The following is a 230,686-nucleotide window of genomic DNA, read 5'->3' as shown; positions in this document are numbered from 1 at the left end:
GGCGTGCAGTTTAGTTAAGATCAATTCGACGCCAGGGATCCCCTCTTCAGGGTGAATATCTACGGGCATCCCTCGGCCATCATCAATAACCTCGAGAGAGTTATCTTTATGCAAGATGACATCGATCTTAGTCGCGTGTCCTGCTAATGCTTCATCGACACTGTTGTCGATAACCTCTTGTCCCAAGTGGTTAGGACGCGTGGTATCGGTATACATACCAGGGCGGCGTTTAACTGGATCGAGCCCATTTAAGACTTCGATGGCATCTGAGGTGTATTGGTTTGTCATGGCACACACAATATATTGTTATTCAGGCCATGTTGAGGCCCTACATGGCTATTTGTCAAGAAACAGAAACTGGCAGATGGAATGCAACTGCTTTTCATAGCCTATAAAACTATGATCACCACCGGCTTCAACCAGAAGTTGGCAACAGTGGTATTTCTGAACGGCTTGTCGATAATCTAGAACTTCATCACCCGATTGCAATAACACAAAGAAACGATCCGGGTTAAAGATGACTTCGGTATTAAACTCGGCGACGTCATATTTATGTTCAGGAGTAACCTGATAATGCTCATCGGTATAAGGGTTATGCTGAGGGCCGATAAACTCATCGAAGAGATCAAATGGTGTCACAGCAGGGTTTATCAGTGCCGAGCGTCCACCATATTTTTCAGCTAAATAACTCGCAAAATACCCACCTAGAGAGGAACCGATAAAGGTCAATGCTTCACCGGCATCGAGTGCTGACTCAACCAGGCCACATAACAAGGTCATCGCTTCTTTAGGGCAGGAAGGTAACTGAGGCTGCAAAAAAATAAGATCCGGGTAATGCTCAGCAATGAACTGTGCAGTAACAATTCCTTTTTCTGATAATGGGGAACTATTAAACCCGTGAATATAGAGCAGCATATTTCCTCATTTTTTGATTATTCACGTTATGAATAACCACAATGGATCAACCAGTGGGAGTCATCGAAAAAAATACAATAAACAACCGATAGAATGCTAACACTTGCTGAGGTTTCTACCAAGTATTAGCGGCTAATAACTCGGCTCAAGGCGCTAAATTTGTAACATATATGAAACCTTGATGATTGGAATGGCGACTCCTTGATGTTCTACTCGTGATCTTGCGAGCAGCCTAATAACCACTCGCGTCTCTATCTGGTGAGAAGTTGTCACCAGGCACCCTGTAAATATTAGTTAAAATAGTACCGTTAGCTTTTAGCTCAAGCAATCGGTAACCGGGTTGAAGGGCATCCAATGCAAAATAGGAAGATTTCGGTTTGAATTGAATACAGGTTGATGGTGTCGCCATCAAATGCACCATGCCATGCTTCCCAGGGTGTTTTTGGTCCAATTTTTGGTGTACATGCCCCCACAGCAATCCTTTTACCTGTGGTAGTTCAGCCACTTGCTTAATGAAATCGTTACCGTTATCCATACAGTGCTGATCCAGCCAAGCGCAATTTACTAATATCGGGTTATGATGCATGACAAGCAAGGTATAGCGATCGGGTTGGTCGGCGACGGCGCTCTTAATAATGTCAATCTCACTATCAGACATGTGCCCACCGGGCTTCCCCCGAACCGTAGAATCTAACATTATGATCTGCCAATTTCCGGCTAAGATTCTTCTTTGACCAAAAATCTTCGGGCCCTGCATATTAAGACGCATGATACGAGGATCATCATGATTGCCCGGAAGATAATGACAAGGCAACTCGAGGGGAGCAATAGCTCGTACAAAGTTATGATAGGATTCGCCGGAATAGTCTTGACTGATATCCCCGGTAGCCAGCATAAAATCGGCAGGATAATGTACGGCATTAATCGTATTGAGTACCGCATCTAGACTTTGCGCCGTATTGACTCCTAGCAGCTGAGCATCAGGATCGGCAAACAGGTGTGGGTCGGTAATCTGTACGACTCGCACACTCGCATTATCATCGATTGAATAAGAGATAGCCTCTTTTAACACAATTAAACCCTAAGATTCTGACAAACAAATCGCACTCATGTGGCTATCGATCTTTAATAACTCTTCCAGAAAAGCATTGACCTGATACTTTTCATCACGATGGTGCATACGTATATTTGGATAATCATATACCGGACGCAATTGATAAATCTGTCGACTAGTTAACACTTCTGCTAATTTAGCATCATGATAAACTCTTACACAGACCTGTGGAGAGTGGACGTAATCAGATTGACTCAGCTCTCTTGAGATCTCGATCAGTTGAGTATATTTGGTATTTTCGAGTAAGCGCACAACGAGGCAACCAAACTCCCCCTCAACTTGCCAGACATCACCTTGCCTCACATCGACAGGTAGCCAACGCAAAATGTAGAAATAATTTCGGCCGCAAAGAGATAAAAACCTGTTTACATCAGGCCGGTACCTCTTAGGATTTAAGCTACATGCAGTCTTACTCACGGGTATTTCTCTTTCAATAATGTTTGATTCAAGCTTAAGACATTAACCTTCAATGCTTACGACTTATGACTTAAAGTTAGTGTTTTATAGTTCAGCTCAAGCCACTGCAGTCCAATAACGGTAGACGCATTATTGATTATACCATCTTTCACTAAAGTAAATGCTTCCTCACGCCCCATGACATGAACTTGTATATCCTCATGCTCTTCACTCAGCCCGTGCACGCCCTTCGCCTGGCTTGCATCAACTTCAGCCCAGAAAAAATCATATTTCTCGCTTGAACCACCAGGGCTTGAAAAATAGTTCGCGATCTTCTCAATCCTCTTAGCTCTTATCCCGGCTTCCTCTTTAAGCTCTCTTGATGCCACATTTAAGGAGGACTCCCCAGGTTCAATCATGCCTGCAACCAACTCCAGTAACCATGGAGTCTGGGCCGATTGAAATGCAGGGATCCTTATCTGTTCGATTAAAATGACCTGATCTGTGATGGGATCATAGGGCAACACAATAACAGCATCTCCCCTCTCAAACACTTCCCGGACAATCTCACCGCTCCAGCCACCATCGAATAACCGATGCTTGAACCGGTATTCATCCAAGGTAAAGAAACCTTTAAAGAGAGTCCTCTTTTCCAACAATTCGACATCCTGACGGCTATATTTTTGTTTCATTTAAACCTCCATATTGGATCGTTTTTGCAGTAATAAACCATTAGCTGTTGCCAAAAGCAACGCTAAACAAATGGTGCAGACAAAATCGACAGAAAAAGCATAATTAAAATCAAAAACTGTTACAATTCATAGTTGACTTAAAAACAGGTAATTTCTTAATATCTATCTCTTAAATGAAATAGTCATTAAGTTTAGATGTATCGGGAAGCGTCGGGAAGCGCAAACCGCCTTACAGTTTTTGTGAGGTATCACTTAGCTATAAAAGTTAAATGGCTCCTCCAGTGGAGGATTTTGTCTAAAAAGGACAACTAATGAAATTCAAGATCCGAACGATATGTGCAGCTTTAACGCTTGCAGCCACAACGTCAGCCGTACAGGCCGATGATTTATTGCAGATTTACGAACAAGCGCTTACAAGTGATCCTATCGCCTTACAGGCAAAGGCTCAGCGAGATGCCCTGTACGAACAGATTGAAGAAAACCGTGCGCCGTTACTTCCTACCATCAGCGCAAGCGTAGGTTATGGTAAAAGTTGGACTAATGTTTCAGAAAGCGAATATAACAGCGGCCTGAATGCCGGTGTCACCCTGAACCAGGTGATTTACGACCACAGCGCATGGGTAGGACTAAGCTTAGCCGAGCTTGCGGCTTCTCAGGCCGATGCCGCTTATGCCTCGGAACTGCAAAAGCTAATCATCCGAGTATCCGGTGCCTATTTCGACGTTTTATCGGCTAAAGATAACTTCGAATTTAAAGGTTCTGAGAAACGTGCTATCGAACGTCAGCTAGAGCAGACGAAGCAAAGATTTGCCGTAGGTCTGACTGCCATTACCGATGTACACGAAGCTCAGGCTCAGTTTGACTTGGCTCGCGCCTCTGAAATTTTATCAGAAAACCAGTTGATCAACAGCTACGAAGCATTGCGTGAAATTACAGGTATCGATCATAAGTCTATCAATATCTTAGATACCACTCGTTTCACCGCGGTCACCCCAGCTCCAGCACAACCTAACGACTGGTTGAAAATGGCTGAGACAAACAGTGTCGACCTGATGACCAGACGTATCGGTAAAGATATCGCTCAAGAGACCATCAGCCTCTATAAAGCGGGTCACATGCCTTCGCTAAGTTTAAATGCGGGCTATACGACTAACCTTGAGCAGAAAGACGAGCTTAAAGATAAAAGCGATTTTGATAATGCCAATGTCGCTTTGACATTGAGCGTACCGATCTTTGAAGGCTTTAAAGTCACATCAAAAGTCAATCAAGCTCAGTATCAGTTTGTTGATGCGAGTGAAAAGCTTGAACAGACCTACCGTAAGGTCGTTAAAGATGTCCGCAACAACTTTAACAACGTAGGCGCTTCAATCAGCTCGATTAAAGCTTACGAGCAGTCGGTACTCTCTTCAGAGAGCGCCTTGAAGGCGACTCAAGCAGGTTTCGAGGTCGGTACCCGTACTATTGTTGATGTACTAAACCGAACGCGTGATCTCTATGATTCTAAGCGTCAGTTATCTGATGCGCGTTACGGTTATATCAACTCGATTCTGGCACTTAAGCAAGCCGCCGGAACCTTGAATGAAGATGACGTCATCGCGATCAACAACGGCCTGACAGCACAAGCTGTAACGCCATAAGTCGATGATTAGACCAGGCTAAAGCTTGGTCTCGGTTTGGGTATAAATACAAAAAAACCGCCACTAATTCAGTTAGTGGCGGTTTTTTATTACTCAAACATTTGGCAAATATTTGAGTAATATACTAATTAGTATTAGAACACCAGTTCGACACCGGCGAAGTAACCCTTAAACTGTGAGTTTGTACTCACACCATCGAAGTCATTTACATCGAAGCTAAAGTCACGGTAACCCACGCGCACCTTAGTATCTAACGCAGTACCATCAAACTGCCACCCTAAACCTACAGAGTAATCATAGACGCTGGACTCATCGATACCGACCATCACTTCGGCAAAACCGTAAAGACCCAGACCCGGAACGCCAACCTGTGCATCGGCATAGGCCATCACAATACCGCTATCGAGCTCTTTCTCTGAGTTTTGACGAGACACACCATTAGTATCTAATTGATTCACACGGAACGAACCATGCATCTTCTTATATGCGGCACCTAAATCTAATGCCACCATATCGTTATCTAACAACTCATAATAGAGGACGAAATCAGTATTACTGAGATCGGTATTCGATGAAATATCACCGGTAAACTCTTTACCGCCGAAGTTCATCGTAGTCCCCGTTGCAAGACTTGCATTACCACCCGAATCCAAACTATTTTCACGGATCTTGAAGTTAGGAATAAGTGGGATCCCGTGCTCAACAGCCACCCAAACACTGCCCTGAGAGTCAGAACTATAGTTAAAGTCTTGCTGCGGTTGACCATTTTCAGCAAAAGTTCCACTTGTATCCGCCTTCCAGTAATCACCACCGACTTTAAATCCTACCAGTGAAGCAGCCTGAACAGAGGTAGCAGCCAGTGAACCAAGCAGGGCACATGCAAGTAATGTTTTTTTCATTATGTAATTAACCTTTAGTTAATAAGTTAGTTAGATCGATAACAGCCGCATTAGCGCGGGAAATATAGTTAGCCATCACCAAAGAGTGATTAGCGACAACGCCGAAACCCGAACCATTTAAGATCATGGGGCTCCAGACTGATTGTTGTGTCTCTTCCAGTTCACGAATAATTTGTTGCAAACTGACTTCAGCATTCTTCTTTTTCAAAACATCGGCAAAATCAACTTCAATCGCCTTCATAAAATTCAGTAGCGCCCATGTCGCGCCACGTGTTTCATAAAATACATCGTCAATTTTCCACCAACTCGTCTTTATCTGCTTACTCGCATTGTTAGGTGTCGATTGGCTTGCTTCGCTATCTCCGGCGAGGTCGGTATTCAACCGTTCCTGTCCCACGCTTGCAGACAGGCGTTGCGACATGCTGCCGAGGCGCTTTTGAACCTCTTTCAGCCATTCATTAAGGTTATCGGCTCGAGCATAAAACTGGGCGTCCTGATTGGCTGGATCAGATATTTTAGCCCGATACACTTTTAATAGTTTAATCGCATCTCTGTATTCACCTTCCGCACTCGGAACCAGCCAGCTGGTGTGTTCAATATTAAGTTTAGAGTGCGCAGCTAACAGATCTTTATCGGCAGCGGATTGAGATTGAGAGCGACTGAACTCTTTTCTCATAATAAGCGCCAGATCTCGGGCTTGTTCGAGTGCACCAAATTCAAATGCCGGCATATTGTCCATAAATACAGATGGAGGCATTACGTCATTGGATAACCAACCACCACTCTTATCGAGTAGCTTCTCCATGGTAAGTATCAATGAGGTGGTTGTCGCATAGCCAACGACCTCACTGCTAACTTCTGACTTCAACTCTTGGTGACTCAATACATCAGGTGCAACACTCCACCAAACGCTGACGATATAACCAATAAAAATTATCAAGGCCGCGATTAAGGCGCCTTTTTTCCATGTCATTTGCATCTGTTACACTCCTGTATGGCCAATACTTACACTACTCATCAATGGTGGTGTGCGTGGCCTTTCATTTTTGCCATATCTTGCTTGCTCACCATCAAGGTGATCGGTAGTTCACTGCCATCATCAAATTTAAGGGTTAAGTCGACCGATGTCCCCGAGACCAGTGGTTGCTTCAACCCCAATAACATTACGTGTTCTCCCGACTCCATCAGAGCCAGCGTGCCGTGCTGCGGAATGTTAAAGCTTTCGACTTGACGCATTTTTACCATGCCATCTTCTTCAATAATGGTGTGAAGCTGTGCCTCTTTTACAAAATCGGCTTTTACAGCCACGAGTTGACGCTGCGGGCCATGGTTTTCAAGAGTAAAATAAGCCGCCGTATTGGGCACACTGGCAGGCATAGCCCTCACGTGCCCCTCAACCAATGCCACATTGGCAAAAGTCGCAAACGATGCACAGGACAACATCAAGAAATTAAACGCTTGTTTGAATATTCGTTTCAATGTATTAAACTCCATTTAACCCCATTCGTCTAAGAGGAAACAACGTAATGAGTACAATTCAGGTTCAGGATGAGCAAGGCGTCAGAATCATTACTATCAATAGACCAGATAAGCGCAATGCGCTCAGCCTCGATATGTATACTAGCCTCACAGAATACCTTATCCAAGGTGAGTCAGACAACGCTATTCACGCCTTTTTAATCAAAGGACAGCCAGACTGTTTTACCTCAGGCAACGATGTAGCAGACTTTTTAAAAAATAGTAACTTAGACGCAAAACACCCCGCATTTCGTTTCCTGTTCAACCTATTGGATCTCAAGAAGCCATTAGTTGCCGCAGTGACGGGCCCTGCAGTAGGTATTGGAACCACCGTACTGCTACATTGTGATCTCGTCTATGCAGACCCAAGTGCAAAGTTTCAGCTACCCTTTGTTAACCTCGCCCTGGTTCCTGAAGCTGGTGCAAGCTTATTACTGCCACAACTCGTTGGGCCACAGAAAGCCGCAGAGCTATTGTTACTGGGTGAAAGTTTCGATGCCAATACCGCCAATGCTCTTAACATAGTCAATGAAGTTGTTTCAGCTGGCGAGGTATTCGAATATGCACTGGCTAGGGCTGTCAAACTTGCCAATCAACCACCTCAAGCGCTACAAGCTACCCGTGAACTTTTACGTCCCCATAAAGATCTGGTACGAAAACAGATGGAGCGGGAACTGGAGCAGTTTGCAGTAAGGTTGAAAAGTGATGAAGCTAAAAACCGCTTTAAGGCTTTTCTAAATAAAGAGTAAACCTGTGGGTTAGATTAAGTCAGTCTTCTAATGCTCATGCTTCTGAAGCCGATAGTAGACAGCTAGTCAGCTTGGCTAGCTTGACCTACGCCCCATCCTGCAAGAATAAGCAGTAATACAGGCCAAAAAAGAGAGAACCCTGCAAATACCATAATTAAGGCACAGGTAATACATAACCCGGAAACCAACGCCAGAAAACTAAATGCTATCGTTAACCAGAGTATAAGGAGTAAAACGATTCCCAAGGTAAGGACCACTGCCCATACACTCATATCCATCAAAAATAGTGGTTCAACGCTCAACAAGGTTCCGGTCAGGAATTGAGTCGTTCCCCAGGTTTGTACCGCCGCAATTAAAAGCGTTGTTGCCAAAATGGCGATACCGATCCCAATGAAGAGATCCAAAATTTTTCTCATTTTCAATCTTCTCTGAGCTTTCAAAAATTTCTTTCCCACTTAGGTAAAACTAATGCGAGAACAAAATAGATAAGCAATCCCATAGCCGGGTTCATCAATACCAGTGCGGCCCAAACCACTCGCGTCCATAAACATGACCAATTAAACTTATCCGCCGTCATGGCCGCCACGCCACACACTAAACTTTTTGGCTGCGTTAAACGTGATATCAACTTATCCATTGAACTAAAACTACTCATACTTCCTCCCGATTAAATATATATTACGGCAGACCTACAATCAGTCATCAACCCTATCCCACCTGAATGTGCATATCAGCAGTGCACAAAGAGTAAAACCAAACACAGGGGTCAATAACAAGGCCGCGATCTCTGAGGTGAACCACATAATTACTCCTTTACCATCGCGCTGGTGATCGCCTGCTCATTCTTCTCTTTCGCTAGCTGAGTTTCATCTGCCGCATCTGCTTCAAACATGGCATCTGATAACTGTGCCTGCAGTGACATGCTCAACTCTCTTTGAGCGACCTGCATCATATCTTGCATCTGCGCAGAGATATTTTGCTCTATGTTGCTAGTGAGATCGGCGGGAATAAGCGTATCAGCATGGGCACTTACACTTGCTCCCATTAATACTGCGGCGGCTAATGATACTTTTGCTATTTGACTTAAAGTTGAATTAAACATGATGCCTTCCTTTTCAGTGATGTCTTATGACCTAGTCTCTTTACATAGAAGGTATTGCGAGTAGCGTGCCAACTTTTTAGAAACACAATAAGACACTGAGAAACAAGGCTTTAATAATTTTTGGCAACATTTTAAAAACAAAACAGCTAAATAAATTGATGCTCTTTTAGTAAATTTCACCATGGGCTGGTTAAAATTACTAAGAGGGAAAAAATATGGATTAACTTAAGGCTGAAAAACAAAAAAACCGCCATAAAGGCGGTTAATAAAGGTCAAAATAGAGTTAGATACTCATGTTTTTTCTTGCTTGTTCAATGACTTCTATACCGGCGCCAGGTTTATGCGCATTTTCACTAATATATCGTCTCCAGACACGAGAACCCGGCTCTCCCTGGAATAAGCCAGTCATATGACGACTGATATGGTTCAAACGACCACCCGATTGGAGATGTTTCTCTATATAAGGAATAAATTTCTCTAAAACAGCATCTCGACTCAAAACGGGTCTGTCACTACCACAGAGTTGTTGATCCACTTCGGCTAACATATAAGGGTTTTGATAGGCTTCACGCCCCACCATCACACCATCGAGCTTAGTCAAATGAGTACGGCACTCATCGAGGGACTTAACACCACCATTGATTGAGATGCTCAACTCCGGATAATCTTGTTTAAGTTGATAGACGCGGTCGTAATCTAATGGAGGGATCTCCCTGTTCTCTTTCGGGCTTAACCCCTTCAACCACGCCTTTCTGGCATGCACGATAAACGTATCGCAACCCGCGTCGCGAACAGTCTCTACAAACTCGGTAAGAAACGGGTAACTGTCCTGCTCATCGATCCCGATACGTGTCTTTACCGTCACAGGAATATCTACGACCTCTCGCATCGCCGTTACACACTCGGCAACAAGCTTAGGCTCGGCCATAAGACAGGCCCCAAAACGACCATTTTGAACCCTGTCTGAAGGACAACCTACATTTAGATTAATCTCATCATAGCCTCTATCTGCCGCGAGCTTAGCGCAAATTGCCAGGTCATGGGCATTGGAACCACCAAGCTGAAGCGCCAATGCGTGCTCTTCGCTATTGTAAGCAAGGTAATCGCCTTTACCATGGATAATGGCCCCCGTCGTGACCATCTCCGTATACAGCAATAACTCAGCTGACATCAGGCGCGCCATATAACGATAGTGGCGATCGGTCCAATCCAGCATTGGAGCGATAGAGAAGGTTCGGTTGATCGTTGAGGTCAGAGTAGATGACATAGTTTATGTTGGCCTGCTTTGCGGTGACAATTGTCGTTAAACCAATAAGGCTCAGAGTATAAATCGAGCGTGGCCGCGCATTTTACACTGACCGCAGGTGAAATGCACAACCGATTCACCAAACCGCTCACAAAGCTATATCAATATCACCGCCTCTCCACTCAGTATTATAGGGTAATCGGTAATTAATAACTGCCGAGCGCCTGGACGGCCTCACTCAACCTCAAATGGACTAATTTAGGAGAGTTCATTCAAATAAAGTGAGTGTTACCCAATATGATCAAAACTTTTAGGAGTAAAGTCACAGAACAGTCTTCATATGCCATGGAATAATGAATAGCTATATCTCAATGGTATGATTAGTAGCAGCCTCAGCTGCCCTGTATATAGATAAATGCTGAAGCCGATACAAAAATAGCCTAAGCTTTATAGATAGGTATGCCCAAGAAACGGTAGGCATACGGGTAAAGTCACCAAGCATAGAAGTGTGACACTATGATAAATATCGATCTAAGTACCCCATCATATAGAATACTGAAATTCACGCTTTAGAGTTACTTGGTAATGGACGACATAAAACTCATTATCGAGAAACAAGTTTTTAGACTATGGATAATCAAATATGAATGTAAATTTCATTAACCCTTTTCTTGAATCACTGCTCAATGTCATCTCGACGATGGCAAATATGCAACTCACGCCCGGAAAGCCAAAAATAAAAACTGACAACCTGGCTAAAGGCGATGTATCAGGCCTGATAGGCATGGTCGGTCCTCAAACGAAGGGCTCACTCTCCATCACTTTCGAACAGGGACTCATCCTGGAAATAATGCAAAACATGTTGGGAGAAAACCCGGGAGAGATCAACGATGAGATAACCGATCTGGTCGGTGAGATCACCAATATGGTCACAGGTGGTGCAAAAAATATCCTCGGTGATAAAGGCTATGAGTTTGAGATGGCCACGCCGGTTGTCGTTTCAGGTTTAGGACATCGAATATCCCACAAGGCCAACGGGAAAAAAATTATCATGCCCTTCGCCAGCCCACATGGAACCGCCTATATTGAGATTTGTTTCGAAACTTAACAGCAGCAAGAACCATAACACCCTCGATACTCGAGTCATTAAGGGGACAAAGATTCCCCTTAAAGACTCTCGACTGATACTCCACAGTCAATGGGTATTAAAAAGGCTGATTAACCATTATCCAAAATTGCTTCGCGTCTTCGGCATAAGCAAACTCGGTTCTTACGATAACGTTTTCAACTTCAAACCTTGCACCAACACCTAGCGTCCATTTCATATCATCATGTAGTTCACTGGCACTGAAATCATCTGCAACCTGGCCGGCTTCAGCAAAAACGACCCATTGCCACCAAGGTACATCATAGAGATTAAATACGGGTAAACTCTGTAAAGGCTGCCAGCGGGGTTGAACTCGATACTCTGCAGAGTAAAGCAGTGCACTACGACCATAGAATTGCTTGCTGGAGTAGCCTCTCAGATGATCGAAACCACCCAATGTCACGCCGGCAAAAGATGGAGGTCGCTGATACGCTTGCGTGCTTGAGTCATAGTCGTTCCAGGTTGGTGTATCGGCAAGGTAAAAATTGAAGGCTAATATTTGCTGACCGAACCAGTCACTCTCCCCCATTGACAGGAAGGCGCTCTGTTCAAACTCCCACATAGTCCAACTTTCTCTATCATCGGCTCCCCCCTCTCTCGCACCAAAATCTCGGCTGACCGTCAGACTTGTGCGGCCTCCTCGGGTACTATTTTTTCCATTATCCCGATTGTCCCAGTCAAACTTAAATTTTAACCCCTGAGTTTCAGTCGGCAGATCTTCATATCCCAGGAGTTCCTGAGTTTGAATAAAGGGGGTGAGCTGTAAGCTGGTAACACCTGACTCTCTTGGATCCCAACTCAGAGGATCCGTTATTAGCGAGGGCATTAAGCTTCTCGCGGCGCCTTTCGCTCCCTTTCCCCAGGGCAGCACATATTTAATGTGTAGCTTGGCGTAAAACTCGTCTCCAACCGTTATAACCCGATTGGTTGCCATCGCATCTGAGCGGTTAACACCTTTGCTCGATCTATTCGCATCTTCAGGAACAAAGTAGATCCCCTCTTTATAACTGGCTCGACTAAACTCGCCGGAAAACAGCCATTGATCCAGCTTGGGTAGTTGATAGTTGTTGAGCCCTAAATAGGTGATCCAACTTTCATTACTACTGTAGAGACCAATACCAAACGCAGAGGCCTGTGGCTGACCGGCATGCTTAATGACGCCAGCCCCTCCCACAGTAGTACTCAGGGTTTCTGTAGAGAAAACAAATGGCACGGCGACAAACTCGGGGGAGTAATCTTTACTCCTGTTTATCCCGGTTTGATGCACTTGTGGCGTACCGTTAGCATTGGCATTCTTTGTTTGAGTCGCTTGAGTTACTTGAGTTTCCTGAGCCTCATCGGCCAAGGCATAGGGCAAACTGAGTGCACTGCAGAATAACAGTGCATTGATACATAAAACTTTAATCTTCAACGAAAACACTTCCTGATACAGAAGGCTATCGACTCAAGACATCCCGCCCATGAATCGATACAACAAAGGAATTAAATCTATGTGCTTAGTCCAAGCACACGGCAACTCGAGGGGTCAATTTAGTCACTAACTCATAAGCGATTGTGCCTATATGCTCTGCCACCTCTTCAACGGGTAATGCTTTTCCCCATAAAATCGCATCATCGCCAATCAGGTCTGTCGCGTTTATGCCTAAATCGACGGTCAGCATATCCATAGAGACGCGACCCACGATAGGAACCCGTCTCCCGTTGACCCATACTGGCGTACCTTCGGGTGCATTACGTGGGTATCCATCGCCGTAACCAATAGCCACGACGCCTAACTTAGTGTCTTCTTTTGCATACCAGGAACTGCCATAACCAACAGGCTCACCAGCCTTATGATCACGTACGGCAATAAGTTGCGACACTAACTCCATGGCAGGCATCAAACCATGATTGCCCCCCAGATCCCCAATCACAGGCGATACACCGTATAGCGCGATACCGGGACGTATCCAATCTGCCTGACTCTCAGGCCAATACAGGGTACCGGCTGAGTTTGCCAAACTACGTTGACCGGGCAAGTCTTTTATAAGATCGTTAAAGAGATTAATCTGAACCTTTGTCGATGGGTTATCGGGTTCATCGGCACAAGCAAAATGTGACATCAGGTTGATAGGTTTAGCGACTTGAGGACAGGCCTCTAACCGGGCATAAACAGCAGCAAACTGCTCAGGAGTGAAACCTAATCTATGCATACCCGAGTCAATTTTAAGCCATACGGTTGCAGGTTTTGCCAGTATCGAGCTTTCCAGCAATTCCAGCTGCACTTCATTATGAACAACGGTATCGATATCGTGTTCGACCAGAGTGGTTAAATCGACTTGACTGAAGAAGCCTTCGAGCAAAATCAATTTTGATTTAACCCCCCCTTCCCTCAGTGCTAATGCCTCCTCCGGACGAGCGAGTCCGAAACCATCGGCGTTATCCAGACAATGGGCAACATTAAGCAAGCCGTGACCATAGCCGTTGGCTTTTACAACCGCCATGACTTTGCTCCCGGGAGCTATTTCACGGAGACGAGCTAAGTTATTCTGCAGTGCTTTACTACTGATCTCTGCACGGGGAAAGGGTTTCAAACGATAACCTTAATCTGTTAGTAACAAGACTCGATACTGCACTAAAGTGATAATACTAATATGAGTGTCAAATCTATAATGAGTTCACTTAGTTATCAATGAAGAGGTAACTAAGTGAATCAAGTTTAATCTTTACTGTAGGAGCCGTCAGTATCGTTATCGATAAACGACACCGTTACCGGTAAACAATACAAAAGACGAAATTAGTCTTCCTCGAACTGTGGGCCGGCGTAGTTATCAAAACGAGAGAACTGTCCCTGGAAGGTTAAACGTACCCGTCCGATAGGACCGTTACGTTGCTTACCAATGATGATCTCTGCCGTACCCTTATTTTCTGAGTCATCGTTATACACCTCATCACGGTAAATAAACATGATGAGATCCGCATCTTGCTCAATCGCTCCGGATTCACGAAGATCTGAGTTTACCGGGCGTTTATCGGCACGTTGCTCCAATGAACGGTTAAGCTGAGAAAGTGCAACAACCGGGATCTCAAGCTCTTTTGCCAGCGCCTTCAGTGAGCGGGAGATCTCTGAGATCTCCAGGGTACGGTTATCTTTGAGCGCCGGAACCTGCATCAACTGAAGGTAATCGATCATGATCATCGACAAGCCCCCATATTCACGTGCAATACGGCGCGCTCGGCTTCGAACATCGGTCGGCGTTAAACCAGAGCCATCATCGATATACATCTTACCTTGCTCGAGCATGATCCCCATGGTCGAGGAAACCCGCGCCCAATCGTCATCATCGAGTTGACCGGTACGAATTTTGGTTTGATCGACCCGCCCCAGTGAGGCGAGCATACGCATCATGATCTGTTCTGAAGGCATCTCAAGACTAAAAATAAGTACAGGTTTATCTTCATTGAGCGCCGCTTGTTCACACAAGTTCATCGCAAAGGTCGTTTTACCCATAGACGGACGCGCCGCAACGATGATCAAATCACCGGACTGGAAACCCGCCGTCATCTTATCCAGATCGCCAAACCCACTCGATACCCCGGTTACACCACCGGTTGGATTGTTATAAAGATCTTCAATCTTATCGACTGTCTTTTCAAGAATGGCCTTGATCCCTTCGGGACCTTCGTTGGCGTTAGCACGCGACTCGGCAATCTTAAAGACTTTGGTTTCAGCTAAGTCTAACAGGTCACCGGAGTTGCGACCTTCAGGATTAAAACCGGCATCGGCAATCTCATTGGCCACCTTGATCATTTCACGCACGACGGCGCGTTCACGAACAATTTCAGCATAAGATAAAATATTACCCGCACTGGGCGTATTCTTCGCTATCTCGCCTAAGTAGGCAAACCCTCCGGCTTCCTCCAGTTGGTCTTCGACCTCTAACTGCTCGGAAACCGTGATCAGATCGATCGGATGACCGGCGCTGGTTAAGCTCCCCATCGCTTGGAATATCATACGATGAGATCGAGAGTAGAAGTCTTCAGCCACAACCGCTTCAGCCACTCTATCCCATGCATCTGAATCCAACATCAAGCCGCCCAGTACTGACTGCTCCGCTTCTAAAGAATGCGGCGGTAGCTTGAGTGCATCCATCTGGATATCTCTCGGCTTCTTTTTGGCCTTGAAGGCACCTTGTTGTGACATTAAATTTCCAAACTCCCAACAGTTAAGCAAAATATGGTATAAAACGTGCTCAAACAAAAACGGAACCCATGAGTTCCTACCCATATAACAAAAAACAAGGAACGAACATGCGCAATGCATTGATCTCAGCAGTCGTGCTGTCATCTGGTGTCGTATTGGCATCAATCGACGCACATGCAGATGAGGGCCAGTGGCAACCTTATCAAATGCCCTCTATCGCAGAAAAACTTAGCGAGAGAGGCATTGAGATACCAGCAAAACAACTTGCCGATCTCACGCAGTATCCAATGAATGCGGTTGTAGGGCTGGGGTATTGTACCGCCAGTTTCGTGTCACCCCAAGGCTTAGTTGTCACAAACCACCACTGCGCTTACCGTGCTATTCAATATAACAGTAAAAAAGAGCACAATTATATTGCCGATGGCTTCCTGGCAAAATCTAAAGATGCAGAACCATCGGCGGGTCCTAACGAGCGACTCTATATTACCGAAGCGGTTACCGATGTATCTAAAGCAGTAACAGACAACTTAAGCCAAGACCCTTTGGTGCGCTATGAAGAGATCCAATCTAATAGAAAATCTCTTATCAAAGAGTGTGAAAGCGATAAAAACTACCGCTGTTCGGTGCGCAGCTTTCATAATGGACTCGAATACTATCTCATTAAGCAGCTGATTATCCGTGATGTTCGTTTAGTCTATGCGCCACCTAAGAGTGTCGGATCATTTGGCGGCGACGTAGATAACTATGAGTACCCTCGTCATTCGGGTGATTTTACCTTCCTGCGAGCCTATGTAGGCAAAGATGGACAGCCAGCCGCTTTCGCTGAAGATAATATTCCATTCACACCTAAAAGCTACCTTAAAATTAACGCCGATGGTGTAAATGCCGGTGATGGTGTCTTTGTTGCTGGCTACCCGGGATCGACCAGCCGTTACCGCTTAACCAGTGAACTGCAATTTGCGAGTGACTGGCTATATCCAACCCTCGCCTCACGCTATCAACTGCGTATCGACACAATCAAGGCCATGGGTAATGCCGACGGTGAAGTTGCGATCAAGTATGCGGGTACCTTGGCTTCCATGGCTAACCGCATGAAGAAGTACAACGGACTCCTCGATGGATTCAGAGCCACCGATATTACCGGCATTAAGCAGAACCGCGAAGATAATTTCCTCAAGTGGCTTACGGCCGATAAGACCTACCAGTCATATCAAGCCCAGTTCGACCAGCTTGAATCCTTGTTAGATAAAAAGCGCACTGGCATGCAGAGCCGTCATTACTTTGAAAATGCGCAGTCCAGTGCCCTGCTCGCCGCGGCAAATAAACTCTATCGTCTGTCAAAAGAGAAAGCTAAGCCGGATAGCGAGCGTGAAGAGGGATATCAAGAGCGAGACATGAAGATGTTTAAGGCGCGTCTTAAACGTATCGATTCCAGCTTCGATATCTCGGTCGACAAGACCCTATGGCTACAAGACTTAAATGCCTATATGGGGCAAGACAACCGTGTTAACGCTTTCGATGCCATGCTCAACTTTGATGACAAAACGGTCACCTTGTCGGATAAACTCGATGGACTCTACTCCCTTACCTCCTTGACGGACCAAGACAAACGTCTTGCCTGGATGCAAGCGGATGCTAAAACATTCGAAACCAGTGCCGATCCATTCATTCGCCTGGCCGTGGCGCTTTATGATAGCAACATGGCACAAGAGAAAGAGAAGAAGACGCTTCTTGGAGAACTTTCTCAAGCCAGACCCGGCTATATGAAAGCAATTATCGCGTACAACAAAGCCAACGGCTGGCCTGTATACCCGGATGCAAACGGTACACTGCGTATCACCTATGGCATGGTAGATGGCTATCAATCACGAGATGCACTGTACAAACAGCCTTTCACACGCCTTGAAGGGATCGCCGCTAAACACACAGGTGTCGAACCTTTTAACGCGCCGAAGAAAGTGCTAGATGCGATTGCAGCGCAGCGTTATGGTACTCATAAGGTGGACTCTGTAATTAAAGACCCGAGCTCTTGGATATGCCGACTATTTTCTTGCTTAGATAAGCCTGAAGCGTTCAACTCTGTCCCGGTTAACTTCCTCTCCAGTGTCGATACCACAGGTGGAAACTCGGGCTCGCCAGTATTTAACGGCAAAGGTGAGTTAGTCGGACTGAACTTCGACTCAACGTATGAAGCTATCACTAAAGATTGGTTCTTTAACCCAACCATTACTCGAGCCGTTCATGTCGATTTCCGCTACATCCTATGGATGATGGATGAAGTTGACCATGCCGATAATTTGATAGCAGAGTTGGAATTAGTCCGTAATTAAGTTTGAAAGGGCCTAGAACCTAGGCCCTGGATTTTCAAGGAATAGGTATAAAAGCTGAGATGACGGCCTTCGGCCTATCGCTTCGCAGACGGCTTCGCCTGTTTGACGAGCTTCGCTCTAACAGGAAAGATAAAGTCATCTGACCGCCATGGATGGCAGAAATGTCGGTTATGTAGGGAACAAGAACCGACGCGGCCCTACCAGCGCAGCGTCATCTCAGCTCTACCAGCGAAGCGTCATCTCGGCTCTACCAGCGAAGCGTCGTCTCAGCTCTACCAGCGCAGCGTCATCTCAGCCCTACCAGCGAAGCGTCATCCTAGCTCTAACAGCGCAGCGTCATCTTAGCTCTGACAGCGTAGCGTCATCTTAGCTCTAACAGCGCAGCGTCATCTTAGCTCTGACAGCGTAGCGTCATCTTAGCTCTAACAGCGCAGCGTCATCCTAGCTCTGACAGCGCAGCGTCATCCTAGCTCTACCAGTGAAGCGTCTTCTCAGCTCTACCAGTGAAGCGTCTTCTCAGCTCTACCAGCGCAGCGTCATCTCAGCTCTACCAGCAAAGCGCCATCTCGGCTCTAGCAGCGAAGCGTCATCTCAGCCCTACCAGCGAAGCTTTATCTCAGCCCTACCAGCGAAGCGTCATCTCGGCCCTACCAGCGAAGCGTCATCTCAGCTCTAAATCACTTTCCTACAGACATAAAAAAACACCGCCTAATTAAATTAGCGCGGTGTTTTCTTTTAAAGCTTTAGACTTAATACCGAAGCATGTAAGTCGTTTCGCTTTAAACTAATGTATTAGTCTTCTGCAACAACAGAAAGCTTAACAATAGCTTTAACTTCAGTGTGAACCTGAACTTCAACTTCGAATTCACCAGTAGTACGTAAAGCACCTAGTGGAAGACGAACTTCGCTCTTAGCAAGTTCAACACCAGCAGCTGTAACTGCATCAGCGATGTCACGGTTACCAATTGAACCGAACAGCTTACCTTCGTCACCAGCTTTAGAAGCGATAACGATAGATTCAAGTGCGTTGATTTTCTCAGCGCGCTCGTTAGCAGCAGTCAGGTCAGCAACTAACTTAGCTTCTAATTCAGCACGACGTGCTTCAAAGACTTCAGTGTTAGCAGTGTTAGCAACAACAGCTTTACCTTGTGGCAGAAGGAAGTTACGTGCGTAACCAGCTTTAACTGCAACTTGGTCACCTAGATTTCCTAGGTTAGCAATTTTATCAAGTAAAATAACGTTCATTATTAATTCCTCTAAATTTATGCAGTATTACTGATGAAGATCAGTGTACGGCAGTAGAGAAAGATAACGAGCACGCTTGATAGCGCGAGCTAGTTGACGTTGATATTTAGCATTTGTACCAGTGATACGACTAGGAACAATTTTACCACTTTCAGTGATATAGTTCTTCAAAGTTACGATATCTTTGTAATCGATCTCTGTAACACCTTCTGCAGTGAAACGGCAGAACTTGCGACGACGGAAATAACGTGCCATGTGACAGTCTCCTAAGTTTTCAATTCGACATTTTCAGCGTGTAATACCAAACGATTCTGACCATTTCTGCTCTGTTGAAGAGCAATAAATCCCTGAACCTCGATATCCACACCGGATTTCAGTTGTTCTGTAACGCTTTCAAAGCGTTCGCCACTAAATATCACTTGCATCTGACAGTATACGTTTCTAAGCATTTCTGCTTCAAAACACTGAGACTTGTGTTCCAACATAATCACACTATGTGCAATTCCTGCCGGGCTTTTAAAGCTTCTGGAACGAGTAATCGTTCCCGATAACACCAAATGGTTTGTGGCCACAGAAAAACTTACTCAGCTGCTTTTTCAGCGGTTTCTTTAACTTCTTCAGTTGCTTCAGCAGGCGCACTACGACGCTCGCCTTCGCTAGAACGACGTGAATCACGCTCGTCTTTCGCTTTAGCCATTGGAGATGCTTCAGTGATGGCTGCTTTAGTACGCATAACCATGCTACGCAGAACAGCGTCGTTGAAACGGAAAGCTGTTTCAAGTTCTTCAACCGACTCTGCAGATGCTTCTACGTTCATAAGAACATAGTGAGCTTTATGCAGTTCGATAATTGGGTAAGCCAGTTGACGACGGCCCCAATCTTCTAAACGATGTACTTGACCGCCAGCTTGGGTAAGAATACCCGTGTAACGCTCAATCATACCAGGTACTTGTTCACTCTGATCAGGGTGAACCAAAAATACGATTTCATAATGACGCATTTTTTGCTCCTTACGGTTATCTAGCCTCGTTGTTGGCTCAGTCAAACCAAATAGAGGCAAGGAACTAATTAAAGTGACTGATTTAGGACGCGGAATACTACACAAAGCGAACGATAAATTCAACCAATTTTTGACAATATTCACTTTACCGATGCTTGGCATTATAGGTATGATATTGGCTCGACAAAATAGAGCCTCACCGCATAAAAATAATAGTCATAAGAATAAAAAAATGTTTAGAGCCATAGCAGTCCTATTTTTAACTTTCCCCCTATCGGCACTGGCTTTAGTCCCACCGGATTATCAAGAGCCCCCGAGCGATTTTACCGCCGAGATTGAAGCCGGTTTTCAACTCAATACAGGTAACACAGAATCCAGTAGCTTTAACGGCCGAACTAAACTCGTTTACGACACGGAAAAGACGAAGCAAGAGGGGACGGTAAAAGCTTATTTTGCGGCCGATGATGAGAAAACCACCTCAGAGAAGTACGATGTTCAGCTTCAGTCGAGCTATAAACTCAGTGGCGGGTTCGATGGCTATGTCTTCGGTCGAGGCGACTTCACCTTAGATCGCTACGGCAGTTACACTCAAATATCGACCGTATCTACCGGTTATGGTTTCGATGCTATCTCAGATCACAGCACTAAACTCAGTCTTGAAGTCGGCCCAGGTTATCGATATAACATGCCGATAGAGACAGAAGCCGAACCCGATCCCCAAGCCAATCGCGACGTGATTCTACGTACGGCAGTAAAATTTGAGCAGAAGCTCCAGGAATACACCAGCTTAAATGCCGATCTCACCGCCGAAGCCGGTGAAGACAACAGCACCCTCACCTTAGACATGAGCTATAAGAACACCCTGTTCCAGGACTGGGCCTTCAAGATAGGCGTCAACATCAAATACACAGACGTGGTTCCCGAAGGCACCAAGCAGACTGATACCATAACTACATTCAACTTACTGTACACATTCCAGTAGTGGATGAACTTGTCGGATAACAAGTTTCAAATATCTTTTATTGGTTCATCTGGCTTTATTAGTATTCACTTAGCTTTTTGAAACCAAGGCTTCAATATAATCTATAGCCTGCGGCTCGCCTAATGTGCAAACACTTCTGTGACACGCCGCAAGCACAATCCCTGTGGGCTCTGCCGTGACATCCCTGTCACGGAAGGTCACAGCCGCATTTACACTAGTTTATTCTTCTCATCGATTGCAGTTTTCATGTAATCAGCGACACTTTTTTAAATTAGAATAAGTTAACGCCAAAGTTATAACTCATGAAATTTGCTTAGAGAACAACCAATAACAGTGCCATATATGGCACGATTAACCCTCTGGCCTCACCCTCTTCTACTTTCGAAGTAAGCCAAGCTGATGAGCCTTATGCACCAGATGATATCGATTGTGGCAGCAGAGTATCTCCTTCATCCTGTCCACGTGATAGCATATGCCCCGTTCGGAGAGATTCTGACGGGCACTGATCTCCTTGATGCTGCCCCCCTCTGCCAACAGGTTAAGTATATTAAGCGACTTTTGGTTGATGATATCGTAATTGAAGATGGGATTAAGCTTCTCACTAAACTCCGAGGAGTAGAATTCACCATAGAGACGTAGCAAGGCATCAATTTCTGCGCCATTCTCCCAACAGTTGCGGCAAAGCTGCGTGTACTGCTGGTTAGAAAACAGGGTGAAATAACCTGTCCAATGGGAGCTAGTCTCCACCAGCCACAAGGCGACGCTGCTCACCTGTCGTTGATGCAGAAAATCCCTTAGCTGATGCCCACTGGGTTTGCTCAGATCCGGACCGTCCCAAATAGTTGCCCCTAGCTTCCTGGCCATGGTGAAACCGCTTTCTCTTCGATCGGCAAAAAAGCTTACATAATAACGACGGATCTCCAGAGCTCGGTTGCACGATACTAGAGTAAATTTCTCACGTTTCATGACGCGGGGGCTGAACTCCTCCAACTTAGACAGATTGATGCTAATCTCACCGGCTAACTCACTGCTTAACGTGAAATTAAAGCCGTTAAAACCAAACTGATTCAACGCTAAAACCAAGTTGTGGTGTAGATCGGCATGCTTTGGTGTTAGTTTGTCCAAGTCGTTACCTCTTAATACCCAAAATGCCCAGAGACAGGTGAAGAAACCTGCGCAGGTGCGCAGGTTTTGTTGCTGTCCTACTCCGGTTGCTGATGGCAAGTCATGCAGGCATAAGGGTCAGGGAATACACGGCTTATGTCCCAGTCATTATTTCTGGAATTCCAGCGCTGTTCAATGGGTTTATGGTTACCAAACTCATCCGCTGGAACTCCCCGATACTTGGGGTTGAACCCATACATCTTGTTGCCCATCATCTTATCAGCCCCTTTGTATAGCACCTTAGTGGAGGCATCGCCGTGTTTTTTCGGTAGCTTCTCTCCTGCGTGGCAGAAGAAGCAGCGATCATCCTCGCCGTGGGCCTTAGGTGCACCGTTGGCACCGTGACAACTAGCACAGTAGTAAGGCTGCGACTGGCTGAAGCCGTCCCGGCTATTGATCGGCCAGCTGTGACCTCCGTGCCCAAGAGGCTCCTTTAACTCATTATGGCACAGGGTGCAATCGGCAATTTGCCAACCAAAGTGGGCTTCATCCAGCAATGACGCGTTACCTACCGGCGACGAAGGTAGCTCGAAGGTTTGAAAAGTAACCTTGTCTAGCTGTTCTCCTTCTTTGTACTCCCATACCAAGGAATTATTAATATCGCGTTTTGTTGGGCCAAAAATATCGTACATCGATCCGTATACATAAGAGAAATTGTTATACCCGTAGTTCATTGGGTAAACATCCGGCAGCATATGCACAAGCTCGCCACCAAAGGCACCAGCCCAATCTCGCTGGCATACCTCTTGGGAAACACGAGGTTCGCCGTCTTGACTGCCATCAATACCCCAATTGCAATTTGGATATTTACTAAAGTCCGGATCTCCAGGCTTATTTGCCGGATTGTGAAACTCAGAAAACCAACCATAGAGTCCAGAGTTACGCTTACCGCCGATGCTGGATACAGCCCAGTGCCCTACTTTGGCACCTGTTGACAGGGTATCCCAGTAGGAGAAACTAACACCGTTCAATTGCTCCTGAGCGGAGATCATCGCATCCATAACAGTGACCACCCCGGGCTGGAAGATATCGTCCCTATGGTTGTGAGCGGTAATTTTAACGTCATTGGCTTGTGCTTGAACTGAAGGATTCCAGTTAGCATCAAAGGTTAGGGCCGTAATGGACGGTACCATTGGCTGGTTGCCACTGGCCTCAAAGTTCAGGACTTCCTGTCGCTGGATCCACTGGCGCCGTGCCGTCATCTCGTCGGAAAAGGGCTGGAAGGTGATCAAGGAGCCATCCTGAAGCCAGTATTCATCCATCCTGATATAGTTAGCCTCACCAGAAGGAGAAAAACCCTGCATATTTCCCCGGGCACGATTGAAATCGCCGCCATGGGCGTTGAAGCGGAAGTGCCAGTTGCCATTATTCGTCTCCTCTGTTCCGGGGTCAAAGATGCCGGACTGATCCGCATCGAAGGAGACGTTGAAGGTGTAAGTGCCCAGGCCGGTGGTATCGTAATTGGTTATCCCACTCAGTTCAAGATCGTCCCGGCCCCCCGAAAGATACCGAAGCAGATCAAACGCGGAGAAGTGGCCAGGTTTAAATATATCAGGCCTCGCCGTACCGGCACCCAAGCCATCCGGATTAGTGGCAAGGAAGTCGGCCATATCAGAGAGATCCACTTCAATGCTCTCTTTATCATCGTTATAGACTCCGGCAAGGTGGGCATCCAACAATCCCACACCACCATCCTTGTTGAGGTCTGCAGTTGGGTTGTCCAGTATCCACTGGGTTATCTTGTTATCAAACTCCCCCAACATAACTGTAACAGTTCCTGACTTGGGTGCCGTCGGCTTCATTTTTACATCTAGGTAATCATATTGGGATTGAGGCGGTTGAGTAGGCTCCGGCGCTGGGCTGTTGCTATCACCGCAGGCAACGAGCAGAGAGGAGGTTAGTAGTAACAAAAAGATCTGATTGTATTTCATCATTTACTCCAACAGACACGGCAAAGAAGGTGCCGTATATTCAGAGCAAATATACAGATAGCGCAAAATCACTTCACTGTAGAATCTTGCAAGTTCTGTGACCATCTCGCGGAATTGAGACTTCCGCCTCATTGGCTGTTTATCCCCTTTATCGAAGCAACAGATAACCAAGACACCAACAATTATTTGGTCAATGGCAGTCAGGGAATTCAGTAGCCCTTCCAACATGTGTTACGCGATCGTTTAGACAGTATATCGTTTATTCGATGCCATGAGCGAGCAAGTTATTCAGGTCTAATCGAAGAGAAAAATAACCCAGTGTAGATGCGGCTGCGGACGTTGATGGCATGGATGCCATCGTCGAGCCTCCATGGAAGGATTTACGGCGTTTCGTAGAAGTATCTGCACATGCGCTCACCGCAGGTGATAGATAACCATGAAGGTTCGACTTTCATAAACTCATCAATGCCGGTAACGGTCATCAAACCGAACGATGAAAAACAAAAAATGCCGATGAAGACTAATCCGCATCGGCATTCGATACACTATGGAATACAAGCTCCCAAAATGACGATAGTTAAGTTTTCAGAAACTTAACCTAATCTCTGGCGTACAGCCTCAAACAAACAGATCCCGCTGGCAACCGAGACATTCAGGCTCGAGACAGACCCAGACATAGGTATCGATGCAATCGAATCGCAACTCTCACGAGTCAGACGACGCAGACCTTTATCTTCGGCGCCCATGGCGATAGCAAGAGAACCTTTAAGATCTGTCTTGTATAGGTCGCTATCGGCTTCTCCCGCTGCGCCAACAATCCACACGCCTTTATCTTGCAGGCTCTTCATGGTGCGCGCTAGATTGGTCACCTGAAACAGAGGCACAACTTCTGCCGCACCACATGCCACTTTGCTCACTGTTGGCGTTAAGCCTACAGAGTTATCACGAGGAACAATAACGCCGTGTACTCCGGCGGCATCGGCATTACGCAGACAGGCACCCAGATTATGCGGATCGGTAACACCGTCTAAGATTAGGAAGAAAGGGGTTTCAGTCTTCTCTACCAGTGCTAACAGATCATTATCATTGAGCTGCTTTACGGCTTTTACGCGGGCTAGTACACCTTGGTGTTGTCCATTATCAGACTTTTCATCAAGAACTTTTCGCGCAGATGTTTGCACTGAAACACCGTATTCAGCAGCCATCTGCAGTAGCGTAGCTAATCTTTGATCATCGCGGCCAGCCTGCACCCACATTTCGATCACTCGTTCTGGACTGTGCTTTAGTACCGCTTCTACGGCGTGAATTCCGAAGGTGAAATCTTGTTTTTTCATCTATTACTGTCTCTATTGCTTGCTTTGACTTTACGCTTGGCCGAGCTCTTTTTTGCTGAAGACTTTTTAGCCTTCGACTTCTTAGCTGCCGTTGCTGTTTTAGCGCCGGACTTCTTAGCTCCACCACTTGTACTCGTTTTACCAGAACCTAGGCTCTTTTCACCAGAAGCTTTACCCTTACCGGCTTTTGAGCGAGAACCGCGTCGTTTAGGCTTGTCGCTCTTATCACCCTTGGCCAATTTGGCGCCTTCGGCATTCACTCTCTCACGGGCTGTCATCGGCTTCTTGCCACGGCTTGGACGTTTAGACTTACCTTCCTCACCCGCCATCATCAGATCGATCTGACGATCATCAAGATTAACACCGGCGACCTTAACCGTTACCGCATCACCAAGTTGATAGACTTGACCCGAGGCTTCACCGACCAGGCGTTGGCGCATATTATCATATTGATAGTAATCGCTACCCAGACTGGAGATATGAACCAGACCATCGATAAACAGTTTATCTAAACGAACAAACATGCCGAAGTGGGTCACGGAGGCAATTACAGCCTCGAACGTATCACCGACATGGTCCTGCATAAATTCACACTTGAGCCAGTCACTCACGTCACGCGTCGCTTCATCGGCTCGGCGCTCTGTGGTCGAACACTCTTCACCTAGCAGGTCGAGCTCTTCAATTTGATAATTGTAACCACCACAGGGCGTCCACTTCTCTTTCGCCTCACCTTTCTCCTTCGCTAACAGATAACGAATGACGCGATGCAGGATCAGATCCGGGTAGCGACGAATAGGCGAAGTAAAATGCGAATATGCCTCCAGGGCTAAACCAAAGTGCCCTTCGTTATCCGGGGTGTATGTTGCCTGACGCATAGAGCGTAACAACATCACCTGAATCAGTTCGGCATCGGGTCTATCGGCAATCTTCTCCATGATGGCCTGATAATCTTTAGGCGTAGGCTCAAGCCCGCCTTCCATGGTTAAACCACGCTCTTTCAAGAAGTCTTTGAAGTTAGTTAACTTCTGCTCAGATGGTGACTCATGTACGCGATAAAGCACTTCACCTTTGTGCTTTTTCACAAACTTAGCCGAGGCAACGTTGGCTAAGATCATGCATTCTTCAATGATCTTATGCGCCTGATTGCGATTGCGTGGCACTATGCTGTCAATCTTCCTGTCATCATTGAAAACGAACTGAGTCTCAGTAGTTTCAAATGCGATAGCACCGCGTTCGGCGCGAGTCTCGTCTAGAGTCAGGTACAGAGACTGCAGCGTCTGAAGGTGTGGGAAAATAGGTTTGAGCTTATCACTCACCTCTCCACCTTCGAGCATATCGGCCACTTGGGTATAAGTCAGACGAGCATGAGAGTGCATCACGGCAGGGTAGAACTTGTAACCCGATAATTTACCAGCAGCAGAGATCGTCATCTCAGCGACCATACACAGACGATCGACCTCAGGCATCAAAGAGCATAATCCGTTTGAGATCTTCTCCGGCAGCATAGGGATCACTTGCGATGGAAAATAGACTGAGTTACCTCGGCTACGTGCCTCTCTGTCCAGTGCAGATTCAGTGCGCACGTAATGGCTAACATCGGCGATAGCGACCCATAAGCGCCAGCCACCACTCTTTTTCTTTTCAGCATATACAGCGTCATCGAAATCGCGGGCATCTTCGCCATCGATAGTAACCAGCGGCAAACCTCTGAGATCGACTCGCGCCTCTTTGTCTGCCTCAGTCACTTCATCGGGAATCGCACGCAATTTTTTCTCAATCAATCCCGACCAGGTATGGGGTAGATCGTAGTTACGCAGGGCAATCTCGATCTCCATTCCCGGTGCCATCTGCTGACCCAGCACCTCGGTTACTTTACCTGCCGCTTTAACATATCGGCCTGGTCGACGAGTGAGCTCTAACACCACAATATCGCCTTGACGGGCACCATTGCGATCTTCGTCAGGAATTAGGATCTCTTGGGTTATTCTTCTGTCATCGGCGATAACAAAAGCCATACCTGAATCCAGATGGAAACGGCCCACGAGAGCGGCAGTTCTCTGCTCGACTAAACGAACGAGTCTGGCTTCACGGCGGCCTTTGCGATCGACACCAGCTTTTTGTGCCAGTACCTTATCGCCGTGAAAATACATCTGCATGTCACGGTTATTAATAAAGAGGTCGTCACCGCCCTCCTCAAGCTTCAGGAAGCCAAAACCATCTTTATGCCCAATAATCGTTCCTGTTAACAGGTCCATTCTCTCTGGTAAACCATAGGCTTGACCACGGGTAAAGACTAACTGACCGTCACGCTCCATGGCACGCAGGCGACGCCTGAGTGCTTCAAGCTGCTCTTCACCTTCGATCTTCAGAGCTGTGGCTATACGTTCACGGTTCAGAGGTGATGTTTCAGATCGCAAGTACTCTAAAATAAACTCGCGGCTAGGAATGGGGTTTTCATAATTTTCTTGTTCACGCTTCAAATGCGGATCTTTGATCATTCAATATCTCAAATTTTTTACCCGGAAATTATCCGGGTCATACCAACTGGTATCATTTACGGGATCTCAGGTGCTCCTGTTTTGCCCTAGCTATCGCGCTGGGCGGCATTTTCTCTTCGAGCACCTTCAATAATTCTAAGGCTTCTTTCTTGGTAGCCTCATCACTAAATACATCGTTATACAGCCAATGGTATGCCATCTCAAAATCTCTTGGACTACCATAGCCCTCACCAAACAACCTGACTAACATCAACCGTGCCGGCAGGTCACCATTGGCTGCTGCGGGCAATACATAATGAATCGCACGCTCTTTATCCTGGATCACAAATTGGCCGTCATGGTAGTACTCGGCAATTCTCACCATCGCCTCGGCGCTACCCTGTTCTGCAGAATTTCTTAGCAGAGAGATGCCTCTGGGAGGGTTCGCCTTCACGCAAATTCCATAATTGAGCATCTCTGCCCATAAGTACTGATAGAGCGGCAATTTCAGTACTTCTGCTCTGGCTTCAATATCCTGAACTAGCTGACAATCATCACCCGTCACTCGGGTGAGATACTGTTTAGTTCGAATAAGCTCAATGAGCTGCTCCTGACTATAGATATCTAACGCCTTCGTATCAGCCCAGCTCAGCATGGGTGATAGCGAAAACATTGCAACCAATAGATATCTTAGTACGGTTCTTATTGAACCTTTTAGCACTTCTCGCAACATGGATTCTCTCAACGACAAATTCATAAGTAGTGATCAGACAGGATACTCATAGTAAAAAAAATATTCTGTCTCATCAGTACTTGATCTCATCGGCAGTATAACGCATTTCTTGAGAACTACCTGAATTTGACTTAATAAAGAAGCCCAATAAAAAGGCCGCTTAACGCGGCCTCTATATATTAACTAAACGGATTCACCAGAATCATGGTCTCGTTTCTATCGGGACCCGTTGAGATAATATCGATTGGCGTTTCTAACAGCTCTTCGAGGCGCTTAATGTAGTTCAACGCCGCTTGAGGCAGTTGCTCTACTGAAGTCGCACCAAAAGTAGTTTCGCTCCAACCTGGCATAGTTTCCAGCACCGGTGTTACCTGCTCATAGCCTTCGGCTGCAAGCGGTGTCACTGTAGCAATGCTGCCATCTGGATACTGGTAACCAACACAGATCTTAACTTCTTTCAGGCCATCCAGAACATCTAGCTTAGTCAGGCAGAAACCGCTTACGCTGTTGATCTGTACTGCACGTTTCATTGCAACTACGTCTAACCAACCTGGACGACGCTTACGACCAGTAGTCGCACCGAACTCATGACCCTTAGTACCTAAGTAGTCACCAATTTCGTCTTCCAACTCTGTTGGGAAAGGACCTGCACCCACACGAGTGGTATAAGCCTTCATGATACCTAAGACGTAATCAAGGTGACGTGGGCCAAATCCTGAACCTGTCGCAACACCACCGGCAGTAGTGTTTGATGAGGTTACAAACGGATAAGTACCATGGTCGATATCGAGCAGTGTACCTTGTGCACCTTCAAACAGAATAGGCTCACCCGCTTTACGAGCTGTATCAAGCAACTCAGTAACGTCGGTGCACATACTCTTCAGGTAATCGGCGATTGCAAGCGCATCTTTCAATGTCTTTTCATAAGACACTTCTTCACACTTGTAGTACTCAGTCAACATGAAGTTGTGATAAGACATCACATCTTTCAGCTTCTCTGCGAATAGCTCTGCATCAAACAGATCGCCAACACGAAGACCACGGCGTGAAACCTTGTCTTCATAAGCAGGACCGATACCACGTCCGGTTGTACCAATAGCATTATTACCGCGCGCTTTCTCACGGGCAACATCCAGAGCACAATGGAATGGAAGGATGAGTGGACACGCTTCAGAGATAAGTAGACGCTCCTCAACAGGAACTCCACGCCCTTTTAGCATGTTAATCTCAGTCATCAGAGCGTCAGGTGCCAGCACCACGCCATTACCGATAATGCATTTTACATTATCACGTAAGATCCCTGATGGAATAAGATGAAGAACGGTTTTGTCGCCATCGATAACCAGAGTGTGACCCGCATTGTGGCCACCTTGATATCGAACGACATATTTTGCCTGTTCGGTAAGTAGATCGACTATCTTACCCTTTCCTTCGTCACCCCATTGGGTGCCGAGAACTACGACGTTTTTGCCCATTATTTGCTGCACGGTAGTGGTTAAAACGGGATTTTAGCAGATCTATAGGGGCGATAGGCAAGTATTTTATGAAAAAATAATCAACAAAACGACACCTGCGGTGACTAAACCACCACCCAAACGCTGTAGAAGTTGCTGATTTTGATTTGAAATTTCTTTCAAGTATGCCCTCCAACGATTAGGAAATAAAAGTGGCCCGATTCCCTCAATAATGAGCACGATTCCCAGAGCAATCATGATTAGTTGCAAAGACATAACTAAGTGTTTCCAATCCAGAACGATCGACTAGATCTAGAGTAGCAAAAGAGGCGGAGAAAAACAGAGAAGAGTTGCAGTTTTAAATTTCAGGCAATAAAAAACCCAGCAAAAGCTGGGTTTTTTGAATTCTCGAGAGCGAAATATTAACGCTTTGAGAACTGTGGCTTACGACGTGCTTTACGTAGACCAACTTTCTTACGCTCAACTTTACGAGCATCACGGGTAACGAAACCAGCAGCACGTAGAGATGGACGTAGTGACTCATCAAGTTCCATCAATGCACGGGTAATACCGTGACGAATAGCACCTGCTTGGCCAGTGTTACCACCACCCTTAACAGTTACAAAGATGTCTAACTTGTCAGTCATTTCAACTAGCTCAAGTGGCTGACGAACAACCATACGAGAAGTTTCACGACCAAAATATTGATCTAGAGGAAGTTGGTTAACAACGATGTTACCAGTTCCTACTTTCGCGAATACGCGAGCTGTAGATGTTTTGCGACGGCCTGTGCCGTAGTACTGAGTTGCAGCCATTAGCTTAATCCCGTTTAGATATCAAGAACTTGAGGTTGTTGTGCAGCGTGGTTATGTTCTGTACCAGCGTAAACTTTAAGTTTACGGAACATGGCACGTCCTAAAGGACCTTTAGGTAACATACCCTTAACTGCTTTCTCGATAATCATTTCAGGCTTATGGTCTTGCAGCTTTTCAAAAGTGATTTGCTTAATACCACCGATGAAACCCGAATGCGAGTAGTACACTTTGCCTTTTGCTTTATTACCAGTAACAGTAACTTTCTCAGCGTTGATAACGATGATGTAGTCGCCGGTATCGACATGAGGCGTATACTCTGGCTTATGCTTACCACGTAGACGTGATGCAATTTCAGTAGCGATACGACCTAAAGTTTTACCTTCGGCGTCAACAACAAACCACTCGCGAGTGACTGTCTCTGGTGTAGCAGTAAAAGTAGTCTTCATTTTACAAAAACCCAATGTTAAAATTCTGTCTCACATGTTATTACCATTATTGGTAAATAACACAAATAGTGCCATTCCCCGCCCCTTCGAGCAAAGAATTAGGCTTTACAACATCCATCATATTGATGGAGTAACGAGGGCAGGTGGCGGATTATAGTCAAAGCTGAGGTAAAAATCACCTAATTTTTATTAAATTTATCAGCTTTCTCAGTGTATCCACCCAATAAGCGCTAAAACAGCTAAAAAGAGAGTAATCAGGGCAGATGTTCTAGGGCCAGATAATCATGAGATTGCATTTCAGTCAGTCTGGAACGACACCGCCTAAACTCGAAATCCAGCATGCCCTCACTATAAATGGCCTCTAACGACACTTCAGCCGATATGATCAGCTTTACATTGCGCTCATAAAACTCATCCACCATGGCTAAAAATCGACGGGCAATATCATCACCCGTTTGCTTGTCACCCATCTGTTCAACGCCACTGAGCAGCACAGTGTGATAAAGGCAGGCGATCTCCATATAATCTCTTTGGCTTCTGGGACCGTCACAGAGATCCCTAAAATTAGCAAGCAACACTCCCTGAGCTTGCTTCCTGATTGCAATATCTCTCCCGTCCACTTCGATATCAGTAGTGGATACCTCAGACTCCGGAGCCAGCTTATCGAAATAGGAGAGTAGATTCTCATCGGCCTGGGCATCGAGTGGAAAATGATAGATCTCCGCCTGCTCGAGTGTCCGTAGACGATAATCGATTCCCGAGTCTACATTGAGGATCTGGCAATGCTTATTGATTAATGCTATTGCAGGCAGGAACCGAGCTCTCTGTAAACCATTCCTATATAGCTCGTCGGGAATGATATTTGATGTAGCGACCAAAGCGACGCCCTCTTTGAAGAGAGCCTGAAAAAGAGTGCCGAGTAACATGGCGTCGGTAATATCGGAGACGAAGAACTCATCGAAACAGATCACCTGATATTGCTCAGACATCTGCTTGGCAATGATCAATAAGGGATCCCTTTGCCCTTTCAAACCGTCGAGATCGATATGAATTTGATGCATGAAACGGTGAAAGTGGGCCCGTAATTTTTTATCACCAGGCAGAGAATCAAAGAAGGTGTCCATCAGGTATGTCTTACCGCGCCCGACGCCTCCCCATAGATAGAGCCCCTGAACCGTTTGAGGCTTGGCCCCCAGTAAAGAGGATAGCTTACCGAATACACCTGGCTTCGAATTCATCAGCTGCAATTCATCATAGACACGCTGCAAGCTTTTTACGGCTTGTTCCTGCGCAGTGTCATGAGAGAAGTCGGCTCGGTTTAAATCTTGCTGGTAATGTTGCCATGGAGTTAGATCAGACACGTGAAATATTCTCTTTTATCCTTAAATGAACCACTATCTCGACATGCTAATACCAATCGGTATAAGAAAATGGTCAACTCTTCGAGGTTGTTTGGGTATATGGTATCATGCCGATGATCACCAATGTACTAAGTTTTATTAGTCATGTTTTATTAGTCATACTCGATTTTCGAACAGCGAGGAGTGTTATATGGAATGGCCATTAGTCATTGCAACTTTTGTATTAGGCATCGTCTTAGGCTACGTAGGCAGGACTATCGTCGCGCGCAATAATGAGTCAACCAGTAAAGATAAGGTATTGGAGCAGACTCGTTTAGAGTTAGGTCAACATAAACAAGAGGTCACCGATCATTTTGAGGGGCACTATAAGCAGCTGGCCGAACTAACCGAGCAATTAAACAGGGTCAACAGACAATGGAATGAAGCAGCCAACACCTTAGCCCCCAAAAGCAAGGCTAAGGCACTGCCAACCTTTAGTGCAAAGGAGACTGTGGATACGCGATCTAGTCAGACTCATGAGCAACTCGATACCGACAACGTCATCATCGTAAACCAAAATAATTAACCTTTGTTAATAATCATGAACTTTCATCCTATGCTTAGGGTCGGAATCAGTAACAATTGATCTTTAATATCTCTTGAAATGACAATGAAAGACAATCAAATAGACATATTCAAGAGATCATAAATCCATTTCCGATATTGGAGCCATGAATAGATGAAAACAAAATTAAGCTTACTTTCTGCAGCTATCCTGACAGCCTCGCTTACTATGATGCCAGCAATATCCCAAGCTGCGATTCCGATGGCCGTTGACGGACAGAGTGTCCCCAGCCTTGCACCTATGCTAGAGCGCACAACACCTGCCGTTGTCGCCGTTGCAGTATCGGGAACACATGTTTCTAAGAAAAAAATCCCCGACGCCTTCCGCTACTTCTTTGGTCCTAACGCGCCTCAAGAACAAGTTCAAGAGCGGCCTTTCCGTGGATTAGGTTCGGGCGTCATTATTGATGCGAATAAAGGGTATATCGTCACCAACAATCATGTAATCGACGGTGCCGATGAGATCCTTATCGGACTTCATGACGGACGTGAAGTCGAAGCAAAACTTATCGGCACAGATGCTGAGTCGGATATTGCTTTACTACAGATAAAGGCTAAAAATCTGGTTGCAGTAAAACGCGCAGACTCAGATGAACTTAGAGTCGGCGATTTTGCAGTCGCTATCGGTAACCCATTTGGTCTGGGACAGACAGTCACTTCAGGCATTGTGAGTGCAATGGGACGCTCGGGCCTGGGTATAGAGATGCTTGAAAACTTCATTCAAACCGATGCCGCAATCAACAGCGGTAACTCGGGTGGTGCACTGGTTAATCTCAACGGGGATCTTATCGGGATCAATACCGCTATCGTGGCTCCAGGAGGCGGCAATGTTGGAATTGGGTTTGCTATACCTGCCAATATGGTCAACAACTTAGTCGATCAAATTATCGAACACGGGGAAGTCCGTCGTGGTGTACTCGGCGTTTCCGGCAGAGACCTGACCAGTGAACTCGCTCAAGGCTTTGGTCTGGATACCCAACATGGCGGCTTTGTCGATCAGGTTATGACAGATAGTGCCGCCGATAAGGCTGGCATCAAGGCCGGTGATATCATCACCAGTGTCAATGGTCGTAAGATTAAGAGCTTCCAGGAACTGAGGGCTAAAGTCGCCACTATGGGGGCTGGTGCAAAAGTAGAGTTTGGCCTGATTCGAGACGGAGATGAAGAAAGCGTTACCGCAGTCCTAGGTGAAGCGAGCAAGACGATTGAAGCTGCGGCTGGTGCCGTTCACCCAATGCTTGCCGGGGCGACACTGGAAAATAGCGATGATGGTGTTGAGATCACTGATATTGCACAAAACTCGCCTGCTGCGGCCAGTGGATTGCAAAAAGGAGATGTCATTGTTGGAGTTAATCGCTCTTCGATTGACGATCTGAAATCACTTAAGGCAACACTTAAAGATCAGCAAGGCGCCGTTGCACTTAAGATCAAGCGTGGAAAAAGTAGCCTATACCTTGTATTAAGGTAACCCATGTCAACTCAGGGGGAGCACGCCAGCTCCCCTGCTATCGTCTTAGTCGAGATCACATGAAGGGAGCAGTCCCTTCATGCTAATTAGGGCTAATCATGTTAATCTAGCTCAAATTTTATCTACATCCTCCTAATATGGCTCTCAAAGACACACTATTATATGTCGGCAAGGCAGTTATTTTTGGCCTGATAATGGCTGCTGTCTTTCTTTTTGTGACTCCACTGTTGACTAACAAGGACGCATCGAGCCTTTTTATTCAGAAGCGCGGTGATAATGGCTTCGAGCTTTCATTTTCTAAAGCTGTCCGCCGGGCAGCTCCCGCTGTCGTCAATATATATAGCTTAAGTGTCAACCGTGACCAGCCGCTTAACTCAGGCTCACTTCAAGGCTTGGGCTCTGGCGTGATCATGAGTAATGAAGGCTACATTCTCACTAACTATCATGTAATAAAAAATGCCGATGAAATCGTCGTCGCATTGCAAGATGGCCGCAAGTTCACCTCAGAAGTCGTAGGCTCAGATTCGATAACCGACCTTGCCGTACTTAAAATTGAGGGGGGCAATCTGCCTATCGTCCCTATAAACCTGGATGTACCGGCCTTAGTTGGTGATGTCGTCCTGGCCATTGGCAACCCTTATAACCTTGGCCAAACCATCACACAGGGTATTATCAGTGCGACGGGTCGTAACGGTTTGAGCTCTGGCTATCTTGATTTCCTACAAACCGATGCCGCAATTAATGCGGGGAATTCCGGTGGTGCATTGATCGATACCAGTGGTCAGCTTATTGGCATCAATACAGCGGCATTTCAGGTTGGCGAAGAAGGTGGAGGCCATGGCATCAATTTCGCGATCCCGATTAAGCTTGCTCACAGCATCATGGGTAAACTGATCAAAGATGGTCGCGTCATACGTGGAGCCTTAGGTATTACAGGTGAACCCATCAGCTCTATGGTGGCTCAGATATTAAACCTTCCGGATCTAACCGGAGTGATGATCACCGGCGTAGACCCTCAGGGGCCTGCGGCGCAAGCACAACTCGCTCCAAGAGATGTTATCACTAAGTATGAAGGTGAAGTCGTACCGGGAGTCGAAATGCTGATGGATAGAATTGCCGAAACAACGCCCGGCAAGCAGATAACAATGACAATTATCCGTAAAGGTAAATACTACGATGTCCCTGTCACTATCGGTGAGAATCTCTCTGCAGAAGAGCAATAAACGTTAATCATATTGGCTGCCATTCATCACAGGAGTGGCAGCTTTACTCTTCCCCGAACCCTCCTCTTAAAGAGCTTCGTATCCTCAGCGACTCAAACCAGGTTAACCTCAAACCGTCTTAATTATACAACTAAGACTTGTGTGTAGTCGTTTTAAACAACCCAACCCAAAAAGCGAGCTCAAACAGTACTCCTAACAGCATGAAAATTATTGCGCCACCTGAGAAGCTGGCCGCATAACAAACCACTGCGGCACCAAGCAACACGACTAACACACTCACCCTTAGCCATATATTCATAGATAATTCCCTTTCAAAATCACACCGATACCTACAGATTAGCTCAGCTGGGGCAGTAGTAATAATGAATAAAGTTTCATGATGGGAACAACATATCAAGGATACAAGGTAATGGTTAACGGCTAGTGATTTGTTATTCGAAGCTCGTAGCTCGTAGCCCTTAAACATTCGCGGCTAAAGTCGCTCCTACATGGAGAGTGTCGTAGCTCGTGGCTCTCGACGAACATGTGTCTACTAAAGGGTTGGGGGGGAGGCAAGAATAAAAAAAGCCACTCCGATTATTAATTGGAGTGGCTTGATGGGCAAGGGACTAAATTAACAGACTCTTATAATTATAGTGACTTACAGATGAATCTTAGGTAGTGCTACAGCTCTCTCGTTATAGTCAGCGTGACAGTTACCACAGGTGAACTCAGCGGTTGCCCAAGGCATTTGAAACTTACCATCTTCGGTAAACTGCTTAGCTGTAGGGTCCAGGTCGATAGTGAATAAGTGAGACTTCACATCACCAAATACCACATCTGCTCCACCTTGTCTTGGCGCGGTCTTAATAGCACTCTTAGCGAGCTTAGGCATATGACAGTCGGTACACACAGCATCCGCATGGAAACTTGCAGCATGTGTATTCTGAGCAAACTCTTTGGTTTTCAATGGACCTTCAGTAGCATTATGACAATCTGTACACGCTTTAACAGCTCCAGTGTGTAGGCCATCGGCACTATCTGCATTCAAGGTAGATTTGTGAGAATCATGACAAGAGGTACACGCCATGCCGCTCTTAGGACCAATTTCATCACCCGCTTTGTAAGTGCCATGGTCTTCCGGAACAACACCTAACATCTCATCACCGGTTTGGTGATGCTTCGATAATCTGCTGCTGGAGATGATTCGTCCACCCACTTTACTACCGCTAGGGAACGCGTCGTTATAATGGCTGACAAATGTTGGATAATCTTTCTCACCATCGCGAGTATGACATTCGGCACAAGTAACAGCCTTACCGTAAGCCATATCTTCAGCTAAGAAGTCATCGGTAGTACGTGCAACTGCAACCTTAGTGATATTGTCTTTTGACGGTGCTTTGACGTGGAAACTACCCGCACCATGACAAGATTCACACTGAACGCCTTGCTCTGCAAAGGTACCATTCATGCCTGGAAGGCCATCTTGGCGATCTGGATTACGAGTATCCCCGCCAGCTACATCAGTAGTGCGCTTCCAACCCGTTGTATGACAGTTACCACAGCTATATTTATAATTGAACTCGGTAGTCTTGTAATCGCCCATAACATCGGCATCGCCTGGGTGATTATCAGGAATATTCAACTCACCTTCAGCATTACGAATGTTATATTGAACATTCTTACCGGTGACGATGTAGCCATCTTTGTCTAACCAACGCATTTTCCAACCGTAACCACCGACTGTATATGAGACTTCGTCATAACTTGTTGGTGCACCTAAATCATTATTTGGTGTTGAATCGACCAATAGATCGATAGCGCCAGTAATGGTTGTTGCTGGGGTATACGGAAATACAGGAGCATCATTTCCAGGGTTTTTAATAATCTTAAAGTTGTGACCAGTCTTAGCAAATGATTCGTGCTTGCCGCTGTGACACGTTGCACAAGCTGCAGAGCCGACATAAGCCAGTACTTCAGGCTCAGGCAGTGCTTCGACCGTTACAGTAACTTCGCCTGTCGCCTCATCGGTACCATCGGTAATGGTATAGTTAAACTTCACTTCGCCTGCGGTTGCACCAGCTGTGAAATCAATTTTTCCGGCGTTGATAACGGCGCTGTCTGAGTCAACAGATACGATTGATAGGGTATCACCATCTGCATCGGTATCGTTGGCCAATACATCGATAGTCACCACTTCAGAAACCGTTACTGTAGCTGTGTCACCAACGACAACGGGGGCGTTATTTACCGGTAGTGTAATTTCGTCATTATCATTATCACTACCACACGCTACCAACATGGTTATCATGCTGGCAAGTGCTAGTTTTTTAAAGGGAATTTGTACATTCATAAGTTCATCCTCACTTGGCTTTTTTGATATCGCCAACATTGCAGGGAGGGCGATTAATATGTCTCTTTGGACATGTATCCAGTATTGAGGTAATACCCATAAAGGGATAGATGAGGGGAGTTCACAACCGGATTAAAGTTGTGAACTATAGTTATCAGAAGTTATTTAAGCGACTGTTTATGCAGGGAAATAAAAATCAAGATAAGTTATGGTGTTGTAAAACAAATTGACCTGTATTTGTCAAAATATAGATCTTCCTCTCGTTTTGCATAACGAGCCCGGCTTTCTTAAGCTGACGCAGATGAAAATTAAACTTTGTATGGTCTTCTACTCCAACCAAACGGCACAGGTCCATAAATTTCAACTCTTTATGGCAACCAAGTGACTTTAATGTTTCACGTCGCAGCGGGTTAGCCAATGCGGCATAGACGCTATCTGAGTCGATATCTGAACTGGATTTCAGTAACTGCTTTTCGGCAATACTTCGCCGTATGGTCATAACGAGATCGACACTCTTAAAAGGCTTAGTCAGTACACTATCAGCCCCCTTCTTCATCGCATCAACTGCAGTGTCTACAGTGGCGTAGGCAGTGACAATCACCACTGCCATAAAGGGGTTTTCTTGCCTCAGATTCGAAATAGCTTCAACACCAGTCATTCCCGACATCACCAGATCCATTAAAGCGATATCGAAAGAGTGGGTTTGACAGGCTAAAATGGCTTCTTCAGCACTGGGAACGGCAATCACATCGAAACCTTCAAGCTCGAGAATATCAACCATATTTGTGCGAAGATCCTCATCATCCTCCGCAATTAACACTCGCGTCATCCACCACCCCTTAAAAAGCGACACAAACCTGATACAAAACCATATCAAATTACAAAGGTAACTTCCTGTCTGAACTCAAGTTATTAGGCCAATACCGTTCTGACCACCAAACAGGTAGAAATATGAGTTTACCTGCCAAGCCAATCTTAAACTTGGTAAAGTAAACAGCAAAAGTTATAGCTGATCTTTTTCAAAAAATTCCGGTTTAGGAAAGTGCATCTCAATTTTTGTTCCCTGTCCCAGCTCACTCGCAATATTTAACACTCCACGGTGAAGTGCCACAATCTGCTCACAGATAGCCAGACCAAGTCCGGTTCCCTGACCTATCGGCTTGGTCGAATAAAAAAGCTCGGTTGCTCTTGAGAGGCTTTCAGAATCCATACCTGCGCCCCAGTCTTCGACGGTCAACCTCACATACCTGTCGCACTCACCGGCCGTAATGGCAATCTCGCTACCGGACTGAGAAGCATCCATGGCATTGGTTAGCAAATTTATCAGTAACTCCTCCAGCTTCACCTTCTGCCCCATTATGGTGATATTTTCTTCGCAATCGATGTTGATCCTATGGCTGTGATGCTTATGGGACAAGAGGTGGATGGAGGCGCTAATCACCTCACTCACAGGCACGAGTGAAGTATTCCCCTTTGCAGGGCGCGCATAGGCGAGTAACTCTTTACTGATCTCCGATGCTCGCTCGATACCCAGGCTGATACGCTCGATATACTTGAGTTGCTGTTCATCTAGCTCCGGAGATTTTCGCTGAAATATATCCAGGGCTAAGGTCGATGAAGCCAAGGGGTTATTGATCTCATGGGCCATCCCCATAGCCAGGTGACCAATCGCTTTATATTTATCGGCTTCGATTGCGCGTTTAAGCTTCGCCTCGGTTGCCAGCTCCTTCTCAATATCGAACACTTTTAATGCCTTAAACAGAGCAAACAGAATCAATGCGCCAGCCAGAGTGCGAAACACGGGAATACTGTGGTGTAGATCCGTAGGCACTAAACCCGACATAACCCCGTAACAGAGCAAGCCAACACCGGTTGCGATAAAGTAGCTGCCATATTTATGCTGCTCCTGCATCAGCTTATAGCCGTAGAGAGCAATCCCGGTTGCAGCCAAAAAGGCACTGCCAAACCCTAAGAAGAGCCGGGTATAAAACGTAGCTTGCCGAAACGTATCTTCGGCAAGATAGATAGCATGAGAAAAGTAGATAACGGTCCCTAAGTAGGCCAGAAGCGTCGCAATCACGACACTGCGTCCAACTCTGGCGACCCATCTGGTCCCAATTCCGAACAGCAGCCAGGCGAACACCATCAAGAAAGCATATGAGAGAAACAGCTTCAACAGCCTGAGCCACTCGGCCATCAGATGAAACTTGCCGGGAATATCATCACTAAACTCCAGCAGGTATAACTCGGACCATTCGTGAAAAGCATGGGAGAAACCAAATAGTGCCAGCGCCCAGAGAGTTGGGGCGATTTTAAGTTGGCTGTATTTGAAATTTCTAAACACGACTACACAGCCTATTGAAAAAAAGACCAGGCCGTAGAATAGGTAAATATTGAAAGTAATAAATGTCGGCATAGTCTGAACTTACCACAAACAGATAACATTCATAGTACTCTCATTCCTATCAGTATAAGAATGTGATCGACTCTGGATTATTTTGACTGGTTGATTTCAGATTATTGGATAAGAGAGTAAGGCTTCATGTGTAAGCCACTCAACATCGAAATAGACAGGAATAAAAAAGCCACCGATGAGCTCAACGGTGGCTTGATATCTAATATAGCGGTTTAATTATTGAGTTCGCTCAACATGGCCACCCAAGCCTTTAAACTTGTCTTCGATATGTTCATAGCCACGGTCCAGATGATAGATTCGATCTACAATCGTCGTACCGTCGGCCACGAGTCCGGCGATGACTAAGCTGGCGGAGGCCCTCAGATCGGTCGCCATCACCTGTGCACCATTGAGTCTTTCAATTCCCTGGATGATGCAGGTATTGCCCTCTAACTCCATGTTAGCGCCCATACGGATCAACTCAGGAACATGCATGAAGCGATTTTCAAAAATAGTTTCGGTTATCGTCGACGTCCCTTCGGCTAACACATTTAACAGGCAAAACTGTGCCTGCATATCCGTCGGAAAACCAGGATAAGGAACCGTTTTGATGTTCACAGCCTTTGGGCGCTTACCTTGCATATCCAGCTCAATCCAATCGCTGCCGGTTGTAATGCTCGCTCCCGCATCTTCAAGCTTAGCCAGTACCGCTTCAAGAGTTGATGGATCGGCATCAACACAACGTATCTTGCCGCGTGTTACCGCAGCAGCGATTAAGAAGCTACCCGTCTCGATTCTGTCAGGCATAACACGGTAATGACAACCCTTCAGAGATTCAACACCTTGAATACGAATCGAGTCAGTGCCGGCACCTTCAATTTTGGCACCCATGGCGATCAAGCAATTCGCTAAGTCGATAACTTCAGGCTCACGGGCTGCATTCTCGATGATGGTCTCACCATCGGCAAGTGTGGCGGCCATCAATAAGTTCTCGGTTGCGCCAACACTGATCATATCCATAAAGATATGCGCACCTTTTAAGCGACCATCGACACGAGCCTTAATGTAACCCTCTTCGACTTCGATTTTAGCGCCCATCTGCTCTAGTCCGTGTAGATGCAGGTTGACCGGGCGTGCACCGATGGCACATCCGCCTGGCAATGACACGTCGGCGGTGCCGAAGCGAGCCAACAAGGGACCTAGAATAAGGATCGATGCTCGCATGGTTTTAACCAGATCATAAGGCGCACAAAAATGATCCAGCGAGGTCGTAGATATACGCACTTCACTGTTATCACCGCGACTGACTTCGGCGCCAAGGCAACGAAGAAGCTCACAACTCGTCTTCACATCTCTGAGGTTCGGTACATTACTGACAACAAAATCGGTTTCAGCTAAGACGCCCGCCATCAAGATAGGCAGTGCAGCATTCTTTGCACCCGATATTACAACATTACCGGCAAGCGCTTCGCTCGCCTCAATTTTTAATTTATCCACTTTCGCTCTCAGCTTACATGTTAAATACTTTTTCACGCTTCCATTGTGTTGGCGTGAAAGCATTGATTGTTAGCGCATGTAGTTCACCACTGGTGATACGATCCATTAACGGCCCATAAATTGTTTGCTGCTGCTTCACTCGCCCCATTCCATCGAAACATTCACCGACGGCAACGATTTTATAGTGAGTACCAGCTTGGGTCACATGAACTTCATCTAATGAAAGAGCATCCAATAACAACTGCTCTAGCTCTTTCAGTTTCGCTGTTTCTTCGTTAACTTGTTCTGTTTCGTTGGAATCCATGGTTCTATCTACCTTGTAATGCTTCTTCACTGAAGAAGAGTTCTAAATCATATAAACCGATTAATTTTAATAATTGAATCGATGGTGAGCTCAGCACAAGCTTTCTACTTTCACTCTTTGCTAGGCTTAGCAGCTCCAAGAGAAAAGCAACCCCGGCACTATCACTGTAGGACAATGCTGACAAGTCAATAACTTGAACGCTTTTACTCATTAGGGTATCTCTCTCACTCCAAAGCTTCACAACTTCAACTTGAGATAAGCGGCCGCTTACTCGACACACCACACCATCTTCAATAAATTCTGCCACTTAAACCTTTTTCCCCTTAGGGTCACGAATAATATGTCCCTGAGTGCGTTGCTCCAGGTCAAGGATCACTGTGTCGATCCCCTTTTGACGAATGAGATTCGAGATCTCTGAGCTTTTCGATGCAAGCAGGCTTACGCCTTCAGCCACAAGATCAAACGCCTTCCAACTATCATCTTTCAAACGACGAACTCTGAACTGCAGTTTAATCGGAGGGCGGCCAGGCTCGACTATCTGTACATTCACATTCACCATCTTTTCATGGGTAAAATCTGCCGGAGGGGCAAATTTTACCTTTTGATCCGTGTACTCGGTGAACGCTTGCGCATAGGTTGAGATTAAATAGCCCTGAAAGGCGGTAACGAAGCGTTCCCTCTGATCTTTGGTTGTCTTCTTTAAATAAGTCCCCATGACCTTATAGGAAGCATATTTATAATCGATATAAGGCATCAACTCATCCGAGACTATCACCTTAAGGTGGTCAGGATTGGTCTTAATTATGTCAATATCATGATGAAATCTGTCAAAAGTCCTATTTGCAACCGCTTCCACCATATCATAGGGATCCATGGTGTTCACTTCCGAGTCTTCATAATGAGCCGAAGCACTGAAAACCACCAGTAGAAGTGAAGCCACTAACTTATTAATGTGATTATACATTCTCATTTCTTAATCCTTTGAAGAGGTGCTATACAGGAACTGACCGATCAGATCTTCCAGCACGAGTGCGGAATGAGTATCATCGATACGATCGCCATCGACTAACATGGCAATATCCTCATCCTCAAACCCTGGAGTCAGGCCTAAAAACTGCTCACCGAGTAATCCAGAGGTCAAAATAGATAAACTACTTGTCTCAGGAAACTGATTAAACTCTTTATCCATCGACAGCTCGACAATGGGCACTAATTCAGACGAATCAAGTTTAATCGCACTCACTCGCCCCACAACCACACCGCCGACTTTAACCGGCGAACGAACTTTTAAGCCGCCAATATTACTGAACTTAGCATAGAGGGTATAGCTACTATCTCCCGTCTTTACTTCAATATTAGCCACATTAAATACCAAGACTAAAAATGCGGCAAATCCTGACAATAGAAATAGCCCCACTAAAACTTCAATTTTTCGAGTTAACATACTCTCATTTCCACTCTACGTTTAAATATCAAAAAAATGATATTCATGTTCATCCATTAACGACCAAACATCACCGCGGTAAGCAAGAAGTCCAGCGCCAATACGGCCAAACTAGACTGAACAACCGTTTGCGTTGTTGCCTTGCTTATCCCCTCCGGGTTAGGGATAACCCGGTAGCCTCGATACAGAGCTATCCAAGTCACAACCACAGCAAATACCAAACTCTTAATGATGCAATTAACTATGTCTTCTCGCCACTCGACAGATGCCTGAAGAATCGACCAGAAACTCCCACTGTCAATCCCTTTCCATTCTACTCCCACCACATGTCCGCCATAGATCCCCACGGCGGTAAATATCAGAGCTAACAGAGGCAGACTCACCACTCCGGCCCAAAATCTGGGTGCAATAATCTGTCTCAGAGGGTCGATAGCCATCATCTCCAGACTCGACAGCTGTTCGGTACTCTTCATCAAACCAATTTCTGCAGTGAGTGCCGATCCTGCCCGGCCTGCAAATAACAGCGCCGTTACGACTGGACCTAACTCTCGCAGAAGACTCAAGGCCACCATTGGGCCCAAACTCTCTTCGGTACCAAAACCAACTAAGATGTTATAGCCCTGAAGGGCTAACACCATGCCGATAAAGAGTCCCGAAACAAAAATCAACACCATCGATTGCACACCGACGACATATAACTGCTTAACAAATAATGGGAAGCCTTTGATTCTGGGTTTACGTGCTATCGCTCCCCACAGCATTACACCTGCACGCCCGAGACCGACAACAAAATCTATGGTCAGTCGTCCAAGACTCGCCAGTTGATTAGTCATATTCATTGATCACTCCCGAGAATGATGCAATGACACTTAAATAAGAAAATATGATTTATCTCCATCATCTCTATCCTACTAGCTCCTTTTGGTAATCCTTAGCAGGAAAATGAAATGGAACGGGACCATCCGGCTCTCCGCCGATAAACTGTTTTAATTGAGGATTGTCAGCATTTTTCAACTCAAGTGGAGTCCCGTGAGCGATGATTCGCTTATCGGCCATCACATAAACATAATCGGCAATACTTAATACTTCTTGTACATCATGAGAGATAACCACAGAGGTTAGCTGAAGTGCATCGGACAGCTCACTGATCAATTTAACCAGGACCCCCATAGAGACAGGATCTTGACCGGCAAAAGGTTCATCGTACATCACCATCTCAGGCTCGAGCGCTATTGCTCTGGCAAGGGCTGCTCTGCGTTGCATTCCTCCGGAAAGCTCACTGGGCATCATTGATGCCGTGCCTCGCAGTCCGACGGCTTCAAGTTTCATCAGTACAATGCGCTCAATGATCTTCTCAGATAAACCTGAGTGCTCTCTTAACGCAAATGCCACATTGTCGAACACATTCATATCGGTAAAAAGTGCACCACTTTGAAACAACATGCTCATTCGTTTACGCATATTGAACAACTCTTCTCGGTTGCATCTATGCACATCTTGCCCATCAAACAGCACACGCCCGGAGTCAGGTATCAGCTGTCCGCCCATTAATTTCAACAGTGTCGTTTTACCAATCCCACTGGGCCCCATGATGGCGGTGACTTTCCCCTTAGGGATAGACAGGCTGATATCATCAAAAATGACATGTTCGCCCCTGCTGAAATTCAAATTCTGAATTTCAACCAATGGTTTCGGCTCGATTGACATCTGGTGATTCATTTCACTTCCATTTATGCAAAGGGTGAGAAGACGACTAGTCAGACGAAAGACAAAGAAACACTTAATGCTTTTTGTTGTCTCATCTTTATGATCCCACATCGCGCACATTCCACAATAATTGGGAAGTCTGGCGAAAGAAAAGAGTCAAATTGTACGTAATTGCCCTATTCGGCACAACTGAATCGACACTATCTTGCCTCAATACTTTCAATTTTGCTCATTTCCAGCGAAAATGCGCGTCAGACTATCTTTAGAATGTAATTTGATGTTATTTAATATTTTCATGCTTATCGCTGGATTGGGTGCCCTGGTTTGGAGTGCTGACAAGTTTGTTTATGGCGCTGCAGCCTTTGCAAGAAACCTCGGACTTCCTCCAATGTTGATAGGACTCACCATTGTCGCGATGGGAAGCTCCGCCCCAGAGATGTTCGTTGCCGCAACCGCTTCAATAGAAGGCATGACAGATACCGCTATCGGTAATGTACTGGGGTCAAATGTTGCCAACATCACTCTCATCTTAGGTATCACAGCCCTGTTAGGCGCTATCTCAGTCAGCTCTCAGACCCTGCTACGTGAAATCCCATTGATGCTCGGTGCAACGATGATTGCCGGCTACTTCCTTCATGATGGCTTCCTCACCCGCATAGAAGGATTCATGCTGATGGGGCTGTTTTTTATCCTCATGGGCTATCTTATCTGGCATGGATTAACCAATAAGAATCATGACCCGCTAGAAGTTGAGGCCGATGACGAGATCCCTAAAGGGGTCCCAACATATAAAGCTGTGCTCTGGTTGGTCGTCGGCATCATATTATTACCCCTTTCGGCTGACTGGATGGTACAGGGAGCCGTAGGCATTGCCAAAGCCTATCACCTTTCAGATCTGGTGATAGGCCTGACGATTATCGCTATCGGTACCAGCTTGCCCGAACTTGCAGCCTGTGTGGCCGGTGTGCTCAAGAAAGAAGACGATCTGGCAATAGGTAACATAGTCGGCTCAAACTTATTCAATATCCTCGCAGTACTGGCATTACCAGGCATTATCGCTCCCGGAGAGGTTGATGCCGCGGCCAGCACGCGAGATTTTTATATGGTACTCGCAACCAGCAGCGCCCTAGCTGTTCTCATATTACTTAGTGGACGCGTTCGCCAATTAAAGCCTTGGCATGGTGTTGTGTTACTTTGTACTTTTGTTGCGTATCAAGCAGTCCTTTTTCTCGCTTAATCCCGAGAGTGATAAAGCCGAATCAACAGAGAGATAAAAATGGTAGATGAAACTCAATTACGCCAATGGGGCAGAAATGTTATCGATATCGAAAGAAATGCTCTCGATAATCTATACCAATATGTAGATTCTGCAGAGTTTGCCACGGCGTGTCGGTTAATCCTCGAATGTACCGGTAAGGTCATCGTCATGGGGATGGGCAAATCCGGACATATAGGTAATAAGATTTCGGCAACCTTAGCCAGTACTGGCACCCCCGCATTCTTCGTGCACCCCGGTGAAGCCAGCCATGGCGATCTTGGCGTTCTGAGTGAAAATGATATCATCTTAGCTATCTCCAACTCAGGTGAAGCCAGTGAAATTCTCACCTTGATGCCGGTGATCAAGCGAATGGGACTTCCAATCATCGCCGTTACGGGTAAGCCCGAATCGAATATGGCAAAGCTGTCTATCGTACACCTGTGTATCGAAGTACCGGAAGAGGCTTGTCCTCTGGGGCTTGCGCCGACCTCCAGCACGACTGCCACATTAGTTATGGGGGATGCTCTAGCCGTCGCACTGCTACAGGCCAGAGGGTTTACCAAGGATGATTTTGCCTTGTCACACCCAGGCGGTAGCTTAGGCCGAAAATTACTGCTAAAAGTCAGCGATGTTATGCATAAAGCTTCCGAGCTCCCTCTGGTCAGCCATAATATCTGTATCACAGATGCGCTATATGAGATCTCAAAGAAAGGGCTGGGAATGACAGCCGTCGTCGATGATGATAATAAACTCGTCGGTATCTTTACCGATGGCGATCTGCGCAGGGTTATCGACGCAGAAGTCAATCTGAGAAAGACCTCGATAAGTGATGCCATGAGCAGAGGCTGCGTGACAGTTTCCGATGATATTTTGGCAGCCGAAGCATTGAAAGTGATGGAAGAGAAAGACATTAACGGCCTGATTGTCATCGATGAACAGCAACAGCCAATCGGTGCATTGAACATGCTGGATATGGTAAAAGCGGGAGTGATCTAGCCGTGTCAGCGCTAAGTTTAGTGCGTCAAACACGGTATTACTGCAGGTTTAAGAATTTAGGCAAATTTAAAGCGGGAGGCGCTTAACATGTCACATCAAGGTTTTTACGGTCCCATAAGTGAAGATGTTTGGCAAAAAGCAAAAAATATCAAGTTACTCATCTGTGATGTTGATGGTGTCTTCTCCGATGGCCTGGTTTATATGAGTAACAGCGGTGAAGAGCTGAAAACCTTTCATACCAGAGACGGCTATGGAGTCAGGTCTCTGCTGACCAGTGATATTCCTGTCGCTATCATCACAGGGCGTAAATCTCAGATAGTCGAAGACCGTATGACGGCGCTTGGGATCACCCATATCTACCAAGGCGTAGACGACAAGATGGTGCCATATCAGGACCTGCTCACTCTCTATAATGTCAGCCCGCAGCAGGTCGCCTATATTGGTGATGACATGGTCGATCTTCCGGTGATGAAGCAGGTGGGATTATCTGTGTGCGTCGCCGACGGACACCCTTATGTTAAACAACATGTCGACTTCACCACGCATATTCGTGGTGGCCACGGTGCATTGCGTGAATTGACGGATCTTTTGTTACTCAGCCAGGATAAGTTCGATACCGCTCATGGAATGAGTATATGAATAGAGTGACTCTGGCCATTATCGCTTTCTTTGGTACGGCCTTAATACTTTATTGGCAGGTGCAATCGAAAAGAGGCGAAGAGGAGGTGGCAATAGATGCCAGCCTTCGACCAGACTATGTTGCCGATAATCTGCGAAGCGTAGAGTATAATGAGTTAGGCCTGGTTAATAGCCGGGTTACAGCGACACATATGGAGCATTTTGAAGAGGCCAACATGACCTACTTCACACAGCCCATCTATCTGGTTTATCCCGATAAGGGACAAGCTCAATGGCGTCTTCAATCGTCTCAGGGAACACTGAACAAGAAATCGGGTAAAGTGATTCTGGAGAAGGATGTTATTATTGATGCGATTAGCCCGGAAGAGCCTGTTCAGACAATTAAGACGACTTACCTTGAATTAGATCTAAATACTATGGTTATGACATCGGATCGCGATATCTATATCACAGGTAGCGATTTTATGATTAAAGGGGTTGGACTCTACGCAGACCTTAATGCTCAGAGTGTGCAATTAACCAGTCAGGTTGAAGGAATATATGAAGCAAAATAAATTACTTATCATCGCCTTACTATCTATAGTTAGTTTTAGTGGTATGGCTAAACTGGACGATCTAAAGCAAGAAGTTAAGATCTCTGCCGCCAGCCAGGAAGCGGATATTAAAAATAACCAGATCATCTTCAATGGCCCCGTCGAAGTCACGCAGGGTTCAGTAAAGATCCTGGCCGATGAGCTCAGGGCATTTTCTAAAGAGGAAGGTGGCGGAAAGATACTGGTTGCAACGGGAAGCCCTGCCACCTATTCACAGATAATGGAAGATGGTCGCCCGGCATCAGCGAGTGCCAAAGAGATACGCTACGAACTCTCCAGTCGAACCCTAACCCTTATCGGGAATGCCACTCTGGAACAGGCTGGCAGCCAAGTAACGGGACACCAGATCCGTTATAACATCGCTAAGCAACAACTCATTGCTGAAAGTACCGGCAATGACAGAGTGATCACCATCATTCAACCTGAAAACTATCAGGAAGAGACAAAGCCTGAACAGCAAATACCAACACCATCAGATGAGCCAGAAAACTATCAGGAAGAGACAAAACCTGAGACAAAAACTCTAACACCATCAGATGAACCTGAGACGAAAAAAGAGACTCAGCCGGAACAAACGACTATAAAACAGGAGCCAAAATGAGCGAGATGACGCTAAAGGCCGTTAACCTCGCCAAGAGCTATAAGAGTCGTGCCGTAGTACAAGATGTGAGTCTCACAGTAAAAACAGGGCAAATTGTCGGCCTGTTAGGCCCAAATGGTGCGGGAAAAACCACCACATTTTATATGGTGGTCGGCTTAGTGCAGAGCGATAAGGGACGCATCTTTATCGACGAGGATGACCTGACCTTAGATCCCATGCATCTACGCGCCAGAAAAGGGATAGGTTATCTGCCTCAAGAAGCCAGTATTTTCCGTAAACTGTCCGTCAGAGATAACATCATGGCGGTATTACAGACCCGCTCTGAGATGAGTAACAATGAACGCGAAGAGCAGCTCGAACACCTGTTAGAAGAGTTCCATATTACTCATATCAGAGACAGTCTCGGTATGGCCTTGTCTGGTGGTGAACGTCGACGAGTCGAAATTGCACGAGCTTTGGCGGCGAATCCAAAATTTATCTTGCTCGATGAACCTTTTGCCGGCGTCGATCCGATTTCCGTTATCGACATCAAGAAAATCATCTTACAGCTCAAGAGTCGAGGCCTTGGCGTGCTAATAACAGACCATAACGTTCGTGAAACACTGGACGTTTGTGAACACGCCTACATCGTGAGTCACGGAAACTTAATAGCAGAAGGCACCCCTGCCGAAATCTTGGACAATCAGCAGGTACGGGCTGTGTACTTAGGTGAACAATTCAAGCTATAGTTAATCTATAGCATCGATTTTCAAGTAACAGATTCGTTAAGACTCGCAAACAGATAGCGAGTTAAGGGGGCAGAGAAACCCCAAAAATTATTTAGCAGGCTTTCTCATTTTATAATTACAAAATAAGGGAATAGCGGTAAATGAAAGCGTCACTCCAGCTCAAAATGGGTCAGCAGTTAACCATGACACCACAGCTGCAACAGGCAATACGCCTTTTGCAGCTTTCGTCGCTGGAACTGCAACAAGAGATCCAACAAGCATTAGACTCCAACCCACTACTTGAGTTGGATGAAGAGCAAGTCGATGCAGAGCCCGTCAATAGTGATAGTAAAGCCAGTGATGAGCCTGAATATAGCGCCTCAGCAGAAGGTGATACAGATAACGAAGGCCCACAAGATAGCTCAGCCGTCGAGACATCCGATGCACTGACCCAAGATTCCATGCCAGAAGATCTTCCCATGGATACCACGTGGGACGAGGTCTATACTGCGACCCCAAACTCCAGTTCCGGGGCAATGCGCGACGACGATATGCCCTTTCAAGGTGAAACCAGCGAAGGCTTATATGAACACCTTGAATGGCAAAAAAACCTCACCCCTTTCTCCGATAATGATCTAGCCATCGCCACCGCCATTATCGACGCCATCGACGAACGCGGTTACCTGACTCAAAGTGTCGACGATATTCTCGAGGCAATGGGCGACCCTGAAATTGAACAGGATGAAGTTGAAGCCGTACTCAAGCGTGTTCAGCATTTCGATCCTATCGGTATTGCGGCAAGAGATCTCAGTGAATGCCTCTCGATTCAGCTCGCCCAATATGCCGACACGACTCCTCATATCGGCAATGCCAAACTCTTGATCAAAGAACATTTAGACCTTATTGCCGGACGTGATTTCCGTCTGCTAATGCGCAAGACTAAATTGAAAGAAGATGATCTCAGAGAGGCGATTGCACTGATCCAGACGCTGAACCCAAGACCGGGACTGGCCATTACTCCTGGGCGAGATGAGTATGTGATCCCGGACGTCACCGTGACCAAAAAGAAAGGTCGCTGGGTCGTGGAGTTAAACCCGGATTATATGCCTAAGATTAATGTCAATCAGCACTATGCCTCCATGGCCAGAAGCACAAAGAATCAAGCCGATGGGCAATATATCCGAGGTCACCTGCAAGAAGCCAAGTGGTTTATTAAGAGCCTGGAAAGTCGTAATGAGACCCTGCTGAAAGTCTCTAACTGCATAGTGAAATTTCAACAAGGTTTCTTCGAGTTCGGTGAAGAAGCGATGAAGCCTATGGTGCTGAACGACATCGCCGAAGCGGTTGAAATGCATGAATCGACCATTTCACGTGTCACAACACAGAAGTATATGCACACCCCCAGAGGGATATTTGAATTGAAGTACTTCTTCTCCAGTCATGTCGGTACGGATGATGGTGGAGAATGTTCATCGACTGCGATACGCGCTTTCATTAAGAAGTTGATCGCAGCCGAAAACCAGAAGAAACCCCTGAGCGACAGCAAAATGGCGACGCTACTGGGGGAACAGGGGATCAAAGTGGCGAGGCGAACGATTGCCAAATATCGTGAAGCTCTGCTCATCCCCCCATCGAATCAGCGTAAGAGTTTATAAAGCGTTATTGAGATCATAAGCAAGCGTTAGTTTACATAACACAATCGGAAACGGAGGAGTAATTCTATGCAAATAAACCTAACAGGGCACCACATTGAAATTACAACATCACTACGTCAATACGTTGAAGAAAAGTTTACTAAACTTGAACGGCATTTCGATCAGATCAATAATGTGCACGTTATTTTAAATGTTCAGAAAATGCAGCAAAAGGCGGAAGCAAAACTCCACCTTTCCGGTGGTGAGGTTTTTGCTACGTCTGAAAATGCGGACATGTATGCCGCAATTGACTCCCTGATTGATAAGCTAGACCGTCAGGTTATTAAACACAAAGAGAAGCTAACAAAACATTAATAATGGAACTTAGTAAGATCCTGCAGCCGGAGTGCACAACCTGCGCCACTCCGGGCAGTAAGAAAAAGGTACTGGAACTTATCAGCGATCTTGCGGCTGTCCAGTACCCGACCCTTACCTCTCAAGAGATATTTGAAAGCCTTTTGGCTAGAGAGAAGATGGGCAGCACGGGGATAGGTAATGGTATTGCAATTCCTCACGGGAGATTAACCAATATAAGTCAACCAGTTGCAGTTCTAATCAAGTGTGAAGAGCCTATCGCTTTCGACTCGATTGATAAACAGCCGGTAGATATACTATTTGCGCTATTAGTGCCTGCGGATCAATGTGAGCAGCATTTGAGTACCCTGTCGACTATGGCAGAGAAGCTCAATGATAAGCTGATATTGAAGCAGTTACGCAAAACACAAGATGAATCAGAACTCTATCAGGTAATTACTCAATGAAACTGGTTATGGTATCCGGTCGGTCCGGATCAGGAAAATCTGTCGCCCTCAGGGTTTTAGAGGACCTTGGATACTATTGTGTCGATAACTTGCCTCTACCGCTCATGGACTCACTACTCGATCAACTTAAGGGTAGTACCGAACTTGTCGCCATCAGTGTCGACGTTCGTAACATGCCTGAGCAGGAAAAAGAGCTCGAAAAACAACTTTCCAACCTGCCTGCAGATACTGAATTACTCAGTTTCTTTCTCAACTCTTCAGATGAAGTTCTGCTGAAGCGATACAGCGAAACCCGCCGACTCCATCCACTATCGAGAAGTAAAACTTCTTTGAAAGAAGCGATTGAGCATGAAAGGATACTACTCGAGCCGGTTTCTAAGCTGGTCGATCACTACATAGATACTTCAAACCTCAATATCTATGACCTGAGTAATCAGGTACGAGAGATCTTATTGGGAACTGTAGATAAAGAACTCGTCATTAATTTTGAATCTTTCGGCTTCAAATACGGCATGCCCGCAGAAGCCGACTTTATGTTCGATGTTCGTTTTCTCCCCAACCCTCATTGGGAGCCAGAGCTAAGACCCATGACAGGCCTCGATGAACCTGTACAGCTGTTTCTCAGCCAGCAGCCTATGGTTAATAAATTCATCTGGCAAATTGAAAACCTGTTAGAAACGTGGCTGCCGCACCTTGAAAGAAATAATCGTAGCTATCTGACTATCGCCATAGGCTGTACCGGCGGACAACATAGATCTGTCTATGTCACCGACCAATTAGCGAAACTATTTAGCAATAGCAAACATATGGTTAAAGCCCGCCATCGTGAACTGAACAATGCCTAAACTGGAACGTCGGGTCACCATCTGCAACAAGCTAGGTTTACATGCCCGCGCAGCCACTAAACTCGCCATATTGGCATCTGAGTTCGATGCTCAGGTCACGATAGTACAAGGTGATAAAAAGGCGTCCGCCGCCAGTGTGCTAGGATTACTCATGCTGGAAACCGGGATGGGCAAAACCATCACGCTGCTGGGGGAAGGTAAAGATGCTAACGCCGCACTCGATGCCATCTGTGCCCTCGTCGATGCAAAGTTTGATGAGGCGAGTTAATCGCCTGAGTCTCATTTTCTCAACAACAGAAAACTTACACTCTTAGCGCCTGACTTGACCTCTTTTCATACATTACAAACTGCACAAATACACACTCTTAGGGAGGGAAGCGATGCCAGTTGAAGTACTCGACAACGAACTCACAGACCAACGTTTAAATCAGCTGACCCAAGCCCTTGGTAGTGGCATGTTCGTTCATGTGAGAAACATGCTTCATGATATGGCCGCTTCAGATGTCGCTTTTATCCTCGAGTCATCCCCTCCGAGAACCCGTCAAGTATTGTGGCAACTGATAGATCAAGATCATACCGGTGAAATCCTTGATGAACTGGGTGAGGAACTTAAAGATAACCTCATCAAGCAGATGAGTCCTGAGAGAGTCGCAAAAGCCGCCGCACGCATGGATACCGATGACCTCGCCTATATCCTGCGAAGCCTGCCTGATAGTGTATTTAATCAAGTGCTGCAGTCTATGACCAGCCAGGACAGAACCAGAGTAGAACAAGCTCTCTCTTATCCTGATGATACCGCAGGCAGTATCATGAATACCGATACGGTGACACTGCGTCCCGACGTCAATATTGATGTGATTCTACGATATCTCAGGATCAGAGGTAAACTACCTGAGGCGACCGATACTCTCTATGTCGTCGACAAACATGACTCTTTACTCGGTGGTGTGCGGATCTCAGACCTTCTCACCTGCGATCCCAACGCCTCCGTTCGGGATATCATGGCATCAAAGCTTGAAGGTATTCCGGTAGGCATGTCAGACAGTGAAGTTGCACAACTGTTTGAACGACATGACTGGGTCTCGGCGCCGGTTATCGGAGATGATAACCGCTTGCTTGGCCGTATCACCATCGATGATGTCGTCGACGTCATCAGAGAAGATGCAGAGCATTCCATGATGGGGATGGCGGGTATGGATGATGATGCCGACACCTTCGGCCCTGTCATAAAAAGTACCTTACAGCGCTCGCTATGGTTAACCATCAACCTTTTCGCCGCGCTGTTGGCGGCCTCAGTAAGCAATATGTTCGAAGGCACATTAGAACAGTTCGCTACCATTGCCATCTTGATGACCATAGTGCCAAGCATGGGAGGGGTTGCCGGTAATCAGACATTAGCGCTGGTTATTCGTGGTATCGCACTGGGACAGATTGGCCAAAGTAACTCTCGCTGGTTGATAGGTAAAGAGCTCGCCATCGGCTTCCTCAATGGAGTTCTTTGGTCCGTATTAGTCTTTCTGGCGATATGGTTCTGGAAAGGTGATATCGCACTTGGTGGACTCATTGGTGGCGCGATGCTTATTAACATGACTGTGGCAGGTTTTGCCGGAGCAAGCATTCCGTTACTGCTTAAGAAGATGAATATCGATCCCGCTCTCGCCGGAGGAATGGTGCTCACCACCGTTACCGACGTTATCGGCCTGTTTGCCTTCTTAGGCTTAGCTACATTCTTCTTACTGAATTAACCGACACTTACGACTTTGTGTAGACGAGCCCCTAAGCGGTAAACTTAAGGGCTCAACCTTGTTTACTTGTCCGATAACAAGTTTCAAATATCTTTTAGATTGGGTTCATTGGACTGAATGCCTATTGGGTTAGCTTTCTGAAGCCTTTAACTTCAAATTTATCTATCACCTGCGGCTAGCTTAATGTGCAAACACTTCAGTGACACGCGGTGAATATGTCCCTATACGCTCTGCGACATCATCCCTGATGCCGAAGGTCACAGCCGCGTTTACACCTGAGTGTTTATCTCTTCGATTTTGAATGACGGGTACTCTGTAGCTCATTTGTGGACATAAACGTTTCAGAGCTTAAGCTCTGAAAATGATTATTGGCATTAAGGAAAGTATGGAAATCGGATATCGAGTAGACGCCCAAATCAGAGGCGGTGAAGCCGCCCAGCCCGCAGAGCGTTGCTGCTTGTAAAATGTTTACCCTTAAAAGTTGGATTGAACATAAATGGATAGCAACTCTATGATGTCATCTGGATACTCAGTGAAATCATAATCCAGCTGATTCAAATACTCTTCATTAACTTCAGATATTTTTTCTAGTTTTTCTACACGTACATCTCTATCTTTAGGGGGACCATTCTCACCAAAGAGATCAAGGGCTCTCTGACTAATTGCAGCCATTTCATATGCGCCGATGCTCTGTAATGCCTTAGCTGCATAAAATGCGACATCCCCCGCTGAATTGTAGAAGAGTTGGTCGAATCCTCCATTGTTTACTTCTGCCTCGACAGACCAAATGGTCGCAAGCACTCGCTCTGGCTCTCGAATTCCATCGAAGCCTTTTTCTTCAAGTGCGAGTAACGACTTTTCAAATGCTTGCTCGGAATTCATGATGACCTTTAACGCCCTAATAATGGACAAAAAATTGTTGGCTAAAATGTTGAGAAACGAAAATGACCAATTATTTGACTCTTACTAATCAGCAGCTTACGCGCGAGACTACACTAAGTAATTCTCAGTAATATACACATAGGAATTAAGCAAAACCATAATAAATGACAAGATTGCTAATATACTAAAAAGTTTACGCATGAGTTGATCATTTTCCTTTTTAGGGACATGACCTTTTTTCACCCACCCGACCTTTCCAGTAGCCAATAAAAAGGCTACTGCTAAAGCGAATAAAGACAATAAAACTTTTAACAATGCTAGAACCCTTTAGTAAACATAATGCCGTGCTCTGGGGCAAACCGAAGCTAATCATAGGTTTGTCCTTAGCAGCTCTTTGTTATGCCCTCACTGTTGATAAATAGGCGATACCCGAAGAAATTTCTTCAGGACAGTATTGCCCCCAATGCTCATCCTGCTGACACCACTCTAAGAAATGTATTAGACAGAGAATCTGCTGTTGATTGAGGGAAGATAATCTCTGTTTAGTCTCAAGCTCATGTTTTAGCTCAGGCGCCAAATTATAAATAAGAAACTCTGTTTCCATCTGATTATATTTTGCTTCTTCCGTGATGCAGAACCGAAGGTAAGATGGAAGAGCCCAGCACCAACCATGAGCCGACAAGCACGACATTTCTTGGTGTATTTCTCGGATAGCCTCTGGCGGTATTTCCTCGCCTTGATACTGCTCCAGTTCGTCACGCAAGTATCCACATTGAAAGCAGTCATCTTTATGGAAAGACAAAGCTAACCCTTTTGGCTTTTCAATGAACGGAAATACAGCCTCAATTTCATTTCTAAGATGTTCAGTATTCATATGGCATAACACCCGCACCATTTTTCCGACAGCCTGCGCTTGCTCTGTGTGACTTAGCGTACAAGGCTAGGCACCTTATTATTAAGTATCTCGATGAGCGCGGCATCCATGTATTCATAGTTATCCGGTATATCTAATGAGACTACAGTTTGCTTGTTAATTGCGCCGCCGAACTTGTTCGAGAGCTTCTTCTTATGGGATTTCTCCATGACGAAGATATAGTCAGCCCACTCTATATCCTCGAGACTAACATGGACTGCGGCATCATTGCTGATTCCTGCGGAATAGACCTCCCAGCCTTCCACGTCGCTGAATATAGCCTCAGCGGTCGGGCTTCTCAGTTTGTTCTTGCTGCAAAGAAATGGCACCCTCGGCATAAACACCTCGTAGACATAGTACGCCGCCAGCAGGGGCCTAAAAACCAGAGCGAAGCGACAGTTTTTTGGTCCCTCTGGCTGGCCGTGTTAGGAGCCGACTGCAAATATACTATAGTCATAAGTGATCGGCTCATGATTTTCACCCCATTTTTCGACTAAAAATGAATCACCTAAGTATATTGGTAATTCATGAACAGTCTTAAGATTGCGAGGATTTACTCTGAATTTTATTCTAGGTTTAAAATCCAAATAACAATTTATACACTTTTCTACAGCGACTATTTCAAGCCGTAGCCCAGCCGGAATCGTTGTTCGCGACTTTACAAACCTATTATCAGTTCCGGGTGGCAGTGAAAATGAGTAAAAAACAGGGTTTTCCACTGTATTATCCGCTTCCGTCCATCCATGGAGGATAACTTTCTCTTTAGAGGTGACAATTAAACCCACAACTTCAGAATATGGTGTGATGGTACTTACATCATCAAAATCTACGATCCCATAACCTGAGACCGTAATAGCCACAATTATTATGATCCCTGAAATCATAGCTACAAGTGCTATCACTATGATTCGAATAAAAATTGTCATTTAGGCTCCTATCGCAGAACTCCATACCAAAAAATACGAGTGAAACGCGTCAACTTAATGTTTTGTTAGATAAAAGCCATGCAAGCAATCATCTACTTCTCTTATCTCTTTGTTTGACAAAATAGAAAATTAACAGAAATATTAAAAATAGAACTGGTAAAAGAATAACTGAACCTGTCCAAAACATTATGCCAAGAGTCCAACTATCCACGTATTTGATGCCAGTAATAGCTTCATTCATAAAATCAACAGGATAAACAACTATGCCGGGAGCAAGCCAGATTAATGCATATACAATTGCAAACCAAAGTAGGTATTTTATGATAAAAGTTTTGATTCTCCTTCGCTCCATACTTTAGTTACCTAGCGATCATTGTTCATGAGCCGTAGATCTCATGTCACTGCTTGTTCTTTACTTCTGAGAGAGGAGCTTGATGCTACTCAATCCGTGAGTTCATATTCCATGCCCTTGGAGCTTAATTGAGGTCCCCTGTGGCGTGAGGGAAGCATCGCTTCTTTATTTGAAGTCCATTCTAGCTAAAAAAGTGTAAATGCGCACAATTTGACCAAAAACGAGCTTAAAATAAGTATAACTGTATAAAACGTATAGCTACTGATTAACTAATGCTAACGCTAAACAGACTAAGCTATCTTTCCGACTGATGAGAAAAGTATTACAAAGAGGTTTGTGCTGTATAGGACGAATTGCTGGCGCTAACACATAAATGGGGCAGAAATGAGTTACGAAGCCTAGCAATAAAGCCAAATCGAAGAGATAGATAATCAGGTGTAGATGCGTCTGAGGGTATCGAAAACAGGGATGTTTTCGTTAAGCGGCCAAGGATGGCTTCACAGCGCCCCGAAGAAGTATCTACACTTTAGGCGAGCCGCAGGCTATAGATAGCAATCAAGGTGCAACCTTAAAACAAACATTCCAATACCATTGAGCAAAAGGAAAAATGTAATCAGTCTTCATTCGAAGGACTCAAATGCAGCGGGCATAAAAAAGGCTGCCAATTGGCAGCCTTAAATCTTTCATTTTCAATTGAAACTCAGCCCTGTGGTAGCGGGCTTAACACGATTTCAACTCTGCGGTTTTGCGCTCGGCCTTCAGCCGTTGCATTAGTCGCAATGGGTCTTGACTCGCCGAGACCTTCTGATTTCACTCTGCCATATTCGATCTTCTGAGCGACTAAGTAGTTACCCACTTCGATAGCACGAATTTTCGATAGCCTTAAGTTGTATGATTCGGCCCCTGAACTGTCGGTATAACCAAGCACATTCAACTGAGTTTGATCGTATTCTTTAGCAACCAAAGCGACACTGTTAAGTACTCTTTTAGCACCTGAACTCAGATCGGTCTGATCCACACCAAAGGTCACTTCGTTTGGCATATTCAATACAATATTATCGCCACTGCGAGTCACACTGACACCGGTCGATTGAAGCTGCTTTCTTAATTCAGCCTCCTGAGTATCCATGTAATAACCGATACCACCACCCAGTGCAGCACCCGATGCGGCGCCAATTAACGCTCCCTTACCACGATCGCTACGGCTCGATGAAGCAACGCCAATCGCAGCACCGGCAATAGCACCGATAAGCGCACCATTGGTCGCCTTGGCATTTTGACTCTCGTTGCTATAAGGGTTAGTCGTTTGACAACCGGCTAATACGATTAATGAACACCCCAAAACAGCCTTCACAACAAAAGAATTTTTAGAAATAAGCATGTTTACTCCAAGCCTGCCCAGCAAATTATATTTAATTATCAAAAAAGCAATAATAGACATGACCCCAGACACTCGCCGCATCTGGTTTATGACTAAAAGTCAGGTCGCCATTGTCTCATATCGACAGGCTATTGCCAGCCATACCATCCGACATATTAATGACGAAATACAAGGTAGTTAGACCCAAGCCAATTTACGACCAATCCCGACAGCACGCCTAACGCCAGATAAAAGGTGGCAGTAAACCCGGCGGGCCTGCTCAGCTCACTCAACAGGTAAAAAACGCTAAGGTTCACTGAGGCGGCACTGCAGGCAAGAATAACGGCCATCACAAACTGTTGCCCCTTGGCCACTTTCTTTCGGTGAGAGAAGGTAAATAGCCTGTTGCCCAGCCAAGTTAACGTCAGTGCCACACTAAAAGCGATCAGCCTTGCATGCAGAATAGGCCACTCCAGTTTTTGAGACAGGTAGATAAATAGCAGCATATCGACAATAAAGCTCACTCCTCCCACCATTAAAAACTTCAGCTGAGTAAGAGTCAGACACGATCTGACTCTGCTGAATATAACTCCTATGTGCCGCATAGAAGTAAACTCTTTTTAGCTGTTTCAGCGGTATTAAAACATTCGGAAAAAGTCTTCAGATCGTCCAGATTTTCATTTTTCACAACTAAATAGAAGGGGACCCCTGCTACTTGGCGTAACTCGGCCTCACTCTGCAACAGCTTAGCTTTTCCCTGACTGTAGAATTTCGATGAGAAACGTCTGTCTTGCCAATAATAGGTCGAGATAGCCGGCGCTCTTTGAGCGAGCAGCCACTTATCACTCTTCTCCTTTGTCGGCCCCAGGTTGAGCACGACAACGGCCATGAGTATTAACAGGGAGACCCCAAGCGCAATGGGCTCAAGCTTAGGTATCTTCTCACCACGCCAGGCGTAGGCTAAGAGCAACCCCATACCAGGGATCCCTGGCAATACATAGGCGGGCAGAATATTTCCAGCGAACGTAAACAAGATAAGTGGCGATAACATCCAGCAGATAAAGAACTTAGTCGTCTTATCGAAGCCACTTCCGGCTTGCCATAAACGCCAAAGTGCTCTGGGGATAAACAGAGACCAGGGCAGGGCCGATACGGCAAAGAATAACCAGATAGTGCCTCGGGTTTCATCATGAGCCGAACCATAAAGATCGCCCTGCCAGCCACTATCGACAAACCTCAGCCAATGCTCTCCAACAATAAAATACTGCAGGAATCCCGGGGTCGCCTGCTCCGCCATTAAATACCAGGGCAAGCTAAGGAGTAACATCAGGCCAAGTCCACCGAGAAGTGGCACTCTCCTATAGAGTTGTTTCCACGGCTGAATCGGACCATATTGCCATAGTAACCAGAGTCCCACGGCCAAGCTCATCAAGACCAACACAACCGGTCCCTTTGACAGCAGGCCGATGGCTAAACCCACAAAGCCCAAATAGCCCCATACCTGCCTGTCCTGCCAGCATAGATAGAAGCCAACCATAGCCAGGGTCATCCCCAGTGTGAGCGCCATATCGGTCATAACAGCGCCAGCGCTGACATAAAATACGCTGGTCGTCGTGAGCAAAATGGCGACTTGCAGTGCCGAAACCTTAACCTGTTTAGCAAGGTAGCCGGTCAAGATTAATACCGCGACTGCCGCCAACCAATGGGGGAAACGTACCGCAAACTCCGATATACCGAACAGCTCGATACCCAAAGCACTCATCCAGGTATGCAGCGGTGGCTTGCCCCAAAAGGGAACACCGTAATCGAACAACGGCGTCAGCCAGTTACCTGTCTCTACCATCAACCGGGCCATCTCGCCGTACCTCGCCTCGGTGGTATCCATCAGAGGATACAAGGCAAGAGTCACCAGGCGTACACACAAGACAGTGACCAAAACACCCAGTGAATAGTGAGCCAGGGACAGGGACTTCAATCTGTTGATCATCGCGTCGACTCCAGATAGCGAACATTCTCACCCACCTCAGCATGACTCACACTGGTACGTGTACTCTGTTGCTGCTCAACCTCACGGATCAGATATATAGGCCTCTGTTTTACTTCCATAAATACTCGACCTAAATACTCACCAATCAAACCAAGCGCCAATAGTTGAACCCCGGCCAGAGCCACCTGCACTATCATCAGTGATGGATAACCAGCCACCTCACCGCCCCACAATACCGTCTTCAAAAATACCCAACCACCGTAGGTAAATGCAGATAAAGCGGTGAGTAGACCGGCCCAAGTCGCCAACCTCAATGGCTTGATACTAAATGAGGTAATGCCATCCATAGCTAAACCGATAAGCTTACTGTAATTCCATTTAGTCTCTCCGAGATGGCGGGGATCACGATCGAACAGAATCTCGGTCTGAGAGAACCCCGGCCAGCTCAGGATCCCTTTCATGAATCGATTTCTTTCGGGTAATTCGTTGATACTGTCTACTACCTGACGGCTGATTAGCCTAAAATCTCCGACATTCTCCGGCACGGGCGACTCAGCCATACTATTGATCACCCGATAAAAGGCGGCAGCAGACAGACGCTTAAACCAGGATTCCCCCAAGCGTTTCCTGCGCTTCATATTGACAACATCGAAGCCCTCCCTCCAAGCCTGCAACATCTGAGGGATCAACTCCGGAGGGTCCTGAAGGTCGGCATCGAGCAGGATAACCGCCAACCCCCTTGCCTGCTCTAATCCTGCGGTCATCGCCGCCTCTTTACCAAAATTTCGACTCAGACGAATACACTGATGTTCACTGGATGAGACGGGTAACTGCTGCAGTAGATCCCAGGTCTTATCGCTACTCCCATCATCTATAAATACGATCTCAGAGGACTCGGGGATACTCGATAACACTTGGCTTAAACGGGAAAAGAGTGGCTGAAGCATTTCAGCCTCGTTGTACATAGGAATAAGAATAGAGAGACAAATCTGACCATCACCGCGATTTGTTGACGTTGGCTGTGCCATACTAAGAAACCTTCAATAAACAGAAAACTGAGGCAAACATACAGCTAACTATGTGAATTTATTATCATCGACATTTCTTCTACAAAATCGTGTAATAATTAGCTTCTATCGTTAATCAGAGGAACAGATGGCTTTAACACAACTACTCATTGTCGAAGACAACCCGGATGTGGCAGGTATACTTGCCGACTTTTTTGAATCCCAGGGAACTGAGGTCGATTTTGCGGCTAATGGTGAGCTAGGCTATAAGCTCGCACTCGATGGATGTTTCGATCTAATCATCTTAGATCTTATGCTGCCCAAGATGGATGGTTTAACCGTAGCCAAAAAGCTAAGACAAATGGGCTGCACCACACCTATCCTCATGTTAACGGCTCTGGATGATAAGCAAGATCTTTTAAATGGTTTTGCCTCAGGCGCCGATGACTACCTGGCAAAACCCTTCGACTTAGATGTGCTCAACGCCAGAGTCACGGCCTTAATTAACCGGCATCAGGGGAAAGTCGCCCGAGGCGTACTAAAATATGGCTCTCTTGAACTCGATACCGCAAAGCATCAGGTCTATCGCGGTGGTAAAAAGCTCGCGCTCACACCAGCCTGCTATCAAATTTTGCATTATCTTATGCATAAAGCACCCAATATCGTAAAACGAGAAGAGCTTATCGATGAGCTGTGGGGCGACACTCCGCCGAGTAATGATATTTTACGCAGCCATATGTATCAGCTGCGAAATCAGCTGGATAAACCTTTCGAAACCCCCATACTGATCACCGTACCTAAGATAGGTTTTAAACTTGAGCTAACGAGCAACTGATGTTGAAGTCACTCACGAAAAGAAGTCCTGCTAATACAATGACAAGCAAACTTAGCCTCTATTTTGCCTTCATTGCCATAGTCGTAGGGGCAACACTCTTTGTGCTCAGTCAATCGATGCTCTATTGGTTGGAGGATGAGTTAAACCGCAGAACATTACAGCAAAGTGCCGGTACAGCAATCGTTCAATTCAAGCATGAGGCTAAATCCCCGTTAATTATCACAACAAGTATCCGGGCCTATAATCGCGTTCAGGATCTACCGGAAAAATATCGAGCCTTAGCTCAGTACCCTATCGGTTTTCTCGATGAGATCCAGAACAATAATTTCAATGATCTTTTTCTTTACCGCAGTGAGTACATTCAAGATGGTAAACGCTTTCCCTTGCTGATCGTCATGAATGCCGAACATGTCGAATTATCTCCAACCGAATGGCGCAGCATTAACCTGATATCGATCATCGTCATGTTGGTGCTTTTCTTGCTGTTTGGCTTCGCTATCATCAAGCTCACCCGCAGATTGATAACGCCCATAACCCAGCTGAGTCAACAGCTAAAATGCACCGACCCCAATAGCCACTTCTCGGTACCGGGCGACTCGGCCATCGAATTTAATGAATTAGCGGATAGCCTTAACCGTTATCGCCAACAAAATGAGAAGTTAATTCGGCAGGAGCAAGCCTTCGCCAGATATGCCAGCCATGAATTAAGAACCCCACTCACCGTCATTCAGGGGGCGACCTGGTTACTTAAGCAAAAATCTGAACCTGAATATCAAGCAAGGCAGAGAGAGAGAATTGCTAAAGCTGCGACGGATATGCAGCATACCATTGAGGCACTGCTTAGCCTGGTTAAACAGGAACAAGCGAAAGAGAACGTCACACTCAGAACCATTAACCGCAGGGAGCTCGAACATATCATAGAGTACGTACAACCGCTGGCAGAGAGTAAAGGCCTGAGCATCACGCTGCAGATGCAATGCGAACCTAAGATCCAGCCAAGTGAGTCCGTGCTACGTATGTTACTGACAAATTTACTCAACAACGCAATCAATGCCAGCGATGCAGGTGTTATAGCCATAGAGGTTGATCAAGACAGCATTCGGGTTACCGACCATGGCACCGGGCTCAATGAGTCGGAGCAATCCGAGCAAGGGCATGGTTTGGGGTTGTTGATTGTCGATGCACTGTGTCAAAGATACGATTGGCAGTTTAACTTGAGCCCGGCTCCGGAAACTGGCTGTATCGCAACGCTTAGGTTTGCCCAATAGGTTCAAATGAAAAACGAGCCAGCTGGCTCGTTTTTATTCGGCGTTGAGTGACATCTCCCGATTTTAACCCTGACGGGTGAATCTGTAGGATTGTATCTGAACATCTTCCCCTTTGACCTGAGTATAGGTATCGACAAGAAACACATCTTTTCCGGCAAAGCGCAGTTCGACCCGCATGTTATGACGCTCATCACCGGAAAGCGTCTGCCCTTTTACACCGACAGGATAGTAACTATACCTCTGGTTATTAACCTGATGTTCGCCGGAGAAACGCATCTTGTCATTGTTACTGAAATCCGTCTCCAGACTATAGCCACCAGCGGGAGTATACCCAAGTTGGATCTGCCCGGTCAGCGCATGGGAGACACCATCGACATTCAACTTCTCGAAGTTGAGTTGGGCCGCAGTTGTCTTAGCCAAGCCTCCCTTAGCAATACCTGTGGCCTCGATGCGTTTACCATCCTCAGTCAACGCCCAGATATTAATCTGCCAATCACCGGTAAAGTCATCCAATCTGTCCCAGCTCTGCGGCACATTGGTTACCTGGGGCGCCAATGGGTTAGCCGCAGTTCCCAATCCATTGATATTGATGTTCTTGTTACCGTTTGCATTACGGTGATCTTCCCGATCATTCTGATAATCCGCCGCAGCACCTGCAGCGCCACCGGCAGCGGCTCCCACCATAGCGCCTTTGGCCGCCAGACTCGCATCACCTGTGGCGGCGCCCAAGGCTAAACCTAAGATAGCGCCACCAGCGGCGCCGGTTCTCAATCCTCGATTGCGGTCTTGCTCTGTATTTTCACCGTCAGAGGTACTCGCACAGCCACTGAGGAGTGAAACGCACAATGCAGCAAGTAAGGTTTTTCTCATGTTTGTCATAGTGTGTTCCTCAGTAAAAAGCGTTACATTACAGGTTAGTCAGTAAGGCTATTAAATCAGATAGCTCAAATTTACATCAGGGCATGGCTCCGAAAAAAAAATAACCTAATGCCTAGAAGCTATAGAAGTTTCTGATGTGAAACAGAAGAGGGATATATGACCAGAGAGCAGTTTTCAGGGATAGACGATTACCTCTTAAAAAGGCGATCTCAGCGGGGGCTGTCCCAAGAGGGGCTGGCACTCGAGTTGCAATCTTATAGTGAACTGTTTACGGATATCGACTCTCTCGCAATCAGTCGTTGGGAGCGGGGTAAGGTCAGTCCTAACATCCGACGCCAAATCACCTTGATGGAATATTTTGCCGATGAGCCACACCTGCTGTTATCTAACCCGGAATTTGAATTAAAGCAGCTGCCCTCTATCTCTGCTTTTCAGAAGATGTTAGATCAGCAAACCAGTTACAACCATGTGATGGGAGCCCACCCCTACATCTCCAGCGACAACATCAGCTTCGATAAGATAAATAAGCACGCAGACAATGCCGCTCAGATGATACGTTGGATCACTCACTACCATAGTAACCTCACCCGTCAGCGTGAAAACTGGAACCCCACTTTTATCACTCCCCTCGTGGAGCACGCCTCTACCGATGTGACCTTCTACCAGGTCGACGGCGTGCTCATAGGGCATATCATTTTGTTGAGGGTCAGCCCTCAAACCTTAAACTCATTGCTGACGGGTCAGTTAGGTGACAGTGAGCTCACGCCGGCACACCTGATCGATAGCGACCAGGCAGCCTCGACTTATATGCTAAGCGCCTACCTTGGTGGACGACATATCGCCGAGGACTACCTCACGCACCTGTTATTGAGCCTTATCGAAAACCCGCTGACTCTGGCTTTAGGCTACCGGGCAAGATCTGACATAGGGATCAAGTTAATGGATTTCCTGACCGGTGTACGGGTTGCCACCGGGGAGCCACTCTCCGACAGACTCGACGGCGCCAGATACAATGGCAAACGCTATACTTATGTCTCTTTCTCCATACAGAGAGAGGAGCTACTATCAAGCCCCTTGATGCTCAACCTGATGCGCAACTCCAATGAAGCGGAAAAAGTGTAAGGCAATAAAAAAGCAGAGTAAATACTCTGCTTTAGCACCGACGGCTTTAATCCCTATTAAAACAGTGACAGCTGATAGCCTAAGGGCATAGAGGTATCTTTAATCAGCGCCATCGAGTAGTTACCTCCCCCCTCCAGGCTCAGTAGCTCAGATTGGTAAAGCAAGGTCAGATCATCATTATCATCTTGCTGGACCACACTAATTTCATACTCCCCGGACGGTATGGTGAGCGCATTCAATTCGGCAAAATCAGCGTTATCTATCTTATATTCTGCCGACTCAATGGTTTCACTGGCACGAACAAAGTAGACGGTGAGATCCTCGAACTCATGCACCAGGTTCGCGAAGTTCATCTGGTACTCAAATGCCCTCGGCCTGAGATCATGAGTCAAAGTCATGCCTCTCACCCCCCCGGACTCATCCTGGTAGACAAAGATGGATCGGCTTTCATCCTGGTTAAAGGTCACCAAGAGGTTATTCGCTAACACCTCACCCGATTCGCTCTGTTGAATTTGGACCCCGTAATCATCAAAGTCTATCTCTTTAAACTCGGAGACCTTCCCTACTTCGATATCATCCGCCTGGATGGCACCTAAATGGTTAGTCATCTCAACATCGATACTCCCCTGCTCATTCAGGGCGTTAAAGACTCTAAATTCGGCATGAGCATCAACATTGGCATAGGTCACAGGAGTGGAGGTTGAGTCGACACTATCAATAGTGATGTTTGGCGTGCCGGGTCCGAAGCTTTCCCGAATAATCAACTTGTAAACAGTTTTAGTCGATAGCGACATGCTCGCAGTGGTGTATATCGGCTCCATAGAGTCCGGCTCAGTCAGATAAAGGATATAATCACCCGTATCAAATATCACCGCATCGGAGTGCTCCCTGTAGCTCACCTCACTAATCAGAGTCGCATCAATAAATTCACGACCATAGAGACCAATATAGACATCAAACCCGGCGCTGTTCATCGCCGTATGGGCCACCAGAACCTGCATCTTGCTATAGTCTTCATCTTCATCGCTGTTTAGCTCATCCATCTCCTCTCTTTGATAGTTAATATCGATAAATTCGGGTGAATGGTAATCACCAATGAGCATAAACAGATGCTCCTCATCATTACCCAGATCCAGACTCTGCTCATATATGGTCTGATCGTCACCTAACTCATCATTACCGATAACGGCCAACTCCACACTCCCCGTCGAGTATGAGTATCTGGCCATAGAATCGGCAAAATCCACACCTGTATATTCGTATTCATCCATCGATAGCCGCGCCGAGGTGCTGTTGGGTGACGCATTGTAAAATTGAATATAACTCATGTCGGAGGAGCTATCCTCATCATCACTGCTGCAAGCAGTCACGCCCAGCAATGCACCGGATAAGATGAGTGCCTGCCATAAAAAAGATTTTTTCAAAATAAACTCCCTTTGATTACCAATTGTTATAACCGTTTACATGGTTGCTACTTATGACAAAAAATAGGCGTCAAGAACTGTAAGCTTGAGTAATAGAAAGTAATGAAGCTTATAGATTTGTGATTAAGAGAATGGAAAGGTAAACAGAAGCATAAACAGCGCCTTTTGGCGCTGCTTTATGTTAACTCAGCTGATCTGTTTATTTCGAAAAGGCGGTTTCTAAGAGGAGTTTGCTTTGCGCTTATAACTTGGTAACAGAGGCTCTCCTACATCTGTAAAGATGCTAGCCATTAACCGGAAATAAGTACCTTAAATTGGCTTAACAGTTTCTTGTCATCCTGACGCCCGTACTTAATTAAGATGTCATCTTTGCCATCACCATTAAGGTCGTCACTGGACAACATATCGCCCTCTTGTGGTAATAGCGTAATTACTTGCTCACTGCGACCCTTAATCAGCTTGCCGCCGGGATCGCCCAGGTATATTTTTAACTTGTCTGAACCATCCGAGAGCAGGAGATCCTGCAACTTATCCCCGTTGATATCGGCAAGCTCAACCACCGGGCTACCACTCTGACCCGATGTGAGGCTAAAGCTAAGCTCAACCTCTTTGGATACATTGGGCTTAGCCGGGAAAAGAGTGTCATTATCCATCTTAAACAGATAGACATCCTGATCGATACTGCCCGATACCAGCGCACCTATGATCTGTGATAACCCGATATCGAACCCCGCGACCATCACCTCAAGCTTGTCATCATTATCGATATCGATAAATTCCAGCCCAGTTAATGTCCCCTCGGCATGCACAACACTGTTAGCCTTGGCCGGAAAGGCCAGCTTACCCTTCAAGCTTTCACCGAGAAAGATCTCATAATCATTGACTCTATCCAGTACTCCGGAGCTCTTGGTGTATCTAAGTACAAGATCGGTAATGCCATCATTATTGATGTCTCTGACCTCCTCCACCTTCCTGTATATCAAGGAACTTTGATCTAACGACTCACCAAAAGCATCACGCTTATTCCACCAATCGACGCCACTGATAGCTTGTCTGACGGGGATATAGCTAGCCAGGGTGTTAAACATGCCGGTTTCATTTTGCGGGTACACCTCCAGCTCACCTTCGGCAATCTTAATGATATCATCGCGGCCATCCAGATTGGCATCGCTGATATAGAGCTTAGATTCGATATACTCGGCGCCATGCTTGTTCACTTTAACTTGTGGAGTTATCGGCAAGGTCTGCTCTTCAAACCCTCCCTCAGCCTTCGCTATCAGAAGCCTGACCTGTGAAAAATCGCTAACTAAAATATCGGCAAGCTTATCGCCGTTAAGATCCCGTACGAACTCGCCGCGACGGATGAAATCCGGACGTTTCTTTAGCGTAATAGAGTTAATCTCTGTAATCACATCGAAAGGGGCCAAACTATTCTCAGGCACATACTGAACAATATGCTCACTGGAAAGAAAATAGAGTCCCTGCTTTCCCTGACCGTTATCACTCTCATCGCTGATATCGAAAGAGTAGAACGAAGGTGGCAGTAGTAATTTTTGGAACAGGCTATAACGTTGATTGTCGGTATTTAATGTGTAGATACCTAACCACTTTTGCAGATTGTCATCCACGCCGAAGGTAACCAGCTCTTTCCCGGGAGAGGGCAAGAGATCGACGGGCAGCACCGGGTGAGTAAGATTGAACGGCGCCTGAATGGTGTGCTCTTCTACAGTGACAGGTTTATCTCTATCGGCAGCGATAGCTCCCGATGAGGCCAACAACGCCGTTAAGCCTGCCAGAGCCAAGTATGTAAATCCTTTTTTCTCACTTCCCATTAACCACACACTCCCCACTAATGTTGGATACGAATCAATTTCATCTCCATGACTAATCTATCGACTTTGAAGAAAAAAGGAAGCTCGGTTAACGGACTGTTACAAACTAACTCGATTGGATAGAGAGGCAAAGGCGGTAAACAGTGTTTTCACACCAGCCACTCGCACGGCCCCATCAAAGAACAAAGCAACTGCAACTTTTTCATTACAAAACCTCATATTTATCAGTTTATTAACAAGCGAATCTGTAACTAAGAAATGATATATTAGAGTGATCCAGCTCACATACCGCCAGCCATTTCAATGAGAGAATTGCCGCCTTTTTCTACCCTAAATAATCCCAGACTAATTTTATATGCACTCCAGTGACGCCAGTAAGATACGCTCATCTGTTCAGGGGAACTCCCTTGCGGCTTTCTCCTTTATCTTATGGGGACTAATGCCACTTTATTATCAATACCTGCCCGGTGCCGATATCAATGAGATGCTGGCATTTAGAATTCTATGTTCTGTCCCCTTCATGGCATTAGTCTTCCTATTGCTACGCCGGAAAATGCCTTCGATAAAGCTTGTGATGTCCGACAAGCGCTCCCTCGCCCTGTGCGGATTGGCCACGCTTATCATGTGCGTCTCTTGGTATAGTTTCACCTGGGCCATCACCCACGGTCAGGTATTAGCGGCGAGTTTAGGCTTCTTTATCAATCCCCTCTTTGCCATAGGGTTAGGCGTTGTATTTCTCAAAGATAAGCTCACTTCGGCTCAGAAAGCCGCCGTCATGCTCGGAACTGCCGGTATCGGCTATATGGTATTTAGCTATGGAGAGCTGCCTTGGCTGGCACTTAGCATGGGGGGATTTTTCGCACTCTATGGGCTATGTAAGAAATTTATCCGTTTCGACTCACTGACATCGGTGACTGTAGAAGCCATGCTTTTAATGCCATTTGCTGCACTCTACATTATTTGGTTATGGGTATCGGATCAGAGCGTGGCACTGGGCGGTGAGCTATCTCAGTTGCTGCTTTATATGGGGACGGCGCCAGTCACCCTATTGCCGCTTATCTTCTTCGCCCTGGCTATCAGCCGTACCAGCCTGTCTATGATAGGTCTGATGCAATATATCGAACCCAGCATGCACTTCTTACTAGCCGTGCTCCTGTTTAATGAACACTTCGATCAGGTAAAAGCGGTCAGCTTCGCGTTAATCTGGACGGGGTTACTTCTCTGCTCTCTGGAGGCTTTACCCGCCTTGAAGCAGCGAATATTTACTCAAAGACGCCATAGTTAATATTATTTGGTATAAGCAACTGAACTCAGATCCTTGCCGCTAAGCGGCAAGAGGTGCTTAATGGGAGCAGAGCCTATCCCGAGCTAAAGTTTTCCCGAGCGACAGTTATTCCGATCTGAGATTACCTAAGATCTCGGTGACAATTCTGCGGCTGAAGATGACTGACAGGTGCAGCACGATAAAAAACTTTTTGTTTTCGGCAAGTCGCCAATAGGAGCTGGAGCTCGGTATTATGGTGAAATCTATCGGCGTCCAATATGAGAACACCTTAACCCCCTGCAGACTGACCTCATCGGCATCGAGAGAGCGTAGCAATGCACTGTCAGGCCTAAGCTGTTTCATCCCTTTCGATGGATAGGGAAGATAAGCCCAGAAGCTGCCTCTATGAGGCGTCGACAGGGTAAAAAAGTTTACCGTTCGACAGGCACCGCCTAACATCTGCAGATAGTGGCGCCCTACGATTCCGCCCATACTAAAACCAACCAGAGTAATCGGCTCCTTCTCTCCGAAGCGCTCCTCTATCTGCCGCTTGAGACTCGCACTGGCGTACTCGATGCCATGACGACCATCAAACGGGGTAAGTGTCGGCGTAAAACACTCATGGCCCTGTGCTTCGAACTGACACTTCATCCATCGAAGCACGCGGCCTGTATTAAAGATCCCATGTACCAGTACTATTTTCATTCGGCCTACTCTCAAATTTTCAGCGTTCACCGCTTAGGGGGCAAAATACAAGGTGTGGCGATTGACCCCGATAACGAGTCTAGGTTATTTATCGGCTAATGTTTGGTATCATGCGCCCATCTTTACTATTCATACGCAATACTTGCCTGCTATCCCCGGCACTTAATACGAGCATAATGACCATGTCTATTCCATCTCTACTCGCCAACGCTTTAGAAAAGCGTCAAGACCTCTTAGCCCAAGTTAAGGCTGACAATACCGATTGTTTCCGGGTATTTCATGGCACAGTCGAGGGCGTCAATGGCTTAAACATAGACAGATATGGCGATGCATGGCTGATCCAAACCTTTCATCAGACACTCGGCGAAGATGAACTCCAGCAGATCCAGGCCTCACTTGTTCAACTAGCCGATCTTCCAATCGTTTATAACGATCGCTCGAACAAAAACTCCCGCGTGCTCAATAGCATGGACGCTGAAACAGAGGCCTTTGCTCAATCGGCGCAGGTGATGCAGGAAAACGGCATCAAGTTCACCACTAAACTGCGTCACGAGGGACAAGATCCTCTGCTGTTTCTGGATATGCGGGTCGGCCGGGAATTTGTTAAGGCCAACAGCCACAACAAAACGGTACTCAATCTATTCTCATATACCTGCGGTATCGGCACAGCCGCCGCAGTAGGCGGCGCTAAACGAGTCGTCAATATAGACTTCTCCTCATTTGCACTGGCCGCCGGTAAGAAAAACGCCGAGCTGAACGATGTCACTCAGGTGTGTGAATTTATCCAGAGCGATGCATTCCCGGCGCTGCGCCAACTCGCCGGACTCAAGGTCGGTGGACGACGCAATCAGAAGCTGCCCGCTTACCCTAAACTATCGGCGACGCAATTCGATCTGGTCTTTCTCGACCCGCCTCGTTTCGCCAAGAGCCCGTTCGGCACAGTGGATCTGATCAACGATTATCAGAGCCTGTTCAAACCTGCGCTGTTAACCACTAAGAAGGGTGGCACCATAGTCTGTTGTAACAATGTGGCTAAGGTCGAGCGCGATACCTGGTTTAATGCACTGGTCCGTTGCGTCGAGAAACAGGGCCGCAGCGTCACCAACCACACCTGGCTCAACTGCCATGAAGATTTCCCATCGTTTGACGGCAATCACCCACTGAAAATGGTCGCGTTAACGATCGATTAAGTTCGGGGAAAGTAAAGCAGCGCCCGGGCTTTAACAACCCAGACTCGCAGTTTTACAAGCCGCCCAGAGTGAGCTTGGCAGGATCCAATAACCTCTCAAGCTCCTCACGAGAGATGTCCGTGTCTTCCTCGGCGACATCTAATACGGCTCGACCTTCTTTATAGGCTTTTTTGGCGATTTCAGCGGCCTTTGCATAGCCAATGATAGGGTTCAAGGCGGTCACTAAAATCGGATTTCGCGCCAAGGCCTTCTTCAGCTGCTGCTCATTGACAGTGAAGGTCGCTATGGCCTTATCCGCCAGTAGGTAACTGACATTGGCCAACAAATTGATGCTTGAGAGCAGGTTGTCGGCGATCATGGGCAGCATAACATTCAGTTCAAAATTTCCCGCCTGACCACCCACAGTGATAGCACTATCGTTGCCTATGACTTGCGCGGCAACCATAGTGGCGGCTTCCGGGATCACAGGATTGACCTTGCCCGGCATGATAGATGAACCTGGCTGTAGCGCTTGCAGCTCAATCTCGCCCAATCCGGCTAAAGGTCCTGAGTTCATCCAACGTAGGTCGTTAGCTATCTTCATCATAGATACGGCCGTAGTTTTCAGCTGTCCTGATAATGAAACGGCAATATCTTGAGTGCTAATATGGCTGAAAAAATTGTAGGCAGGAGTGAATATAAGGCCCGTAGCCTGACTAAGCTGGTGATTGAATTCGACAGCGAAATCCTCATGGGCATTTATCCCTGTGCCCACAGCCGTCCCCCCTTGCGCCAGGCTCTGTAACCTCGGCTTAACCCCGTTTATCAGCTCGATATCCTGCTCTATCTGGCTCGCCCAACTCAGCAGGCTCTGGCTCATCCGCACAGGCATGGCATCCATCAGATGGGTACGGCCGGTCTTGATATGGTGATCGACTTCGCTGGCTTTTTGCTTGATCACTTTCAGCAGATGTTCCAGTGCCGGTAACAGACGGTTTTCAAGCTCGATGGCGGCACTGATATGAATACAGGATGGGATGATATCGTTGCTGCTCTGTCCATAATTGACATGGTCATTGGCACCTACTGTTTGGTTAACAATTTTAGATGCTAAAGTGGCCAATACTTCGTTAGCATTCATGTTCGAGCTGGTACCCGAACCGGTTTGAAACACATCCACGGGAAAATGCTGCATCATATTCTGATCGTTAAGTAGTTGACTCGCCGCGTCTGAGATACCGTCAGCCATATCTTGCGGTAACAGTGCTAATTTTGCATTAGCCTGAGCCGCGGCCGACTTAGCCATGAGTAAGGCACGTATAAATGCCTCAGGCATAGTCTTGCCACTGATGGGAAAGTTATTTACCGCTCGCTGTGTTTGGGCTCCATATAGCGCCGAAACAGGCACATGAAGCTCTCCCATGCTGTCTCTTTCAATACGTGTCGTCATGATCTTCCTATCCAATATCTATTACATACTTTCAGCTCAATCGATGCGTTAAACCAGCAATGACTCTCAAGCATGTCATCAGATAAAGTATCGGGCAGTAATCGAGACTCTGCCACATGAAGAGGCCAGGCAGCCTCTTTACAAGCTCCCATCGAGTCTTATTGCGTCGAAAGAGAGTAGGAGATGTAGTTAGATAGCAAACGGCTCCTGGTTAAATCCAGGAGCTGTATAACCTTACTATCACTAAGGTGTCACGATATTGAACACACCTTTAGGCTTATCCAGTAAAGTCAGGAAGCTGACCAAATCGACCTTACTTCCCTCAATATTCAGCTCATCGGAAAACAACAGGTCCGATACTCCCGCACTGCCTATGATGAGCTCAACAAAGAGTTCGTGGCTGATATTGAGTGTCGCATCGGCACTCAGATCCTTTGGTGCTTTCCTGTGGTGCAGCACCGAATTCTTAAGCTCAAGCAGATAGTTATCGCCCAGATCGGTAAAATTGATATTGAGCGTAAATCGCTCACCAAAGGCTTCGGGTCCTATGATTCTTGACGCCATAGATTGTAGAAAATTTTCCACCGGCGATCGCAGTAAGATCTGTTTCATAGAAGCCAGCTCGATCCCTTTATCCGGACTACCATGGCGCAGCTCATAGGCCGCAGACAGATAAACGTCTCGCCAGGGGGCAGATTCAGACAGGTAGCCCAATTGATCATAGGTCTTAGCCAGTAACTCTTTAGCTTGTATATTGGCACTGTCGGCAAAAACCAGCTTATTAAGCAATTCGGCCGTCCAGCGGTACTCTCCCTTATCGAAGGCTGCACCGGCATGCTTAAGCACGGCATCAGCGCCTCCCATCAACGCGATATATTTACCGGAGGATTGCTCATCGGGCAGTGGATTGAGGTTCACCGGGTTGGCGTCATACCAACCTAAATAGGCCTGATAGACGGCTTTGGCATTATGCCTGGCACTGCCATAATAGCCGCGACTGGAAAATGTGGTCGACAGTGATGGCGGCATCTGGATCTGCTCTGCTATCTCATCCGGGGTTAGCCCCTTATTGAGCATACGAACCGATTGGTCATGAATATATTTATAGGTATCACGCTGCTTCTCTAAAAAGTCGGCGATAGCCTCTTGTCCCCAGATGGGCCAATGATGGCTACCAAAATAGACCTCGACTCCTCTCTGGTATGTTAGTGCCTCATCGATAGCATCGCTCCACTGCAGCGCATCCCGGACCTTGGCCCCTCTGAGCGTATAGAGGTTATGCATCGTCTTCGAGACCAGCTCGGCACCACAATAGGCATTAAGCTCGGGCAGAGAGAAGGTAAACTCGGCCGGCGCCTCCGAACCGGAGACAATCTGAAACTCAAAGTTAATGCCATCGATCACCCTCGACTCATCCTTTTCTATCGTGATTGTCGGCGCCAAAATACCGAAAGTGCCGAATGCAGGCTCCTTCCCAAGGCCCGAGTCGATATGTCCCCGAGCGCTCCTAGGAAGGCGCTTACCATACATGTACATGGCGCGGCGACTCATAGCCGTTCCCGCCATTACGTTTTCACTGGTTGCCTCACGCATAAATCCCGCCGGTGCCAGGATATCGATATTGCCCGTTTCAGCCTTATCAGGCTCTCCCAACAGACCTAAAGCACCGCCAAAATGATCCATATGGCTGTGGGTAAACAGGATGGCTGAGATGGGCCTGTTACCCAGTTGTTTATTCACAAAGTCGAGAGCAACTCTCGCCGTTTCGGCCGTCGTCAGCGGATCGACCACTATCCAACCACTCTTACCTTCGATGATAGTCATATTAGCCAGGTCGAAACCACGGATCTGATAGACCCCCTTGGTCACCTCGAATAACCCCTGAATATTGTTTAGGCTGGCTTGTCGCCACAGGCTTGGATTGACACTCTCAGGTGCCCCGCCATCGATGAAGTCATAGGCGGGCATATCCCAGATGGTATCCCCCTCATCGCCCTCGACGCTTAAGGTAGGGAGCTTAGCGATAAAACCACGGTTTGCATCGACAAAGTCCTGTTTATTATCGAAAGGAAGCTCGGCTATGAGCGCCGCATTCGCACTCTTGGTATACGCCGTTGCCGGTGTAAAACCATCTGCATCGATAGCATCGGGCTGCACTCTCTCTTCGGTCGAGACATTATTGGGGTCTGGCTGGCAGCCCGTGAGCAATAACCCAATAATAAGGATAAGACGACTAACAGGCGCTAAACGAAGGAAATAATACATATGACTCAGCTCAGGAGGTAACAATTAACCACAAGCTATTACATACTTACAACATCAGGGTTATCATTTTACGCCAATCTCCATTCACTTCACTGTCTATAAGTTTGCAGATGAATGGCTCTGCAGGCGATACAGACTCGGGCTTAGCCCATACCAGAGGTGAAATACGCGGGTGAAATTACTCAAGCTGGTATAGCCCAACTTATCTGCAACTTGAGTTATCGACAGTTCACTATTGATCAGATAATAATGCGCCAGCTCCTTACGCTTCTCCTGCAATATGGTCCGAAAATTTGTGCCCTCACTCTTGAGATAACGACTCAGGGTTCGTTCACTCAAGTTATAGATCTGCGCCGCCTTAACCAGACAAGGTTCACCGTCAACCAGCATGGCATGTACCGCCTGGCTGGTTTTCTCGTGCCAGCTTAAAGCCTGCATCTTTTCCAGATATTGGCGAACTGCATGCTCATTCTTCATGGCCAACTTAGGATCTGCCATCATAGTCGCCTTCTCAAGCATGCTCCTGTCCATCCACAGACAATTCACTTGCTGTTCGAATGAGACCGGGCAGTTGAAACAAGTTTGCCAGGGGCTTTCATCTTTCGGGGACTCCCGGATAAGCTCCACGGTTTTAATGAAATTCGAGTGCCCAATCATCAACTCTCCGTGGTGCATCAAAGTAGCAAAAAATGCATCTATCGCCATCTCACTGATCTCGATCCCATTAAGTGGTGTGATGGTAAACCCTATCAGCTGCGGCGTTCTTTGCAGCTTTATACTTGCAGAGTTGCTCACCAGGGCATAGTAATCGGGAAGACGTTCGAATGCGCGCGCCAGCGTTTCAGAGGTCATCATCAACAATCCCAAAGATCTGAAGTGCATAGGGTATGCATAGCGGCCCACAGCAAGGCCGAATGCTGGCGATTGAGTCGCACTTTCAACCGCTTCCCAAAATAGGGTCATATTTTCTATAGGGATACGAGAGTCCGGCGCTCTTTCGATTTCAGTTAATGATAAGCCAGCATCTTCATACACACTCTCGGGATCGACACCCGACGCTCTCAACGCTCTGGCAACCGCTGATGCCCAAGCTGCGATAGTCGTGTATTTGGCTGTTCCCTGCATAAGATTCATCCGCCGATTAAGATCCACTCTTATCCAGAGAGGTTATCAATATTAGGTGTCATTACAAAAGAATCGATAGAAAAGACACACTATCGATTGTTATTCATCAGTTAAAAACTCAATTTTTTATCGGCAATTCAGGCCATTTGACTCAAGCCATGAAGTTTTCATCATTATCTCACCGATTGCTCGCAGTCGATAAACAACATCCCAAGTGATGCGAAGAATCATGGCTATGAAGTATTAGATATTAGCCAGCAAGGGGTAATGCTGCGCTATTTGATCAGACGATAATCATATATTTAAGATAATAAAAAACCATCAGTGATACACACTCACTGATGGTTCAGGTGATGAAACTAACCACTGATAACCTGCTGTCCATCCAACCTGAATATCTTATCCGCCAACCGCTCAGTCTGGGCGGGGCAATGTGACACCATCACCATGGTATATTGCTGTTTCAGCGATTCCAATAACTCCTCTATCACCTTTGTATTTTCAGGATCTAAAGAAGCCGTAGGTTCATCTAACAGTAGTATCTCTGGCTCAAGAGCTAAGGCTCTGGCCAGGCATAATCGTTGTTGCTGACCACCGGACAGTGAGGAAGCATCATTATTAAGCCTATCCTTAACCTCATCCCATAACTTCACCTGTATCAGCACTTTCTCACAGCGCGCCACGGCTTGGGTCGAATCTAACCCAGCGACAATCTTAAGTGGCAATAGCAGGTTGTCAAAAATGCTACCCGGTAAGAGATTGGGAATTTGAAATACCATGCCGACTTTTCGGCGCAGCAGAGGCAGATGCTTATGGGCAAGCAGATGGACATCGACCTCACCTTCGGACAATTTCAAACAAATACTGCCGATCATCTCATGCCTGTCGAAACAATCGTTGAGCCTGTTTAACGCCCGCAACAGGGTTGTTTTTCCACAACCCGATGGGCCGGTCAGCATGTGCAACTGGCCCTTGAGTAGCTGTAAGTTCACATCACGGAGGATCTTTGTATCGGCAAATTGAATACTGACGTTCTCAAGGTGACCGACGATATCACCTCGGGGATCTCCGGCAATATCTAACATATAGACTCCTTTTTAATGCTCTTTGCAGATCCAAATATATTGCGGTTGCGACGACTGACGATAGCAGCAAGCAGGGTAAAGATAATACTGGTCAAGGTAAGCAGGACTAACGCCGCGCCGAAAGCCATATTCAACTCTTGTTGTGATTGATACTGAGCACTGTAATAAAAAATCGTGAATGGCAGCGCTTCGAATCGCTGCAGTAATCCACCGGGTAAGCCTGCATTTGCAACGGCGCCCGTTAACATGATCACGGCAGTATCTTCAGCCGCCCTGCCTATCGCCAGCATGAGTCCACTCATTATTCCTGAGCTGGCTTGCGGCAGTAGCAAACGATAGGTGACTTGCCATTGAGTCATACCTAAGGCCGCTCCCGTAACCGACAACTGTTTTGACAAGCAGCTCAGGGCATTTTGCGTCGCGCAGGCGATATAGGGAAGAATAAGCAGGGCTAAACAGAACGACGCAAGCAGGAGGCTTGCATTAGCCTGAGGAAAGAAACTCCCCCGCAGAAGTAAAATCAGGCTAAAACCAAATAACCCCATAAGAATAGACGGGATCCCAGCCAGGATATCGACCGCCAAACCAAACACTTTCTGAGCGGGCTTGTCTGGCGCACTCGCAAGCCAAATACCACTTGCAATTCCCGGCACCGAAGCCAAAGAAACCGCACATAAGACCACGGTGAGAGTGCCTACACAGGCAGGCCATATGCCCTCCCATACAGGCTGTAGCCCCATCATTGCGGCCAGTGGCGCCGTATCACCGAAAAAGAGTGGCTGCTCTAATGTCGGCAAGCCCTTAATCAAGATAAAACCGATTAATATCAGTACGATACTAATTAATAAAAAGGCACACAGCTTGCCCCAATAGCCTATCAAGCGACTCATTCTGGCTGCACCAGGCGTTGTCGTCCCACCAGATAACGCGATAGCAGACAGATGCATGCACTACAGATTAACAGCAGCATTCCAGCCGCAAACAAGGAGTTATAGGCTTCACTGCCTTGATCGGTCGCGATCACCAGGGCGATATGTGCAGTCAGGCTACGAATGGCATCGAAGACTCCAGAAGGCAGTTGCGTCGCATTTCCCGCTAACATCAAAGGGAGCATGGTATCCCCTATTGCCCGGTTAAATCCGAGTAAAGCAGCGCCGCATATATTGACCCTGCAATGGGGCAAAATAACGTGCATATAGGTTTGCTCGGGGCTAAACCCCAACGCCTGGGCACCCAGCGCATATTGCTGCCATAACGGTGTAGTAATGTTATCCAGCATGACACAGATAACAGGCAAAATGAGCAATATCAGCATGCAGACAGCGGCAAATAGACTGTAACCTGAACCTAGTTGCAAGCCGTTACGCAGAAGCGGCAGGAGTAGAAAAAGAGCCGCCAGACCATAAACTACGGTTGGTATCGCGGCCATAAATCTAAGCAGAGCTCGCAAGAGAGCAACCAGCCAGCGCTGGCGCGATAACAGGCAGAAGCTATTGAGCCCCATGGCGATAACAGAGGCGACCGATGTAGAGATGAAAGCCAGTGACAGGGTACCAAAGACCATGGCCAAGATGCCAAAATGCCCCTGCTCTGGCTGCCATTTCAGACTGAAAACAGAAGTCGTTTCCGTAAAGAAAACCGGTAGAGAAAACCAAATCAAGAAACAAAATACAGCAAACAGCAGCAGGCCGCTGGTGACCACTAAGGTCATCAGCAAGCCTTGCATCCAGCTATTTTGCTTAAGCGTAAGCTTATGGCTTTGCATCAAAAACTTCTGTCAACAGACCTCAGATTAATTCCAGAGAGTGTGGTTATTGCTTTGCGTCGAGTGCAATATAACCCGATGCCTGGATATGCTTCGCACCTTGCTTACTATAGATGTAATCGATAAAGGCCTGAGTCAGACCATCAGGTAGCCCCTTCGTATTCATGTATAAGCGTCGCACCACAGGATATTCTCCTGAAGCACAGGCCTCTTGAGTGGGCATAATATGGTTATACGTTGGCGCTTTTACCATGTTATCGATGTAACCCACGCTAGAGTAACCGATAGCCCCAATGTCTTGTGACACTGCGGTTTTCATCGCACCATTGGATGGTACTATGTTTGCGTTTGCAGCAAGCTGCGCACCTTTTAACAGCTTCTTGCTGAACACAGAGCGGGTACCACTCGCTTCATCGCGACTAAAGAGGTGTATCTGTCTGTCTTGACCACCGAGCTCGCGCCAGTTAGTAATTTTCCCCCGGTAAATGTCGATAATCTGCTGCTGGCTTAGATCATCGACCGGGTTCTGTGGATGAATGATAACGGCGACACCATCGATAGCGAAGGCGAATGAATTCAGTCCTAAGTTCATCTCTTTATTCTTTAAGGCACGGCCGGTATTGCCGATATCCACCAGCCCTTTGGCCACCTGCTGAACACCGACGCCCGAACCGCCACCGGCGATGGTGATACGAATGTTGGGGTTATGCCCCATGATCTGTCTTGCCGCCCTCTTCATCACCGGAATATGTGCGGTACCACCAGCGATGTTTAGCTGACCACTCATCTTATCGAAAGCAGAGAGTTCATCGGCAATAAGTGGACTCGATATGAACAAGGTAAAAATCGCCATTAAGCGAACAGAGCAGGTTTTAAACATCATAATAATTCCAAGCAGTTAAATGGATGCTGAATTAGCAGTGACAGAAGATCATTCGGTAAGGTGGGCAATTATTGCTATTAACGCCTTAGGAGCAAGGGGTTTATCTGTTTTTTGCCACCTGTGTCGGCAACTTTTCAGGTTAAATGGGCTATCAGGACAAATTGACCACTAAATTAGCAACAAATTGATAATTGGATGTCAGGCTGAGTCGTCGACATCAATAACAGAGTACTCTTTGATACTAGACGTTTCTACAAGACGTTTCATACAAGACTTTTTTCAATGCTTATCTTAGAGGCTGATGTTCAAGATTAGCGCCAAGAAATTTTTATAGCTGAATCGGATAATTAATACCGACTTATAAGCTTACCTTAATAACCTTATTAGAAATACTAACCTCTAATAAATACCTAACTACATTAATCTGCTATATAATTAGCGCTACATAACAGGCTTAATTATAATTATCGAACCAATCACATTATTTCCTTCACTTTGAAGATAAAATACCCGATATAAATTTAGCCTTAATATTTACAATATTGAATAAAGTGTCTCAACACTTTCTCTCGAGCTCGATGCTTTGCTTCAACAAAGAGTTAAGTAAATATAATTTTTCATCAATGGAGTCGATGTTCATGCCGCAAGGTGAAGATAAAATCATCAGGAATCTGGAAGTAAAAGGTAAAGAGGCGAAAGATATTTATCAAATATCATCAGGGGCAAGCAACCACTTCTCCACCAGCCAGACAGAGATCCAAGTTGGAATAAGTGATATCCACTTAGGCGCCAAGTTACAACTTGAAGCGATCGCCAGACGTGGGTGGGATGAATTAGAGAATATCACCGACAGAGAGCTGCGCACAAAGATGTCTAAACTTCGCCATTGGCGCAAGAGGTAGACGAGAGAGTATAGTAGCCTCCCAGAGTAAGAGCCTTATCACTAAGGCTCTTCAGGCTTAATCATCCCCTAACCACTTATATCGTAAGCACAGCCAAAGTCAGGCTGCATGTCAGCAGCACAAGAGCACTTAGGGCGATAATCGTGCGCAATGTTTTGTCGAACTCCATTGAACCTCCCACACCCAAAATAACATGTTGATTAAGAGTCTGAAATTGAGTATTAAGTACTTTGGTCTAGCTAGTCTAGCTTAACCAGAAAAGGATATATGGCGTCACTGAAGTGGGTCTTCAGTCTCATATCGGTCTGTTCAATTAACATGACCGCCAATCCGAGTTCATTGGCAATCTGTATAGACTGTTCCACATTCAAGATCATCATGGCAGTCGCATAGCCATCGGCTACAGCGCACTGGCGATGAAGCACGGTCGCCGAGACCAGATTGCTTTCGACCGGCATTCCGGTTACTGGATCGATTATGTGACTCAGCTGTCTGTCATCGCTTTGGATAAAATTCACATAGCTACCCGAGGTCGCCATCGACATACCTTTAAGAGTGATAAGTTGCTGTATCTCCAAGCTGAACCTCTGCGGTCGGGTCACGGCAACTCTCCACTCTCGCCCCCTGACACCGACTCCGCGCGTCCGCACCTCTCCCCCTATCTCTACCAGATAATTAAGTACACCCGCGCCATCAAGCACTTTGGCGACACGATCCACTCCATAACCCTTCGCCACCGCCGAAGGGTTGATATTCAGCCCTCGAATCACTTTGGTCACGCTTCCCGAATCCAGGGTAAATCCATCCATGCCCGTTTTCGAGCGAGCCAGCTCCAGCTGACCACGGTCTTTATGTTGCAGATCTCTGGGCTTAACACCAAAACCCCAGAACTCGATCACGGGACCTAAGGTCACATCGAGCGCACCATAGGTTTGCGCCGATACGCTCTTCGATATCTGCAGTACATCCCAAAGCCGTTCAGATACAGGGATAGGACTATCAGCATCGTTTAAGTTGAATACGGATATTTCGGAGTCCTCACGATAAACCGACAGAGTGCTGTTTACCCTCTCCAACTCCTGCTCCACTAACGCCTTTACCTGCTGTTTCGTCACCAAACTGTCCTGCAGGCGCAACTGTACCGTGTAGCTCGTTCCCATCGTATTACCGGTAATCTGCTCGATATTGATATGCGCCCATGCCTGAGACATAAGCAAAAGGAACAATAACCAGGTCATCATCAGGAGTTTCATGCTAAACCTCATCATTGATGAAAAAAATGCCGTTCACTGAAGTGAACGGCATACTCTATTTAAGCAGATGCTATCGATTATTTTGCGGCAGCTTCTTTACCAGCAATACGACCAAACACGGTAATATCGGTAATGGCGTTACCACCCAGGCGGTTAGAGCCATGAGTCATACCGGTAACTTCACCGGCCGCAAACAGACCGGCAATAACCTTACCTTGGGTATCCAGTACACGGGTATGGGTATCTGTCATCAAGCCACCCATAGTGTGATGAACTGATGGCTTAGCTACCAGCATATAGAAAGGAGGCTTCATAATAGTCTTCAGTCCACCACGATGATTAAACTCTTTATCATCACCCGCTTTAGCAAACTGATTGACACGTCCAACCTGAGCCATCAGTGCCTTTTCATCGATACCAAACTTACCAGCCAGCTCTTCGATTGAGTCAGCCTTAAACATCATGCCTTTACGGTTAAGCTCACCGAACTCATCCTTATGGACACCGACTACACCGGCGATATCTTCAATCTCACCACCCCAAAGCACATAAGCCTGCTGATTTGTCTGAGCCAGAATTGCACGGCTGATCACGTCACGACGTTCCAGCTCTTCAACGAAACGATGCCCTTCTTTGTTGACAACGATTGCGCCGAAGAAGCGAGAATCGGCAATCAAAGAGATCACACCGGTATCGATATGACAGATAGGGTAGGTCTGAATAGACTCCATGTTATGAGTCTTGGCGTTAAGCTTCTCGGCCATCACGATACCATCGCCCATGATGCCGCGTGCGTTGGTTGTACCGTAGCGGTTATCCAGCTCAGGGACATACTTGGTACGCATAGCCACGTTAGCACCGAAACCACCGGTGGCCATGATAACGCCACGCTTGGCGTAATAGGTGATCTGCTGCCCATTCTTCTCGGCTTCTACACCGATCACGCGTCCGCTCTGATCTTTAATCAAAGCCGTTGCGGTCGTGCGGGTGTGAATTGGGATCTGCAGCTCATCGGTTTTTGCCATAAACTTGCTGATCCACTCGGCGCCGGTATGGTTACGGGGGATCAGGGCACGCTTAACGCTGTGACCACCAAATTGGAATAGCTGATCTTTGTAAAAATCAACCTTGATATAGTCCCTTAACCACTCTGCGGCAGGCAGTGCCTGCTCGGCCAGAATCTGCACCATCTCAGGATCGCCCAGATAGTCGCCGCCCTTAAGGGTATCTTTAACAAACAGATCGATGCTGTCTTCGATGCCCATCTTCTTCTGAACCCAGTTACCCGGCACGTTCATCTGGCCACCGGTGATCAAGCTGTTACCACCGACTGTCGGCATCTTCTCGATGATCACGACGTTAGCACCGGCATTTTTAGCCGTAATAGCGGCGCTGAAACCTGCACCGCCAGAACCTATGATAACCACGTCGAAGTTCTGTTCACTGGCAATCAGATCCTTCGACTTATCATTGCTCTTGGCCATACCGGCAACTAAGGTGACGCCGGCGGCAGCAAGAGAGCTCTCGACAGCCTCTTTAAATGCCCCACTGGTGATTGTCGCACCACTGATACCATCGACTTGGGTGCTGTTATTGGCTATCATCGCATCTTTCATCTCGGTAAATACCGACGCCGCCAACACCTTATTTTCATTCTGTTTCAGGACGCTGATATCCACCAGCTGACCATTTTTAGTCTCGGTCTGTACCTGGATCTCTCCATGTTTACCGAATGCAGAGCCTTCGCTCTTCGTTAGCTGGTCAGCCTCTTTTACTGAGCAGCCCATGACCAGTGCCACAATTGCACTGGCAATAATTGTCTTTTTAATCACTTTATTATTCCTGTTAGGTCAATCTGGTATTAGAAGGTGAAACCAACTGCAACGCCGTATTCGATGCCATCATTAGGCGCCGCTCCCCAGCTGTCGAAGTGAGTCATATGCAACTTGGTATAGAAAGACTCAGTCATACTCGTCTTTAGGGTGGTGATGATCTGATGACCGTAGCTGTCGTAACCTAAGGTACTCATATGGTCTTCATCACGGTCGATCTGCCCCTCATAGTTAACAGACAGGGAGTGCTTAAGTCCCATTGCCGAGAAGGGATAACGAGCGTTGATCACCGCGGCATAACCACTGATGCCATCGAAGCTGGCACCGGTTGGGTCGAAATGGGCTGCAGAGTAGTTAAGACCAACACCGGCATTGATAAAGAGAGCGCCATACTTACGGTTGGTGGTCACCCCCAGATATAGGTTGTCTTCCATCACTGTGCGGTTAGAGACCAGGAAGTTCTGCCCCCAAAAGTTGTAACTTGTATCACCAATCTGCTTATCTACGATAAGCAGTGACTTAACGGTCAGCTTGCCATCTTTACCGTGTTGAGCATCTTTCACCTCCCCCGGATTTTCAAGCTTCACATAAGCCAGTAGTGTGCCCCAGTCGGCTTTATTGAAATGTGTCAATTTAACAAATGGCTGGTCATATGCCCCGCCGTTATCAGACTTAGTATCCGAGGTGTATGCCTTATATCCTAAGTCGACCGAGGTTGCAGACATTGCAGGCGCCATCACTAAGGCTGCCAATGCTGTGGCAAGTTGCTTTTTCATTAAAATATTCCTTAATTTCAAGATTCCCAGATAGGATAAAGAAATAATCAATATTCTTTGTGAGCCAACTCCTGTAATAATTTCAGTTCATATAAAGTGTGTGGGTTAGAGAAGTAAAACAGGTATAAAACAAAACAACATAGAGTTCACCCACATTATTAACGTGAAAAATACGTCAAAATAAAAAACGCATTAATATAGTTTCGTGAAAATTACGTCAAAACAATTAAGAGCAGCAAAGATTATATAAAGACACAATTAATTAAAACCAAACCAAACTAATTAGTAATAACGTCCTTAATAAATACCAAAAAAATTTTCCAGTATTAAACAAGATTACTTTAAGGAGGACTAGAGATAGTGATTAGAGGGAATGATTAAAGGTAATAGTTAAGCTGTGAAGTGTATTAAGTATCCCGGCTACGGACGCGTTGTCGTAGCCAGGACAGCTCTTTCGTATTTTAGAGGGGGTGTTAAGAGGGCCGTATGATGAGCGTAGCCCTGAAGGAGTTATGATCGTTACTGGTCGAATAGTGCCAATTAAGCTGTTTTGCCAACCTTTCGACTAACATCAAGCCCAGCCCGAAGCCGCTGGAGTTATGCAGGGACAGCGGGTTAACGATATCGATTCTGTTACCAGCCTGAACGATGGAGATACCTTTAGCACCATGCTCTAAGCTGTTACGCACTAAGTTGTTCAGCACAATAGTTAAAGGCTCCTTGAGCACAAACAGCTCGGTTTCATCGCACTTCAGTTCGACCGGTACATCACTCCCCTGAGCATATTTTTGATCATAGATGATGCTTTCCAGTAGAGATGCCAGCTTCACATTACTGCTATTCATCGGGCTGCAATCTGAGCTCATCAGCCATAGCAGTGTCTCGGTGATCGATTTCATCTGAGTCGTTGCCTGACTGGCATGTAGGGTTGGTCCCGTCAGCTTTCCCTGCTGCAGGGTCAGAATATCGAATGAAGACTGACATATGGCGATAGGCGTTCTCAGTTCATGGCTGGCAAACCGCAGGAAAGATAACTCGCGCTGCTGGGCCTCCTTGAGCTGTTTAATCGAGCTGTCCAGGGCATCGACGATCGATTGAAGTTCGGCATAACACTGCTTAGGGAAACGAAGCTGTTGCATCTTCTGCCAGTCGTGTTGCTTTATCGCCCGGCTGATCTCATGCACCGGCGAAATCACCCGGCTCTGTAGATACCAAGCCAGAATGGCGTTCACGGTAAATGTCATGATGACTAAGAGTAAGATGGCTGCCATGTTTTTCGGCGCAAATTCGAGATCGTGAGTCGCGTTGTAATGCAGCCACACATAGCTCTCTTGACCCTCTTGCCCCTGATGCAACATCAGGGCATCGATAAACTGCCCGTCAGTATGCTGGTGCTTCACATTTTGTGGCTTATCGGGAGCAACGCCTCCGTTTATCGCCTTCACCCGTTCCGGCACCGACTCCCAATTGGGAAATACCGTAATATTGTCTGTTTGAAAGAGATTATTTCTCGGGCTGGTATAAAGCGCTGCCGCTTGCGCCGCATTGCTCATGGTAATGTCATGCATGCTGAACATGCCGGTACACATCATGCACAACGGGATGAAACTATTGATGATCAAGGTTATCGCCAAAAAACATAAGCCATAGACCTGATAGACACGCTTTAAGCTGAGCTTAGGTTTCATCTGTATCTACCTTTAGACATAAGCCTACCCCTCGAATTGTGTGGATAAGCTTCTGCTCGAATGGCTTATCGACAATTTTACGCAGCAGATGAATGTGGCTACGTAAGCTATCACTATCGGGCAGACTATCAGGCCATAGCAATCGCTCAATCTCTTCCCGCTCAACTATTTCAGGGCTCCTGCGGGCCAATAGAGTAAGGATCTGCCATCCCGTGCGAGATAATGTCAATAACTGTCCCTGCCTATGAGCATGGTGCCCGGCAAAATCTAATTCAAGCTCCCCGATTGAGAGTAACTTGGGGGATGGACGTCGCTGAGAGACGACCCTAAGACGCGCAACTAACTCAGCCATGGCAAAAGGCTTCACCAGATAGTCATCGGCACCGACCTCAAAACCCGACAGTCTGTCCTGCAGGTTACTCCGCGCCGTCAGCATGATGATAGGTGAAATAATGCGTTGCTCTTTCCATTTTTTACATGCGGTAATTCCATCGCCATCGGGCAAGTTAAGATCGAGTATTATCGCATCGAAGGTACGACTGAATATGGCCAGTTCGGCCTGAGCGAGTGTCTCGGCATAATCACACTCGATCTCGTTTAGCTCCAGATAATGAATAATATTCTTGGCCAACAGGCGATTATCTTCGACGAGGAGAACTAACATGCGCTATATAATTTCCAGTTGATGTGCAATATGAACCAAGTTAGCCCTGTTACTGGCAGACAACTTATTTCTCATGGACTCGAGATGGTATTCCACACCGCGAACGGTAATATGAAGCTCCTGAGAGATCTCATAATTATGGAGTCCCGTCGCTGCCATTTTCAGTGCCTTGATTGCCGTTTGGTTAAATAGGTTATTTTGCCGATAAGGATTTATCTCATTATGAAAATGTTCAAACAGACTCATCTGAGCTTGTTTGAGTGTGGCCTCTAAACCGATCAAATTTATTTCACCCTGTGGATGCTTAGATAGCAGGGTAAATCGCCCGCCCCAGGCATCCGATGCAAAGTGTCTCAATGGCCAACTCATGACGGTATTCACCCCATGGCGATTGAAGAGCTTTTTCGCTTTATTCGGCTTTTCATTTTCGCACAGAACATAACAATAGGGGGACTCGAGCCGCAAGGCTTCGCCAAAGTTAATATCTGTAGGCGCGACGCGTGTCACGTATTGTTCGTGTAGCTGCTGAACTGTCGGTGATGAAGCAAACACGCCACCACGACTTCGTAATACTCTTCGTGTCAGCAGACTCTTTCGGCTGTTCTGCATATAGTCTTGATAGGCGCTATTGGCGATTCCCTGAAACCAGAACCCTCCAAAACCATGCTCGGCGATAGGAAGCTTTATATTATTGAGAATACTTTCGGCCAGGGGGCTGCTTTTGGCAGTCTCATGCCCCGACAAGCGTGTTAATTTTTCCATTTCCCCACCATCTCACACCCAATCATCACTATCTGCGGCCACTTTCAAGCCCAATTACAAACCCTTATTACAAGCTAGGGTTACAAACCAGAATTAAAACCAGCGTTACAATTTGTTAAACTCGTAACCATAACCTTACTCAAATAGCTGTAACCGATAAACGCTATTAACGGGGATCTTCTAACTACACAACAAAAACACAAAATATAAATTTATCACCTCCTGTTTTGACGCAACTTTGACGTACCTTACTTTATACTCATCTCTCCATTGCCTTAAACACCCAACGTTATGACTGCAAACAGAGCAAAGCTCGGTCCATTCGTTTGCCTAACCATTATTTGAAAGTAACAACGTCCCAGAGATAACCAACACCTCCCCTAGCGATGCTCCCTCGATTAATTAGTCCCTATTCGGTTGCGCAAAATCGTGTCAGAAAGCCAATCACTAAACCACACTTTTACTCACCAACACATAAATACAGAGTCAAAGCACAGTTTTACCACTTAAACTTGAGTTTATTGACGAAATAATTCAATTTAAAAATATAAACCAGACTCCAACCTAAACACAAGAAGACTCAAAATATTCACGTTAACGTTGAGGTATTTAAAAATTCAGAAGACAAAACAAAAAGTAAAATAAACAGCAGTATACACATCAAATCACTGAAAAATAACGAAACAACCAACAACCAGACAAGGTTAAACAATAATTAACCTTCCAGTTGGCAATACCTCTTTACTTCCTTACCAAAGAGATTTAAATTCGCGCAAAATTCAATTACCACCGATTTTACCAAGTTCAACCACACTAACAAGCCAAGCGCAGAGAAAGACAACACTTAAGGAGTTAAAAGTGAATTTTACCAACGTTGAACAGTCAAAAAATAGCACATTAGTTCCTGTATCAGGACTGTCATTTTTTGCTGTTGCCTCTGGTTTTTTAATGAGTCTGATCCCACTCTCATTACCATCATTCGGACTCAGTGAGTCTCTGGTGCCCTGGCTGGCCAGTATTTTCTATCTGGGCATACTGATAGGTGCAACCAGCATCCAGAATCTGGTTTCGAGAACCGGGCACAGAATCGCGCTGATCATCTTTCTTAGCACACTGATCCTGACGATTATCGCCATGTTGCTCGTGCCCGATGCGGGGGTGTGGTTAATAGCAAGGTTCGTTGCAGGCTTTGCCGTTGCCGGAATATTCGTGGTGATCGAATCCTGGTTACTGATGGCCGATAGCAGCAAGCAGAGAGCTAAGCGTTTGGGCTTATATATGACATCACTCTACGGCGGCAGCGCCTTAGGGCAACTGGCTATAGCTCCTATTGGTATCAGTGGTATCGCGCCCTATCTCACTGTTATCTTTCTGTTGATGCTGGCGATATTGCCGCCGCTGTTGATAAAACGTGGTCAGCCAAGCTGTGAGCAGCACCAGAAGGTGAAGCTCTGTGAACTGAGAGGAATGAGCCGTCCCGCTATTCTGGGGTGCTTAGCCTCAGGATTACTGCTTGGCCCGATATATGGCCTGATGCCTGTGTATATCAGCAGCCAGGTACAGAGTGCCGATCAGACAGGTATGCTGATGGCGGTCATCATTTTAGGCGGAATGCTGGTTCAGCCTTTAGTCAGTCATCTGTCTAGCCGGGTCAGCAAGAGCCTGTTGATGGCACTGTTCTGCCTATTCGGTACACTAGGTGTAGTTGGCGTACTGGAAGCGCAGAATTTTGTGATAATTGCGACCAGCTATCTTGTTCTGGGTGCCTGTAGCTTTGCTTTATACCCTATAGCAATCACATTGGCCTGTGATGCACTGCCGGTGGCAAAAATTGTCTCAGCAACGGAGATCATGCTGCTCAGCTATAGTGTGGGCTCGGTACTGGGACCACTGTTCGCGGCGAATCTGTCTGATTCTCCCGATGGCATCATCTTCTACCTGGGAGGCTGCCTCATCACAACCTGCATCTACATGTTGATAAAAAGCATGCAGAAAACGCACAGTGAACAGTGGCCACTGTCGCAGTGATGGGTCAATAATCAGAGATTAGCAGTGCTCAGATAAAAGAGAATACTACTGATTAACAAGCGCTTACCTGAGCCCACCGGGAAGCTATTTAGTCATTCAATAGGCTTGCGGATAACGACTCTGAAATACTTGGCCGAAGCGAAATACCGCTTCGGCCATATAGGTTCTTACTAAGAACTATAGGTTAAATGTTACTCATAACCGTGGCGGCTCACTTCAGACCAGTGCTTATCCACCTCCTCCTTGAGAAAGGCTTTCTTCTGTTCAGTTAAGGTATCGAGCGATATCCCAACCGCCTTCTGGGCACTCTCCTTGGTGCTGATATCGGGATAATTAACCTCTTTCACCTCAAGCATTTTTAAGATCTCCGCCAGCGACGTGCGCGCATATTTGGCCTGCTCGATCGCGGTATCTAACAGCTCACGGCCTTCACTTGGGTTATGGGCATATAATCCATGGGATGCCATGGCAAAATCCCAACGCCATTGTGAATGACGGATAGCCATCAGGGCATCATTGATGATAGGCCAAGTCGCACCGGCATCCCAGGCCGCCTGCGCCTCATAATGCGCCTTAACCAATAGTCCTTCAACCTCTCTGGCCTTAGCTTCTATCTCATGTTTACCCGTTTCCAGCGTCTGCATTAATGCCGCTTTATCCCCGTGGCAGCCCTGACAAGCTTGAGGGTAATGCTCTAACGCCTTACTGACTTTATGGCTGGTAAATTGATTCCCCTTATCATCACTGGTAGCCGGCATATGACAGGTAATGCAAGTTACGCCCTGCTTGGCATGTTCACTTCGACTCCAGTGCTCAAACTCAGGGTGACGCGCCTTGAGGATAGGCGTTTTAGAGATAGGGTGGATCCACTCATAGAAGCGTCTGGTATCGTAATACTTCTCGATGTCATCGGCATTGTTGCCAAAGATCCAGGGAATATTGACCTTGTTACTGCGTTCTGGCTGAAAATAGTAGCTCACATGACATTGACCACAGACCTGTGCCCCCTGCATGTTGATATCTTGTTTATCGAACGGTATATGAGCCTTAGTCATGGCGTCTTGTGCATGTGGACGTGGCAATGCCAGCTTGGCAGAGCCTTTAACATGACAATCGGTGCAGTAGACCACACTCTGGATTTCGGTGCCCAGATCGGTAAAGTTTTTTGCCGAAAAGCCTTCGACACCAAGCTCACCGATTAAACGAGGAACATCCGGAGATTTACAGGTCCAGCAGCTGGCTGACAGCCCTTTCTCTCCTTCTGCCACCGCCACTCCGGTACGCAGAGTATGGGTAACATCGGCGACGGCAAAGTGATGACCCCGAGGACTATGGTACTCTTTAGCAAAAGAGGAACCCGCCCACAGAATAATGGCAGCCGGGTAGCTTGCCAACATATCTTGTCGCTCCGTCTGCTCAGATGTAGCCAGCCAACTCTTATACTGATTAGGAAACTGCTCCTGCATGGCATTATCGAGCTTGGCATCGACTGCTCCTGCGGATGCCGGCAGGCTAACGGCAAAGACAGAGAGACACAGGCTCAGAACCGATAGCGCCTTCACTTTATTACTTTGTATAGAGATCATCTTAAATCCAACATTAAAAAACAGATAAATTGCCAGCCTTTATCGACTGGCATAAAACAAGTTAATGGGTATCAGCCCGGGCGTCCATCGGCTCTGGGGCTACATAGAATTGTCGCATAATTCCAGACGAACATTCCGAAAGCCACCGACCAGAAAGATCCTGCCAACCATAACCATAGCTGTGACTGTTCGGGTAGAAACAGCGGGATCACAGCCCTGAATATTGCCGCAATTGGCAGGCAGATAAAGGCGATAGCCATCTTAGGCCCCTCATAGATATTGCGGCTGGTATGCCCCAGTGACACGCGGGAGATCATAGAGAGGCAGATCCCGGCGAGTGTGCCTATGGCAAACAGATGCAACAGGTGACGATAGGCATTGAGGTCGTTTACGTTCCAGGCCAGCGCGAACAGAGTTATCGGCAAGAAGATATAGGCCGAGTGCAGAGACCACAACATGGGCTCTTTCAGAGTCTTATGGGGAAACCAGCGTAACCAACGAGCCAAGTGAAGTGCCCCGGCGGCAATTAATAATACCTGCTCAAGCGCCGAAGGCATCATCTTAGTAATCGCCTGCACCACCAGCAGCGCCATTAAAACAATAAGAGAACGTTCAATGACAGCTATTGGCGTGGGCTTAGTCTGTTTAATCTTAATCGCAGTAAAGAAGGGGATCACGCGTCCGCCGACTATGGTAATTAGCAGGCCTAACCACCATAGCATTGCCTGCCATATATGATTACTTAAGGTGAAATTACGCTCGCTGAGTGCGTAATAGCTAAGAAGGTTAATCCCTAACGCAACCGCCAGCATGATAGGAAAGCCGATATTGTGCCACTGCTTAACTTTATAGATGCAGCGCCACAGCTTAATCGCGGTGAATGCGAGGAACAGTGAATCAAACAGCGCCGGCAGCCACAGGGGGATCTCAAAGGGGGCGAGCAGTAACAGTCGGGCAGACAACCAGCAGCCGAAGGTGACGGCAAGCGGCCAGCCCTTCATACCGGGTTGATTGGTCCAGGTTTGTACCGAGGTCAGCAGGAAGCCACACACAATCGCTAACGCGAAGCCGAACAGCATCTCATGGGGATGCCACCATAACGGCACGACTTTGACCCAAAACTCACTCTGAAACAGGCTATATTGCGGTAGAAACCAGGTCACCAGCCACAACGGAATATAGAGCATCGCAATGCTGGCACCACCGAGAAAGAAGGGACGAAAACCTAATCTCCATATTGCCGGAGTCTTCTCGACTGCGGCGGGGTCATCGATATTTATCATACTGGCAGGCTCCTGCTCTCAATCATCTGCATAAGTGGCAAAACAAAGGTCAAAACAAAGGTCAAAACAAGCATCTTAAATGCCACTTTGTAATTTGCCTTAGTTTATAGGTGAACTATCCCCATAACAATTGATAAACTCCGGGAATATAAATTCTGTGAACTGAACATTAAAAATAACCTATCCGGCTGATTTTACATACCTCTTTGTAAGCAAAATAGTATTGAAACCAGAACTTAAACCAGAGTTTAAAATCGTCATTATTGAAAGTGTTTGCTCGGACTGAATCTTTTGGCAAAAACTCCCCTCCATCGCTCTGACCGCAAAGGACTGTGGAAATGTGCAACAGATGTCAGGAACATCTGGCACCCTGCGCTCAGGGATAAGTACATCTGACCTCCATGGTCTTAAGTGTTCCCTACACTTCAAAGACATTTCCCATCTGACCCACACGGACGAGGGAAATGCCTGAGTGATATCAGGAATATCACAGGCCCTACGGGGCAGATGGAGTAAATACCGAAAATGTATGGAACATTTTTCGGCCATATACAAAAAAGGCGCCACACAGGCGCCATATTTAGCTCTTCATTTCACAGCCTTCCATCGAGCCGGGCTTAATACCAATCGGTATAACATCGCTAACCTACAGCTAGGTCCATTGATGAGTGCGAGCTCTACTCTTCAAATTTCACCTTTATCTTTTTTACATCATGCTGCATCTCAACTGGCTTTGGCACATGAATGGATAACACACCTTTCGCGTATTTAGCAGTGACCAGTTCGACATCCACATTGAAACCGAGCGGGATCTGTCGGTGGAATGTACCAAATGAGCGCTCTCTCAGGTGGTAACCTTTCTCATCGCTCTCCTGCTCATATTTTTTCTCGCCACGGATACTCAAATAGGTGCCCTGGATATCGACCTCTATATCTTTCTCATTCATATCCGGCAACTCGGCCTTTATCTCAAAGTATTCGCCGTACTCTTTCACATCGATGGCAGGAATCACATGGTGCTTGTCCAGCCTCGAATTAGGCCAACTCGATAACCACTCTCTGGAAAAATCATTGAAGATATTGTCCATAGCCGATCTGGGATCGTCCCGGTGAAAAATAGATGGGAAAAATGATTTCATAACAACCTCCTTCTGTTAGTTAAACTATTAGTTCAACATCGTCCTGAGTAAAACAATTAAAATTCACCACAAGAATCCGATCGCTCTCACTCTCGGATATCTCGAATAAAGTTTAGCTCAGCTAAAGGTAGACATAGTCAAATATCAAAATCTGATGATGCAGATCAAGTCTGCAGCCACAAACACTCCTGAGAGGCGAGTTAGCGTCTCTTCCTTTCATAGGCCTGGCTGATAACATCAACCTCGGCATAGATAGACTCTATGGTTTTGGCTAACTGATAGATAAGCCAGCTGTATCCCGTAAGCGAAAACTCTTGCTGCTCATCCCTGTCCAGTGATGCCAATAGCTCTTGATGAAGGTTTATCGCCATTTTTTCGGGCAGTGCCGGGAAATCGGTGCGCCGACCGGTAAGAAACTCAGAGAGCTCCAACAGGCTGCTCTGCAGTATTAATGCGACTTGGTTAACCTTTGCATAGGAGGCACTATCTTCATCCGTCCATCGGGTCTGAAGCAGCAACTCCAGCAGGGTGATCACCCGGATCTGCTTGTTCACCAGATGAGTTAATACTGACTTATATTGTTTAAGTGTCTTGCTCTCCCACTCCAGAGAGAAGAAGAGCTTCTTCTGGGTCAATACCGCCTTCATTGCAGACTCGAGCTCGGGCCTGGCATCGAATGGCTCTTTCATTGAGGCGGTAAAGTGCTTATCCAGTATGACGGCTAATATGTTTGTCGAGTGAGCTAACTGGCTGCGCCAATCCTGTTTAGCCTTTATCGGAAACACAAACAGAGAAACCAGCACGGCAATAAAACAGCCCAGCAGAATATTGGCCGTGCGCCATAGCGCCTCAAAGGTATCGTGATTTGCATCGCCAATCACGATAATCATTGTAAATCCCGCCACCAGATAGGCATAGCTGTATCGCCCGGCAGAGATAAAACAGGTCAAGCTGACCCCAAGGATCAACAAGCCCATAAGTAACCAGTAATTCTGAAAACTGACCACCAGCATGACACCATAGGCAGAGCCAATACATGTCCCCACGGCTCTTTGCATCGATTTTTCGATCGCACCACCCACCTGAGGCAAGCTCATCATAATTATCACTATAGTCACCATGCTCCAGACGAAGTGAGGCTGAGCCCAAAAAGCATTGATAATGACGGCAATAAGTAGTGCTAACCCCAGTTTCAAGGCATGAATGGCCCGAAAATGACGATAGATATAATTGGCAAAGGGTGTAGCAGGAGAAAAAACTGACATGATAAGGTAACCGGGAACAAACTGACTTCTACATGTAATTATTGCAGATATTTTAACCAATGCAGAGCCCGGATTATGAAATAGTATAAAACTGAGAGCTTCAGTCCTGATAACCCAAACAGACTCGTATCCAGGTCACATAATCCAACGCAATTCAGCTAGTGCTTCAACTCTTTAAAGCGGTTTAGCAATTTTTCCATCGACCCTGTGGACAGAGGTTTTAGCAGGTAGCCATTACACTTGCCTCTGACATTCAGAATATCGCGCCTATCACTGCTTGATGTCACCATAACGATTTTTACCGATTTTTCGGGCGAGATCATCTTGGCTCTTTCCAGACTTCTGATCTCCTCGAGTGCGTACATGCCATCAAAGAAAGGCATCGAGATATCCAAGCAGATCAGCTCATAGGGATCGTTTTCGTGCAGCGCAGTTTTGAATATCTGTACCGCTTCGGCACCATTCACGACGGCATCGACACTACCCGACAGAGATAAAATGTCTCTGTTTATATTTCTCGATACCTTATCGTCATCGGCTATGAGTATTCGCACTGGCTACCTCAAATAATCGCAAAACATGAGTATTGAATCAATCGACCTACTCCTGAAAGAAGTAAGGTTACTTATTGCTCTCAATATGATTCTTTATAACTCTCATTGTTTACGATTCATTTTCACCAGACAACACTAGTCGTCCTAGTGATAGCTTGCCGCTTTACCCCTGTGACTCGAACTCAGCCAACCAGATTTTCAACAGTCCGTTGAGCAGAGGTTTATCGGCATCACCAAGCGATGCCATCAACCCTTGCTGAATGTTCACATGCTCTACTATCAGTTCATCGATAAGCGCCAACCCTTGTCCGGTTAAAGCCACCGACACGCTTCGCCTGTCCTTCTGGCTGTGCACTCTGACAATCTGCCCCTTACTTTCGAGGCGATCCAGACGGTTTGTCATGGCACCGGACGTCAGCATCATGGTGGCAATTAACTCAGATGGAGTTAAGCAGTGATCTCCACCCGCCCGTCTCAGCGTCGCTAACACATCAAATTCGCCCAGCGTCAGACCGTAACGCTTATGGAATACCGCAATTTGCGTTTCAAGGTGCTTACCTATACGCATCAGTCTGCCTATCAACTCCATCGGCAGAGTATCCAGCTCTGGTTTCTCCTTGCCCCACTGAGCGACGACTCTATCTATTCCATCTATCTCTTTATTCATATACTCACTCAATCACAATGACTCCGACTCTCTAACAGTGCGACGACTCTATCTATGCCATCCCGCCATCTCTTTGTTCGAATACTCGCTCAATCAAAATATAACTTAACACAAAGAATCTTGACATAAAGATACTTTACAAAGCCAAAGCATAGGCGCACACTAATTAAATATCTTAACGTAAAGATACTTATTTTCAGCCCCCGCTATTGAGACTCAGAGCATGAATATACTACTGGCCATGATCCCCGCATTTTTCTGGGGAACCACCTATGCGGTGACTCAATATACCCTCCCCGATTGGCCGCCACTGTTGCTCGGTGCGTTAAGAGCCTTGCCCGCTGGGCTACTGCTTCTGGCCATCAAGCCAAGCATGCCCAAGCGATCAGAATGGGGAGTACTCTTCAGGCTCGGACTAATCAATATCGCGGCGTTTTTCAGCTTAATCTTTGTGATGGCGTTAACTCTGCCATCCGCCATCTCCGGTGTAGGTATGATCTCTGTACCCGTCTTCGCCATGCTCTATCACTGGGCCGTCAATAAGCGCCGCCCTAATGCGATACAAGCTTTCTTCGGCTTAGTATTAATTGTACTGGCCTGGCTGCTATTCGACCCGGGCTCTATCAGTTTAAGCCCAGTTGGATTAATGGCTTTACTCGCCGCCATTCTATGTATTGTCATCGGCAGCTCTATTACCAAGTCTCTGGCCGATCGCATCCACTGGTGGAGTATTTTGACCTGGCAACTGATCATAGGGGGTACCCTGCTGGCCATTGCGGCCGCGGTTCATGCCCTGTTTTCACCCGGTACATATCTGGAAGCTGTACAAGGCTTTAGTTCGGCCAATGGCGCAGGCCTGTTGTGGATAACCCTTCTCAATACGGTATTGGGTTACATCATGTATGTTTGGCTGCTGCAGAGAATGACGGTTGTCGACTTTACCTTCGGTGGCATCGCCAACCCGATCGCAGGCATAGTCTCAGGCATGGTGTTACTCAATGAGTCCTTCAGCCCCCATCAGTATCTGCTTATGGCTGGCATGATATTGACCTCACTATTGCCACAGATCATTCAACTAATCAGAAATAGAAAGCCTCACTCCGTCGCAGTTAAGAGCTCCTGAGTTAAAAACGGGATGACTCTCCAGCCCCCATATCTATGGAGGGCTGGCAAATTTAAGCTCCGCTTCCCAACCTTCACCACATCCCCCCTCAAACGTTGATATTTCTGAAACTCTGAGTTCCAATCTTACTAACTGTCAACATTAGTTAAACAGGGTATAATCCGCCTTTGTTTTTAAAAAGTTGAAATTAAGCTTTGTTTTTATAGAAAATGAAGCTGACTTGTGACGAACAAACACAGAACATACGCACAGTTACTCAGATGTTGGATTAAAATAATGACGATATACCGCAGCTGCATCATGTTAGTTTTCTTGGCCATCACCAGCCTAACGGTGCACGCCGAGGACTCCCTGGTAGAAAGCAGGTTGAAAGATGAACTTTTAACCTCGGAACTTCCCTTCGTTATCACACCCCATAAGGTGAACTATATTCTGTTTGCCTCCTATAACGACAACCCGAATATCGAGCCCTTTCTCCCGGAGGCTGAGCAGCAAGAGATAGAGCCAGTAATCGACAACGTCGAGGCCAAGTTTCAGATAAGCTTTAAGTTTCCCTTGATGTACAACGTCTTCGGTGACAACGGACACCTGTTTGTGGCCTACACCAACCAATCTTACTGGCAGGTCTATAACAAAGATATCTCCTCACCCTTTCGTGAAACCAACCATGAACCCGAGATATTCATGTTGTTCAATAACGATTGGGAGATCGCCGGCATGACCAACTCATTCTGGGGCGTCGGCGCCGTGCATCAGTCTAATGGCCAAACTCCAAGTCGTTCCCGCAGCTGGAACCGCATCTATGGCACCATGATATTCGACGGAGGCCCCTTCGCTCTAGCAGGCAAAGTTTGGTGGCGTATCCCGGAAGATGAGAAGGAGTATCCGGAGGATCCCCGCGGCGACGATAATCCGGATATAGAAGACTATATGGGTAACTTCGAACTCTCAGGCGTCTATGGGCTGGACGAACACAGGTTTACCATGATGTTGCGCAATAACCTGTCGTCGCCTAACTACGGAGCGGTAGAGCTGACCTGGAGCTATCCGATAATGGGTAACTTGAGACTCTATACCCAATACTTCAATGGTTACGGTGAGAGCCTTATCGATTACAACGCCCACACCCAGCGCATCGGCATAGGTGTCTCGATTAACGACATCCTCTAGAACATTGCCTTAGAAACTACAACCGGGACATCATGGTTTGCATGATGTCCCGGTTATTCAGCTCATTAAATACAACCAACAAACCGACTTACATACCTTTAGCCATCAAGCCCGCTAAATCACGGTAACCCTCTCAATAACAATTGGCTCTCGTGGCACATCGTCGTGACCCGCGACACTGGTGGTTTTGGCTTTCTCTATCTTTTTGATGACATCCATACCGGCGGTGACCTTGCCAAATACGGCATAACCCCAACCCGCATTGGTGGTCGCGGTATGGTCAAGGAAACTGTTGTTGGCTAAGTTTATAAAAAATTGCCCGGTGGCCGAGTGCGGGGCATCGGTGCGCGCCATGGCGATGGAACCCACGACATTCTTCAAGCCTCTGTTAGCCTCGTTAACGATAGCGGCGCGAGTCGGCTTCTCATCCATATCGGCAGTCAGGCCACCCCCTTGCACCATAAAGCCCTTGATCACGCGATGAAAAATCGTGCCTTCATAGAATCCATCCTGACAGTATCTCAGGAAGTTTTTTGCACTGACCGGGGCGTTGTCGACATCGAGCTCTATAGTGATATCGCCGATGTTGGTTGTAAAAATAATCATATTAATTACCGTTTTTCGTTAAACATTGAGCTCATGATATGGGCTCATTTTAGGTACTGGAGTTTTGGTACTGGAGATAGTGCCAAACTGTAGCGACTTTAAGCCTGTATCACCACCAGAATGATAAACTCTTTATTTACGCGCAACTAAATTCCCCCTGAAGCGTTACTGGGATGTAAGCGCTCTGAAATTCAAAACACGACAAATTGATACCGGTTCGTGATTAAGGTAACGTTAATACGGTAAACCTTGAGGAACATCAACATTTTATAGGGGGCCGATGTGGTAATTTTGGTCTCTTATCTGGCATAGAGAAGAGTTAATGAAATCAATCCGGCCTTTCAGAGGCAGTGTAGCAGCCTCACAGTTAGCTAAGTTCCTCCTTTTTCTAGCTGTCCTGTTTTCCCCATCGGTATTTGCCAGCACATCGGGAAGTTCAGGGCAGTTATTAGACTTAACTGCCACAACAGCGGGTTATCTCGCGCTGTTTATTTTTGTCTTCTCTTATCTGCTGGTCATGGGAGAGGAGGTTATTCATCTGCGTAAGTCTAAGCCTGTACTTGTCGCAGCCGGGCTTATCTGGGGCATTATCGGATTTATCTATGTACAAAATGGCATGTCAGAGCTATCAGAGGCCGCCTTTAAACATAACCTGCTGGACTATGCAGAGCTGTTTCTCTTCCTGTTGGTTGCCATGACCTACATCAATGCCATGGAGGAGCGCCAACTCTTTGATGCTCTGAGAGCCTGGATGATCGGGCGCGGTTTTAGCCTTAGAACTGTGTTTTGGCTAACGGGCTTTATGTCGTTTTTTATCTCTCCCATCGCCGATAACCTGACCACGGCCCTGCTTATGTGCGCCGTTGTCATGAAGGTCGGCGGTATCAACCACAAGTTTATCTCCTTAGCCTGCATCAATATTGTCATCGCCGCCAACGCCGGAGGCGCGTTTAGCCCCTTCGGCGATATCACCACCTTGATGGTGTGGCAAAAAGGGGTCGTTCAATTTTCACAGTTTATAGACCTGTTTATCCCATCACTGGTGAACTACATTGTTCCTGCGATCATAATGAGCCTGTTCGTTGTTAATCGCACCCAAAAGGTGCAAGAAGAAAAAGTGATCATGAAACGCGGGGCTAAACGGATCGTCGCTCTGTTTTTACTCACCATAGCAACCGCGGTGTGCACCCATACCTTCCTGGGACTGCCTCCGGTGCTGGGCATGATGACGGGACTCGGTTTCCTGCAATTTTTCGGTTTCTTCCTGCGTATGACCTTCGATAAATCGGTGGCAAAAAAGCGAAAACTAGCCGAGAGAGCCCAGGATGAGAAACGTCTTACCTATCTGGGACATGTGGTTCCTTTCGATGTGTTCACCCGCATCGCCAGAGCCGAATGGGACACCCTACTATTCTTCTACGGTGTGGTTCTTTGTGTCGGTGGTCTTGGCTTTATGGGCTATCTGAGCCTAGTGTCCGAGGCCATGTATACCCATTGGGATGTCACCTACGCTAACATCGCCATCGGCGTCCTGTCGGCCATAGTAGATAACATACCGGTGATGTTTGCCGTGCTGACCATGAATCCGGATATGGGGTTAGGCCAGTGGCTGCTGGTCACCTTAACCGCCGGGGTTGGAGGTAGCCTGCTCTCGATTGGCAGCGCGGCCGGTGTGGCCCTGATGGGACAAGCTCACGGCGTCTACACCTTCGCGGCGCATCTTAAATGGACTCCGGTTATCGCACTGGGTTACGCGGCCAGTATTCTGGTGCACCTCTGGCTCAATGCATCCCTGTTTTAATCTAGCTTTGACAAGAGATCCCGCAAACTTCAGGATTGCGGGATTCACAGACATAGTTAATACTGGCTAACTTAGTCGTTATACGCACCACTTGAGTAATGTAACTCGTAGCTATGGCTGTAGATCTCGAGGATATTGCCAAACGGGTCTTCCATATAGATCATGCGATATGGTTTCTCCCCCGGATAGTAGTATCGTGGCGCCTTCATACGTTTCTTCCCTCCTGCTGCCACAATTTTTTCAGCTAACTCTTCGACATTAGGATCCTGAACACAGAAGTGAAAAATCCCCGTCTTCCAGTACTCGAAGTTATCTTCCGGGTTTTCCTGATTTTTAAACTCGAATAGCTCGACCCCAATACGATCACCCGTCGACAGGTGCGCAATACGAAAGCGCTCCCAGCCGGCGCCAAATACATCGGTGCACATCTCGCCGATGGCGCTGTCATCTTCAATAACTTCAGTTGGCTCCATAATCAGATACCAACCCAGAACCTGGGTATAAAACTTAACGGCAGCCTCAAGATCCGGCACCGAGATACCGATATGAGAGAAGGTTCTTGGATAGGGACTTGATTGCGGCGTTAACATTGACATTGATACCTCGATTCATAATGGTTGGAAAGGTAATCCCTTTCGATGAAGTAAGAATACGTTCCGAAAACATATATTTGAAATTATCAATTATTCTCATTATGATAATTAAAAATTATTATAATGAGCGAACCCTTTATGCTGAATCCACTCTGGCTCAATACCTTCAAAACCTTAATTGACCTTGGCCACTTCACGCGAACGGCAGAGAAGCTTCACATGACACAGCCCGGTGTCAGCCAACAGATACAAAAACTGGAAAAAGCCTGTGGTCACTCACTAATCAAGCGAGAGAAGAAGAGTTTTGAGCTCACTGAGCAGGGAAGATTGGTTTATGGGTATGCACTTAAGATAGCCGAAGATGAAGCTAATCTGATAGAGACACTCGGCTTCGACAACCCCTATGCGGGACAATGTAAGCTCTCCTGTTCAGGCTCTCAGGCCTTGCAGCTGTATCCGGCACTACTTTCACTTCAGCTACAACACCCCGAATTAAGCGTTCAGCTGGAAGCCGCACCTAATCAGAAAATTTTGCATGATCTGCAATCCGGTAAAATCGACTTAGGCATAGTGACCCACACTCCTGAGAGTGGCCTATATCGAAGCACAGTCATAGGTGAGGAGACCCTATGTTTAGTCCTGCCCAAACAATATGAAAATAGAGGTATTGACCCGGAGCGACTCATCGAGTGTGGATTAATCGATCATCCGGATGCAAAACATTACCTGTCGCTTTACTTCGAACACTGCGGAGAGAAGGCGTTAGCCAAGATGAGCCAAGATGAAGTGCCTAAGTCCGGCTACATCAATCAGGTTAACCAGATACTGCTTCCCGTTGCGAAAGGACTCGGCTTTACCGTGCTGCCCGAAAGTGCGGTCAAAAACTTCCCTCTCAGAGACAAGCTCTATATTGCTCACACGGCCAAGCAGGTGAAAGAGACCCTTTATCTGGTGCAGAAACGTAACCGAAATTTACCTTCCCGCTATCAAACAGTGAGCCAACTGCTGCGCAGCATTATCTAGCCCTATCTGGGTGGCCTATTCTGAGATGCCGTCTCTTCGGGTTGGCAATTTTATCTTATGCCGATTGGTATTAACGATGAACATCGACGACCGCTTCTGCAGGTTCATTTTGATAACGCTCAAACATCTCCTCAATGGACTCACAGGATTCTGAGAACCCTTTTTCAACCAGAAAATCTTCATTATAGAGTTTAGAGGAGGAGCGTTCGGCTAGATCGCAGCAAAACGTCACAATAGTCTTCCCCGCCCCCATTTTTGCCGCGGCGTACAGTGCACCTGCGACATTCAACGCCGAGCTACTGCCTAAAGCAATACCGTCGCATTCCCTAACGTGACGTGCAATGGCGATAAGATCCCTGTCTGGCAGTGTGATAGCCTTATCCACCTTAGCCTGACGGAAGTTTTCGACGCTGCGCATGATGCCTATCCCTTCGGTAAAGGAGCTGCCGCTGGACACATACTGGCCGGTTTTAAGGTAGGCGTAGATCCCCGAGCCATCGGGGTCCACCAGCCAGGTTTTCAATCCATGATGCATTTCAGACAGGTAACGTGAGTTTCCGGCAATGGTACCTCCGGTCCCGGCCACTGAGACTAATGCATCTATTTCTCCCTGAGTCTGCTGCCAGATCTCCGGTCCGGTGTGCTCATAATGCGCCTTACTGTTACTGGTATTTTCAAACTGATCGGCCCACCAGTAGTTATCGTTTCCCTCGGCAATGCGTTTCGCTGTGTGATAAAAGTGATTGGGGTTTGCGAAGGGACAGGCGTCAACCAGCAACAGCTCTGCACCATACAGGTTAATCATCTGCTCTTTTTCAGGGGCCTGGCCCCTGGGCATGACCACCAGCATCTTAAACCTGAGCGCCTTAGCCACCAACGCCAGCCCTATACCGGTATTCCCCGCAGTCCCCTCGACTATGGTCATACCCGGCTTAAGTTTGCCGCTGAAAATCGCATCCTGAACCATCTGCAGTGCAGCTCGATCTTTAATCGAACCGCCCGGATTCTGTTGTTCGCACTTCAATAATATTTCACAGCCAGTCAGATCTGAAATACTGTTGATACGCAGCAGGTCTGTGTTTCCGATAAGCTGGGTGACATTTCCCAAAACAGGCGAGAGTGTGAGAGGTCGCTCTTGAGAATGTGGAGAAGATTTCATAACCTGATGAATCCTTTGCCTACAATAACTTAAATACTAGGCAGAGATGCCGTTAAAGCAAGCTGTATCTCGGCCGATACCGAACAGATTCAATTAGACGCACTTGCGTCAGGTCTATCGACGGTCAATATCGGCCAGCGACCGTTTGAGATGGGTCGACTGAGCACACAGATGCTCTATGAGTATATTAAAGAGAATAAGCTCCCCGAGCAGCAACTTAACTATTTAGATTTCCACTACTGTACCCAAGACAATGCTCTTACTTGTACCAGTAATGATTAACTTTTTTAACCCTATACGCCATATGTGGCACCTTCTGTTCGAGCGTAATCTACAAGGTAAGCTTAGGTCAGGCTGCTGACCGTTTTCTTGCCCCATGCCGTACTGATACACGGGACTTACAGGCCAACCTGCCCATGATGATCATATTCATCGCCTTTACCTCTCAATCTATCGACAGCTTCTTATGGGTTGCCCTAAGCATCGCCATCGGTGATATCTGGTATTTCAACTACAGATCTCACCAAGCTAAGGAAACATAGCGAGAGGGGAAAACAGCAGCTCCGCAAAAGCCAATACGAGATGCAACACTAAAAAACAGTACTAAAACTAACACGAAATACAAGCAAGCCCCGCACAAAAGCCCCTTACCACACGCCACAAGAATGACACCATAACAAAACAAAAACAAAACCACTACCACACAAAAGCCAAACATAACATCATACTTATTAAAGAGTTTATCCAGATTGGCACCGCAAATGGATGCAATTGTAAATATTTTAAGAAACATCAGACTTAAGCTTTCTATCTTTGATAGATTGCTCGCCTTCAACTCTATGGGGAGATGTGATGAAATTTAAAATATTTGCTGCGATAGCGGCCTTGAGTCTGACTCAATGTACAAGTTTAAACCTGGAACAATGTAAACATTCCGACTGGTACTCCTTAGGCATGACCGACGGAAACAGCGGATCGGCATCTTCAACTCTAAATGGATACATAGAGGACTGTCGCGAATTTGGTCTGGGCGTGAATACCGAGCAGTGGACTGCCGGTTACCGGGCGGGACTTGAGAACTACTGTCAGCCAGAAAATGGTTACAAACTAGGCTTGCAGGGTTCTTACTACAACGGGGTCTGTGCTAATAACGAATTCGTTAAACGTTACAACGAAGGCCATCGTCAATTTGAGATCAAAAATAAGATCGCCAGAATTCAATCCCGGCTCAAAGATATCGAGCGTGAACTTACCCAGGTCAATAAGAAGATCCATGCCAAACAGGATGTGGCGAGTAATAAAGAGGATAAAAAAAGCCTTAAGAACGAAAGGCATGATCTGGAAAAGGAATTGATGCTGCTGCGCATAGGCGCCGCCGATATCCTCCCCATCCAGCTTCTTTTTTAAATTTATTCTATTGAATTAAATCAGGAATACAGTCTGACATAAAACCGGCAATAACGGGGCCGAGTATTGCCTATAGATTAGTAATTTACTCTGCCCCACTTTTCCCCTCTTACCTTTCGTAATAGTAAATACAAGCAGCCCCTTTGTTGTATCTCATTAGCCCAGTAGATCCCGTAGCTGTTTCTCGGCAATCTCGGCTGGGGTCATCTCTTTCTCTTTCTCATCAGGTTCACTCGGGGGCGTATCGCCAAACAGTTCGGCTAACTCGGCCAGAGCCTGCTCATTGGCACCTGGAGCATAGGTATCGGTACCACCTTCGGAGAGTTTAAAGTAATCACAAAAATTGGCCCGCTCGCGATCCGATACCCACTCGGCCCGCTCCTCCCTGCAGTCGCCTCTGCCTGAGTCATTGAAAAAGACGCACATTTTGCACACGTGTTGATCCGCGCCGCAAGCCCCACAACCCTCGCGCCGGGACATAGGCAAAATCACCTCCTCCAGCACATTACCGCAATGCCAGCATATGAATTGATCACTCATTCTTATCACCTGTTGAGAGTAGCAGACCCAAAAATCATAGCCGATATCCCCCCATAAAATCGACTACTTACTACCAATCGGTATAAGAAAGTGATCTACCCAGAGTTTTTTTGGCAAACTAATTCAAGACGAATGAAGGAAAGAATGGCACTCCCCTATCCGACCTCAATTTTTTGTATGTGTGATAGAATCACCGCCTGTTTAACTTCAAAATCATACAAGGTAGTGCAGTGAATCCAATTCTTGCGATCTTAAAAGAACACAATGTCAGTGACACACAAATTAATGAGCTGTTTCAGACTCTGACCGAAAACCCCTTGATGGCGATGGGCACAATCGGCCAGTTAGGCATTCCTCCTGAAAAGCTGCAACAGCTAATGGCGCTGGTCATGCAAAACCCCGCCTTGATAAAGGAAGCCGTTGAAGAACTGGGCTTAGATTTTTCAAAAGTTGAAGCTGCCAAGGCTCAGCTACAGCAATAAGCCCATGCTTATATAAACAAGCTGATATAGATGAGCTTGTTTGAATCAGCTGAATTTGGGGCAAAAGCTGCCCCAAATTCGAGTTAACCTATCCTAACATCCTCTAGTCACTCAATCTCTTGATCGAGAAGTCTCATCATATGAAACCTCTTTATGCCGTCAAAGGTCACTGCCGCGTTAACACAGGTTCACAACACAACTGGCTTGGGTAATAAGAGGGTAAACACTCTGGTGATAAAGGCGTATGATAAAAATGACTAAAAACTGAAAGCAGCGATGGAACAGACGATGGGACAAACAGCAATAGTACTGGGCGCAACTGGCGTAGTAGGCCGTGAACTGCTCGAACAGCTAAGTCTGGCACCTCAGATAGACGAGATTATCGCCATCACCCGCAGGCCGATTGATAGCAACAAGTGTGCATCAGCTAAAGTCACTAATCACGTGGTTAACTTTGAACGATTAGAAGAGTATGCCAGCACCTTTAAGGCAGATATTCTCTGCTCCTGCCTAGGCACCACATTGAAACTCGCCGGCTCCATCGAACGGCAACGCCTTGTCGATCTAGACTATCAATACATCGCCGCCAAACTCGCCTTAAACAATGGCGTAAGCCACTACCTGCTGGTCTCATCCAGCGCAGCAAACCCTGACAGCAGTAGCGCCTACCTGAAGATGAAAGGTGAGCTGGAAGCAAAGATCACCGCCCTCAACTTCCCCCAAACCAGCATCATTCAACCCTCACTGTTATTAGGCGATCGACAAGACTTCCGCCTCGGCGAAAAACTCGCAAGCGCCTTGCTGCCACTCCTGTGCAAGCTACCGGGACTTCAAAGATATCGCCCCATCACAGGCAAACAAGTCGCCACTAAGATGTGCAAAATCGCGATACAAGCCCCTTCCTCTGAAGGTAGCAATCCAGTAGAAAGAAGCACAGTAAATAGTAAGCCTCAATATTACCGACTGGACGAACTATTTGATTAATATCAAAGAGTATTAAGTTAACCCTACCGTTTGTTACTATTTTGTGACGACCGCATTGTTCCAAGCTATAATATGCTCAAAAAACACACGCCAACGAATTTACTACTTTTGATTGCAGCCTAGAGTGACTGGAATCATATTCAGCTTCTAATAACGCTTTAGGCGATTCCCTCTTAGGAGCATCTCCACATCTCCACATCTCCACATCTCCACATCTCCACATCTCCACATCTCCACATCTCCACATCTCCACATCTCCACATCTCCACATTTTCACATTTTCACATTTTCAAGGGATTGTTTTTCAGAACATTTTGAATAAGAACCAAAATATTTAAAGGGAGAAAAAATGAAAATCACCATAATTGGGGCTGGTAATGCTGGTTCTGCTTGTGCGTTTATGGCTGCTGAGGCAGGACATAAAGTAAGACTATTGAAGACTTCGAACCGTATTACTCATGATGACCATTTTGAAGCTATGGTCAAAAACAGGGGAATATATTGCATCGATAACACAAGAAAAGGGCATTTTACAGATAGTGCTGATGATGCCGAAAAAACCTTTCAACCATTAGAATTGATTACGCGAGACCCTAAAGAAGCGATCGAGGGAACCGATGTAATAATGATTTTTATTCAAACCACATACCATCCGGCTTTAGCCGAAAGAATCGCGAAATACTTCACTGATGATCAATTAGTTATCCTAGTTCCAGGGTATGCAGGCAGTATCTTCTATAATAAATGTTGCGATAATAATCCAATATTTGCCGAAGGGGAATCTACCCCTAATGACGCAAGAGTGGTTGAACCTGGCACAGTGAAAGTCCTATTTAAAAATGCCAGAAATTCGCTGTCATTTTTCCCCGCCACCAGAACGGATGAAGGAATGGCCCTTGCATCCCGCTTGTTCCCTGCCTACAACATTGAAAAGAGCAAAGTTCGAAAAAATATATTCGAATCTGCACTACACAATCCCAATATCATTGTTCACACTATCGGGCAGTATGTTATGTATCCGATGCTTGAGTATTGTGCAAAGCATCACCCTGATGAAGTGCCATATATGTACAGAGATGCGCTTTCAACTGACATGGCATGGCTAATGATAGATAAATTAGACGCTGAAAAGATGGCGGTGTTAAATGCTCTGGGATGTGAACCCATTCCTTATCTGGAAGCTTGTTTATTCAGAAATGAAGAAGATCTTAATCAAGATCCCAGAGAAGTTTTTGAAAGCTATAAAATCTCATCACCTCCAGGCCCTTATAGTTTCGATAATAGATACGTAACTGAAGATGTTCCTATGGGGCTGGTTTTATTATCCTCATTAGGCGAAAAGTTAGGTATTAACATGCCTGAGTGTAATCGTTTGATCGAAATGTGTGGCGGTATTTTAGAAAGAGATTTTTATGAAGAGGGCAGAACGTTAGCTTCGTTAGGGTTAGATGAACTAACAAGGGAGGAGTTATTGCATTTTGTAGAAATAGAAAAGTCGGGAACGACCACTTTAGCAGCGGTCGTGTGAGTACAGAGCATTAAATGTTTAAGCTTAAAAGTGGGGTAAGAGTACACTGTAGTGGCTCAATACTCCGCAGGTTAAAAATGATTCTGACGGTACCTCATTCAAATTGTATGCCGACCAAAAGCCAGAGATCATCTACCCCCTGGCTTTTGGGATATTCAGCTCAGTTTCAAACTTTTCGAACAAGAAGTCTAAAAACAATCGAATCCGCTTAGGTTGATACTGGCGACTCATATAAACCACATTAAGGTTGGTACTCGACATCGATGTCGATGTATCGAAGTTTTTCATATATCCATTCAACACAGTGACTAGACGCCGCTCATTAATATCCACTTGTACATCGATTAGAGATTTAAGCGCAATACCTGCCCCTTCTAACGCCCAACGCCTTATGACTTCACCGTCGTCAGAAAATCGTTTAGGAACAACAGTTACCGATTTACGCTGTTCATTGAGTTGAAAGTGCCAGGTTTTAAGCTCTTCATGACTGCGAATCATTGCTAAGCAATCATGTCCGGCAAGATCTTGTGGTGTTAGCGGCGTGCCTTTTTTAACTAAGTATTCTGGCGAGGCGCACAATACACGGCGACTCGACGCTAACCGCCTTAAAATAAGATTACTATCGGCCAGTTCGCCATAACGAATAACGACATCAATACCTGATTCAGCAATATTTGAGAGATGATCATTCAGATAGAGATAGGGAGTGACCTCAGGGTAGCGCTCAACGAACTCTGAAAGTATCGGCAAAATATACTGCTTACCGACATCTTTAGGGGCTGATATTTTCAAGCTGCCCTTAACCTCTTTCACACCCTTCTGTAGCAGATTTTCAGTTCCCCTGACACTGTCTAATATCTCCAAACAGGCTTTATGATAGAGGTCACCTGAGTCAGTCAGTGAGATATGCCGGGTACTGCGATTAAGTAGCTTTATGCCATACCTCTCTTCTAACGCTTGCAACCTCGCCGTCATAGTTGCAGGCGATAAACCTAACTCTCGCCCCGCGGCCGCTAAGCCCTGATGCTTAACAATACTTGCAAACATCTCCATATCCGAAAATTTATCCATGACTCCCTCTCAGCGTTATTTCAAAGTTCGACTATTCAGATTAACCGAATAATCATTTCACATTTACTGCAATTATCAAAAATAAATAAACAAATATACTGATATTCATCGAGTAAAAACCCACTGATATAACGGCAAAGGATTAAAAATGATGAATCAAGATAAAACAACGTATGTGATCGTCGGTGGGACTTCAGGCAAGGTAATTGATGTGGATATAACCGATGCCAAACTCCCGCCTACCAAAACATGTCCCAAACTGACCGAGAGAAGATGTATGCGCATGCAAGAGATAACCTGCCCGTAGGTAAGGTCGGTACAGCTATAGATATCGCCAAAGGAAACCTCTTTGTCATCGATAATAGCTTCATGACCGGCGCCATCATCGACATCAATGGCGGCGTATTAGTAGCAGGCTTCCTCCCTCCCCCCAGAACTTAAGCATCGCTATGGGCTGCCCCCCGCAGCGTTGTGACTGCAGTACAGAAATAAAGAGAGAATATTATGAATACAGAAAAAATGCCGCTTCAGGTATGGATTTTAACGCTTGCAGCATTTGCGATTGGCACCGCAGAATTTGTGATTGCAGGCATTCTTCCCCAAGTTGCCACATCCCTGTCCATTTCAGAAGGTCAGGCAGGTTACTTAATTAGCGCCTACGCGCTGGCGATTGTGTTTGGTGGCCCAATACTCACAATTTACCTGGCTCGGTTTAACAAAAAAGCGGTACTGATAGGCTTAATGGTACTCTTCATTATTGGCAATTTACTTTCCGCTTTTGCGCCTAACTATACCTCGTTATTCATCAGCCGAGTGATCACAGGCTTAGTCCAAGGCCCCTTCTATGGTATTGGCGCCGTCGTCGCTACTAACTTAGTCTCTAAGAAAATGGCCGGGCGCGCCGTCGGACAAATGTTTGCAGGCCTCACCTTGGCCAATGTATTGGGTGTACCCGGAGGCACTTGGATTGGGTTGCAGTTTGGCTGGCATACCACGTTTTTAACCGTTGCAGGTCTTGGTATTGTGGCATTGCTGTTCATACTCGCCGTACTCAAATCCGCAGGTCACGGTGAAGCCAAGAATATTAAAACTCAGCTAATGGCGTTCAAAAACCCTATGCTAATTGCAAGTTTAGCCATTACCGTATTTGCCTGGTCTGGTTTTATGACACTCTATGGCTACCTGGCACCAATTGCTATGCACATTACTGGTTTTGCTGAGCACGATGTCACTTGGATTCTGGTCATCGTCGGTATGGGGCTCATCATAGGTAATACTCTTGGTGGTCGCTCATCAGATAAAAACCTACAAAAAGCTTCAATGTTTTGGACGCTGGCAATGATAGTGACACTGCTATTAGTCGGCTTCACCGTTGAAAATAAACTGCTGTTCATCGCCAGCGCATTCCTGTTCGGTATTGCATCATTTGCCAATGTGCCAGCCATGCAATTACGGGTGATGAACCACGGTGGAGAGGCACAAGAACTCGCGGCAACAGCCAATATTTCAGCCTTTAACTTAGCTAACGCCTTTGGAGGATTCCTTGGGGGGATGGTATTAGATAGCCGATTAGGTGCAGGCATGATCCCTTACGCCGCAATAATCATCCCCATCATTGGTTTATGGTTTATCTACTCAACCAATAAACGTGAACTGGTACATAGCTAATATCAGCCAAGTTTACCCAGCAGAACTAAGTCCTATCGAAAAGTCCTATTGAACTCATTCATAGGGCTTAGCGCCGACACATAGAACTTCAAGCCCCACCTGTAGAGAGCATTCCAGTAAATAACAGCCTACTAGAAAACAAGGTCCAATATTACCGGCTCGACGAGCTGTTTGATTGAGGTGAAAGTTCCAAGCTTAGCTCAGACCCCACAGCTGGAGAACAACACTGCAACCAAATGCGAGCATGTGCCGAAGCCAAGTACTATCTAAGCAATAGTACTACCTAAGAAATAGCACTACCTAAGATACAGCCCCAACACTCAAATGGACGGTAATGGCGACGGCATTCCCTGCGAGAGACAACTTTGCGTGGATTAACGACAAGTAGGGTCAGGTAAAAAGTTTTCTCTGACCCTACTAATTACTACTAATTTATTTTGTGTGATAATGATTAATATACTAGGCTTGCCGCCGTCCCGGTTATATCAATCATAGAATCAACCGTAGAGAGTGGATATTTTTCTGAGTACAGATAGATATCGGCATCATCACAGGGGTAGTCGGCAAGATCACGTAAATCCATCAATTCGGCATGTTGCTGCTCAGTTAAATCCTGATTAACCGCCGCAAAACCCGTTGCATATAGGTAGGAATTATGGGCATCGAGGGCACCGTAGGTCGCCGATAGTGCCATCACCTTATCTTCATCTATCGCATCTTGAACTAAAAATTTGCGTAACTCAGTGGATATCTCTCTTCTCACTTCAACGATATCAAGCAGATTATCATACTGAAGATCCACTATCTCTGTGATTAAACCTCTTTGGGTATCTGTCAGGACGTTCAAAAACTCAGCCCCCTTATTGCCTGTGATGGTCTCATCTATGGTGTAGTTTTCATTACCCATGGCAGGTGCATCTTTCATGTAGAATGAACCAAAATAGTTGGCCTGACGTTCGAGGGCAAAGTAGGTATCGGCCTCTATCGTTCCCGCGTACCAGCCAAACATTTCACTGACAAATGTCATCACCAATACATGTTGATTGTGACTCATAGTGGTTTTATCAATTTGGTCTTCAAGCGATGGCCAAAGTTCAAAACCATCTCTGACCATAGCGTCTAAATAGGCCGTTTGCTGCTCTGTGAGTGACCGTATAATCATCCCAAATAACTTGGATCTTTGTATGCTGATAACCGCATCATCTTGCTGAAGCTGTACTCCATAGGCAACCACGGCATCTTCATCTAGGGCAACTGAACCGTCGAGCCCCTGACGCATTGCGTTCATCAATGGCAATCGTTCTAAAGCAAATTGATCAATCAAAGAACCCTGGATCAGTGACAAAGACAAAATTTCAGCCTTCTGGACTTCATCAAGAATATACAACACATTGTTAGCGCTTTTGGTGACAAAATCGGTATTGTGGCCCATGCCATTGGCCGTATTATCTCTTAAGTGATGAAAACCGAAGAAGTCCGCAACCTTTCCCGGAGGCAAAAACGAATCTGAACATTGATTACCAGTGATAAAGGCCAGGCCGTCATAGGCTATCGTGGTTTCTTGCGCAACCTGACTCAAAGATTGCTCAATGGTGTAGGCCATTGCAGGTCCGGTAGACGAGGCAACAACGGTTATTTTGGCTATATCGATAAGTGAGCCATCCGCCGTAGTCACAGTGATCTTAGCGCTACCGGCAGTATGGGCCGTAACCCCCCCTTGACATCAACACCAGCGACATTGCTGTCACTGGACTCCCAAGTAACAGCTTGATTTGACGCATCGCTAGGCAACACACTCGCCGTTAACGACAGGGTCGAACCAAGCTCAATTGTTGAATCATTTAATGAAAGGCTCACCCCAGTCACCGCCGTGATTACTGTCCCCGCCGGTGTATCAGTTTCAGCCTCTTGCTGCGAACTCTCACTTCCACCACAGGCCACCAAGCCACCAAGCCACCAAGCCACCAAGCCAACCATGAATACCATTTGAATCAAGATAACCAATTTATATTTCATAATAATATACTCTCCAGTAACACCCATGCTGAGTGAGCTTAGCCATTACCCAGCAGTATAAATCGCAAATATGGGGTAAAAATGAAGAATAAAAAATACCGTGAATAAATGGGTCAGAGTCTGACGGTTCCCCACTTGTTTTCATCATTGCATAAGCTGCAATATCAATGACATATACATCGGCTAACGTTAAGGTTTAAGCTTCAATCCATCCTCGTCTGTGTCCATAAGATTGTCCTGTGTTCCTATCGAACCCGGCCAAATAGCTTTTGCGAACAGTCTGGATACACAGTGGTAATACGGTCTTCTTGTTAAATACAAAGTTCGATACTCATTGGGGACTGCGGGGACGGGGAATAACGACCTCCAACTTCAACTAATAATCAAATTTTAGTCGGAGGAAGATAGGTATGCCATTAACAATGGCTGGCCATATGTGTTTTCTTTCTAAGTAAACTATGACTATATTTCATTGATGTACTAAGTACTGTTCAAGCTCAGAAAAACATGGATAGCTATGTCATTCTTTCAGAATAATTTACGGTTTCAGATAATATTCCCACTTTCACTTATTATGGCGGTTATGTTAGCTGTGCTTAGTTTTTCTATTCCAATACTGGTTAAAAGAAATGCAGAGCAACATGCAATACATACAGCGCTTAACTCCTTAAAACAAATGAAAGTATTACGTGCTTATTATACCAAGAACATAGTTAAGAAAGTGCAAGAGTTTGGCGTATTAAAGCCGGCGATTAAGCACTTAGGCGAGCCTGATAAAATTCCTCTGCCAGCAACCATGATTCACGATTTAAGCCAATTGTTTGATGAAGATGGGAGTAAATTGAGCTTATACAGCGCTTACCCATTTCCTAACCGTCAACATATTGCACTTGACCCTTTTCAACAAAAAGCTTGGTTAAGACTCAATGATAATCCGAGCCAAATAATTAGTGCCGTAAATAATATAAATAGTCATACGATATTAAGAGTCGCGATTTCTGATCAAATGCAAGTTCAAGCTTGTGTGGATTGTCATAATAACCATCCACTAACGCCTAAAGCTGACTGGCAGATAGGTGATGTACGTGGCGTATTAGAGATGAGTATAGATATTTCATCACAGCTTGCCTTAGCAAATACATTAAGTTTATGGATAATTTCATGCATGCTCATTGCATGTATATTACTGATCATACTCTTTTATTTTTTAACGGGAAAAATAACTGAACAAGTGAGTAATATCTCTCAAGGCATGATTGCTCTTGGTAAAGGCAATTATGAAATAGAGCTCCCTCAAGACTCTACCACCTTAGAAACACATCAAATGTACACGGCATTTAAACTGTTTAAAACTGCGCTATTAGAACGTCAAGCTCTTGAAAATCAGCAACAAGTATTTGAAACAGAAAAAGTCAATTCATTGGGTAGAATGGTAGCCAGCATTGCTCATGATGTGAATACCCCCATAGGTATTAGCGTTACCGCAACGGGATTTTTGCAAGATGAAATTGAATTATTAGCCAAGAAATTTGCCTCTGGGGAGTTAAATGAAGAGGACTTTGAGAGCTTTTTAGCGTCGAGTCAAAGTTCAATGACAATTTTATCTCGAAATTTATCTTCAGCGGCAGATCTCATTCGCAGCTTTAAACAAGTATCGGTTGATCAGATGAGTGAACAAGCGCGAGAAGTATTGATATCCGAATACTTCAAAGAGGTCATTCACAGCATGTTGCCTAAAACTAAAAGAGCACAAGTGACGGTTGATTTAGACTGTGTTGAGGATCGCGCTTGCTTTATTTTTCCGGGTTTATTATCTCAAGTGATAACTAACTTGATAAGCAACTCCATTATCCACGGCTTTCCAGAACAAAATGGTGGCTCGATTACGCTTGTGGTATCAGCACAGGAGCATGAAGTTAGCATACACTATCGTGATAATGGTATTGGTATTAGCGACGATATTCTGCCAAAGGTGATGGACCCCTTTTTCACCACTAATAGAGATGAAGGAGGCAGCGGGCTAGGATTAAGCATTATTCACAATATCATCACTCAAAAACTCAATGGTCATATCAAGCTAACCAGTGGGCTAGGTAAAGGACTAACAGTGGATATCTCTTTTCCCGTGTTACAAGCAGCAGCTAATTGATAGCATAATATTGTGCGTGGCACCGTTGATTCCAAAAGTGGACGGTGATGGCGACGGCATCCCCTCCGAAAGACAACATTGCGGCTATTCGCGAGCAAAAAGGTCAGGTAAAACGTTTACTATTCCTCCACTTATTGACCCCATTCATTGCCACTTATTGAGTATAAATCGCAAATAATAGACTTGTTGTTGATGCGTTCTATACTTTCATCAGTATTAATGCGGTTGGCACAAACTCATCATCACTGACACTTAATGTCTCACAAATGGCTTCGCACCAAAACAGGTACCGAATAGGGATAAACAGAATAAGGATAAACAGAAATGAAACGTGAATTGAATATGGCCGTCACAATCTTGTTAAGTCTTTCTTTGTTCGGTTCATTGGCATTTGCCAGTGGCGGTGGATCAGTTATAGCTGCCAAACCTTTAGGTGTTGAGAAAGATGCAACAAGTTTTACTCAGGAGATCAACACAGATCTGCTCAAAGTACTACCGTTCAAAGACTCTCGCGATTTTAAAAACGCACAAAAGGGTTTTATCGCTCGTGGAGAGGAGGTCATCAAGGATAAAGACGGAAACATCATATTCAGCACCAAGGAATTTGACTTTATGCAGAACTTGAAAAAGAAAGCTCCTGCTACAGTCAATCCAAGCCTTTGGCGTCAGATGCTTCTGGTGAATATTGCAGGGCTTTTCAAAGTTCACGACCACATCTATCAAGTTAGGAATTATGACCTTGCAAACCTGACTATCATCGAAGGGAAAAGTGGCCTGATCATTATGGATCCGCTTGTTTCGGCAGAAGCGGCCAAAGCAGCGCTTGATCTCTACTTTGAACACCGCCCTAAAAAACCAGTCAAAGCCGTGATCTATTCACATTCCCATGTTGATCATTTCGGTGGGGTACGCGGGATTGTGAATGACGACGATCTAAAAGCTGGAAAGGTTAAAATTTTTGCACCTTACGATTTTATGGAAAATGCCATTGCTGAGAATGTTATGGCGGGGAATGCTATGAGTCGCCGGGCCTCTTACATGTATGGCAACGTACTTCCAAAAGATGTTAAAGGTAATATCGGAGCTGGTCTGGGTACCACAACCTCAGCAGGAACAGTCACACTGGTTGCGCCGACAAATATCATCAAAGAAGATTGGGAAGATCATGTTATAGACGGACTCCATTTTGAATTTCAGTTGACACTGAATACGGAAGCGCCATCTGAAATGCATTACTACATTAAAGAGTATCGTGCATTATGCCCTGCCGAAAACGTCAACCACACCATGCATAACCTCTACACCCTGCGCGGGGCAAAAGTACGAGACTCAAAAGTATGGGCTAAACATATTGATAATATGCTGTTGAAATGGGGGGATAAATCTGACGTACTTTTTGCACCACACCACTGGCCTAGCTGGGGCACTCAAGATATTAAAAAGCATGTTGCTCAACAACGTGATACTTACAAATTCCTCCACGATCAGGTACTCCGATTAGCAAATCACGGCTATACCATGGATGAAATTGGCGATATGGTAAAACTGCCTGCCGAGCTTGACAATAACTGGGCAAGCCATGGCTACTACGGTAGCATCAGCCACAATGCACGTGCGATCTACAACTTCTATCTGGGCTATTTTGACGGAAACCCTGCTCACCTCCATAAGCTTCCACCAGAACCTGCGGCTAAAAAATATGTCGAGTTTATGGGAGGCGCAGATAACGTTATTAAACAAGCCAAAAATACTTATGCTAAGGGCGAATATCGTTGGACTGCTGAGGTGTTAAGCCATGTTGTCTTTGCCGAACCAGACAACCAGCAAGCAAAAGCTCTCCTGGCTGATACTCTAGAACAGTTAGGATATGTTGCTGAATCAGGTCCATGGCGCAACTTTTATCTATCAGGTGCGCGCGAATTGCGCACAGGGGTCAAAGCGATGCCAACGCCGAATACCGCAAGCCCGGATATTGTTCAAAACATGTCTGCAACCATGTTGCTCGATTACATGGCGGTACGACTGAATCCGGAGAAGGCCGTAGGTAAAAAGATGAAAATTGGATTTAACTTCACTGATACCAACGAGCTATATACTCTGATCTTACAGAACTCTACACTTAATAACCGTATTGGTCTTGATGATGACGCTGACACTAGGATTGTGACTACCCGTGTAACACTCGATAATATTATGCTGGGTAAATTGACGATAGCCGAAGGCGTGAAGAACGGTGCAATAAAAGTTGAAGGCACCAAAGGTAAATTTAAAGAGCTTCAAGGTATGTTGGATGATTTTGAATTTTGGTTCAATATCGTAACCCCATAAGTAAATCTACAGCTAATTGGGTAGCTGGAGGTATCTAACCTCCAGCTTCCACATCACATTGAGCTTGCCTCTCTACAGTGTGGTTTATCTCCCCCATCTATTCGAATATTAACAACCAAAAAGATCAGGTGAAAATTTTCTCAGCCCCTAATTATTGAGCTAACGCCTAACGACCTAAAACCTGACTAAAGCTAGATACCATGGGGCTCGCAGCGCATATTATGCTAAAATTCCCCTATCAGCTTTATGAATGTGCAACAGATCTCATTTGTTTGACTGAGCGTAGTAAAATCTACCGTGATTAACTAATGAGGATACAAGACATGAGCAAGTTAAATGCCGAAGAGCGTAAAGCCCGAGATAACGAACGTTTTTCACAACGAGTGGATGAGCGCAGGGTAAAGGGCGAAGATGTCGTTGCGTACGCACTTGCCAATAAAAAAGCCTTTAAGTTTCTGACTAAATCCGAGAAACACAGCCTTAAAGAAAGACAAGCAGCGCTTCTCGAAGAGGCGAACCTTAAAGCGAAAGAACAGCTTAAGCTTAAGGAGCAGCAAGAGTTAGAAAGGATTCAAGCGGAGTTTACCGAACAGTAAAACACGATAAACAGCCATAGTTAATTATTATGGCTGACTCGTGTTCAAGGTTAATCGTTAGCTAAAAGGCTCTGACCCCACGTTCTCTCCGCAAGACGAACTGTAGTGATTAAGTTCGATAAGTCCTTGAAGTATGATGCCGTGATAGCGGGCTTTGATCAGTTGATAATCCATAGAGGGCGCAAAATAGTATGTCACCTCTTCAGCACCGGTTTGCTCAACTGGAATCAAGATTAACTCACCCCAAGGTACTATGTTTGTTGTCAGCGATTCTTGAACATAGAATTGATAACGCTCCATAGCATCTGAAGCCTGTCTGATCAGGGCAAATTGTTTGCGGCCTTGCAGCAGGTACTGACGAATTTGAATGGCCAGGGTGTCCACATCCCGCAGAGGAATATCGGCTGAGGCATAGCTTTCTATGTCACCATCAAGATCAACCCGGGACTCACGACCGTTATTGCTAAAGGTCGCCTGCATGTCTCTGGCACGAAACCCGGTCACTTTTTGATGAAATTTATCGGTTATCCATTCATTCGTTGCGCTCGACCAGGATAGCTCCGCCCTCTGATTATATTGAGTGCCGATACCTAAAATACTGGCTTCACTTTTTGAGGTAACCACTGCAGTTTCCCCACGCCAGGTCTCAGTTCTGCTTATCGTTCCGGTATGTATACCACTGAGGTAGATATCGTAATTTGAACTGCGGCTGCACTGTTCTGGCTCTTGCTCTTGCTCTTGCTCTTGCTCTTGCTCTTGAGACAGTTGTTGAGACAGCGCTTGTTGCTGCGCGTTCAGCTCGCTTGCGAAGGCGTTATTGGTTAGCGCTAACATAAGCGCCAGCACACTACTGGATACAGGGGCTGATAAACGAATCATGGTCAGAATACTTCATTCACATTGAGGTAGAAGTTGGTTTCGTTTTCACCCACGCCAATATCGAGGCGTAAATTGATATTGTCTTTAATTTTAAAGCGGAAACCTGTGCCATAAGAGGTTAATAGCTCCTCATTTAGATCACTAATTTTTGATGCAACGCTACCAACCCCACCCCAAAAGACCATGCCATAACGTTGGAATATGGGTAAGCGATATTCAACTTGTCCCATCATCATCTGCTCATCACGATAACGCCCTTTGATATATCCGCGCATCGCATTTGAACCACCAAGATCGGGCAATAAGTTCCAAGGCACATCACCATCAGTAAAATGTCCCTGCACTTGCCAGGCGATAAGCCCTGGCGCTGAGCTCAGTAAAGATGTTGAGCTCAAGTCGATATAGTTTGCTAACTCAATATCATAAGTCGAAAACGTCGAGTACTCACTGTTTTGATATAGGCCGGCATCAATTTGAAATAACCAGCCCTTAGTGGCATTTAATCGATAATCTCGCGAATCATAGATACTGGTAACAACCACACCGGTGCTGAAGTTATTTGGCAAAATATCACCAGAATCCACAGGGGCTCCCGTTTCCACCAACTCTAACTTTTCTGCACTGGCGTAAGTAAAATCGGCACCGACGCCTATAAAATAGTTATCGGCAACTTCAGTCATCCAACGAGGTTTGAAGCTGTATAACTGCTCTTCAAACTCATGGTGATTACCGTCTAGATCACCTTGTTCGATACCTTGGCCATAGTAAACCGCTGCTTCATTATGTAACTCTAACCCCAGCAGTAATCGCTGCTTGCCGCCGTTGAAAAATGTCATGTTTTCAACTTCGACACCATAAGAGTTGTTCATCGATACAAACGAATTCAACACTAATGAAGAAGGCTGCTCTTCACTCGATGCACCATCGGTGTTATACAGGCCCACCATCAACAGCCCGACACCAAACTTCTTCTCCGGCGTGTAATACGCCGTTGGCAGGTAACTCATATCGATGGCTTTGCTTTGATCAAACTCACCGTCGGCACCAAACACTGACAAGATATCATCGACAAATGTCGGTTCCATGTTCTCAGGGGTTTCAATCAGAGGTTCAACGGCGACAGCCAGATTTGAAAAAGCGCACAGGGTTAACAATAAAAACCGTTTCATAAATACTCGAATCAGTAATGAAGAATAATGGGGATTAAGAGGCGATATTTTATTTAATAAGGTTTAAACAAAGTCATAGAACTCGCCGAGCGGGCATTCTATCACTACAACAGTATTCAACAATGACTTTTTTTGCCTAAGGATTAATCGATCACATATGCCTTAGTTATTGTGTGGAGGAAAGTGGCACGCTCTACAATGCCATAGAATCGAATTTCTTTTGCTCAATTTTTACAATAGCTTTCTCGCGCCTTTAGATCAGCTTTCCAGCACCAGCTTGAAACAACAAAGCCCAGATTGCTTTCACTAATCTGAGCTTTTTGGGAAGGGTGGATTATGAGTAAGAGTTTGTACAGGCCGCGACTTTTCTACTGCAGCCACTGAATTAGCTCGTTAGCACCTTTCACAGCAAACTGCCTTTTAGTCAGGCTGCCAGCAGGATCAAACAGTAATAGTTCAGCAGAGCCGGCGCGGTGTTTAGATATCAGATGATCTCCCTCAGGCGTGCCCACTCTGGCGAGGAGAAAGAACACTTCATCGCCAAGATGAGCGCGAGCTTCATTCATCTGCTCTGTCTGGCTGTTACTCAGTGTAAGGTTGGGGTCATAGACAAACACCAGCGCAGGCTTACCGCTACCGATCTCTTCGTGGGTCGTCTTAAAACCTTTGGGCATCACCATTAACAACAGCCCAAACAATATCACCACGCATGTAATGACACCGATAGCCACCCAAGGCATTCGGCGAGTAGCGTTTGAATTATGTTTACCCATGATGATAGATCCCTCTTTTACAGTTGAATAAATAGATAGCCAAGCCACCGATTGTAATCAAGCTACCTGAGGCGGAGATTAAAAATATCGAGAAAAGTTGAGTGATCGTGGAGTCATATTGGAAAAGTCATTGGTGACACAGATCAGGCAAGCAACAAAGACGTAGAAGTTAGGAGTTATAAGTTGGAAGTTGATAGCTTTAAAGACGAAATAAAGAAACTGACAGGGAAAGCATGGGGCCACAGAAAATGGGACGCCCCGACAAAGGCACAGAGAAAAGTTTACTCTATGCCTGACGGATCCAATTTAAAATGACAATGGATGTCTATGATTTATTTATCAAATATAACTGACTCGATCCCAACCATTCTTTTACCGCCAGATTAAACGTTACCAGCTTTCTCGGCGTTATCCGTCTTTGGGCATATAGTAAACTTAGCTTATGTGTTTTTATAGCCCAATCAGGAAGAAGGTGAATTAGTTCCCCGCTTTTTAGCGATCCCTCTACCTGATAGTAAGGAAGACTGGCGATCCCTAAACCTTGCTTAGCTAGCGAAAAGATAGAACTATATGTATTTGAACGTAAAGTTCCACCAACTTCAATTTTATATTCTTTATCGCCATTCACCAGCTCCAGTTGATTCCAACGTTCGTTCTGTCCATTTAAGATAAAAGCACAATGATGCAAATCTTTAATTGATTTAATCTCATTATGCAGGGCAAAGTCCTTGCTGCAAACCAGTACATTTCTAATAAACCCTAACTCTTTACCAACGACATCATTCGGCAACTCTTCATATGCCCGAAAAGCGACATCGCAGTCACCAGATGCTATTTCTCTTTTGATAGGACCAAAATCAAGAATGAGGTTTATTTGTGGATGTTGGCGCAGAAATGATGGAATAACATGATCACAAAGTGCTCGCCCAAACTCATACGGGGCGCTGACTTTTAAATCTCCAGAGAACTCTTGAGTAATATCCTTTACCCGTATTTCCGCTTCAGAAGCTAACAGTTGAATTTGTTTGGCTTTGGTAAATAACTCTTCTCCAACTTCAGTTAACGCTATACGCCGAGTAGTTCGATGAAACAATTTGGAATTTAACGCTTTTTCAAGATTACATACATGACGAGAAACTAACCCTTTTGATACATCAAGTACGTCCGCCGCCTTTGTGAAACTGCCTTCTTCGGCGACGGCTAGAAAAGTCTGTAAGTAGCTAAGGTTCATTCATTAACTCCAATATGTAAACAATGCGTTTATTTTATGCGGTTTTTAACAAAAAAGTAACGGCATATAATTCAAATATTAAAACAACAGGAACAAAAATGAAAATATTAATCATAGGCGCATCAGGCACAATCGGAAATCAAGTTGTAAAAGCATTAGCAACTGCGCATGAGGTAATTAAAGCAAACCACAGCAGTGGTGACGTGCAAATCGATATCACCAAAACAGCATCAATTCATTCAGTATTTGAATCTATTGGTAAGGTCGATGCCATTGTATGTGCTGCGGGCGATATCGCATTTAATGCATTTTCTGAACTATCTCGTGAAGAATGGGATGTTGGTATTAATAGTCGTTTGATGGGACAAGTTAACTTAACGCAAATAGGCAGTAAGTATCTAAATGATGGCGGAAGCATAACATTAACAAGTGGCATTATCGCTGACTACCCAATTGCATATGGTGCTAGTGCAGCCACATTAAATGGTGCAATACAGCATTTTGCCAAAGCCGTTTCGATAGAGCTGCCTAACAACATACGTATCAATGTTGTTAGTCCAACAGTCGTTACCGAATCATTAGACACCTATGGCGACTATTTTCCAGGATTTAACTCAATTAATGCCGAAGATTTAGCGAAATATTATGTTCGCTCAGTATTAGGCGTCGAAACAGGGCAAACATTTAAGGCCTTTGCAGGTAACTAATTCAAACAGATTAATCATATAAACATTTAAATTGTGAGGACATTACGATGAATACATTTATTAAACCAATTATATTTGCAACCATGATTTTATTGTCAGGAATCCCTTTAATATCTCATGCATCTAGTGCGGTAAGTGTCGATATTTTTGAAGGTGAAACAGCAACAGTAAATTCATATATTTTTTCAAATGGTAAATCGTTAGTTGTTATGGATGTGCAGCGTTCGACAGCCGAAGCTAAAAAACTAGCCGAAGTAATTAAGGATAAAGGGCTTCCTTTAAGCCACATTCTAATTTCACATGGCCACCCGGATCACTATACGGGCATGAGCTGGCTGTTAAAAACTTTTCCCGAAGCAACAGTCGTGGTGGCTAATGAAGAGATTAAAAAAGATATTCTTGGCTTTTCTACCTGGATGGAGAGTGTCGGTTGGTTAGATGCCGAACCATTACTTAAACCAAAGTCTGAAAAAAATCCTAATGGTTTCGATTACCTGAATAATATCCATGTTCTTCCTACAAATACGTTAACGATGAATGGCGGCGGTGAACTAAAACTTAATACTAACTATTCTCCAGCAGAAGCCGAGCACTTAACCACAGTATTTGTCGATGATTTAAATGGACTTTTCTCATCTGATCTAGCTTACAACAAGGTACATTTATGGATGGGTCAAGGCGTAACCAAAAACCACGTTGCAAATTGGAGGGCGCAGTTGAAAGAGTTTAAGTCTGAATACAGCAAGCGTAACCCAAGAGTATACCCAGGTCATGGTAAACCTGCCGATATCACCTTGTTTGACACCTTGGTGGAATATATTGATGACTTTAACCACATTACATCAACGGCTAAATCTAAAGAGCAGGCGATGAAGAAAATGAAAGCGCTATACCCGGAGTATAAAGAAGCCGACTTCTTACTGAAATATAGTGTTGATAATCATATGAAGTAATGACCAACAAAATAGTCTTTGAATACTACTTGTGTTTTTAACTCCTGAGCAAAAGCCAAGTAGTTATTCAATAATCTACAACCTATGTAAGGAAAATTAGAATGATTAATATTGAACGTTATGAAGGTACCGAAGCCAATGTAAACAGTTATATTCTGTCCGATGATGAAAATACTATTGTTGTTGATGCGCTTAGAAACAGTACTGAAGCTGAAAGTCTTGCTGATCATATTGAGACAAAAGGTAAAAAGCTAAACTGCATTTTTATTACACATGGACATGCCGATCACTATATGGGTCTGGGGGTTTTACATCGCCGCTTTCCCAATGTTCCAATTAAGGTAGCAACATCGGCCATTAAAGAAGACCTTATTGGATTTTCACAGTGGATGGAATCTGTTGGCTGGCTGGAAGGTGAGCCGCTGATGAAAGTGAAAACGACCGAAAACCCTGAGGGATTTGACTACGCCAATTTAGTGAGTGTTATCGATGAGCCATTTTTAACACTTCCTTTGGAGGCTAACCGCATTCATGTTCATGCCGACTACCCAGGGAATGAATGTGGGCATATGACAACGTTAACAATACCTGAGCAAAAAGCATTTCTTGCTTCCGATTTACTATACGACAAGGTGCACGCCTGGTGCGGACCAGGCACTGACAGACAGGAAATACATCAGTGGATTGACATTTTAAACGAAATATTAGAAATGGAAGATGCTGATAAGTGGACCTTTTATTCAGGCCACGGTCAGAGCGGAGACCAAACGCTGGTAACAAATATGAAAGGCTATCTGGAGCAGTTCCTTAAGATAACGGAATCTGAAAAAACTCAGCAAGCTGCAATGGATAAATTAACAGCCGCTTTTCCTGGTTTTGCTCAAGATGATTTCTTACTTGTGCACAGTGTTAATTACCACGTAAAGGAAACCGCTTAATCATAATTCGTCTAAATTAGTTGAATAGCCAACAGCGATTAACTGCATTGTTGTAGTTTTCAAAACCCCCATGGGGAGTAGACAGGCTATCTCCCCCCAAAACTTGCAATGCTTCCCATGGGGCATTTGGTTAACAAACAATAAAGCTTGAAGGTAAATTCGATGTCACAACATCAACATACAGCTCAATATATTACTGATCAGTTACTAACAGCGCTGCAGCCCTATGCACAAAAGTTAATGAGCAAGCCGCCACAAGGTGAACTTCAAAAAAGGCAGCTACTAAGAGCTACTTTAAATACTCTTCCTCCTTTTACCTTGAGTGAGCAAGAAACTGCGCTGCTGGATGACTTATTGCAGCAAGAGCTGGCAGTAAAATCGGTAACCACTATTGATGCGCTGCCTACGCTAGTGCGCTTTGGGAAAGCTGATGTGAAACTTTGGCAGGGTGACATAACACGACTTGCCGCCGATGCGATTGTTAACGCAGCGAATAAAGAGCTGCAAGGGTGTTTTCAGCCGCTGCACAGCTGTATTGATAACGCCATACACTCAGCTTCAGGTGTCAGGCTACGAGATGATTGCGCCGTAATTATCAAGGCTCAAGGGCAATTCGAAGAAACTGCTAAAGCTAAAATAACCAGCGGGTACAATTTACCTTGCCAATATGTGCTTCATACAGTGGGTCCTATAGTGCAGGGGAATGTAACTGGTGAGCATCAAAAGTTGCTGCAATTATGCTATGAAAATTGTTTAGCGTTAGCCGATCAAACCTTAGGCATTAACAGTATTGCTTTTTGTTGTATTTCTACGGGAGTTTTTGGTTATCCACAAAAGCCTGCAGCTCAGGCTGCTGTTAGAGCCGTTCAGCAGTGGCTGCTAAACAACCCAAACTCCAACATTGATACCGTCATTTTTAATACGTTTAAGCCCGAAGATACTCGTTTGTATCAGCAGTTTTTACAATAAGAGAATACCAATGGACGATAAAATCATCTCCAACAGTCGAGCGTTATTACAAGAGTGTGACGCTGTTTTAATAGGTGCTGGCTCCGGCCTGTCAACTGCGGCAGGTATTGAGTATGGTGGCGAACGCTTCCAGCGGAATTTTCCCGACTATATTGCTAAATATGGTATGAGAGATATGTACTCGGCTGGTTTTTACCCATTTGCTTCTTTGGAAGAAAAGTGGGGATTCAGGTCGAAACAAGTCAAACTTAATCGTTACGATACTAAAGTGGGTGATGTTTATTTGAAACTGCTCGATTTGGTTCGTCACAAGCCATACTTTGTTATTACGACCAATGTCGATGCTCAATTTGAACGCGCAGGTTTTGATAAGAGAAATATTTTTGCGGTGCAGGGAGATTACGGTAAATTTCAATGTACAGTGCCGTGTCACAACAAGCTGTATGATAATGAATCTCAGATTTCTGCAATGGCAGCTCAACAAGCTGATTGTCAAATACCCAGCGAATTGGTGCCGTATTGCCCAAATTGCGGCGAACCAATGATGCTGCATGTTCGAATTGATAATACCTTTGTGGAAAATTCAAACTGGCATGCTGCCAAACAAGGATACAGCGAATTTTTGGGTCAGTTTCATAACCAAAAATTACTCCTGTTGGAGCTTGGCGTTGGTTTTAACACGCCAACCATTATTCGCTTTCCATTTGAGCAATTTAGCCGCCAATTTCCTCACACTCATTTAATCAGGCTAAACAAACATAACGCCAGGTCACTGGATACACTCAAAACGAGCAATTTGTTAGTGGAAGGTGATATCTGTCAGTGGCTGAATAAACTGACCGAACTCTAACTTAGTCTATGTTACTTTTAATTGGCATTATCATCACCGGCTTGTTTTGGTTGCTTTGGTTGTTCAATCGAACCAATATGAAATGGTTAAGGTACGGTAAAATCTCTCGACGTTCCAACTTTGTCATCAATCAACACAAGTATTATATGGAAGAAGTTAAGTTGAAAAGCTACAGAGAGGCCTTTAGTGTATATAAGAAAACTATTGATGAGATTTATCGTTACGGCAAAGTGATTGATATGAATTATGACTTATATGATTGGACTGTTACTTACATTCAATTTAAGGATATAACAATTGGCATCAAGCTATATCGTCCGCAACATACTATTCAATTGGTTCAGAGTGAAAAGTGTATACAAATACGAACCATGGAAGCTGACAATCCATTTTCATAATGAAAAAATAGATTATTAGCCAATCTTCGAAAATTTCAATATTTCTTGTTCCTGAACGTTATCTTTCTTAAGAGAAGCTGTATTCCTGGGTGGCTTTATTAAGACTTACACATGCCTCAAACGGGCAAGAATTAGTTTTGCCAAAACAATTTGTAATAATAAATCAAGAGCATAGCCACCCACTTTGTTTTTCCTCATTTGGAGTCCAGCTAAACTATCCATCAATAATTATGGGTAGCCATGTTATTCTCCGATTTTAATCAAGCTACCTGAGGCCTAGCTTAAAACTATCTAAAAGAATTAGCTGAGAAAAGACGGGGCTGACGAAATGGACAAAATGACAGGAAGTAGCATGAGGCCACAGAAAATGGGACGCCCCGACAAGGGCATCGAAATAATTTTGTTCAGCCCCTACTTATCCCCCACTATCCGATTCGAGTTTTAAGCGCTTTGACGCACTTCTGCATCGTTTAAGTACTTAGCCACATCCACTTCATCCGTCTGCGCCGGGTCGAGGAATTTACTGGCATATTCCAGATATATCCCACTCGAGAGGAACAACTTAAAAATTTCCATATCCAGATGCTGGTCCAGTGCCATCTTATACAGAATATCGATAGCAACACTGAGTGGCTTCGCCTTTTTATAAGGTCTGTCGGCAGCGGTCAGAGCTTCAAAAATATCGGCCACCACCAGAATACGCTCAGGGATCGATAAGTCTTCAGCGCTGAGCTTTCGTGGGTAACCCGTCCCCTTTAAGGTTTCATGGTGAGTTGAAGCGTAGCGCGGCACACGCGCAAGCTCGGGAGGGAACGGCAGGTTTTCCAGCATTTTAATGGTGCTGGTGACATGCTCGTTAATTTTAAACCTGTCTTCACTGGTCAAGGTACCTCTTGAGATGGAGAGGTTATAAAGCTCGCCTAAGTTATATTGATTTTCAGGAATCGCCATCTTAATACCAAACTTAGGGTCAAACTCCACCGAATTAATCCGTTTGATAATGTGTTCGGGTTTATCCCTTAATAACGGCTCTGTAACGGGATAACTCACCTTAGCTTCCTGCTCACTAAGATTAAGCTCTTCGACAGGTGAAAGGCCAAGCCTATCGTCGAAGTGGCGCTCCCAGGTGGTGTTGGCGAGCTCAGCCAAGCGTTCTTTAGCCTCTTGCCCCATAAATTCACCGCCGACATTTGCATTGGCGATAAACTCAAAGTCTTCTATCAATTGATTTCGTTTATGGGCCAACTTCGCAAGGTAGAGCTCACTCGACTCCTTTCCAGATGCTGCACTCTTGAGATAATCAATCTCGGCATCACGCCACAGCACCTCAAAGCGCATCCTGACTTCATGTATGCGGTTATACACGGCTTCAAGCTTAGTGCCCTTATCGACGATATACTCTGGCGTGGTGATCTTGCCGCAATCATGCAACCAGGCGGAAATTCTAAACTCCCGATGCTCATCGGCCGAATGAAATTTAAAATCCTTAAAGGGAGCTGACTGAGATTGTTCTGCGGCCTCAGCCAACATTAAGCCAAGTTCCGGTACACGATTACAGTGCCCAGCGGTATAGGGAGATTTATCATCAATAGCCTGTGCAATTAGCTTGATAAAAGACTCCATCAACTCCTTTTGACTCTCTTCATATGCCTTAATCGCCCCCGACATATCCATCATAGAGTGGGCCAGATCATCCAGTTCAGTGATATTGGAATCGATTCTCTTCACCTCATCATACTGGCGGTTTTTGATCTTCTCATTTTCGATAGCTAATAACTTGATAGGACGAATGATAGGCGATGAAAACAACCAGGAAACAGGCAATATCAACAGTAAACAGAGGCTGGTGAGTAGAATAGACTGCTGCACTTTCTCGACACTGGTCGCGAGTAGCTGCTCCGTTGGAACGACGATAGCAAAGTACTCCTCACTTCCCGCAGTGCTATCTCCAAAAGGGGTCACATAGATAAACTTTTCGACACCATTTAATTCGCGACGAATTAATTGATTTTGATTTTTTGGCTCACGAGCCAAGTCGATCAAGGCTTCATAGGGGACGGTTCCCTGCGTCGATAAACTCTGCTTCTCTCCCTCACCAAACCACTTAGCCCGGAGCGCTTGCGTCTGCTCTGGGGTGATGTTGGCTAGTGCCAGATTTATCACCTCAATAATGGCTGAGTTTTGACTCGACATCACGACATACAGGCCGGTATCGACAGTTAGTGGCGAGAAATCGAGTTGCTCATGGTATTGAACCTGCTCAATAAAGAATTGGTTCGCCGTGTAGTGCAATATGATGCTGTTATCGAGCGCGGCAAAAACCTCCCCCTGCTCAACCGCATGTAGTATGTCGTAGGTGGAGTGCATCTCAACTATCTCAATCTGCGGATAGTTTTTCCTAATAACCTCGACAATAGACCACTCCGTCGGTATCGCCAGCTGCTTACCGTTTAACTGCTTGATATGCGTTATTGGAGTCGTGCCTTTTTGAGTAACCACAGCGAAAGGAAGCTCAAGAAAAGGCTCGCTAAACTCCCCTAATAAACGCGTTTCATCGGTTTTAACCACAGAGTGCAACATGCCTAAATCTTTGGATTTAAACTTCTCAGTCAACTCACCCCAGCTAAAGCCATTGATATACTTGAGCTCTAACCCCGTCATATCTGCAACCAGATTAAGCAGATCGATACTGTAACCTTGAGGCATACCGGATATAGCAAAGTCGATAGGTGCCCAATTGGTTTCATTTGAGACCAACAAGGGCTCTGTATTTGCAACAAGCGATCGCTGCTCCGCACTCAAAGCCAGCGCTTTAGACTCAGGTATTTCAACGCCTCTTTTGTCTACTTGGTTCGACGCAATCAGCTCACCACTCTTCTTATAAAGGTAGATCTTTTTCCCGGTGACGCCCTTATCGTCTTTTCCCTGTATCGCCAAATAATCAGAAAGCGTTGAAAGTGCAATATCCAGTGCTAGAACCGCACCTGAGTCAGATAGTTTTATCGAATAGGTTTGACCCGGTGATTGCAGGTGCTGAAACAAATAAGGTTCTGTTTTAGAGACAGTTTCGGTGTTTGCATCAACAAACCACGGCCTTATTCTGGCGTCATATTCACTGGTCTCAGTATGTGAGACACGCAGGTTAAACTGCTCGTCGAGATAGGATTGCTCCCTTTGACGTAACTCACCCTCACCACTGATAGTGATAATCACCCATCTATCCAGGTGAGATGCATTAAGCTGCTCTCTAATCACCGGGTGAGCATCAAGATTTATCAGCTCGTAAAAATCACCATTAGGCATACCGATATAGATGGCATAAAACAATGAATTGGTTCGCATGACCTCAGAAAATGCTTGTTGGGCCTCAGGGTTAAAGCCACCATCAATCACAAGATCATCAAATTTTGAGAGTAACTGAGTGGTATTAATCGCCCGACTATCGACTTGGGCAAGGTAACTACTGGTATTTTCTGCGGTAAGATTATAGAGCTTGACGGCTGAATCAGCGGCCATGGTTTTACTGAAGTAATATTGCAGACTAATGGCAAAAGCTGCGGTTAATACTGTGGCTAAAATAAAGATCCCCACCACAGTAACACGAATGGTAAATCGCTTATTACTCATCTTGGCCACGGCACCCATAATATCCCTACACTCTAATCCAATCCCTTAAGAAGTATTCTACAACATCACATTAACAAATCAACGCTAAGAAACAGCATTACTGTTTGAATTTATGGCCAGAGTAGGAGATTAAACATGTACAAACTCCGTTCATAGCTTATGGGCTCAGGACTACAGTTTATTCTGACCTTCCACTTGCTTGTACTTGTTCCTTTCAGCTTTCGTGACTATCTATTGTCCATCTCTTAATTAGCTTAAAACAGCTCTTCCAGCCACTTCTTGGTCAGGCCAATGCTGACCATCAGCTTAAGCTTTATTAGTGCCATGGTATCACCAGACTCCAGTGCCGTTTCGCCGCAACGCGGATCTGAGCGCTGCAATGCGCCAGTCATTTTATGGTCGATTGGGATCGGTTCACAGCCGTGTCCCGACTCACAAATAAAGTCCCACTTCTCTTTAGCGGGCACATGACAAGCGAAGCAGTTGCCATCGAAACGATTCACTACATCAACGAAACCACGTTTAGCAATTTTAGAACCACTTTTATCAACTTCTAACTCAAAAAACTCCCAGTCACTGGTTGCCGGAAAAGTGCCTGGCTCGCGCTTGACCATAACTTCGGTTGGTACCAGCTGCACCACAGATCCTGTCGGATAAATCGCTCCCTCAGGCGAATTAGCGGCGGCTAGAGTCCCTTCAATGTCACCCAACAGATTATCTACATAAAAATGGCGCACTGGCGTCATGTCGCGTATACAGCTAAAACTCGCTTCATCAATATTTACAACGGCGGGTTCAGACTCAGGCGTTGCAGCGGCATAACTCGCTGCACTGCTAATCAGCGTAATGAACAAAATCATCGCACGTTGGCCAATCATTAATGCTGCTTCCATGGTATTCCTTATTGCTAAAGGTGATTAAATAAACCTGACTTAATATCTGTTTTGCTACAGGCATCCACTGAACTGCCTGTGGTCATGTACTGTTGCCACATCAAGATGTAGGTTTCGAGCAATCTAATTGCGCGCAACTTTATTGTATTTATTTACTCATGACAAGTCTATACCGGATAAACTTGATCAAATAAACGCATTTGCTCAAGCCGAACCACTAAATCAATTATAGTCTCAGCGTCATGAGCTCATCAGGGGGATAACGACAAAAAGGGTCAGGTAAAAATTTACTCTGACCCAAATCCCCCCCCCACTTATCCAAGTTAGTCAGAGCCAACAATAACCCCTAGCGGCTCAAGTAGCTGCTCCTGCTGCCACATGCATATTTTAACATTGCTAAGATCTACCTTTCTTGGATCCAGCCCGGAAAGTTCAGCATGAGAAAGGTCACACCCTCGCACATCAAACTGGCCCCAAGCATCACTGGAAAAGTCTCCTCGACTCAAATCAGAACCCTTAAGTGAAGCCCTAAATAAATTTGCACCAGTCCATCTGTTTTCAAATAGATCGCATTTCTCAATGCATTGACGCTCAAGATTAGCGTAAGACAAATTGCACCCCGTTATATAAACGGAACAAAAATACACTTGATTACTGATCTGATTGGCAAAACGGGCCTTAAGAAAGTTAACCCCTTTCAGGTCACAGTTCCTAAACTCGGCACCAAAGCAATTAGCCCCCTTAAAATTAACCATAGATAGCTGACAACCTTTGAAGCTCGAATCTTGCAAGTTAGCATATTCAAAGTCACAACCACTCACTGAGCCTTGCTCTATAAATGAGCAGTTGATAAAGCGGCTGTCGCTGAGATCAGTATGATAAAAATTACAGTTATAAAATTTGCACCGCTCAAAATGTGAATCACTCAAATCCTGATGGCTAAAATCAACCCCATCGAATACCTCATTTTCTCTATTCATTAACGCCTCTGACTAAATAACATTAGGTCTGAAAACCGAAGACTAACATTCACAACCATAGAAACCAATAAAAACAAAACCTTAAAAAACAACGCGTTACGAGCAACACTATAAGCAATTCTAAGGCGTCAAAATGGCTCTTAAACCTAAGTAAAATTTGATATTAAGATGCGCAGACCAAGAAAAAACTTTCACTCAACCCAGGGGCTTACAGGAAGTCGAACAGATAGACTTGAATACAGGAGGTAATGCCACTCGAGGAAAAGAACAAAATAGAAAAGGAAAAAATGAGAAAGAAAAGTGGGGCTGAGTCTGAGGGAGCCCTACAAATTAATAGCACGCTTGATAACCTCTGATCCCTTTATCCATTTATGTACGCGGCATGTTTTACCCTATTTGACCTGTAAAAGCCGTGGCCAAAATTAGTTGACCACTACATGAGCCTATTTAAGGGGGAGGGTTACAGAGGCTTACAACACACACTATATCTTAAGCTGGCTCTACGATGGAGTTCATATACTTCGCAACCTAACATAGGTTCAGTTCTATTGATAACTGCGCCAAAACGGTCCAGATAGTCTTTATTGATTTGTTTTGCACTTATAAGCGGTACTTCAATACTGACATCTACACGACCTTTACGTACCAACGCAGGGTCAAGACTCTCAAGATGGTTTGTGGTCATTATGACAAGGCAGTCATCAAGAGGAATGACTCCGTCTAGCGCGTTTAGAACGCCACCTAAGGTTAGCGGTGGATTATCTGCATTACTTTCAGCAGCACGCGATACCGTAGCCTTTACACAGTCACAGTCCTCTATTAACAGCATAGCTCCAGGCGGTACCTTTCTAATAGCCTTATGAACAGTGGCATCATTTACAGTAGAAAGATTAAGTATGTATAGATCGCGACAATACTCAACAGCTAAGGCTCTAGCTATACCAGTCTTACCGGTACCCGTTTGTCCATGTAACAGTATGGTTAGCTTACTTACAACCGATTTCCCTCTACTTGCGAAGTTATCGACTTCACGAAGGAACTCCTGCTTAAACCCTTCATCTAGTACTAATCCACTAAACCCTGATGATTTCAATGTGCCATAGCGACACCATTCTGTATCCTCGAAAATATTAACTCTTGGATCAGTAGATATGTCTCCACGAGTATCTTCTAAAAAGCTATGCAGTTTATCTTTTGACCACCATGGTGCAGTTATAGTAATAGTGTCGTATGGCATCGTGCTATCGACCTTAGATCGAGTAGCCAACATCAAGCAACCATCGTATTTAAACACGTGCATACCGTAGCCGATAGACTTAACACTGATACGACCGTCGTAACTCGCACTATAGTCATAATACACAGCCTCAGAGATAGAGCGTGAAAATAGCGGAATTGTAGTATTACTTATCAAAAAGGACAGTTTATTGAATACCTCTGTGCGCGCCTGATGGCTATCGTCTATAGTCAGCCGTATAAACAGCAAGCTACTGATCCAGCTTAACATCTTCGCGAAGATACCTTTTAGCATGTAGCCCACGAGTCCACTTAACGTTAATGTCAATATTCCAACAATTACAGCCGTCAACAAAGGGTCACCATTGGTGAGTGCCTTTATTTGTAGTAATAACTCGTTCACTTACTTACCTCTACTATAAATGCCTGATGAACATCGCCGAGAATACTACCAACATAGTCGAGGATACTACCAAGGTATTCTCAGTATGTGCGCTATAGCACGTGGTTAAAGCTACTTGATAAAGGGGTCATAGTAATCAATCCAAACACCGCTGCAGATCACATCTAGTCCCCGCAGGAAGGGGCTTCGCGGCTAAAAGTTGGGGCAGAGTCTGACCCGACTTGTAGAGCCTAAGCCCAGTTTTTCATGAATATTAAATCTAAGAATGTCGAGCAAAATCAAAGCTTCGAGCAATAAACTGAGATAGCATAAAGGCAGACAAAAACGAAGGAAGGTACCAGCCATGGAAAGGGGCACATTAGTTCGATGGAACGACGAAAAAGGCTTTGGCTTTATTAAGCCTGAAGCAGGTAATGGTAAAGATGTGTTTATCCACATCTCAGCCCTAAAGCATATGGCAAGAAAGCCTATGGTCGGCGATGCTATTCAGTACCTGACTGAGCAACAAGCTGACGGCAAAGTTAAAGCCATCAAGGCCAGCATCGAAGGCGTTGCAGTTGTCGCCTCAACGTCCAAACGCTCTGCGCCCACTAGCCATCATAGAAGCAGTCATAATAGCTATAGTCATACTAGTAACAGTCACAATAGTAAGAGCCACAACAGACACAGCCGCCAATCTAAATCATCCAGTGTCATGCTCATACCACTAGTCGTCATACTCGCACTAGGGATCTTCGGCTTTAAAAGATATGAAGCGTTAACTGCTCAATCAAACACACCAGTAAAGGTCACTAACGAACTTTCCCAGCAGCCAGCCACAGAACAAATAAAATGGACTCAGCCCAAAGAGACATTCCGCTGTGAAGCCGGAAAACAACACTGCAGCCAAATGCGCTCATGCGCCGAAGCCAAGTACTACCAAAGAAACTGCCCCGGCACCAAAATGGATGGCGATAGCGACGGCATCCCATGTGAAAGACAGCACTGCGGGCATTAACGACAAAAAGGGGCAGGGGAAAAGCTTACTCTGAATCCATTTATTAAAATAGGATATTGTTATGTCACAAGTTGCAAAGGTCGTCGAATGGGTAAATCAGGATGGCAAACCGCTTTGGTGGCGTCACGCTATACGCATAGCTTTAGGCCATGGAGAGATCAAATCTGAACTTGTTGATGTCTTATATAACCTTGCAAAGATGGAGTTTGGGCTTTTACAAAAAGATGAGATCTATCCATCAAACATATCACCAGTAGCTGTTACAGGTGGTAAGCCCCTAGAACAGTAGACACTTCATAGAGTTATAATGGACCAAAAATATGAGGTGTTACATGCGCGGAAAACGATATCCCGACGAGTTCAAAATCGAAGCAGTTAAACAGGTCACAGAGCGTGGTCACCAGATCGCCGATGTGGCAGAAAGATTAGGCGTCACTCCCAAAAGTTTGCACAACTGGATTAACAAGTTTGATAAGCCAGAAAAGCAACACATCACCATTGATAATCAGCAAGACGAAATACGTAAACTGAAAGCGGAACTACGTCGGGTAACCGAAGAGAGAAATATCCTAAAGGAGGCCGCCGTGTACTTTGCAAGCGAGTCAAAGAAAAGTACACGTTCATAAAGTCCAGGCTCAAGCAATATCCTGTCAGAACCCTGTGTCGAATACTTGATGTTCACCACAGTGGCTTCTATGCGTGGCTAAAGGAGCCTTTGAGTAACCGAGAAGCTGAAGATAAAAGATTGCTAGGTAAGATTAAGCAATTTTGGCTGGAGAGTGGCTGTGTGTATGGTTATCGAAATATTACATTGGACCTCAAGGATGACGGTGAATCGGTTGGTAAAAATCGTGTGCATCGCATTATGAAAGCTGCTCAGATTAAGGCTGTACGAGGCTATAAGCGTAATCCAAGCTTTGGTGGTGGCGATGTTAGCCATACAGCACCAAACACGCTAAATCGTGGCTTTGATGTCGCTAAGCCTAACAAAGTTTGGGTGACCGATTTTACTTATATCCGCACCCATGAAGGTTGGTTGTATCTAACTGTTGTGATCGACCTATTCTCACGACAAGTTGTCGGTTGGACGATGAAAAGCACACCTAAGGCGGACTTGGTTATTGACGCGCTATTGATGGCGATATGGCGACGTTCTCCGACCGAAAAGGTACTGATACATTCCGATCAAGGTGTGCAATATACCTGTTCAGACTGGCGTAGTTTTCTTAAAGAACACAACCTTGAAGCAAGTATGAGCCGCAGAGGAAACTGTCATGATAACGCTGTTGCAGAGAGCTTTTTCTCACTCCTAAAGAAGGATAGAGTTAAGCGAAAAGTCTACAAAACCAGAGACGAAGCACGCTCTGAAATATTTAACTATATAGAATATTTCTATAATCCAGTTCGACATCATGGTAGTAATAACGGACTGTCTCCGATGAAGTTCGAAAAGCAGTATTTTGAGAAACTAGAAAGTGTCTAGATAACTAGGGGCTTACCAAGGGTTTGATGTTGAAGAGCTTCCTATAAATCTACTTTCCCTCGGTATGGTTCGGAACGTTTCATCCCTTGTACCAGACCAAAGCCTAAACTTCGACCCTAATGGTTTAACAGTCGTCTATGGCGACAATGGCGCAGGCAAGTCTAGCTATGCAAAAATCCTAAAAAGTGCATGTTTAACACGTGGTGATGTGCCTAATATCCTTACGAATGTTTTCAAACCATCAACGGAAAAACCACAAGCCACTCTGAATTTTAGTTCTGCAGGTGGGGAGCCTACCCCTTATGTTTGGGAAAAGGATGGTGAAGATAGCCCAGAGTTAAAGTCCATTCGTATTTTCGATTCTAAGTCAGCAGTACATTACATATCCAAAGAAGATAGCATTGAGTACAAGCCAGCAGAACTTAAATTACTTGATGAATTAGTGAGTGTTTGTTTGGAGGTGAAAAGAAGACTTTTAGGTGAACAGAAGCATCATTCTGCACCGCATCCAATATTTGGATATAACCCTTCGACTAAAGTTAACGGATTCATTCAGTCACTAAACAATTTACCGATTGCAGAATCAACCAGAACATTAGATTTTCACTGCGCAACAGATGAAGAAATAGATCAAATAGAACCCTTGAAGCTAGAAATTGTCGAGTTAACAGGCAAAACACCTGAACAATTGAAAAAGGAGTTAGCTGGCAGGTACGGTCACCGAGAGCCTTTATATAAGTTTATTATCAATTTAATCTTCCAACTTAGTGATGACAACTTAAGCAAAATTGGACGATTGTATGATGAGAAAATTTCTAAAGTTGCAGCAGCCGAAGCCATAAGACAAACAACTCTCACTGGTTTACCTATTGGTGAAATTGGCACTGAGGTTTGGAAAGAGATGTGGAGGCATGTTGAGGGTTTTATAACTAGTCAAAATGGTTCCTTCCCTCCAGTTGCTGGTGAGAATTGCCCGACTTGTTTACAGGTTATAGATACTGATACAGCTGAACGTATGAAGACATTCCACAATTACATACAAGATCAGTCTCAAGTTGAAGCTCAAAAGGCTACCCAAGCATATCAAGCTCGTATTCAGTTTATTGAAAACCTGTCTTTCGATTTATCACACTTTACTGGAATCCTAACTGAAATCGAAGCCGTAAAGCCTGAAGTAAAAATCGCATTAGATGTTTTGATGGAGCAACTAACCAATCGCAAACAGGCTGTTCTTTCTGCCACTCCATGTTTTATCCAACCGCCGTTAATTCTTAATGTACCTAACTGGTTGAAAGCGCAGTTGGACTCTCTCCAAGCTAAGATTGAAAGCGTAGCCGATGATGGCTCATTAGCTAGATCGCTTGCAGAAAAGAACTCAAGACTGTTGGAATTACAAGATAGACAAACAATACGCCAACAGAAACAATCCGTCTTAAATGAGATCAATAGACTTTACACTTTTCAGAGGTTTCAAAATGCTCTGGGTAGCGTTGTACTCACGAGAGTTACTTCGTTTACATCAGTGTTGAGCAATGCAGGTGGAATCGGTCAGTTAAAAGGTATGTTTGAAAGCGAATTATCAGCACTAGGCTTTAAAGCTTTTCCTGTCGAAACTAAGACTCGTGGTTCTGCAGGAGAGCAGAAGTTGAAGTTAGCTATTTCGAATATAACCTCTACAAAGATCTCAGATATAGCCAGTGAAGGTGAGCAAAAATGTATTGCTTTGGCAGGCTTTATGTCCGAGTTAACAATTGATAATCGTAAGTCAGCAATTATCTTTGATGACCCAGTAAACTCACTAGACCACAAATGGCGCAGGTTGTTTGCAAAACGAATAGCCGTAGAATCACTGCACCGTCAGGTAATTGTGCTGACGCACGATTTACCATTTCTAGTCATGTTGAGAGAAGCAGCAAAAGAGACTTCGTTTAACTTATTGCATATTGCCCAAAGAGGCCCATATTCTGGTTTCCCTGTCGGTCGTTTACCATGGGATGCAATGTCCACAAAAGACCGAATAAAGTTCTTACGTCAACAAGTTGTTGACGTAAGAAGGTACTGTAAAGATTTTGAGAACTTCATAGAGGAAGACTATAAAGAGAAAGCTAGATACGTTTATGGAAAGTTGCGAACTACGTTAGAACGACTCATTGAAGAGTGGTTGATTGGTGATATTGTCCAACGGTTCAGTAGAGATGTTAGAGCAACGATGATCGCTAAGCTGTTAAAAGTTAGCGAGTCAGAAATTACTTTTATTACCAGCATCTATGACAAGTGTTGCGGTTTCCTTGATGCCCACGATAATCCAGCTAATGCTGGTGTAGTACCTATGCCTGACATTGATGAATTAAAACAAGACATCGAAGATTTAGCGGCATTTTTTGAGGAAGTAAAGAATAACAGGAAGTAGTACTTCGGATAAAAGGGGCAAAACCCATTAGCCTCAAAGTCACTAGATGCCGGCTAAAAGCATCCCTGGAATGACGGTATTCCCGCTGGAAGAAGAGCTTCGCGGCTAAAGCCGTTCCTACATTAAGGCTGCGAATATGCTGGAGCTTATACTCCAGACACAAACCCCCTCCAAGTACATCCATATACTGCGGGGATAACTCTTTTTTGCAAGAAGTCCATGTACAAAAAAGCCCCGATACTGTTAAGTATCGGGGCTTTTATTCGTTTGGCTTAGGCTTTTAAGCTTTAGACCAGCAAAGTATCTAACGTAGGATAAATCGGGTTAGAACAAGGCGCTTTACCACGACGTTTAGTGTTTCTTAAACGAGTGGTGAAGCAACGCAGTTATCACCGATTTAGACCAGTTAGATCACATCATGCCGCCCATACCGCCCATACCACCCATTCCACCCATGCCGCCCATATCACCAGCAGGAGCATCTTCTTTCACTTCGCCAACCATTGCTTCGGTTGTGATCATAAGACCAGCGATAGACGCTGCGAACTGTAGCGCGCTACGGGTTACCTTAGTTGGGTCAAGGATACCCATCTCAAGCATGTCACCGTATGTATCGTTACCCGCGTTGTAACCGTAGTTACCAGAGCCGTTCTTCACGTTGTTAGCAACAACTGAACCCTCTTCACCCGCGTTAGCTGCGATTTGACGAAGTGGTGCTTCCATAGCGCGTAGTGCGATAACCACACCGTGCTTCTGGTCTTCGTTGATCACTTCAACTTCGGCGATTTTGCTGGCAACACGTACCAGAGCAACACCACCACCGGCTACCACACCCTCTTCAACAGCGGCGCGGGTCGCGTGTAGTGCATCTTCTACGCGAGCTTTCTTCTCTTTCATCTCAACTTCTGTGGCTGCGCCAACCTTGATAACAGCTACGCCGCCAGCAAGTTTAGCCATACGCTCTTGAAGCTTCTCTTTGTCATAATCTGACGTTGATTCTTCAGCCTGGATCTTGATCTGTGCAACACGTGCTTTGATCTGATCTTGCTCACCGGTACCGTCGATGATAGTGGTGTCATCTTTAGTGATGATAACGCGCTTAGCTGTACCTAAGTCTTCCAGTGTCGCTTTCTCAAGCTCAAGACCAATCTCTTCGGCGATAACAGTACCGCCGGTCAAGATGGCGATATCTTGTAGCATAGCCTTACGACGGTCACCGAAACCTGGAGCTTTAACCGCAGCAACTTTAACGATGCCACGCATGTTGTTCACAACCAATGTCGCTAGTGCTTCGCCTTCAACGTCTTCGGCAACGATAAGCAGTGGCTTACCGGTTTTAGCCAGACCTTCAAGGATAGGTAGTAGTTCACGGATGTTTGATACTTTCTTGTCAACAAGCAGGATGAACGGGCTTTCCAGTTCAACACTGCCGGTTTCTGGCTTGTTGATGAAGTATGGAGAGAGGTAACCGCGGTCAAACTGCATACCTTCAACTACATCCAGCTCGTTTTCCAGTGCCTGACCTTCTTCAACGGTGATCACACCCTCTTTACCGACTTTTTCCATCGCTGTTGCGATGATTTCACCGATAGTTTCATCAGAGTTAGCCGAAATAGTACCAACCTGAGCGATAGCGTTAGTGTCTGCACACTCTTGAGAAAGTGTCTTTAGCTCGGCAACAGCAGCAATAACTGCCTTATCGATACCGCGTTTAAGATCCATTGGGTTCATGCCAGCGGCAACGGCTTTAAGACCTTCAGTAACGATAGATTGTGCAAGAACGGTAGCGGTAGTCGTACCGTCACCGGCTGCATCATTGGCTTTAGAAGCAACTTCTTTAACCATCTGTGCGCCCATGTTTTCAAACTTGTCTTCAAGTTCGATCTCTTTGGCCACTGACACACCATCTTTAGTGATAAGCGGAGCACCGAAGCTCTTGTCCAGTACTACGTTACGACCCTTTGGGCCTAAAGTTACTTTAACCGCGTTTGCCAGTACGTTAACGCCTGCAAGCATTTTTACGCGTGCATCGTTACCAAATAATACTTCTTTAGCTGCCATCTTTAATTGTCCTTTAAATTCTTTTTAATTACCTATGGTTTATCGAAACCATAGGCATTGGAAAAATGTCTAAACGAAGTGATTTAGCTCACTACAGCCATTAGATCAGATTCTGAAAGGATCAGAACTTCTTCACCATCAATTTTTTCTTTCTTCACGCCGTAACCTTCGTTGAAGATAACGATGTCACCCACTTTAACGTCAAGTGGCTGTACAGAACCATTTTCAAGAATTCGGCCATTGCCTACTGCAAGAACTTCACCGCGTGATGACTGCTCGGCTGCACTACCTGTAAGTACGATGCCACCAGCTGACTTTGATTCAACTTCAGAACGCTTAACGATAACGCGGTCATGTAATGGACGAATATTCATCTATGGATGCTCCTAATGATTTTTTAGCCCAACAAAGGTTGGCATTTTTATTAAGTTCGACAACAATTTACACTGAAATTATTATCGCTTGATGTTCGATATATGGGGGTTATAGGGCCCAGTTCCAAGGCCTTTACAAAAAAAATGTCATTTTTTTTAACTCCGGTTTATAAAAGCAGACTCAATCCTGATAGAATTGCCCTCCTTCTGTAGACTAGGCAAGACTTCCCCATGAAAGACAGACACGGGCTGCTTACACAGCCAATTGGTCGTGTACTGCTAAATATGAGCCTCCCAAACCTGATTGGTATCTTAACCGTTCTGGGGTTCAGCCTCGTCGACACCTTTTTTATCAGCCAATTAGGTACAGAATCACTGGCTGCGATCAGTTTTACTTTCCCGGTAACCTTAGTTATATCCAGCATAGCCATAGGCATAGGTGCCGGGGTATCGACTAATTTAGGCCGGCTTATCGGCAGCGGACAAGCACCGAAAGCTAAGGTATTTTTGCATGACTCACTGCTGCTTACCTTCTTTTTAACTGCATTAATCTCCCTGCTAGGTAGCCTGTGTATCGGCCCGCTGTTCACTCTGCTTGGCGCCAATGAAGCCAGCTTGCCTTTGATCTACGATTACATGCTTATTTGGTATCTGGGCGCCCCTATCTTAGTGCTACTCATGGTAGGGAATCAGGGGCTGCGTGCCACCGGTGATACCCACTCTCCGGCGCAGATCATGATGCTGGCAGCACTGATAAACCTAATTTTAGACCCCTTACTGATCTTCGGGATCGGACCCTTCCCGCGCTTAGAGATCCAAGGCGCGGCCATTGCCAGCGTGATCTCCTGGGTCGTCGCCCTGTCGCTGTCAAGTTACCTCTTGATATTCAAGCGCCACCTGGTGGAGTTTGCAGCACTTAATTTGAGCAGACTCAGGTGTAACTGGAAGCAGTTGGCTCATATCGCTCAGCCTGCGGCCTTGATGAACCTGTTAAACCCACTGGCTAATGCCATGATCATGGCCATGCTGGCTCGTATCGATCATGGTGCCGTTGCCGCCTTCGGTGCCGGTACAAGGCTGGAATCGGTACTCTTGATCGTCGTGATGGCGCTCTCTTCTAGTCTGGTGCCCTTTATCGCACAAAACCTGGGAGCCGGGCAGACCGAACGCGCCCGTGAAGCGCTGCTGCTATCGCTAAGGTTTGTGCTGGTATTTCAAACCTTGCTGTACCTGCCGTTATGGTTTTTTGCCGAGCCCATCGCGCATATTTTCAGTAGTGATCCACAAGTCATAGAGTGGTTAACCTTCTACATCTTAATGCTACCGGCCGCCTATGGTCCGCTCGGCATCGTTATTCTGATGGCAACCTCACTCAACGCCTATCACAGGCCCATGTGTTCGCTTGTTCTCAATGTGTGTCGACTGTTTCTGATCATGTTGCCGTTAGCCGCATTGGGCTCCTATTTAGGTGGAGTGAAAGGCTTACTATTGGCACTACCGATCACGAACACTATCATGGGGATCGCCTGCTATATTCTGGCAACTAAGGTCTCTGAACCCGAAAAGAGCCCTCAGCCAGACGTAGAAAGTAAGTAGCCTCAGCGTCTTATAAAATAAAGAGTAGCCCTCAGCGGCTTCTAACAGGATAGGAACACCATGCAGGCTACAAACCAAACTTTCATCGATAGCAATTTTCGTGAAGACGATCTGCAGGATGCGATTTTTGAGCGCTGCGAGTTTTACCGCTGTGACTTCAGCCGCGCCGATCTCACCGATGCCAGCTTCATCAACTGCAAGTTTATCGAGCAGGGCGAAAGCCAAGCCTGTCATTTCAACTACGCCACCTTAACCAATGCGAGTTTCAAGCACTGCAACTTGAGCATGGCGCTTTTCACCGGCGCCAAATGCTTCGGCATCGAGTTTAGAGAGTGCAACCTGCAAGGCGCCGACTTCGGTAGAGCCAGCTTTGCCAATCACATCACTCACAAGACCTTCTTCTGCTCCGCCTATATCACCGCCTGTAATCTGGCCTATGCCAACCTCGAGAGCGCCTTGCTGGAAAAGTGTGAGCTGATGGACAACCGCTGGCATGGCGCCACGCTTATCGGTGCATCTATGAAGGGCTCAGATCTCAGTGGCGGCGAATTTTCATCATCCCAATGGGGCACCTTCGAACTCGAGGGCTGTAATCTATGCCGGGTTGAACTGGAGGGGCTGGATCCCCGTAATGTAAAACTCGAGGGAGTCATGATAAACCAATGGCAACAGGAACAACTGCTGAGTCCATTAGGGATTATCGTCACACCGGAATAGCCTTGAGGGGCGAGGAGTCGAGGAGCGGCTAGCTCCTAGAACCTAGAACCTCGGGAGCTCAAACCTTCTCTGTAACCTTCTCTTGCCACTCAATTTCTCATTGCCACTGCGCATTACAGGCAATTGTTAAGCTAAACAGAAAATACAGATATCGCCAACTATACTGATAGATAGAGTTCTTAGTTCATCACAATAGCTGTCTGTGATTTTACGGAATTGGTATGAGTACAGGAGGCGAAAATGTTAATTAAGAAATGCGGAGTCGTATCCGCACTTATCCTGCCGGTGCTGTTAACCGGTTGCGAACGCGCCGTCAGTTTTGATAGTCAGGTTATGCCGATATTGCAGGCCTCATGTGTTAGCTGCCACTCCGGTTCCGGCGAGGGCACGCAACAAACCGAGTTGAAGCTCACTAACTATGCTCAGCTGATGCAGGGAACCCGGCTCGGTGCTGTCGTCGTTCCTGGAAGCGCCGCCTCCAGCACGCTTTATCTGGTGATAGATCATAAGGTAGACACTAAGATTCAGATGCCGCCGCACCATGATGATAAATACCCTCAGGGACAAGGTGAGCCATTGAGCAGCGATCAGATAACGACCATTAAACAGTGGATCGATGAAGGCGCGAAAAACAACTAGTCGGTTTAGTGTTCATCGGCCTTTTACACCATTTCATCTGTTAGTGGCCATATTATTCCTATGCCAGCAGGTATAGTTAGTTACCACTAACTATACCTGTAGCTTAGTTAGTGGCCACTCCCTCCCCTCCATAAAGCTTGTCAGCGGCTCAAACAGTGAGTTACATTGTTTCTCTACTTAAACATTTTCCCCTCCCGTTAAGAGAGAAAATAGAGAACCTGACTAATGATGAGATCCTCAGCCAAAACAGCAGTCGCGTTTACCCTGTCGTTCACTTGCCTGCTCCCATCACAGGCCTTTGCGGGTATCTCAATCACCTCCTATCTGTCGGCACAAGAACCCGTCTTCACATCGACTGCTGAATCAGAAGATGATAAGCCTTTAAGCGAAGTGTCTCTCGTTAAAGAAAGTGGGATTAAAAGTGATGGGGTTAAAGGCAGTGGGGTAGAAAAGAGTAACAGTGAAGAGTATAAGATAGGCGTCATGGTTAAGGCACTGTCTCGGGCTATTGCCTCACCCGATGAGCCGGACTCACTTAAAATCATTACCCAATATGGCACCGATTCGCGTTATTATGTGATGATTCGAGGCTGGCTGGTTCAGGAGTTATCGGGGGCGCAGAGTCAGCTCGATGCCACCAGGGACGCTACCGCCAAGACAAAATTCATTGAAAGAGCAGCGTTTTTAACCCAGGCTATCCGCCGCATCGATCTGGAGTGATCGACCTTTGGGGTCATATCCAGCTTATTACTTAAGAGCAAGCTTATAGCTAAGAGTTTATAGACAAGAGCTTATAGACAAGAGTAACAACATGAACAAAGCCATTAAGGCCGCACTCATCTCGGCCTTTGTCTGCCCCGGCGGCGGTCACTTTTACCTGAAACAATACACCACGGGGACACTTATCTCGGTCGCCATGCTCAGTGGATTGTTATACCTGCTCAATCAGGCCGTCGAAAGGGCCCATCAGATATCCGATAGAATTTTAAGCGGTGAACTACCGCTGGACCTCAGCGTCATCTACCCATTGATCACGCAAGCCCCCCCTCCTTCTCAAGCAAGTATGATTAATATCGCCACCATGGTATTTATCTTTGCCTGGTTTGTGGGGGTCATAGACTCTTATCGATTGGGTCATGGAATGGATAAAGCTGAACAAGCCTAGAGTTCCGGACACAACGCCTGTTTCTATCCATCCCTGGAAAACAGGCATAAGTGTTCCTGACACAAAGCAGATTGTTAACCATGACCTACAGGGATGTAGGAAATGCCGTAATGATGTCTGGAACATCATCGACCCATGGGAAGCAGGCATAACTCTCTATTACAAGATGTCCAGACAATAAAAAACAGCCAAGAGTTCATGACTCTTGGCTGTTTCATCTCTTGCAAGCTTATCGCTCTGTGTTTACATAAAGGCTATCTATTAACTATTAGAGGCTAACTATTAGCGATTAGCCCTCCTCTCAGAATGCTGTAGTTTTAGAGAAGTCGTGCTGTGTAGTTGGTTGAGGCTCGCTATGTATAGCTGGCTGATTTTTTGAAAAATCATATTGGCTTGTCGCAGCCAGAGTTTTGGAAAAATCGTGTTGGCTTGACGCTCGTTGTAATTGATTGCCTGACGCAGGTTTATTTTGAGAAAAATCATAACTTGCCTTGGCCGCATTCGTCTTTGAGAAATCGGGCTTCTCGGCAAAAACAGGTGCTGCAGCAAATACGAGTAGGGCAGATAAGGTCACGCTGGTTAACATCTTCATATAGAACTCCAATCTTTTGACCACAAATGATTAACATACAGCTTAAGGTAATTTACATCATCAGTGAACAAATGAATCAAATTTTATGCAAATTGATACATACCTGTTTGATAAACGGGTAGATAATCAGGTTGAAACTCAGAGTTGGATTTACTGCTTTTTACTATAAAAACAGTGACTAACTCTGAATATAGATTGAAGTTAAACGATTGGGGGACGTTTAATCGGTAAGGAATCTGTGGTTTGAGCAGACCAGAGTGTCACATTGTTTTGTGGACTCCTGCCGGGACGGTACTTTGTTAATGAAGGCTCGATAAATATACCGGTCAGGGACACACAGTGGCTAACACAGTGACCGCTCGCCAACATGGTGCACGCTTCTGCGCATTGAAAAGCACTAAGGCCTGACGTGCCTTGGTTTATCGAGCTTGGATTTAATGCCGTTGAACTGTCGAACGAACTCACTGAAGAGATAGCTGAAGAGGCACCAGGAGATATAAGTCGCACTTCCTCCCCGGTAGTTTTAATTGTATGTAACAGGTCATGCACCGCTAAAGCCGGAGAGATAAAATTCTGCCCAACTAAGGCTATCAATAGAAGTAGTTGCACGATACGTTGAATCACAAGCGAACACTCAGACCTTACAATAAAATTTAGCTACATATCTAGACCCACAGAAGAGGTATTAGTTGCAGCCTCAACGATTTTTATCTCCGAGTTCAACAATCAAGTGCACATTAACTCGCTAATTTAGTGCTATACGCATAAAAAAACGCCTGACTACAGAGAGTAAGGCGTTTTATATTTCAACTTGCCGAATAGGCTTCGGCAGAGAGAATCAACTTACAGAGAGCAAGTCTTCTCTTCAAGAATTAGGTTAGCTTCAACGGCATCGATCGCTTTTTGATCGTGATCGTTAGCCGGACAGCCACAAGCGTGCTCACTTGTTGCATGAAGACGAGCCTGTTCGATGTGCCATTGTGCTACTTTCAAATGCTGATCTACGTTCATGGGATAACTCCAAAAAGATGATATATAAAAACTGCCGCTAAAATATCATCACCATACTGGCTTAAACAAGCCTTGCCGGGGTGAAAATGCTAAATTATAAGAAATATGTTTTAATATTAGAAATCAACTCTAGTTGATGTTGATATCTTGGCTATTGGGCATGAGTTGCGAGGTATTAGCCACGAGTTGCGAGGGTAGAGCCTAGAGCCTCGAACCTAAAACCTAAAACCTGAAACATAAGGAATCACCATGGCCAACCCCATCAACGAAGGTATCAAGCGCCTGCGTGCCCAGCATAAGCTGACTCAAATAGAGCTGGCCGAGATGGCCGGGATCCCCCGAGCGACTCTTGCCAATATGGAGGGGGCGAACAGCAATCCCAGTATCAGCGTCGTGATGAAGGTCGCTCAGGCACTTGGAGTCACGGTCGACGACCTGATCACCCGCAGACAATCTGTGCATGTCACTAAGGTCGAAAGAAAGGATATGCCGGTATCTCATCAACACGACGGCAAGTTTATCAGTACCCGCACCAGCCCCATCAGCACCCAAAACCTGCAGATCAATGATGTGATCATGATGCCCGGCTGCAACACCAAAGGTGTGCCCCATCCCGAAGGCAGCCATGAACTCTTTCTCTGTCTGGAGGGCACTGCCACTTTAGAGGTTCAGGGAGAGATGTTCGAGATAGAGGCGGGAAATCTCACCTATTTTAAGGGTCACCTTCCCCACCAGTACGGCAACGCCAGTTTAAAACCAGTTCATGCCGTGGTTGTCGTATTTATGCAGAAGTAAGTGGCTCAAACCTGTGCATGACATAATCGTGTTATTTATGCAGAAGTAAGTGGCTCAAACCTGTGCATGACATAGTCGTGTTATTTATGCAGAAGTAAGCGCCTGGAGTAACCTTGAGTTATAAACATATATTTATCCATGCCAAGACTTGATTGCCCCCCGCAATCTCTCTTCTCTGCCGCAGCCTCTACCTGAGTTACAACGCTCAAGCGCGGCCATCATATGGTCGATAAATCGCTGACTCGCTAAGCTGATAAAGCGTCTGGAGGGATACACCAGGTAGCACTTGCCGATATAGGGCTCTACATCCTCAAACAGCATAGTCAGCTCACCCCGCTCAACATACTCATGAGTCGCCTCAATGGGCAGGAAGGCGATGCCGCGGCCACTTAAGGTCGCTTGTAAACAAAGCTCAATGCTATTGAGGCACAAATTGCCTTTCACCGCTATGGTCCTATCATTACCGAACGGAACTTCATTGAAGATCCGACCATTAGGGTAGCGAAACAGGATTGAATTGTGGTTCGAAAGTTCTTCCGGAAGAACTGGCGTGCCAGCCTTTGCCAAATACTCAGGGCTGGCGACAAAATGCAGCACTTCACTGAGCATCTCCCTTGCCACCATCTCATTTTCGTTAAATGCGTCCTCAACCATAAAGGCCAGATCGATTTTGTTACGGATCATATCCTGAGGCTCGGTACTGACAATCAGCTCGACGGTGAGATCCGGGTTGTGATCCATAAACTCAAAGATACCAGTAACGATATCCTGTAACTGAGGCACAGGGAAGATGAGGATACGCAGGTGGCCTCCAATCTCGGCCTCAGTATCGGTGAGTTCCACCATGGTCTGCTCAAGATCACCGAGAATTGACTGGGTCTTATCGTAGAAGTGACTTCCCGAAGCCGTTAATGTCATGGAGCGGCTCTGGCGATGAAACAGTTTCACCTTCAGGTCGTCTTCTAAAGTTTGCAGACGGCGGCTAACGGTCGATTTGGGTAGATTCAACAGGTCTGCCGCATCTACCAGGCTGCCTGTTTCTACGATGCGGTGAAACAGGGAAATATCTTCAGTTTTCATAACTCACTCTCACTCTAACTCTGACTTTCACAAACACTTATCACTTATCACTTATCACTTCATACGAAACGAACAATCTAAACCAATAGCCCAAATCAGTAACAGGAGGGATCTTGCACAGGGTTTGATTTTACAATCAAGCTTACATAGTTTCATTTTATGGAACCGATGATTCCACACATTCCCATTTTATTCAATATTAGATACTGCTATCTTAGCCGCAATTGATACAATCTGTCGCAAATATGGAACCTCGCTCTATGAAGCATCTATCGAAAACACTCATCATCGTACTAACCACAGCCATTATGGTCGGCTGCAGCGCAGAGTCTACCGAGGTTGCCCCGCAACCGATAAGACCGGTGAAGTTGTTGGAGGTTACTGATGTTAATGCCGCTTCTATCCGTGACTTCCCGGCAAAAATAGCCGCCACAAAGCAGGCTGACTTGAGCTTTAGAGTATCTGGCCAGCTCATTGACTTTACCCTGGTCGAAGGTCAGCAAGTCAAAAAAGGGACAAGTTTAGCGCGCCTGGATGACAGAGATGCCCGCAACACCTTGCTTAATCGCGAAGCCGATCATGAGCTTGCCACCGCTGACTATAAGCGTAAGGGTGAACTGCTGCGCCGTCAGCTGATCTCTCCAGCAGAACACGATCTTGCTAAGGCTCAGCTAAAGTCTGCCACCGCGGCCCTTGCCAATGCCCGAGACCAGTTAAGCTACACCCGTTTGATCGCTCCCTATGATGGCACAATCGCTAAAATATCTATGGATAATTTCCAGATGGTTCAGGCAAATCAGTCTGTTCTGGTCTTACAGAAAGGTAATGATATCGATGTGGTCATTCAGGTACCCGAGTCTATGGCAAGCCAAGCCATCACATTTAACCCGAATGCCAAATTTCAGCCTCAGGTTCGTTTCAGTACTCAGCCGGATCAAAGCTACAAGGTCAGCCTGAAAGAGCACGCCACCCAAGTTACTCCTGGCACCCAGAGCTATGAAGTGGTGTATACACTGCCGAGACCTACACAAATTAACGTACTTCCGGGTATGAGCGCGGAGCTGACGTTAGACCTCTCATCAGATAATGAACTTCTCAAAACCGTTGTTCCGGCAAGTGCCGTAATGAAGCGTGATCTCGATGGTCAGAATATCGTCTGGCTCTACCATGCCGATACCGGCAAAGTGATGCCTCAAATCGTCACCTTAGGCCGCGTCACAACAGATGGCATCGAGATTTTAGAGGGCTTAACCTTAGGCGATCAATTTGTTGTCGCTGGCGTGCAATACCTCTCGCCTGAACAAAACGTTAAACCACTTCGCTGGCAACGCGGGGTGTAATGCCTATCGGTATTGCCTCCATCTGCTCTTATACCAATCGGTATAAAGGGGTGGTCACTCAGCGAGAGTTTAGCGCTTGTGAAGCAAGACAACGAGTGAGGAACATAGTTATTCTACGTTTAAGCTCGTTAACGCCGTATCACAAGTGCTAAAACTCGCCTTTTAGGAGTGTTTTTGGCAGCCTACTTCTGTGTTGAATGAGTTCAAAAGGGATCACCATTCCCTACTCTTTCGCCTTGAATTATGCAGCCAAAAATAACTCTGAGTTGACCACTTTCTTATACCGATTGGTATTAATTAAATAAACCGCTTTCGCCTGCAAGGATTTAACCTGTGAATTTCGCTCAATACTCAATCGAACATAAAGTTGTTAGCTGGATGTTTGCCCTACTGCTGCTCGTGGGGGGCAGTTTCTCATTTTTTGGGCTAGGTCAGCTCGAATTCCCTGAGTTCACCCTCAAGCAGGCGCTTGTGGTCACTGCATACCCGGGCGCCTCACCCGAACAGGTAGAGGAGGAGGTCACTCTTGCTCTGGAAGATGCCATTCAACAGCTCGATGCCGTTAAACATATCACCTCGGTGAACAGTGCAGGTCTATCTCAGATTGAAGTTGAGGTAGAAGATCATTACGATGCGACAGAACTGCCACAGGTATGGGATGAGCTTCGCCGTAAGGTCAACGACAAACTGGGCGAGCTCCCCCCCGGCGCGATGACACCGACTGTCATCGACGATTTCGGTGATGTCTACGGCGTCTTGCTCAACATCACAGGTGATGGCTACACGAGTCGTGAACTGCAAAACTACGCCGACTTTCTAAGGCGTGAACTGGTACTTGTCGATGGGGTCAAAAAGGTCAATATTGCCGGTAAAATTACCGAGCAGGTAGTTGTCGAGATATCACAGCAGAAGCTCAACGCCTTAAGTCTGGACCAAGACTACATCTATGGTCTAATCAACAGCCAAAACGTCGTCTCTAATGCAGGCAGCATCCGGGTCGGCGATAACCGTATCCGTATACATCCAACCGGTGAGTTTAATCAGGTTCAACAGATGGAACGTCTGCTTATCAGTGCACCTGGCAGCACTAAGCTTATCTATCTTGGCGATATCGCTAAGATCTATAAAGATAACGACGAGACACCATCAGAGATCTATCACGGCAATGGCGATGCCGCACTATCTGTGGGTATTGCATTTTCAAGCGGTGTAAACGTGGTCGATGTAGGTGCATCCATCAACCAAAGGCTTGCCGAGCTTGATGATCAACGTCCTATCGGGCTGGAGCTTGTTACGGTCTATGACCAGAGCAAGATGGTTGACCAAACTGTCTCAGGTTTCTTAGTCAACCTGGCAGAATCTATTGCCATCGTGATCGGCGTACTGCTGATATTTATGGGAGTGCGGGCGGGTCTGCTGATGGGGCTGGTACTGCTACTGACCATATTAGGCACCTTTATCATGATGAATGTGCTCAATATCGAGCTACAGATCATCTCGCTGGGAGCACTGATCATAGCCCTGGGTATGTTAGTGGATAACGCCATCGTGGTTACCGAAGGGATCCTTATCGGCATAAATCGAGGTCAGTCCCGACTGGAAACCGCCAAAGAGGTGGTGTCACAGACTCAGTGGCCACTGCTTGGCGCTACTGTCATAGCTATCCTTGCCTTCGCACCTATCGGCCTGTCCGACACGGCAACCGGCGAGTTCTGTGTTTCCCTGTTCCAGGTGCTGCTGATCTCTTTGTTTATCAGCTGGATCACCGCCATGACCCTGACCCCGTTCTTCTGTCACCTGATGTTCAAAGATGGCGAAGTCAGCAGTGATGAAAATGACGACCCTTACAAGGGCTGGGTATTTCAGTTATACCGTGGCTGCTTAAACCTGGCGATGCGATTTCGCGCCATCACCATACTTATCGTTGTCGCCGCTCTGTTCTCCTCGGTAATGGGCTTCGGACATGTAAAAAATGTCTTCTTCCCAGCCTCTAATACACCTATGTTCTTTGTCGATGTGTGGATGCCTGAGGGCACCGACATCAAGGCAACAGAGCACCTGCTCGGGCGCATCGAACAGGACTTGATGCAACAGCAGGAGGTCCATGATATCGGTCTGGTCAATCTAACCAGCGTGATAGGTCAAGGTTCACAGCGATTTGTACTCTCCTACGCACCGGAAAAAGGCTATAACGCCTACGGTCAGTTATTGATTGAGATGACAGACCTCACCACTCTCAACCAATATATGCGAACCCTGGAGCGGGAGCTGAGCCTCAAATATCCGGAAGCAGAATATCGCTTCAAATATATGGAAAATGGGCCAAGCCCTGCGGCTAAGATAGAGGCACGCTTCTATGGTGAAGATCCAAAAGTACTGCGCCAGCTAGCGACCCAAGCAGAGACTATCTTAGATGCAGAGCCGACAGCCGTAGGCGTAAGGCATAGCTGGCGTAATCAGGTGACCCTCATTCGTCCACAACTGGCACTGGCTCAGGCGCGTGAGACCGGGATCAGTAAGCAAGATCTAGATAACTCTTTATTAGTTAACTTCAGTGGTAAGCAGGTGGGTGTCTACCGTGAAAACAGCCATCTCTTGCCTATCATAGCCAGAGCACCGGCCGAAGAACGCTTAGATGCGGACAGCTTGTGGAAACTGCAGGTCTGGAGCTCAGAGAACAATCTGTTCGTACCGGCGTCTCAAGTGGTTTCCGAGTTCACCACCGAATGGGAAAACCCGCTCATCATGCGCCGCGACAGGAAGCGTATGCTGGCAGTGTATGCCGACCCGATCAACGGCACAGATGAGACAGCCGACTCGGTATTTCGGAAAATCAGAGCCGATATTGAAGCCATCGAGCTTCCAAGTGGTTATGAACTCGAGTGGGGCGGAGAGTTTGAAACAGCCGGCGAGGCTCAGGTCTCGGTATTCAGCTCAATTCCTATGGGATACCTGGCGATGTTCTTAATCACGGTACTGCTGTTTAACTCGGTGCGTCAGCCTCTGGTTATCTGGTTTACCGTGCCACTATCCTTGATCGGTGTGGTATCCGGATTACTGCTATTCGATGCACCGTTTAGCTTTATGGCGTTGCTCGGCCTGTTGAGTCTGACGGGTATGATTATCAAGAACGGTATCGTACTGGTCGATCAGATCAACCTTGAACTGAGTCAGGGCAAGGAGCCTTACCTTGCGGTCATCGACTCATCGGTCAGCCGCGTACGCCCCGTGCTAATGGCGGCCATCACGACCATGTTGGGTATGTTACCGCTATTGAATGATGCCTTCTTCGGCTCCATGGCGATCACCATCATCTTTGGTTTAGGCTTCGCTTCGGTACTGACACTTATCGTATTGCCGGTGACTTACACCTTAGCATTTAGAATTCCCTATCCACGTAATACCAATTGCATTAAATAATTAACCAATTCAGAGCCCTCAGGCTTTTCAATTCAAGGCGCATTGATGAGGAAATGGTTATTCCCTTTTAAGTCAATGCAAAGCAGAAGTGGGAAGCCTGAGGGGCTCACGTAGTGCGAGCTTCAAAGCCCTTTATGCTGCACAGTATGCTTTCGATATAGAGTAACTATTAGCTTCAATCATCCTACTTGCCTACAGAGCTTTGAATTCTCGCTGAATGGTCAGGTACTTGATGCAATTGGTATAAAGGAGGTTAATGAGGCCTGATTAATTGAGAAGAAAGCTTGATGAATTGATAGCTTAATGAATTGATAAAAACTGCTTCCCGGCGCTCCCGGCCCACTGATGTGGGTCGGGATTTTTCATTTCACCGGCTGACCTTGCAGTTCAATAATAGGTCCGTAGAGAAGTGATTAGATCGGCGAGCCAGGAGGCATCTTAAGTGGCTTATCGATCAGCTTAACTTTTGCGTCTTTCAGCCCTCTCTCGACCCCATCGGCTAACCAGGAGAAATGAGCGGCCTCATAGGCACTGGCACGTTTAACTTTGCGTTTGAGTTGCTTAAGGGTATAACGCAATCTATCTGCAAGTTGTGCCTTCACTTCCGGGCGAGTCCGTTCATCGTGGTATGCCGACAGCAGCTCATCGATGATGACACTATTAACGCGCATCCAGACGCCCAACTCTGGTCCGGTGGGAATATCGGCATAGAGCGTGTTGCCTAGCAGTTTGTCCACGATAGCGGGAACCGAGAGCTGCTCTTTATCGTTCAGATAAGCCTGATTGACCCGGTTTATTCGCTCTGATGCAAAGAGTTGTTTGACGGTGTGACGGCTTAATACTTCGGCCATCCCCAGTGGGTCATTTATCACTCCCAGGCCGGAATCGAAACTTTCCCGACTGCGATTATAGTTGCCCGATTTAGGCACTAAGGCTTCCTGCAGTTGCTGGGAGATCGTCAAAGCCGATGGCTGCAGTGTTTGTACCAGAGCATCCAGGGCACTCTTCTGCAGTTGCGGAGCAAGGTAATGCCAGGACTCGCCGTCCATGCCATCATAATAATTGTAATCGGTACCGCCGATAAACTTAGCCGCAGCAGCTATCTGATAACGGGTCAGCAGATAGATCGGCACAAAGGCGTCACTGAGCTCTCCCATCGGCTGCTTAGCTAACAGAGCCAGGTTTGAGAAATCCTCAATCGCCTGTGCCCGCACCTTACCGAGTCGGATCAACTCGGCGACAGGATCGCTGCCGTTATCCCACAGACTCGCATAGGCATGACTGGCACCTTTAGCGCGGGAATCTGCTTCCCCAATAAAACGCAGGCCGTCCATTTGCATCTTTTTCATCAGTGCCGAAAGCTGAGTCGACTCCTGGGCTTCATCGCCATATTCACTATAGCCGTACTCGACCATAACCTTGTCCCAACTGCCGAGTCCTACTCCATAGGGAGCCGAAATGTCGATCTTATCTCCCTGTAACGTCACCTGTGGATGGGGGTAATCCATCACAGACGCATTGTCATTACTCGAGGCGGCAAAGTTATGATCGAACCCGAGAGTATGACCGACCTCGTGGGCCGCAAGCTGGCGAATTCGGGCGAGTGAGAGTGACATAGCCGCTTCATCGGCCGCCGCTCTATCTTCCCAGCCCGCCGTTAGGCCGCGAGCGATAAGGTGATCCTGACGTACGCGCTGACTACCCAAGGTGACATGCCCCTTGATGATCTCACCGGTTCTGGGATCGGCCACTGCAGAGCCGTAAGACCAGCCACGGGTTGCCCTATGTACCCATTGGATCACGTTGTAGCGGATATCCTGAGGATCGACATCCTCAGGAAGCAGTTCAACTTTAAAGCCACCAATAAAGCCTGCCTGAGTAAACGCCTCTTCCCACCAGTTCGCCCCCTCTAACAGGGCGCTACGAATAGGCTCGGGCACACCTGGGTCGAGATAGTAGGTGATAGGTTTAACCACTTCGCTGGGCGCATCGCCCGGTGTCACCTTCTGCAATCGATGACGCAATAGATGACGCTGACGAATATCCTCATCCACCTCGGTGCCATAATCTAAGTATTCATCCGAGAGGTAACCACTCATGGGGTGGTAATCTCTTGCGGTATACCCCTCTTCTGGCAGCGCTATAAACGAGTAGCGCAGGCGCACCGACATATGTTTACCATCGGGGGTGACCTGAGCAACATACTCCCCGGCTTTTTTACTGTTAAATGAAAGCAGCACATCGACGTCGCTGTTACGCTCGAAGGACTTGACCCCTTCGGGTAAGATAAGCGACCGCGCCTTGTCGAGTTGGTAACTTCCCTGCTTTGTCTGCTCCAGAGTCGAGGCTATTCCGTAAAGATCGCTCACTACCAATTCATTGATCGAGACCAGGTCTCTCTTACCATCAATGACCTTTCCACGCCACAGAACCGACTCGGCGAACGCCTCTTTTACGGCTCTTTGCTCGGCGCTGTTATCTGTACTCGCGCGATATTGAGTATTGAGTTGCTTAAGGAGCAGGTAAGGACCGTGGCGCTCGAACTGCACCATACGTGTATAACCTAGTTGGCCACGATCGAGTCCGATGTCGTTAGAACCGACCCCCTGGGGTAAACTGGTCAGCAGCAGAAAGGGTTGATTAAGCTTATTAGCCTCGAGGTATAACTCACCATCAGCTTTAGAGTAAAAGAGATTAATAAAACCTTTGGCAGACTGACTCTTTTTTATGATGGTGGCGGTATTTGTCGGCGCGGCAAACACGTTGGCGGCAGGGATAGATATCAGTGCAATCGCCAATGCGATGTTATAGGGCTTCATTTGATCTCCTTGAATGGGGGCTACAGCTTCATCGATTTTTTGTTTTTTGTTTTTTGTTTTTTGTTTTTTGTTTTTTGTTTTTTGTTTTTTGTTTTTAGCTGTACTTATGATCTATATCTTATGACCTGTTTCTTATGCTCGGTTTTTTACGATCTACTTTTTATTAGCTCAAAGAGCTTAAACTGCTCTCGAGTCGGTCTCAAGTGCAATTAATTCAACACCTCCCGCTTATTTCAATCCCTCGATTGCTATAAGCGGGAGTTATCCACTCGACTCAGGCCAACACTTCCTTCAGCTTCTCTCTTTAAGAGATTAGTCTTTATGATTAATCCAATGACTTAATGTATCAAATAACTCATTAAGCACTATGGGTTTAGTTATGTGCGCATTCATTCCGGCCGACAAACTCTTCTCCCTGTCGCCTGACATGGCATGTGCCGTCATGGCGATAATAGGTAGCTCTGTCGAACTATAGCGCTTACGCAGCTCTTTCGTTGCCGTCAATCCGTCCATCACCGGCATCTGAATATCCATGAGTACAGCATCGAACTCTTTCTCTTCGATCATATCGATAGCTATCTGACCATTTTCGGCCACATCCACCTCATAACCCGCGCTCTTGAGTAGCTCTGTGGCCACCTGCTGGTTAATAAAGTTATCTTCGACTAACAAGACCCTACCGGCGTCTTCATCCACCGTCTCTACCGGCAACTCAACGACCGGGTTAAGTTTAGGTTCATCGGCAAAGGCCGAGATAATCTCATCGAATAGTGCAGATGCTTTGAAAGGCTTTTGCAACATGGCGAAGATATTCGATTTCTCGACATCTTTTTGCAGTGGCTCGGCCGCGTACGCCGTCATCATGATGACGATTGGACGCTTATCTAATCGACCATCGGCAACCATACGATCCAGCTCATCTATCACGGCGATACCGTCCATCTCCGGCATCATCCAATCGAGCAGTAACAGATCCACCGAAGATCTGCCTAGCTTGTAGATAGCCTCAGAACCACTCGCCGCCGTGTCCACCTCGAAGTGGAAATCTTGCATGACTGAAGAGTAAATTTGCAGTGCAGTCGGATTATCATCCACCACTAAGGTCTTAAGATTGCCTAATTTTTCAGGTACGATCATAGGCTTAATTTCAGCTTCTTCGGCGATCTCGAAGCTAATGGTAAAGCTGAAGGTACTTCCAACCCCCATCTCACTCTGAACCTGCATCTTGCCGCCCATCATAGACACCAGGTGTTTACTGATAGAGAGACCCAGCCCCGTGCCGCCATACTTTCTGGTGGTTGAGCCATCGGCCTGAGCGAAGGCATCGAACAGGCTGGCTTGCTGCTCTTTGCTGATACCGATACCGGTATCGCGTACCCAAAACTTCAGGGTGATTCTATGGTCGCGTTCACCCACATCTTCACAGCCAAGCTCAATCTCACCACTTTGGGTAAACTTAACCGCGTTAGAGAGCATGTTGATCAAGACCTGTCCGAGACGCAAGGGATCGCCTTCCAGGATCAGTCCAGCCGTCACTGGCGCATAGAGCAGCAGTTCAACGCCTTTTTGCTGTGCTTTTAAGGCATTAAGATCGAGCGCATGATCCAGCACCTTGTCCAGCGGGAACCCCACCCTTTCCAACTCTAACTTACCGGCTTCAATTTTTGAGAAATCGAGAATATCGTTAATAATTCGCAGCAGTGACTGAGCCGAAAATCCGGCTTTATCCAGATAATCTTCCTGTTGAGGCGTCAGTGATGTGCGCTGAGCGAGCTGTAACATACCTATGATAGCGTTCATCGGTGTACGAATTTCATGACTCATATTAGCCAGGAATTCACTCTTATAGAGGTTAGCGGATTCGGCATCTTGCTTGGCTTCCAGCATGGCCACTTCGTTACTCTTATGGCGGGTAATGTCTTTATGGGTTCCGACCATACGTTTAGGTTGGTTATCGACAGTAAACTCGACCACTCGACCTCGAGAGAGAACCCAGTGGTAATGACCACTCTTACCACGCATTCTGAACTCGATATCGTAGGCACCGATAGGATCCGACAGGTACTGGTCGCGATACTCTTCGACACGGATACGGTCATCAGGATGAATCAAGTCATCTAAGGTGGAAACCAGCGCGGGAAACTCATTACTCTTGTAGCCCAGCATAGAGTAATAGGCCGGATTACAGATGATCTGCTCAGAGTCTAAGTACCAGTCCCATAAACCATCTTCTACCGCATCCATGGCCAGATGATAACGCTCTTCAGATAATCTGAGTTGTTCGGCCGACTCATATTCTCGGGTCACATCACGCCATACGGCAATCAAGCCCAGCAGTTCGCCACGGCGATTATAGAAAGGCAATTTCAATGTATCGAGCAGTACCGGCTTGCCCGCAAGCTCGACTTTCTCCTGATAACGTAGCGGCGTCCGTTCTGACAGCACTCGCTCATCTTCAGCCTTAATCCGCACCGATTGCTCATCGGTAGTCAGCCTAATGCTCTCCTGCCCTATCATCTCACTCTCGGTGTAACCCAGCATACGCTCGGCAGACTTATTGCAGCCTAAGTACTTGCCCTCTTTATCTTTAAATACAATCGCTTCTGGAATGGAGTCGAACAGTGAACGAAGTAGTGCGTATTCCCGTTCACGACGCTCGGTGGTCTCTTTTAGCCTCTCGGTGCGACGTGCCACCAGCTTATCCAGACGACGATTTTGCTCCGCCAGGTGTCGTGTGTACTGCTGATTTTCTTCGAAAATGCGACTCACCAGCTGGAACCAGGGCTCCCAACCCAAAGTGATAGTCTCCGGTGGCTTTCTCGGCTCTTGGGAGCAACCTTCGAGGTGAGTCAGCAAGCGGGAAGCGGGGTTCACGAAAGAGCGCCGCGTTTGCCAGTGAACTATGGTGACCAAGATCGACAGGGCCAACACTACCAAGATAAAGGTCAGCTCCAGTTTTTCCCAGGAATCCATGAAGAGTTCATCTTCATCCTGCAGGTAGAGTAATCGCCAGGGAGTATTTTGCAGGGCAACCGAATGGATATAGTAACCGTTGCGAATGATCCCCTCATGGGCATCGAACAGTTCAGATTCCGGTACCGAGTGCAGTTCGGACGGGATCTTCTGACTGATATGAAACACCCGGCTGATATTGGTCGCATCATTACCGTTATGGGAGAGAATATTGTTATTCTGATCCAGCAAGATAACCGTACCCGGCATCTTAAAATAGAGCCGAATCTGTTTGGACAGTGATGCCAGCGTCATATCCAGGTTAATAGAGCCGATAAACTCATCCTGAAGATAGATGGGTACACCTATTGTCGTCAACAAGCCCTTATCGGTAGGATCGACATAAGCCGGGCTCCAGAACACACTTCGCTGTGGGTTCATGGCCGGCGTAGCTAACTGAAACTGGTTCTTGTTGAGTAGCTCTTCCCTGAACCTTTGCTCATCCGATGGCCAGGGGAAATAGGACATGATGCGGCGCTTAGAGATGTAATAGATCGAGGAGGCTTTGGGGGCCGCTTCTTTGGCAACCGGAAAGGAGAGTGACAACTCAAATAGCATCTCCAGTTCTTGATAAAACTTGTCGCTGCGGCCATTGAGCGAACCTGTGCCGGTGATACGCCCCATGTTGGTAAAAGGTTCACCGGTTTTGGCATAACTGGGCTCTAAGGTGAAAAACTGTCCGCTTTCATTGAATTTTTCATACTGAGGCAGCCTGTCACTACGAACGAGCTCACCTAGTCGCAAATGATCCACCGCCACATTCCTGAGACTCTTCACCGCGCGGATACTGGACTCGAGTAGCAGGTCAATTTGACGTACATGACGTTCAACTTGCTCCTCTCTCATCTCCATCAGGTGCGTTTTTTCTCGCTCGAAGAAAAACCATGCCGTGACCAACGCCATGATGATGACACCAATATAGGTATAAAAAACAGCACGATTGTAGTTTTTCTGTATCGGCGACTTCAGTTGAAGATCCTGCTCAGTCGGTTTCATTCATGACCCTTGAATAAAGCGATATCTCCCCAGCACATCCCGCCAGGGCCATATGAATTCATTAACTATACCCAAGCTACTTCAAAATGCTCGTTTCAGAGCTCCCGTAGGATAACTGAACAAGGCAGTGATGAAGAGAATGGTTATTCCCTTTTCAATATCACTAACGCAGTGCAGGGATTCTACGGAAGCTCCCGAAGGGCAAGCCGAGAAGCAACATGTCTCTGCGTTATGAAATATTGAATTAGAATGACTAGTACTGCAATTTCATGCCTTGAACTCTGTCACTTCTCGACATGCTGAATCCTGCATATCGAGGTTGTTTGGGTATATATAGTATCAGGAAGATAGCGGGTTGGAATACATTATATTAGTATAAAAAGTTAACTAAGGTCAGATAAACGACTTTTCGTAAACTAAAGCCTTACAGTTTGATACAGAGGTGATTAGAGTTTTAATGGCATGCAATAAGTGTGTGCATCGGCTTAAGTCACATTTGTTACAAGACTTATTTCATAAAGATAAGCTTCATAGAGAAAAGGCCCGGGTTAAACCCAGGCCTTATTGGTTTAATATCAAGCTGAAAACTTCAACATCATATTCGAATCGATGACGCTACAAGTTCTCCTCGGCAAACTCGGCCAAACGTGAGCGAACAACACCATTGAGGTAGATATTGGCGCTGCCCTCGAAGTCTTTAAACCGCTCGACAATATAGGTTAATCCCGATGTAACTGCAGTTAGATAGTTGGTATCAATCTGAGACAAGTTACCACTACAGATGAGCTTAGTTCCCTCTCCCATTCGGGTGATCATGGTTTTGATCTGAGACGCTGTCAGGTTTTGACACTCATCCAACAGCACGACCGAATTCTGAATAGAACGTCCTCTCATAAAGTTGATGGACTTAAACTGAATGTTAGCCTTATCCATGATGTAATTCATGCTACCGCTAGGGTTAACATCATTCTTGTGCAGCACCTCGAGAGTATCGGTAATGGCCGCAAGCCAGGGTGCCATCTTCTCCTCCTCGGTACCCGGCAAGAAGCCTATGGACTCGGCGATTTCCGGTGTATTTCGGGTGACGATGACCTTTTCATACATGCCTCGTTCTACCACCAACTCCAATGCTGCGGCCATAGCCAATAGCGTCTTACCACAGCCCGCCGGCCCGGTCAGAATGACCAGATCGATATCGGGATCGAGCAACGCCTGCAGAGCCATGCCCTGATAGATATTCTTAGGCCTTATCCCCCATGCATCGAGATTAAGGAGTCTATCTTTACCCAGATCCAGTAATTTCAGGTCTGTGTCGCCACGCTCAACGACTCGACCACAAAAGTTCGAATCCTCATCAAAAAGATATTGATTGCTATAGAAGTTTTCATCACCCACCTCGGCAACCGGAACAGTATGGTAGGTGTGCCGGCCATGAGTTTCGGTAGAGACGTGCTCCTTTCTCTCCCAAAAATCGCCACTAAACTGGTGAAAGCCCTTGGTTAAGAAGCGAATATCATCGATCAACTGGTCGGTACGATAATCTTCAACCAATATGATCCCGGCCCCCTTGGCTTTGAGGCGCATATTGATATCTTTCGTCACCAAAACGACTGTGCGAGGATGATGGAGTTTTTGCAGGTGTAAAGCCGTGTTGATAATACGGTTGTCGTTATTGTTCAGGGGAAGTGATGATTCGGTCTGTTCGAGTTGATGATCGGGGAAGATAGCGAGTGTGCCGCAAGCATCACCATGATCTTCTCGCCGGGGAAGTTTAACGCCTTGAACTATCTCCTCGGGGGTCGTTTTGTTGCCAAGAATATCTTCGAGTGCTCTGATCGCCACCCGGGCATCTCTACTTACATCGCGTTTTCTATCTTTAATCTGATCCAGTTCTTCCAGAACTGTCATCGGGACCACTACATCATGCTCTTTAAATGAATAGATAGCTAAGGGTTCATGTAGTAATACATTGGTATCCAGTACAAACAACTTTCTGTCGTCTTGTTCCATGGCGCCTCCATAATTTCTATCGGTCTGATGTTGAGATCTTTGCAGCTGCTCCTGTATATGTGGGGTATAAATAACAAGTATGAATAAACGGTCAGTGAATTCAGCAATAAAAAAGCTACCACCTAAATCCATACTGACACCAATACAGTAACGCATCAATCACTTACTTAGAACTTTCTATAATTGAGAGCACCTTGGTTATACCCAAGCCATAGGCTAATTTTCACAGTAAAACAGCCAAGCTGCCCAGCTCATGCTCAAGTTTAGATTCAATAATTTCGCACCGTTAACTCGTTTTTAATTGAACAATAAGTACAAAAAACTTGCTACACTTAATGCCAGATGCCCCTCGCCTTGCGGGAGTTGCTCCGCTCGCCATGACTGCGTTAGCACGACTGAAAAGGACTTATTCCGATAAGAGGAGCATTAGCCCGAAATGGTACCCGATTTTGTTCAAGCGACCGAGCCGTGAGCCTTGCACTTTGAGGGAGTTTGGGTAAAAATACGCGCCCCTCGAGATTCACCCTGTAGATGAGAAATAAGTAATGCCCTTTTCCTTAGGTCAACGCTGGATAAGTGATACCGAATCTGAACTTGGTTTAGGTACAGTAGTCGCACTGGAAGGCCGTATGGTCACCCTGATGTTTCCGGCAACGGATGAGAATAGATTGTTCTCACGCACCGATGCTCCCTTAACTCGTGTTATTTTTAATCCGGGCGATAAAGCCGAAAGCCACGAAGGCTGGAGCCTGACCGTTAGTGAAGTCGAGGAGAAAGATAACCTCATTATCTATCATGGTATTCATAGCGAAACCGGTGAGCAGGCCAGTCTGAGAGAGACCTTGCTTAACCATAATATTCGTTTCAATAAACCACAAGATAGACTCTTTGCCGGACAAATTGATCGCCTCGAACGTTTCGGCGTCCGCTATCAATGCCAGTTATTAAGACACAAGTTAGCAACCTCCGATCTTCTTGGCTTACAGGGCCCAAGAGTCGGTCTGATCCCTCATCAGCAGTGGATTGCCCATGAAGTCGGACGCCGTTTTGCCCCCCGGGTATTACTGGCCGATGAGGTGGGACTGGGTAAGACGATTGAAGCGGGTCTGATTATTCATCAGCAACTGCTTACCGGTCGCGCCGAACGTATTCTGGTTATCGTACCCGATACACTACGCCATCAATGGCTGGTCGAAATGCTGCGTAGGTTTAACCTCAAATTCTCAGTCTTCGATGAAGATAGATGCATCGAAGCCTATGCCGATAATGATAACCCTTTCTATACCGAACAACTGGTTATCTGTTCACTCGAACTTCTGCGTAAGAAAAAACGCTTAGAGCAAGCCTTGGATGCCGACTGGGATCTGATGGTCGTCGATGAAGCTCATCACCTGGAGTGGACCGAAGATGCGCCTAGCCGTGCATATCGTGTCGTAGAAGCACTCAGTGAAGTCGTCCCCGGCGTTCTCTTGTTGACAGCGACCCCGGATCAATTGGGCCATCAGAGTCACTTTGCCCGTTTACGTCTGCTGGATCCGGATCGTTTCTACGACTATGAGGCGTTCCTTAAAGAGGAGAGCAGCTATAAAGATGTTGCCAGTGCCGCCGACGCCCTGGCCAGCGGAAATAAGCTACCCGACGATGCTATCAATAGCCTTACAGAGTTACTGTCTGAAAAAGATATCACACCTAGCATTAACGTGATTCAGGCGACAGATATCGATCCCGATCAACAGCAAGATGCCCGCGATGAACTTTTGCAGGAGCTACTGGACAGACACGGTACCGGCCGCGTCCTGTACCGTAACAGTCGTGCCTCGGTAAAAGGCTTCCCGACCCGTATCTTCAATGCGTATCCTCAGGCGATGCCATCTCAATATGTCACTGCCGCGCGCGTCGGTGCCATGATGAATGGCCATCTCGATACTCAAGGTAAAGTTAAGCAAGCACTGAGTCCCGAAAAAATCTATCAGGATTTTGACAGCAACAGCGCCAGTTGGTGGAAGTTCGACCCCAGAGTCGACTGGCTCATCAATTTCTTAAAAGAAAACCGCAGAAAGAAAGTGCTGATCATTGCTAGTCAGGCAGAAACAGCGCTCAGCCTCGAAGAGGCATTGCGTACACGTGAAGGTATTCAGACGACCGTATTCCATGAAGGTATGTCTATCATTGAACGCGATAAAGCGGGAGCCTACTTTGCCCAAGAAACGGGTGGTGCTCAGGCTCTTATCTGTAGCGAAATTGGTTCGGAAGGTCGTAACTTCCAGTTCGCCAGCCAGCTTATCCTGTTCGATCTGCCACTTAACCCTGATCTGCTCGAGCAACGTATCGGCCGTCTGGACCGTATCGGTCAGAACAATGATGTCGAGATCCACGTACCTTACCTCGAAAAAACGGCTCAAGAGTGCTTGATGCAGTGGTACCACAAAGGACTCAACGCGTTTGAACAGACTTGTCCGAGTGGACATATTCTCTTCAGTGAGTTTGCAGAGCCCTTGTTAGATGTGCTGATTAATCAAAATGATGACTCGCTCACCGAGCTGCTTAACCATACCCAAACTCGATACAAAGAGTTGAAAACTGTGATGGAGCAAGGTCGGGACAAGCTACTTGAGATTAACTCACATGGTGGCGAACGGGCTAATAAGTTAGTACAGAGCCTGGCCGCTCGTGATGAAGATACTCAGCTTATCGGCTCAGTTATACGCTTATGGGATGTTATCGGTGTCGAGCAGGAGGACTGTGGTGAAAACGCTATCGTCTTGAATCCGAGTGAACACATGATGTTCCCAACCTATCCGGGTCTTCCCGAAGATGGCATCACAGTCACCTTCGACAGAGAGATGGCATTGTCGCGAGACGATATTGCGCTTATCACTCAAGAGCACCCGATAGTGCAGACAGGACTGGATCTGATCACTTCATCTGAGACGGGTACCACCAGTGTTGCCGTGTTAAAGAACAAGGCATTACCGGCTGGAACCATCTTCCTTGAGCTGATCTACATGGCCGATGCTTCGGCGCCTAAGTCCAGCCAGTTATACCGTTACCTGCCGCCAACGCCGGTACGTATCTTACTGGATAAGAATGGTAATAACCTGTCTGACAATGTGACCTATGAGAGCTTTAACAAGCAGCTCAGTGCGGTTAACCGTCATATAGCCAGCAAGTTAGTCAATGCGTCGCAGACGATTTTACATCCTCTGTTCGCCAAGGGCGAAGAGTTTGCCGAAGTTGAACTAAAGCTCTTAGCCGATAGTGCCAGAGCCAAGATGACCTCTCAGCTCACATTGGAGTTAGAGCGTCTCGAAGCCCTTAAAGCGGTGAACCCAAACATCCGTGATGAGGAGCTTGAGCATATCCGTGAGCAGATGAATGAGCTCAATGGATACCTCGATGGCTGTCTGCTGCAACTCGATGCGATTCGCTTAGTTCTTGTAAGTCACGCTTAATCAGGTACCAGGCGCTGGGTTCTAGGACCTAGCGCCTAGCTTCTGAATTCTAGGACCTTCTTTTCCAACCTGTTATACTTGCTCTATCCCAGATTAACATTCAGTTCGGTCTCTATGAGTCTTATCCGCCTGTTTTCCTTTCGCTTTATGCTTATCTCTTTAGCTATTACCACTGCTTCTTCAACAGCATGGGCAGAAGATGCTGACAAAGTGTCGAAATATGACTATCTGCCCAGTGACGAAGTGATCTCAATCGATGTCGGTGAACAAAAATCTGAGGTACTCATTCGCTCTTGGGTAGGTAAGAAAAAACTGGGAGCGGCTATCATGTTTGCCAATACAGGCATGGATGCAGACTCTGCAGGCCTTCAGGCATTTCTGAGGCGAGAGTTGACCCATACGGGATGGGCAACAATCTCGATAACCCCGCCCAACAGCGTGATGACACCGAATTTTGCGACCAGCCCAGAGGAGGTCGCCAAGGCCGGGGAAGGAAAAGAGATCCAGAAGAGCAGTGAGCCAACTCAACAGTTCACCGATGAAAACTGGCAAAAAATAAGGGAGAAACAGGAACTATTTGTCGTTACATCCATGGACCAACTCGATGCTTTGGGTAAGCCCTATCCTGGAAAACGTATGCTCATCACGACGGCTCAGGGAGCGGGTCTGACTATCTCACTGCTCAGTAAGAATCAACTGCCAAAACCTGATATATTGGTCGTTATCAATCCATTTATGCGTCAAATCGATGAGAACCAGGCCCTACCTAAATTGCTGGCCGAGCTGGAGATCCCTGTACTCGATATTCAATCGCGAGATGGACATAGAGCCTCTCTGGACACGGTAAAGATAAGGCGCGAGCTTTCCCCACATAACTCACCATATCGATATAGCCAGCAACTGATGTCACTCAATCTGACTCAGGAGACCGCCTGGCAAACCTGTCTGGAACTGATTGAAGGCTTCGCTCAACGAATTAACAAGGCATACCCTTAGAGCCATCTAACAAAAATTAACCAGCAACTGATGTCATTCAATATGAACTCAGGAGACCGCCTGGCAAACCTGTCTGGAACTGATTGAAGGCTTCGCTCAACGAATTAACAAGGCATACCCTTAGAGCCATCTAACAAAAATTAACCAGCAACTGATGTCATTCAATATGAACTCAGGAGACCGCCTGGCAAACCTGTCTGGAACTGATTGAAGGCTTCGCTCAACGAATTAACAAGGCATACCCTTAGAGCCATCTAACCCAAATGATCAGGTTTGATCAGTAACAAGCCGCTTTTCGCAGCCCTATACTCAGGCTTACCACCATGCTTGTCGTTGTTTGTACTCTGGTTTACTGCCAGACCTAGCATCAGCTTCAGACTTGGCTTTATGAGATTGTCTCTTTGCCGCAATGATCCGATTACCGCCTAAAAGTAGCCTTACCTGACTGATAGATTCACGGGACAGTAAACTTCTGACACTCGCTCCCCAGCTGCGGTTAATGCTCATCTTGATTGCCGCATTGGCATCCGGTGATGTGTTGGCTATCTCGCTGGCTAGCGCCAAGGCTCTCTGCATGGGCTCGCTATCAATCTCAGTAATGAGGCCCTTATCGAGAGACTCACGGGCCGACATGATTTTAGCGGTCATAGTTAAGAGCAGAGCCTGATCTTTACCTACCAGCTCTCTGAGAGACACTAAGCCTGCCATATCAGGTACTAAGCCCCACTTAGCCTCCATGATCGATAACCGGGCATCTTCAGCCGCAATACGAATATCCGCGCCTAGCGCGATCTGCATTCCTCCACCAAAACAACACCCCTCTAAAACGGCAATCACCGGAATAGGTAAATTTCGCCAACCGAAGGAGACCCTTTGAGCCAAATTTGCATTGCCGGGTAACCACTTGAACAGTAGTTTGACCGGCTGAATTGGCGATTGAATGACACTTTTCACATCGAGACCGGAACTGAAGTTTCCGCCAGCCCCCGATAAGATCACCACTCTAACCGTCAGCTCTTTTCTCAACTCAGAGATAACATCGTCCAACTCCTTAAACATAGCGAAGTTAAGCGCGTTATATTTATCTGGTCGATCTATAACGACTTGTGCCACTCCATTAACTATTTGTAACTTAATATACTTCCTTGCCATCTCATCCTCTCAGCTCAAACTGGTCTGTCCAGAGTTGAAGGTTAACATATTTGGAATATTTAACTAATAGCGATAACATATAGGGAAAGTTTGACTTCAGTCAAAAAAATGGCACTCTGATTTACTATTTACACATAGAGTGATAGACAATGGTGATCTGGGTTTCCCCATGAATTGATAAATCGCGAAATTGTTCAAGGCCTCACGGATAGATATAGAGAATTTTCGCTGGCTTGAGCCATAAAACATAGCAATATCCTCGCCGAACTCAGCACATTGAAATAGTTCGAAAAGAGTTGAGCCTCAAAAAATAAAAATAATTACTGCCCCATAATTCATCATTTGAACAACCGAGTTCAATAATAAGTGTTATCTTGAATATATGAGCAAATTAGGATGTTAAAAGAATAATGCCGATCCCAGTACTCATATGCGATGACTCTGCACTGGCCAGAAAGCAGATGGCCCGAACACTTCCCAAAGAGTGGGATGTCGAAATAACCTTTGCCAACAATGGTGCCGAAGGCATTGAGGCTATTCGTGCCGGTAAAGGCGAAGTTGTTTTTCTCGACCTTAATATGCCGGTAATGGATGGCTATGAGGTGCTGCAAACCATCCAGCAAGATGATCTTCCAGCCTTGGTGATTGTCGTTTCCGGCGATATTCAAATCAAAGCCCATGAACGTGTAAAAGCCTTAGGTGCTCTGGATTTTATTCAAAAGCCGGTTAGCGCCGATGCCATCAGTAATATTCTGCAAGAGTACGGCATTCTGACTATCGCTCTGGGCGAAGAGACGAACGAAAGCCCGATGATAGAAGTCGATCTTAGAGATGCATGTCAGGAGGTCGCTAATGTCGCTATGGGACGTGCGGCGGACCTTCTGGCTAAACTGCTTGATGTATTTGTACTCTTACCCATTCCCAACGTGAATGTGCTCGAAGTCAGTGAGCTAACCATGACGCTCAAGGCCACCGAAGAGCGCAGCACCGTTTCGGCCCTATGTCAGGGGTTTATCGGTGCCGGGGTGGCGGGTGAAGCCCTGTTACTGTTTCATGACTCTTCGTTTAAAGACATGGCAAAGTTGATGGGGCTGGCGAACCCCGAAGATAGAAATACCGAAATCGAGGTGATGATTGACACAGGTAACGTCCTTATCGGGGCCTTCTTGAACGGTATATCTGAACAGCTTCATATGAAGTTCAGCCAGAGTCACCCTGTCGTACTTGGACGTCACTGCACGGTCAATGACCTGATCCATGATAATTCAGAAAAATGGTCCCGCACTCTGGCAATGGAGATCAATTACCGCATCGAAGATCATGATATCCAATGCGATCTTCTCTTGTTGTTTACCGAAGACTCACTACCGACGCTTAATTTTAAGCTCGGTTACCTGTTTGAATAAGTTGGACCAATCATATGTCATATGACCAAAGCGCAATGAACGAACTCCACTGGTTGATAGATATGGTTCAAACCATTGAAGTTGGCTTGGTGGTATTAGATAGAAATTTTGATATCCAGCTTTGGAATGGCTTTATGGAAAACCACAGCGGCGTCTCTCCTAACTCCATCAAGGGCTCTAATCTATTCGAGCAATTTGATTATCTACCGGCTTCTTGGTTAAAACAGAAGATGGAATCGGTTTTTCTGCTTAAAAATCGTGCCTTTATCAGCTGGGAGCAGCGCCCCTACGTATTTAAGTTTAAAAACTACCGCCCTATCACAGGTAGAGCTGACTTCATGTACCAGAATGTCACTCTATTACCGCTGTCATCACTAACCGGACAGATCACCCATATCAGTTTGATCGTTTATGATGTGACCGATGTTGCCATCAATAAATTACAGCTGAAAGCAGCTAATGAGCGTTTAGAGCATTTGAGTCAGACCGACGGCTTAACTCAACTGCATAACCGTCGCCATTGGCAGATGTGTATGCAAAAAGAGTTTGACCGACATAGTCGTTACGGCGATAAAACCAGTCTGGTCATGTTTGATATTGACCACTTTAAGAAGATCAACGACAACTATGGCCATTTAGCGGGTGATAAAGTCATCCAACATATATCCCATCTGCTAAAACAATCTTTACGTGAAACCGACTGTGCGGGGCGATACGGAGGGGAAGAGTTCTCTGTGGTACTTGCTCATACGTGTGCCAAGGGTGCACTTAACTTCGCAGATAGGTTGAGGAAAAAAATTGAAAAATCAGAGCTCGTCTTCGAAAAAGAAACGATAAAAGTCACGGTGAGTATGGGGATCAGCGATATTAATGATCAGCTTGAAAACAGTGGCCAATGGTTAGCCTACGCCGATCGGGCATTGTACCAAGCCAAAGAGTCGGGCCGAAATAATTGCGTTATTTACGACCAGGATTCTGCTGAATAGCCTCGCCGAAATTGAACAATAAAATAGAACCCTAATAATAGAACACTGCCCAATAAAAATGCCCATCGGAGATGGGCACTTTTAAATTAATCACTATCGATCAATGAACAGGTTTTTCCTCAAACTCTTCATCATCGTCAACGTATTCATCGTCGTCAATGTATTCGTTACCATCTTCATCGATGAAGAAGGTTCCCCAACCATCATAATCAACTTTCTGCTTCGCAGCCAACACGAGTAGCGCTTCACAGGCTTTATCTAACATTTCCACTTCAAGCTTATGATGAGCGATAGCATCGAAACAGAAGATAACAGAACCATCTTCAAGCTCCATCTCTTCGGCATCATTAACCTCAAAACCCGCTTTAAAAGCATCAACCGCCGCTTTCTCCAGGCGGTCGAAGTTAGTCGATGAAAAGTGATGCTCGATTGTGTACTCAGCATCAGGCTTTGAGCCATCATCTAAGATTGCCGTAACAATCTCCAGATTTTCCTGCTTCTGTGCCTTAAGTAAACGATCAATTGACATGAATAACTCCCAATAAAAATTCTGGTGTGATTATACGCAACACAATTGAAAATGCGAGATACACTTGCCTATAACACATGCTTAACCCGAGTTCAGGTTACTTAGCCATTAAGGCCGTAGCTTCCATGTTGAGTTGCGTCAGTCGAGCAGACATCATCGAATGAATTCTGTATGAAAGCTCTTTGACTTGAGATTTTGCTAACCCTTTCGTTTCAATAGGATCCATCATCTCTATGATCACGACGCCATTATTCCAGCGATTTAGTTTTATATGGCCTTGGTTAGAAGCAAGCACAGGCACCATAGCAACCCCGGCTTCTATCGCTGTATGAAAGGCACCCGATTTAAATGGTAGCAAGCCTTTGCCTCGTGAGCGTGTACCTTCAGGGAAGATCCAGATAGAGAGACACTTCTCTTTTATCTTTTTCGCCGTTTGAGCCATGGTGTCGAAGGCTCTGCTGCGATTCTTTCTGTCGATCAAGATATTACCGGACAACCAGTAGATCTGGCCGAAAAATGGCACCCAGGCTAAACTTTTTTTGCCTAAGCTCACCGTCCCTTTCGGTACCGCCGCAGTATGGGTGAACATATCGAAATTATTTTGATGATTAGCAAGAAAGACACACGGTTCTTCTGTTTTCACTTCAGGTTTACGAACAATCACCTTGATACCTAATACCGGCGCAGCGAAAGAAAATATTTTAGCGAACATGTGTACATTGTCACGATGACGCGGTCTGATTAAACAGAAAAGGCCACCAAAAACAAATGATAGCAGTAACATGACTGCTAAAATCAACGATCTGAGGATTAAAAGCACAACTAACTCCCTTGATATCAGTGCCGACAGTATAGCCAGCAAGGTGATGCGACTCAATATATTGTTTACATATGTAGACTGAGAAAGGCCAATCCCACCCTAATCACAACCAAAATTTAATCGGCAAATCTATCACACGAAACAAGGCTAAACTTTAATTCAGATTAGAGTTCACACCACACATAGAGTATATAAGCTCAAGCTTAATCCTGGTTTAACGGCACATGTTTAATTTTGGTTATATTCGAATTGAGCCTCATCCGAACCACCGCTCTGTTTCGGCTTTAATAGCCCCAACACCAGCCTGAACAATATGGCACTGACCGCAAGAGTTGCGACTATCGCCGCTCCGCTTGGCAGATCGAAACTCGCCGATAGCACTAACCCGAAAATATACCCAGTTAGCCCCACCAGATAAGCCGCGACTAAACGGTATTTACTGCCAAACTTATTAACCGCCAGTGCGGGTAGTATAAGGGTACTGAAAACCAGATAAACTCCGACCAGTTCGACAGAGAGGGTGATGACCAGAGCAAACATAATATAAAACCCACTTCCATCAAGCAGTCGGGGTCTAAGATAGATCACAGACAGCACGATTGCCGACACGGAGGCGGGAAGGACAAGTTGAGACCAGTTTACCCAGAGGATCTGACCAGACATCAACTGTTTCAGCATCTCTGCGCCATGGGGATCATTAGATAACATTAGCATGGCAGCCACGGCAGCGAGTACATAGAAACACCCGATTATCGCTTCCAGCTCATCGGCCATTCGTTTAGATAGCCAGGCAATAAAAGCCGCTCCAGCCAAAGCAAACAGGGCCGGCATCCAGATATTTGAGAAGGGAAGATGTTCAATATCATGGTTCAGGTGCGCGACAATCGCCCCCAGAGCAGCCACTTGAGCAATAGCCAGATCGATGAAAATGATGCCCCGTTTTAATACCTGACGCCCGAGAACAACATGGGTAGATAACACCAATACTCCGGCGGCAAAGGCCGGTAATAAAATCGAGAGCAGATCGAGATCAAACATAACTGATTCTCTTTGATTGAAGTAACTCGTATATGAGATAAATATCGACACCTCTGCTCCTGATATAAGCAAAGGCGTCGATAACTTGAACTAAAACAAGCCTGTTTACTTGCTCTTAACGCCCAACAAGAGATCTAACACACTGTCATATAGGCTAAACAGATCTTGGCTCTGTTCATTCCCTCCCACAGACATAGGTAAGACCTGAACGGGCAGATTAGCTCTCTCACCTAACCAGTTAGCGCCACGCTCATCCTGATAAGATGCCACGACAATTGCCATGATATCTCCGGCTTCTGTGCGCTTAAGCAGGCTTGCCAGATGACTGCTGCTCGGCGGCAGGCCAGGTTTTGGCTCCAGATCGGCGACCTGCTCTATCCCAACCCAGCTGAACAGATATCGAAAGCTTGAGTGGTAAGCAATCACTTTCTTACCTCGCAGAGAAGCCGCCTTCGCTTTCCACAGAGGGATAGCCTCACTCCATCTCTCACTGAAGTCAGTCAGAGACGTTTGATATTCGGCTTTCGAATCGGGATCCAACTGTATCAGCTTATCCGTTAATGCCTGTGCAACCTGTAAGACACGCTCTGGAGAAAAGTGCAGATGCGGATTCCCCTGAGCATGTACATCTCCCATACTACGGTCGACAGACTCAAGCATATCTAATGTCTCCACCTGATCCGCAGCATAGAAGAGTCCCAGATCGGTAGAGCGTACCTTAGAGTTGGAAGATTTCATCTGCAACATAGGTAACCAACCCACCTCGAGCTCGGCACCAGCACAGACCGCAAGATCCGCTTGTCGCATCTTGGCGATTAGGCTTGGTCTGGCTTGCACCTGATGTGGATCTTGCATCGCTGTCGTCGCAGAATAGATCTTAGCGTCGGGCGCTAACTCTTTCGCAAGAGCCGCATACTCAGGCTCACAGGCAAAAATATTCAGCCCGGCATTCGCGACACAGGAGTAGCTAGCCATCAAGGCAAGCGCGGCGATTTTAGTCAGATTAGAATTGATGCGCACCGTGAGCCCCCAGAGTCATAACATATTGAAGAGTGATGACGTTATCATCTTCGATACCGTCGAAATTAGTGCCTTTCTGGTTAGTGTACTGCAGACGCACTGTAGAGAAGTGGCTATGATGCCAGGCCAGGCTGACCTCACTCTCTTTCAGTTTCTGACCATGGAAGTGATCGCCATGCATCTCCTGAGTGTCGACTTCACCATAACGTAAACCCGCTGACCAGTTAGGAGAAAACTGGTAAACACCGCTGAGATACCAACCCTGCTGATCATCGACACCGTGCTCACTCAGGTGCTCATCTTCGAGAGCTAACGGAGTGAAGTCCGTCACCTTAAAATATTCACCACTTACAGTAAGGTGCTGATATTTATAGTTGCCATTCGGCGCCCATTTATAGACGAAATCGGCAATATAGGTATTCTCACCGGTATAGTTCGCACTGTGGCTGTGGTCATGACCATGGTCATCATCCTCAAGCTCAGCGTGATCCTCATGTTCATCGGCAGTCATGCGGCCATTCTCGTTTCGCATATAGCTCAGGCCAGCCTGCCAGGAACCGTTAACACCGATATCTCCACCTAACTTGGTATAAGCAGTATAGATGCCCAACTCTTCAAATTCACGCTCGCCGTGTTCATCGACGGCGCGCATGCTGTCCCCTTTGAAGGCTTCGATCCCCATCGCCCAATAGATATCCGTCGGCGCGACGTAGGTTAGACGAACACCGTCATCAAAATAGTGGCTGCCCAGGAATGCTCGGTAGGCTGCCGGTCGATCGGAAAAGGCATCGGTATGTACATGTTGATTATTGAGATAACCCACATCAGAGAGGAATCGACCCGCTCGAACAGAGAAGCCGCCTGGCATAGCGAGAGTCTGAATGAAGGCCTCTTCTAAGCCCAGTTCCGTTTCTCCCTCATGCATCTCAACCACAGCGGTCAATTTGCCATAAAACATATCATCGATGTTGGCGCTCATCGCCAGCTCGGTATGCCCTAAGCCAAACCCTTCAACACGCTCCGCCATAGGACGCTCGGTGTTTTGATAGTAGCCATCGAGGACGGCACTGATCGCAGGGTTGCTCAGTGATGGGTCCTGTGCAAAAGCTGAAGTCGAAAACAGGGCGCACGCGGCGGCCACGCATGTGATGCGATTATTTAAAACGGTCATTTATTTCTCCAAAATACAGCAAAGTTCCCCGCCCTTTTTTTGGGCAGGTGAACAAAATCAAAAACGCTCAATAATCAAAATGGATTATTTGAGACGATAAACTTCTATGGTTTGAATTTGATTTACCGCTGAACCGGAGGGGCTCGACTTCGAAAGACGTTAACGTGCGCAGCGCGGTGCCCGCAGGCTTGATAGCTAACGACCTCAAATGTTGGAACTGAGACAGGAAAATTGAAAAGACTGCTTGGCAGTAACTTGTTTAACTGATGCTGATGGAAACAGAGGGTACAGTGACCCTGAGCGCCGTCATCAATATGCTGAACACTATGTGCTGAAGCGGCAAACGACAGGCAGATCAATATGGCTGATAGCCAAATTGCAACTCCTTGTCTTACGCTACTTCTCACCATAAAAAGGCACCATAGATAATGTACTGAAAAAACTAACACCAACAGATCGCGGTCAAGTTTATGCAAACAGAAGGTTAAGTCAAGTTACCGTTTTAATATAAATGGCAACTATTGATACAATAAATGTAAGAAAAGGTAAGTTGCTCTCCCCAGGAAAGTGATCCAGATCGATTGTTTTCGGCAAACAATTAATACTGATTTAAGCTGTACAGACTAATATTGCATCAGATACATTGATAACAGATGCTAAAATTATACCCATCAGGGGAGTTAACGACCATGTTAGAATTCTTTCGCGAAAACTTTAAAATGATCCTTTGGACCTCAATCTTTTTCATTGCCGTTGGCGGTGGGATCTACTACGTCGAAGCAGCCTTAGAAGCACAAGTTCAGGTTATCGACTAATTTAGCACTCAGCTAACTATGCCCACTGAGTGAAAAGCACGAATGTTCGGGTGGTTGTTCGAATATCGGCGATATTGATATCGACAGCGACCTGAATAATTGTTTATCCGACTCGCCCTTCCCCCACCTTAAAACCTTGGCTTTTAACGCATTAAGCTAACGATACTTACGCCTGTGTTCACTATCATCGACAAATGGCTTCACCGGGGCTTCGGTGACTTTCAGGTGATCCATCATATGGCTGACCAGTAAAATCATAGCCGAAAAAATTGCGACCGCTGTGGTAACGTTACGAAGCTCCGGAGTGAAATACCCATAGACTAAGGCGGCGAGACCGACATAAAACCCCAATATTTTCAAACGCGATAGGGTTGGACTCTTACCTAACCAGGCCTCACAGTGCGGACACTGGATCTGTGAATTTAAGCCTTTGCCTCGTTGATTCTGAACCTCGTTCACACCAAAACACTGACTACAGTGGGTACACAACACGTGTTGAGCCTCTACTTCTTACAAAAATTCGATGCGTGAGTCTAACAGAATCTTTATCAAAAATACGGTTTCCAGTTCGCCTCTGTCAGCCATTCATTTGAATATCGAATAGTACTAATTTGTTGATCTCAATTTACAGTAACCCTATCAAAGTAATATTATAAGCGCCTACAAAAGGAACAGGAATCTACCTATGTACCGCATACTCTCTCTGGTGATGCTCACAATAATCGGGCTCAGCGGCATGCCTTCGCAAGCGCAAACCCCAACACCACCCCTAACCGAGCCCTCGATTGAAACCACGGCAGAAGCCGGTGAACTCTCTTCACTGCAGGATTCGATCACCCTAGACGTCAACCGTCTCAAGCTGACGAAGGGGGAGTTAACCAGCTTCACCGAATACAGAATCAAAAAAAATGCGCAGTTACTGCACCTCAAGCTCCAGGAGTTGATGGATGAGACCCCTCTAAACAGCAAACTATTACTTCCGCTGGTTCGGGAGCATCTGGACTTCATCAATCGGGTAGATATTTATTATACAGACGACATTAAACAGCTGAGAAGTGAACTTGGTAAAGATAATGACGCCGCGATCATGATGCAGCTATCGCTCAGAGAGAGAGAGCGTGATGCGCAATTGGAAGCAAAACTCGATACCCTCAAATGGGCAGAAAAGTTAGAGATAGATACAGGCAATCAGGCTGACCTCCTCATCAAGACATTAGTTAAGCGTGCGGATAAGCTCAATAGCCTGGTTCAATACACGCAAGAGAAGCTACAAGCCGCAGTGAGTGAAGCAAGTCTTGCCGGCAGTGATGTAACCTCGGAGCAGACTCTGCTGGTCACTCAGCTTAACGAGAGACTGGCTCAAAGCAGCTCCAGTTTAGCCGTCGCCATCGGTCTGCTCGACATAGTAGGCCAAGACACCGCCGAGTTAAAACAGACGCTTTTCAGTACTTCCGGCGACATCACTCAAGATGTGTTGAACATCGATGTCGCATCGAGCCTGATTGAGCAGTGGTTTACCGCTGCCAAGACCCAAGCCATAGACAATGGACCCGGTGTCATATTTAAGCTGTTTATCTTCGTCTTGATTCTGTTTGTCGCCAACCTGGCGGGCAAACTGGCTCAGAAAATTGTCAAGAAAACGGTGAGCAACTCCAAGCTGCAATTCAGCCTTCTTCTGCAGGAGTTCTTTATCTCACTGTCGGGTAAGGCCGTATTCACCTTAGGTGTACTGATTGCCCTTTCTCAGCTGGGGATTGAGCTCGGCCCTCTATTAGCCGGTTTCGGTGTTGCCGGTGTGATTATTGGTTTTGCACTTCAGGATACGCTGTCAAACTTTGCCTCGGGGATGATGATTCTGATCTATCGCCCTTATGATGTCGGCGATCTGATCAATGCTGCAGGCGTGACGGGTAAGGTAAGTCATATGAGCCTGGTCTCGACCACAATTAAGACCCTAGATAACCAGAGATTAATTATTCCGAATAATAAGATCTGGGGCGACACCATCAACAACATCACTGTTGAGCATCAAAGACGTGTGGATATGACTTTTGGCATAGGTTACGGCGATGATATTGAAAAAGCTGAGCGAGTAATGAATGCCATCTTGCTCGAACACCCTAAGGTACTTAAAAACCCAGAGCCTATCGTTAAGTTACATACATTAGGTGAGTCTTCGGTAGATTTCGTTGTACGCCCTTGGGCTAAGCCGGAAGATTATTGGGAAGTGTATTGGGACGTCACCCGCACTGTGAAGATGCGCTTCGATGCAGAGAACATCAGCATTCCATTCCCGCAGCGCGATGTTCATATTTATCAATCAGAGTAAACCAGCAAGACGCTCACCGAGTGAGCTGATTGACGGGCACGCCCTAATCGGCGCCAGCAGAGCTGGCTGTACAAGCTAAGACGATGCTCACTACGTGAGCTAAAAGGAAAACAGGGCTTCAATGATTTGTCGCCTTGTTTTCCCTTATAGAGCGTAGCTCGTCGCATAGGTTTCACCGTCCGCAAAGCGATAGGCCGCAAGGCGTCGTCTTTGCCCCTTCCCGACTTCAGTTACGCCAATCCGACTATTTCATCGTCTTCATTGATATCCACATTCAAATATCCTGGCTTAATACCCAACCCAGGCATTGTCATCACCTTACCGACCAAGGCTGTTATAAAACCGGCGCCGGCATTGATTTTCAACTGAGTGATAGGCAGCTCGAAATCGGTCGGAACTCCTTTAACCTTAGGTTCATGACTTATCGATAACGGGGTCTTGGCCACACACACAGCAAGTTTATCCAGCCCCATTGAGTTTATCTCTTGCAGCTGGATTTTGGCGTCTGGTGACAATTTTATTCCTGCCGCGCCATACCCTGCCTCGGCGATAGTGAGCAGCTTTGACTCTATACTCTCATCGAGCTGGTATAGGAATTTAAAATCAGATTTCTGCTCTGTTGCGCTGACAACGACCCTGGCCAATGCCTCGGCGCCTTTCGCTCCCTGACTGAATCCTTCACAGATCTCACAACCAAAAGCCGCAGTTTCAAGCACCTTAGCTTTAAGCCATGTCAGCTCCTCAAAGGTATCGGTTGGAAAGCGGTTGATCGCCACGACTACCGGAGCGCCATATTGACTCACGTTATCGATATGCCATTTCAGGTTAGCAAAGCCTACTTGTAGACGCGCCATATCGGGCCGGTTGATATCATTTTGTGAATCTATACCCGAGTTGGCTTTCAGGGCTTTTAATGTCACCACGACAACGGCGGCATCGGGTGTCTTACCCGATACGCGCGTCTTGATATTGCAGAATTTTTCGAACCCCATGTCTGATCCAAAACCACCTTCAGTCACCACGATATCGGCAAGCTTTAAGGCTATCCTGTCGGCGATAATCGATGAGTTGCCGTGAGCGATATTGGCAAAGGGGCCGGCATGAATAAGACAAGGATCGCCCGTTAATGTCTGCATAAGCGTAGGTTCTATCGCATCACTCATGATCACAGTCATCGCGCCGGCAACGCCTAAGGTCTCAGCAGTTATCGGTTGCCCCAGGCTATCCAGTGCAAGCACTAGCTTTCCGATACGTCTGCGCATATCTTTTAAGTCCAGACTCAAAGCCAATATTGCCATCAGCTCTGAAGCGGCGGTGATATCAAATCCTGAGTCATGTATGGGGCCGTTATTGGCTCCTAACCCTACGGTAATATTTCTTAAACTGCGTTCATTATGGTCCACCACCCGGCGCCACAAGATCTTCTCAGGATCGATATTAAGGGGCGCTTGCCCCGACTGCTCCCGATACTCGTCAGCCGTCATTCTGGACTCATGAAATAATCTGGCATCGATAGCCGCTGCGGCTAAGTTATGGGCACTACTCACGGCATGAATATCACCGGTCAGATGCAGATTCAACTCCTCCATCGGGACCACCTGGGAGTAACCGCCACCAGCAGCCCCTCCTTTAATGCCAAAAACGGGTCCCATACTGGGCTGGCGAATACAGGCGCAGGCTTTTTTACCCAGAGCATTTAATCCCTGAGTTAAGCCTATGCTGGTGACTGTTTTTCCTTCACCGAATGGCGTGGGTGTCACGGCCGTGACAATGACTAACTTCCCCTCTAAATTGTCATCTACGCGCTTTAAAATCGATAACTTTACTTTAGCTTTAGCGTCTCCAAAGGGGACAAGCTCAGATGAGGTAATGCCGAATTTTTCTGCGATTTGGGTAATGGGTCGATGCTTGGTTTGACGAGAGATCTCGATATCGGTCAGCATTCTAATGTTCCCCTTTTTTAATAATATGTAGGATAGTTCTAGGTAGAATAAAATATGCGCCCCGAATATAGGGGATCTACGACGTGAGCTAAATAGCTGACTTTGAAATGCCTTACTTATTTAAGCTTTTATGAATCTAAATCAAGAAATGCGGCCCCACTTGTTAGTAAGCGGTAATGCAAGTGTAGGTGGTTTGTGAAAAACAAAAAAGGCGCGTTCACGCCTTTCATCATTCTATCTGATAAGAGCTACCGGATAAGAACTACCGATAAGAACTTAGGGCTAAAGAAACCTAAGCTCTCCGGAGAGGTGCGGACGACGTCCACGGGCATCTCTCAATTCAAATATTAAATTGTCTTCGTTAATTTCGGCTGCAAAACTCACATCGGAGGGCATGAAAAGTGGCAGCTTAAAAGCGACATCCACAGTACAGGGACGATCGCCAATCTGAGGCATCATCTGAGCAATACAGCGAGCCTTAGACCACATGCCATGAGCCAGAACTCTATCGAAACCAAATCGCTTTGAGAGTAGCGGATGTAGGTGGATCAGGTTGTAATCACCGGAGGCCTTAGCATAACGGCGTCCGAGATCATCGGACAAGGACCAGGCTTGGGGCGTTTCCCACGCCATGCCATTCCCCTTTGGCGGGCGAACACGACGCGTAGCACCTTCGATACGATACAGGTAAGTCGATAGCGACTCCCACACCAACTCACCATCGACGAAAGCACGAGATACGAGATCAAATTCCAGCCCGGAATCAGTTACTTGACTATCGGTCAATTCGCACTCTAAGTTGAATTTCTCATCGACACTGACGGCTCTGTGCAAGGTGATGCTATTTCTTAGGTGTATCATGCCAAGCAGCGGGAAAGTGATAGCCTGATGGGTAAAAATCACCGCATGCAGACGAAATGCCATCACATAGAGATAGGTCAGGGGTAATGTTTTACCATCGAAGTCAAAACCACATACTGAGGCGTATTGCTCAACTTTTTCCCGAGACAGACATACACCCGAACTACTGACTTGGATTTTCGGTAATGCTTGTTCATTCCAACCCGGCTTACGGCCAAAGAAGATCTTGCGATACAAGGAGAACAGCGAAGGCAACGCCTTTAATTCAATCGAATAATCTTTTTCCACGCTTACCGAACCTTTCAAGTTTCAAACCACCAAACCGATATCAAGCGGGCGATTATACCCAAACTGAACGAGTTTGTCCTTAGTTCCAACCTTTTGTAACCAAGAAAGGGGCTGTAACGACCAGTCACTAACAAGTCCAAAATATACAGTTCAATGAATTAAAGCAGATAATACAAATTCATTACTCAGGCTTCATCAGCCAGGTTACGACTTACTGGCGACGAGACTCTGACTGAAGCTAATCAAATAATTCGACCTGATTGTCTTCCAGCTCTGTAACAATACCTTTGAGATAGACCTTCTCTTCAGTCATCATCTGAGAGATTCGCTCCGGAGACATGCGTTTCAGTAACACTTTGCCGCTATTGGGGTGAAAAAGGACTTTTCTCGGCCAGGGACCGCCTAAGTCCTCTGTTTCTATCGGGATATTTTCCAGTGCCAGGTAGTTTTTCACAAACTCAATATTAGACTGCCCGACATTGAGTACCGAAGTTTTTGTCATCTGTGCCCCGCCGAAAATTTTAGCCTTCAACCTGTGGCGTTGACCACCCGAGGTTAAGATGCCATTAATTAACTGCTCCATCGCTAAATTCCCGTAGCGACAGGAGTAACTGGTTAATTGGTGCCAATCTTCATTGAGCTCTCTTTCCGGGAGAAGGAAGTGGTTTAAACCGCCAATACCTAAGAGTGGATCCCAGATACAGGCCGCCACACAGGACCCGAGCCGGGTAAATATATATTCATCGTGGGAAGTAATATAAAAGGCGCCGGGGTCGACCCTGGCGATCACTTTACTATGTTTTTTGTCCCAGTTTCTGGGGATCCCCTCAAAGCCAATTCGTGGCGGAGGTATCGCGACAGCCTGCATTCAGCCTCCCTGCTGTGAATCAAATAGAATCTAGCCCTCCCCTATGGAGTAGGCTAGTTTCCAGAGTATAGACAGGCGACCATTAACTTGCCCTGTTATTTAACTTAATCGAGTTCCACAGGCTCTGATTCAATTACACTGTTTCTGCCAACAATTTGTAGTCTCAGCACCATATTTTTGCATCTCAAGCACCATGCTTCGGTCGCCGACCACATGCCCGGCTCCGACAGCTATAAACATAGGTTGTGGAGTGTCAGGGTCGAGCATCAGCTCTCTTATTCTTGCCGCCATGTCGATATTTCTTTTCCATAAAATCTTCTCGAGTAACTCTTTATTGTCTCCATCGGACATCTGCCCCTCCATCAATTCGGCAAGATGAAGTTCATCTCCTGTGCGCCATGAGCTAATCAGGCCGTGCATATCTTCATCGGGTCCTTCGATGGCCTCTTTAACCATACTCCATTGGGTCTTATCATCGAATGAAGCCATAAGTTGAAACTGAAACTCGGTACTTTCCAACTCCAAAACAGGCCTGCCCCTGTTCTTTGAGATCAATACCTGCTCGACCCCATATACAGCGCTGTAGCCCAGCGCTTCAAATCTGGCCATTCCCAGTTGCATCGACTGCAACCAGGGAGCATAACCACTTAATGCGGCGCACTCTCTCGCCCTTCTCTGACAATAACTATCGAGTACAGCCTGAGTCTCAATATCGATAGGAGCCTGACCTACTCCGTACTTTCTGATCAATGTGGCAATATCAGCGCTGGCAGCATCCGCTTCAACCACCAAGGACTCAGCCGAATCGAACAGAGATTCAATTTGCTCAGGCATAGGATAAAAATTTGCCTTGCCCACATGAATCGACCCCAACAGATAGGAGACCTTCCCCTTATATTCAATTTTATAAAATGGTGGCGTATCCAGCGGTGCCGCTTGGGCACAAGCCAGCCCCATCGCCACAAACATACATACCAATGCAACTAATCGCTTCAGTTGACTTGTTGCCATCTGCTTCGCCCCTTATAATCCCGACAATTAAAATTTATGTAAATGAGAGGCTGTTATGCCACACACACGTGTTATTGAACAACTGAAAGACAACTTACAAACAGCCTATCGTAAATCGATCGATGCCGATGGTAAGTTAGATGAATTAAAAAAAGCCGGCCACGTAAAATTTAATACCATCTTTACTCAAGAAGAGGGTTTCAGCACAAGCAGCAACCGCTTCCGCCCTTATGTTCAAGAGCTGGCAGATGAACTGGACAAGATGCCGACCGATGCAGAAAAGCTACCCGCGGCCTTAGAAAAATTTGTCCGTAAGCTTGGGGTTTTGCTGCAAACCCTGCAAGCCTTTAAAGATCAATCAAAGTAAACAGTGCTCCACAGGTGATTCTGTCACCTGACCATCATTTTAGCACCATAGTATTCTTGCGGTTTTGGTTATGATGATAAAGATAATCATCAACAGAAAAAAGGCTAAACAAGCAGTCAGCTCATTTAGCCTTTTTAAACATTCCGGAGTCACTTAACGGCTCATTACAACTTAGGTTCAACCGTCTTTTTCAGCCAGTCAGTAAGCATTTTTGACTCGTATCTCATCGGCTTATCACTCGCGCGCCCAACCCTTTGCATAAACCCCATATCGGTCAACTTCTCATCGCCAGCCATAATGACCTTGTCTCCTTCGAGAATTTTATAGCTGAAAGTGATGCGTGGAGGATAGAGCTCTTCAACTAAGCGAATATCATTCATCGTGGCGCCAAAAGTGGGCCTGACATCACCGGCGAGGTCGAGATCTGTCACCAGCATCTCAAGCTTTTGCTCACTCTTTAATGTTTTACTCGCCTCTCTATTCAAGTTCTTAGTCAGGGTATCAAATGTTCTTTTTTCATATCGGGATTGAATATCACCGACCGCCTTCACATCACGAAAGCTCTTGGGATCTTGCCACTCAATTTTTACCACTCCTTGCTCGGTCACTGGATTTTCAACAGTTTCATCTGCTGCAATCACAGCAGTGGAAGTTAATACTCCCGCAAATAATATATAGGTTAACTTCATATGAGCCTCCAAAGGCTGAACTAGGATGTTTATAGCCAAATCTTTGCAAATGCTATTGATATCGGTATTAAGTATTAAGAAGGTATTTGTACGGGTGCTGATTTAATATACAAAACCTATCCTGAATATGGGCTTAATGCAAAGTAATTAATGCCTATGCAGCTGTATAGCTGCACTATTAAAAATAGACCGCCACACTCACGATTTGTTCTCATTGCAAATGCAAGAAACTGTATCAATACTTATCAAGGCCAGGTATGTGATATCAACGAGGAGCTAGTATTAAGGAGCAAACATCTCCTCACCATTCGCCTTGAATTCGGTTGCCAAAAAACTCTTAGTAGATCACTTTCCTATACCGATTGGTATCACTTGAGTATAGAATATCTGCTCTTTCTATACCGGGCCGTTTCGTAAATGAAAAACTCTCTACCCATTATCTTTGTTATTACCCTTTTTGTGACCCTCGGAATCACGCTCTATCTGATTAACCAATCCGAAGCCTCCGATGAACCAGAAACCTGGTCCTCTTTTGTCTATACCAATGGCTATAACTCGGGTCGATATAAAAAAGTCGATGACTTCGAAGATTACCCCTCATGTAGAGCCTATTCATTGGAGAAATCTGTGGAGAATGATCAAGCCCCATGGGAATGTGGGTTAAGATGCCGTTTTGACTCGAGCCGCCAAGGGTTCCAATGCGAGACGATGGAAAATGAGTAGATAAAGAAGTGATAAGCTCAGGCTCAGAATAGCTAACCGTGTAGTCTACAGCTATTTTAATGACGAGTAATAACCGCTGTTCCACTATCAATTCAGCAAATGTTCAAGTTTCCAATGTTAATATCCCGCTTCCATATTTCGGAGGGGTATCCCTCATTATGTGTATAGGAGCAACACTATGACATTTAGCATAAAAAACACCTTACTTATCAGCCTCTTTACCTTTCCGTTTGTGATGGGTGTGAATGCAAGCGAACTTATAAGTATCGACGAGAGCGCAACATCTGCCGATGAAATACTGTCTCAATATGAAGCTCTCACAGAAGATATGAGCGCAGACAGGCAGTTAGAGGCTATTGAGAATCAACTCAAAGATGAAGAACTCGACCTGTTACAGCCTATCTGTACAGAATACAGAGTCGACCTGAATACGGGTGACGAACTCTGTGTAGAGCAATAATCGATAACGCTTAAACAGATAGAGGCAATCAGGCCTCTGTTTTGTTTATAGGGCAAGCAAACAGAGGCATTAGCAAGGATAACCCGATTAGTTCCTCTTCGGTCTTCAGTACCTAAGGCATAAAAAACATAAATTCTGGAACAAGTTCAGAGTGACGACTAAGGCTCAAGCATTCAAAACTGCTCGCAAAGAACCATTCGCGGCTAAAGCCACTCCTACAGTGGATCATCTCCAGCTCCGTCAATAATTAGAACTTCAAGCCCTCAGGTATCCGGAACAAGAACTGCTCATTTTTCATTCAGCTCTGGTACATCTTTTACCGGGTAATATACGCATTAATTAATACAGACAAATTCCCTTAGGATGACACCTCTTACTCCTCTTTATTGAAAGTCCCGGAGAGAGCAAACGGTTCCTTTATGGTCACGATTTCACATTTGGAGAAAATTTATGAGCCACTCAATCACGCAAACCAAGGTCATGTTCTCAGGCAAGATCGCCTTCATCGCCGCCTTGCTAATCGCAAGCGCATTTGTCGGGCAGGCAAAAGCAGATGAGTTGACGCCCATAGAACAGGCTGCTGTGAATCACCATTTGGAGATTTTAGCCACGCAACAGAGTGAATCAGAGAGCTCTTTGATTGAGAGCCAGCTACATGATTTCGATGCGGAGTTATCGACGGCTGAGGAGCAGTTTATGGATAAAACCTGCGATGATAATGGTCTGCAATATGATAGTGATGCCGAAGTCTGTTACGAATAACGTTCGGGTAAAAACAACATCTAACAAAAAGCGAGGACATCCTCGCTTTTTTCCTATCTCACATAAGTACTAAAACGGAAACGCCGCACTCAATTGAGGGTAAGTCGCTTTAAGTTGTTTCTTCTTGGTCGAGAACTTCTTCCCCTGAGGAGTGGCCATTCCCGAAGGTACGAAAGGCAATTCCCTATCCGTCCTATCTTCAAAAAGTTGTCCGGCGATTAAGTCATATTCATCTAAAAATGGATAGGCATAGCCATCCTTTTCCGGCCATTGTATAAGCAGCCCCAGATCATCAGGATTAACAATAACTTTGTCATACCAGTCTTTACCTAATGAGATAAGAAAACAGCGGAACTCAGCAAAGGCATATTCAGAGTCACATCCGGTAATGATATAGGCAGCCCCCCATACCGACCAGGAATATGACCGACGCATCTGTTGCCCAAAGAACTTATCAAACTCAACAAGCTGCTCATCACTGAGCTGCTCAAGTTTACCCTTTAAATTCTCGGCTAAGCTGATCTGGTCTTGATCCGGGGTAGTTCTCGTTACTAGCTGCCAAAATTCTGTTTCGGTCATAAAACTCTCACTCTGTTTTCCTCCCGCTATTCTAATCTATATCAGTTAGATTTTGACTCTTAAGTCTGATTTTTTTACACTCGCCGCTATTAAGCGCTACCAAAGAGACACTCAATGAAAAAACCAACTATGGCACTCTCCATCATCATGTTGCTTTACGCCCTGCTTGCCATAGTCGCTACTTGGCGAGCCGTGAGCATTCAAGCCATAGATCTGTTTTCATTAGGCGTGATCCCCGTGCTCTTTGGCTTGGCAATGAGAACCAGTTGGGCAGGCATCGCATTTAAAGTCTATCTTTTCATTCAGACATTAGGCTTGGCAGCACTTGCCGGGACCGCCATCATCGCTTATCAGATAACACCTGACGATGTGAAAGTTGTGCTCAATAACCAAGAGATCCCGGTACCATTAATCGCCGTCTCTGGTCTGCTCCTATTGGCCTTTCAGTTTTGGGTCGCCTTTTCTAAAACGACAAAAGCCTATCTGGTCCGTAACACTGCAGAATAAAGACGAAGTGAACCGATGAGTTAGGTGGGCGATTGTTGCTAAGATGTTGTCTTTAGGGTAGTTTAGCCGCCACATACTAATAATAAGAATCGAGACTATGAGCACATTATTGCCTAGTGAACTTTCAATACTTCTTGTCGAGCCTTCCGATACTCAGAGAAAAATTATCTGTAGCAGGCTAACTCATGAAGGCATCTGCAATATTCAAACTGCAACGAGTCTAACTGAAGCCCAAACCATCATTAGTCGCCATCATCCTGATCTGGTTGCCAGTGCTATGCATTTCGAAGATGGCACAGCATTAGATCTGCTTAAACAATTAAAAGAGACCAACGAGTATAAAGACATTCAATTTATGTTGGTCTCCAGTGAATGCCGCCGTGAACAGCTAGAGGTTTATAGACAGTCTGGCGTGGTATCCATTCTTCCTAAGCCATTCTCATCCGAACACTTAGGTAAAGCGCTCAATGCCACCATCGATCTCTTAAGCCAGGATGAGCTAGATCTCAGTCACTTCGATGTACATAGCCTTAGAGTCCTGGTTGTCGATGACAGTAAGATGGCTCGAAAGATCATAAGACGAACAATTTCAAATTTAGGCCTTCAGTTGATCACCGAAGCAGTAGATGGGGCTGAAGCCATCGAAATAATGAAATTGAATATGTTTGATTTAGTGATCACAGATTACAATATGCCCAGTGTCGATGGCTTAGCCTTGACTCAATTTATTCGTAACCATAGTCAGCAATCTCATATTCCCATCCTTATGGTGTCGTCTGAGGCCAATGATGCTCATCTCAGCAATGTTTCCCAGGCAGGCGTCAATGCCCTTTGCGATAAACCCTTCGAACCTCAACTTGTTAAGCAGATCCTCTATCAGTTGCTCGATGAATGACCGCAGAATATGGATTAAAAGAGAGAGAATGCATCACTCATTCTAAAGGCAAGCAGCTGAACGACTCGACAGAATGCTTGTTCATTAGGCCAACAGATGTAAATTGATCTATTTTTAGACAAATTTTGACCTCAAAGGGCAATTCTGAGCGCTAAAGCTCTTTTAATATGACATAGCTTATGGCATGTTAGGTGCAGCAATTGCTAAGTATATAATGTGATTGGTATAATTAAATCTACGGAAAGAAGAGACTATTCAAATGAATAAGACTGAACTTGTTGCAAAAATAGCTGAGAATGCGGAACTGACTAAAGCAGAAGCTGCACGCGCACTAAAATCTTTTGAAGAGACTGTCACCGAAGCGATGAAAAATGGTGATAAGATCTCTATCGTTGGTTTTGGTTCTTTTGAAACTTCTAATCGCGCTGCACGCACTGGTCGTAACCCACAAACGGGTAAAGAGATCCAAATCCCAGCAGCGACCGTTCCAAAATTTAAAGCTGGTAAGACTCTGAAAGATAGCGTTAACTAATCACGCTTTTTCATTGTTTATGAATAAAAACCTCCAACTGGAGGTTTTTTTGTATCCGTTTTTCGAAACATCAAGCTCCCGCCAGTATTCGACAGTTATAAGTTGCACTAGTCGAGTGCATTTTCTGCTCCAATAATAACCACCAGCTATGTAATCTTGGGGTGTGAAAACGTAAACCTTTGATATTGTAAGCAATAAAATATGGCACAAGATTAGCAGTCCTTTCTCAGTCAGTAATAACAAAAATGAACTGGCTCATCAATGAAAGGGAATGAATATGAAACAAGCACTCAGAACGACCTCTATACTGGCCTCAGGCCTATTAATGACCTTTTGCGCTAATGCAAGTGTCACTGCAAATATTGGTGCCAGCTCTAACTACCTCTGGCGAGGAGTCACTCAGACTCAGGACGCTGTCGCCGTTCAAGGGGGTATCGATTATGAACACGATAGCGGTGTCTATCTGGGCACATGGGCTTCGAATGTAGATTTTGGCGATGACACAAGCTATGAAATTGATTTTTATGCTGGTTATGCAGGTTCAATTGGTGAAGACTTTGGCTACGATATTGGTTATCTCTATTATGCCTACCCCGATAGTGATGCTAGCGTAGACTTTGGCGAAATTACCGCGGCATTAAGTTGGAAGTGGTTCTCGGTAAGTTACTCTCAGATAGTCAATGCCGACAGTGATGTGGCTTCAGATCCGCTGGATGAAAAAGATCTCTCCTATATCCAGGCTGGTTTTTCATTCCCTTTCTCAGACACATTAAGCTTAGATCTCCATTACGGATATTCATCCGGTGATGTGAGCACCGCATGGTTCGATGTCGATAGCTACGCCGATTATTCTTTATCTCTAAATAAAGACACCGATATCGGAACTGTCTCATTTATGGTGAGTGATACCGATCTGGAGCAAGACGATCCTAAAGTGATTTTGGGATACAGCTATAGCTTCGACCTATAGTTTCAATCTATAACCTTTAAATGAGTTTTGACAACAAATTGATGTAAGGATCTTCCGATGTTTGAAAAACATCTTAAGGGAATGCCAGAATTTCAATTTGTGATCTCAAGTTGGATGCGCAATCACTAAAACAGCGATTGCGCATCCACAAACCATCCATAACAAACTGATATTATTTAATAATTTATTTTCATCGGTTAGGAAAAAGTCAAAAAGTTAATTTTTTCCCCTTCTGCAGATAATGTTAAATCGATCTCACTTTTCCTCACAAGAGCCTGATATCTTTCTCATCAGCGCTTACTAATGTTTCCGACTCACCCGAGTTAACGTCTTAAGCTATAGCGCTTTTTTTTGTTCTTTACATTAACTTTCCGACACCCATATCGGTGTCATTTCTTAATCGATGGCATCTATTAAAATGCCATAAGTATTTCACAAGAGAGGAGTTGGTTATGGCTCAGATTATTGACCTTGTGCCCAACGATGCAGAGATAGAAGCGATGACGGCCCCAAAAAATCAACGGGCCGCCGATGACCTAAGACACAGACGTGAAGTAAAAAAACGCTTGGAAGAGCGACTGGCAGCAGCTGCACTGCAGCGAGCCATAGGCGGAGACTTTTATTAATCTGCTTACTACGTCTTGAGTCCAGGGCTCTCCCCCTGGATTCAAGCTTATCTATACTAAGTACCCAGAATTATTTGCACCTACTTACCCTATATTGAGATCAGCGATAAGAATCACGCTATCTTTTTCTAACATGTTTAATCCACTGTATTGCATAGAGCAGCAGGTAGAGTACCGTGACAATGAGCGCAGCATACATGAATGTAGGCACAAACCAGCTCGAGGCCGTATCAAAAACAAAATTCCAATTGGTACCATTCTGATCGTGAAAGATACCACCCGGATTTTCGATCCATTCCCAGACAACAATAATTAATGTCACCAATACGGAAACGAACGCGCCAATCAGTAAACCAAAGGAGCAAAAATTATATTTCATATCTGAGAATTTCAAATCAGCACGTCCATTTATCCCTTAGATTTATCATCTGATTTTGCCAAGATAACCTAACAAGGCACAATCCCCTTACTAAAAGTCAAAACGCCCCACTCTGACGACCCGGCCTATTCAGGGTAGCCCGTTATATCCCTGATCTTAGAATACAGCGGTTGCAGCTTCTTATAGATATTGAGATAGACCTCGCCATAGAGTCGCTGATACATCTTATAATGCTCTGCATCGGGCTCGAACCGTTTCCCCTGATGCACCATGGCCTTAATTGCGCTGTCGAAATCCGGATGTAAGCCCAGTCCGACCGCAGCATCGATGGCGGCGCCCAGTCCCGAAGTTTCTACCGTGTGAGCCCTGACCGTGGTTAAGCCGAATACATCGGCGGCGATCTGCATGGCCGCATCACTCTGCGCCCCACCACCGGATACCCTAAGCTCTTTTATCTTGCAGCCACTGCGCTTTTCGATGGCTTCCAGCCCCTCTTTAAGACCGAAGGCCAGCCCCTCCAATATCGCCCGATACAGGTGAGCGCGGGTATGAATATCTCCAAAGCCTATCACGGCGCCTTTCGCTTCAGGGCCGGGTTGCTTAACACCCGGGCCCCAATAGGGCTGAAGCATTAAGCCCATGGAGCCGGGAGGTACGGTATTCACCAACTCATCGAATAGCGCTTCCGCCTCTATCCCCGCCTCATCCGCTTTTGCCTTCTCGATATGAGCAAACTGCTCCTTAAACCAGCTCACCATCCAGAAGCCTCGATACAGCATCACTTCACTACAGTAGGAACCGGCAATGGCCGACGGATAGGGGGGGAGAAAGCGCACCGCCTCAACGTAACGTTTCATGGTGACATTGATGGTTGCAGTAGTGCCGAAGCTCAGGCAGCCCACATCTGAGTGTTGACCGCCGGAGCCTAAGACCTCACATGCCTTGTCTGCTGCGGCAGCGATCACCGGCAAGCCTTCGGGGATCCCGGTCAATGCACTCGCCTGAGCCGTGATCTCACCGATCCGATCGCCGGGATCGACCAAGGGCAATAGTTGATCCTCTCTCACATTCAGCGCTCGCCACTTCCAATCCCACTTCTTTGCCCACCTGTGTTTCCTGTAATCGAATGGAAGGTAGCCCACCTGCGAGCCCGATGAGTCGACCCACTCGCCGGTCAATCTGTGGTGAAAAAAGCCCGACAGGAAGGTAAATTTATAGGTTTTATCCCATAGATCTCGCCTGGCCTGATAGAGCCAGTTAGGCTGTGCCCGGCTGCGAAACGTATTGATGGTTTCGCTAAGTCCCATCACCTTAAACAGCGGGTCCCAGATCCCTCCCAGATTTTTCTCCGGTTCGGCTTTACGCTGATCGAGCCATAATATGGCGTCATGCAATGGGTTACCTTCGCAGTCCAAGGGCAACATAGTGCCGCGCTGTGTGGTCACAGACATCCCTTTGATTCTTGTCTTATCGATCCCTTGAGCCCAGAGTGATTGGCAGGCCTGACACAACTTATCCCAGTAATACTCGCCACTTTGCTCACACCAACCAGACTGAGGTGACACATAGGGAATGAGCTTCACCTGAGATTTGGCAACCAATTGTCCCTGTAGATCGAAGATAAGTGCCCGGACACTCTGAGTGCCATTATCGATAGCCAGTAGGTAGCCGTTATCTTTTTCATTCATCATAAAGTTTCTGTACTTAGTAAGTTGTCAGTATCTGGTGAGTTAGCTGTACTTGATTGGCTGCCGGCACTTAACTGGCTGTAGGCACTTGCCGGCTTGTCTTTGTTTGGCAGAGAGTAGTATGTTGAGAAGATCAGCTCAAATCTCTGCCACTCCTGCTCAGCCATCGATTCAGACCAGTTCAGAGATTGACAACACAGAGCGAGAATTTGCTCGCGATACTTGATAATGCCACCTCCTAACAATAACCCCAAACGGGTGCGTCGAAGCAAGAGATCGTCGAGATGTACAACACTCTCGTTGAGCAGAGACCACTCTAACTCCCGCCACTGACAGCGGCTTATACCGATCTGCTGATTATTTTTCATCTCAGAAATACTTGTCGCAAAATGGCCAAAATATCCGATGAGGCGCTTATCGGCATAACCCATAACAGGCTGACTAAACTTAGCCTGTTTTATATCCTTCATCATAGCGGGAAATTGAGTCTTGATACTCTCAAGTACCTCTTCAGCCATCAGGTGAAAACCGGTCAGCTTGCCTCCGGTGACCGAGATAAGGCCGGGTTTCGACCAGATAACATGTTCACGGGACTCCTTGGAGGGGGCGGTATCGGTAGATGAACTCAATATCGGTCTGATGCCACTCCAGCAACTGATCACATCCTCCTCACCAATCTCTTTATCAGGGAAATAGTTACGGGTCAGCTGCAGCAGATAGTCCACTTCGGTTCGGGTTATTCCCGGTTCACTTTCGATCCCTTGGTCATGATCCAGATCGGTTGTGCCGATCACGGTACAGCCCTGCCATGGATAGATATAGACGGGGCGTTTATCGATAGGATGAAAGAAGGTGATGCATGCAGACACAGGGAGTCGCTCGAAAGGCAGTACCAGATGACTGCCTCTCAAGGGCCTGAGCAGCCCCTTCTCGAGTGGATGAAGCTGTGATGCCCAGCTGCCGGTCGCATTGATGACGCACTTGGCGCCTATCTTATGCTTTCCCTCATCCAATTCCAGTTCGATCCCCGAGATCCCATTCTCTGACTCGATAAGTCCGGTGACTTTGGCGTAATTAAGCGCCTGGCCCCCGGCGAGAACACCATCCTGAAGTAGACGCAGCACTAAGCGGGCATCATCGGTGACCCCATCGGCAAACAGACTCACTCCGGTTACCCCATCAAACGAGAGTTCAGTCAGCCAGGTTTGGGCCTTCTCGAGTGTGAGGGGCTTATGGTAATCACATCCCGCGAGTTTATCGTAGATTGACAGTACCCGCTTAAACAGCGCCGCCGAGGGAAAATCCCCCTGTCGGTGCAACATCATATAGGGCATCAATTCGACCAATCCGGGCAGTTCGGCAAGCAGCGCCTCCCTCTGTCTGGCCGTATCCCGCGTCATTCGCCATTGGCCAGCAGCCAAATAACGTAACCCACCATGGACCATCTTAGATGAACGACTCGATGTGCCCCATGCAAAATCCTGCTGTTCGACCAGCAGCACCTTTAACCCTTGGCTCGCAGCCAGATGAAATATCCCCGCCCCAGTGATCCCGCCACCGATCACGACAAGATCGTACTCGGAGGCTAGCTCACCAGCTTTTACAACGACGATCGCCTCACGGGCCTGGATCGACGCCTGAGTCAGGGTCTTCATTGCTCTTTCTCTGTGTGACTTTTCTCAGTGTGAACAGTCTCTACAGGTTCTGTCTGCCCCGCCTTAAACAGCTTACCCGGATTTAACTGTTTGTCCGGATCGAAGTAGTCGAAACAGGTCTGCAGGGATGCCATCACATGCTCACCTTTTTCCCTGGCTAGATACGGGGCATGATCACTGCCGACGCCATGCTGATGGCTAATGGTGCCATTATTTTCCACGATCAAGGTCGATGTCGTAGATTTTAGTTTCTGCCAGCGACGATAGGTTTCATCATAGCTATCCGCGACAGGAAAGAGGTATGTGGTATAGATACTGGCACCATCACCATAGAGATGAGACAGATGCGAGAATACATGTACCTTGGAATCAAACTCAGTTAACCCATCTCGCAGACTGTGCTCTATCTTTTGCGTCATTGATTCGATATTCGACCAGTTTGTCGCCGTCTCTAAAGTATCGATCGCATAGCCCATCTGCCACAGCGTTTCTCTCAGGTAGGGGAAGGTAAATCGTTTATGGGCCCACTTCTTGCCCAGGCGCTGCCCGGTATTAACCCCTTTGAAGCGACGTAAAACCTGCTTGAGTCGCTTATAGCTTTGCCTGTTGGCATCCAGGTCTCCCGTGACGCCATAGACCAGCATACATTTCCCTTCACCTACTCCCTTGAGTGAAAGCAGACGATTCAACCAGCTGCGCTGAGTCTCTGTCGCCGAAAGAAATAGCTGGGTATGGGTCTCTTCACTGTTGCTGACCCGCAGCATAGAGAGGGGAAGCTTTTGCTGAATGATCTCCCTGGCGCAGTCGATCCCACTCTGCCAGTCAGGCATGAAGGCGACACCAAAAAATTCCTCTTCGGCGACACGGGTGACCCTCACCTTAGCCTGAGTCAAGATCCCCAAGTGCCCTTCCGATCCCAGTACCAACTGGCGCCAGTCCGGTCCCGCCGATGATGCAGGCAAGGTTGGGATATCCACCGTGCCATTAAAGGTTTCTATCTCTCCACCTGCAAACAGGTTTTCGATACGACCATAACCCAATGATTGCTGTCCACTGGAGCGCGTTACCACCCAGCCGCCCAATGTAGAGAGCTCGAAAGATTGAGGAAAATGGCCCAGAGTATAGCCATGTGCCTGAAGTTGAGCCTCGAGGAAAGGCCCCTTTACCCCGGCGCCGAAGGTGGCAATCTGATCGACCCTGTCCAGCTCGAGGAGCCGATTCATCTTAGTCAGAGAGACGGTGATAACGGGTTTATCTGACGGACATGGCGTAATATGGCCCACTACAGATGTGCCACCCCCATAGGGAATAAGCTGCCAGCCATTCGCTTTAGCCTCCGCCATCAAGATGCGAATATCTTCACCGGATACAGGAAACGCGACGGCATCGGGAAAGACGCCAAACTCGCCACTCTTCATTGCCAGCCAATCGGGTAGGCTCTGCCCCCGGGCGTGGCGTAGCCTGATCTCTGCGTCGGTCGAATATAGCTCGCTATCGGCAAGTCTGGAATCGGGAACCTTGGCAATCACCCGCGCCAGTGTCGATACTCCCAATGGCTTGGCCTGGCCCAGTTTTTCACAGATAAAAGCTGCACCATCTTGTGAAAGCTCCATCCGTTTCTCTCTGGCGCCCCAACCATTCCAGTTTCGATTATCTTGCTGTGATCTGTTCATATTTCGCCGTTCCGGTTGCATCTACATTAGTTTATCCTACAATGTCACCAGGGTTTGTCAGTGACAAATATGGACAAATGTGAATGGATTGTATAATGAAGAGACAAGCAAACCGCTCGCTGGGTACGACTTCTATTCCGCCGGTGCAGCAATTTTTGCAGGCGGGCAGACACTGTAAGATTGACGTTTCTTCCGCATTAGAGCACGCCGACATTGCACTGTCTGAACTCTACAAGATCGATGGCAGGCTCAGTGGAGAGCAATTCCAGCGTCTGCTCCACTATCTTATCGACCAGTCTAAACATCCCCTATTTGGTCTCTACAGCGCCCGATTTATTCAGCCTGATCGCTTCTATATCTTAGGCCAGATAGGTCTTAACTCGACGGATCTGTCTCAGGCTCTGAAGGAAGCCATGCCATTAGAGAAGTTGGTCGGAGACATGGGGGTCACCGAAATAAGGGAGCATAGCGAAGGCATCAGGATGATCTGGCACTGCCAGTATAGCCATCCGCTTGTGATCTCCCACCTTATCGATAATGTGCTGGCCTCCTGGGTCAACTTCGCCCGCTTCCTACTCGAAGACAATCAGGCAACGCCACGAGCTATCCAACTTCAAAGAGATAAGCCCTCCCAAGCCGAAGTAAAACAATATGAACAGCTCTTCGGCTGCCCAGTGCACTTCGCTCAGAGTGATAACGCCATAGTCATAGACAAGACGCTACTGGGGCGTCGACTTCCCGGTGGAAACCTGAAGCGACTGAGTCAATTAACGATCAGCGCCAACTTGAGATTGAATAATATCGGTGATGCCGACGATCTGGAGTTAAAAACCGCCAGGGTGATCCGTCAACTCCTGCCACAGGGTAAAATTCAGCGGGAACAAGTTAGCGGCCATCTTCATATGGCTGGTCGGAGTCTGCAAAGACACTTAATTAAACAGGGCAGCAGTTATCAGGCGTTACTGGATCAGATCCGCCATGAGATGGCAGATTACTGGCTCACCTGCAGCGAGTTATCAATGGATGAGATAGCACTGCAGTTGGGCTTCAGCGATGCAAGAGTATTTTTTCGCGCCTACAAAACCTGGACCGGACACACGCCGGGAGTAACTCGGACCAATGCATCGGACGCAGCAAGTTAAATCAGTATTGTCTATCTGATTATCATCCCGGCTCGAGGAATCGAGGAATCGAGGAATCGAGGAATCGAGGAATCGAGGAATCGAGGAATCGAGGAATCGAGGAATCGAGGAATCGAGGAATCGAGGAATCGAGGAATCGAGGAATCGAGGAATCGAGGAACGAGATATCCGGTATCCTTAGCCACTAGCAAGCCTTAGATTCCGTATAAATTCGTCCTCTCTCCTAATGAATTGATGTTTTTACTGGTTAAGCAGCGTCTATGCAGCACTCTTTGATAACATGGCGAGCCTGAGATCCTCGGCAAGGGCCTTTAGAGTATCGACCTGTTGCGTCAGCTGTTTGCCTTGTGTCGCTACCGACTCAGATACCTGATTGGTCTGCACCACACTGTTTGCCACCTCGGCGCTGGCCGAGTTTAACTCCTGCACCGCCTGAACCTGATGCACCATGGTATCGGCCAACTGATTGACATCTGTGACGGTCTCGCTGACCTGTTCGATAATGCCGGACAGCTCATTGGCCGTCGCTTGTATCACCACCTGACCATGGTTGACCTCCTGTTTACTGAGATCCAGCAGGGCCCTTATTTCCACTGCCGAGGCATTACTCTTTGCCGACAGTTCACGAACCTGTTCGGCGACGACCGCAAACCCTCGACCGTGCTCCCCGGCCCTGGCGGCTTCGATCGCCGCATTCAGGGCCAGCAGGTTAGTCTGATCCGCCACAGAAGTGATCAAGCCCGCTACCGACATGATTTTTTCATTACTGATTAAAATTTTATCGATCGCATCCGTTGAAGCCGCCAAGGATTCGGCACTGCTCTGTGCTTGTCTGTTAATCACCTCGCTGCGCTCTCTCATCTCAGTCACGAAGCGCTCAGATTGCTCCATATCCGATGTCATCCTCAGAAGCTGCTGGCTCATCTGTTCGGCCGCACTCGCCTGGGATTCACAATTTTGATTGAGATTGTTGACCTGTTGATGCAGATCTAAAGACTGACTCTCGAGCTCATTGGCCACCAAAGAGAGTTGACCTGCATTATCACCCGCCTTGTCTAATACTTCAGATAGTTGCAACTCTCCCTGCTGTGCCTTTTCTGCCGTGGCTAAGGTATCAAACTGAGCCCTCTCTGCGGCGTTCATCGCCTTGTTGCGCTGCTTAGCGGTAAAGCCCTGAGCGACCACGATCACCAGCAGTGGCATTATCAAACCCGACCAGGTCTCGGTTGCCAGCGCCGAGGGTGAAAGCTCCATCTGTGGCATAGCTACGCCGTTCAGTGCATTCGCCACCATCCTGGATGAGAAGAGAATTACACCAAGACTCCAGAGCGTTGCCATCAAGAGATTAGCGGTGAGGAAGAAGGAGATGATTAACACCGGAATCCACAGGGTCTGAGTCGAACTCAATACCCCTCCACCCTGATAGATCATATTCAGCGCATGCACGACCATGCCAAAAAATCCGACGTTGAGGGCCAACACCGGCATACGGCCAAAACGCACTATCGCCCCGGCTAACAGCTCGGCGCCGATAAGAAGAAATGAGGTATAAATAAGGAGAGTGTGATCGTGTTGCAGCCATTTGAAGAGGCTATAAAGACCGGTAAAAAGAGAGAGCAAGGTAAAGAACATCAAGGTATCGACGAAGCGTAACTGCTCCGGTCGCCATTGATGGGATTCAGGCATAAACATCGCCCGCCAGATTGCCAGTGGCGTCATATCACCATCTCCTGCTGATGTTGTCCCGTGAGGAGCACAAACAAACGTTCACATAAGAGACTTTCATGGCCGATGAGCAGCTGGGGGACACAGAAACTCCCCACCGCCATGAAACACCTTTTCAACCTTGAATAAGGTGGTCTCTCAATAACTTAGCCTTCAAGCATATCCTCTTTCAGGCCTTTATCTGTCGGGTTCTTACCTAACCAGATGGCCATCACGGCCTTACGGAAGGTTTCACCACGAGTTACAGACAACTGCTTGCCATTTTTATAGCTGATGACCCCTTCACCGGGAACACTCAGCAGGGTAAATTGATCTCCCTCCTGAATAGGCTCTTCAAATGTTGCGATAAACTCCTTGATGCTATCCGCAATAGAAGCAGAATCACCATCGGTCGCACGATCGAAGCCTTCATTCATGGCATCGGTCATCTTCTCAGATGTGATCATACCCGAAGTAATATTCAGACGAATTGCCGCAGGCTGATCACTATCGATAACCTTCGAGGCCTGATCGACCTGACCTACGGTGAACAAAGATCCCACATAGAGGTCGATAAAAAACTTACTGCGAACGCCTGCGCCGTTAAAGCTAAGCACCTTATCCTGCAAGGTGATGCTGTCGGGTAGGTTTACGCCGGAGATCTCGCTGCCAGCGACTGCGTTGCCACAGGCAAATAGCATAGTACCGAGTACGAGTGCACGTTTAATCATGTAAGACTCCTGATAAAGTATTAATAATTAACAATAGATAAAACTGCCAATACATAGATGCAGGCAATGCATCGGCAGTATCAAAACTGATAGATGAGTAATTAGAACGCGTGGTTATACTCAATCCAGTAGCTATCATCGGTGCTATCGCTGTTATCAGTCTTATAGTTAACACGTACGTTTTGACGCTTGTTCATCTGGTAGGCCACCGAGATCTCAGCGGAGAAGCTCGCCATCTGTAGTCCGCCATCCATGATGTCATCGCTCCAGGATTTACCTTGTATCTCCTCTGTATATGAAGTGCTTAGCAGTGCCCAAAAGTTATCGTTGAAGGCATAACGCGCATAGACCATACCGGTCAGAATCAATGAAGGAACGTCGATGCCACTACTCGATACTACGGTGCTTCCCGCCATGTCAGGTGGAAGAATTTGTGACATATTATCTTCAATAACAACACCACCTGCATACAAGATAGGCCAGATATAGAAGTTATCGGTTACTGGAATCGTCATTACCGGACCGGCTTGAACGACGGCCATGCTGCCGTAGAAAGGATGGTCAGCCAGAATCGCGTCGATAGACCAGCCAGTACCATTAGTAGTATTGATGGTGCCGTAACGAAGACGGTATGAACGCTTGCTGGTTTCATCGTTAAAGGTTGGCACCATGCCGTAGTCAGGATGCTGCACCATGCCGGTAAACTGTGGAGACTTATCCCCTTCGTTTAGGATGTTTTTGGCTTCGAAAATGATGCCTGTCTTCTGACCTGTATCTCCTGTCTTTTCAGACAGCATCAACTGCCCCTTGAGGTTGGCACCTTCACTACCGTATGAAGCACCGATAGAAGTGTATACGTCGGTTGGGTTCGACATATCGATATCGGCGTCATCGGCCGCATAGGTTAAACCTGATGTCATTGAAGCAAGAATAGCAATGCTAAGAATACGCTTTTTCATAGTAACTCCATCATATTTATAATATTTTTAATAAATTATTTTAAAAAACTGTGTATCGTCCAAACGGGTTTACTCTGAGGGTCTCCCCTCTGTGCGCCATCGGTTGGTCTACCGACAGCACTGGCTATGGTTAATCTTTATGCGCTGGCTACCGCCTGACGCTGTCTGAATTTCTTACTGAAGAAGACGTAGGCATAGATGCCGTTGATGATGAAACTGGCTGCACCGGCCGCCAACATCAGCTCATCGTTACGTGGCATAGGCACTACGTTGCTCTCGTACATAAACGGACAACTGAAGTAGTACATGAATGAACCCGCTAAGGTGAATGCACGCGCCTGTAGCCAGGTTCCTTTCTTAATAAAGAGTGAAGGTAGGGTCGCCGCGATCAATACCATCATCTGAGCGGTAGCTGAGCCCGGGAAGTTCAGGTAGACAAATACGATGTTCCAGACGTCATAGGCGATAATCCAGAAGGTGGTCATCGCAGGCCAGATCATATCTTGCTGCTTACTCTTATCGGCATGGATCATTGCCCAGCCTGCCAGAGTGATAATTGAGAGCACACCACCGATAGCGTTAAGAACGTTAGCTAGGTTGCCCATGCTAAAGTCTTGCATTACCGCTTCTGAGATGTTGATTGCAAGGAAGGCTCCGGCACCAAACTTGGCCCACTTCATATCTCCAACCTTGGTAAAACGGATCAGCGTAAACAGTGCCGCCGCGCCGACAACCGAGTAGAGCTTGACCCATTTGAACCAGTAAGTGATCTCATAGCTTGACCACAGTGGAATCAATACAATCGGCAGAGCGAACCATAAGACATAGTTACTCCACTTGAGGCGGCGACAAAGCTCGTTCAGTGCCATCAAACCGATAAGTACAAACAGGACGTGTGCAAATGCACGATACTTGTACCACTTATGAATATTGAAGCCGTCACCGTCGAGGGAGAAACGTATCTCCTCACTATCGACAAACGCCAAGGATGCGCCATCGAAGTCGGTGATTTCATCACCGTTGAGACTCTCAATTAATACCGAGTCACCATTGAGGCTCCACTTCTGAGTCTCTGTCTTGTTAAAGCCACCCGACTGCTTGGTAACCTCAACATTATTATCTGCGTTAAACTCCAATCGATAAAACAGGCTACCTTCGCCGGGTTTACCATCACGGGTACCTTGCCATACCTCGCCCTGAAGCTTTTCGACTCCACCATCTTGGCTCTGTGCAGGTTCGGCCATTGCAACTGACCCCCAACACATCATCAATAACGCCAACATCGCGGTATAGATACTTCTCGCCCTGAGTTTCATATCAACTACTCTCTTTATGAATTTGGTATCGGATACCTACCCATTAGGTATCCGATGTGACCTTTCGATCAGGCTGTAGTTAGCTTGCTCTCGTCATTCACCTTAGTGTCTGAATAATCTGAGATGAGCGGTGGTGGAGACTTCTCTCCAAATGGAGGTTCGTTGGTTTCACTCTTGTTCTTAGTCTTGAAGTACCAGATAACGAACGGAATATGCATAGCCAGGTTAATCGCCCCCCAGTAGTAGACCACGCTATCGCTGGCCCAACTCGAAGAGTCCATAACCGGAGTGAAGATGTCGCCGTTTGCCCGAACAAGAATGTGGAATGCCAGAGTGTAAACTCGAGCTATGATATAAAGCTCTGGGCGTCCCTTGATGATTGGGTACAACTCGGCAGCCATCAAGATACAGAATGAGCTGGCGAAGAAGCCTGGGTTTTCACCGAATACGAATGCCAGGTTCCATGTGGTATAGAGGAAGTTCCATGCCGCAGTTGAATAGAACAGCAGGTCATTTGGCTTATCACGGCCTATCACCCAGTACAGACGCTTACCATTCTTATAACGTGGGAACGGAATAGTGATACATAAGATGACACCACAGATAGCGTTGAAGTAGTTGGCGGTGGCGAAATCTTTAGCCGTCGCTTCAGCAATATTGAGGAAAAGTACCATGTAGAGCACTTTCAACACCCAGTCACCGCGGAAAAACGCGAGGAATTTGTTTGGGTTATCATGGTATAGCCAGGCAATTCTGGCACCACCTACGACAATAGCTGTGGGGATAAGAACGCTGACCGTCTTAACCCAACGGAACCATCCATCAAGGTTGTCTGCCCATAGAGGCGCAGTTAAAAGGGACAGCAGCCAAAATGCGGCTGTCATTCTTGGTGCACGGCGCATGCCTTCCACCAAAACGAGCAAAAACACAATATATCCAGTCATCGAAACGACATATTGCCAGACAGGAATGTCCATAATGCCTCCAGGTACGAGTTATCTATCGATTCAGAACGTTTACCCTTCAGCAGCGCAAACATTCAATTAAAATATTTTTTAAACAAGCTCTTAAACCACGTTAGAGCTAAAACTCCAACTTAGAGCATTTACTCTAAATTAGAGTCTTTACTCTAAATCCGAAGATGCAAGATTGTTTTGATCTAGATCATTTAAATGTTGCGTTTCAGTTATTCACCAGTGTTATTTCGGACGTATATGTGATGAAGATATCAAGATTCAGTAAATCGCATTCTGGCGAGAAAAAAGACAACTAAGTGGTACGAGTGTTGCAATTACAAGCTGGCGGGTTATTAAAGTTTGCGTAAGGTTACTTTTAACATCACTGAATTAGACTATTACAATAGGTGACAAAAGCAATAAAACACCGAGCTAAACACTTGATGCAGTTAGCATTACCTGTCATAAATAGATCTGTCGGGATAAAACATTAAGGACATTTAGAGATGAGGCCTTTTTTATCGATAATCTTTATCTTAAGCCTAGCCGCTTGTCAGGGAGATGTTACAAACCAAGCGCTAGGAACGTTAGAACGTGACCGGGTATTACTCAGGGCGACGGCAAGTGAGATCATCACCGACCTGCCCATAGCCGAAGGAAGCATGGTCAAAAAGGGCGAATTACTGTTACAGTTTGATAACAATAAACAGCTGGCGACTGTAGCGATGGCCAATGCTGAAGTCCAAAAATCACAAGCCTACCTGTTAAGATTAACCAATGGTGAACGACCCGAAGATATTGCCAGCGCTCAGGCAAATGTAGCCCGAACCCAAGCCGCCCTGATAGAGGCCAAACAATCCTATAAAAGAACATCCAGCTTATTGAAGCAAAATCTTGCCAGCCAGGCAGCACAAGACAGAGCGAGAGCGAACCGAGATCAAAGCCAGGCCGAATTTAACGCAGCCAATGAAAACTTAAGCAAGTTGATCGCGGGAGTCAGAGAGGAAGATATCAACCAGGCTAAGGCGGCGCTCGATGCTGCAAAGGCCTACCTGTCGCTGGAAAAGAAGACCTTAGACGATCTCAGCGTGATCGCCACCAGAGATGGAAATCTCGATAGCCTGCCTTTCAATCTCGGAGAGCGCGTCCCACCCAACGCCGTGATTGTGGCGATCCAAGCCGATAATGCCCCCTATGCCAGGGTCTATATTCCTGAGACTCATGTTGCCAAACTGACAATAGGTCAGACACTTACAGTCCATGTCGATGGCGTCGAACAGGTATTTCAAGGCAAGCTGCGTTGGCTGAGTACCCAGCCAGCTTTTACTCCTTACTATGCGCTGAACCAGGAGGACAGAGCCCGACTGGTCTTTCTGGCCGAGATAGATCTGGGCAGCGACGCAGACAGACTGCCCACAGGGATCCCCTCCCAAGTGGACCTGCCATTATGAACAACAAAGGCTCCTCGAATGAATTAGCCATCGACGCCAGGGGACTCACTAAACATTTCGGCTCGTTAGCGGCAGTCTCCGACATGAACCTTAGCGTCGAGAAGGGGCATATCTATGGATTTCTGGGCCCAAACGGCTGTGGAAAATCCACCAGTATCCGCATGCTGACCGGACTACTCACTCCCACGGCGGGAAGTATTGAGGTGCTGGGTATGTCTATCCCTAAACAGGCCGAGGCCCTAAGACTGCGTATCGGATATATGACGCAGAAATTTTCTCTCTATGACGACCTGACCGTCAAAGAGAACCTAGAGTTTATCGCTCAAATCTATTGCTTAACCCCCAATGAGAGTAAACGAAAAATAGGCGAACTGCTCAGCACCTATAAACTGATAAAGCAGGCGAAACAGTATGCCGGAACCCTTAGCGGTGGTCAGAAGCAGCGTCTCTCCCTCGCCTGTTCATGCCTTAACGATCCCGAACTCCTCTTTCTCGATGAGCCCACATCGGCAGTGGATCCTCAAAACAGACGAGACTTTTGGGAGCAGCTGTTCGACCTCTCTGAGAGTGGCACCAGTATTCTGGTCACCACCCACTACATGGATGAAGCCGAGCGATGCCATGGGCTCGCCATCATGGAGCAAGGGTATATTCGCGCCGATGGCAGCCCCAACGAGCTGATGCGGCAGATGGGCGCCCATGTTATCGAAGTCTCACACCCTAACCTGAGACAGCTCAAATCGGAGCTGATGCTCAATAGAGAGATCAAATCGGCGGCCCAACTGGGAGCGCGCTTAAGGGTCTTGGTAGACAACAAGATCTCAGATCCTCTGGGCTGGCTCAGACAGATCCGGCCCGAACTGGCCCTGAACGAAATAAGAGAGGTTCCGCCAAATCTGGAAGATGTATTTGTCACCGTCACAGGTCAGGACAGAGACAGAGATAGCACCCGTGAGCCTCAAACGTCGGAGGCTAATTGATATGTTTTTAGCTAACAGCCTGCTTAACAGTTTGCGAAGAATAAAGGCCATTACGACCAAAGAGATTAGACAACTGATGAGAGACAGGATCACCTTCGGTATGGTGGTGATGATCCCTCTCATTCAACTGCTTCTCTTTGGCTATGCGATCAACACAGATGTCAGAAATGTGCCTGTCGCGATCGTCGATCAGAGTAACTCGGCGCTCGGACGTTGGATAGTCGAGGCCATTAAGGTCACACAGGTTGTCTCCATAGAGAGCCATTATACAACCGCCAGAGAAGCGGAAGATGCCATTACCCGCGGAGAGATACGTGCCGCCCTCATTCTTCCACCAAACCTGACCGAGAAGTTAGCCAATAAGGAGACCTTAGGCCAATGGCTGGTCGATGGCTCAGATACCATGATCGCCGGTGCGATTAAACAGCTGCGCCATATGCCACTGGATCAGATAACGGGCATAAAAACAGAGGTCCCGCCGACATTCGAGGTCGCCCTCTTCTACAATCCCGAGCAACGCTCTGCCGTCAATATTGTACCGGGATTGATCGCGGTGATCTTGACCATGACCATGATTCTGTTCACCTCGGCGGCCATCGTCAGAGAGCGAGAGAGAGGAAACCTGGAGCTATTGATCACTACCCCTATCAAGCCATTAGAGCTAATGCTGGGCAAGATATTTCCCTATATCATTGTCGGCCTTATTCAGATGACGATCATTCTGGGACTGGGTAATATCATCTTCGATGTCCCCCTCAATGGCGATATCGCTCAACTGCTTATGGGCACCCTGCTGTTTATCGCCGCAAGCCTCACCTTAGGCCTTATCATCTCGACCATAGCCAAGTCACAACTTCAGGCGATGCAGATGACCATCTTCATCATACTGCCAACCATACTCCTATCGGGCTTTATGTTCCCCTTCGAGGCCATGCCCAAACCGGCTCAATGGATCGCCGAAATACTGCCCGCGACCCACTTTATGCGGATCATCCGCGCCGTAGTGCTTAGAGGAGGCGAGATAAGTGATATGCGCTTCGATGCGCTCTGGCTTGTCGGTTTCACGGTTATAGGCATCATCATCGCCTCGATGAGGTTCAATAAACGCCTCGATTAAAATTCCCTTACACCATGGACTTAACTTTGACGTGAGGTAATACAATTTTGGGTATGTGTATGGGGGGATAACAGCTGAGATGTGAACTTTGAAGTGGGGAATTTTATGAATATAGCTTCGCTATCTACTTCTATTTTCAATAAATATATGTTCAGAATTAATAGCAAACGATGGAACAGATTGATGCTTGGACAATAACAATCAATCTGCTCATGTATAGTTACCTTGCGCAGTAAACCTTAGGCTAAAATCACGAAGCGATTTTAGCCTGGGCTTCATCTTCACGCTTCTTGATAAAATACTCGCGGGTCAGACTAAATACCACAGGGCTTAGCAATGCCAAAGCGATAAGGTTAGGAATGGCCATCATAGCGTTCAGGGTATCGGCTAGTAACCAGATAAAGTCCAGCGAACTCACGGCGCCCAGAGGCACCACCAATATCCAGAGTACCCTGAAAGGCTTAACGGCTTTAACACCGAACAGATACTGCACACACTTTTCGCTGTAAACACTCCAACCCAATATAGTAGTGAAAGCAAAGACAGACAGAGCTACAGCAACGATGTAATTTCCCATCGGTATCGCCGTCGAGAAGGCAAGCGAAGTCAATGCAGCGCCATTCTCACCGGATGTCCAGGCACCCGATACAATAATTGCCAGACCGGTAATACTACAGACAATCAAGGTATCGATAAAAGTGCCCAACATGGCGACTAAGCCCTGAGCCACAGGATTATTGGTCTGCGCAGAGGCGTGAGCAATTGGCGCACTACCCAGGCCCGCTTCGTTTGAAAACACACCACGCGCCACACCGAAGCGGATCGCCGCCCAAACCGCCGCACCGGCAAAACCACCCTGCGCGGCAACCGGGTTAAATGCGCTATGAACAATCATAACGATCGCATCGGGAATCGCAGCGGCATTAACGGCCAACACAGCCAGACCGGCAGCGATATAAAACAGTGTCATCAAGGGAACCAGCTTACCAGCCACATCGGCGATACGCTTGATACCGCCCATAAGCACGGCGCCCACCAGCATCATAAGAACGACCCCCGTCGCCCAAGTCGGTACACCGAAGTTACTGCTCAGCGCATCGGCAACCGAGTTTGACTGCACCGTATTACCGATACCGAAACCGGCAAAGGAGCCAAATAGCGCGAAAGCAGTGCCCAGCCAGGCCCACTTACTACCGAGGCCGTTCTTGATGTAATACATGGGACCACCAATATGGTCACCATTATCATCGACTTCACGGTACTTCACCGCTAATACCGCCTCGGCAAACTTGGTTGCCATGCCGACCAGCGCCGTACACCACATCCAAAACAGCGCGCCCGGTCCACCGATAAAGATGGCGGTAGCCACACCCGCGATATTACCCGTACCGATAGTGGCTGAGAGGGAGGTCATTAAGGCGTTAAAGGGGCTGATCTCCCCCTCCATGGTCTTATCTTTATCGGGGATCCTACCCGACCAGAGCAGTTTAAAGCCGGTTCCCAGCTTCAGGATTGGCATCAACTTCAAGCCAACCGAGAGGAACAGACCCACACCCAAGATCATGACCAGCATGGGGGTACCCCAAACGAAGCCATTGATCATACTTACAAATTCAGTAATTCCTTCCATTCAAACCTCGTCGACGCTTTATCATTATTGTTATATTCATTCCGTGATCTAATGCCCGGAATTTGTTGATTGCATCTCAGAGTACAACGAAAAGTGTACAAAATGAAAGCAAGAGTAAGGTTCTGCCATTTTTTGTAGTAAATAGTTATGGTTGATAGTTGTCATTAGTGGCTGATTGGTAGGGATAATTGAAAGTCTCGCCTTCATGACTACCTATAGCCTGCGGCTTGTGCCATGCAGAGATGCATAAATGTCGTGGTGGCAGGATGCCAATAAACGATCTGGATGTGCAAACACGTCTGCGACACGGTGAATAGAAACCTTAGGTTTCTGAGTATATGAACAAGAGGCATGGATGCCGAGCTGGCTGTTAGATATGGATATCGTTGTGAAGCCCTCCATGGCCGCTCTGCGGTTTCAAACAACCTCCCTGTTTAACAGCCAGTTCGATATCCCTATCTCTCGCTCGAAAAGTTTCACCCTGTAAAACCTCACCATGAAACCGAAGGTCTCAGCCATGTTTACACTAGGGGAATTATCTCTTCGATTGGAGTTTATGCGTAACGGTTAGCTAAATTTTGAAGAAGTGAAGTTAAGTCTAATGCTTTAGCTTAAGAGGATTGAATTGGAGAGAGCACAAGCGACTAACAGAAGGGCTAACCCGAAGTTAGCCCGACTCGACTTTTCACATTTACCATGTTTACCATGTTTACCATGTTTACCATGGCAGTTGCCGGCAGACAGTAACAGAGACTCTTCGCTAGCTCTTCATTAGCGATTCGCAAGCTCCTCACTAAGAGATTCGCGAATAGCGAGACGCAGAAAAGCGGATTACTTAACGTTATCCAACAGGCCTCTGGATTCTTTTTTCGCATGTTTTGCCATACGTTTTTCTTTGGCCGTTTTCTGTGGCTGTTTCTTGCCTTCTTTACGAATACTCTTACCTTTACTCATATCTTGCTCCTGTGAATATTTAAGCGCCTTAGCTGGGCCAATCACGTGAGCTTAGTCATCTTGAACAAGCACATTGATGTCCGGATTAAGCGAGTTTAAAAGTTACACATTACAAATCAATCAGGTATGAAATCTGATACCTTCTTGATCTTCCTGCGACACTATTATTTTTTTAACAGCATCGCTTCACAATAGTACTTTTTACAGCACTATCACTTCACAATAGTATTTTAACACCATTCGATTCCCCGCCCCACGAAGCCAATAGACCAGATAAAGCTAAACAAGACTCCCCATAGACTTGGATAATCTATAGCCTATTAAATAGTGAAGGCATGCCCTGAACCTAAACTCAGATAGGCGCAGTTACACAGGTTTCGGTTAAACTCGTCCCCTTGGTCTAAGTGCTTAAACAATTCAGCATCAGGCTTAAAAAATTGCTTTGGTGCAAAAAATATACACTTTTAGGCCTCCTACCAGAGATGATACATATTGATCCAGCTTTATCTGATTTGTAAGCGTTTGAACTTATTTGTTATTGAGCTAAATGCGCTCATACTTTGATCCAGATCAATTTTCGATCATTGAGAGCGAGGCAAACACCACTCTACAATGGCCTTGCTTAAGAAGTTACGCCCCGCTATGCGGGTCTCGTATGGGCACAGTGAGGATGTGCAGATTTTTACTTACTGAGTTTGTCATGGGTTGTGATATCGCACCTGTGGCAACAATTGGAGAGTATCTGCAGTGAGAACCAAAAGAATAAATGTAGATCAACTGGTTGTTGGCGATATCGTCAATGTTAAAGATCTAATGGTTGGACAAATAGTCTGTTCGGGAAAGGGGTATCACCATGATTTCAGACAAATATCGAAGCTGGTTGAGGATGTCGCAGCACAAGGAACTTTAATTTTGTTTGTCGGTGGTGAAGCTCAATTTAGCAGGTTCGATAATATGGTAACGATTGTAATCGCAGCCTGACAAAAATGGAAATATGTTCATTGCTGACTTGCATCACCTTGCTCTCTCTTTTCCAGTGACTTTAGCATTGGAACACAATCTAAGCTTATGCCTCTCGGTGAGTGGTAAGTGGAGATCTCATCACCTACAAATCCGCATCGGCGATAGAATGGAGCAGCATTGAGCGTGGACTCAAGTTTTATTGAACTAAGACCACTCTCTAAAGCCAGGTTTTCAAGAAAGGAAACCATTAACCTGGCAGCCCCTCTACCGAAAAACTCAGGTTCAACGAAAATAGCATCTAGCATGCCGGTTTCAATCGTTAGCTTGCCACTTCCTATTACTTGCCCATCGATCTCTGAAACATAAAATGAGTTTACGATATCGGTCATTAAACTTTCTGACACGCCACCCTTCGTCCATAGTGATAGTTGCTCTGCACTATAGAATCCTGCGCACTCTTCGAGGATAGCCCGACTCCTGAGGTCATAAATAGCCTGAGCATCACCCTCAACCGCCTTCCTGATTAAAATCATCAAATCACCTGCTCCATGTTCCTTATAAAAGTTCCCCATAAAAGCTCATTAGCGTACATTCCGATAAATACTCCGCAGACTGCCTACCTAATAACAACTCACAACTTATTCGCGATAATTTTAGTAAAAGTTTACTCTGCCCTCACGCATCCAACCAAAGTAACTTTAAATCAACATTTTAGCTTTAAATAATTACCATGCCGATCTAGAATCGATATACTCCAAAAGGAGTATTAGCTGGAGGCTAAACATGTTTTTTTTACTGATGAAAAAGTGGCTGACTTGGTTGGGCTGCGTACTTTTCGTTTTTAGTACAAATGGATTTGCTAGTGATGCGTTAACTGAATTAGAACGTGCAGCCAAAGCGGTTAGCCCGGCTGACGGTATCGAGTTGTTGAATAAATTTGATCTAAAAAACAGCAAACTTGAAGCTGAGCAACAAGCGAAAGTATACTATCTCTATGGTCAGCTTTATGAGAAAACCCGTCAACTCGATCAATCAATCGCCAGTTATGACAAAGGCATTGAATTAGTTAAATACCTGCCGATTACTGATGTGCTTATCGATAGTCATTTAGAGCGTTCATTTGCGTTATATTTGCAATCCAACGACCCCGCGGCATATTGCGTCGATAGAAAACAAGCCCTTGTTTATGCTCGCCTACACCATAATTCCGAATTACTTGCTAAGACCTTAACTCAAAATGCTTTTTGCTTTAACGAACCCAAGTCGATACATAAAGGGATTGCCTTGCTCGATGAAGCGATGGCTATCGTCGATAAAAACAACCTTAATGTAAATCGTAAAGCGCTGATTTATAACGCAACAGGCAGCTTGTATCGCCAAGTAGGACTACATCGACGTGGTTATGACAGTTTTGAAAAAGCTTATCAAACATGGCAAAGCATTAATGACATTGAAGACATGTTTAATATGCAATACAACATGTTGAGTGAAGCCATTAGTCTAGGGCATTGGGATAAAGCAAGTCAAAGTGTTGAAGCACAGTTTTCTTTGGCAGCCATGTCTACAGGCGATAATGATATGTTGTTTTTTTCTCACTTAAATGCTGGACGTGTAGCATTGCGAACGTATGATTATGATAAGGCTGTTTTACATTTAGAAAAGGCTGTTTCACTTAATCATACAACTCAAGAAAAGTATTTTATTAGCAGTAACTACCTCTATTTAGGCCTAGCTTATATGCGAAGCGGTGAGGCTGAAAAAGCCGCTGATATGGCACGAACCTTTAAACAAGACGATAGCTTTGCTGCAAACCAAAAAGCGATGTTGCTCCAAGCTGATGCCATCATTGCACTTGATGAGCATGACCCAGTTAATGCACTGAATAAGCTATTTCAAGTGATAGATATAGAGAGAGAGATTAATCAAAGTGTGATTGATAATGAGGTGATCAGTTTATCGCTCGATCATAATTCTGCATTGGCTGAGTTTGAAAATGAATTGCTGGGTAATCGTTTAGCCATTAATGAGTTGAGTTTGGCTTCTGTAAAAGATAAAGAGCGGATTAATGAGCTTAAACTAAGTTTGTTTTTTATTATCGTCACCGTGCTATTTTGCATTGTTTTATTTTTATTAATCTCACGTAGAACGCTTAAAGTGCGTGCGCAAACCGACTTTTTAACGGGGCTTGCTAACAGGGGACATACCTTCAAAAAAGGCCAAAAAATCATTGAAAAAACAATTAAGAAGCAACAACCAGCATCAGTGATTATGTTTGATATTGATGACTTTAAATCGATTAATGATCGTTATGGGCATCATATCGGTGATTTAGCGATAAAATCCGTCTCAAAACGAACCAGGAGATGGCTTAAGAAGCATGATTTAGTGGGCAGGATCGGCGGTGAAGAGTTTTTAATTGTGCTTGAAAACACCTCACAAACTGAGGCTTATGATATTGCTGACCGACTTAGACATAACATCGAGGAACAATTTTTTCAATTTGATGATGTAACTGTTGAGTTAACCATTAGTTTAGGTGTCGCAGCATTAAATGAACATACAACAACCTTAATAGGGCTGATGAAACAAGCGGATGATGCGTTGTATCGAGCTAAATTCTCAGGTAAGAATAAGGTTTACTTAGCGGCTGAATGTGCTTAATACATTCGAATTAAGCCAAGTAGAGATGTCTTGATTCAGTAAGGCTGTACTTTCTGGATCAAGAGCGTGTGCAATAGCCTGTTATGCAACAGACTGAAACCACAATTCAAGCTCATGTGCATATACCGCCTGATTTATATGTTAAATCAATTAAAGCAATATCACTCCAGTGATAATGTAAAACACCACCATGGCGACGATCGGGAGCTTTAGTTGCTTGAGTAAGAAAAAACCAACCAAAATCAATGCGAAATCCAGGCCATCAACCACCGCACTGCTAAATACCGGTTGATAAAGTGCGGCAACCAGCAAGCCAACAACAGCCGCATTTACGCCGTTAATCGCACCTGAAACCAATTTATTACTCGCCAATTGTTGCCAATTTCTTAGCACGCCAAGTAATAGTAAAAAACCAGGTAAGAACACGCCCAGCGTCGCGATCAGTGACCCGAACAGTGGCGCATCGGGCAATAGTTCGTAGCCAATAAAGGTTGCAAAAGTAAACATTGGTCCCGGCACAGCTTGCGCTACAGCATAGCCAGTTAAGAAAGTGTCTTGGCTTATTTGGTCACCAACAATATTTTGCAGTAATGGCAGCACAACATGTCCGCCACCGAATACCAAACTCCCGGCTTGGTAAAAGTCACTAAATAGGGCAAGCATAGGTAACTGTTGAGCGACAAAGGGTAAGCCAATCAATAGCAAAACAAACAGAACTAAAGGCGCAACAGAGGGCCTGAATGACTGGTCTATATTAGCTTGTTGGTTAGCTAACATCTTGGCACCAATGATAGCGGCAATAGCCAGCACCAGCATTTGGGTCGCGATGCCGGGAAATACCAGTAAGGAGACAGCTGTGGCTATACAAAGACCAATAGTCAGTTTTTGCCGACAAAAGTTTTTGTACATTCCTATAGTGGCATCAGCTACCACAATCACGGCGAGTAGCTTAAGGCCGTGGACAATACTTTGAAACATTGGCGTAGTGGTGAGCTGACTACTAAGGACAGCCAAGACCAGCATAATCAACACAGAAGGCAAGGTAAAACCAATGAAAGCCAAACATGCACCGCCGAGGCCTCCACGCTTATAGCCCAAGGCAAAACCGACTTGGCTCGAACCTGGGCCAGGCAAAAACTGACTCAGTGCGACGATTTGGCCGTACTCTTTATCGTCTAACCATTTCAGCTTCTCGACAAAAGTAATTCTAAAGTAACCAATGTGAGCCGCAGGTCCGCCAAAGCTGATCCAGCCTAACGCGAAAAAGGCCTTAAAAATTGACAACATAATCTGTTTACTCTGCAAAAAATCTTATGCTTAATGTATAAAACCCACTAAAATGATTCAAATTAATAGTTTTAATCATATCTATGAATTAAATGGGATTGCATAATGACGAACGAGATAAACTGGAAGAGTACCGATCTGAATTTACTAGTCACCTTTTCCTATCTGTACCGTTATCGCAGTGTGAGCATCGCCGCAGATAAGAGTCATGTCAGTCAATCCGCAATGAGCCATAGTCTCGCCCGTTTACGCATATTATTTGATGACCAACTATTCGAGCGTAAGGGACATCACATGGAGCCCAGTGAGTACGCCCACCATATTGCCCCGATAGTGGGGCAGTTGTTAGATGACATATCACATCGATTATTGGCCAAAGAGCAATTTACACCGCTAAGCTACTCGGGAGAATGCCGTATTGGTTTAACCGATTATGCCGAGTTTATTTTTGCGCCTTCACTATATGACGCCATACAGGCAAGCGCGCCAAAATCTCAAGTGAGCTTTATCAATGTCAACCGGCATAACTATGTCAATATTGCAGATCAAGATAAATTAGATGTGGTGATTGGAAGTATGCCTCAGCCGCATTCAGACTTTGACAGTAAATTTTTGTATACCGAAAAGCATGTTTGCTTATGTGACAGTCAACTGTTTTCCAATAACCAAACTCTCACAGTTGCAGAATTTGCCGCCGTTGAACAAGCATTAGTCAGCCCAGATGGAACCTTAGTGACGCAAGTGGATAAGAGGCTGGCGGATTTAGGGCTAACAAGAAAAGTGTCTGTCGCGTCACGCAACTTTCTGACGATTCGAAGCCTACTGAAAAAAAGAAAATTAATCGCAATAGTGCCGGAATTGATGGCAAAAGCACAGGGCTTCGATGACCAGCTCACGGCGCTGACTCCCCCCGTAGACATAGCCGATTTTGAAATTTCCTTGCTGTGGAAAAGCAAGCTAACCAACAATGATAAAAACTCCTGGCTACGTTCTGTGGTGCAAAACGTTTTGTCCAATGCTAAATCTCAATCATAGCTTAAGGTTCAAAAAACTTAGCGAGACGAATTCCCTGTGACTTGAGCATCGGACTCGGAAACATAAAATGAATTTACAATATCGCTAATCAAGCTCTCTGATACACCACCTTTCGTCCAAAGTGAGAGTGGCTCTGCACTATAGAACCCTGAGCACTCCTCAAGGATAGCCCGGCTTCTAAGGTCATAAACAGCTTGAGCATCACCCTCAATCGCCTTTCTGATTAATATCATCAAACCACCTTTTGCTCGGTATTACTCATATCGCCCACCTAGGCGGTACAATAATGTTTATTTCTAATTAGCGAGGAACGAGCGCAAACCAATCGTATACTCTCAATTGATAAATAACTGCGGCACAACTAAGTACAAAAATAGCAATAGACAGTACCAATAGAAACTTGCCATAAGTAATTGCCTTTGTTCCCTTATATACGCTCCAATTACTCAACACATATGTATCTGGTGCTGGATATTGAGACACATTAATTGACTTTATGGCACTCAAGATCGAAGTAAAACTGAATGTAACTATTGTGACCCATGAAAGTGAAGTTATCACTGGCCACACTTGCTCGAAAGGCAACAAAAAAAAGGAAATAGAAACAACAATAAATATAGATGAAATAGCAATTAAATAGCGACTCACGGAAATAACTTTATATTCTGAACGTGATACTTTCATAGCTAGCTAACCGCTTATTAAACATGAATTAAGACAAATACTCCACAGACTGTCGTTCCCGTCGCAGAGCAAAACTTATTCACAATGATTTTAGTAACCTATCAGTATACTTTCAATGAAGCAATGACAACTCCACTAGGGGAAAAAGTGCGAACTTAGATAATCGCAGAGATAACCTTCTTTAAAATCAACAAGTGTAGATGCGGCTTTGAGCTTCCAAAACAGGGATGTTTTGGCAGAGCCCACATGGAAGTGTTCACGGCGCCTCAAAGAAGTATCTGCACATCCCACGCCGGGGAGGCGATAGATAACTATGAAAATACAAGTTTCAAACACACTTCCCAATACCTACACCCCACATAGAAAATGTGTCAGGCCTTCATTCCAAGGCCGCCACCCTTTGGGGTAAATAAACACTAATCACCACAGTCATGACCAGGAAGGCCGATGAGATCCACAAACAGGCCTCGAGCCCGGCGACTTGATAGACCCAACCGGAAAGTATGGTGCCTATCAAACGACCCATGGCGTTGGCCATGTAGTAGAAACCTACATCGAGCGACACGCCATCGTCACTGGCATAGCTGACGATAAGGTAACTGTGCAGGGATGAGTTAATCGCAAACACACCGCCGAATAGGATCAAACCCAGCAGCAAGCTTATCTGAGGCGCGATGTCATGACTCAATGCCAGGGCGATTAACCCAGGAATGAAGGTGAGCAGCATGACCCAGACCAACGCCGAGCAACCATCGGGGATCTTTCCCCGTCGCTTACCGGTCAGACTCGGGGCAATGCTCTGCACACAACCATAGCCGATCACCCAGAGCGCCAGGAAGCCGCCCACGTAATAGTGATCCCAACCAAATTGACTCGCCAAATATACCGGCAAGGCCACCACAAACCAGACGTCTCTGGCCGCAAACAGAAACAGTCTTGCGGCAGATAAGATGTTGATGCTGCGACTCTTGGAGAAGATCTCACTGAACTTAGGCTTTCGCTTGGCTTTGCCCAGATCTTTCTTAAGTTTCACCATGCTAAAGAGCCAGACCATGACTAACATGCCGGCCAATACCCCAATGGCTGCGGTGAAACCGAATAGAGACAGCAGTGCGCCACCTAAGAAGAAGCCCGCCCCTTTGAGGGCATTCTTAGAGCCGGTGAGGAGTGCCACCCATTTATAGAGCTTCTCCTGCTCTCCCTTGCCGTATTGCTCAGAAGTGACCAGCAATTTGATCGAACTCTTGGCGCTCATCTTATTGAGGTCTTTAGCTATGCCTGAAAGCCCTTGCGCGGCCATGACCCAAGCTATGGTCAGCATAGAGGTGGGCAACAGGAGCATACCCAGGGCGAGCACTTGCAAGCCAAGGCCTAAGTTCATGGTGCGGTTAAGCCCGAGCCGCGCCCCCAGATAGCCACCGACTAAGTTGGTGACCACACCGAAGATCTCATAGAAGATAAACAACATGGCGATCGCAAGTGGCGTGTAGCCGAGCTGATGAAAGTGCAGCACCACCAGCATACGCAGCGCACCATCGGTGAGGGTAAACACCCAATAGTTACCGGTCACGATAAGGTATTGTCTGACCTGCTCCGGCAATGCCTTAATACTGGCTAACATAGATATCCTGGTGTTTAGATAATAGAGGCTAGGTTCGAGGACCTAGGACCTAGAGCCTAGAGCCTAGAGCCTAGAGCCTAGAGCCTAGAGCCTAGAGCCTAGCTCCGCATTCAACCTTTATCTGAAAGCCCGACCATACGTGCGAGTTCCGCCGTGCGGTTCGCGTATCCCCACTCGTTGTCATACCAGACATAGAGCTTCACCTGAGTGCCGTTAACTACCATGGTCGATGGCGCATCGATAATGCAGGATCTGGGATCGGTCTTATAATCCACCGATACCAGTGGACGCTCCTCATAACCCATAATATCTTTCAACTCCCCCTCGGCGGCCTTCTTAAGCAGTGCATTTATTTCGTCTTCTGTCGTGGCATGTTCCAGCTCGAAGACACAATCGGTAATCGAGGCGTTCGCCAGTGGCACACGCACCGCGTGGCCGTTAAGCTTACCCTTCAGCTCGGGGAAGATATGAGTAATGGCGGTTGCCGACCCAGTGGTGGTTGGAATAAGGCTCAGGCCACAAGCCCGTGCGCGGCGCAGATCTTTATGGGGGGCATCGAGAATCGTCTGTGTGTTGGTGATGTCATGGATGGTGGTCATCGAACCATGCTTGATACCGATCGTTTCATGTATGACTTTTACAACCGGTGCCAGACAGTTAGTGGTGCACGATGCGGCGGTCACTATGGGGTGAAGCGACTTGTCATAGAGATGATGGTTTACCCCCATCACCACATTCAGCACTCCCTCCTCCTTGACCGGAGCCGTCACGACCACACGCTTCACCCCTTGATCGATATAAGCTTGAAGCAGTGCCTTGGTTTTCATCACACCAGAGGCTTCGATAACCAGATCGCAGCCAGACCAATCGGTATCGCCAATATTCGAATCTTGAGTCGTAGCGATGCGTGTATCACCGATACGGATTTCGCTCCCCTCACCGGTAGCCTCATGGTGCCAGCGCCCATGGATCGAGTCGAATGTCAGCAGGTGTGCCAGTGTCGCCGCATCACCCGCGGGGTCGTTAATCTGCACAAACTCAACATCATCCCAGTCCCAGGCGGCACGAAGCGCTAAACGTCCCATACGACCAAAGCCATTGATACCTATCTTGATACTCATATTAAATCCTTTAATTCTATCTTCACGTGTGATGTGATCTTCTAAACCCAATTACTATTCTGAGGCAGCCTGATGTTCGTCCCTGTCATCTTCAAACTGCTTTCTGTTTCGATTTACAAATGCCACCAGTGACAGCATCACCGGCACCTCCACCAACACCCCGACAACAGTTGCCAGTGCTGCACCTGAGTGTAGTCCAAACAGTGAGATGGCGACCGCCACCGCAAGCTCGAAAAAGTTAGAGGTCGCAATCATACAGGCCGGGGCCGCTACCTTATGGGATAGCTTTAGTTTCTTGGCCGCATAGTAGGCGATAAAGAATATGCCATAGGTCTGAATGAGCAGAGGGATAGCAATCAACAGGATGTTCTGTGGCTCATTAAGGATGGTCTCGGCTTGAAATCCAAACAGCAGGACGACCGTCGCCAGCAGACCCACGATAGACCAGGGCTTCAGGTTACTCACAAATCGGGCGAGGGACGCGGGGTCGCCATCGGACTCCAGCTTTTTGCGAGTCAATACGCCGGCGACTAACGGCAGAACCACATAGAGAAATACCGACGAGAGCAGGGTTTCCCAGGGCACTTGAATATCGCTGACCCCAAGCAGGAAGGCACAGATAGGGGCAAAGGCAACCACCATGATAAGGTCATTAACAGATACCTGTACTAAGGTGTAATTAGGATCGCCCTTAGTAAGCTGGCTCCAAACAAACACCATAGCCGTACAGGGGGCGACACCGAGTAGGATCATACCCGCAATATATTCGGTCGCCGTCTGTGGGTCGACCCACTCGACAAATAACACCTTGAAGAACAGCCAACCCAGCAGTGCCATGGTAAATGGTTTAATTAACCAGTTAACCACCAGAGTCAGTACCAAGCCTTTAGGGCTTTTTCGCACATCTTTGACGGCCGCAAAGTCTATCTGCACCATCATAGGGTAGATCATCACCCAGATAAGCACGGCGATGACTAAGTTTACGTGTGCGTATTCAACCGCGGCAACCAGGGCAAAAACATCCGGCATCAGGTTACCTAAGATCACCCCAAGGACAATAGCTAGTCCAACCCAAACACTCAGATAACGCTCAAACAGTCCCATAATTCTTTTCTCTCAATCTCTTAATCTTGTATCTCAATCTCGCGACACTATTGTCAGCTTGCTTCTTGAAGCTTCGCGGCTAAAGCCGCTCCTACACCTAGTAGCTCTAGCAGCAACTCTTAACACGATCGGGTCTGTCACCCATCTTGTTCAAGCGGGTCAGCTCATCCTGGATCAAGGCTCGATTGGCCGAGCAGGTTTCATCTATCACGGCATTCGCCCACTTGGGCAGCGAAGGATTCAATCGATAGAAGACCCATTGTCCCTGACGCCTGTCGGTAAGCAGGCCAAACTTTCTTAGTTGAGCCAAGTGCCTGGACACTTTTGGCTGACTCTCTTCCAGCGCCTGCATTAACTCACAGACGCAGAGCTCCTGCTCAGCCTGGATCAGGAGCAGGCTGCGCAAACGGGTTTCATCACTCAGGGCTTTAAATAGATCTAATGCGGTCATAACTACTCTCAAAAAACTGATATAAGAAAACTAGACTCAAAAACTATCTCAGAAAAACTATCATTTTCTGAGATAGTAACATATGGATAAGCATATATATGTTTACCCATATATTCAAGTTGGGATCTTGGCTTTCTGACGAAAATTTTAAAGGATACTATTAAAACAGACCCTTACTCAAAAAAGAGTAAGGTATGGTTAGGAGGGATCGATCCGATAAATCAAAAAGGAAACTAACAGCCGCTGGTCTCTATGGTTAACTGGTATTCGCCACCGGCTTCTGTCGGCTGCTGATACCTTACCCAACAATTTTGATTATCGTCGGAGTAGCCTCTGGGCATAAAATAGAGGCCTATGTTGCTGCCGCCGGTGCGATTGCGCCAGATCCAGTCATATTCGGCGGGATCGACGTAGCCGGCTTCACCAAACTCACCACCGAGCAGTTTTGACCAGGTCGAACTAAATTCGGCCTTAGGGTAACCATACACGCTTTTTACTGTCACACTGCCCAGATCGACATCGACTTCACTGTCTTTCTCTAACCCTTGTATCAATGCCTTGGAATGGACCAGAAGCACTTCGGAGGCCACCGCGGCCTTCATCCCCTGCACCGTCGAGATACGCGCATCATTTTGTAAGTTAATGAACTTAGGCGCCGCAGTTACAGCCAGTATGCCCAGGATGATAATAACCACCACGAGCTCTATGAGTGTAAAACCCGAATGCCTGTTCATATGAACTCCTTACCGATACTCGAAAGAGTGCCGTGCCGAGCACAAATTAAAAATAGTGATAGCTCGGCCATGAGCTAAAACAAGAGCTCACATAAGAGCTCAAGTAGAGCTCAAGCCAAACTCGCAGCCGATATACCGCTGTTAATTACCCGCGATCTTCATATCGCTGAGTAAGATACCACCGGTACGTATCGATGAGCGCAGATCGCGATCTTTACTCACCGCAACAATATTTTGGTACATATCTTTCAGGTTGCCCGCTATGGTTATCTCCTCGACAGGATAGAGAATCACACCGTTTTCAACGTAGAAACCTGCAGCGCCGCGAGAGTAATCACCCGTAACCGCATTAACACCTTGGCCCATCACCTCAGTCACAATCAGGCCGGTGCCCATCTCTTTGACTAGTTCATCGAACGTCTGGCCTGTATGAGACAGGGTCCAGTTGTAGATGCCGCCGGCATGACCGGTATTTTTAAGCCCCAATTTTCGGGCCGAGTAACTGGTTAACAGGTAGGTAGACAAAATACCGCTCTCGATAATATGTCTCTCTTGAGTAGCCACACCTTCGCTATCGTAATTGGCACTCGCTAATGCCCCTTTCAGATGAGGTTGCTCTTCGATACTGAACCAGTCAGGGAACAACTGAGTATCGATAGAGTCGAGTAGGAAGCTCGACTTTCTATATAAGCTGCTACCACTAATCGCACCGACCAGGTGACTGATTAAGCCGGTCGCAATTTCCGGTGACAACAATACAGGCAACTCAGTCGTCGCAATTTTTCTGCTACCTAAACGGCTCAAGGTCTTCTCAGAGGCTTTTCTTCCTACCTCTTCAGGCGATAACAGATCCCCGAATTTTCTCGAGATCGTATAGTCATAATCACGTTGCATGTTGCCATCGGTTTCACCGATAACCACACAGCTCAGGCTGTAGCGGGAGCTCGAGTAACCATGAAGGAAACCATGACTATTACCATAAACTTTCAGGCCGGTATGTGCATTGGCACTGGCACCGTCTGAGTTAGTTATCCGGCTATCGACACTCAAGGCCGCCTCTTCGGAGCGCGCCGCTAAATCGGTCAGCTCATCGGCTGAGATCTCCTGGGGATGGAATAGATCCAGATCCGGAAACTCGGTCGCCATCAGGTCCGCATCGGCTAAACCGTTATAGGGATCGGATGAGGTAAATTTGGCAATATCGTCGGCAGCTTTCACCGCTTGTCTAATGGCATCCGGGCTCAGATCGGAAGTGGATGAACTTCCCTTGCAACCATCACGGAACAGGGTAATACCTAGCGCACCATCTTTATTAAACTCAACCGTTTCGACCTCTTTCAGTCGGGTAGAAACCGATAAGCCTTGTTGTTTACTGATGGCAACTTCTGCAGCCGTTGTCCCCAGTTCTTTTGCATACTCAAGGGCCATAGATACGGCGTCTTTTAATGAATTTAATTCAATGTCAGTGCTAGGTGTAGTCACAAATCTGCTCTTTTGTTATCTGGAATACCTTAAGCATAACAAACCCAATTCCCAATCACATTAAATAACTGCCGAAGCCCGCTCTGTGCCGGGTAATTAAAGTAAGTGACGCTGATGCCGGTGATATAGGACCTAACTCCTCAAGATCATCACAGTATATGATAGGAAGAGATAGGCGATTTTCTCCTGAAATGTTATTATTAACTCAGTTTATGTAAGAGATTTTTTTAAATGAAAATAGTCGGTGATTCAGAACACTTTAAACAGCCCTTTGACCATGATGAAGAATATGTCAGCAGAGCTGAAGCAAAACGTGAAATAGCGGTTTACCAAGAGCTTGGTATCAAGCTAGTTGCATTAAGTAAAAGCCAAATTAAGAAGTTAAATTTAGACGAGCTTTTATTTGATAATGTAATGAAAACTAAGACGATTAAAATCAATACCGAAGCCTATCGTCGTCAGTTGCAGTTTATTGGCAAGATCATGCGTAATGTCGATATTGAAGCATTACAGCTCGATATTAAGAATGTGCTGAATCAGAACAGTAACGAAAGCGCGAAGCAAAATGTTGCCGAGAAGCTGAAAGAACAGTTGCTAAGTGAAGGCGATGCTGCCGTTCAAGATCTGCTCGAGAAGCACCCTCAACTGGAAAGACAGAAGTTACGTCAACTTATCCGTCAGTCAATTAAAGAGCTGGCTAAGAAACCCGACGAGGCTTCAAAATCTTCAATCGAATTGGTCAAATACTTACGAAATGAGATATCTGAATAACCTGCTTACTCAGTAAAGTTAATCAATATCAAAAATTCCAACTGTATTTCGTTTATTCCTTTTGTGTACAAGGATGTTGCTTATGCGACTGATAAAAACTGCTTTTGCTCTCCCTCTTTCATTCTTGCTTCTATCTTCTCTGGGGGGCTGTAATGGCGCTTCCGATGATAGCGGTGGAGAGAATACAGGAGAGTATGCCCTCTCACTGAGTTATAAAACGGTTGTCGACGGCAAATGCGCCGATGCAACCAACGACTTGAGCTTTGCCAATAATGCCAGCATCTGTGCGGTGGCCAAGTTAACTCAGGGAGGGAGTAACAGTAACGGTGGTTTAATCAGTTTCAGCGCAACTCTAGGTGAGCTGAGTCCCGCAACTAAACTAACAGATACTCAAGGTATTGCCGAAGTCATACTTGGTAATGCTCAAGCCTCTCTGGGTGCCGGAACGCTAACCGCGCAATTCGATACTAAGGCGGCAGAGAATAATATCCTTGCAGTCAATCGTAACTATGAGTTTGTCGACGACGGCATTCCCGATGAAGATACGCCAAAAATCAGCGCCAGCATCATTAACGGTGCCGCGACGGTTACTCAGTTTAAGGTCGATGAAACGGTACAGCTTCAGGCACAGTTCTTAGACAGTTCGAGCCAAGGTATTGCTCAGCAGATTGTCACCTTTAGTGCGGGAAGCACCACCCTGAATCCGAATACGGCGCTCACTAACGAGCAGGGTATTGCACAAGTCAGCTACACCCCATCAGAGAATGAACTGGGTGCAGCCAGCCTGAATGTCTCTTTGAGCTATAAAGATCAAGGCTACCAGGAAAACAGCCTCTATGAGGTACTACCGGCAAATGCGATTGGTGATGACGGTGTCCTTAAATTGGGACACTTTGATGACAACAATAATTTTATTGAAGATGAGCTAGCCACCACGCTTACCCCCGTCGATGGTAAATATCGCATCAGCGCGGGTGGTAGTTTCGGCATCACGGCAACCTTAGTCAGCGTGGCCGACGATGGCACCATTACCCGGGTTCAGACCCCCTCATCGATAAGCTTTGGCTCCGATTGTGTTACCAGCAATAACGCCAGTCTGGATACCCCGGTCACCACACTATCGGGCAGCGCCGGCTCAACTTTCCAGGATACCAGCTGTAGCGGTAACAGTGAACGTGACGATCAGATAGTCGCGACCACTCAGGCCGGTAATCAAACCCTGACGGCAAACCTACCCTTCACCTTGGAGCGTCAAACGCTGGCGAGTCTGAGCTTCCTTTCGGCAGAGCCTAAGAATATTCGCATCAAGGGCGCAGGCGGCACCGGCAGCACAGAATCATCTCTGGTAACCTTTAAGGTAACCAGCTCTAACGGCCAACCGGCAGCGCAGCAGGCGGTTAAGTTTACGCTCGACACGGTTGTCGGTGGATTAAGCTTCTCAAATGGCGCGGCCACCGACGAGAGCCTGACCAACTCGCAAGGTATTGCCAGCATTCGCGTTCTGGCTGGTACCATGCCGACCCCGGTGCGTGTACTTGCCTCGGCCACCGACACTGACACAAATGAGACCATCACCAGTCAGTCTGAGCAGCTCACAGTCAATACCGGCCTGCCTCAACAGCTTGGCTTCAGTATATCGACCAGCATGTTTAACCCGGAAGCGGGTGATTTTAATGGTGAAAAGGTGACGCTAACAGCTTATGCCTCAGACACCTTCGGTAACCCAGCTCCCGATGACACCACCATCAACTTTACCAGCGAAGGTGGCCAGATAGTCCCCAGCTGTCTGACAGTCAACGGCAGCTGTAGCGTCGAGTGGACATCGGCAAACCCAAGGGTTCCGGATCATCGCATCACCGTTCTTGCCTATGCGCTTGGACATGAGACTTTCTTCGATACTAACGGCAATAACGTCTTCGATGATAAAGATGTCACTGTAGATGCCGAGGGCAAACCTGTTGTAGACAAGGCTTGTTTAAATAGTGACGGACAAGCCATTCACTGCTCAGGCAATGGTATGGATATCGAGGCCTACCTACCGAGTGGTTTCAGCGACTTAGGCGATGCCTTCCGTGATGATGACGAGAGCTTCTCCTATACGCCTGGTGAGAAGTACTTCAACACCACAAGCAGTGGCGAATACCAGATCCCTGATGGTAAGTTCAACGGCCCTCAATGTCAGTCCACAATCGTTGGCTGCGAACCTAATACCTATATCCGCAAGGCGCTGGTTATGACCATGTCCGGTTCGAGTGCAGGCTTCACCATCTGGCAGGGCAACAATTTAATCCGCGATGATTTCGGTCTGGCAACGGGGTCAATTGTGCCATTAACGGCGATTGCAGCCGGAGAGTCATCGAGCTTCACTGTGCAGTTCTATGACAGCGCTTATCAGATCATGCCAGCCAGCACTCAGGTGGCAGTCGAAGCCTCAGCAGGAGAGCTTATCTTCGATGCATTTGAAGTTGCTAACACGACGCGTCGCGGCGGCACTACGACTGGCTTCATTATCACTAACGATATCGATCCTGGCAGTACAGGAGAGCCTGCAAAACTCAGCAGCGTGAGCATTAACCTGACAACACCGAAGAACTTTAAATCGGGTGCGGGGCTAAGCATCACCCTATCGGGTACCTAAGCCTGAGGACAGGTATCAGGCTAGTTGCCATCCCGGAATCGAGAAATAAGATATCCGGGATCAAGCTCCACTAAAAGCCTTAGATTCCGTACAAGTTCGTCCCTCACTTTACGGAATGACGAACTCATCAAAATTTGTGTGATTTATTACCAGCTAATAGTCCCGATAAAAAAAGCCCACTCAGATAGTTAATCTGAGTGGGCTTTCTTATACCGGGAGCAATCATTAAATCACTATGGTTCAGCGACCAGCGACCCTTACTCCTTGCTTACAACTTACAACTTACAACTTATGACTTATGACTTATGACTTATGACTTATGACTCGCAGTTCGGCTCTCGCTTCAACCGCCAATTAACCCCATAGAGGGCCAGCATGAAGAAGAGTGCAAACAGACCCCACAGGTGAAGCCATAGGGGCATGATACTGACCCATGAAGCCCCCATCTGATTGAGCTGTAACATTCCGATAATCGCCGGTACCGCCGGGATAATGGTGGAGATCCAGATAAGAGGCTCCGGGATCAACTCCAACGGCCACACAAATCCGGATACGAAGAGGATCGGCATAGAGATCAGCAGCAATACCTGAGTCGGCAGATCCCGACGGGTGAACAGACAACTAAACGCGATACCGGTAACCGCGGTCGATAGCAGAAATGGCAGCAGAAATAGCGCGACCTGCCCCAGCGTTGCCTGTACGCTGACCCCGTACCAGTAATAGCAATGCCCCACATACAGACTGGTGAACAGGGTATAGATGAGGAAGAACACACAGATACGTCCGCTAATCAGCATCAGGGGGGAAACCCTGCGCCAATAGCCTTGGTTTCGCCACTGTCCGGCGCCCAAGATGCCGGTTCCGATTAATAGGGTTTGGTGTAGTACCAGTAGCAGTACCCCGGGTACCACATAGGGGGTGTATCCCAGACTCGGATTGAAGGCGGGCACACTATTGAGCTTCACCGCATTCAGGCTTCGCTCTGCGGCCTTAGCGTTCTCACCATGGGCTAGCAGACCCACGAGCTGCACATACTTGCTCGCGTCCAGCCCCACAGAAACCAGGCCTTCTACCACGGCGGAATAGATTAAAAAATAGTTGGCATCGCCGCCATAGCTTAAGGTTGACCCTCGCCCCAGCATCAGATCTTTCCTGAAACCATGGGGGATAACCAGTAAGCCATTGGCCCTGCCGGATTCGATCCAGCTTTGAGCCGTTTCGATAGTGCTTACCTGGCCGGTCACGGTAATTTTAGGGCTGGCATCGGCGTGTCTGATCAAGCGGCGGCTCAAAGATGAACCATCATGGTCGATAACCACCAACATCTGCTCGGTCGGCACCTGATTCAAATAGGGCAGCGGATAGAGCACAGAATAAAACAGCACACCGCCAAACAGGGTAATGGCGATCGCCTTATCCATTACAATCGCGCGCAAGTCTGCCAATAGAAATTGCCAAAAAGTCATTTAGCGCCCTCCGGGGATAGAGATTGATCCGCCAGGTGTGCACGCTTGACTCTGGTCGCCAAGAAGATAATTACGGGGATCAGAAACAGGAATCCCCAATAGTTAATCAATTGGTCGGCAAGCGTATCCCAACCCTGTCCATAGCTGACCACGCCGACATGGGTGTCGATATAGTGGCTCGATGGCATCAGCTTTCGCCACAGCTGAGCCAACACGGGCATATCCAGAGTGGGAAAGGTGATCCCCATAAAGGGAAAGGCGGGTGCAAAGAGTGCGGTGCAGAAGCTGATCACCCTGGCGCAATCCTGCAGCAGGAAGAAGATCACCAGGACTAACAACCAGACGGCAAGTAACATCGCCACCTGAGCCACCAGCAATAGCCCGAAATCCCCCGCCAGAGGAAGATTCAGGAACTGGTACAAAATGGCGAGAATGAAGCGGCCCTGCAGTAGAATCAAGGGGGTATAGACCAGCATTTTTGCAAACAGCACACGCCTAGTTCCCAGGCTGAACCATTCGCTCATGGTATTGAGTCGTAACTCACGATTGAGGCTATTGGCAAACACCAACATGGCGAGCAACTGCCCCAGCGCAAGCAGGACCGGCGGCACCAGAAAGCCGATATAGTTGCTATTAGAGTTATACAGTGCGGTCGTCTGGCTGGTCACCGGGCGAAGGTTAATCTCGGCCTGAGCCTTAGGTACGCCAAGTGCTAACTGCTTCTTACTCGCCACGTGCAGCAGGCCATCGGCCAGGCTGAGCTGGATCTGACTCGAGAGTAACTTACCCACCAAGAGGAATTGGCTGTTATAACGTATCTCGATCGTCGGACTATGACCCGTAAGCAGATCCCGCTTCAAACGGTATGGAAGCACCACCAGCGCATAAACTTCGCCTTGGGTCATCGCCCGTTTTGCGCTGGCAATATCCTGATAGCCGATTGGCTCAGCCGCCGGATTAGCCTGAATACGCCTTGCCAGCATACGACTGAGCTGGCTTTGATCGTGATCGACAATCGCCACCGGCAACTGTCTGGGCATACCCGCACTGAACAGCCACCACAACGAGATAATCCCTAAGATGGGAATATAGGTGACGAGTGCGAATTGCCAGGGATCGTTCCACAAGGCCTTCAGTTCACGCCGTATCAGGCTAGTCATTGAAACTAACACTTTGGGTTATTGCGCCATCA

The 230,686-nt window shown here is 46.3% G+C and carries 216 protein-coding genes (2 of these 216 cut by a window edge); 85 read left to right on the top strand and 131 right to left on the bottom strand.

The annotated features are described in order from the left end of the window. From parE to nudF, 5 genes are all read right to left on the bottom strand, one after another. Positions 1-288 carry the 5' end (the start) of a DNA topoisomerase IV subunit B gene (gene parE / locus SSED_RS04005; RefSeq protein WP_012141126.1) on the bottom strand. 1,599 nt of this gene lie to the left of the window's left edge, so 288 of the gene's 1,887 nt are visible here — the first part of the coding sequence; its start codon is at positions 286-288; the stop codon falls past the left edge of the window. Between the two features lie 48 nt (positions 289-336). After that, positions 337-915 (bottom strand): YqiA/YcfP family alpha/beta fold hydrolase, encoded by a 579-nt coding sequence (locus tag SSED_RS04000; protein ID WP_012141125.1) that lies wholly within the window; start codon positions 913-915, stop codon positions 337-339. Positions 916-1,147: 232 nt separating this feature from the next. Next, complete coding sequence (gene cpdA, locus SSED_RS03995; RefSeq protein ID WP_012141124.1) at positions 1,148-1,987, bottom strand: 3',5'-cyclic-AMP phosphodiesterase; 840 nt, start codon at positions 1,985-1,987, stop codon at positions 1,148-1,150. A 9-nt stretch (positions 1,988-1,996) separates the two neighbouring features. Further along, the gene (locus SSED_RS03990; RefSeq protein WP_012141123.1) at positions 1,997-2,446 is read right to left on the bottom strand and encodes a DUF1249 domain-containing protein; all 450 of its coding nucleotides are present in this window, start codon (positions 2,444-2,446) and stop codon (positions 1,997-1,999) included. Positions 2,447-2,502: 56 nt separating this feature from the next. Further along, positions 2,503-3,117 (bottom strand): ADP-ribose diphosphatase, encoded by a 615-nt coding sequence (gene nudF, locus SSED_RS03985; RefSeq protein WP_012141122.1) that lies wholly within the window; start codon positions 3,115-3,117, stop codon positions 2,503-2,505. Positions 3,118-3,428: 311 nt separating this feature from the next. Here nudF and tolC point away from each other — a divergent pair, with 311 nt between their 5' ends. After that, entirely contained in the window at positions 3,429-4,754 is a 1,326-nt protein-coding gene (gene tolC / locus SSED_RS03980; RefSeq protein ID WP_012141121.1) for an outer membrane channel protein TolC, read from the top strand. Between the two features lie 134 nt (positions 4,755-4,888). Here the strand turns inward: tolC and SSED_RS03975 are convergent, their stop codons facing one another. From SSED_RS03975 to SSED_RS03965, 3 genes are read right to left on the bottom strand one after another with little or no spacing between them, the layout of a single operon-like run. Further along, entirely contained in the window at positions 4,889-5,653 is a 765-nt protein-coding gene (locus tag SSED_RS03975; RefSeq protein ID WP_012141120.1) for a TIGR04219 family outer membrane beta-barrel protein, read from the bottom strand. Positions 5,654-5,660: 7 nt separating this feature from the next. Then, a complete protein-coding gene (locus SSED_RS03970) occupies positions 5,661-6,632 on the bottom strand; it encodes a DUF2333 family protein (protein WP_012141119.1) in 972 nt (323 codons plus the stop codon). A 38-nt stretch (positions 6,633-6,670) separates the two neighbouring features. Next, a complete protein-coding gene (locus SSED_RS03965) occupies positions 6,671-7,147 on the bottom strand; it encodes a copper chaperone PCu(A)C (RefSeq protein ID WP_012141118.1) in 477 nt (158 codons plus the stop codon). A 32-nt stretch (positions 7,148-7,179) separates the two neighbouring features. Between SSED_RS03965 and SSED_RS03960 the strand changes: the two genes are divergently transcribed. Beyond that, positions 7,180-7,920, top strand: a complete 741-nt coding sequence (locus SSED_RS03960) for an enoyl-CoA hydratase (RefSeq protein WP_012141117.1) — start codon at positions 7,180-7,182, stop codon at positions 7,918-7,920. A gap of 62 nt (positions 7,921-7,982) precedes the next feature. On the opposite strand, the gene SSED_RS03955 is transcribed toward SSED_RS03960, so the two are convergent. From SSED_RS03955 to dusA, 4 genes are all read right to left on the bottom strand, one after another. Further along, a complete protein-coding gene (locus tag SSED_RS03955; RefSeq protein ID WP_012141116.1) occupies positions 7,983-8,336 on the bottom strand; it encodes a hypothetical protein in 354 nt (117 codons plus the stop codon). A gap of 20 nt (positions 8,337-8,356) precedes the next feature. After that, positions 8,357-8,575, bottom strand: a complete 219-nt coding sequence (locus SSED_RS03950; protein ID WP_012141115.1) for a PspC domain-containing protein — start codon at positions 8,573-8,575, stop codon at positions 8,357-8,359. Between the two features lie 150 nt (positions 8,576-8,725). Beyond that, positions 8,726-9,022 (bottom strand): hypothetical protein, encoded by a 297-nt coding sequence (locus SSED_RS03945; RefSeq protein ID WP_012141114.1) that lies wholly within the window; start codon positions 9,020-9,022, stop codon positions 8,726-8,728. Between the two features lie 283 nt (positions 9,023-9,305). Beyond that, complete coding sequence (gene dusA, locus SSED_RS03940) at positions 9,306-10,289, bottom strand: tRNA dihydrouridine(20/20a) synthase DusA (protein ID WP_012141113.1); 984 nt, start codon at positions 10,287-10,289, stop codon at positions 9,306-9,308. Positions 10,290-10,911: 622 nt separating this feature from the next. Between dusA and SSED_RS03935 the strand changes: the two genes are divergently transcribed. After that, complete coding sequence (locus SSED_RS03935) at positions 10,912-11,376, top strand: chemotaxis protein CheX (protein ID WP_012141112.1); 465 nt, start codon at positions 10,912-10,914, stop codon at positions 11,374-11,376. A 97-nt stretch (positions 11,377-11,473) separates the two neighbouring features. On the opposite strand, the gene SSED_RS03930 is transcribed toward SSED_RS03935, so the two are convergent. From SSED_RS03930 to dnaB, 3 genes are all read right to left on the bottom strand, one after another. Further along, the gene (locus tag SSED_RS03930) at positions 11,474-12,826 is read right to left on the bottom strand and encodes a BamA/TamA family outer membrane protein (protein WP_012141111.1); all 1,353 of its coding nucleotides are present in this window, start codon (positions 12,824-12,826) and stop codon (positions 11,474-11,476) included. An 85-nt stretch (positions 12,827-12,911) separates the two neighbouring features. Next, on the bottom strand, positions 12,912-13,988 hold the full coding sequence (alr, locus tag SSED_RS03925) for an alanine racemase (protein ID WP_012141110.1): 1,077 nt from the start codon (positions 13,986-13,988) through the stop codon (positions 12,912-12,914). Between the two features lie 203 nt (positions 13,989-14,191). Further along, the gene (dnaB, locus tag SSED_RS03920; RefSeq protein ID WP_012141109.1) at positions 14,192-15,598 is read right to left on the bottom strand and encodes a replicative DNA helicase; all 1,407 of its coding nucleotides are present in this window, start codon (positions 15,596-15,598) and stop codon (positions 14,192-14,194) included. A gap of 107 nt (positions 15,599-15,705) precedes the next feature. Between dnaB and SSED_RS03915 the strand changes: the two genes are divergently transcribed. Next, complete coding sequence (locus tag SSED_RS03915) at positions 15,706-17,928, top strand: S46 family peptidase (RefSeq protein ID WP_012141108.1); 2,223 nt, start codon at positions 15,706-15,708, stop codon at positions 17,926-17,928. A 792-nt stretch (positions 17,929-18,720) separates the two neighbouring features. On the opposite strand, the gene rplI is transcribed toward SSED_RS03915, so the two are convergent. From rplI to rpsF, 4 genes are read right to left on the bottom strand one after another with little or no spacing between them, the layout of a single operon-like run. Then, complete coding sequence (gene rplI, locus SSED_RS03910; protein WP_012141107.1) at positions 18,721-19,173, bottom strand: 50S ribosomal protein L9; 453 nt, start codon at positions 19,171-19,173, stop codon at positions 18,721-18,723. A gap of 27 nt (positions 19,174-19,200) precedes the next feature. Then, positions 19,201-19,428 carry a 30S ribosomal protein S18 gene (gene rpsR / locus SSED_RS03905; RefSeq protein ID WP_005497284.1) on the bottom strand — a complete coding sequence of 76 codons (228 nt, stop codon included), beginning with the start codon at positions 19,426-19,428 and terminating at the stop codon, positions 19,201-19,203. A gap of 11 nt (positions 19,429-19,439) precedes the next feature. After that, on the bottom strand, positions 19,440-19,745 hold the full coding sequence (gene priB, locus SSED_RS03900) for a primosomal replication protein N (protein ID WP_012141106.1): 306 nt from the start codon (positions 19,743-19,745) through the stop codon (positions 19,440-19,442). 8 nt (positions 19,746-19,753) lie between these two features. Beyond that, positions 19,754-20,173 (bottom strand): 30S ribosomal protein S6, encoded by a 420-nt coding sequence (rpsF, locus tag SSED_RS03895; protein WP_012141105.1) that lies wholly within the window; start codon positions 20,171-20,173, stop codon positions 19,754-19,756. 232 nt (positions 20,174-20,405) lie between these two features. Between rpsF and SSED_RS03890 the strand changes: the two genes are divergently transcribed. Then, positions 20,406-21,155 (top strand): DUF481 domain-containing protein, encoded by a 750-nt coding sequence (locus tag SSED_RS03890; RefSeq protein ID WP_012141104.1) that lies wholly within the window; start codon positions 20,406-20,408, stop codon positions 21,153-21,155. Between the two features lie 375 nt (positions 21,156-21,530). Here the strand turns inward: SSED_RS03890 and SSED_RS03885 are convergent, their stop codons facing one another. The 10 genes from SSED_RS03885 to zapE form a co-directional block, all read right to left on the bottom strand. Further along, positions 21,531-22,280 carry a response regulator transcription factor gene (locus tag SSED_RS03885; protein ID WP_012141103.1) on the bottom strand — a complete coding sequence of 250 codons (750 nt, stop codon included), beginning with the start codon at positions 22,278-22,280 and terminating at the stop codon, positions 21,531-21,533. Between the two features lie 77 nt (positions 22,281-22,357). Then, positions 22,358-24,253, bottom strand: coding sequence for a hypothetical protein (locus SSED_RS03880; protein ID WP_150104305.1), 1,896 nt, complete (start codon positions 24,251-24,253; stop codon positions 22,358-22,360). A gap of 590 nt (positions 24,254-24,843) precedes the next feature. Next, positions 24,844-25,584, bottom strand: a complete 741-nt coding sequence (gene rlmB / locus SSED_RS03870; protein ID WP_012141101.1) for a 23S rRNA (guanosine(2251)-2'-O)-methyltransferase RlmB — start codon at positions 25,582-25,584, stop codon at positions 24,844-24,846. Continuing rightward, on the bottom strand, positions 25,581-28,082 hold the full coding sequence (rnr, locus tag SSED_RS03865) for a ribonuclease R (protein ID WP_012141100.1): 2,502 nt from the start codon (positions 28,080-28,082) through the stop codon (positions 25,581-25,583). The genes rlmB and rnr overlap by 4 nt, the downstream gene beginning before the upstream one ends. A 52-nt stretch (positions 28,083-28,134) precedes the next feature. Further along, positions 28,135-28,734, bottom strand: coding sequence for a tetratricopeptide repeat protein (locus SSED_RS03860; RefSeq protein ID WP_041421532.1), 600 nt, complete (start codon positions 28,732-28,734; stop codon positions 28,135-28,137). A gap of 239 nt (positions 28,735-28,973) precedes the next feature. Beyond that, a complete protein-coding gene (locus SSED_RS03855) occupies positions 28,974-30,269 on the bottom strand; it encodes an adenylosuccinate synthase (protein WP_012141098.1) in 1,296 nt (431 codons plus the stop codon). 66 nt (positions 30,270-30,335) lie between these two features. Continuing rightward, positions 30,336-30,524 carry a DUF2065 domain-containing protein gene (locus SSED_RS03850; protein WP_041421531.1) on the bottom strand — a complete coding sequence of 63 codons (189 nt, stop codon included), beginning with the start codon at positions 30,522-30,524 and terminating at the stop codon, positions 30,336-30,338. 146 nt (positions 30,525-30,670) lie between these two features. Then, positions 30,671-31,063 (bottom strand): 30S ribosomal protein S9, encoded by a 393-nt coding sequence (rpsI, locus tag SSED_RS03845; RefSeq protein WP_012141096.1) that lies wholly within the window; start codon positions 31,061-31,063, stop codon positions 30,671-30,673. A 14-nt stretch (positions 31,064-31,077) separates the two neighbouring features. After that, positions 31,078-31,509, bottom strand: coding sequence for a 50S ribosomal protein L13 (gene rplM / locus SSED_RS03840; protein ID WP_012141095.1), 432 nt, complete (start codon positions 31,507-31,509; stop codon positions 31,078-31,080). Positions 31,510-31,763: 254 nt separating this feature from the next. After that, positions 31,764-32,870: a cell division protein ZapE gene (gene zapE, locus SSED_RS03835; RefSeq protein ID WP_012141094.1), complete on the bottom strand. Its 1,107-nt coding sequence runs from the start codon at positions 32,868-32,870 to the stop codon at positions 31,764-31,766. A 190-nt stretch (positions 32,871-33,060) separates the two neighbouring features. On the opposite strand from zapE, the gene SSED_RS03830 reads away from it, so the two are divergent. The 3 genes from SSED_RS03830 to degS all read left to right on the top strand — a co-directional run bounded on the left by SSED_RS03830 (position 33,061) and on the right by degS (position 36,164). After that, a complete protein-coding gene (locus SSED_RS03830; protein WP_012141093.1) occupies positions 33,061-33,435 on the top strand; it encodes a ZapG family protein in 375 nt (124 codons plus the stop codon). Positions 33,436-33,588: 153 nt separating this feature from the next. Then, complete coding sequence (degQ, locus tag SSED_RS03825; RefSeq protein WP_012141092.1) at positions 33,589-34,941, top strand: Do family serine endopeptidase DegQ; 1,353 nt, start codon at positions 33,589-33,591, stop codon at positions 34,939-34,941. Positions 34,942-35,078: 137 nt separating this feature from the next. After that, positions 35,079-36,164, top strand: a complete 1,086-nt coding sequence (degS, locus tag SSED_RS03820) for an outer membrane-stress sensor serine endopeptidase DegS (protein WP_012141091.1) — start codon at positions 35,079-35,081, stop codon at positions 36,162-36,164. Positions 36,165-36,294: 130 nt separating this feature from the next. Here the strand turns inward: degS and SSED_RS24785 are convergent, their stop codons facing one another. The 11 genes from SSED_RS24785 to SSED_RS03770 form a co-directional block, all read right to left on the bottom strand. Then, positions 36,295-36,462, bottom strand: a complete 168-nt coding sequence (locus SSED_RS24785) for a hypothetical protein (RefSeq protein ID WP_190273186.1) — start codon at positions 36,460-36,462, stop codon at positions 36,295-36,297. 342 nt (positions 36,463-36,804) lie between these two features. Then, positions 36,805-38,496, bottom strand: coding sequence for an Ig-like domain-containing protein (locus SSED_RS03815; RefSeq protein ID WP_012141090.1), 1,692 nt, complete (start codon positions 38,494-38,496; stop codon positions 36,805-36,807). 196 nt (positions 38,497-38,692) lie between these two features. Next, positions 38,693-39,325: a response regulator gene (locus tag SSED_RS03810; protein WP_012141089.1), complete on the bottom strand. Its 633-nt coding sequence runs from the start codon at positions 39,323-39,325 to the stop codon at positions 38,693-38,695. Positions 39,326-39,499: 174 nt separating this feature from the next. Further along, complete coding sequence (locus SSED_RS03805; RefSeq protein ID WP_223295947.1) at positions 39,500-40,840, bottom strand: sensor histidine kinase; 1,341 nt, start codon at positions 40,838-40,840, stop codon at positions 39,500-39,502. A 288-nt stretch (positions 40,841-41,128) separates the two neighbouring features. Beyond that, a complete protein-coding gene (gene murA, locus SSED_RS03800) occupies positions 41,129-42,388 on the bottom strand; it encodes a UDP-N-acetylglucosamine 1-carboxyvinyltransferase (RefSeq protein WP_012141087.1) in 1,260 nt (419 codons plus the stop codon). Positions 42,389-42,401: 13 nt separating this feature from the next. Beyond that, the gene (locus tag SSED_RS03795) at positions 42,402-42,692 is read right to left on the bottom strand and encodes a BolA family protein (RefSeq protein ID WP_012141086.1); all 291 of its coding nucleotides are present in this window, start codon (positions 42,690-42,692) and stop codon (positions 42,402-42,404) included. A 4-nt stretch (positions 42,693-42,696) separates the two neighbouring features. Further along, entirely contained in the window at positions 42,697-42,999 is a 303-nt protein-coding gene (locus SSED_RS03790; protein WP_012141085.1) for an STAS domain-containing protein, read from the bottom strand. Then, entirely contained in the window at positions 43,000-43,656 is a 657-nt protein-coding gene (locus SSED_RS03785; protein ID WP_041421530.1) for an MlaC/ttg2D family ABC transporter substrate-binding protein, read from the bottom strand. A gap of 9 nt (positions 43,657-43,665) precedes the next feature. Next, entirely contained in the window at positions 43,666-44,136 is a 471-nt protein-coding gene (mlaD, locus tag SSED_RS03780; protein ID WP_012141083.1) for an outer membrane lipid asymmetry maintenance protein MlaD, read from the bottom strand. 56 nt (positions 44,137-44,192) lie between these two features. Next, positions 44,193-44,975, bottom strand: coding sequence for a lipid asymmetry maintenance ABC transporter permease subunit MlaE (gene mlaE, locus SSED_RS03775; protein ID WP_012141082.1), 783 nt, complete (start codon positions 44,973-44,975; stop codon positions 44,193-44,195). Positions 44,976-45,039: 64 nt separating this feature from the next. Continuing rightward, positions 45,040-45,843, bottom strand: a complete 804-nt coding sequence (locus SSED_RS03770; protein WP_012141081.1) for an ATP-binding cassette domain-containing protein — start codon at positions 45,841-45,843, stop codon at positions 45,040-45,042. Positions 45,844-46,120: 277 nt separating this feature from the next. Between SSED_RS03770 and SSED_RS24425 the strand changes: the two genes are divergently transcribed. From SSED_RS24425 to mgtE, 12 genes are all read left to right on the top strand, one after another. Continuing rightward, on the top strand, positions 46,121-47,080 hold the full coding sequence (locus SSED_RS24425) for a calcium/sodium antiporter (protein ID WP_012141080.1): 960 nt from the start codon (positions 46,121-46,123) through the stop codon (positions 47,078-47,080). 39 nt (positions 47,081-47,119) lie between these two features. Continuing rightward, positions 47,120-48,097, top strand: a complete 978-nt coding sequence (locus tag SSED_RS24420) for a KpsF/GutQ family sugar-phosphate isomerase (RefSeq protein ID WP_012141079.1) — start codon at positions 47,120-47,122, stop codon at positions 48,095-48,097. A gap of 87 nt (positions 48,098-48,184) precedes the next feature. After that, positions 48,185-48,736, top strand: coding sequence for a 3-deoxy-manno-octulosonate-8-phosphatase KdsC (kdsC, locus tag SSED_RS03755; protein ID WP_012141078.1), 552 nt, complete (start codon positions 48,185-48,187; stop codon positions 48,734-48,736). Beyond that, positions 48,733-49,290: an LPS export ABC transporter periplasmic protein LptC gene (gene lptC / locus SSED_RS03750; RefSeq protein ID WP_012141077.1), complete on the top strand. Its 558-nt coding sequence runs from the start codon at positions 48,733-48,735 to the stop codon at positions 49,288-49,290. Before kdsC ends, lptC begins: the two co-directional genes overlap by 4 nt. Next, positions 49,277-49,930 (top strand): lipopolysaccharide transport periplasmic protein LptA, encoded by a 654-nt coding sequence (gene lptA, locus SSED_RS03745; protein WP_012141076.1) that lies wholly within the window; start codon positions 49,277-49,279, stop codon positions 49,928-49,930. Before lptC ends, lptA begins: the two co-directional genes overlap by 14 nt. Further along, a complete protein-coding gene (gene lptB, locus SSED_RS03740; RefSeq protein ID WP_012141075.1) occupies positions 49,927-50,658 on the top strand; it encodes an LPS export ABC transporter ATP-binding protein in 732 nt (243 codons plus the stop codon). Before lptA ends, lptB begins: the two co-directional genes overlap by 4 nt. A 140-nt stretch (positions 50,659-50,798) precedes the next feature. Continuing rightward, complete coding sequence (locus SSED_RS03735) at positions 50,799-52,292, top strand: RNA polymerase factor sigma-54 (protein WP_012141074.1); 1,494 nt, start codon at positions 50,799-50,801, stop codon at positions 52,290-52,292. Positions 52,293-52,358: 66 nt separating this feature from the next. After that, positions 52,359-52,646, top strand: coding sequence for a ribosome hibernation promoting factor (hpf, locus tag SSED_RS03730; RefSeq protein ID WP_012141073.1), 288 nt, complete (start codon positions 52,359-52,361; stop codon positions 52,644-52,646). A gap of 2 nt (positions 52,647-52,648) precedes the next feature. Beyond that, the gene (ptsN, locus tag SSED_RS03725) at positions 52,649-53,092 is read left to right on the top strand and encodes a PTS IIA-like nitrogen regulatory protein PtsN (protein WP_012141072.1); all 444 of its coding nucleotides are present in this window, start codon (positions 52,649-52,651) and stop codon (positions 53,090-53,092) included. Beyond that, positions 53,089-53,937 (top strand): RNase adapter RapZ, encoded by an 849-nt coding sequence (rapZ, locus tag SSED_RS03720; RefSeq protein ID WP_012141071.1) that lies wholly within the window; start codon positions 53,089-53,091, stop codon positions 53,935-53,937. The genes ptsN and rapZ overlap by 4 nt, the downstream gene beginning before the upstream one ends. Then, positions 53,930-54,205, top strand: a complete 276-nt coding sequence (locus SSED_RS03715; RefSeq protein ID WP_012141070.1) for an HPr family phosphocarrier protein — start codon at positions 53,930-53,932, stop codon at positions 54,203-54,205. Before rapZ ends, SSED_RS03715 begins: the two co-directional genes overlap by 8 nt. A gap of 112 nt (positions 54,206-54,317) precedes the next feature. Further along, positions 54,318-55,682, top strand: coding sequence for a magnesium transporter (mgtE, locus tag SSED_RS03710; protein ID WP_012141069.1), 1,365 nt, complete (start codon positions 54,318-54,320; stop codon positions 55,680-55,682). Between the two features lie 474 nt (positions 55,683-56,156). On the opposite strand, the gene SSED_RS03705 is transcribed toward mgtE, so the two are convergent. The 8 genes from SSED_RS03705 to SSED_RS03660 form a co-directional block, all read right to left on the bottom strand. Further along, on the bottom strand, positions 56,157-56,564 hold the full coding sequence (locus SSED_RS03705) for a DMP19 family protein (protein WP_012141068.1): 408 nt from the start codon (positions 56,562-56,564) through the stop codon (positions 56,157-56,159). Between the two features lie 397 nt (positions 56,565-56,961). Next, positions 56,962-57,438, bottom strand: a complete 477-nt coding sequence (locus SSED_RS03695; RefSeq protein WP_012141067.1) for a DUF6714 family protein — start codon at positions 57,436-57,438, stop codon at positions 56,962-56,964. A 53-nt stretch (positions 57,439-57,491) separates the two neighbouring features. Further along, entirely contained in the window at positions 57,492-57,815 is a 324-nt protein-coding gene (locus SSED_RS03690) for a low molecular weight protein tyrosine phosphatase family protein (RefSeq protein WP_012141066.1), read from the bottom strand. 87 nt (positions 57,816-57,902) lie between these two features. Next, complete coding sequence (locus tag SSED_RS03685) at positions 57,903-58,403, bottom strand: hypothetical protein (RefSeq protein WP_041421527.1); 501 nt, start codon at positions 58,401-58,403, stop codon at positions 57,903-57,905. A gap of 1,052 nt (positions 58,404-59,455) precedes the next feature. Then, on the bottom strand, positions 59,456-60,136 hold the full coding sequence (locus tag SSED_RS03675; RefSeq protein ID WP_012141064.1) for a YiaD family glycine zipper/OmpA-like lipoprotein: 681 nt from the start codon (positions 60,134-60,136) through the stop codon (positions 59,456-59,458). 155 nt (positions 60,137-60,291) lie between these two features. Then, entirely contained in the window at positions 60,292-60,720 is a 429-nt protein-coding gene (locus tag SSED_RS03670; RefSeq protein ID WP_012141063.1) for a GtrA family protein, read from the bottom strand. Next, entirely contained in the window at positions 60,708-62,102 is a 1,395-nt protein-coding gene (locus tag SSED_RS03665; RefSeq protein ID WP_012141062.1) for an ArnT family glycosyltransferase, read from the bottom strand. Before SSED_RS03665 ends, SSED_RS03670 begins: the two co-directional genes overlap by 13 nt. Continuing rightward, the gene (locus SSED_RS03660; protein WP_012141061.1) at positions 62,099-63,130 is read right to left on the bottom strand and encodes a glycosyltransferase family 2 protein; all 1,032 of its coding nucleotides are present in this window, start codon (positions 63,128-63,130) and stop codon (positions 62,099-62,101) included. The genes SSED_RS03665 and SSED_RS03660 overlap by 4 nt, the downstream gene beginning before the upstream one ends. Positions 63,131-63,257: 127 nt before the next feature. On the opposite strand from SSED_RS03660, the gene SSED_RS03655 reads away from it, so the two are divergent. Further along, positions 63,258-63,944, top strand: a complete 687-nt coding sequence (locus SSED_RS03655; protein WP_012141060.1) for a response regulator transcription factor — start codon at positions 63,258-63,260, stop codon at positions 63,942-63,944. A 38-nt stretch (positions 63,945-63,982) separates the two neighbouring features. Further along, the gene (locus SSED_RS03650; protein WP_223295946.1) at positions 63,983-65,212 is read left to right on the top strand and encodes a sensor histidine kinase; all 1,230 of its coding nucleotides are present in this window, start codon (positions 63,983-63,985) and stop codon (positions 65,210-65,212) included. 63 nt (positions 65,213-65,275) lie between these two features. On the opposite strand, the gene SSED_RS03645 is transcribed toward SSED_RS03650, so the two are convergent. After that, positions 65,276-66,091, bottom strand: coding sequence for a YMGG-like glycine zipper-containing protein (locus tag SSED_RS03645; protein WP_012141058.1), 816 nt, complete (start codon positions 66,089-66,091; stop codon positions 65,276-65,278). Positions 66,092-66,247: 156 nt separating this feature from the next. On the opposite strand from SSED_RS03645, the gene SSED_RS03640 reads away from it, so the two are divergent. Then, positions 66,248-67,213 (top strand): helix-turn-helix domain-containing protein, encoded by a 966-nt coding sequence (locus SSED_RS03640; RefSeq protein WP_012141057.1) that lies wholly within the window; start codon positions 66,248-66,250, stop codon positions 67,211-67,213. 56 nt (positions 67,214-67,269) lie between these two features. Here SSED_RS03640 and SSED_RS03635 read toward each other — a convergent pair whose 3' ends face one another. Both SSED_RS03635 and SSED_RS03630 read right to left on the bottom strand, forming a co-directional pair. Then, complete coding sequence (locus SSED_RS03635) at positions 67,270-68,637, bottom strand: hypothetical protein (protein WP_012141056.1); 1,368 nt, start codon at positions 68,635-68,637, stop codon at positions 67,270-67,272. 290 nt (positions 68,638-68,927) lie between these two features. Then, entirely contained in the window at positions 68,928-70,469 is a 1,542-nt protein-coding gene (locus SSED_RS03630; protein ID WP_012141055.1) for an FG-GAP repeat domain-containing protein, read from the bottom strand. Positions 70,470-70,824: 355 nt separating this feature from the next. Between SSED_RS03630 and rarD the strand changes: the two genes are divergently transcribed. Beyond that, the gene (gene rarD, locus SSED_RS03625; protein ID WP_012141054.1) at positions 70,825-71,754 is read left to right on the top strand and encodes an EamA family transporter RarD; all 930 of its coding nucleotides are present in this window, start codon (positions 70,825-70,827) and stop codon (positions 71,752-71,754) included. Between the two features lie 105 nt (positions 71,755-71,859). On the opposite strand, the gene SSED_RS03620 is transcribed toward rarD, so the two are convergent. Then, complete coding sequence (locus tag SSED_RS03620) at positions 71,860-72,438, bottom strand: esterase/lipase family protein (protein ID WP_012141053.1); 579 nt, start codon at positions 72,436-72,438, stop codon at positions 71,860-71,862. Between the two features lie 182 nt (positions 72,439-72,620). On the opposite strand from SSED_RS03620, the gene SSED_RS03615 reads away from it, so the two are divergent. Further along, entirely contained in the window at positions 72,621-73,628 is a 1,008-nt protein-coding gene (locus tag SSED_RS03615) for a class I SAM-dependent rRNA methyltransferase (protein WP_041421955.1), read from the top strand. Between the two features lie 52 nt (positions 73,629-73,680). Here SSED_RS03615 and SSED_RS03610 read toward each other — a convergent pair whose 3' ends face one another. The 7 genes from SSED_RS03610 to SSED_RS03580 all read right to left on the bottom strand — a co-directional run bounded on the left by SSED_RS03610 (position 73,681) and on the right by SSED_RS03580 (position 82,180). Next, positions 73,681-75,057, bottom strand: coding sequence for a class II fumarate hydratase (locus SSED_RS03610; protein WP_012141051.1), 1,377 nt, complete (start codon positions 75,055-75,057; stop codon positions 73,681-73,683). Positions 75,058-75,300: 243 nt separating this feature from the next. Next, entirely contained in the window at positions 75,301-77,322 is a 2,022-nt protein-coding gene (locus SSED_RS03605; protein WP_012141050.1) for an alkyl/aryl-sulfatase, read from the bottom strand. Positions 77,323-77,418: 96 nt separating this feature from the next. Further along, complete coding sequence (locus tag SSED_RS03600) at positions 77,419-78,447, bottom strand: AraC family transcriptional regulator (RefSeq protein WP_041421954.1); 1,029 nt, start codon at positions 78,445-78,447, stop codon at positions 77,419-77,421. A gap of 359 nt (positions 78,448-78,806) precedes the next feature. Further along, positions 78,807-79,532: a phosphate ABC transporter ATP-binding protein gene (locus SSED_RS03595; RefSeq protein ID WP_012141048.1), complete on the bottom strand. Its 726-nt coding sequence runs from the start codon at positions 79,530-79,532 to the stop codon at positions 78,807-78,809. Then, positions 79,526-80,422: a PstA family ABC transporter permease gene (locus SSED_RS03590; protein ID WP_012141047.1), complete on the bottom strand. Its 897-nt coding sequence runs from the start codon at positions 80,420-80,422 to the stop codon at positions 79,526-79,528. The genes SSED_RS03595 and SSED_RS03590 overlap by 7 nt, the downstream gene beginning before the upstream one ends. Continuing rightward, positions 80,419-81,297, bottom strand: a complete 879-nt coding sequence (locus tag SSED_RS03585; protein WP_012141046.1) for a PstC family ABC transporter permease — start codon at positions 81,295-81,297, stop codon at positions 80,419-80,421. The genes SSED_RS03590 and SSED_RS03585 overlap by 4 nt, the downstream gene beginning before the upstream one ends. 46 nt (positions 81,298-81,343) lie before the next feature. Beyond that, positions 81,344-82,180, bottom strand: coding sequence for a phosphate ABC transporter substrate-binding protein (locus SSED_RS03580; RefSeq protein WP_012141045.1), 837 nt, complete (start codon positions 82,178-82,180; stop codon positions 81,344-81,346). 638 nt (positions 82,181-82,818) lie between these two features. On the opposite strand from SSED_RS03580, the gene SSED_RS03575 reads away from it, so the two are divergent. Next, entirely contained in the window at positions 82,819-83,082 is a 264-nt protein-coding gene (locus tag SSED_RS03575; RefSeq protein WP_223295945.1) for a hypothetical protein, read from the top strand. 239 nt (positions 83,083-83,321) lie between these two features. Here the strand turns inward: SSED_RS03575 and SSED_RS03570 are convergent, their stop codons facing one another. The 6 genes from SSED_RS03570 to SSED_RS03545 form a co-directional block, all read right to left on the bottom strand. Beyond that, the gene (locus tag SSED_RS03570) at positions 83,322-84,335 is read right to left on the bottom strand and encodes an FAD:protein FMN transferase (protein WP_012141043.1); all 1,014 of its coding nucleotides are present in this window, start codon (positions 84,333-84,335) and stop codon (positions 83,322-83,324) included. Between the two features lie 77 nt (positions 84,336-84,412). After that, positions 84,413-86,167, bottom strand: a complete 1,755-nt coding sequence (locus tag SSED_RS03565; protein WP_012141042.1) for a flavocytochrome c — start codon at positions 86,165-86,167, stop codon at positions 84,413-84,415. Between the two features lie 29 nt (positions 86,168-86,196). Then, the gene (locus SSED_RS03560) at positions 86,197-86,943 is read right to left on the bottom strand and encodes an outer membrane protein OmpK (RefSeq protein ID WP_012141041.1); all 747 of its coding nucleotides are present in this window, start codon (positions 86,941-86,943) and stop codon (positions 86,197-86,199) included. A 473-nt stretch (positions 86,944-87,416) separates the two neighbouring features. Continuing rightward, a complete protein-coding gene (locus SSED_RS03555; RefSeq protein WP_012141040.1) occupies positions 87,417-88,631 on the bottom strand; it encodes a sensor histidine kinase in 1,215 nt (404 codons plus the stop codon). Continuing rightward, entirely contained in the window at positions 88,621-89,295 is a 675-nt protein-coding gene (locus SSED_RS03550; RefSeq protein ID WP_012141039.1) for a response regulator transcription factor, read from the bottom strand. Before SSED_RS03550 ends, SSED_RS03555 begins: the two co-directional genes overlap by 11 nt. A gap of 3 nt (positions 89,296-89,298) precedes the next feature. Next, complete coding sequence (locus tag SSED_RS03545) at positions 89,299-90,057, bottom strand: response regulator transcription factor (protein ID WP_012141038.1); 759 nt, start codon at positions 90,055-90,057, stop codon at positions 89,299-89,301. An 858-nt stretch (positions 90,058-90,915) separates the two neighbouring features. On the opposite strand from SSED_RS03545, the gene SSED_RS03540 reads away from it, so the two are divergent. Further along, entirely contained in the window at positions 90,916-92,085 is a 1,170-nt protein-coding gene (locus SSED_RS03540) for an MFS transporter (RefSeq protein WP_012141037.1), read from the top strand. 191 nt (positions 92,086-92,276) lie between these two features. On the opposite strand, the gene SSED_RS03535 is transcribed toward SSED_RS03540, so the two are convergent. The 6 genes from SSED_RS03535 to SSED_RS03510 all read right to left on the bottom strand — a co-directional run bounded on the left by SSED_RS03535 (position 92,277) and on the right by SSED_RS03510 (position 98,579). Further along, entirely contained in the window at positions 92,277-93,671 is a 1,395-nt protein-coding gene (locus SSED_RS03535; protein ID WP_012141036.1) for an ammonia-forming cytochrome c nitrite reductase subunit c552, read from the bottom strand. A gap of 71 nt (positions 93,672-93,742) precedes the next feature. Then, complete coding sequence (locus SSED_RS03530; protein WP_012141035.1) at positions 93,743-94,954, bottom strand: NnrS family protein; 1,212 nt, start codon at positions 94,952-94,954, stop codon at positions 93,743-93,745. Between the two features lie 677 nt (positions 94,955-95,631). Beyond that, positions 95,632-96,093, bottom strand: a complete 462-nt coding sequence (locus SSED_RS03525) for an Hsp20/alpha crystallin family protein (protein ID WP_012141034.1) — start codon at positions 96,091-96,093, stop codon at positions 95,632-95,634. 200 nt (positions 96,094-96,293) lie between these two features. After that, the gene (locus SSED_RS03520; protein ID WP_012141033.1) at positions 96,294-97,358 is read right to left on the bottom strand and encodes an FUSC family protein; all 1,065 of its coding nucleotides are present in this window, start codon (positions 97,356-97,358) and stop codon (positions 96,294-96,296) included. A 158-nt stretch (positions 97,359-97,516) separates the two neighbouring features. Further along, a complete protein-coding gene (locus tag SSED_RS03515; protein ID WP_012141032.1) occupies positions 97,517-97,912 on the bottom strand; it encodes a response regulator in 396 nt (131 codons plus the stop codon). Between the two features lie 163 nt (positions 97,913-98,075). Beyond that, positions 98,076-98,579, bottom strand: a complete 504-nt coding sequence (locus tag SSED_RS03510; protein ID WP_012141031.1) for a MarR family winged helix-turn-helix transcriptional regulator — start codon at positions 98,577-98,579, stop codon at positions 98,076-98,078. A gap of 223 nt (positions 98,580-98,802) precedes the next feature. On the opposite strand from SSED_RS03510, the gene SSED_RS03505 reads away from it, so the two are divergent. Further along, positions 98,803-99,702 (top strand): DMT family transporter, encoded by a 900-nt coding sequence (locus SSED_RS03505; protein WP_012141030.1) that lies wholly within the window; start codon positions 98,803-98,805, stop codon positions 99,700-99,702. 300 nt (positions 99,703-100,002) lie between these two features. Further along, a complete protein-coding gene (locus tag SSED_RS03500) occupies positions 100,003-100,872 on the top strand; it encodes a phospholipase A (RefSeq protein ID WP_041421950.1) in 870 nt (289 codons plus the stop codon). A 114-nt stretch (positions 100,873-100,986) separates the two neighbouring features. Here the strand turns inward: SSED_RS03500 and SSED_RS03495 are convergent, their stop codons facing one another. Next, a complete protein-coding gene (locus SSED_RS03495) occupies positions 100,987-101,478 on the bottom strand; it encodes a peptidylprolyl isomerase (RefSeq protein WP_012141028.1) in 492 nt (163 codons plus the stop codon). A gap of 322 nt (positions 101,479-101,800) precedes the next feature. Between SSED_RS03495 and nhaD the strand changes: the two genes are divergently transcribed. After that, entirely contained in the window at positions 101,801-103,279 is a 1,479-nt protein-coding gene (gene nhaD, locus SSED_RS03490) for a sodium:proton antiporter NhaD (RefSeq protein ID WP_012141027.1), read from the top strand. A gap of 71 nt (positions 103,280-103,350) precedes the next feature. Here nhaD and SSED_RS03485 read toward each other — a convergent pair whose 3' ends face one another. After that, on the bottom strand, positions 103,351-103,875 hold the full coding sequence (locus SSED_RS03485; protein WP_012141026.1) for a lactoylglutathione lyase family protein: 525 nt from the start codon (positions 103,873-103,875) through the stop codon (positions 103,351-103,353). A gap of 135 nt (positions 103,876-104,010) precedes the next feature. Here SSED_RS03485 and SSED_RS03480 point away from each other — a divergent pair, with 135 nt between their 5' ends. Further along, entirely contained in the window at positions 104,011-104,895 is an 885-nt protein-coding gene (locus tag SSED_RS03480) for a LysR family transcriptional regulator (RefSeq protein WP_012141025.1), read from the top strand. Positions 104,896-104,965: 70 nt separating this feature from the next. On the opposite strand, the gene SSED_RS03475 is transcribed toward SSED_RS03480, so the two are convergent. Then, on the bottom strand, positions 104,966-106,054 hold the full coding sequence (locus tag SSED_RS03475) for a cysteine synthase A (RefSeq protein WP_012141024.1): 1,089 nt from the start codon (positions 106,052-106,054) through the stop codon (positions 104,966-104,968). Between the two features lie 416 nt (positions 106,055-106,470). Here SSED_RS03475 and SSED_RS25055 point away from each other — a divergent pair, with 416 nt between their 5' ends. Together SSED_RS25055 and SSED_RS03470 are read left to right on the top strand one after the other, a co-directional pair. Beyond that, complete coding sequence (locus SSED_RS25055; RefSeq protein WP_263053381.1) at positions 106,471-106,596, top strand: hypothetical protein; 126 nt, start codon at positions 106,471-106,473, stop codon at positions 106,594-106,596. 310 nt (positions 106,597-106,906) lie between these two features. Continuing rightward, positions 106,907-107,461, top strand: coding sequence for a DUF2799 domain-containing protein (locus tag SSED_RS03470; RefSeq protein ID WP_012141023.1), 555 nt, complete (start codon positions 106,907-106,909; stop codon positions 107,459-107,461). A 156-nt stretch (positions 107,462-107,617) separates the two neighbouring features. Here the strand turns inward: SSED_RS03470 and SSED_RS03465 are convergent, their stop codons facing one another. Further along, positions 107,618-108,001, bottom strand: coding sequence for a hypothetical protein (locus SSED_RS03465; protein ID WP_012141022.1), 384 nt, complete (start codon positions 107,999-108,001; stop codon positions 107,618-107,620). A 230-nt stretch (positions 108,002-108,231) separates the two neighbouring features. Between SSED_RS03465 and SSED_RS03460 the strand changes: the two genes are divergently transcribed. The 3 genes from SSED_RS03460 (at position 108,232) to SSED_RS03450 (ending at position 110,995) form a co-directional block, all read left to right on the top strand. Further along, a complete protein-coding gene (locus tag SSED_RS03460; RefSeq protein WP_012141021.1) occupies positions 108,232-108,483 on the top strand; it encodes a DUF2999 family protein in 252 nt (83 codons plus the stop codon). A 288-nt stretch (positions 108,484-108,771) separates the two neighbouring features. Beyond that, positions 108,772-109,467 (top strand): NAD-dependent epimerase/dehydratase family protein, encoded by a 696-nt coding sequence (locus SSED_RS03455; protein ID WP_041421525.1) that lies wholly within the window; start codon positions 108,772-108,774, stop codon positions 109,465-109,467. A gap of 349 nt (positions 109,468-109,816) precedes the next feature. Further along, positions 109,817-110,995 (top strand): NAD/NADP-dependent octopine/nopaline dehydrogenase family protein, encoded by a 1,179-nt coding sequence (locus tag SSED_RS03450; RefSeq protein ID WP_012141019.1) that lies wholly within the window; start codon positions 109,817-109,819, stop codon positions 110,993-110,995. Positions 110,996-111,127: 132 nt separating this feature from the next. Here SSED_RS03450 and SSED_RS03445 read toward each other — a convergent pair whose 3' ends face one another. After that, a complete protein-coding gene (locus tag SSED_RS03445) occupies positions 111,128-112,066 on the bottom strand; it encodes a LysR family transcriptional regulator (RefSeq protein ID WP_012141018.1) in 939 nt (312 codons plus the stop codon). A gap of 273 nt (positions 112,067-112,339) precedes the next feature. Here SSED_RS03445 and SSED_RS24780 point away from each other — a divergent pair, with 273 nt between their 5' ends. The 3 genes from SSED_RS24780 to SSED_RS25130 all read left to right on the top strand — a co-directional run bounded on the left by SSED_RS24780 (position 112,340) and on the right by SSED_RS25130 (position 114,112). After that, positions 112,340-112,507 carry a dehydrogenase gene (locus tag SSED_RS24780; RefSeq protein ID WP_012141017.1) on the top strand — a complete coding sequence of 56 codons (168 nt, stop codon included), beginning with the start codon at positions 112,340-112,342 and terminating at the stop codon, positions 112,505-112,507. Positions 112,508-112,570: 63 nt separating this feature from the next. Continuing rightward, entirely contained in the window at positions 112,571-113,734 is a 1,164-nt protein-coding gene (locus tag SSED_RS03440; protein ID WP_012141016.1) for an MFS transporter, read from the top strand. A 324-nt stretch (positions 113,735-114,058) separates the two neighbouring features. Then, complete coding sequence (locus tag SSED_RS25130; RefSeq protein WP_398355924.1) at positions 114,059-114,112, top strand: hypothetical protein; 54 nt, start codon at positions 114,059-114,061, stop codon at positions 114,110-114,112. 73 nt (positions 114,113-114,185) lie between these two features. On the opposite strand, the gene SSED_RS03435 is transcribed toward SSED_RS25130, so the two are convergent. Beyond that, positions 114,186-115,409 carry a hypothetical protein gene (locus SSED_RS03435; protein WP_012141015.1) on the bottom strand — a complete coding sequence of 408 codons (1,224 nt, stop codon included), beginning with the start codon at positions 115,407-115,409 and terminating at the stop codon, positions 114,186-114,188. Next, complete coding sequence (locus SSED_RS23590; protein ID WP_049772100.1) at positions 115,406-115,750, bottom strand: Ig-like domain-containing protein; 345 nt, start codon at positions 115,748-115,750, stop codon at positions 115,406-115,408. The genes SSED_RS03435 and SSED_RS23590 overlap by 4 nt, the downstream gene beginning before the upstream one ends. A 517-nt stretch (positions 115,751-116,267) precedes the next feature. Between SSED_RS23590 and SSED_RS23585 the strand changes: the two genes are divergently transcribed. From SSED_RS23585 to SSED_RS03415, 3 genes are all read left to right on the top strand, one after another. Next, positions 116,268-117,899 carry an ATP-binding protein gene (locus tag SSED_RS23585; protein ID WP_012141013.1) on the top strand — a complete coding sequence of 544 codons (1,632 nt, stop codon included), beginning with the start codon at positions 116,268-116,270 and terminating at the stop codon, positions 117,897-117,899. Between the two features lie 324 nt (positions 117,900-118,223). Then, on the top strand, positions 118,224-120,227 hold the full coding sequence (locus tag SSED_RS03420; protein ID WP_012141012.1) for an alkyl/aryl-sulfatase: 2,004 nt from the start codon (positions 118,224-118,226) through the stop codon (positions 120,225-120,227). Between the two features lie 323 nt (positions 120,228-120,550). Beyond that, positions 120,551-120,823 (top strand): hypothetical protein, encoded by a 273-nt coding sequence (locus tag SSED_RS03415; RefSeq protein WP_041421524.1) that lies wholly within the window; start codon positions 120,551-120,553, stop codon positions 120,821-120,823. 57 nt (positions 120,824-120,880) lie between these two features. On the opposite strand, the gene SSED_RS03410 is transcribed toward SSED_RS03415, so the two are convergent. The 4 genes from SSED_RS03410 to SSED_RS03395 form a co-directional block, all read right to left on the bottom strand. Next, positions 120,881-121,702 carry a hypothetical protein gene (locus SSED_RS03410; RefSeq protein ID WP_012141010.1) on the bottom strand — a complete coding sequence of 274 codons (822 nt, stop codon included), beginning with the start codon at positions 121,700-121,702 and terminating at the stop codon, positions 120,881-120,883. 2 nt (positions 121,703-121,704) lie between these two features. Next, positions 121,705-122,871 carry a BamA/TamA family outer membrane protein gene (locus SSED_RS03405; RefSeq protein ID WP_012141009.1) on the bottom strand — a complete coding sequence of 389 codons (1,167 nt, stop codon included), beginning with the start codon at positions 122,869-122,871 and terminating at the stop codon, positions 121,705-121,707. 368 nt (positions 122,872-123,239) lie between these two features. Continuing rightward, on the bottom strand, positions 123,240-123,644 hold the full coding sequence (locus tag SSED_RS03400; protein ID WP_012141008.1) for a hypothetical protein: 405 nt from the start codon (positions 123,642-123,644) through the stop codon (positions 123,240-123,242). A gap of 325 nt (positions 123,645-123,969) precedes the next feature. Continuing rightward, positions 123,970-124,875, bottom strand: a complete 906-nt coding sequence (locus tag SSED_RS03395; RefSeq protein ID WP_012141007.1) for a LysR family transcriptional regulator — start codon at positions 124,873-124,875, stop codon at positions 123,970-123,972. A gap of 23 nt (positions 124,876-124,898) precedes the next feature. Here SSED_RS03395 and SSED_RS03390 point away from each other — a divergent pair, with 23 nt between their 5' ends. From SSED_RS03390 to SSED_RS24550, 6 genes are all read left to right on the top strand, one after another. Then, positions 124,899-125,582, top strand: coding sequence for a short chain dehydrogenase (locus SSED_RS03390; RefSeq protein WP_223295944.1), 684 nt, complete (start codon positions 124,899-124,901; stop codon positions 125,580-125,582). A gap of 47 nt (positions 125,583-125,629) precedes the next feature. Beyond that, positions 125,630-126,535, top strand: coding sequence for an MBL fold metallo-hydrolase (locus tag SSED_RS03385; RefSeq protein ID WP_012141005.1), 906 nt, complete (start codon positions 125,630-125,632; stop codon positions 126,533-126,535). Positions 126,536-126,636: 101 nt separating this feature from the next. Next, complete coding sequence (locus SSED_RS03380) at positions 126,637-127,473, top strand: MBL fold metallo-hydrolase (RefSeq protein WP_012141004.1); 837 nt, start codon at positions 126,637-126,639, stop codon at positions 127,471-127,473. Between the two features lie 162 nt (positions 127,474-127,635). Beyond that, positions 127,636-128,442: a protein-ADP-ribose hydrolase gene (locus SSED_RS03375; protein WP_012141003.1), complete on the top strand. Its 807-nt coding sequence runs from the start codon at positions 127,636-127,638 to the stop codon at positions 128,440-128,442. A 10-nt stretch (positions 128,443-128,452) separates the two neighbouring features. Next, positions 128,453-129,292: an SIR2 family NAD-dependent protein deacylase gene (locus SSED_RS03370; RefSeq protein ID WP_012141002.1), complete on the top strand. Its 840-nt coding sequence runs from the start codon at positions 128,453-128,455 to the stop codon at positions 129,290-129,292. 146 nt (positions 129,293-129,438) lie between these two features. Next, positions 129,439-129,690 (top strand): hypothetical protein, encoded by a 252-nt coding sequence (locus SSED_RS24550; RefSeq protein WP_012141001.1) that lies wholly within the window; start codon positions 129,439-129,441, stop codon positions 129,688-129,690. 441 nt (positions 129,691-130,131) lie between these two features. Here SSED_RS24550 and SSED_RS03360 read toward each other — a convergent pair whose 3' ends face one another. The 4 genes from SSED_RS03360 to SSED_RS03345 form a co-directional block, all read right to left on the bottom strand. Next, a complete protein-coding gene (locus SSED_RS03360; RefSeq protein WP_012141000.1) occupies positions 130,132-133,335 on the bottom strand; it encodes an HD domain-containing phosphohydrolase in 3,204 nt (1,067 codons plus the stop codon). A gap of 236 nt (positions 133,336-133,571) precedes the next feature. Beyond that, positions 133,572-134,210 carry a hypothetical protein gene (locus tag SSED_RS03355; protein WP_012140999.1) on the bottom strand — a complete coding sequence of 213 codons (639 nt, stop codon included), beginning with the start codon at positions 134,208-134,210 and terminating at the stop codon, positions 133,572-133,574. A gap of 323 nt (positions 134,211-134,533) precedes the next feature. Beyond that, a complete protein-coding gene (locus tag SSED_RS03350; protein ID WP_012140998.1) occupies positions 134,534-135,190 on the bottom strand; it encodes a Qnr family pentapeptide repeat protein in 657 nt (218 codons plus the stop codon). Between the two features lie 460 nt (positions 135,191-135,650). Next, on the bottom strand, positions 135,651-136,829 hold the full coding sequence (locus tag SSED_RS03345; RefSeq protein ID WP_012140997.1) for an AAA family ATPase: 1,179 nt from the start codon (positions 136,827-136,829) through the stop codon (positions 135,651-135,653). A gap of 343 nt (positions 136,830-137,172) precedes the next feature. Between SSED_RS03345 and SSED_RS03340 the strand changes: the two genes are divergently transcribed. From SSED_RS03340 to SSED_RS03320, 4 genes are all read left to right on the top strand, one after another. Next, entirely contained in the window at positions 137,173-137,826 is a 654-nt protein-coding gene (locus SSED_RS03340; protein WP_012140996.1) for an excalibur calcium-binding domain-containing protein, read from the top strand. Between the two features lie 61 nt (positions 137,827-137,887). Continuing rightward, entirely contained in the window at positions 137,888-138,115 is a 228-nt protein-coding gene (locus SSED_RS03335; protein WP_012140995.1) for a hypothetical protein, read from the top strand. 43 nt (positions 138,116-138,158) lie between these two features. Then, a protein-coding gene (locus SSED_RS03325) for an IS3 family transposase (protein ID WP_086022444.1) occupies positions 138,159-139,309 on the top strand; the annotation gives its coding sequence in 2 pieces (ribosomal slippage) (positions 138,159-138,396 and positions 138,396-139,309; 1,152 coding nt in all). 64 nt (positions 139,310-139,373) lie between these two features. Next, entirely contained in the window at positions 139,374-141,719 is a 2,346-nt protein-coding gene (locus SSED_RS03320) for an AAA family ATPase (RefSeq protein ID WP_012140992.1), read from the top strand. 411 nt (positions 141,720-142,130) lie between these two features. On the opposite strand, the gene groL is transcribed toward SSED_RS03320, so the two are convergent. Both groL and SSED_RS03310 read right to left on the bottom strand, forming a co-directional pair. Next, positions 142,131-143,780, bottom strand: coding sequence for a chaperonin GroEL (gene groL / locus SSED_RS03315; RefSeq protein ID WP_012140991.1), 1,650 nt, complete (start codon positions 143,778-143,780; stop codon positions 142,131-142,133). Positions 143,781-143,863: 83 nt separating this feature from the next. Beyond that, a complete protein-coding gene (locus tag SSED_RS03310) occupies positions 143,864-144,154 on the bottom strand; it encodes a co-chaperone GroES (protein ID WP_012140990.1) in 291 nt (96 codons plus the stop codon). A 231-nt stretch (positions 144,155-144,385) separates the two neighbouring features. Here SSED_RS03310 and SSED_RS03305 point away from each other — a divergent pair, with 231 nt between their 5' ends. The 5 genes from SSED_RS03305 (at position 144,386) to SSED_RS03285 (ending at position 148,271) form a co-directional block, all read left to right on the top strand. Further along, entirely contained in the window at positions 144,386-145,750 is a 1,365-nt protein-coding gene (locus tag SSED_RS03305) for an MATE family efflux transporter (RefSeq protein ID WP_012140989.1), read from the top strand. Between the two features lie 60 nt (positions 145,751-145,810). Beyond that, a complete protein-coding gene (locus SSED_RS03300) occupies positions 145,811-146,467 on the top strand; it encodes a Qnr family pentapeptide repeat protein (RefSeq protein WP_012140988.1) in 657 nt (218 codons plus the stop codon). 240 nt (positions 146,468-146,707) lie between these two features. Continuing rightward, positions 146,708-147,106 (top strand): c-type cytochrome domain-containing protein, encoded by a 399-nt coding sequence (locus tag SSED_RS03295; protein ID WP_012140987.1) that lies wholly within the window; start codon positions 146,708-146,710, stop codon positions 147,104-147,106. A 225-nt stretch (positions 147,107-147,331) separates the two neighbouring features. Continuing rightward, positions 147,332-147,826: a hypothetical protein gene (locus SSED_RS23580; protein WP_012140986.1), complete on the top strand. Its 495-nt coding sequence runs from the start codon at positions 147,332-147,334 to the stop codon at positions 147,824-147,826. A 91-nt stretch (positions 147,827-147,917) separates the two neighbouring features. Then, complete coding sequence (locus SSED_RS03285; protein WP_012140985.1) at positions 147,918-148,271, top strand: hypothetical protein; 354 nt, start codon at positions 147,918-147,920, stop codon at positions 148,269-148,271. Positions 148,272-148,572: 301 nt separating this feature from the next. On the opposite strand, the gene SSED_RS03280 is transcribed toward SSED_RS03285, so the two are convergent. From SSED_RS03280 to SSED_RS24775, 3 genes are all read right to left on the bottom strand, one after another. Next, positions 148,573-148,863 (bottom strand): hypothetical protein, encoded by a 291-nt coding sequence (locus tag SSED_RS03280; RefSeq protein ID WP_041421521.1) that lies wholly within the window; start codon positions 148,861-148,863, stop codon positions 148,573-148,575. Between the two features lie 201 nt (positions 148,864-149,064). After that, positions 149,065-149,487 carry a hypothetical protein gene (locus tag SSED_RS24545; RefSeq protein ID WP_012140983.1) on the bottom strand — a complete coding sequence of 141 codons (423 nt, stop codon included), beginning with the start codon at positions 149,485-149,487 and terminating at the stop codon, positions 149,065-149,067. 219 nt (positions 149,488-149,706) lie between these two features. Continuing rightward, positions 149,707-149,874: a hypothetical protein gene (locus SSED_RS24775; protein ID WP_012140982.1), complete on the bottom strand. Its 168-nt coding sequence runs from the start codon at positions 149,872-149,874 to the stop codon at positions 149,707-149,709. A 249-nt stretch (positions 149,875-150,123) separates the two neighbouring features. Between SSED_RS24775 and SSED_RS03275 the strand changes: the two genes are divergently transcribed. Continuing rightward, complete coding sequence (locus SSED_RS03275) at positions 150,124-150,669, top strand: helix-turn-helix domain-containing protein (protein ID WP_012140981.1); 546 nt, start codon at positions 150,124-150,126, stop codon at positions 150,667-150,669. Positions 150,670-150,801: 132 nt separating this feature from the next. Here the strand turns inward: SSED_RS03275 and SSED_RS03270 are convergent, their stop codons facing one another. After that, positions 150,802-151,749, bottom strand: coding sequence for a LysR family transcriptional regulator (locus SSED_RS03270; RefSeq protein WP_012140980.1), 948 nt, complete (start codon positions 151,747-151,749; stop codon positions 150,802-150,804). 260 nt (positions 151,750-152,009) lie between these two features. Here SSED_RS03270 and SSED_RS03265 point away from each other — a divergent pair, with 260 nt between their 5' ends. Beyond that, on the top strand, positions 152,010-153,089 hold the full coding sequence (locus tag SSED_RS03265; RefSeq protein ID WP_041421520.1) for an efflux RND transporter periplasmic adaptor subunit: 1,080 nt from the start codon (positions 152,010-152,012) through the stop codon (positions 153,087-153,089). A gap of 333 nt (positions 153,090-153,422) precedes the next feature. Then, positions 153,423-156,509: an efflux RND transporter permease subunit gene (locus SSED_RS03260; RefSeq protein WP_012140978.1), complete on the top strand. Its 3,087-nt coding sequence runs from the start codon at positions 153,423-153,425 to the stop codon at positions 156,507-156,509. Positions 156,510-156,922: 413 nt separating this feature from the next. Here SSED_RS03260 and SSED_RS03255 read toward each other — a convergent pair whose 3' ends face one another. The 3 genes from SSED_RS03255 to SSED_RS03245 all read right to left on the bottom strand — a co-directional run bounded on the left by SSED_RS03255 (position 156,923) and on the right by SSED_RS03245 (position 165,346). Next, positions 156,923-159,328: a zinc-dependent metalloprotease gene (locus SSED_RS03255; RefSeq protein WP_012140977.1), complete on the bottom strand. Its 2,406-nt coding sequence runs from the start codon at positions 159,326-159,328 to the stop codon at positions 156,923-156,925. 312 nt (positions 159,329-159,640) lie between these two features. Next, positions 159,641-163,336 (bottom strand): response regulator, encoded by a 3,696-nt coding sequence (locus tag SSED_RS03250; RefSeq protein ID WP_041421519.1) that lies wholly within the window; start codon positions 163,334-163,336, stop codon positions 159,641-159,643. Between the two features lie 615 nt (positions 163,337-163,951). Beyond that, positions 163,952-165,346: a PhoH family protein gene (locus SSED_RS03245; protein ID WP_012140975.1), complete on the bottom strand. Its 1,395-nt coding sequence runs from the start codon at positions 165,344-165,346 to the stop codon at positions 163,952-163,954. Between the two features lie 545 nt (positions 165,347-165,891). On the opposite strand from SSED_RS03245, the gene rapA reads away from it, so the two are divergent. Together rapA and SSED_RS03235 are read left to right on the top strand one after the other, a co-directional pair. Further along, a complete protein-coding gene (rapA, locus tag SSED_RS03240; protein WP_012140974.1) occupies positions 165,892-168,798 on the top strand; it encodes an RNA polymerase-associated protein RapA in 2,907 nt (968 codons plus the stop codon). A gap of 114 nt (positions 168,799-168,912) precedes the next feature. Then, complete coding sequence (locus SSED_RS03235) at positions 168,913-169,794, top strand: DUF3530 family protein (RefSeq protein ID WP_012140973.1); 882 nt, start codon at positions 168,913-168,915, stop codon at positions 169,792-169,794. A 315-nt stretch (positions 169,795-170,109) separates the two neighbouring features. Here SSED_RS03235 and SSED_RS03230 read toward each other — a convergent pair whose 3' ends face one another. Further along, a complete protein-coding gene (locus SSED_RS03230) occupies positions 170,110-170,946 on the bottom strand; it encodes a crotonase/enoyl-CoA hydratase family protein (protein WP_012140972.1) in 837 nt (278 codons plus the stop codon). A gap of 410 nt (positions 170,947-171,356) precedes the next feature. On the opposite strand from SSED_RS03230, the gene SSED_RS03225 reads away from it, so the two are divergent. Further along, a complete protein-coding gene (locus tag SSED_RS03225) occupies positions 171,357-172,352 on the top strand; it encodes a response regulator (RefSeq protein WP_012140971.1) in 996 nt (331 codons plus the stop codon). A 14-nt stretch (positions 172,353-172,366) separates the two neighbouring features. Then, the gene (locus SSED_RS03220; RefSeq protein ID WP_012140970.1) at positions 172,367-173,338 is read left to right on the top strand and encodes a GGDEF domain-containing protein; all 972 of its coding nucleotides are present in this window, start codon (positions 172,367-172,369) and stop codon (positions 173,336-173,338) included. 100 nt (positions 173,339-173,438) lie between these two features. Here the strand turns inward: SSED_RS03220 and rraB are convergent, their stop codons facing one another. The 6 genes from rraB to SSED_RS24920 all read right to left on the bottom strand — a co-directional run bounded on the left by rraB (position 173,439) and on the right by SSED_RS24920 (position 178,326). Further along, positions 173,439-173,867, bottom strand: a complete 429-nt coding sequence (rraB, locus tag SSED_RS03215; RefSeq protein WP_012140969.1) for a ribonuclease E inhibitor RraB — start codon at positions 173,865-173,867, stop codon at positions 173,439-173,441. A gap of 97 nt (positions 173,868-173,964) precedes the next feature. Next, a complete protein-coding gene (locus tag SSED_RS03210) occupies positions 173,965-174,687 on the bottom strand; it encodes a 1-acylglycerol-3-phosphate O-acyltransferase (RefSeq protein WP_012140968.1) in 723 nt (240 codons plus the stop codon). A gap of 228 nt (positions 174,688-174,915) precedes the next feature. Continuing rightward, on the bottom strand, positions 174,916-175,725 hold the full coding sequence (locus SSED_RS03205) for a metal ABC transporter permease (RefSeq protein ID WP_041421518.1): 810 nt from the start codon (positions 175,723-175,725) through the stop codon (positions 174,916-174,918). 105 nt (positions 175,726-175,830) lie between these two features. Next, positions 175,831-176,745, bottom strand: a complete 915-nt coding sequence (locus SSED_RS03200; RefSeq protein ID WP_012140966.1) for a metal ABC transporter solute-binding protein, Zn/Mn family — start codon at positions 176,743-176,745, stop codon at positions 175,831-175,833. After that, complete coding sequence (locus SSED_RS03195; RefSeq protein ID WP_012140965.1) at positions 176,729-177,916, bottom strand: membrane protein; 1,188 nt, start codon at positions 177,914-177,916, stop codon at positions 176,729-176,731. The genes SSED_RS03200 and SSED_RS03195 overlap by 17 nt, the downstream gene beginning before the upstream one ends. A 122-nt stretch (positions 177,917-178,038) precedes the next feature. Further along, a complete protein-coding gene (locus tag SSED_RS24920; RefSeq protein ID WP_012140964.1) occupies positions 178,039-178,326 on the bottom strand; it encodes a hypothetical protein in 288 nt (95 codons plus the stop codon). Between the two features lie 279 nt (positions 178,327-178,605). Between SSED_RS24920 and SSED_RS25050 the strand changes: the two genes are divergently transcribed. Beyond that, on the top strand, positions 178,606-178,731 hold the full coding sequence (locus SSED_RS25050) for a hypothetical protein (protein ID WP_263053380.1): 126 nt from the start codon (positions 178,606-178,608) through the stop codon (positions 178,729-178,731). A 156-nt stretch (positions 178,732-178,887) separates the two neighbouring features. On the opposite strand, the gene SSED_RS03190 is transcribed toward SSED_RS25050, so the two are convergent. Further along, on the bottom strand, positions 178,888-179,223 hold the full coding sequence (locus tag SSED_RS03190) for a hypothetical protein (protein WP_012140963.1): 336 nt from the start codon (positions 179,221-179,223) through the stop codon (positions 178,888-178,890). 193 nt (positions 179,224-179,416) lie between these two features. Between SSED_RS03190 and SSED_RS03185 the strand changes: the two genes are divergently transcribed. Beyond that, positions 179,417-181,060: a mechanosensitive ion channel family protein gene (locus SSED_RS03185; protein WP_012140962.1), complete on the top strand. Its 1,644-nt coding sequence runs from the start codon at positions 179,417-179,419 to the stop codon at positions 181,058-181,060. Between the two features lie 230 nt (positions 181,061-181,290). Here SSED_RS03185 and SSED_RS03180 read toward each other — a convergent pair whose 3' ends face one another. The 4 genes from SSED_RS03180 to SSED_RS03165 all read right to left on the bottom strand — a co-directional run bounded on the left by SSED_RS03180 (position 181,291) and on the right by SSED_RS03165 (position 186,031). Next, positions 181,291-183,003 (bottom strand): formate--tetrahydrofolate ligase, encoded by a 1,713-nt coding sequence (locus SSED_RS03180; RefSeq protein ID WP_012140961.1) that lies wholly within the window; start codon positions 183,001-183,003, stop codon positions 181,291-181,293. Positions 183,004-183,285: 282 nt separating this feature from the next. Continuing rightward, a complete protein-coding gene (locus SSED_RS03175; RefSeq protein WP_086022460.1) occupies positions 183,286-184,119 on the bottom strand; it encodes a MaoC family dehydratase in 834 nt (277 codons plus the stop codon). Between the two features lie 271 nt (positions 184,120-184,390). Continuing rightward, positions 184,391-185,020 (bottom strand): hypothetical protein, encoded by a 630-nt coding sequence (locus SSED_RS03170; protein ID WP_012140959.1) that lies wholly within the window; start codon positions 185,018-185,020, stop codon positions 184,391-184,393. 129 nt (positions 185,021-185,149) lie between these two features. Beyond that, on the bottom strand, positions 185,150-186,031 hold the full coding sequence (locus SSED_RS03165; protein ID WP_012140958.1) for a TraB/GumN family protein: 882 nt from the start codon (positions 186,029-186,031) through the stop codon (positions 185,150-185,152). 55 nt (positions 186,032-186,086) lie between these two features. Between SSED_RS03165 and SSED_RS03160 the strand changes: the two genes are divergently transcribed. Further along, positions 186,087-186,398 carry a hypothetical protein gene (locus SSED_RS03160; RefSeq protein WP_012140957.1) on the top strand — a complete coding sequence of 104 codons (312 nt, stop codon included), beginning with the start codon at positions 186,087-186,089 and terminating at the stop codon, positions 186,396-186,398. A gap of 164 nt (positions 186,399-186,562) precedes the next feature. Here the strand turns inward: SSED_RS03160 and SSED_RS03155 are convergent, their stop codons facing one another. Beyond that, the gene (locus SSED_RS03155) at positions 186,563-187,087 is read right to left on the bottom strand and encodes a DUF3016 domain-containing protein (protein WP_012140956.1); all 525 of its coding nucleotides are present in this window, start codon (positions 187,085-187,087) and stop codon (positions 186,563-186,565) included. A gap of 417 nt (positions 187,088-187,504) precedes the next feature. Between SSED_RS03155 and SSED_RS03150 the strand changes: the two genes are divergently transcribed. The 3 genes from SSED_RS03150 to SSED_RS03140 all read left to right on the top strand — a co-directional run bounded on the left by SSED_RS03150 (position 187,505) and on the right by SSED_RS03140 (position 189,032). After that, positions 187,505-187,810 (top strand): hypothetical protein, encoded by a 306-nt coding sequence (locus SSED_RS03150; RefSeq protein ID WP_012140955.1) that lies wholly within the window; start codon positions 187,505-187,507, stop codon positions 187,808-187,810. Positions 187,811-187,988: 178 nt separating this feature from the next. Next, a complete protein-coding gene (locus SSED_RS03145) occupies positions 187,989-188,270 on the top strand; it encodes a hypothetical protein (protein WP_012140954.1) in 282 nt (93 codons plus the stop codon). 450 nt (positions 188,271-188,720) lie between these two features. Further along, the gene (locus tag SSED_RS03140; protein WP_012140953.1) at positions 188,721-189,032 is read left to right on the top strand and encodes a hypothetical protein; all 312 of its coding nucleotides are present in this window, start codon (positions 188,721-188,723) and stop codon (positions 189,030-189,032) included. A 69-nt stretch (positions 189,033-189,101) separates the two neighbouring features. Here SSED_RS03140 and SSED_RS03135 read toward each other — a convergent pair whose 3' ends face one another. Then, positions 189,102-189,611, bottom strand: coding sequence for a DUF4240 domain-containing protein (locus tag SSED_RS03135; protein ID WP_012140952.1), 510 nt, complete (start codon positions 189,609-189,611; stop codon positions 189,102-189,104). Between the two features lie 114 nt (positions 189,612-189,725). Here SSED_RS03135 and SSED_RS03130 point away from each other — a divergent pair, with 114 nt between their 5' ends. The 5 genes from SSED_RS03130 (at position 189,726) to SSED_RS24770 (ending at position 193,141) form a co-directional block, all read left to right on the top strand. Continuing rightward, complete coding sequence (locus SSED_RS03130) at positions 189,726-190,118, top strand: hypothetical protein (RefSeq protein WP_012140951.1); 393 nt, start codon at positions 189,726-189,728, stop codon at positions 190,116-190,118. A 97-nt stretch (positions 190,119-190,215) separates the two neighbouring features. Then, entirely contained in the window at positions 190,216-191,013 is a 798-nt protein-coding gene (locus SSED_RS03125; protein ID WP_012140950.1) for a response regulator, read from the top strand. 259 nt (positions 191,014-191,272) lie between these two features. Further along, a complete protein-coding gene (gene hbs, locus SSED_RS03120) occupies positions 191,273-191,545 on the top strand; it encodes a non-specific DNA-binding protein Hbs (protein WP_012140949.1) in 273 nt (90 codons plus the stop codon). A 277-nt stretch (positions 191,546-191,822) separates the two neighbouring features. Beyond that, positions 191,823-192,515 carry a TorF family putative porin gene (locus SSED_RS03115; protein ID WP_012140948.1) on the top strand — a complete coding sequence of 231 codons (693 nt, stop codon included), beginning with the start codon at positions 191,823-191,825 and terminating at the stop codon, positions 192,513-192,515. Between the two features lie 452 nt (positions 192,516-192,967). Further along, on the top strand, positions 192,968-193,141 hold the full coding sequence (locus tag SSED_RS24770; RefSeq protein WP_012140947.1) for a hypothetical protein: 174 nt from the start codon (positions 192,968-192,970) through the stop codon (positions 193,139-193,141). Between the two features lie 504 nt (positions 193,142-193,645). Here the strand turns inward: SSED_RS24770 and SSED_RS03105 are convergent. The 3 genes from SSED_RS03105 to SSED_RS03095 are packed head-to-tail and all read right to left on the bottom strand — an operon-like array spanning position 193,646 to position 198,536. Continuing rightward, a complete protein-coding gene (locus SSED_RS03105) occupies positions 193,646-195,211 on the bottom strand; it encodes an FGGY-family carbohydrate kinase (protein ID WP_012140945.1) in 1,566 nt (521 codons plus the stop codon). Next, a complete protein-coding gene (locus SSED_RS03100; protein WP_012140944.1) occupies positions 195,208-196,863 on the bottom strand; it encodes a glycerol-3-phosphate dehydrogenase/oxidase in 1,656 nt (551 codons plus the stop codon). Before SSED_RS03100 ends, SSED_RS03105 begins: the two co-directional genes overlap by 4 nt. Next, positions 196,860-198,536, bottom strand: coding sequence for an FAD-binding oxidoreductase (locus SSED_RS03095; protein WP_041421517.1), 1,677 nt, complete (start codon positions 198,534-198,536; stop codon positions 196,860-196,862). Before SSED_RS03095 ends, SSED_RS03100 begins: the two co-directional genes overlap by 4 nt. A 95-nt stretch (positions 198,537-198,631) precedes the next feature. Here SSED_RS03095 and SSED_RS03090 point away from each other — a divergent pair, with 95 nt between their 5' ends. After that, the gene (locus SSED_RS03090; protein ID WP_012140942.1) at positions 198,632-199,678 is read left to right on the top strand and encodes an AraC family transcriptional regulator; all 1,047 of its coding nucleotides are present in this window, start codon (positions 198,632-198,634) and stop codon (positions 199,676-199,678) included. A gap of 258 nt (positions 199,679-199,936) precedes the next feature. Here the strand turns inward: SSED_RS03090 and SSED_RS03085 are convergent, their stop codons facing one another. From SSED_RS03085 to SSED_RS03065, 5 genes are all read right to left on the bottom strand, one after another. After that, positions 199,937-201,397: a methyl-accepting chemotaxis protein gene (locus SSED_RS03085; RefSeq protein WP_012140941.1), complete on the bottom strand. Its 1,461-nt coding sequence runs from the start codon at positions 201,395-201,397 to the stop codon at positions 199,937-199,939. 152 nt (positions 201,398-201,549) lie between these two features. After that, on the bottom strand, positions 201,550-202,113 hold the full coding sequence (locus SSED_RS03080) for a chalcone isomerase family protein (protein WP_012140940.1): 564 nt from the start codon (positions 202,111-202,113) through the stop codon (positions 201,550-201,552). Positions 202,114-202,214: 101 nt separating this feature from the next. Then, a complete protein-coding gene (locus SSED_RS03075) occupies positions 202,215-203,072 on the bottom strand; it encodes a hypothetical protein (RefSeq protein WP_012140939.1) in 858 nt (285 codons plus the stop codon). A gap of 137 nt (positions 203,073-203,209) precedes the next feature. Then, entirely contained in the window at positions 203,210-204,388 is a 1,179-nt protein-coding gene (locus SSED_RS03070) for a DUF5692 family protein (RefSeq protein WP_041421516.1), read from the bottom strand. Between the two features lie 68 nt (positions 204,389-204,456). Next, on the bottom strand, positions 204,457-205,365 hold the full coding sequence (locus SSED_RS03065; RefSeq protein ID WP_012140937.1) for a hypothetical protein: 909 nt from the start codon (positions 205,363-205,365) through the stop codon (positions 204,457-204,459). 485 nt (positions 205,366-205,850) lie between these two features. Here SSED_RS03065 and SSED_RS03060 point away from each other — a divergent pair, with 485 nt between their 5' ends. Genes SSED_RS03060 through SSED_RS03050 form a run of 3 tightly spaced genes read left to right on the top strand, consistent with a single transcriptional unit; the run spans position 205,851 to position 208,892 of the window. Next, positions 205,851-206,795 carry an HlyD family secretion protein gene (locus tag SSED_RS03060; RefSeq protein ID WP_012140936.1) on the top strand — a complete coding sequence of 315 codons (945 nt, stop codon included), beginning with the start codon at positions 205,851-205,853 and terminating at the stop codon, positions 206,793-206,795. Then, entirely contained in the window at positions 206,792-207,775 is a 984-nt protein-coding gene (locus tag SSED_RS03055; RefSeq protein WP_012140935.1) for an ABC transporter ATP-binding protein, read from the top strand. The genes SSED_RS03060 and SSED_RS03055 overlap by 4 nt, the downstream gene beginning before the upstream one ends. A 1-nt stretch (position 207,776) precedes the next feature. Beyond that, the gene (locus SSED_RS03050) at positions 207,777-208,892 is read left to right on the top strand and encodes an ABC transporter permease (protein WP_012140934.1); all 1,116 of its coding nucleotides are present in this window, start codon (positions 207,777-207,779) and stop codon (positions 208,890-208,892) included. A 250-nt stretch (positions 208,893-209,142) separates the two neighbouring features. On the opposite strand, the gene SSED_RS03045 is transcribed toward SSED_RS03050, so the two are convergent. Continuing rightward, positions 209,143-210,522, bottom strand: coding sequence for an alanine/glycine:cation symporter family protein (locus tag SSED_RS03045; protein ID WP_012140933.1), 1,380 nt, complete (start codon positions 210,520-210,522; stop codon positions 209,143-209,145). 355 nt (positions 210,523-210,877) lie between these two features. Here SSED_RS03045 and SSED_RS25045 point away from each other — a divergent pair, with 355 nt between their 5' ends. Then, entirely contained in the window at positions 210,878-211,009 is a 132-nt protein-coding gene (locus SSED_RS25045; RefSeq protein ID WP_263053379.1) for a hypothetical protein, read from the top strand. Between the two features lie 344 nt (positions 211,010-211,353). Here the strand turns inward: SSED_RS25045 and SSED_RS25040 are convergent, their stop codons facing one another. Next, positions 211,354-211,476, bottom strand: coding sequence for a hypothetical protein (locus SSED_RS25040; protein WP_012140932.1), 123 nt, complete (start codon positions 211,474-211,476; stop codon positions 211,354-211,356). Positions 211,477-212,223: 747 nt separating this feature from the next. On the opposite strand from SSED_RS25040, the gene SSED_RS03040 reads away from it, so the two are divergent. Further along, positions 212,224-212,457 (top strand): hypothetical protein, encoded by a 234-nt coding sequence (locus tag SSED_RS03040; RefSeq protein WP_041421515.1) that lies wholly within the window; start codon positions 212,224-212,226, stop codon positions 212,455-212,457. A 17-nt stretch (positions 212,458-212,474) separates the two neighbouring features. Here the strand turns inward: SSED_RS03040 and SSED_RS03035 are convergent, their stop codons facing one another. Next, complete coding sequence (locus SSED_RS03035) at positions 212,475-212,972, bottom strand: GNAT family N-acetyltransferase (protein ID WP_012140931.1); 498 nt, start codon at positions 212,970-212,972, stop codon at positions 212,475-212,477. Between the two features lie 250 nt (positions 212,973-213,222). On the opposite strand from SSED_RS03035, the gene SSED_RS03030 reads away from it, so the two are divergent. Further along, complete coding sequence (locus tag SSED_RS03030) at positions 213,223-215,100, top strand: tetratricopeptide repeat-containing diguanylate cyclase (RefSeq protein ID WP_012140930.1); 1,878 nt, start codon at positions 213,223-213,225, stop codon at positions 215,098-215,100. Between the two features lie 150 nt (positions 215,101-215,250). On the opposite strand, the gene chrA is transcribed toward SSED_RS03030, so the two are convergent. Next, a complete protein-coding gene (gene chrA, locus SSED_RS03025; RefSeq protein WP_012140929.1) occupies positions 215,251-216,387 on the bottom strand; it encodes a chromate efflux transporter in 1,137 nt (378 codons plus the stop codon). 105 nt (positions 216,388-216,492) lie between these two features. Between chrA and SSED_RS03020 the strand changes: the two genes are divergently transcribed. Next, positions 216,493-217,422, top strand: a complete 930-nt coding sequence (locus SSED_RS03020) for a LysR family transcriptional regulator (RefSeq protein ID WP_012140928.1) — start codon at positions 216,493-216,495, stop codon at positions 217,420-217,422. 17 nt (positions 217,423-217,439) lie between these two features. Here SSED_RS03020 and SSED_RS03015 read toward each other — a convergent pair whose 3' ends face one another. The 7 genes from SSED_RS03015 to pmbA form a co-directional block, all read right to left on the bottom strand. Further along, positions 217,440-217,655: a hypothetical protein gene (locus SSED_RS03015; protein WP_041421936.1), complete on the bottom strand. Its 216-nt coding sequence runs from the start codon at positions 217,653-217,655 to the stop codon at positions 217,440-217,442. Between the two features lie 830 nt (positions 217,656-218,485). Further along, positions 218,486-219,727, bottom strand: coding sequence for an organoarsenical effux MFS transporter ArsJ (arsJ, locus tag SSED_RS03010; RefSeq protein WP_012140926.1), 1,242 nt, complete (start codon positions 219,725-219,727; stop codon positions 218,486-218,488). Between the two features lie 110 nt (positions 219,728-219,837). Continuing rightward, entirely contained in the window at positions 219,838-220,848 is a 1,011-nt protein-coding gene (locus SSED_RS03005) for an ArsJ-associated glyceraldehyde-3-phosphate dehydrogenase (protein WP_041421513.1), read from the bottom strand. A 54-nt stretch (positions 220,849-220,902) separates the two neighbouring features. Beyond that, positions 220,903-221,952, bottom strand: coding sequence for an ACR3 family arsenite efflux transporter (arsB, locus tag SSED_RS03000; RefSeq protein WP_012140924.1), 1,050 nt, complete (start codon positions 221,950-221,952; stop codon positions 220,903-220,905). 106 nt (positions 221,953-222,058) lie between these two features. Next, positions 222,059-222,403 (bottom strand): metalloregulator ArsR/SmtB family transcription factor, encoded by a 345-nt coding sequence (locus SSED_RS02995; RefSeq protein WP_012140923.1) that lies wholly within the window; start codon positions 222,401-222,403, stop codon positions 222,059-222,061. Between the two features lie 233 nt (positions 222,404-222,636). Further along, the gene (locus tag SSED_RS25085; protein ID WP_012140922.1) at positions 222,637-223,137 is read right to left on the bottom strand and encodes a type II secretion system protein; all 501 of its coding nucleotides are present in this window, start codon (positions 223,135-223,137) and stop codon (positions 222,637-222,639) included. Positions 223,138-223,278: 141 nt separating this feature from the next. Beyond that, the gene (gene pmbA / locus SSED_RS02985; RefSeq protein WP_012140921.1) at positions 223,279-224,619 is read right to left on the bottom strand and encodes a metalloprotease PmbA; all 1,341 of its coding nucleotides are present in this window, start codon (positions 224,617-224,619) and stop codon (positions 223,279-223,281) included. A gap of 231 nt (positions 224,620-224,850) precedes the next feature. Here pmbA and yjgA point away from each other — a divergent pair, with 231 nt between their 5' ends. Beyond that, the gene (gene yjgA, locus SSED_RS02980; protein ID WP_012140920.1) at positions 224,851-225,390 is read left to right on the top strand and encodes a ribosome biogenesis factor YjgA; all 540 of its coding nucleotides are present in this window, start codon (positions 224,851-224,853) and stop codon (positions 225,388-225,390) included. Positions 225,391-225,472: 82 nt separating this feature from the next. Next, positions 225,473-228,028, top strand: coding sequence for an Ig-like domain-containing protein (locus tag SSED_RS02975; RefSeq protein WP_012140919.1), 2,556 nt, complete (start codon positions 225,473-225,475; stop codon positions 228,026-228,028). Positions 228,029-228,345: 317 nt separating this feature from the next. On the opposite strand, the gene SSED_RS02970 is transcribed toward SSED_RS02975, so the two are convergent. The 3 genes in view from SSED_RS02970 to SSED_RS02960 are tightly spaced (at most 18 nt apart) and all read right to left on the bottom strand, a layout consistent with a single transcriptional unit that may run on beyond the window. Continuing rightward, complete coding sequence (locus SSED_RS02970; RefSeq protein WP_012140918.1) at positions 228,346-229,494, bottom strand: ABC transporter permease; 1,149 nt, start codon at positions 229,492-229,494, stop codon at positions 228,346-228,348. Next, positions 229,491-230,654, bottom strand: coding sequence for an ABC transporter permease (locus tag SSED_RS02965; protein WP_012140917.1), 1,164 nt, complete (start codon positions 230,652-230,654; stop codon positions 229,491-229,493). The genes SSED_RS02970 and SSED_RS02965 overlap by 4 nt, the downstream gene beginning before the upstream one ends. Positions 230,655-230,672: 18 nt before the next feature. Then, positions 230,673-230,686, bottom strand: partial view of an HlyD family secretion protein gene (locus SSED_RS02960; RefSeq protein ID WP_012140916.1) — the 3' portion only. 958 nt of this gene lie beyond the right edge of the window; the window shows 14 of its 972 coding nt (coding positions 959-972); its start codon lies off the right edge, out of view; its stop codon occupies positions 230,673-230,675.

Origin of the sequence: Shewanella sediminis HAW-EB3 (assembly GCF_000018025.1) — a bacterium.
In the GTDB taxonomy this organism is placed as follows: Bacteria; Pseudomonadota; Gammaproteobacteria; order Enterobacterales; family Shewanellaceae; genus Shewanella; species Shewanella sediminis.
This window is presented reverse-complemented; position numbering and strand designations above follow the sequence as displayed.

Bases quoted from the DNA above. Each gene is read 5' to 3' on its own strand.
- SSED_RS04000 (WP_012141125.1), bottom strand. From the start codon at position 915: ATGCTGCTCTATATTCACGGGTTTAATAGTTCCCCATTATCAGAAAAA.
- nudF (WP_012141122.1), bottom strand. From the start codon at position 3,117: ATGAAACAAAAATATAGCCGTCAGGATGTCGAATTGTTGGAAAAGAGG.
- tolC (WP_012141121.1), top strand. From the start codon at position 3,429: ATGAAATTCAAGATCCGAACGATATGTGCAGCTTTAACGCTTGCAGCC.
- SSED_RS03975 (WP_012141120.1), bottom strand. From the start codon at position 5,653: ATGAAAAAAACATTACTTGCATGTGCCCTGCTTGGTTCACTGGCTGCT.
- SSED_RS03970 (WP_012141119.1), bottom strand. From the start codon at position 6,632: ATGCAAATGACATGGAAAAAAGGCGCCTTAATCGCGGCCTTGATAATT.
- SSED_RS03965 (WP_012141118.1), bottom strand. From the start codon at position 7,147: ATGGAGTTTAATACATTGAAACGAATATTCAAACAAGCGTTTAATTTC.
- SSED_RS03960 (WP_012141117.1), top strand. From the start codon at position 7,180: ATGAGTACAATTCAGGTTCAGGATGAGCAAGGCGTCAGAATCATTACT.
- SSED_RS03955 (WP_012141116.1), bottom strand. From the start codon at position 8,336: ATGAGAAAAATTTTGGATCTCTTCATTGGGATCGGTATCGCCATTTTG.
- SSED_RS03950 (WP_012141115.1), bottom strand. From the start codon at position 8,575: ATGAGTAGTTTTAGTTCAATGGATAAGTTGATATCACGTTTAACGCAG.
- SSED_RS03945 (WP_012141114.1), bottom strand. From the start codon at position 9,022: ATGTTTAATTCAACTTTAAGTCAAATAGCAAAAGTATCATTAGCCGCC.
- dusA (WP_012141113.1), bottom strand. From the start codon at position 10,289: ATGTCATCTACTCTGACCTCAACGATCAACCGAACCTTCTCTATCGCT.
- SSED_RS03935 (WP_012141112.1), top strand. From the start codon at position 10,912: ATGAATGTAAATTTCATTAACCCTTTTCTTGAATCACTGCTCAATGTC.
- dnaB (WP_012141109.1), bottom strand. From the start codon at position 15,598: ATGTCACAACAAGGTGCCTTCAAGGCCAAAAAGAAGCCGAGAGATATC.
- SSED_RS03915 (WP_012141108.1), top strand. From the start codon at position 15,706: ATGCGCAATGCATTGATCTCAGCAGTCGTGCTGTCATCTGGTGTCGTA.
- rplI (WP_012141107.1), bottom strand. From the start codon at position 19,173: ATGAACGTTATTTTACTTGATAAAATTGCTAACCTAGGAAATCTAGGT.
- rpsR (WP_005497284.1), bottom strand. From the start codon at position 19,428: ATGGCACGTTATTTCCGTCGTCGCAAGTTCTGCCGTTTCACTGCAGAA.
- rpsF (WP_012141105.1), bottom strand. From the start codon at position 20,173: ATGCGTCATTATGAAATCGTATTTTTGGTTCACCCTGATCAGAGTGAA.
- SSED_RS03890 (WP_012141104.1), top strand. From the start codon at position 20,406: ATGTTTAGAGCCATAGCAGTCCTATTTTTAACTTTCCCCCTATCGGCA.
- SSED_RS03880 (WP_150104305.1), bottom strand. From the start codon at position 24,253: ATGATGAAATACAATCAGATCTTTTTGTTACTACTAACCTCCTCTCTG.
- rlmB (WP_012141101.1), bottom strand. From the start codon at position 25,584: ATGAAAAAACAAGATTTCACCTTCGGAATTCACGCCGTAGAAGCGGTA.
- rnr (WP_012141100.1), bottom strand. From the start codon at position 28,082: ATGATCAAAGATCCGCATTTGAAGCGTGAACAAGAAAATTATGAAAAC.
- SSED_RS03860 (WP_041421532.1), bottom strand. From the start codon at position 28,734: ATGTTTTCGCTATCACCCATGCTGAGCTGGGCTGATACGAAGGCGTTA.
- SSED_RS03855 (WP_012141098.1), bottom strand. From the start codon at position 30,269: ATGGGCAAAAACGTCGTAGTTCTCGGCACCCAATGGGGTGACGAAGGA.
- SSED_RS03850 (WP_041421531.1), bottom strand. From the start codon at position 30,524: ATGTCTTTGCAACTAATCATGATTGCTCTGGGAATCGTGCTCATTATT.
- rpsI (WP_012141096.1), bottom strand. From the start codon at position 31,063: ATGGCTGCAACTCAGTACTACGGCACAGGCCGTCGCAAAACATCTACA.
- rplM (WP_012141095.1), bottom strand. From the start codon at position 31,509: ATGAAGACTACTTTTACTGCTACACCAGAGACAGTCACTCGCGAGTGG.
- SSED_RS03830 (WP_012141093.1), top strand. From the start codon at position 33,061: ATGGAATGGCCATTAGTCATTGCAACTTTTGTATTAGGCATCGTCTTA.
- degQ (WP_012141092.1), top strand. From the start codon at position 33,589: ATGAAAACAAAATTAAGCTTACTTTCTGCAGCTATCCTGACAGCCTCG.
- degS (WP_012141091.1), top strand. From the start codon at position 35,079: ATGGCTCTCAAAGACACACTATTATATGTCGGCAAGGCAGTTATTTTT.
- SSED_RS24785 (WP_190273186.1), bottom strand. From the start codon at position 36,462: ATGAATATATGGCTAAGGGTGAGTGTGTTAGTCGTGTTGCTTGGTGCC.
- SSED_RS03815 (WP_012141090.1), bottom strand. From the start codon at position 38,496: ATGAATGTACAAATTCCCTTTAAAAAACTAGCACTTGCCAGCATGATA.
- SSED_RS03810 (WP_012141089.1), bottom strand. From the start codon at position 39,325: ATGACGCGAGTGTTAATTGCGGAGGATGATGAGGATCTTCGCACAAAT.
- SSED_RS03795 (WP_012141086.1), bottom strand. From the start codon at position 42,692: ATGGATTCCAACGAAACAGAACAAGTTAACGAAGAAACAGCGAAACTG.
- SSED_RS03785 (WP_041421530.1), bottom strand. From the start codon at position 43,656: ATGTATAATCACATTAATAAGTTAGTGGCTTCACTTCTACTGGTGGTT.
- mlaD (WP_012141083.1), bottom strand. From the start codon at position 44,136: ATGTTAACTCGAAAAATTGAAGTTTTAGTGGGGCTATTTCTATTGTCA.
- mlaE (WP_012141082.1), bottom strand. From the start codon at position 44,975: ATGAATATGACTAATCAACTGGCGAGTCTTGGACGACTGACCATAGAT.
- SSED_RS03770 (WP_012141081.1), bottom strand. From the start codon at position 45,843: ATGTCAATCGAGCCGAAACCATTGGTTGAAATTCAGAATTTGAATTTC.
- SSED_RS24425 (WP_012141080.1), top strand. From the start codon at position 46,121: ATGTTATTTAATATTTTCATGCTTATCGCTGGATTGGGTGCCCTGGTT.
- SSED_RS24420 (WP_012141079.1), top strand. From the start codon at position 47,120: ATGGTAGATGAAACTCAATTACGCCAATGGGGCAGAAATGTTATCGAT.
- kdsC (WP_012141078.1), top strand. From the start codon at position 48,185: ATGTCACATCAAGGTTTTTACGGTCCCATAAGTGAAGATGTTTGGCAA.
- lptC (WP_012141077.1), top strand. From the start codon at position 48,733: ATGAATAGAGTGACTCTGGCCATTATCGCTTTCTTTGGTACGGCCTTA.
- lptA (WP_012141076.1), top strand. From the start codon at position 49,277: ATGAAGCAAAATAAATTACTTATCATCGCCTTACTATCTATAGTTAGT.
- lptB (WP_012141075.1), top strand. From the start codon at position 49,927: ATGAGCGAGATGACGCTAAAGGCCGTTAACCTCGCCAAGAGCTATAAG.
- SSED_RS03735 (WP_012141074.1), top strand. From the start codon at position 50,799: ATGAAAGCGTCACTCCAGCTCAAAATGGGTCAGCAGTTAACCATGACA.
- hpf (WP_012141073.1), top strand. From the start codon at position 52,359: ATGCAAATAAACCTAACAGGGCACCACATTGAAATTACAACATCACTA.
- ptsN (WP_012141072.1), top strand. From the start codon at position 52,649: ATGGAACTTAGTAAGATCCTGCAGCCGGAGTGCACAACCTGCGCCACT.
- rapZ (WP_012141071.1), top strand. From the start codon at position 53,089: ATGAAACTGGTTATGGTATCCGGTCGGTCCGGATCAGGAAAATCTGTC.
- SSED_RS03715 (WP_012141070.1), top strand. From the start codon at position 53,930: ATGCCTAAACTGGAACGTCGGGTCACCATCTGCAACAAGCTAGGTTTA.
- mgtE (WP_012141069.1), top strand. From the start codon at position 54,318: ATGCCAGTTGAAGTACTCGACAACGAACTCACAGACCAACGTTTAAAT.
- SSED_RS03705 (WP_012141068.1), bottom strand. From the start codon at position 56,564: ATGAATTCCGAGCAAGCATTTGAAAAGTCGTTACTCGCACTTGAAGAA.
- SSED_RS03695 (WP_012141067.1), bottom strand. From the start codon at position 57,438: ATGAATACTGAACATCTTAGAAATGAAATTGAGGCTGTATTTCCGTTC.
- SSED_RS03690 (WP_012141066.1), bottom strand. From the start codon at position 57,815: ATGCCGAGGGTGCCATTTCTTTGCAGCAAGAACAAACTGAGAAGCCCG.
- SSED_RS03685 (WP_041421527.1), bottom strand. From the start codon at position 58,403: ATGACAATTTTTATTCGAATCATAGTGATAGCACTTGTAGCTATGATT.
- SSED_RS03675 (WP_012141064.1), bottom strand. From the start codon at position 60,136: ATGCTTATTTCTAAAAATTCTTTTGTTGTGAAGGCTGTTTTGGGGTGT.
- SSED_RS03670 (WP_012141063.1), bottom strand. From the start codon at position 60,720: ATGCGGCACATAGGAGTTATATTCAGCAGAGTCAGATCGTGTCTGACT.
- SSED_RS03665 (WP_012141062.1), bottom strand. From the start codon at position 62,102: ATGATCAACAGATTGAAGTCCCTGTCCCTGGCTCACTATTCACTGGGT.
- SSED_RS03660 (WP_012141061.1), bottom strand. From the start codon at position 63,130: ATGGCACAGCCAACGTCAACAAATCGCGGTGATGGTCAGATTTGTCTC.
- SSED_RS03655 (WP_012141060.1), top strand. From the start codon at position 63,258: ATGGCTTTAACACAACTACTCATTGTCGAAGACAACCCGGATGTGGCA.
- SSED_RS03650 (WP_223295946.1), top strand. From the start codon at position 63,983: ATGACAAGCAAACTTAGCCTCTATTTTGCCTTCATTGCCATAGTCGTA.
- SSED_RS03645 (WP_012141058.1), bottom strand. From the start codon at position 66,091: ATGACAAACATGAGAAAAACCTTACTTGCTGCATTGTGCGTTTCACTC.
- SSED_RS03640 (WP_012141057.1), top strand. From the start codon at position 66,248: ATGACCAGAGAGCAGTTTTCAGGGATAGACGATTACCTCTTAAAAAGG.
- SSED_RS03630 (WP_012141055.1), bottom strand. From the start codon at position 70,469: ATGGGAAGTGAGAAAAAAGGATTTACATACTTGGCTCTGGCAGGCTTA.
- rarD (WP_012141054.1), top strand. From the start codon at position 70,825: ATGCACTCCAGTGACGCCAGTAAGATACGCTCATCTGTTCAGGGGAAC.
- SSED_RS03620 (WP_012141053.1), bottom strand. From the start codon at position 72,438: ATGAAAATAGTACTGGTACATGGGATCTTTAATACAGGCCGCGTGCTT.
- SSED_RS03615 (WP_041421955.1), top strand. From the start codon at position 72,621: ATGTCTATTCCATCTCTACTCGCCAACGCTTTAGAAAAGCGTCAAGAC.
- SSED_RS03610 (WP_012141051.1), bottom strand. From the start codon at position 75,057: ATGACGACACGTATTGAAAGAGACAGCATGGGAGAGCTTCATGTGCCT.
- SSED_RS03605 (WP_012141050.1), bottom strand. From the start codon at position 77,322: ATGTATTATTTCCTTCGTTTAGCGCCTGTTAGTCGTCTTATCCTTATT.
- SSED_RS03600 (WP_041421954.1), bottom strand. From the start codon at position 78,447: ATGCAGGGAACAGCCAAATACACGACTATCGCAGCTTGGGCATCAGCG.
- SSED_RS03595 (WP_012141048.1), bottom strand. From the start codon at position 79,532: ATGTTAGATATTGCCGGAGATCCCCGAGGTGATATCGTCGGTCACCTT.
- SSED_RS03590 (WP_012141047.1), bottom strand. From the start codon at position 80,422: ATGAGTCGCTTGATAGGCTATTGGGGCAAGCTGTGTGCCTTTTTATTA.
- SSED_RS03585 (WP_012141046.1), bottom strand. From the start codon at position 81,297: ATGCAAAGCCATAAGCTTACGCTTAAGCAAAATAGCTGGATGCAAGGC.
- SSED_RS03580 (WP_012141045.1), bottom strand. From the start codon at position 82,180: ATGATGTTTAAAACCTGCTCTGTTCGCTTAATGGCGATTTTTACCTTG.
- SSED_RS03575 (WP_223295945.1), top strand. From the start codon at position 82,819: ATGCCGCAAGGTGAAGATAAAATCATCAGGAATCTGGAAGTAAAAGGT.
- SSED_RS03570 (WP_012141043.1), bottom strand. From the start codon at position 84,335: ATGAAACTCCTGATGATGACCTGGTTATTGTTCCTTTTGCTTATGTCT.
- SSED_RS03560 (WP_012141041.1), bottom strand. From the start codon at position 86,943: ATGAAAAAGCAACTTGCCACAGCATTGGCAGCCTTAGTGATGGCGCCT.
- SSED_RS03555 (WP_012141040.1), bottom strand. From the start codon at position 88,631: ATGAAACCTAAGCTCAGCTTAAAGCGTGTCTATCAGGTCTATGGCTTA.
- SSED_RS03550 (WP_012141039.1), bottom strand. From the start codon at position 89,295: ATGTTAGTTCTCCTCGTCGAAGATAATCGCCTGTTGGCCAAGAATATT.
- SSED_RS03545 (WP_012141038.1), bottom strand. From the start codon at position 90,057: ATGGAAAAATTAACACGCTTGTCGGGGCATGAGACTGCCAAAAGCAGC.
- SSED_RS03535 (WP_012141036.1), bottom strand. From the start codon at position 93,671: ATGATCTCTATACAAAGTAATAAAGTGAAGGCGCTATCGGTTCTGAGC.
- SSED_RS03530 (WP_012141035.1), bottom strand. From the start codon at position 94,954: ATGATAAATATCGATGACCCCGCCGCAGTCGAGAAGACTCCGGCAATA.
- SSED_RS03525 (WP_012141034.1), bottom strand. From the start codon at position 96,093: ATGAAATCATTTTTCCCATCTATTTTTCACCGGGACGATCCCAGATCG.
- SSED_RS03520 (WP_012141033.1), bottom strand. From the start codon at position 97,358: ATGTCAGTTTTTTCTCCTGCTACACCCTTTGCCAATTATATCTATCGT.
- SSED_RS03510 (WP_012141031.1), bottom strand. From the start codon at position 98,579: ATGAATAAAGAGATAGATGGAATAGATAGAGTCGTCGCTCAGTGGGGC.
- SSED_RS03505 (WP_012141030.1), top strand. From the start codon at position 98,803: ATGAATATACTACTGGCCATGATCCCCGCATTTTTCTGGGGAACCACC.
- SSED_RS03500 (WP_041421950.1), top strand. From the start codon at position 100,003: ATGTTAGTTTTCTTGGCCATCACCAGCCTAACGGTGCACGCCGAGGAC.
- SSED_RS03495 (WP_012141028.1), bottom strand. From the start codon at position 101,478: ATGATTATTTTTACAACCAACATCGGCGATATCACTATAGAGCTCGAT.
- nhaD (WP_012141027.1), top strand. From the start codon at position 101,801: ATGAAATCAATCCGGCCTTTCAGAGGCAGTGTAGCAGCCTCACAGTTA.
- SSED_RS03485 (WP_012141026.1), bottom strand. From the start codon at position 103,875: ATGTCAATGTTAACGCCGCAATCAAGTCCCTATCCAAGAACCTTCTCT.
- SSED_RS03480 (WP_012141025.1), top strand. From the start codon at position 104,011: ATGCTGAATCCACTCTGGCTCAATACCTTCAAAACCTTAATTGACCTT.
- SSED_RS03475 (WP_012141024.1), bottom strand. From the start codon at position 106,054: ATGAAATCTTCTCCACATTCTCAAGAGCGACCTCTCACACTCTCGCCT.
- SSED_RS25055 (WP_263053381.1), top strand. From the start codon at position 106,471: ATGATGATCATATTCATCGCCTTTACCTCTCAATCTATCGACAGCTTC.
- SSED_RS03470 (WP_012141023.1), top strand. From the start codon at position 106,907: ATGAAATTTAAAATATTTGCTGCGATAGCGGCCTTGAGTCTGACTCAA.
- SSED_RS03465 (WP_012141022.1), bottom strand. From the start codon at position 108,001: ATGAGTGATCAATTCATATGCTGGCATTGCGGTAATGTGCTGGAGGAG.
- SSED_RS03455 (WP_041421525.1), top strand. From the start codon at position 108,772: ATGGGACAAACAGCAATAGTACTGGGCGCAACTGGCGTAGTAGGCCGT.
- SSED_RS03450 (WP_012141019.1), top strand. From the start codon at position 109,817: ATGAAAATCACCATAATTGGGGCTGGTAATGCTGGTTCTGCTTGTGCG.
- SSED_RS03445 (WP_012141018.1), bottom strand. From the start codon at position 112,066: ATGGATAAATTTTCGGATATGGAGATGTTTGCAAGTATTGTTAAGCAT.
- SSED_RS24780 (WP_012141017.1), top strand. From the start codon at position 112,340: ATGTATGCGCATGCAAGAGATAACCTGCCCGTAGGTAAGGTCGGTACA.
- SSED_RS03440 (WP_012141016.1), top strand. From the start codon at position 112,571: ATGAATACAGAAAAAATGCCGCTTCAGGTATGGATTTTAACGCTTGCA.
- SSED_RS23590 (WP_049772100.1), bottom strand. From the start codon at position 115,750: ATGAAATATAAATTGGTTATCTTGATTCAAATGGTATTCATGGTTGGC.
- SSED_RS23585 (WP_012141013.1), top strand. From the start codon at position 116,268: ATGTCATTCTTTCAGAATAATTTACGGTTTCAGATAATATTCCCACTT.
- SSED_RS03420 (WP_012141012.1), top strand. From the start codon at position 118,224: ATGAAACGTGAATTGAATATGGCCGTCACAATCTTGTTAAGTCTTTCT.
- SSED_RS03415 (WP_041421524.1), top strand. From the start codon at position 120,551: ATGAGCAAGTTAAATGCCGAAGAGCGTAAAGCCCGAGATAACGAACGT.
- SSED_RS03410 (WP_012141010.1), bottom strand. From the start codon at position 121,702: ATGATTCGTTTATCAGCCCCTGTATCCAGTAGTGTGCTGGCGCTTATG.
- SSED_RS03405 (WP_012141009.1), bottom strand. From the start codon at position 122,871: ATGAAACGGTTTTTATTGTTAACCCTGTGCGCTTTTTCAAATCTGGCT.
- SSED_RS03400 (WP_012141008.1), bottom strand. From the start codon at position 123,644: ATGGGTAAACATAATTCAAACGCTACTCGCCGAATGCCTTGGGTGGCT.
- SSED_RS03395 (WP_012141007.1), bottom strand. From the start codon at position 124,875: ATGAACCTTAGCTACTTACAGACTTTTCTAGCCGTCGCCGAAGAAGGC.
- SSED_RS03390 (WP_223295944.1), top strand. From the start codon at position 124,899: ATGCGTTTATTTTATGCGGTTTTTAACAAAAAAGTAACGGCATATAAT.
- SSED_RS03385 (WP_012141005.1), top strand. From the start codon at position 125,630: ATGAATACATTTATTAAACCAATTATATTTGCAACCATGATTTTATTG.
- SSED_RS03380 (WP_012141004.1), top strand. From the start codon at position 126,637: ATGATTAATATTGAACGTTATGAAGGTACCGAAGCCAATGTAAACAGT.
- SSED_RS03375 (WP_012141003.1), top strand. From the start codon at position 127,636: ATGTCACAACATCAACATACAGCTCAATATATTACTGATCAGTTACTA.
- SSED_RS03370 (WP_012141002.1), top strand. From the start codon at position 128,453: ATGGACGATAAAATCATCTCCAACAGTCGAGCGTTATTACAAGAGTGT.
- SSED_RS24550 (WP_012141001.1), top strand. From the start codon at position 129,439: ATGGAAGAAGTTAAGTTGAAAAGCTACAGAGAGGCCTTTAGTGTATAT.
- SSED_RS03360 (WP_012141000.1), bottom strand. From the start codon at position 133,335: ATGGGTGCCGTGGCCAAGATGAGTAATAAGCGATTTACCATTCGTGTT.
- SSED_RS03355 (WP_012140999.1), bottom strand. From the start codon at position 134,210: ATGGAAGCAGCATTAATGATTGGCCAACGTGCGATGATTTTGTTCATT.
- SSED_RS03350 (WP_012140998.1), bottom strand. From the start codon at position 135,190: ATGAATAGAGAAAATGAGGTATTCGATGGGGTTGATTTTAGCCATCAG.
- SSED_RS03340 (WP_012140996.1), top strand. From the start codon at position 137,173: ATGGAAAGGGGCACATTAGTTCGATGGAACGACGAAAAAGGCTTTGGC.
- SSED_RS03335 (WP_012140995.1), top strand. From the start codon at position 137,888: ATGTCACAAGTTGCAAAGGTCGTCGAATGGGTAAATCAGGATGGCAAA.
- SSED_RS03320 (WP_012140992.1), top strand. From the start codon at position 139,374: ATGGTTCGGAACGTTTCATCCCTTGTACCAGACCAAAGCCTAAACTTC.
- groL (WP_012140991.1), bottom strand. From the start codon at position 143,780: ATGGCAGCTAAAGAAGTATTATTTGGTAACGATGCACGCGTAAAAATG.
- SSED_RS03310 (WP_012140990.1), bottom strand. From the start codon at position 144,154: ATGAATATTCGTCCATTACATGACCGCGTTATCGTTAAGCGTTCTGAA.
- SSED_RS03305 (WP_012140989.1), top strand. From the start codon at position 144,386: ATGAAAGACAGACACGGGCTGCTTACACAGCCAATTGGTCGTGTACTG.
- SSED_RS03300 (WP_012140988.1), top strand. From the start codon at position 145,811: ATGCAGGCTACAAACCAAACTTTCATCGATAGCAATTTTCGTGAAGAC.
- SSED_RS03295 (WP_012140987.1), top strand. From the start codon at position 146,708: ATGTTAATTAAGAAATGCGGAGTCGTATCCGCACTTATCCTGCCGGTG.
- SSED_RS23580 (WP_012140986.1), top strand. From the start codon at position 147,332: ATGATGAGATCCTCAGCCAAAACAGCAGTCGCGTTTACCCTGTCGTTC.
- SSED_RS03285 (WP_012140985.1), top strand. From the start codon at position 147,918: ATGAACAAAGCCATTAAGGCCGCACTCATCTCGGCCTTTGTCTGCCCC.
- SSED_RS03280 (WP_041421521.1), bottom strand. From the start codon at position 148,863: ATGAAGATGTTAACCAGCGTGACCTTATCTGCCCTACTCGTATTTGCT.
- SSED_RS24775 (WP_012140982.1), bottom strand. From the start codon at position 149,874: ATGAACGTAGATCAGCATTTGAAAGTAGCACAATGGCACATCGAACAG.
- SSED_RS03275 (WP_012140981.1), top strand. From the start codon at position 150,124: ATGGCCAACCCCATCAACGAAGGTATCAAGCGCCTGCGTGCCCAGCAT.
- SSED_RS03270 (WP_012140980.1), bottom strand. From the start codon at position 151,749: ATGAAAACTGAAGATATTTCCCTGTTTCACCGCATCGTAGAAACAGGC.
- SSED_RS03265 (WP_041421520.1), top strand. From the start codon at position 152,010: ATGAAGCATCTATCGAAAACACTCATCATCGTACTAACCACAGCCATT.
- SSED_RS03255 (WP_012140977.1), bottom strand. From the start codon at position 159,328: ATGAAGCCCTATAACATCGCATTGGCGATTGCACTGATATCTATCCCT.
- SSED_RS03250 (WP_041421519.1), bottom strand. From the start codon at position 163,336: ATGAAACCGACTGAGCAGGATCTTCAACTGAAGTCGCCGATACAGAAA.
- SSED_RS03245 (WP_012140975.1), bottom strand. From the start codon at position 165,346: ATGGAACAAGACGACAGAAAGTTGTTTGTACTGGATACCAATGTATTA.
- rapA (WP_012140974.1), top strand. From the start codon at position 165,892: ATGCCCTTTTCCTTAGGTCAACGCTGGATAAGTGATACCGAATCTGAA.
- SSED_RS03235 (WP_012140973.1), top strand. From the start codon at position 168,913: ATGAGTCTTATCCGCCTGTTTTCCTTTCGCTTTATGCTTATCTCTTTA.
- SSED_RS03230 (WP_012140972.1), bottom strand. From the start codon at position 170,946: ATGGCAAGGAAGTATATTAAGTTACAAATAGTTAATGGAGTGGCACAA.
- SSED_RS03225 (WP_012140971.1), top strand. From the start codon at position 171,357: ATGCCGATCCCAGTACTCATATGCGATGACTCTGCACTGGCCAGAAAG.
- SSED_RS03220 (WP_012140970.1), top strand. From the start codon at position 172,367: ATGTCATATGACCAAAGCGCAATGAACGAACTCCACTGGTTGATAGAT.
- rraB (WP_012140969.1), bottom strand. From the start codon at position 173,867: ATGTCAATTGATCGTTTACTTAAGGCACAGAAGCAGGAAAATCTGGAG.
- SSED_RS03205 (WP_041421518.1), bottom strand. From the start codon at position 175,725: ATGTTTGATCTCGATCTGCTCTCGATTTTATTACCGGCCTTTGCCGCC.
- SSED_RS03195 (WP_012140965.1), bottom strand. From the start codon at position 177,916: ATGACCGTTTTAAATAATCGCATCACATGCGTGGCCGCCGCGTGCGCC.
- SSED_RS24920 (WP_012140964.1), bottom strand. From the start codon at position 178,326: ATGGTGAGAAGTAGCGTAAGACAAGGAGTTGCAATTTGGCTATCAGCC.
- SSED_RS25050 (WP_263053380.1), top strand. From the start codon at position 178,606: ATGTTAGAATTCTTTCGCGAAAACTTTAAAATGATCCTTTGGACCTCA.
- SSED_RS03185 (WP_012140962.1), top strand. From the start codon at position 179,417: ATGTACCGCATACTCTCTCTGGTGATGCTCACAATAATCGGGCTCAGC.
- SSED_RS03180 (WP_012140961.1), bottom strand. From the start codon at position 183,003: ATGCTGACCGATATCGAGATCTCTCGTCAAACCAAGCATCGACCCATT.
- SSED_RS03170 (WP_012140959.1), bottom strand. From the start codon at position 185,020: ATGCAGGCTGTCGCGATACCTCCGCCACGAATTGGCTTTGAGGGGATC.
- SSED_RS03165 (WP_012140958.1), bottom strand. From the start codon at position 186,031: ATGGCAACAAGTCAACTGAAGCGATTAGTTGCATTGGTATGTATGTTT.
- SSED_RS03160 (WP_012140957.1), top strand. From the start codon at position 186,087: ATGCCACACACACGTGTTATTGAACAACTGAAAGACAACTTACAAACA.
- SSED_RS03155 (WP_012140956.1), bottom strand. From the start codon at position 187,087: ATGAAGTTAACCTATATATTATTTGCGGGAGTATTAACTTCCACTGCT.
- SSED_RS03150 (WP_012140955.1), top strand. From the start codon at position 187,505: ATGAAAAACTCTCTACCCATTATCTTTGTTATTACCCTTTTTGTGACC.
- SSED_RS03145 (WP_012140954.1), top strand. From the start codon at position 187,989: ATGACATTTAGCATAAAAAACACCTTACTTATCAGCCTCTTTACCTTT.
- SSED_RS03140 (WP_012140953.1), top strand. From the start codon at position 188,721: ATGAGCCACTCAATCACGCAAACCAAGGTCATGTTCTCAGGCAAGATC.
- SSED_RS03135 (WP_012140952.1), bottom strand. From the start codon at position 189,611: ATGACCGAAACAGAATTTTGGCAGCTAGTAACGAGAACTACCCCGGAT.
- SSED_RS03130 (WP_012140951.1), top strand. From the start codon at position 189,726: ATGAAAAAACCAACTATGGCACTCTCCATCATCATGTTGCTTTACGCC.
- SSED_RS03125 (WP_012140950.1), top strand. From the start codon at position 190,216: ATGAGCACATTATTGCCTAGTGAACTTTCAATACTTCTTGTCGAGCCT.
- hbs (WP_012140949.1), top strand. From the start codon at position 191,273: ATGAATAAGACTGAACTTGTTGCAAAAATAGCTGAGAATGCGGAACTG.
- SSED_RS03115 (WP_012140948.1), top strand. From the start codon at position 191,823: ATGAAACAAGCACTCAGAACGACCTCTATACTGGCCTCAGGCCTATTA.
- SSED_RS24770 (WP_012140947.1), top strand. From the start codon at position 192,968: ATGGCTCAGATTATTGACCTTGTGCCCAACGATGCAGAGATAGAAGCG.
- SSED_RS03105 (WP_012140945.1), bottom strand. From the start codon at position 195,211: ATGATGAATGAAAAAGATAACGGCTACCTACTGGCTATCGATAATGGC.
- SSED_RS03100 (WP_012140944.1), bottom strand. From the start codon at position 196,863: ATGAAGACCCTGACTCAGGCGTCGATCCAGGCCCGTGAGGCGATCGTC.
- SSED_RS03095 (WP_041421517.1), bottom strand. From the start codon at position 198,536: ATGAACAGATCACAGCAAGATAATCGAAACTGGAATGGTTGGGGCGCC.
- SSED_RS03090 (WP_012140942.1), top strand. From the start codon at position 198,632: ATGAAGAGACAAGCAAACCGCTCGCTGGGTACGACTTCTATTCCGCCG.
- SSED_RS03085 (WP_012140941.1), bottom strand. From the start codon at position 201,397: ATGACGCCACTGGCAATCTGGCGGGCGATGTTTATGCCTGAATCCCAT.
- SSED_RS03080 (WP_012140940.1), bottom strand. From the start codon at position 202,113: ATGATTAAACGTGCACTCGTACTCGGTACTATGCTATTTGCCTGTGGC.
- SSED_RS03075 (WP_012140939.1), bottom strand. From the start codon at position 203,072: ATGAAAAAGCGTATTCTTAGCATTGCTATTCTTGCTTCAATGACATCA.
- SSED_RS03070 (WP_041421516.1), bottom strand. From the start codon at position 204,388: ATGAAACTCAGGGCGAGAAGTATCTATACCGCGATGTTGGCGTTATTG.
- SSED_RS03065 (WP_012140937.1), bottom strand. From the start codon at position 205,365: ATGGACATTCCTGTCTGGCAATATGTCGTTTCGATGACTGGATATATT.
- SSED_RS03060 (WP_012140936.1), top strand. From the start codon at position 205,851: ATGAGGCCTTTTTTATCGATAATCTTTATCTTAAGCCTAGCCGCTTGT.
- SSED_RS03055 (WP_012140935.1), top strand. From the start codon at position 206,792: ATGAACAACAAAGGCTCCTCGAATGAATTAGCCATCGACGCCAGGGGA.
- SSED_RS03050 (WP_012140934.1), top strand. From the start codon at position 207,777: ATGTTTTTAGCTAACAGCCTGCTTAACAGTTTGCGAAGAATAAAGGCC.
- SSED_RS03045 (WP_012140933.1), bottom strand. From the start codon at position 210,522: ATGGAAGGAATTACTGAATTTGTAAGTATGATCAATGGCTTCGTTTGG.
- SSED_RS25045 (WP_263053379.1), top strand. From the start codon at position 210,878: ATGCCGAGCTGGCTGTTAGATATGGATATCGTTGTGAAGCCCTCCATG.
- SSED_RS25040 (WP_012140932.1), bottom strand. From the start codon at position 211,476: ATGAGTAAAGGTAAGAGTATTCGTAAAGAAGGCAAGAAACAGCCACAG.
- SSED_RS03035 (WP_012140931.1), bottom strand. From the start codon at position 212,972: ATGATTTTAATCAGGAAGGCGGTTGAGGGTGATGCTCAGGCTATTTAT.
- SSED_RS03030 (WP_012140930.1), top strand. From the start codon at position 213,223: ATGTTTTTTTTACTGATGAAAAAGTGGCTGACTTGGTTGGGCTGCGTA.
- chrA (WP_012140929.1), bottom strand. From the start codon at position 216,387: ATGTTGTCAATTTTTAAGGCCTTTTTCGCGTTAGGCTGGATCAGCTTT.
- SSED_RS03020 (WP_012140928.1), top strand. From the start codon at position 216,493: ATGACGAACGAGATAAACTGGAAGAGTACCGATCTGAATTTACTAGTC.
- SSED_RS03015 (WP_041421936.1), bottom strand. From the start codon at position 217,655: ATGATATTAATCAGAAAGGCGATTGAGGGTGATGCTCAAGCTGTTTAT.
- arsJ (WP_012140926.1), bottom strand. From the start codon at position 219,727: ATGTTAGCCAGTATTAAGGCATTGCCGGAGCAGGTCAGACAATACCTT.
- SSED_RS03005 (WP_041421513.1), bottom strand. From the start codon at position 220,848: ATGAGTATCAAGATAGGTATCAATGGCTTTGGTCGTATGGGACGTTTA.
- arsB (WP_012140924.1), bottom strand. From the start codon at position 221,952: ATGGGACTGTTTGAGCGTTATCTGAGTGTTTGGGTTGGACTAGCTATT.
- SSED_RS02995 (WP_012140923.1), bottom strand. From the start codon at position 222,403: ATGACCGCATTAGATCTATTTAAAGCCCTGAGTGATGAAACCCGTTTG.
- SSED_RS25085 (WP_012140922.1), bottom strand. From the start codon at position 223,137: ATGAACAGGCATTCGGGTTTTACACTCATAGAGCTCGTGGTGGTTATT.
- yjgA (WP_012140920.1), top strand. From the start codon at position 224,851: ATGAAAATAGTCGGTGATTCAGAACACTTTAAACAGCCCTTTGACCAT.
- SSED_RS02975 (WP_012140919.1), top strand. From the start codon at position 225,473: ATGCGACTGATAAAAACTGCTTTTGCTCTCCCTCTTTCATTCTTGCTT.
- SSED_RS02970 (WP_012140918.1), bottom strand. From the start codon at position 229,494: ATGACTTTTTGGCAATTTCTATTGGCAGACTTGCGCGCGATTGTAATG.
- SSED_RS02965 (WP_012140917.1), bottom strand. From the start codon at position 230,654: ATGACTAGCCTGATACGGCGTGAACTGAAGGCCTTGTGGAACGATCCC.